The sequence below is a fragment of the Shewanella algidipiscicola genome, assembly GCF_900380485.1.
Classification (GTDB): Bacteria; Pseudomonadota; Gammaproteobacteria; order Enterobacterales; family Shewanellaceae; genus Shewanella; species Shewanella algidipiscicola.
The window spans coordinates 115,343-320,967 of record NZ_OXJV01000018.1 but is presented as its reverse complement, the minus strand read 5'-3'; the positions used below and the strand labels follow the sequence as shown (position 1 = coordinate 320,967).

Annotated in this window: 186 protein-coding genes, 2 tRNA genes, 2 rRNA genes and 7 pseudogenes (1 of these 197 cut by a window edge); 113 read left to right on the top strand and 84 right to left on the bottom strand. The window is 48.3% G+C overall.

Translation table 11 applies throughout. The annotated features are described in order from the left end of the window. The 3 genes from DN599_RS15355 to DN599_RS15345 form a co-directional block, all read left to right on the top strand. Positions 1 to 384, top strand: a 23S ribosomal RNA gene (locus tag DN599_RS15355); the annotation flags it as partial. 248 nt (positions 385 to 632) lie between these two features. Further along, positions 633 to 748 (top strand): 5S ribosomal RNA (gene rrf, locus DN599_RS15350). A 78-nt stretch (positions 749 to 826) separates the two neighbouring features. Next, positions 827 to 903 (top strand) — tRNA-Asp (locus DN599_RS15345). Positions 904 to 1,597: 694 nt separating this feature from the next. Here DN599_RS15345 and DN599_RS15340 read toward each other — a convergent pair. The 8 genes from DN599_RS15340 to DN599_RS15305 all read right to left on the bottom strand — a co-directional run bounded on the left by DN599_RS15340 (position 1,598) and on the right by DN599_RS15305 (position 8,948). Beyond that, a complete protein-coding gene (locus DN599_RS15340; RefSeq protein ID WP_110458453.1) occupies positions 1,598 to 2,575 on the bottom strand; it encodes an alpha/beta fold hydrolase in 978 nt (325 codons plus the stop codon). 132 nt (positions 2,576 to 2,707) lie between these two features. After that, positions 2,708 to 4,789 carry a flagellar biosynthesis protein FlhA gene (flhA, locus tag DN599_RS15335; RefSeq protein ID WP_110458452.1) on the bottom strand — a complete coding sequence of 694 codons (2,082 nt, stop codon included), beginning with the start codon at positions 4,787 to 4,789 and terminating at the stop codon, positions 2,708 to 2,710. A gap of 15 nt (positions 4,790 to 4,804) precedes the next feature. Then, positions 4,805 to 5,935: a flagellar biosynthesis protein FlhB gene (gene flhB, locus DN599_RS15330; RefSeq protein WP_110458451.1), complete on the bottom strand. Its 1,131-nt coding sequence runs from the start codon at positions 5,933 to 5,935 to the stop codon at positions 4,805 to 4,807. Beyond that, on the bottom strand, positions 5,932 to 6,711 hold the full coding sequence (fliR, locus tag DN599_RS15325; RefSeq protein ID WP_110458450.1) for a flagellar biosynthetic protein FliR: 780 nt from the start codon (positions 6,709 to 6,711) through the stop codon (positions 5,932 to 5,934). Before fliR ends, flhB begins: the two co-directional genes overlap by 4 nt. Position 6,712: 1 nt before the next feature. Continuing rightward, the gene (locus DN599_RS15320; RefSeq protein ID WP_110458449.1) at positions 6,713 to 6,982 is read right to left on the bottom strand and encodes a flagellar biosynthetic protein FliQ; all 270 of its coding nucleotides are present in this window, start codon (positions 6,980 to 6,982) and stop codon (positions 6,713 to 6,715) included. 4 nt (positions 6,983 to 6,986) lie between these two features. After that, on the bottom strand, positions 6,987 to 7,718 hold the full coding sequence (gene fliP / locus DN599_RS15315) for a flagellar type III secretion system pore protein FliP (protein WP_110458448.1): 732 nt from the start codon (positions 7,716 to 7,718) through the stop codon (positions 6,987 to 6,989). Further along, positions 7,718 to 8,089, bottom strand: coding sequence for a FliM/FliN family flagellar motor switch protein (locus tag DN599_RS15310; protein WP_170146360.1), 372 nt, complete (start codon positions 8,087 to 8,089; stop codon positions 7,718 to 7,720). The genes fliP and DN599_RS15310 overlap by 1 nt, the downstream gene beginning before the upstream one ends. After that, entirely contained in the window at positions 8,067 to 8,948 is an 882-nt protein-coding gene (locus DN599_RS15305) for a FliM/FliN family flagellar motor switch protein (protein ID WP_110458446.1), read from the bottom strand. Before DN599_RS15305 ends, DN599_RS15310 begins: the two co-directional genes overlap by 23 nt. Before the next feature lie 866 nt (positions 8,949 to 9,814). Between DN599_RS15305 and DN599_RS15300 the strand changes: the two genes are divergently transcribed. Genes DN599_RS15300 through DN599_RS15265 form a run of 8 tightly spaced genes read left to right on the top strand, consistent with a single transcriptional unit; the run spans position 9,815 to position 17,533 of the window. Beyond that, positions 9,815 to 10,684, top strand: coding sequence for an OmpA family protein (locus tag DN599_RS15300; protein WP_110458445.1), 870 nt, complete (start codon positions 9,815 to 9,817; stop codon positions 10,682 to 10,684). Between the two features lie 25 nt (positions 10,685 to 10,709). Beyond that, entirely contained in the window at positions 10,710 to 12,017 is a 1,308-nt protein-coding gene (locus tag DN599_RS15295; protein WP_110458444.1) for a sigma-54 interaction domain-containing protein, read from the top strand. 27 nt (positions 12,018 to 12,044) lie between these two features. Then, on the top strand, positions 12,045 to 12,383 hold the full coding sequence (fliE, locus tag DN599_RS15290) for a flagellar hook-basal body complex protein FliE (protein WP_110458443.1): 339 nt from the start codon (positions 12,045 to 12,047) through the stop codon (positions 12,381 to 12,383). Positions 12,384 to 12,395: 12 nt separating this feature from the next. Beyond that, on the top strand, positions 12,396 to 14,078 hold the full coding sequence (gene fliF / locus DN599_RS15285) for a flagellar basal-body MS-ring/collar protein FliF (protein WP_110458442.1): 1,683 nt from the start codon (positions 12,396 to 12,398) through the stop codon (positions 14,076 to 14,078). Between the two features lie 22 nt (positions 14,079 to 14,100). Beyond that, positions 14,101 to 15,087 (top strand): flagellar motor switch protein FliG, encoded by a 987-nt coding sequence (locus tag DN599_RS15280; RefSeq protein ID WP_110458478.1) that lies wholly within the window; start codon positions 14,101 to 14,103, stop codon positions 15,085 to 15,087. After that, the gene (gene fliH, locus DN599_RS15275; protein ID WP_110458441.1) at positions 15,087 to 15,794 is read left to right on the top strand and encodes a flagellar assembly protein FliH; all 708 of its coding nucleotides are present in this window, start codon (positions 15,087 to 15,089) and stop codon (positions 15,792 to 15,794) included. The genes DN599_RS15280 and fliH overlap by 1 nt, the downstream gene beginning before the upstream one ends. After that, complete coding sequence (locus tag DN599_RS15270) at positions 15,772 to 17,127, top strand: FliI/YscN family ATPase (protein WP_110458440.1); 1,356 nt, start codon at positions 15,772 to 15,774, stop codon at positions 17,125 to 17,127. Before fliH ends, DN599_RS15270 begins: the two co-directional genes overlap by 23 nt. Then, positions 17,099 to 17,533, top strand: a complete 435-nt coding sequence (locus tag DN599_RS15265) for a flagellar FliJ family protein (RefSeq protein WP_110458439.1) — start codon at positions 17,099 to 17,101, stop codon at positions 17,531 to 17,533. Before DN599_RS15270 ends, DN599_RS15265 begins: the two co-directional genes overlap by 29 nt. A gap of 18 nt (positions 17,534 to 17,551) precedes the next feature. Here DN599_RS15265 and DN599_RS15260 read toward each other — a convergent pair whose 3' ends face one another. From DN599_RS15260 to flgA, 3 genes are all read right to left on the bottom strand, one after another. After that, positions 17,552 to 18,013 carry a flagellar protein FlgN gene (locus DN599_RS15260; protein WP_110458438.1) on the bottom strand — a complete coding sequence of 154 codons (462 nt, stop codon included), beginning with the start codon at positions 18,011 to 18,013 and terminating at the stop codon, positions 17,552 to 17,554. After that, the gene (gene flgM / locus DN599_RS15255; protein ID WP_110458437.1) at positions 18,006 to 18,293 is read right to left on the bottom strand and encodes a flagellar biosynthesis anti-sigma factor FlgM; all 288 of its coding nucleotides are present in this window, start codon (positions 18,291 to 18,293) and stop codon (positions 18,006 to 18,008) included. Before flgM ends, DN599_RS15260 begins: the two co-directional genes overlap by 8 nt. Before the next feature lie 95 nt (positions 18,294 to 18,388). After that, positions 18,389 to 19,129: a flagellar basal body P-ring formation chaperone FlgA gene (flgA, locus tag DN599_RS15250; protein WP_110458436.1), complete on the bottom strand. Its 741-nt coding sequence runs from the start codon at positions 19,127 to 19,129 to the stop codon at positions 18,389 to 18,391. Positions 19,130 to 19,224: 95 nt separating this feature from the next. Here flgA and flgB point away from each other — a divergent pair, with 95 nt between their 5' ends. From flgB to DN599_RS15135, 23 genes are all read left to right on the top strand, one after another. Further along, positions 19,225 to 19,575, top strand: coding sequence for a flagellar basal body rod protein FlgB (flgB, locus tag DN599_RS15245; RefSeq protein WP_110458435.1), 351 nt, complete (start codon positions 19,225 to 19,227; stop codon positions 19,573 to 19,575). 8 nt (positions 19,576 to 19,583) lie between these two features. Next, positions 19,584 to 20,003 carry a flagellar basal body rod protein FlgC gene (gene flgC / locus DN599_RS15240; protein ID WP_110458434.1) on the top strand — a complete coding sequence of 140 codons (420 nt, stop codon included), beginning with the start codon at positions 19,584 to 19,586 and terminating at the stop codon, positions 20,001 to 20,003. After that, positions 20,004 to 20,666, top strand: a complete 663-nt coding sequence (locus DN599_RS15235) for a flagellar hook assembly protein FlgD (protein WP_110458433.1) — start codon at positions 20,004 to 20,006, stop codon at positions 20,664 to 20,666. A 25-nt stretch (positions 20,667 to 20,691) separates the two neighbouring features. Beyond that, positions 20,692 to 21,900: a flagellar hook protein FlgE gene (flgE, locus tag DN599_RS15230; protein ID WP_110458432.1), complete on the top strand. Its 1,209-nt coding sequence runs from the start codon at positions 20,692 to 20,694 to the stop codon at positions 21,898 to 21,900. A gap of 11 nt (positions 21,901 to 21,911) precedes the next feature. After that, the gene (locus DN599_RS15225; protein WP_110458431.1) at positions 21,912 to 22,646 is read left to right on the top strand and encodes a flagellar basal body rod protein FlgF; all 735 of its coding nucleotides are present in this window, start codon (positions 21,912 to 21,914) and stop codon (positions 22,644 to 22,646) included. Between the two features lie 13 nt (positions 22,647 to 22,659). Continuing rightward, a complete protein-coding gene (flgG, locus tag DN599_RS15220; RefSeq protein WP_110458430.1) occupies positions 22,660 to 23,445 on the top strand; it encodes a flagellar basal-body rod protein FlgG in 786 nt (261 codons plus the stop codon). Positions 23,446 to 23,454: 9 nt separating this feature from the next. Then, positions 23,455 to 24,129 (top strand): flagellar basal body L-ring protein FlgH, encoded by a 675-nt coding sequence (gene flgH, locus DN599_RS15215; RefSeq protein WP_110458429.1) that lies wholly within the window; start codon positions 23,455 to 23,457, stop codon positions 24,127 to 24,129. Between the two features lie 15 nt (positions 24,130 to 24,144). Further along, a complete protein-coding gene (locus tag DN599_RS15210; protein WP_110458428.1) occupies positions 24,145 to 25,260 on the top strand; it encodes a flagellar basal body P-ring protein FlgI in 1,116 nt (371 codons plus the stop codon). Continuing rightward, positions 25,260 to 25,664 (top strand): rod-binding protein, encoded by a 405-nt coding sequence (locus DN599_RS15205; RefSeq protein ID WP_110458427.1) that lies wholly within the window; start codon positions 25,260 to 25,262, stop codon positions 25,662 to 25,664. Before DN599_RS15210 ends, DN599_RS15205 begins: the two co-directional genes overlap by 1 nt. Further along, positions 25,661 to 27,034, top strand: coding sequence for a flagellar hook-associated protein FlgK (flgK, locus tag DN599_RS15200; protein ID WP_110458426.1), 1,374 nt, complete (start codon positions 25,661 to 25,663; stop codon positions 27,032 to 27,034). The genes DN599_RS15205 and flgK overlap by 4 nt, the downstream gene beginning before the upstream one ends. Positions 27,035 to 27,058: 24 nt before the next feature. Further along, entirely contained in the window at positions 27,059 to 27,964 is a 906-nt protein-coding gene (gene flgL, locus DN599_RS15195; RefSeq protein ID WP_239473322.1) for a flagellar hook-associated protein FlgL, read from the top strand. Between the two features lie 12 nt (positions 27,965 to 27,976). Next, a complete protein-coding gene (locus DN599_RS15190; RefSeq protein ID WP_110458424.1) occupies positions 27,977 to 28,987 on the top strand; it encodes a hypothetical protein in 1,011 nt (336 codons plus the stop codon). Positions 28,988 to 29,293: 306 nt separating this feature from the next. Beyond that, positions 29,294 to 30,094 carry a flagellin N-terminal helical domain-containing protein gene (locus DN599_RS15185; protein ID WP_110458423.1) on the top strand — a complete coding sequence of 267 codons (801 nt, stop codon included), beginning with the start codon at positions 29,294 to 29,296 and terminating at the stop codon, positions 30,092 to 30,094. 296 nt (positions 30,095 to 30,390) lie between these two features. Further along, positions 30,391 to 31,749 (top strand): flagellar filament capping protein FliD, encoded by a 1,359-nt coding sequence (gene fliD / locus DN599_RS15180; RefSeq protein WP_110458422.1) that lies wholly within the window; start codon positions 30,391 to 30,393, stop codon positions 31,747 to 31,749. A 16-nt stretch (positions 31,750 to 31,765) separates the two neighbouring features. Further along, positions 31,766 to 32,146 carry a flagellar export chaperone FliS gene (gene fliS, locus DN599_RS15175; protein WP_110458421.1) on the top strand — a complete coding sequence of 127 codons (381 nt, stop codon included), beginning with the start codon at positions 31,766 to 31,768 and terminating at the stop codon, positions 32,144 to 32,146. Next, a complete protein-coding gene (gene fliT / locus DN599_RS15170; RefSeq protein WP_110458420.1) occupies positions 32,115 to 32,441 on the top strand; it encodes a flagellar protein FliT in 327 nt (108 codons plus the stop codon). Before fliS ends, fliT begins: the two co-directional genes overlap by 32 nt. After that, positions 32,431 to 33,735: a flagellar hook-length control protein FliK gene (locus tag DN599_RS15165; protein ID WP_239473321.1), complete on the top strand. Its 1,305-nt coding sequence runs from the start codon at positions 32,431 to 32,433 to the stop codon at positions 33,733 to 33,735. Before fliT ends, DN599_RS15165 begins: the two co-directional genes overlap by 11 nt. Before the next feature lie 15 nt (positions 33,736 to 33,750). Next, complete coding sequence (locus tag DN599_RS15160) at positions 33,751 to 34,209, top strand: flagellar basal body-associated FliL family protein (protein WP_110458419.1); 459 nt, start codon at positions 33,751 to 33,753, stop codon at positions 34,207 to 34,209. Between the two features lie 10 nt (positions 34,210 to 34,219). Then, complete coding sequence (locus DN599_RS15155; RefSeq protein ID WP_110458418.1) at positions 34,220 to 34,933, top strand: RNA polymerase sigma factor FliA; 714 nt, start codon at positions 34,220 to 34,222, stop codon at positions 34,931 to 34,933. Positions 34,934 to 34,959: 26 nt separating this feature from the next. Then, positions 34,960 to 35,817: a flagellar motor stator protein MotA gene (gene motA / locus DN599_RS15150; RefSeq protein ID WP_110458417.1), complete on the top strand. Its 858-nt coding sequence runs from the start codon at positions 34,960 to 34,962 to the stop codon at positions 35,815 to 35,817. Then, complete coding sequence (locus DN599_RS15145; RefSeq protein ID WP_110458416.1) at positions 35,817 to 36,812, top strand: flagellar motor protein MotB; 996 nt, start codon at positions 35,817 to 35,819, stop codon at positions 36,810 to 36,812. The genes motA and DN599_RS15145 overlap by 1 nt, the downstream gene beginning before the upstream one ends. A 16-nt stretch (positions 36,813 to 36,828) precedes the next feature. Then, positions 36,829 to 37,275 carry a pilus assembly protein PilZ gene (locus tag DN599_RS15140; RefSeq protein WP_110458415.1) on the top strand — a complete coding sequence of 149 codons (447 nt, stop codon included), beginning with the start codon at positions 36,829 to 36,831 and terminating at the stop codon, positions 37,273 to 37,275. Between the two features lie 8 nt (positions 37,276 to 37,283). Then, positions 37,284 to 37,571, top strand: coding sequence for a hypothetical protein (locus DN599_RS15135; protein ID WP_110458414.1), 288 nt, complete (start codon positions 37,284 to 37,286; stop codon positions 37,569 to 37,571). A gap of 64 nt (positions 37,572 to 37,635) precedes the next feature. Here DN599_RS15135 and DN599_RS15130 read toward each other — a convergent pair whose 3' ends face one another. Further along, positions 37,636 to 39,432, bottom strand: a complete 1,797-nt coding sequence (locus tag DN599_RS15130; protein ID WP_110458413.1) for a DUF885 domain-containing protein — start codon at positions 39,430 to 39,432, stop codon at positions 37,636 to 37,638. A 284-nt stretch (positions 39,433 to 39,716) separates the two neighbouring features. On the opposite strand from DN599_RS15130, the gene add reads away from it, so the two are divergent. Next, a complete protein-coding gene (add, locus tag DN599_RS15125) occupies positions 39,717 to 40,712 on the top strand; it encodes an adenosine deaminase (protein WP_110458412.1) in 996 nt (331 codons plus the stop codon). An 87-nt stretch (positions 40,713 to 40,799) separates the two neighbouring features. On the opposite strand, the gene hemN is transcribed toward add, so the two are convergent. The 5 genes from hemN to DN599_RS15100 form a co-directional block, all read right to left on the bottom strand. Continuing rightward, positions 40,800 to 42,176, bottom strand: a complete 1,377-nt coding sequence (gene hemN / locus DN599_RS15120; protein ID WP_110458411.1) for an oxygen-independent coproporphyrinogen III oxidase — start codon at positions 42,174 to 42,176, stop codon at positions 40,800 to 40,802. A 176-nt stretch (positions 42,177 to 42,352) separates the two neighbouring features. Then, positions 42,353 to 42,820: a DUF2489 domain-containing protein gene (locus DN599_RS15115; protein WP_110458410.1), complete on the bottom strand. Its 468-nt coding sequence runs from the start codon at positions 42,818 to 42,820 to the stop codon at positions 42,353 to 42,355. 84 nt (positions 42,821 to 42,904) lie between these two features. After that, positions 42,905 to 43,438 carry a Der GTPase-activating protein YihI gene (gene yihI, locus DN599_RS15110; protein WP_110458409.1) on the bottom strand — a complete coding sequence of 178 codons (534 nt, stop codon included), beginning with the start codon at positions 43,436 to 43,438 and terminating at the stop codon, positions 42,905 to 42,907. Positions 43,439 to 43,485: 47 nt separating this feature from the next. Next, positions 43,486 to 44,154: a methyltransferase domain-containing protein gene (locus DN599_RS15105; RefSeq protein ID WP_110458408.1), complete on the bottom strand. Its 669-nt coding sequence runs from the start codon at positions 44,152 to 44,154 to the stop codon at positions 43,486 to 43,488. A gap of 716 nt (positions 44,155 to 44,870) precedes the next feature. After that, positions 44,871 to 45,491: a c-type cytochrome gene (locus DN599_RS15100; RefSeq protein WP_110458407.1), complete on the bottom strand. Its 621-nt coding sequence runs from the start codon at positions 45,489 to 45,491 to the stop codon at positions 44,871 to 44,873. A 168-nt stretch (positions 45,492 to 45,659) separates the two neighbouring features. Here DN599_RS15100 and yihA point away from each other — a divergent pair, with 168 nt between their 5' ends. Continuing rightward, positions 45,660 to 46,316: a ribosome biogenesis GTP-binding protein YihA/YsxC gene (gene yihA, locus DN599_RS15095; RefSeq protein ID WP_110458406.1), complete on the top strand. Its 657-nt coding sequence runs from the start codon at positions 45,660 to 45,662 to the stop codon at positions 46,314 to 46,316. A 1,002-nt stretch (positions 46,317 to 47,318) separates the two neighbouring features. Here the strand turns inward: yihA and polA are convergent. After that, positions 47,319 to 50,078, bottom strand: a complete 2,760-nt coding sequence (gene polA, locus DN599_RS15085) for a DNA polymerase I (protein WP_110458404.1) — start codon at positions 50,076 to 50,078, stop codon at positions 47,319 to 47,321. 385 nt (positions 50,079 to 50,463) lie between these two features. On the opposite strand from polA, the gene elbB reads away from it, so the two are divergent. Next, on the top strand, positions 50,464 to 51,117 hold the full coding sequence (gene elbB / locus DN599_RS15080; RefSeq protein WP_110458403.1) for an isoprenoid biosynthesis glyoxalase ElbB: 654 nt from the start codon (positions 50,464 to 50,466) through the stop codon (positions 51,115 to 51,117). A 30-nt stretch (positions 51,118 to 51,147) separates the two neighbouring features. Here elbB and glpG read toward each other — a convergent pair whose 3' ends face one another. The 6 genes from glpG to DN599_RS15050 form a co-directional block, all read right to left on the bottom strand. Further along, positions 51,148 to 51,984 carry a rhomboid family intramembrane serine protease GlpG gene (gene glpG, locus DN599_RS15075; protein ID WP_110458476.1) on the bottom strand — a complete coding sequence of 279 codons (837 nt, stop codon included), beginning with the start codon at positions 51,982 to 51,984 and terminating at the stop codon, positions 51,148 to 51,150. A 19-nt stretch (positions 51,985 to 52,003) separates the two neighbouring features. Then, positions 52,004 to 52,309, bottom strand: coding sequence for a thiosulfate sulfurtransferase GlpE (glpE, locus tag DN599_RS15070; protein ID WP_110458402.1), 306 nt, complete (start codon positions 52,307 to 52,309; stop codon positions 52,004 to 52,006). Between the two features lie 85 nt (positions 52,310 to 52,394). Next, complete coding sequence (tdh, locus tag DN599_RS15065; protein ID WP_110458401.1) at positions 52,395 to 53,420, bottom strand: L-threonine 3-dehydrogenase; 1,026 nt, start codon at positions 53,418 to 53,420, stop codon at positions 52,395 to 52,397. 88 nt (positions 53,421 to 53,508) lie between these two features. Continuing rightward, positions 53,509 to 54,705: a glycine C-acetyltransferase gene (locus tag DN599_RS15060; RefSeq protein WP_110458400.1), complete on the bottom strand. Its 1,197-nt coding sequence runs from the start codon at positions 54,703 to 54,705 to the stop codon at positions 53,509 to 53,511. 433 nt (positions 54,706 to 55,138) lie between these two features. Next, on the bottom strand, positions 55,139 to 55,792 hold the full coding sequence (locus DN599_RS15055) for a TetR/AcrR family transcriptional regulator (protein ID WP_110458399.1): 654 nt from the start codon (positions 55,790 to 55,792) through the stop codon (positions 55,139 to 55,141). Positions 55,793 to 55,969: 177 nt separating this feature from the next. Continuing rightward, a complete protein-coding gene (locus tag DN599_RS15050; protein ID WP_110458398.1) occupies positions 55,970 to 56,629 on the bottom strand; it encodes a TetR/AcrR family transcriptional regulator in 660 nt (219 codons plus the stop codon). 168 nt (positions 56,630 to 56,797) lie between these two features. Between DN599_RS15050 and waaA the strand changes: the two genes are divergently transcribed. Beyond that, positions 56,798 to 58,063 (top strand): lipid IV(A) 3-deoxy-D-manno-octulosonic acid transferase, encoded by a 1,266-nt coding sequence (gene waaA, locus DN599_RS15045; RefSeq protein ID WP_110458475.1) that lies wholly within the window; start codon positions 56,798 to 56,800, stop codon positions 58,061 to 58,063. 76 nt (positions 58,064 to 58,139) lie between these two features. Here waaA and DN599_RS15040 read toward each other — a convergent pair whose 3' ends face one another. Continuing rightward, complete coding sequence (locus DN599_RS15040) at positions 58,140 to 58,865, bottom strand: 3-deoxy-D-manno-octulosonic acid kinase (protein WP_110458474.1); 726 nt, start codon at positions 58,863 to 58,865, stop codon at positions 58,140 to 58,142. A 437-nt stretch (positions 58,866 to 59,302) separates the two neighbouring features. On the opposite strand from DN599_RS15040, the gene DN599_RS15030 reads away from it, so the two are divergent. The 3 genes from DN599_RS15030 to DN599_RS15020 all read left to right on the top strand — a co-directional run bounded on the left by DN599_RS15030 (position 59,303) and on the right by DN599_RS15020 (position 62,671). Further along, entirely contained in the window at positions 59,303 to 60,346 is a 1,044-nt protein-coding gene (locus tag DN599_RS15030) for a glycosyltransferase family 9 protein (RefSeq protein WP_110458396.1), read from the top strand. Positions 60,347 to 60,458: 112 nt separating this feature from the next. Next, positions 60,459 to 61,535 carry a hypothetical protein gene (locus tag DN599_RS15025; protein WP_110458395.1) on the top strand — a complete coding sequence of 359 codons (1,077 nt, stop codon included), beginning with the start codon at positions 60,459 to 60,461 and terminating at the stop codon, positions 61,533 to 61,535. Then, positions 61,532 to 62,671, top strand: coding sequence for a glycosyltransferase (locus tag DN599_RS15020; protein ID WP_162599223.1), 1,140 nt, complete (start codon positions 61,532 to 61,534; stop codon positions 62,669 to 62,671). Before DN599_RS15025 ends, DN599_RS15020 begins: the two co-directional genes overlap by 4 nt. Positions 62,672 to 62,795: 124 nt before the next feature. On the opposite strand, the gene DN599_RS15015 is transcribed toward DN599_RS15020, so the two are convergent. From DN599_RS15015 to DN599_RS14995, 5 genes are read right to left on the bottom strand one after another with little or no spacing between them, the layout of a single operon-like run. Further along, a complete protein-coding gene (locus DN599_RS15015; protein WP_110458393.1) occupies positions 62,796 to 63,932 on the bottom strand; it encodes a glycosyltransferase family 9 protein in 1,137 nt (378 codons plus the stop codon). An 8-nt stretch (positions 63,933 to 63,940) separates the two neighbouring features. Beyond that, positions 63,941 to 64,717 carry a glycosyltransferase family 25 protein gene (locus tag DN599_RS15010; protein WP_110458392.1) on the bottom strand — a complete coding sequence of 259 codons (777 nt, stop codon included), beginning with the start codon at positions 64,715 to 64,717 and terminating at the stop codon, positions 63,941 to 63,943. A gap of 18 nt (positions 64,718 to 64,735) precedes the next feature. Next, positions 64,736 to 65,581, bottom strand: coding sequence for a glycosyltransferase family protein (locus DN599_RS15005; RefSeq protein ID WP_110458391.1), 846 nt, complete (start codon positions 65,579 to 65,581; stop codon positions 64,736 to 64,738). 43 nt (positions 65,582 to 65,624) lie between these two features. After that, positions 65,625 to 66,578: an ADP-glyceromanno-heptose 6-epimerase gene (gene rfaD, locus DN599_RS15000; RefSeq protein ID WP_110458390.1), complete on the bottom strand. Its 954-nt coding sequence runs from the start codon at positions 66,576 to 66,578 to the stop codon at positions 65,625 to 65,627. Positions 66,579 to 66,638: 60 nt separating this feature from the next. Continuing rightward, positions 66,639 to 67,655, bottom strand: a complete 1,017-nt coding sequence (locus tag DN599_RS14995; protein ID WP_110458389.1) for a glycosyltransferase family 9 protein — start codon at positions 67,653 to 67,655, stop codon at positions 66,639 to 66,641. Between the two features lie 362 nt (positions 67,656 to 68,017). Here DN599_RS14995 and coaD point away from each other — a divergent pair, with 362 nt between their 5' ends. Both coaD and DN599_RS14985 read left to right on the top strand, forming a co-directional pair. Next, a complete protein-coding gene (gene coaD / locus DN599_RS14990) occupies positions 68,018 to 68,494 on the top strand; it encodes a pantetheine-phosphate adenylyltransferase (RefSeq protein WP_110458388.1) in 477 nt (158 codons plus the stop codon). 10 nt (positions 68,495 to 68,504) lie between these two features. Further along, on the top strand, positions 68,505 to 70,013 hold the full coding sequence (locus tag DN599_RS14985) for a capsule assembly Wzi family protein (RefSeq protein ID WP_110458387.1): 1,509 nt from the start codon (positions 68,505 to 68,507) through the stop codon (positions 70,011 to 70,013). A gap of 60 nt (positions 70,014 to 70,073) precedes the next feature. Here the strand turns inward: DN599_RS14985 and mutM are convergent, their stop codons facing one another. The 8 genes from mutM to DN599_RS14945 all read right to left on the bottom strand — a co-directional run bounded on the left by mutM (position 70,074) and on the right by DN599_RS14945 (position 77,115). Then, positions 70,074 to 70,889: a bifunctional DNA-formamidopyrimidine glycosylase/DNA-(apurinic or apyrimidinic site) lyase gene (gene mutM, locus DN599_RS14980; protein ID WP_110458386.1), complete on the bottom strand. Its 816-nt coding sequence runs from the start codon at positions 70,887 to 70,889 to the stop codon at positions 70,074 to 70,076. 8 nt (positions 70,890 to 70,897) lie between these two features. Further along, positions 70,898 to 71,350 (bottom strand): hypothetical protein, encoded by a 453-nt coding sequence (locus tag DN599_RS14975; RefSeq protein ID WP_110458385.1) that lies wholly within the window; start codon positions 71,348 to 71,350, stop codon positions 70,898 to 70,900. An 82-nt stretch (positions 71,351 to 71,432) separates the two neighbouring features. Further along, positions 71,433 to 72,419 carry a GTP 3',8-cyclase MoaA gene (gene moaA, locus DN599_RS14970; protein WP_110458384.1) on the bottom strand — a complete coding sequence of 329 codons (987 nt, stop codon included), beginning with the start codon at positions 72,417 to 72,419 and terminating at the stop codon, positions 71,433 to 71,435. 66 nt (positions 72,420 to 72,485) lie between these two features. Beyond that, on the bottom strand, positions 72,486 to 74,291 hold the full coding sequence (locus tag DN599_RS14965) for a bifunctional molybdopterin-guanine dinucleotide biosynthesis adaptor protein MobB/molybdopterin molybdotransferase MoeA (protein ID WP_110458383.1): 1,806 nt from the start codon (positions 74,289 to 74,291) through the stop codon (positions 72,486 to 72,488). Positions 74,292 to 74,299: 8 nt separating this feature from the next. Then, positions 74,300 to 74,896: a molybdenum cofactor guanylyltransferase MobA gene (gene mobA / locus DN599_RS14960; RefSeq protein WP_110458382.1), complete on the bottom strand. Its 597-nt coding sequence runs from the start codon at positions 74,894 to 74,896 to the stop codon at positions 74,300 to 74,302. Continuing rightward, positions 74,880 to 75,596 (bottom strand): ATP-binding cassette domain-containing protein, encoded by a 717-nt coding sequence (locus DN599_RS14955; RefSeq protein WP_110458381.1) that lies wholly within the window; start codon positions 75,594 to 75,596, stop codon positions 74,880 to 74,882. Before DN599_RS14955 ends, mobA begins: the two co-directional genes overlap by 17 nt. A gap of 2 nt (positions 75,597 to 75,598) precedes the next feature. Next, positions 75,599 to 76,306: an ABC transporter permease gene (locus DN599_RS14950; protein WP_110458380.1), complete on the bottom strand. Its 708-nt coding sequence runs from the start codon at positions 76,304 to 76,306 to the stop codon at positions 75,599 to 75,601. Next, a complete protein-coding gene (locus DN599_RS14945; protein WP_110458379.1) occupies positions 76,303 to 77,115 on the bottom strand; it encodes an ABC transporter substrate-binding protein in 813 nt (270 codons plus the stop codon). The genes DN599_RS14950 and DN599_RS14945 overlap by 4 nt, the downstream gene beginning before the upstream one ends. A gap of 276 nt (positions 77,116 to 77,391) precedes the next feature. Here DN599_RS14945 and DN599_RS14940 point away from each other — a divergent pair, with 276 nt between their 5' ends. Both DN599_RS14940 and DN599_RS14935 read left to right on the top strand, forming a co-directional pair. Beyond that, positions 77,392 to 78,777, top strand: a complete 1,386-nt coding sequence (locus tag DN599_RS14940) for a sigma-54-dependent transcriptional regulator (protein ID WP_110458378.1) — start codon at positions 77,392 to 77,394, stop codon at positions 78,775 to 78,777. A 1-nt stretch (position 78,778) separates the two neighbouring features. Beyond that, on the top strand, positions 78,779 to 80,917 hold the full coding sequence (locus DN599_RS14935; RefSeq protein WP_110458377.1) for a sensor histidine kinase: 2,139 nt from the start codon (positions 78,779 to 78,781) through the stop codon (positions 80,915 to 80,917). A 293-nt stretch (positions 80,918 to 81,210) separates the two neighbouring features. On the opposite strand, the gene DN599_RS14930 is transcribed toward DN599_RS14935, so the two are convergent. The 3 genes from DN599_RS14930 to DN599_RS14920 all read right to left on the bottom strand — a co-directional run bounded on the left by DN599_RS14930 (position 81,211) and on the right by DN599_RS14920 (position 84,106). After that, the gene (locus DN599_RS14930; protein WP_110458376.1) at positions 81,211 to 81,672 is read right to left on the bottom strand and encodes a GNAT family N-acetyltransferase; all 462 of its coding nucleotides are present in this window, start codon (positions 81,670 to 81,672) and stop codon (positions 81,211 to 81,213) included. A gap of 85 nt (positions 81,673 to 81,757) precedes the next feature. Then, positions 81,758 to 82,417, bottom strand: a complete 660-nt coding sequence (locus tag DN599_RS14925) for a 7-cyano-7-deazaguanine/7-aminomethyl-7-deazaguanine transporter (protein WP_110458375.1) — start codon at positions 82,415 to 82,417, stop codon at positions 81,758 to 81,760. 330 nt (positions 82,418 to 82,747) lie between these two features. Beyond that, positions 82,748 to 84,106, bottom strand: a complete 1,359-nt coding sequence (locus DN599_RS14920; RefSeq protein ID WP_110458374.1) for an isochorismate synthase — start codon at positions 84,104 to 84,106, stop codon at positions 82,748 to 82,750. Between the two features lie 389 nt (positions 84,107 to 84,495). Here DN599_RS14920 and DN599_RS14915 point away from each other — a divergent pair, with 389 nt between their 5' ends. The 9 genes and pseudogenes from DN599_RS14915 (at position 84,496) to DN599_RS18755 (ending at position 92,083) form a co-directional block, all read left to right on the top strand. After that, a complete protein-coding gene (locus tag DN599_RS14915) occupies positions 84,496 to 86,706 on the top strand; it encodes a TonB-dependent receptor (protein ID WP_204165139.1) in 2,211 nt (736 codons plus the stop codon). 14 nt (positions 86,707 to 86,720) lie between these two features. Continuing rightward, a pseudogene (locus DN599_RS19110) lies at positions 86,721 to 87,176 on the top strand (ABC transporter ATP-binding protein); the annotation flags it as partial. A gap of 279 nt (positions 87,177 to 87,455) precedes the next feature. Next, positions 87,456 to 88,109 (top strand): annotated as a pseudogene (locus DN599_RS19105) (ABC transporter ATP-binding protein); the annotation flags it as partial. Continuing rightward, positions 88,084 to 88,782 carry an energy-coupling factor transporter transmembrane component T gene (locus DN599_RS14905; protein WP_110458372.1) on the top strand — a complete coding sequence of 233 codons (699 nt, stop codon included), beginning with the start codon at positions 88,084 to 88,086 and terminating at the stop codon, positions 88,780 to 88,782. The pseudogene DN599_RS19105 and the gene DN599_RS14905, both read left to right, overlap by 26 nt. A 14-nt stretch (positions 88,783 to 88,796) precedes the next feature. After that, positions 88,797 to 89,336 carry a core component of ECF transporter gene (locus DN599_RS14900; RefSeq protein ID WP_110458371.1) on the top strand — a complete coding sequence of 180 codons (540 nt, stop codon included), beginning with the start codon at positions 88,797 to 88,799 and terminating at the stop codon, positions 89,334 to 89,336. Between the two features lie 2 nt (positions 89,337 to 89,338). Continuing rightward, the gene (locus tag DN599_RS14895; protein ID WP_110458370.1) at positions 89,339 to 90,094 is read left to right on the top strand and encodes a DNA-binding protein; all 756 of its coding nucleotides are present in this window, start codon (positions 89,339 to 89,341) and stop codon (positions 90,092 to 90,094) included. 10 nt (positions 90,095 to 90,104) lie between these two features. After that, positions 90,105 to 90,326: a hypothetical protein gene (locus DN599_RS14890; protein ID WP_110458369.1), complete on the top strand. Its 222-nt coding sequence runs from the start codon at positions 90,105 to 90,107 to the stop codon at positions 90,324 to 90,326. A 241-nt stretch (positions 90,327 to 90,567) separates the two neighbouring features. Next, complete coding sequence (locus tag DN599_RS14885) at positions 90,568 to 91,749, top strand: cyclic di-GMP phosphodiesterase (protein ID WP_275426008.1); 1,182 nt, start codon at positions 90,568 to 90,570, stop codon at positions 91,747 to 91,749. Positions 91,750 to 91,921: 172 nt separating this feature from the next. After that, a complete protein-coding gene (locus DN599_RS18755) occupies positions 91,922 to 92,083 on the top strand; it encodes a hypothetical protein (protein ID WP_162924196.1) in 162 nt (53 codons plus the stop codon). Here DN599_RS18755 and DN599_RS14880 read toward each other — a convergent pair. The 8 genes from DN599_RS14880 to DN599_RS14845 form a co-directional block, all read right to left on the bottom strand. After that, positions 92,057 to 93,004 carry a YeiH family protein gene (locus DN599_RS14880; protein WP_110458368.1) on the bottom strand — a complete coding sequence of 316 codons (948 nt, stop codon included), beginning with the start codon at positions 93,002 to 93,004 and terminating at the stop codon, positions 92,057 to 92,059. The two genes, DN599_RS18755 and DN599_RS14880, sit on opposite strands and share 27 nt — an antisense overlap. A 180-nt stretch (positions 93,005 to 93,184) precedes the next feature. Continuing rightward, complete coding sequence (locus tag DN599_RS14875; RefSeq protein WP_110458367.1) at positions 93,185 to 94,555, bottom strand: magnesium transporter; 1,371 nt, start codon at positions 94,553 to 94,555, stop codon at positions 93,185 to 93,187. 196 nt (positions 94,556 to 94,751) lie between these two features. After that, entirely contained in the window at positions 94,752 to 95,177 is a 426-nt protein-coding gene (locus tag DN599_RS14870; protein ID WP_110458366.1) for an ATP-dependent zinc protease family protein, read from the bottom strand. Positions 95,178 to 95,224: 47 nt separating this feature from the next. Next, entirely contained in the window at positions 95,225 to 96,250 is a 1,026-nt protein-coding gene (locus DN599_RS14865) for a succinylglutamate desuccinylase/aspartoacylase family protein (RefSeq protein WP_110458365.1), read from the bottom strand. Beyond that, the gene (rimK, locus tag DN599_RS14860; RefSeq protein WP_110458364.1) at positions 96,250 to 97,155 is read right to left on the bottom strand and encodes a 30S ribosomal protein S6--L-glutamate ligase; all 906 of its coding nucleotides are present in this window, start codon (positions 97,153 to 97,155) and stop codon (positions 96,250 to 96,252) included. The genes DN599_RS14865 and rimK overlap by 1 nt, the downstream gene beginning before the upstream one ends. Positions 97,156 to 97,609: 454 nt before the next feature. Further along, complete coding sequence (gorA, locus tag DN599_RS14855) at positions 97,610 to 98,965, bottom strand: glutathione-disulfide reductase (protein WP_110458363.1); 1,356 nt, start codon at positions 98,963 to 98,965, stop codon at positions 97,610 to 97,612. A 140-nt stretch (positions 98,966 to 99,105) separates the two neighbouring features. Then, positions 99,106 to 99,615 carry a hypothetical protein gene (locus tag DN599_RS14850; protein WP_110458362.1) on the bottom strand — a complete coding sequence of 170 codons (510 nt, stop codon included), beginning with the start codon at positions 99,613 to 99,615 and terminating at the stop codon, positions 99,106 to 99,108. Positions 99,616 to 99,713: 98 nt separating this feature from the next. Further along, positions 99,714 to 100,490: a hypothetical protein gene (locus DN599_RS14845; protein ID WP_110458361.1), complete on the bottom strand. Its 777-nt coding sequence runs from the start codon at positions 100,488 to 100,490 to the stop codon at positions 99,714 to 99,716. A gap of 282 nt (positions 100,491 to 100,772) precedes the next feature. Between DN599_RS14845 and prlC the strand changes: the two genes are divergently transcribed. Next, on the top strand, positions 100,773 to 102,812 hold the full coding sequence (prlC, locus tag DN599_RS14840; RefSeq protein WP_110458360.1) for an oligopeptidase A: 2,040 nt from the start codon (positions 100,773 to 100,775) through the stop codon (positions 102,810 to 102,812). Positions 102,813 to 102,978: 166 nt separating this feature from the next. Further along, positions 102,979 to 103,848, top strand: a complete 870-nt coding sequence (locus DN599_RS14835) for a LysR family transcriptional regulator (protein WP_110458359.1) — start codon at positions 102,979 to 102,981, stop codon at positions 103,846 to 103,848. A 57-nt stretch (positions 103,849 to 103,905) separates the two neighbouring features. Here the strand turns inward: DN599_RS14835 and DN599_RS14830 are convergent, their stop codons facing one another. After that, positions 103,906 to 105,522 carry an AbgT family transporter gene (locus tag DN599_RS14830; protein ID WP_110458358.1) on the bottom strand — a complete coding sequence of 539 codons (1,617 nt, stop codon included), beginning with the start codon at positions 105,520 to 105,522 and terminating at the stop codon, positions 103,906 to 103,908. Positions 105,523 to 106,460: 938 nt separating this feature from the next. Between DN599_RS14830 and DN599_RS14825 the strand changes: the two genes are divergently transcribed. The 4 genes from DN599_RS14825 to DN599_RS14810 are packed head-to-tail and all read left to right on the top strand — an operon-like array spanning position 106,461 to position 109,167. After that, positions 106,461 to 107,027: a LemA family protein gene (locus tag DN599_RS14825; RefSeq protein ID WP_110458357.1), complete on the top strand. Its 567-nt coding sequence runs from the start codon at positions 106,461 to 106,463 to the stop codon at positions 107,025 to 107,027. 36 nt (positions 107,028 to 107,063) lie between these two features. After that, positions 107,064 to 108,074 carry a DUF3137 domain-containing protein gene (locus DN599_RS14820; RefSeq protein WP_110458356.1) on the top strand — a complete coding sequence of 337 codons (1,011 nt, stop codon included), beginning with the start codon at positions 107,064 to 107,066 and terminating at the stop codon, positions 108,072 to 108,074. Beyond that, on the top strand, positions 108,074 to 108,799 hold the full coding sequence (locus tag DN599_RS14815) for a lytic transglycosylase domain-containing protein (protein WP_110458355.1): 726 nt from the start codon (positions 108,074 to 108,076) through the stop codon (positions 108,797 to 108,799). The genes DN599_RS14820 and DN599_RS14815 overlap by 1 nt, the downstream gene beginning before the upstream one ends. A 5-nt stretch (positions 108,800 to 108,804) precedes the next feature. Next, on the top strand, positions 108,805 to 109,167 hold the full coding sequence (locus DN599_RS14810) for a nuclear transport factor 2 family protein (protein ID WP_110458354.1): 363 nt from the start codon (positions 108,805 to 108,807) through the stop codon (positions 109,165 to 109,167). Positions 109,168 to 109,316: 149 nt separating this feature from the next. Here DN599_RS14810 and DN599_RS14805 read toward each other — a convergent pair whose 3' ends face one another. Then, positions 109,317 to 110,102 (bottom strand): TOBE domain-containing protein, encoded by a 786-nt coding sequence (locus DN599_RS14805; protein WP_110458353.1) that lies wholly within the window; start codon positions 110,100 to 110,102, stop codon positions 109,317 to 109,319. A gap of 204 nt (positions 110,103 to 110,306) precedes the next feature. On the opposite strand from DN599_RS14805, the gene modA reads away from it, so the two are divergent. From modA to tsaA, 4 genes are read left to right on the top strand one after another with little or no spacing between them, the layout of a single operon-like run. Then, positions 110,307 to 111,056 (top strand): molybdate ABC transporter substrate-binding protein, encoded by a 750-nt coding sequence (gene modA, locus DN599_RS14800; RefSeq protein ID WP_420820877.1) that lies wholly within the window; start codon positions 110,307 to 110,309, stop codon positions 111,054 to 111,056. Then, complete coding sequence (gene modB, locus DN599_RS14795) at positions 111,056 to 111,748, top strand: molybdate ABC transporter permease subunit (RefSeq protein ID WP_110458471.1); 693 nt, start codon at positions 111,056 to 111,058, stop codon at positions 111,746 to 111,748. The genes modA and modB overlap by 1 nt, the downstream gene beginning before the upstream one ends. Continuing rightward, positions 111,742 to 112,830 carry a molybdenum ABC transporter ATP-binding protein ModC gene (modC, locus tag DN599_RS14790; protein WP_110458351.1) on the top strand — a complete coding sequence of 363 codons (1,089 nt, stop codon included), beginning with the start codon at positions 111,742 to 111,744 and terminating at the stop codon, positions 112,828 to 112,830. The genes modB and modC overlap by 7 nt, the downstream gene beginning before the upstream one ends. 55 nt (positions 112,831 to 112,885) lie before the next feature. Beyond that, the gene (gene tsaA, locus DN599_RS14785) at positions 112,886 to 113,359 is read left to right on the top strand and encodes a tRNA (N6-threonylcarbamoyladenosine(37)-N6)-methyltransferase TrmO (RefSeq protein ID WP_110458350.1); all 474 of its coding nucleotides are present in this window, start codon (positions 112,886 to 112,888) and stop codon (positions 113,357 to 113,359) included. 175 nt (positions 113,360 to 113,534) lie between these two features. Here the strand turns inward: tsaA and DN599_RS14780 are convergent, their stop codons facing one another. From DN599_RS14780 to DN599_RS14770, 3 genes are all read right to left on the bottom strand, one after another. Then, complete coding sequence (locus tag DN599_RS14780; protein ID WP_110458349.1) at positions 113,535 to 114,374, bottom strand: 23S rRNA (adenine(2030)-N(6))-methyltransferase RlmJ; 840 nt, start codon at positions 114,372 to 114,374, stop codon at positions 113,535 to 113,537. 60 nt (positions 114,375 to 114,434) lie between these two features. Then, entirely contained in the window at positions 114,435 to 115,676 is a 1,242-nt protein-coding gene (locus tag DN599_RS14775) for a winged helix-turn-helix domain-containing protein (RefSeq protein ID WP_110458348.1), read from the bottom strand. Between the two features lie 161 nt (positions 115,677 to 115,837). Next, the gene (locus DN599_RS14770; RefSeq protein WP_110458347.1) at positions 115,838 to 118,129 is read right to left on the bottom strand and encodes an OmcA/MtrC family decaheme c-type cytochrome; all 2,292 of its coding nucleotides are present in this window, start codon (positions 118,127 to 118,129) and stop codon (positions 115,838 to 115,840) included. A 313-nt stretch (positions 118,130 to 118,442) separates the two neighbouring features. On the opposite strand from DN599_RS14770, the gene DN599_RS14765 reads away from it, so the two are divergent. Then, complete coding sequence (locus DN599_RS14765; RefSeq protein WP_239473327.1) at positions 118,443 to 119,192, top strand: class I SAM-dependent methyltransferase; 750 nt, start codon at positions 118,443 to 118,445, stop codon at positions 119,190 to 119,192. A 125-nt stretch (positions 119,193 to 119,317) separates the two neighbouring features. Here the strand turns inward: DN599_RS14765 and DN599_RS14760 are convergent. Continuing rightward, positions 119,318 to 119,470, bottom strand: a pseudogene (locus tag DN599_RS14760) (ISAs1 family transposase); the annotation flags it as partial. A gap of 261 nt (positions 119,471 to 119,731) precedes the next feature. Here DN599_RS14760 and DN599_RS14755 point away from each other — a divergent pair. From DN599_RS14755 to DN599_RS14745, 3 genes are all read left to right on the top strand, one after another. Then, the gene (locus DN599_RS14755) at positions 119,732 to 120,931 is read left to right on the top strand and encodes a hypothetical protein (RefSeq protein WP_162599221.1); all 1,200 of its coding nucleotides are present in this window, start codon (positions 119,732 to 119,734) and stop codon (positions 120,929 to 120,931) included. Between the two features lie 74 nt (positions 120,932 to 121,005). Continuing rightward, positions 121,006 to 121,851 carry a hypothetical protein gene (locus tag DN599_RS14750; protein ID WP_110458344.1) on the top strand — a complete coding sequence of 282 codons (846 nt, stop codon included), beginning with the start codon at positions 121,006 to 121,008 and terminating at the stop codon, positions 121,849 to 121,851. Between the two features lie 561 nt (positions 121,852 to 122,412). Further along, a complete protein-coding gene (locus DN599_RS14745; RefSeq protein WP_239473319.1) occupies positions 122,413 to 123,807 on the top strand; it encodes a methyl-accepting chemotaxis protein in 1,395 nt (464 codons plus the stop codon). A 401-nt stretch (positions 123,808 to 124,208) separates the two neighbouring features. Here DN599_RS14745 and DN599_RS14740 read toward each other — a convergent pair whose 3' ends face one another. From DN599_RS14740 to DN599_RS14730, 3 genes are read right to left on the bottom strand one after another with little or no spacing between them, the layout of a single operon-like run. Beyond that, positions 124,209 to 124,496 (bottom strand): heavy-metal-associated domain-containing protein, encoded by a 288-nt coding sequence (locus tag DN599_RS14740; protein WP_110458342.1) that lies wholly within the window; start codon positions 124,494 to 124,496, stop codon positions 124,209 to 124,211. Beyond that, positions 124,493 to 124,810, bottom strand: coding sequence for a hypothetical protein (locus DN599_RS14735; RefSeq protein ID WP_110458470.1), 318 nt, complete (start codon positions 124,808 to 124,810; stop codon positions 124,493 to 124,495). Before DN599_RS14735 ends, DN599_RS14740 begins: the two co-directional genes overlap by 4 nt. Before the next feature lie 16 nt (positions 124,811 to 124,826). Further along, on the bottom strand, positions 124,827 to 125,963 hold the full coding sequence (locus DN599_RS14730) for a transglutaminase-like domain-containing protein (RefSeq protein WP_110458341.1): 1,137 nt from the start codon (positions 125,961 to 125,963) through the stop codon (positions 124,827 to 124,829). A 1,052-nt stretch (positions 125,964 to 127,015) separates the two neighbouring features. On the opposite strand from DN599_RS14730, the gene fdnG reads away from it, so the two are divergent. The 6 genes and pseudogenes from fdnG to selB form a co-directional block, all read left to right on the top strand. Continuing rightward, positions 127,016 to 130,030, top strand: a complete 3,015-nt coding sequence (gene fdnG, locus DN599_RS14725) for a formate dehydrogenase-N subunit alpha (RefSeq protein WP_110458340.1) — start codon at positions 127,016 to 127,018, stop codon at positions 130,028 to 130,030. A 2-nt stretch (positions 130,031 to 130,032) separates the two neighbouring features. Next, positions 130,033 to 130,944: a formate dehydrogenase subunit beta gene (fdxH, locus tag DN599_RS14720; RefSeq protein ID WP_110458339.1), complete on the top strand. Its 912-nt coding sequence runs from the start codon at positions 130,033 to 130,035 to the stop codon at positions 130,942 to 130,944. Further along, entirely contained in the window at positions 130,941 to 131,582 is a 642-nt protein-coding gene (locus DN599_RS14715; RefSeq protein WP_110458338.1) for a formate dehydrogenase subunit gamma, read from the top strand. Before fdxH ends, DN599_RS14715 begins: the two co-directional genes overlap by 4 nt. Continuing rightward, the gene (gene fdhE, locus DN599_RS14710) at positions 131,582 to 132,496 is read left to right on the top strand and encodes a formate dehydrogenase accessory protein FdhE (RefSeq protein WP_110458337.1); all 915 of its coding nucleotides are present in this window, start codon (positions 131,582 to 131,584) and stop codon (positions 132,494 to 132,496) included. Before DN599_RS14715 ends, fdhE begins: the two co-directional genes overlap by 1 nt. Before the next feature lie 76 nt (positions 132,497 to 132,572). Then, entirely contained in the window at positions 132,573 to 133,994 is a 1,422-nt protein-coding gene (gene selA / locus DN599_RS14705) for an L-seryl-tRNA(Sec) selenium transferase (protein WP_110458336.1), read from the top strand. Beyond that, positions 133,991 to 135,832, top strand: a pseudogene (gene selB, locus DN599_RS19100) (selenocysteine-specific translation elongation factor); the annotation flags it as partial. The gene selA and the pseudogene selB, both read left to right, overlap by 4 nt. A gap of 69 nt (positions 135,833 to 135,901) precedes the next feature. Here the strand turns inward: selB and DN599_RS18650 are convergent. Continuing rightward, positions 135,902 to 135,996, bottom strand: a tRNA-Sec gene (locus DN599_RS18650). Between the two features lie 141 nt (positions 135,997 to 136,137). Between DN599_RS18650 and fdhD the strand changes: the two genes are divergently transcribed. The 4 genes from fdhD to DN599_RS14680 all read left to right on the top strand — a co-directional run bounded on the left by fdhD (position 136,138) and on the right by DN599_RS14680 (position 140,420). Further along, positions 136,138 to 136,974, top strand: coding sequence for a formate dehydrogenase accessory sulfurtransferase FdhD (fdhD, locus tag DN599_RS14695; protein WP_110458335.1), 837 nt, complete (start codon positions 136,138 to 136,140; stop codon positions 136,972 to 136,974). Between the two features lie 116 nt (positions 136,975 to 137,090). Beyond that, a complete protein-coding gene (gene yedE, locus DN599_RS14690; protein WP_110458334.1) occupies positions 137,091 to 138,305 on the top strand; it encodes a selenium metabolism membrane protein YedE/FdhT in 1,215 nt (404 codons plus the stop codon). Further along, on the top strand, positions 138,305 to 138,538 hold the full coding sequence (yedF, locus tag DN599_RS14685; protein ID WP_110458333.1) for a sulfurtransferase-like selenium metabolism protein YedF: 234 nt from the start codon (positions 138,305 to 138,307) through the stop codon (positions 138,536 to 138,538). Before yedE ends, yedF begins: the two co-directional genes overlap by 1 nt. A 562-nt stretch (positions 138,539 to 139,100) precedes the next feature. Beyond that, complete coding sequence (locus tag DN599_RS14680; protein WP_110458332.1) at positions 139,101 to 140,420, top strand: metal-dependent hydrolase family protein; 1,320 nt, start codon at positions 139,101 to 139,103, stop codon at positions 140,418 to 140,420. A gap of 203 nt (positions 140,421 to 140,623) precedes the next feature. Here DN599_RS14680 and DN599_RS14675 read toward each other — a convergent pair. Further along, positions 140,624 to 140,827 (bottom strand): annotated as a pseudogene (locus DN599_RS14675) (MFS transporter); the annotation flags it as partial. Positions 140,828 to 140,910: 83 nt separating this feature from the next. Between DN599_RS14675 and DN599_RS18955 the strand changes: the two are divergent. Together DN599_RS18955 and DN599_RS14670 are read left to right on the top strand one after the other, a co-directional pair. Next, positions 140,911 to 141,045: pseudogene (locus DN599_RS18955) on the top strand (transposase); the annotation flags it as partial. A gap of 793 nt (positions 141,046 to 141,838) precedes the next feature. Next, positions 141,839 to 145,558 carry an InlB B-repeat-containing protein gene (locus DN599_RS14670; protein ID WP_162599220.1) on the top strand — a complete coding sequence of 1,240 codons (3,720 nt, stop codon included), beginning with the start codon at positions 141,839 to 141,841 and terminating at the stop codon, positions 145,556 to 145,558. Between the two features lie 4 nt (positions 145,559 to 145,562). Here the strand turns inward: DN599_RS14670 and DN599_RS14665 are convergent, their stop codons facing one another. From DN599_RS14665 to DN599_RS14655, 3 genes are all read right to left on the bottom strand, one after another. Beyond that, positions 145,563 to 146,264, bottom strand: coding sequence for a response regulator transcription factor (locus DN599_RS14665; RefSeq protein WP_110458330.1), 702 nt, complete (start codon positions 146,262 to 146,264; stop codon positions 145,563 to 145,565). Next, entirely contained in the window at positions 146,261 to 146,938 is a 678-nt protein-coding gene (locus DN599_RS14660; RefSeq protein WP_162599219.1) for a response regulator, read from the bottom strand. Before DN599_RS14660 ends, DN599_RS14665 begins: the two co-directional genes overlap by 4 nt. 173 nt (positions 146,939 to 147,111) lie before the next feature. Continuing rightward, the gene (locus tag DN599_RS14655; RefSeq protein WP_110458328.1) at positions 147,112 to 148,359 is read right to left on the bottom strand and encodes a sensor histidine kinase; all 1,248 of its coding nucleotides are present in this window, start codon (positions 148,357 to 148,359) and stop codon (positions 147,112 to 147,114) included. A 498-nt stretch (positions 148,360 to 148,857) separates the two neighbouring features. On the opposite strand from DN599_RS14655, the pseudogene DN599_RS14650 reads away from it, so the two are divergent. After that, positions 148,858 to 149,330 (top strand): annotated as a pseudogene (locus DN599_RS14650) (redoxin family protein). A gap of 48 nt (positions 149,331 to 149,378) precedes the next feature. Here the strand turns inward: DN599_RS14650 and DN599_RS14645 are convergent. From DN599_RS14645 to ompR, 3 genes are all read right to left on the bottom strand, one after another. Continuing rightward, the gene (locus tag DN599_RS14645; protein WP_110458327.1) at positions 149,379 to 150,224 is read right to left on the bottom strand and encodes a hypothetical protein; all 846 of its coding nucleotides are present in this window, start codon (positions 150,222 to 150,224) and stop codon (positions 149,379 to 149,381) included. A 118-nt stretch (positions 150,225 to 150,342) separates the two neighbouring features. Continuing rightward, positions 150,343 to 151,653, bottom strand: a complete 1,311-nt coding sequence (gene envZ, locus DN599_RS14640; RefSeq protein WP_110458326.1) for a two-component system sensor histidine kinase EnvZ — start codon at positions 151,651 to 151,653, stop codon at positions 150,343 to 150,345. A 35-nt stretch (positions 151,654 to 151,688) separates the two neighbouring features. Next, a complete protein-coding gene (gene ompR, locus DN599_RS14635) occupies positions 151,689 to 152,414 on the bottom strand; it encodes an osmolarity response regulator transcription factor OmpR (RefSeq protein WP_110458325.1) in 726 nt (241 codons plus the stop codon). 372 nt (positions 152,415 to 152,786) lie between these two features. On the opposite strand from ompR, the gene greB reads away from it, so the two are divergent. From greB to DN599_RS14620, 3 genes are all read left to right on the top strand, one after another. Further along, a complete protein-coding gene (gene greB, locus DN599_RS14630) occupies positions 152,787 to 153,272 on the top strand; it encodes a transcription elongation factor GreB (protein ID WP_110458468.1) in 486 nt (161 codons plus the stop codon). A gap of 196 nt (positions 153,273 to 153,468) precedes the next feature. Further along, the gene (locus DN599_RS14625; RefSeq protein ID WP_110458467.1) at positions 153,469 to 155,805 is read left to right on the top strand and encodes a Tex family protein; all 2,337 of its coding nucleotides are present in this window, start codon (positions 153,469 to 153,471) and stop codon (positions 155,803 to 155,805) included. 202 nt (positions 155,806 to 156,007) lie between these two features. Next, positions 156,008 to 157,999, top strand: a complete 1,992-nt coding sequence (locus DN599_RS14620; RefSeq protein ID WP_110458324.1) for an LTA synthase family protein — start codon at positions 156,008 to 156,010, stop codon at positions 157,997 to 157,999. Positions 158,000 to 158,092: 93 nt separating this feature from the next. Here the strand turns inward: DN599_RS14620 and DN599_RS14615 are convergent, their stop codons facing one another. Then, a complete protein-coding gene (locus DN599_RS14615) occupies positions 158,093 to 158,590 on the bottom strand; it encodes a hypothetical protein (RefSeq protein ID WP_110458323.1) in 498 nt (165 codons plus the stop codon). 63 nt (positions 158,591 to 158,653) lie between these two features. Then, positions 158,654 to 159,430 (bottom strand): pimeloyl-ACP methyl ester esterase BioH, encoded by a 777-nt coding sequence (gene bioH / locus DN599_RS14610; RefSeq protein WP_110458322.1) that lies wholly within the window; start codon positions 159,428 to 159,430, stop codon positions 158,654 to 158,656. 3 nt (positions 159,431 to 159,433) lie between these two features. On the opposite strand from bioH, the gene DN599_RS14605 reads away from it, so the two are divergent. Next, entirely contained in the window at positions 159,434 to 160,201 is a 768-nt protein-coding gene (locus DN599_RS14605) for a ComF family protein (protein WP_110458321.1), read from the top strand. A gap of 1 nt (position 160,202) precedes the next feature. Here the strand turns inward: DN599_RS14605 and DN599_RS14600 are convergent, their stop codons facing one another. The 5 genes from DN599_RS14600 to hslR form a co-directional block, all read right to left on the bottom strand. After that, the gene (locus tag DN599_RS14600; protein ID WP_110458320.1) at positions 160,203 to 160,685 is read right to left on the bottom strand and encodes an MgtC/SapB family protein; all 483 of its coding nucleotides are present in this window, start codon (positions 160,683 to 160,685) and stop codon (positions 160,203 to 160,205) included. A gap of 289 nt (positions 160,686 to 160,974) precedes the next feature. Further along, the gene (locus DN599_RS14595) at positions 160,975 to 162,183 is read right to left on the bottom strand and encodes a dicarboxylate/amino acid:cation symporter (RefSeq protein WP_110458466.1); all 1,209 of its coding nucleotides are present in this window, start codon (positions 162,181 to 162,183) and stop codon (positions 160,975 to 160,977) included. A 406-nt stretch (positions 162,184 to 162,589) separates the two neighbouring features. Further along, positions 162,590 to 164,131 carry a phosphoenolpyruvate carboxykinase gene (locus DN599_RS14590; RefSeq protein ID WP_110458319.1) on the bottom strand — a complete coding sequence of 514 codons (1,542 nt, stop codon included), beginning with the start codon at positions 164,129 to 164,131 and terminating at the stop codon, positions 162,590 to 162,592. A gap of 197 nt (positions 164,132 to 164,328) precedes the next feature. After that, complete coding sequence (gene hslO, locus DN599_RS14580; protein WP_110458317.1) at positions 164,329 to 165,189, bottom strand: Hsp33 family molecular chaperone HslO; 861 nt, start codon at positions 165,187 to 165,189, stop codon at positions 164,329 to 164,331. A gap of 13 nt (positions 165,190 to 165,202) precedes the next feature. Continuing rightward, positions 165,203 to 165,595 (bottom strand): ribosome-associated heat shock protein Hsp15, encoded by a 393-nt coding sequence (gene hslR / locus DN599_RS14575; RefSeq protein ID WP_420820876.1) that lies wholly within the window; start codon positions 165,593 to 165,595, stop codon positions 165,203 to 165,205. Between the two features lie 285 nt (positions 165,596 to 165,880). Here hslR and gspC point away from each other — a divergent pair, with 285 nt between their 5' ends. From gspC to DN599_RS14515, 12 genes are all read left to right on the top strand, one after another. Beyond that, positions 165,881 to 166,801 (top strand): type II secretion system protein GspC, encoded by a 921-nt coding sequence (gene gspC, locus DN599_RS14570; RefSeq protein ID WP_110458464.1) that lies wholly within the window; start codon positions 165,881 to 165,883, stop codon positions 166,799 to 166,801. Between the two features lie 24 nt (positions 166,802 to 166,825). Further along, entirely contained in the window at positions 166,826 to 168,949 is a 2,124-nt protein-coding gene (gene gspD / locus DN599_RS14565) for a type II secretion system secretin GspD (RefSeq protein ID WP_110458316.1), read from the top strand. Then, complete coding sequence (gene gspE / locus DN599_RS14560; protein WP_110458315.1) at positions 168,942 to 170,513, top strand: type II secretion system ATPase GspE; 1,572 nt, start codon at positions 168,942 to 168,944, stop codon at positions 170,511 to 170,513. The genes gspD and gspE overlap by 8 nt, the downstream gene beginning before the upstream one ends. A 3-nt stretch (positions 170,514 to 170,516) precedes the next feature. Next, a complete protein-coding gene (gene gspF / locus DN599_RS14555; protein ID WP_110458314.1) occupies positions 170,517 to 171,737 on the top strand; it encodes a type II secretion system inner membrane protein GspF in 1,221 nt (406 codons plus the stop codon). 71 nt (positions 171,738 to 171,808) lie between these two features. After that, on the top strand, positions 171,809 to 172,243 hold the full coding sequence (gene gspG, locus DN599_RS14550; protein WP_110458313.1) for a type II secretion system major pseudopilin GspG: 435 nt from the start codon (positions 171,809 to 171,811) through the stop codon (positions 172,241 to 172,243). Between the two features lie 15 nt (positions 172,244 to 172,258). After that, on the top strand, positions 172,259 to 172,837 hold the full coding sequence (gene gspH / locus DN599_RS14545) for a type II secretion system minor pseudopilin GspH (protein WP_110458312.1): 579 nt from the start codon (positions 172,259 to 172,261) through the stop codon (positions 172,835 to 172,837). 62 nt (positions 172,838 to 172,899) lie between these two features. After that, the gene (gspI, locus tag DN599_RS14540; RefSeq protein ID WP_110458311.1) at positions 172,900 to 173,271 is read left to right on the top strand and encodes a type II secretion system minor pseudopilin GspI; all 372 of its coding nucleotides are present in this window, start codon (positions 172,900 to 172,902) and stop codon (positions 173,269 to 173,271) included. Then, positions 173,252 to 173,989, top strand: coding sequence for a type II secretion system minor pseudopilin GspJ (gspJ, locus tag DN599_RS14535; RefSeq protein WP_110458310.1), 738 nt, complete (start codon positions 173,252 to 173,254; stop codon positions 173,987 to 173,989). The genes gspI and gspJ overlap by 20 nt, the downstream gene beginning before the upstream one ends. 2 nt (positions 173,990 to 173,991) lie before the next feature. Next, complete coding sequence (gspK, locus tag DN599_RS14530) at positions 173,992 to 174,990, top strand: type II secretion system minor pseudopilin GspK (protein WP_259650875.1); 999 nt, start codon at positions 173,992 to 173,994, stop codon at positions 174,988 to 174,990. Between the two features lie 118 nt (positions 174,991 to 175,108). Next, positions 175,109 to 176,314 carry a type II secretion system protein GspL gene (gene gspL, locus DN599_RS14525; protein ID WP_110458309.1) on the top strand — a complete coding sequence of 402 codons (1,206 nt, stop codon included), beginning with the start codon at positions 175,109 to 175,111 and terminating at the stop codon, positions 176,312 to 176,314. A 1-nt stretch (position 176,315) separates the two neighbouring features. Then, on the top strand, positions 176,316 to 176,792 hold the full coding sequence (locus tag DN599_RS14520) for a type II secretion system protein M (RefSeq protein ID WP_110458308.1): 477 nt from the start codon (positions 176,316 to 176,318) through the stop codon (positions 176,790 to 176,792). Between the two features lie 21 nt (positions 176,793 to 176,813). After that, positions 176,814 to 177,575, top strand: a complete 762-nt coding sequence (locus DN599_RS14515) for a type II secretion system protein N (RefSeq protein ID WP_110458307.1) — start codon at positions 176,814 to 176,816, stop codon at positions 177,573 to 177,575. A gap of 61 nt (positions 177,576 to 177,636) precedes the next feature. On the opposite strand, the gene DN599_RS14510 is transcribed toward DN599_RS14515, so the two are convergent. Then, on the bottom strand, positions 177,637 to 177,918 hold the full coding sequence (locus tag DN599_RS14510) for a DUF1145 domain-containing protein (RefSeq protein WP_110458306.1): 282 nt from the start codon (positions 177,916 to 177,918) through the stop codon (positions 177,637 to 177,639). Continuing rightward, entirely contained in the window at positions 177,918 to 178,508 is a 591-nt protein-coding gene (rsmD, locus tag DN599_RS14505; protein WP_110458305.1) for a 16S rRNA (guanine(966)-N(2))-methyltransferase RsmD, read from the bottom strand. Before rsmD ends, DN599_RS14510 begins: the two co-directional genes overlap by 1 nt. Before the next feature lie 248 nt (positions 178,509 to 178,756). Here rsmD and ftsY point away from each other — a divergent pair, with 248 nt between their 5' ends. From ftsY to DN599_RS14460, 9 genes are all read left to right on the top strand, one after another. Next, a complete protein-coding gene (gene ftsY, locus DN599_RS14500) occupies positions 178,757 to 180,382 on the top strand; it encodes a signal recognition particle-docking protein FtsY (protein ID WP_110458304.1) in 1,626 nt (541 codons plus the stop codon). A 131-nt stretch (positions 180,383 to 180,513) separates the two neighbouring features. After that, complete coding sequence (gene ftsE / locus DN599_RS14495; RefSeq protein ID WP_110458462.1) at positions 180,514 to 181,203, top strand: cell division ATP-binding protein FtsE; 690 nt, start codon at positions 180,514 to 180,516, stop codon at positions 181,201 to 181,203. Between the two features lie 14 nt (positions 181,204 to 181,217). After that, entirely contained in the window at positions 181,218 to 182,183 is a 966-nt protein-coding gene (ftsX, locus tag DN599_RS14490) for a permease-like cell division protein FtsX (RefSeq protein WP_110458303.1), read from the top strand. 258 nt (positions 182,184 to 182,441) lie between these two features. Continuing rightward, positions 182,442 to 183,299: an RNA polymerase sigma factor RpoH gene (gene rpoH / locus DN599_RS14485; RefSeq protein WP_110458302.1), complete on the top strand. Its 858-nt coding sequence runs from the start codon at positions 182,442 to 182,444 to the stop codon at positions 183,297 to 183,299. A 783-nt stretch (positions 183,300 to 184,082) separates the two neighbouring features. Next, positions 184,083 to 185,030: a DmsE family decaheme c-type cytochrome gene (locus tag DN599_RS14480; RefSeq protein WP_110458301.1), complete on the top strand. Its 948-nt coding sequence runs from the start codon at positions 184,083 to 184,085 to the stop codon at positions 185,028 to 185,030. A gap of 17 nt (positions 185,031 to 185,047) precedes the next feature. Further along, positions 185,048 to 187,057 (top strand): MtrB/PioB family decaheme-associated outer membrane protein, encoded by a 2,010-nt coding sequence (locus tag DN599_RS14475; protein WP_110458300.1) that lies wholly within the window; start codon positions 185,048 to 185,050, stop codon positions 187,055 to 187,057. A 40-nt stretch (positions 187,058 to 187,097) separates the two neighbouring features. Beyond that, entirely contained in the window at positions 187,098 to 189,629 is a 2,532-nt protein-coding gene (locus DN599_RS14470) for a DMSO/selenate family reductase complex A subunit (RefSeq protein ID WP_110458299.1), read from the top strand. A gap of 14 nt (positions 189,630 to 189,643) precedes the next feature. Then, the gene (locus DN599_RS14465) at positions 189,644 to 190,321 is read left to right on the top strand and encodes a DMSO/selenate family reductase complex B subunit (RefSeq protein WP_110458298.1); all 678 of its coding nucleotides are present in this window, start codon (positions 189,644 to 189,646) and stop codon (positions 190,319 to 190,321) included. A gap of 73 nt (positions 190,322 to 190,394) precedes the next feature. Then, a complete protein-coding gene (locus DN599_RS14460) occupies positions 190,395 to 191,105 on the top strand; it encodes a TorD/DmsD family molecular chaperone (protein WP_110458297.1) in 711 nt (236 codons plus the stop codon). A 144-nt stretch (positions 191,106 to 191,249) separates the two neighbouring features. On the opposite strand, the gene DN599_RS14455 is transcribed toward DN599_RS14460, so the two are convergent. The 5 genes from DN599_RS14455 to menD form a co-directional block, all read right to left on the bottom strand. Then, entirely contained in the window at positions 191,250 to 191,795 is a 546-nt protein-coding gene (locus DN599_RS14455; protein WP_110458296.1) for a hypothetical protein, read from the bottom strand. A gap of 232 nt (positions 191,796 to 192,027) precedes the next feature. Next, a complete protein-coding gene (gene menE / locus DN599_RS14450) occupies positions 192,028 to 193,437 on the bottom strand; it encodes an o-succinylbenzoate--CoA ligase (RefSeq protein WP_110458295.1) in 1,410 nt (469 codons plus the stop codon). Between the two features lie 8 nt (positions 193,438 to 193,445). Beyond that, positions 193,446 to 194,483: an o-succinylbenzoate synthase gene (gene menC, locus DN599_RS14445; RefSeq protein WP_110458294.1), complete on the bottom strand. Its 1,038-nt coding sequence runs from the start codon at positions 194,481 to 194,483 to the stop codon at positions 193,446 to 193,448. A 107-nt stretch (positions 194,484 to 194,590) separates the two neighbouring features. Then, complete coding sequence (gene menH, locus DN599_RS14440; protein WP_239473317.1) at positions 194,591 to 195,391, bottom strand: 2-succinyl-6-hydroxy-2,4-cyclohexadiene-1-carboxylate synthase; 801 nt, start codon at positions 195,389 to 195,391, stop codon at positions 194,591 to 194,593. Continuing rightward, positions 195,373 to 197,070: a 2-succinyl-5-enolpyruvyl-6-hydroxy-3-cyclohexene-1-carboxylic-acid synthase gene (gene menD, locus DN599_RS14435; RefSeq protein ID WP_110458293.1), complete on the bottom strand. Its 1,698-nt coding sequence runs from the start codon at positions 197,068 to 197,070 to the stop codon at positions 195,373 to 195,375. The genes menH and menD overlap by 19 nt, the downstream gene beginning before the upstream one ends. Before the next feature lie 360 nt (positions 197,071 to 197,430). On the opposite strand from menD, the gene DN599_RS14430 reads away from it, so the two are divergent. Beyond that, positions 197,431 to 198,417 carry a LysR family transcriptional regulator gene (locus DN599_RS14430; RefSeq protein ID WP_162599218.1) on the top strand — a complete coding sequence of 329 codons (987 nt, stop codon included), beginning with the start codon at positions 197,431 to 197,433 and terminating at the stop codon, positions 198,415 to 198,417. On the opposite strand, the gene DN599_RS14425 is transcribed toward DN599_RS14430, so the two are convergent. Beyond that, the gene (locus DN599_RS14425) at positions 198,365 to 199,402 is read right to left on the bottom strand and encodes a LysR family transcriptional regulator (protein ID WP_110458291.1); all 1,038 of its coding nucleotides are present in this window, start codon (positions 199,400 to 199,402) and stop codon (positions 198,365 to 198,367) included. The genes DN599_RS14430 and DN599_RS14425 overlap by 53 nt on opposite strands. A 456-nt stretch (positions 199,403 to 199,858) precedes the next feature. Between DN599_RS14425 and DN599_RS14420 the strand changes: the two genes are divergently transcribed. From DN599_RS14420 to DN599_RS14400, 5 genes are all read left to right on the top strand, one after another. Next, the gene (locus tag DN599_RS14420; protein ID WP_110458290.1) at positions 199,859 to 200,359 is read left to right on the top strand and encodes a DUF2726 domain-containing protein; all 501 of its coding nucleotides are present in this window, start codon (positions 199,859 to 199,861) and stop codon (positions 200,357 to 200,359) included. A gap of 84 nt (positions 200,360 to 200,443) precedes the next feature. After that, entirely contained in the window at positions 200,444 to 200,935 is a 492-nt protein-coding gene (locus DN599_RS14415; protein WP_110458289.1) for a cytochrome c3 family protein, read from the top strand. Next, a complete protein-coding gene (locus DN599_RS14410; RefSeq protein ID WP_110458288.1) occupies positions 200,922 to 201,599 on the top strand; it encodes a 4Fe-4S dicluster domain-containing protein in 678 nt (225 codons plus the stop codon). The genes DN599_RS14415 and DN599_RS14410 overlap by 14 nt, the downstream gene beginning before the upstream one ends. Beyond that, positions 201,596 to 202,537, top strand: a complete 942-nt coding sequence (gene nrfD, locus DN599_RS14405; protein ID WP_110458287.1) for a cytochrome c nitrite reductase subunit NrfD — start codon at positions 201,596 to 201,598, stop codon at positions 202,535 to 202,537. The genes DN599_RS14410 and nrfD overlap by 4 nt, the downstream gene beginning before the upstream one ends. 15 nt (positions 202,538 to 202,552) lie before the next feature. After that, complete coding sequence (locus tag DN599_RS14400; RefSeq protein WP_110458286.1) at positions 202,553 to 202,846, top strand: cytochrome c3 family protein; 294 nt, start codon at positions 202,553 to 202,555, stop codon at positions 202,844 to 202,846. Positions 202,847 to 202,912: 66 nt separating this feature from the next. Here the strand turns inward: DN599_RS14400 and DN599_RS14395 are convergent, their stop codons facing one another. Beyond that, positions 202,913 to 203,344: an Lrp/AsnC family transcriptional regulator gene (locus tag DN599_RS14395; protein ID WP_110458285.1), complete on the bottom strand. Its 432-nt coding sequence runs from the start codon at positions 203,342 to 203,344 to the stop codon at positions 202,913 to 202,915. 157 nt (positions 203,345 to 203,501) lie between these two features. On the opposite strand from DN599_RS14395, the gene yjeH reads away from it, so the two are divergent. Further along, on the top strand, positions 203,502 to 204,767 hold the full coding sequence (gene yjeH, locus DN599_RS14390) for an L-methionine/branched-chain amino acid transporter (RefSeq protein WP_110458284.1): 1,266 nt from the start codon (positions 203,502 to 203,504) through the stop codon (positions 204,765 to 204,767). A 137-nt stretch (positions 204,768 to 204,904) separates the two neighbouring features. Here yjeH and DN599_RS14385 read toward each other — a convergent pair whose 3' ends face one another. Together DN599_RS14385 and DN599_RS14380 are read right to left on the bottom strand one after the other, a co-directional pair. Then, on the bottom strand, positions 204,905 to 205,357 hold the full coding sequence (locus DN599_RS14385; protein WP_110458283.1) for a tellurite resistance TerB family protein: 453 nt from the start codon (positions 205,355 to 205,357) through the stop codon (positions 204,905 to 204,907). Between the two features lie 97 nt (positions 205,358 to 205,454). Continuing rightward, positions 205,455 to 205,625 carry the 3' end of a DUF2780 domain-containing protein gene (locus DN599_RS14380; RefSeq protein ID WP_110458282.1) on the bottom strand. The gene runs 348 nt beyond the window's last position, so only the last 171 of its 519 coding nucleotides appear in the window; the start codon falls outside the window, past its right edge; the stop codon is at positions 205,455 to 205,457.

Here is a 205,625-nt window from a genome sequence, read left to right as displayed (position 1 = left end):
CTGGGGCTGAAGTCGGTCCCAAGGGTATGGCTGTTCGCCATTTAAAGTGGTACGCGAGCTGGGTTCAGAACGTCGTGAGACAGTTCGGTCCCTATCTGCCGTGGGCGTTGGATGATTGAAGGGAGCTGCTCCTAGTACGAGAGGACCGGAGTGGACGAACCGCTGGTGTTCGGGTTGTCATGCCAATGGCATTGCCCGGTAGCTACGTTCGGAATCGATAACCGCTGAAAGCATCTAAGCGGGAAGCGAGCCCTAAGATGAGTCATCCCTAGGACTTTAAGTCCTCTAAAGGGCCGTAGGAGACTACTACGTTGATAGGCAAGGTGTGTAAGCGTTGTGAGGCGTTGAGCTAACTTGTACTAATGACCCGTGAGGCTTAACCATACAACCCAAAAGGGTTTCTAACTAAGTGAATACTTAGCGAAAGAATACCGCCACTTGATTTAGTGTGACTCAAATTTAACTCTTGTATAAAGAGAACAGCTTTCTAAATTTATAATTTTGGTTAATTACGCAGGTAATTGTTTGGCTGACAAAGCCGTAACGAGCGAAGCGNGGAGTGTACTTTAGTACATGAGCACTGTAGCGAGGAAACAATGCCGTCAGACGGACAATTAACCAGTAAGAATTTGTCTGGAAACCATAGCATTGTGGTACCACCTGATCCCATCCCGAACTCAGAAGTGAAACGCAATCGCGCCGATGGTAGTGTGGGGTCTCCCCATGTGAGAGTAGGTCATTTCCAGACGCCTAATAAGCTCAATAGAGCACGTCTCCTAGCCATGACACGCTAGCGACGATAAAAGAATTTAGACTTCGGTCTAAAGGAGCGGTAGTTCAGTTGGTTAGAATACCGGCCTGTCACGCCGGGGGTCGCGGGTTCGAGTCCCGTCCGCTCCGCCAACATTACGATAAGCCCTTAGCAGCAATGCTAAGGGCTTTTTCGTATTTGTTTTTCAGAGAAATGATAACGATGGTACTGAGTGTAGTGCGTGAGTCGTTGCTAAAGCAGTGGTCACTCTCGAGCATCCATGGTCTATGTGGCATTTATGCACCCATGCTCTTCGTCGTTCAATTGGACCATCAAGGTTCCTAACATTGTTTGGTATTTACCCACCCCTAGGGGCTGACTCTTTATAAACAGAAATCCGCCTGCATTCTGCCAATAGCCAGTTCGACTCAATATATCCCTATATAAAAGCCAGTTCAGTATCCTTGTTTCTCATTCGCTCGCATTTGGCTGTCGCCAAGTTGACTCTAGCTCTCGTTCATAAGCTTATTACTAGGTCATATTTTCCCTGTCTATATACCCTACTCCATGTTGGTCGAATGTTTTTGTTAAGCGGGTTAGGTGCCCTTGTGACTGCTCGAAGCGGTATCTGCGGATAAGTTGGTGAATATCGAGCCACTATTTCGATAAGTTTAGGGCTGTTTTTAATGCATAGCTATGACTGGGTGGCTCAATGCAGATGGGGAGGTGTTTTATGACTGCGTTTATCTGTATGTAGATAAAGCCAATGGAGAGCGGTGAGCTATGTTTACCGCTAGTTTATTGGGATAGCCCTTATTGGGTATGACTACCCCAAAGTGATGGGGTTTAGGCGTATTGCTGGAAAAAGTCAAATAGGCTGTTAAGGGCGTGATTGCGGATGTTGTCGCTCTCAAACAGTATTTCGTGCCGCGCGCCATGGACAATGACTCGCTGGGCATTCTCCCCTATTGCCCTGTCTTGTGCCGTGTTATCGACTATGGTGTCTTCATCTGCTTGCAGAATTAACATGGGGACAGTACTGTGTTTGACGCTGTTAACGCAGTATTCAGCAGCCTTAATTGACTCGGTTAGCCAGCGATTGGTGGGTGAGCCTAACTGTAATTCGGGGCGCTCGTTATAGAGCTGTTGGTACCGCCGATAGCGTATTTGACAATGAGTAAGCTCATTTTTTTCAAAGGCTACCTGACGATAGTTGCACCCGCCAGGTACATAGTTGGGTTCGCCATCTCGTCTGAATTTGTCTAACCAAGTGGCAAGCCAGAGGATCGCCGGTTTAGGTGCGGGTAGACGTATGCCATACATGGGTGCTGAAAATGCAGCCGCGCTAAAAGTGTGAGGATTACGTGCGACATACAGGCTACTGATGGCGCAGCCCATTGAATGCCCCAGCAAAAATAGGGGGCTATCTTGTGCTTGTGCGGGTAGGACAACCTGTTCGATAAATTTTTCAAAGTCATCAATATAATCATCAAAATGCTCGACATGTCCCTTATGGGGATTCAATGTCAGCCGACTAGAGAGTCCTTGTCCTCGGTGATCCAGAGCATAAACATTGTAACCTTGCTGATAGCAATCGTAGATCACTTCTTGGTACTTAAGGTAAGACTCGACGCGGCCATTACTGAGCACTAGGGTGCGCTTATGGCTGGGATGAGTGACTGCCATATAAGCCAGTGTGATCTCTGGGCTGACGGCCAATTCACCTGTGGTGATTTGTTGCCAAAAGCGCTGTAATTGGGGGGAGGTAAGCGTGTGCTCACTGCTGTAAGGATGAGGTATTACTGAGCCAGTTGTCCGTGTCATAGGGGTTACAGTCATTGAGTGAGCAAGATAAAAGTGGGTGCATTATAAGCTCATGAGTGTAACAGAGATAAGCTTATGATGGCGATCAATCTTGCGTGCTAGCCTTGGGGCTCACCAAGGCTAGCGGCTAGGTTAACCGAGTTGACCCGCGATCATCAGTTCTTTTGTTTCAGGCACTTCGTTATAGGAGAGCACATGTAGTCCCCTGGCAAATGCCAGTGCATAACGAGCCAGCAGCGGCCTTAGTTGTGGCGATACCAGTAAGATAGGGCTGTGACCTTTCTCTTTAGTTTCGCTCAGCAGTTGTGGCATGCGCTGTTGCAGCTGGGCGAGTAAACTCGGTTCTACCGGAAAACTGTCGAGTGCCACTTTGCCCTGTTGCTGTGACTGGTTGAGTGCGGTCATCAGGGTCTGCTCTAATTCCGGCGCCAAGGTCAGTACATTCAATTTCGCACTGGTTCCCACTATCTGCTGTAAGATACTGTTGCGCAACGCGCAGCGAACATCGGCGGCCAGTAGTACGGGATCTTTGGTCTGCTCGCTGCACTCAAGTAACGTGGTGGCGATGGTGCGAATATCTTTTAACGGCACCTGTTCTTTTAGCAGTAAACGAAATACTTTCAGTAATTGCACCGGAGTTAACGCTGTGGTTAAGGCCTCTGCCAGCTTAGGCGCTTGCTTACTGAGGCGATCGCTCAGATGCATAATATCATCGTGTTGCAGTAAGTCGGCCAGCGATTCTCGCAGCTGTTTGCTCACGTGGGTGGCAATGACAGTCGCGTTGTCGACCACCGAGTAGCCTAAGTTCAGCGCCTTGGCCTTAATGTCGGTCTCTATCCATACCGCATCCATTTGATAGGCAGGTTCCACCGTTAAGATACCATCTATTTTGCCGTACACTGGGCCACTTTTAATGGCCATAAGGCGATCGGGCTCTAACTCGGCATAGGCCACCTGAGTACCCATAAAATTGATTTGATAGGCATTAGGGGCGAGAGTGAGGTTGTCTCGTACCCGCACTTCTGCAAGCAAGAAGCCTGCTTGTTCTGACAAGGTGCGTCTAATCCCCGTGAGGCGTTTTTGCAGTTCGGCGCCCTTGGTTTTTTCCACTAAATGCACTAGACGATAGCCAAGGCGAACCTCGATAATATCTGTGTAGGGCAGGGCGTCCCAGCTCGGTGCAGAGGGCTCAGTAAGGGTGTTCTCAATGGTTTCATCGGCGCTACTCTCGGCAATGGGCGTCACATTACGGCTTTGTCGCCATGAGGCGAAGCCCAGTAACAGTGCAAACGACAGGAACACTGCTGCAGGCATGCCCGGGGTGATGCCTAAGATAAACATCACTACTGCCGCCGTCGCTAAAGTCTTTGGATTGGCCAGTAGTTGTCGGGTTAATTGCGCCGGCATCTCCTCAGCATCAGAGACCCGGGTTACTATGATGGCTGCCGCTGTGGCTAACAGTAGCGAGGGGATCTGCGCAACTAGGCCGTCACCTATGGTGAGTAGCGCGTAAGTTTTAAAGGCATCGGCGGCACTGAGATCGTGCATAAAGATACCGATACTGATACCACCAATAATGTTGATCGCGAGGATCAACAGGCCGGCAATGGCATCACCACGGACAAACTTAGAGGCACCGTCCATCGAGCCATAGAAATCGGCTTCTCTGGCGACATCTTGGCGGCGGATGCGGGCCTGTTCATGGGTGAGGGTGCCAGCATTAAGATCGGCATCAATCGCCATCTGTTTACCGGGCAAGGCATCGAGTGTAAAGCGCGCAGATACCTCAGAAATACGTTCGCCACCTTTAGTGATCACCACAAAGTTGATGATCATTAAGATGAGGAAGATAACCGCACCGACAACATAGTTGCCGCCAATGACCACTTCACCAAAAGCTTGAATGACTCGACCCGCAGCGTCGCCTCCTTCGTGGCCTTCAATTAACACCACTCGGGTGGATGCCACGTTCAGCGTCAAGCGCATCAAGGTGGCTAGCAGTAGGAGCGTTGGGAATACCGAAAACTCCAATGGCCGGCGGATCGACACACTCACCAACAACACCATCACCGCAAGGACGATGTTGAAGGTAAAGAGGACGTCGAGCAACCAAGGTGGCAGCGGCAAAATCACCATGGCCAGAATCGCTAGCAGCATCACAGGGATGCCGATAGCGCTATAGTTTCCTGAAAAGGTGCGTGATAGCCAGTTCATAGGTTAAGCAATCCTTTAATCGTGTCGTAAATGGGGAGGAATGAAGAAATGAGGCAAAGGCTCAGGCTTTTGTTGTTTGCCTTGGCGAGACGCCTTAATCTGCATTACATAGCTAAGTACATGGGCAATCGCGGTAAATAGCGCTGCCGGAATTTGTTGATCGACCTGTGTCGTATGATAGATAGCGCGGGTAAGCGCCGGGATCTCAATCACTTCGATATTATGTTGCTTGGCGAGCTTACGCATATACAGGGCTAACTCTTCGGTGCCCTTAGTGATAACGTAAGGGGCATCGGCCAAGTTGGGGTCATATTTTAAGGCCACCGCATAATGGGTGGGGTTAACCAAGAGCACATCGGCTTTTGGAATCACGGTATCGGCACGAGATCGCGCCATACGTTGTTGTAATTGACGTATTTTCGCCTTAATTTCGGGCTTACCTTCCTGCTGCTTATGTTCATCTTTAAGATCTTGATGAGACATGCGCAGCTCTTTACGGTGATGCCAATATTGATAAGGCACATCAATCAGCGCGATGGCCAGCAGGCCTGTACCTAAATAAAGCATCCCTTCCGATAGCAGAGTCATACCGCGGCTAATCGCCTCATCGATGGGCAGTTGACTGTAGTTCAGCAGCTCTTGTAAATGGCCGCTTAAAAAGGCAAACATGATGCCAATCAACAACACAATTTTAAGCACAGACTTAAGCAGCTCAATCAATGATTGCACCGAGAAGATGCGACCAATGCCAGAGACAGGATCGATGCGGCTATATTTAAATCCCGCATTACTAAAGCTCAATAGGGGGCCACCGGGCAGGGCACCAGCCACGGCAGCTAATAGCGCGACCATAATAAACAGCGGCCCCAGTAGCTCGAGCATATGCATCAGGCTCGCGCCTAAGTGGCGTGTCATCATATCTGGCTGGTTTAGATCGGCTTTGGTCAGGTACATATTGTATTTGAGCAGCTCTTTGACTTTCTCGGCAAACCAGTCGGCACTGCTGGTGAGCAGTAAAGAACAGCTGATGATCAGTGCCGCCGCCGCCAGATCTTTCGATCGCGGAACCTGGCCCTCTTCTCTGGCCTTGCGCAGTTTCTGCTGGGTGGGTTCCTCGGTTTTATCGTGTTTATCGTTCTGACTCATGCGCTGCCACCGATAAACTGATACATAGCGGTGAGCGCATCGAGGCACACATCGCTGTAACGACTGGGGATGCCACTAAAAGAGAGCAATACGCACAGTAGGCCCATCAGCATGGTCATAGGGAAACCCAGTGAAAAAATATTCAATGAGGGCGCGGCGCGGCTTAATACTCCAAAGGTAATGTTAACCATCAGCATGGCTAATACCGCCGGAATCGCCAGCATTAATGACGCCGCAAAGAGCCAGCCAACACGATGGATCAGCCCCATTAACGGCAGATCAAAAATGCCCATGCCAATCGGCCATAGACGAAAACTGTCGACCAATATGCCAATCGCCACTAAGTGACCGTCTAAGGCCAGAAAGATTAAGGTGCCAAACATTAAGAACCATTGGCTTAAAATCGGATTAGAGTTGCCATTGGCTGGATCATTCATAATGGCCATCGCCAAGCCCATCTGCATCGACATGATAGTGCCCAGCATACTCATGACATGCAGCAAAATACTGAGAAACAACCCTAACATAAAGCCAATTAATAGCTGTTCAATCGCCAGCAACAGGGCACCAGCCGAGACGGCATCCACCTGAGGCACAGGCGGCAGCATGGGGCCCAGCAGCGCAGCTAGGCTGAAAGCCAGTAAAATTCTCACCGTCACAGGTACGAAGGCATTCCCTAGCAAAGGCATCACGATAAATGCCCCCATTAGACGACAAAAAGGCCACCAGAAGCTGCCAATCATGGTGCTTATCTCGATTGAAGTGAGCGAAAGCATGTCAGCCTATGATGTGGGGAATGTTCATAAATAACTGGTCGAAGAAATCCATCAGTTTCTGAATTAACCAATGACCAGCAAAAAGTACCATTAACAGGGTCAAGACCAAGCGGGGTAAGAAGCTCAAGGTTTGTTCATTGACCTGTGTCGCCGCTTGAAATACGGCGATCAACAAGCCGAGCAGTAAGCCAGGGGTCACAAGTACCATCACCATGGCGACCACAAGATACATGGCATCGGCGAATAAAACTGTGAGTTGATTGGTATCCATTATGTTACCCAAAACTCGCAGTCAGGGTACTGACCGTCATAGACCAGCCGTCGACTAAGACAAAGATCATCAGCTTAAACGGCAACGAAATGATCAGTGGCGACAGCATCATCATCCCCATAGACATCAACACACTGGCCACGACCAAGTCGATCACCAAAAAGGGCAAAAAGAGTAAGAAGCCAATTTGAAACGCCGTTTTGAGCTCACTCAACACAAAAGCGGGCATCAGTACAAAAAATGGCACCTCTTCAGCCTTAAGATTGGTAGGTTCACCCGCAATCTTAAGCATCTGCTCTAAGTCGGTTTCTCGGGTTTGTGCCAGCATAAACTGACTCAAGGGGACTTTGGCAATAGCGACAGCTTCGGTTAGTTCAAGCTGACCTTGATCATAAGGCAGGTAGGCATCTTGATAGATACGATCCCCCACAGGGCGCATGATAAAAATCGTTAGCACTAGCGCGATACCGATAAGTACCTTATTGGGTGGACTTTGCTGTAACCCCAATGCCTGCCTTAAAATCGCCAATACCACGACGATGCGCGTGAAGCTGGTCATCATCATTAGCAGCGCAGGCAACAGGCTTAGCGCCGTCATCAGCGCCAAGATCTCCAGCTTTATGTTGACCGCTTGGCTCTCTTGAGCCCCATCGAGCGTGAGTAATGTGAGGCCATCAGCGGCAAATGCCTGAGGGGCTAAAAGGCAGAGGCTCAGTATCAACGCTCGCAGTAGCATTAGTCGCTTGCTCCGCCTAAACCGATATCTTCCACTTCAAGTAGGCGTACACCATAGCGTCCGCCCACTTCAACGACTTCCCCCTTACCTAGCAGCGCACCATTGACTCTGATATCTAAGGGCTCACCCACCATACGGTCTAGGGCTATGACATCGCCTTCACCCATACGTGTCAGCTCGCCAAGACACATCTCTGCGCTGGCCAATTCAAGTGTGACCTGCACCGGAAGTTGTTGAAAGAATGAAATATCTTTCAATGGTTTATTCTGAGCCTTAGGCGTAGAAAAGTTATCTTCGGCGAAAATGTCATCGTCGAGTAAAAACTCGTCATTCGATAGTAAGTCCTGTTCAGCCAATGTTGCTGTCCTCATGTTGAAATATATCTTGGGTCAATTTGGCGACCATTTGGCCTTCATGACTATGCACGGAAGCCTGGAATAAGGGGCGGTTACCCACATTAAGCTGGCCCTTAGGGTTTAAATTCATTGGCAGTATGTCGCCAACATTAAGCTGGTTAAGCGAACGCACTGGCATGGCGTGTTGGCCTAAGGTCATCTGCAACTTAATGGGTAATTGTTGTAACCAAAGCTCGAGCTTTTTCGCCAGATCTTTGTTGGCTACAGATTCCTTGGGTTGTTCCGACATTAGCCCAAGCAAGTGTTCGGCCATGCAAAACAGCATAGGAGCCACGCAACGCTCTTTGCCAAGGTCGATAGACCAGACTGCTGGAGCATCAAGTGACATTGGCGGTTTAACCAACTCTAGCTCAACTTGCTCTGGGTCTATTTTCCCCATTGGTAGTGCGCTTAGGGCTTGGAGTAATAAGTTTTTCACCAATCTAAATTCCGACTGGCTAGGCTCACGCAGCGGTGAACTCAGAGGTGTGGCAAGGCTACCGTAATAGCAACTGGCCAGCTGATCTAAGGTACAACTGTCGATGCGCCACCACCCAAGGGTCTTTTGCTGATAACGACAGACAAACCAAGCATGATAACTTTCGGGCTGCAGCGGACTATCCTGCTCTGTCAATGTCACGTTATACACGGCGCCATGACCATTACGGGTTAAGGGGGCCAGTACCGTATTGATGGCATCCAGTAATGGCCGTCTGCTAAGGATGAGTTGCTGCAGCAAGCGTGCCCGAGCAAGTTTTTCCTGTACTAGCATCACTGGCCTAACCTTATGGCCTGAGCCTGCCTTTAGTAGGCGAGATTTTGTCGTTGTTTTCATTTTTTCTCCGCATTGAAAGCAAGATTCGCCTAACTGATCACGCTTAGTATTGATTTATAAAGGTCGAATACTAAAAAATCACTAACATCTGTCTATAGACATGTCATCTGTTTTGTCTAAAGTAAAAACTGAGCAGTCGATCACATTTTTAAAATAAAGCTCAATTTCGATTTTGTTTTATTTTTGCTCACTAACATCTATTCATTTGTTAAATAAAGATTGCTAATTATTTATCAGTGAACATTTCATTTTCAATTTGCTATTTTAATTATTGAATTAGCGCCAAATAATTGTCGATTGTTGTTTTATTGACTCTTTAGGTGGTATTTTTTTATATTTAAAATGCAGCCACTCTTAATTTGGCGCTAAACATACCAGTCAAGTATGTCGGTTTCAATCTTAAAAGATCACCAATAGTGAACTATTTTTTAATCAGTGTGTAATTGACATACTATCTGTCATACTAGTAAAGTACTTTGTGTTTATATCGAGCTGTCATCGATAAAGCGGCTTAAATAGGTGGAATAACTACTAGCTGAAAAATAAAGTTTTTTACCAACTTCATGATCGTTAGGCTCCCAATGGACTAGGTATTAATTAATGAATCAACTAATTGATTTTCATTGATTGATGATTAGTTTTTTTTGGATGAAAAACTATCAACATATATAGTTTGATTAATCTGAGTTAATCGGTATTACTTTATAATTAAGTGTTTGATTAACTATTTTGATGTTTGCGCCAATTCATTTGCGATGGACCGCATTACGAGTTATTAACAAATTGTGTTCCAGAGTAATTATTGCCAAAGATTAAGCTTTAGGAGTGTCGATCACGCCATAAGAATAAAGGCATTGAGGTTGTTTATGCGTGGTTTTGTTAGTTTTTCTTTATTCTTATTGCTTGTGCTGTCGGCTCCTGTGGCATTATCTAACCCTAATGTGACCGTTTATAAAACGCCGCTTGAAAAAGCCCAGTGGCTGTACCAAGGTGATCGCTTTGGTTGTGAGCTGCGCCACCCCGTTACGGGATTCGGCGCTATGGCGTTAGTCGCCCAACCTGGTCAGCCGATCCGCTTGACGCTTAATGCCGATTGGCTTGCACTTGACAGTCTAGAGATCACCGCCAGTATCGAACCTTCTACATGGCAATCCCAGACCAGTATTTTAGCCCGCACGACCTTGCAAGGTCAGGGTAAAAGTGCTGTAAGCACCTCTTCAGCAGACCTTTTTCTCGAAGCATTAGAAAGTAATTATGCGTGGCAAATCTTGCTTGCCGAGCAAGGCGAGTCGCTCTATCGAATAGACTCGAGCGCGGTATCGACCCAAGCCGGAGCGCGTCAGATGAGTAAATGCATAGGTAATCTGCTGCCTCAACCTTTTTCTTATGTTCGCCAGCGTGAATTGTTGTTTGCCAAAGGTTCAGACAGCTTAACTGCGGCACAACTGGCCGATATCCAAGCGATCGCCGCCTACGTCAAGGCCGATAAACAGATTAACCAAATTTTGGTCGATGGCCACGCCGACAGTAACGGTGATCGACTGGCTAACTTGATGTTAAGCAGACAACGCAGTGACGAAGTGGTCGCACGCTTGATTGAGCTGGGCATAAGCCGAGCCATGATACAGGTGCGCAGTCATGGCACCCGCTACCCCAAAAGCAGCAACACGACTGAGGTGGGTCGGCAGGCCAATCGCAGAGTCAGCATACGTTTAGTTAAGCAGACCTCAAAGTGATAGGTTCCGATTGGAGAGCATCGATATGAATTCCCTCAGTATTAGAACCCTTGGTATAGAGCTACCAGATGATATCCAGCAACAACTTTTAAGTGCTGGATTTAGTCTATGGCAACAAGGTAACTGCCAGCCTTGGTTGACCTTGGTTAACTTATCACAATGCGAGCCCAACGAGGTTGCAGCGCAATTAACCGAATATCAGGCCGGTAATCTGGTGGCATTGTTGGCACCAGAGCAAAGTGAATTAGCGGCGGCGGCGATGCAAGCTGGCGCGCAGGATTACTTATTACTACCTGTGATCGGCGAGTCACTGTTTGCGCTAGTGAACCGTTTACGCCGTCTCGAGCAACCAGACACGAGTCTAGTGGTCGCCGCGGCAGTGAGCCGCCAACTATTGATGTTAGCGCATCGCGCTGCCGCAACCGAAGCCAGCGTCTTACTTTGTGGTGAAAGCGGCACAGGTAAAGAGCCGCTAGCCCATTATATTCATCGCCACTCATCACGGGCTAATAACGCTTTTGTCGCGATTAACTGTGCGGCCATTCCTGAGAGCATGTTGGAGTCGGTACTGTTCGGTCACGTAAAAGGGGCCTTTACTGGCGCACTGAGCGACAAAGCCGGTAAATTTGAACAGGCTAACGGTGGCACCTTGCTGCTCGATGAAATTGGCGAAATGCCACTATTACTACAAGCAAAATTACTGCGGGTATTACAAGAGCGTGAAGTTGAACGCTTGGGCGGCAATCAACTGATCCCGTTAAATATCAGATTAATCGCCTCAACTAATAAAGACTTACGTAAAGCGGTTGAGATGGGTGCCTTCAGAGAAGATCTCTTCTATCGTTTGGACGTGTTACCGCTAACCATTTCTCCCCTGCGTGAGCGCAAGGCCGATATTTTACCCTTAGCCGAACATTTTTTGTGTTTATATGACACGCCCGGTTCGGCTGCGCCGTGTTACTTCAGCGAACCGGCTAAGCAACTGTTAATGGCACACGATTGGCCAGGCAATGTGCGCGAGTTAGAAAACTGCATTCAGCGCGCACTCGTAATGCGCCGCGGACAGGCGATACAAGCGGCAGAGTTAGGCTTAGCTGTAGAGCTGCTGATGTCGCCAGAGCCGGCCGACACGGGTGATGGTCTTAAGGCGTCTAAGCGTCAGGCAGAGTTTCAATATATCGTCGACATCCTCAAACGTTTCAATGGAAATCGTAACAAAAGTGCCGATGCGCTTGGGATGACCACGCGAGCGTTGAGGTACAAGTTGGCACAAATGCGCGAGTCGGGTATCGACGTCGATCAATTACTACAACGTGCCGGTCAAGCGGCATGAAGCAACTAAAGATGAATAGGAATTTTTATGGTTAATGGGACGCACGTCAGCTCGACTGGATTACTCGACACCCTGAGCGTGCATCGTGAGATAGCCAAGGGAGCCATCAATATTAGCGCCAATCCTGCCGATAATGGCATGGCAGTTGGTTCGTTTACCGAGCTGATGAAACACAAAATCTCGGCGATAAACCAAGATCAAAACCACTCATCAATGATGATGAAAGCGGTAGATAGCGGCGCGAGCGACGACTTGGTAGGTGCCATGGTCGCGTCACAAAAGGCTAGCCTATCCTTTTCGGCAATGATGCAAATCCGTAATCGATTGGTGCAAGCCTTCGACGATGTAATGAAGATGCCTTTGTAAGGAAATTGTTGTATGTCTACTTCTGTTATTCAATCTAGCCCGGACATCAATGGAGATGCCCGCACTAGCCCATTGGCGAGTGTGACGCAAAAGTGGCGTCAATTCACCAGTGGTGACCGTCAAGTGATGGTATTGGCACTGCTATCCACTGTGGTGGCTAGCGTGATCGTGCTTATGTTATGGACAGCCAGTCAGGGGTATCGTCCTCTATATGGTAGCCAGGAAAATGTTGAAACCTCGCAAGTTATCGAAGTGCTCGAGGCCGAAGGCGTTAATTACCGACTCGAAGCCAATACCGGCTTAGTGCTGGTGGCCGAAGACCAACTCGGCATGGCGCGAATGTTACTGGCTGCCCGTGGTGTAAAGGCTAAAGTGCCATCGGGGATGGATCAGCTCGACAATTCAGGCCTAGGCACCAGCCAGTTTATGGAGCAGGCGAAATACCGCCACAGCCTCGAAGGTGAATTATCGCGCACCATTATGGCGCTTAAACCAGTTCGCGCCGCGCGAGTGCATTTAGCCATACCTAAGCGCACCCTGTTTATTCGTCAGCAACCCGAGCTGCCAACGGCGTCGGTGATGGTGCAACTCTATTCAGGTTCGACACTGAACGAAGTTCAAGTCGAATCGATTGTTAACTTGGTCGCGGGCAGTGTCACAGGTATGACGCCAGCGAACGTTAAAGTGGTCGATCAAAACGGTAATTTCTTAAGTGCCGCTATCGCTGATAATCAAGATATTACTCAGGCGCGCGATCGCCAACTGCAGTACACCCGCGAACTAGAGCAGACCTTAATTGCTAATGCGTCGTCAATGTTAGCCCCCGTGCTTGGCGCTGACAATTTCCAAGTAAGAGTCAACGCCAAAGTTAACTTTAACCAAGTGGAAGAGACCAAAGAGTCACTCGATCCCCAGGCGGTGATGACCCAAGAACGCACCAGTTTAGACGACAACAATGCCGCTATTGCAGCGGGGATCCCAGGCGCATTAAGCAATCAACCACCACAACCTAACGAAGAGGGTGCAGAGACAGATACCAACCGTAATGTACGCCAAGAAGAGAGCCGCCAATATGACGTTGGCCGCTCAGTGCGCCATATTCGTTATCAGCAGATGCAGTTAGAAAACCTCTCGGTGTCAGTATTGGTCAATAGCACCACCATCACAGATGCCGCGCAGGAAGAGGCTCAGCTACTGAAATTAGGCAACATGGTGAAAGATGCCATCGGCTTTTCAGCGCCGCGAGGCGACAGCTTTAGCATTAATGCGTTTGCCTTTGCACCAACGACCGTGGCTGAATTTAGTCCAATGCCCTGGTGGCAAGCAGAGCATTACCAAACATACCTGCGTTACCTGATTGGTGGATTGCTGGGCATAGGCCTTATCTTCTTCGTGTTGCGTCCGCTGGTGACACACTTGACTCGCACCTCGCAGAAGCAAGCCGATGAGGCCGAAAGCCAAGCCGCCGCGCTCCCAGTTGCAGCCACCAGTGAGCCCGCGCCCGCAGCCTTACCGCCCAAAGCCGGCGGTGATAAACAGCTTGCCGACGCCGACTGGTTGGGGAGCCAAGGGCTGCCAGAGCCTGGTTCACCCTTAACGGTGAAGATGGAGCATCTCAGCATGCTTGCAAATAAGGAACCGGCACGGGTTGCCGAAGTGATAGCTCATTGGATAGGTAATAAAGACGGTGAATGATAATAACGATCTCGACATCAAGATGGACAACTATTCGCAAGCGGCCATGTTGCTGCTGAGCATGGGCGAAGAAGGCGCTGCGATGGTGATGGCGCATCTAGACCGTGATGATGTCCAGCACCTGAGCCACAAAATGGCCCGCCTCTCCAGCATTACTCAACATAAAGCGGAAGCGGTATTGAGTCGCTTCTTCGAACGCTATAAAGAGCAGTCGGGTATTGCCAGAGCCTCGCGCTCCTATTTACAAAAAACCCTCGATATCGCCTTGGGCGATCGCGTGGCAAAAAGCCTTATCGACAACATCTATGGCGATGAAATTAAGGTACTGGTGAAGCGCCTCGAATGGGTTGAGCCTAAGCTGCTTGCCAGAGAGATTGCCCACGAGCATAGCCAACTACAGGCGGTGCTGTTGGGCTTGCTGCCGCCAGAAAGTGCGGCCGAAATCTTAAAAATGTTGCCAGGCGCCAGCCAAGACGAGGTATTAATTCGTATTGCTCAGCTGGGCGATCTCGACCGCCACGTGGTCGATGAACTGCGTCAGCTCGTCGAGCGCTGCATGCTAATGGCGATGGAAAAGAGCCACACTCAAGTGGCCGGTGTTAAGCAAGTAGCCGATATTCTTAACCGTTTTGAAGGCGACCGCGAGCAGTTGATGGAGATGATTAAACTGTTCGATAAGCAGTTGGCCAGCGATGTCACCGATAACATGTTCGACTTTATTATTTTGGGACGTCAAAAGTCAGAGACTTTGCAGACCTTGTTAGGGCAAGTGCCAGGTGAAACCTTAGCCCTAGCCCTAAAAGGGATCGACTTAGAACTTAAAGACGCGCTACTCGAGGCCTTGCCTAAACGTATGTCGTCGGCCATTGAAACTCAGGTCGATGCCCTAGGTGGTGTGCCGGTTAGCCGCGCCAACGGTGCACGTAAAGATATTATGACGCTCGCCAAACAGATGATGGCAGATGGCGAAATTGAGTTGCAGCTATTTGAAGAGCAGGTGGTGAGCTAATGGCGGACAAACCAAACCGCTGGCGCTTAGATGACAAGCTAGCACGGCGCTATCGATTCCCGCCGCTCTCCAGTACAGGCGAGCCGGGCAGTGAAAGCGCTGGCTGGCAAGATTATCAGCAAGCGTTCGAGCAAGGCTATGATGAAGGCATGCAGCAAGGCCGCGATGCCGGCTATGAAGTAGGCTTGCAAGAGGGCACAACCGCTGGACATGCCGCCGGTTTTTCGCAAGGTAAACTTGAAGGCCAGCAAGCAGGCAAAGCCAGTATCGATGAGCAGCTCAATGAGATAATTGCTCCCCTGGGGGCGCTCAAAGCCTTGCTAGAAGAGGGTCATTGTAAACAGGTCAATGAACAGCAGAGCCTGATTTTAGATCTGGTTCGCCGCGTCTCACAACAGGTGATCCGCTGTGAATTAACCCTGCAGCCGCAGCAGATCCTTAAGCTAGTGGAAGAGACCTTAAGCGCACTGCCCGATGATCAAAGTGACGTTAAAATTCACCTTGAGCCTTCGGCCGTGACCAAGTTAAAAGAGCTGGCCGAAGATAAAATTCGTGGCTGGAACCTAGTACCAGACGCCAGTATTTCAGCCGGTAGCTGCCGCATTGTCAGTGATAAGTCTGACGCCGACGCCTCGGTAGAAACGCGGCTCGATGCCTGCATGCAGCAGGTAGAAGCCAAATTGAATGAGACGGATCTTGAAGCCTGAGTTAGCACCGCAGGACTGGCCTAATGTGCCCGTTGCCCGTGTTTATGGGCGGTTGACCCGAGTCAACGGCCTGTTGCTAGAGGCCGTAGGCTGCCAGCTTGGCATGGGCGATCGCTGCCAAATCGAAGGACGTAACGGCCGGCTTATCGAAGCCGAAGTGGTGGGCTTTCATAAGGATGTGCTCTGTCTCATGCCGATTGAAACCACCCAAGGGCTGATGCCCGGCGCCCGCGTGTTACCCATGATCGAGCAGCAAACGCTAACCATAGGTGAAGGGTTGCTCGGACGGGTGCTCGATGGATTAGGCCAGCCGCTGGACACCTTAGGCGAGTTAACCGGTATCGCCCGTGTGCCACAATCAGACACCAGTTATAACCCCTTGTTGCGCCAACCCATCAAACAAGCGCTGGATGTTGGCGTGAGAGCCATTAACAGCTTATTGCCCATAGGCCGAGGCCAACGCTTAGGTTTGTTTGCCGGCTCTGGTGTGGGTAAGAGTGTGCTCTTGGGTATGATGACCCGCTTCACCGAAGCCGATGTGGTGGTCGTGGGATTGATTGGTGAGCGTGGCCGAGAAGTACGCGAATTTATTGAAGAGACCCTTGGCGAAGCTGGCCGGCGCCGCGCGGTGGTGATTGCCGCGCCTGCCGATACTACCCCCTTGATGCGCCTGCGCGCTATGCGTCTATCCCATGCCATTGCCTGTGGTTTTCGCGATCAGGGCAAGCAAGTATTACTGCTGGTGGATTCGTTAACTCGCTACGCTCAGGCGCAGCGAGAAATCGCCCTCAGCTTGGGGGAGCCGCCAGCCACTAAAGGCTATCCACCCTCGGCATTTGCCCAGCTGCCTCGATTGGTGGAGATGGCCGGTAATGGTCAACATCAACAAGGTACCTTAACCGCCTTTTATACGGTATTAACCGAGGGAGATGACCAGCAAGATCCCGTGGCCGATTCGGCTCGTGCGATCCTCGATGGCCATATTGTGCTGAGTCGTAAACTGGCCGAGCGCGGTCATTTTCCCGCCATCGATGTGAATGCATCAGTGAGCCGTTTAGCCACTCAGATCGCCAGTCCAAGTCAGCTAGAACAAAGTCATATCATGCGTCACCTTTTGAGTCGCTATAATGAGGTGCGTGAGTTATTGCCATTAGGGGGTTATCAGGCGGGGCAAGATCCCGAGATGGACTTGGCTGTGCAAGCGTATCCCGAGATGGCCAAGTTTTTACGGCAAGCGGCCGAGACCAAAATCAGCCGCGCCGATAGTCTGCAACAGTTAGAGCAATTAATGGAAGTGATGGGTTATGCGCCAGCGTCAGCGACAACTGTCTAGATTGTGTCAACAGGAAGAGAAAAAGCTCGCGCAATTAGGGCAAAAGCGTGATGAGGCGCTGCGTCGTATGCAGCAGGCTCAGCAACAACATCAAGCCTTAAGTGAGATGATCAGCGATTATAGCGGCCGCCAATATGGAGCGCACCCGCTGTTGTGGCAAAACGCGACCCAGATGGCTCAAGCGTTAGAGCCGATGAAGATCAAACTGGCTCAACAGCAGACCTTGCTGCAACACGAGCAGGCACGAGTCGACAATTTATGGCGTAAGCAGTTGGGACGACAGCAAGGGTTGAAGTGGTTACAGCAGCAGACCAAGGAGGCGCTACTGGAGCAAAGCATGCGTCAAGAGCAAGCGACTTTAGATGATATGGCAGGGTTTTATACGCGGGGCAATGTGTCTCGCTAACGCAATTTAAGCTTAACGTTAGCGAGCTAGGTGGTTGCCGTAATCTATCTGTTGATGCTGGCTATCAGGATTGAGCAACCGAGTGAGAGTCTCTTGTTGCAATGCTAATAGGCGGCCATTGACTTCATTGGCCTGCTGGCTCTCTGTCACCAACAATTGTAGGTTGTCCCACAAAATTTTAATTTGCGGACGCAGCTGATTCGGCAAGGCGGCAAGCAGACGCTTCATGCCATTGCTATCACCTTTAAACCCAAGTTGGATTAAGATCTTGCTACGCTGAGCGGCTCGTTGGGCGAGTTTATCGCACAATGCCGTTTGACGCGTATTATGCAGTGATAGCCCTTGATTGTCGGTGCGCTGCATTAGCTCTCTTTGATGTTTAAGCATGCTTTTTAGCTGGCCGTAATCATCCACATCTAAGCGAATATCACGTAGCAGCGTCTGCACTAACAAACGCTTATCAACTTGGGGTTTATCCATGTTGGTTGAGCATCTTATCGGCAATCAGATCTAAATCTAGTGAGAAACTACCGTCTTGCAGCGACTGACGCAGTGCGGCAATTTTGTCGTGATCCACATCGTCAAGTTGCTGTAGTGCCTGCTGAGACTGCTCAAGCGACTGCCAATCCTGGCTGATGGATAGCTGGGCTGGTAAAGGCGTAGCTGCTGATTGAGGCGCTGGCGTGGCTTGAGCATTAACATTGCTCTTCTTGGCACCAATCTCAGCACCAATCGCGCTGTTGATTTTATTGATTTCCATTGTACTCACTCGATAATTCGGCTTGATACTCTATATGAGCGACCGGATTGTGACATCGCTAAAACTTTTTTAGTGATTTTTTCAATCTAATAAGCTTAAAACTGAGTGCGGACTCGGCCTTTGGCCACCACATAGGCGGTGATCACCTTGCCTGAACTGCTATTTTTCACCCGAATAGCATCACCCTCTTTGCCTACATCTAAGGCGACACCGAGCATATTAGCATAAAAGCCCTCACTGCTGGCCTCGATAATCACCTCATCGCCGACATTAATCAGCCGTGGCGCCTCGAGATAGGCGGCGCGGATGGGTTTATTTTTACGCAGTTTGCGGGTCACTTGTTGGCCAAGTAAGTTGGCCTCTTGGGTGATCACATCTTGATCTGAGGCCTTCAGCGGTAACATTTTCCAGTGCAGATCGGCAGATGTCACTATCTCATCTCTTTGCAAGTTCCTGTTGGCGACTGGCAAATAGGCTTGCAGTGTCACTTTTGCCCTGACATACAAAGACCAACCCAGAGAGGGGCAACTCAGTTTGCGCTGCACTCGGCCAAAGGGTAAGCCTTGGGGCGGGTCTATGGTGATTTTTTGCGGGCAAAGCTCAAGGTTATCCGCCCCTGAGGGCACCCGAATCATAATCTTATGTTGTACCTTATCGATAGCCTGTTGCTGTTGCCATTGGCTCAGTTGGGTTTCGATTGAGCGCTGCATCTGTTGCTCAATTTGCGTGGTGGCGGAAGCTGTGTCTGTCTGGCTATACACAGGTAGCGGAAGTAAACCGAATACGCCTAAGAGGAAGAGGGAAGTTAGGCTTCCGATTACGGCAGGCTTCAACATCTAAGTGTTTGTTTAATTTGATTTAAAATACTTGGCATATTAATTGGATACTCAGTGCCATTAACATTGTTGAGCATACATTACTAGGAATTGAGATGGCTATCAACCTCGATACAGCGTTGGGGATCCACCCCCAAACACTGAACTTTAGGGTAGAGAGAAGCAAGGTGCTGGCGGGTAATTTGGTGAACGCCGAAACCCCAGGTTATAAGGCGCGAGATCTAGACTTTAGTAAGGTAATGGCTCGCATTGAATCAGGTGCTAGCAATGCTAATCGCTACGATATTGGTTATCGCGTGCCGTATCAAAGTTCTGCCGATAATAACACGGTTGAACTGGGTAAAGAGCAGGCGAGATATTCACAAAATGCGATGGATTATCAGACCAGCCTGACATTTCTTAACATGAAAATTGCCGGCTTAAAAACGGCTATCGAAGGTCGCTAGGAGTCCCTATGTCATTTGGAGAAATCTATCAAATAGCGGGTGCAGGCATGAATGCCCAAACTATACGCTTAAATACCGTGGCCAGTAATTTGGCGAATGCCGGTACGGCTGCTGAGTCGCCAGAGCAAGCTTACCGTGCGTTAAAGCCGGTATTTGCCACTATCTATAACCAGATGCAAGAAGGCAAAGCCGCCGGTGCCTCGGTGGAAATTAGCGACATAGTGCAAGCCGATGCGCCGCTGGATATGCGTTATGAGCCCAACCATCCGTTTGCGAACGAGCAAGGTTACGTAGCGTATTCGAACGTCAATACCGTTGAAGAGATGGCCGACATGATGGCGGCAAGCCGCTCGTTTGAGACCAGTGTTGAAGTGATGAACCGTGCCCGCTCTATGCAGCAGGGCTTACTGCAATTAGGAAACAAGTAAATGGAAGTCGGACGCACTACGGACAGCCAGGCGCAACAGGGCGCTAATGTATTACAAGCGCCAGGCAATGATGCTGCCTCGCTCAAAAATGAATTTATGACGTTGATGATTGCTCAGATCCAAAATCAGGATCCGACTAAACCGATCAACAGCGCCGAATATGTCTCGCAATTAGCCCAGTTCTCACAGGTGGAGAGCTTAGAGTATATGCGCGAAAACCAGTCGAACCAGATGGTGATGATGGAGAACTTAGGCATAGTGCAATCGGCATCCTTGATTGGCAAGAGTGCCATGGTGCCAGCCTCTGGGCTTGAACTAGGCAATGAAGCAGTAGAAGGCAAAGTGTTTTTAGAAAACGGTGTCGAAAACCTAGAGATTGAGGTGATCAACGAGCAAGGCGAAGTGGTGCAAACCGTTAAGCTGGGCGCGCAATCTAAGGGCGATATTGCCTTTAACATTGACCCCGAGGCTCTAGGCTTGCCTGAAGGAAAATATGAACTTAAGGCTAACGCCACAATGGGAGAGTCGGTGTTAATGGCACCCACATACATTAAAGCGCCGATCGAAAAAATTCATTTTGCGAGCGCATCAGGGATGATGATGGCCGAGATGGGCCATGGTCTAGGCACCATTTCAGTGCTGAACATTTCTGAAGTTTCATAAATTTATTTTATATTAGGGTATTAGGATGTCATTTAACATAGCACTAAGCGGCTTACAGGCCACGACACAAGATCTCAACACCATCAGTAATAACATTGCTAACTCATCTACCGTGGGTTTTCGTGGTGGACGCAGCGAGTTCGCCGCCATCTATAACGGTGGCCAAGCCGGTGGTGTCAGCGTCATGTCGACCAGCCAAAACTTTTCCAAGGGTGGTAGCTTAACTTACACTGGACGCCAGTTAGATATGGGGATCAAAGGCGAAGGGTTCTTCGTACTAAAAGGCGTTGATGGCGGCGGTATGTATGCTCGTGCAGGTATGTTTCATCAGAATTCACAAGGGTTTATCGTCGACCCTGTGGGTAACCGCTTACAGGGCTATGCCGTGGGCGCCACAGGTCAAATCCAAACGGGTAACACCACCGACCTGCAAGTGCAAACGGCAGCCTTGGCGGCTAAAGCCACTACCACTGTTGGCTTAGTATCTAACCTTGATGCCCGCGTCGATGTGATTGATCCTGCGTTAGTGCCTTTCGATCCTGCCAACATGGACAGCTACCACTCATCGAGCACCGTCAGTGTGTATGACTCATTAGGTAACGAACACGCACTCACCCAATATCATGTCAAAACCGCTCCTAACGAGTGGAGTGTGCACTACATGATGGAAGGCGTGGATGTGACACCTGCTGGTGGCCACACCATGACCTTTGACTCTAACGGTATCTTAACCGCAGGCAAGACCCTGGCCATGAACATCAACGACCCCGCTATCTTAGATGGCGCGACGGCGATGGCATTCGATGTGGGCCTTGATAAGAGCACTCAATATGCGGCGGCGTACAACAACTCCAGCCTGCACCAAGACGGTTATACCTCAGGTGATTTAAAAGGCGTACGTCTGGATGACAACGGTTTGCTATATGGTACATACACTAACGGCCAAGAGCAGTTACAGGGTCAAGTGGCACTGGCTAACTTTGCTAATCCAAATGGCTTAGAGCCTATCAGTAACAATGCTTGGGTTGCCACAAACGGTGCCGGCCAAGCTATTCTCGGGGCGCCAGCTACAGGCACCATGGGTAACGTTACCGGTGGCTACTTAGAAGGCTCTAACGTCGATACCACCGCAGAGATGGTTAACTTGATGTCGGCGCAGCGTAACTACCAGTCTAACGCTAAAGTGTTGGACGTTAACTCGACCATGCAGCAAGCCTTACTCAACGCTATTTAAGGGCTAACAACATGGACAAGATGCTGTATACAGCCGTTAGCGGTGCTACGCGTATTATGGAAGCACAAACCATTCGCGCGAATAACTTGGCCAACGCCGAGACTACGGGCTTTAAGGCCGATCTGGAGCGAGTGAACGCCATGGCGATCCCTAACACACCAGGTAGCTTTGACACCCGAGTGTTAGCCTTGACCCAAAGCAGCGGCTTTAGCCAGCAGAGCGGCGCGGTGAACCCCACGGGTCGCAAATTGGACATGGCGATTCATGATCAAGGCATGTTCAGTGTCATGGTCGATGGCGGCGAAGCCTATACCCGTGCCGGCGCCATGATCGCCGACGGTGAAGGTCAGTTGACCGTTGACGGTCGCCCCGTGTTGGGTGTCGACGGGCCACTGGTATTGCCTGAACATAAAGACTTGTTTGTCGGTGAAGATGGCACCATCAGCATTTTGCCATCGGAAGGCGGAGTGATTGAGGAAGTCGGGCGACTAAAGCTGGTGAATAGCGATATGGCGCAAATGCAAAAAGGCCCAGATGGTCTCTTGTATCGCCGTGATGGCGCCGACCTACCGCAAGACGAACAGGTACGAGTCAAGAGTGGTTTCCTCGAGGCCAGTAACGTTCAAGCGGTGAGCGAGCTTATCGCCTCAATGGATTTGAGCCGTCAGTTTGAAGTTCAGGTGAAATTAATGAAAAGCGCAGAGAAATTGGCCGAAGTCGGCAACCGTCTACTGCGTAATGTGTAAAGGATAGTTCAGTATGCAATCAGCTTTATGGGTAAGTAAAACCGGCCTGACGGCACAAGATACTAAAATGACCACTATCGCCAACAACTTGGCGAACGTGAATACCACAGGTTTTAAACGTGACCGTGTGGCGTTTAATGATCTGTTTTATCAAGTGCAGCGTCAACCTGGTGGTCAAGTCGATGCCATGAACGAGCTGCCATCGGGTTTGCAACTCGGTGCTGGTACCCGCGTGGTCGGGACACAAAAAATCTTCACCCCGGGTGATATGCAAACCACCAATCAACAACTGGATTTAGCCATTGAAGGTAACGGCTTCTTCCAAGTGGAAGAGCCTAATGGTGAATTAGCCTATACCCGTGATGGTCAATTTTATCGCAGCAGCGAAGGGATGATGGTGACCTCTCAGGGGCTCCCGTTAGTGCCTAACATAGTGATCCCAGAAGATGCGCTATCGATTTCCATCGCTACCGATGGGTTAGTGAACGCACAGATGGCAGGCCAAGCGGATCCGCAAGAGCTGGGCCAAATTACCTTGATCAACTTTACCAATCCTGCGGGCCTACAAGCGCGTGGTGATAACCTGTACCGCGAAACTGCGGCTTCGGGTGTGGCGGTTGAAGGGGTGGCTGGCGACCAAGCGTTAGGCGGTTTGCGTCAGGGCGCGTTGGAAGGCGCTAACGTTAACGTAGTTGAAGAGATGGTTGAGATGATCTCGACTCAGCGAGCCTATGAGATGAACGCCAAAGTGGTATCGGCGTCTGACGATATGCTCAAGTTCCTCAACCAGTCGTTATAAGGAAGCATGATGCGTTGGTTTTACTTGCTGATGACCTTGTTTTTATCTGGATGTATTTCACATATACCAGAGCCGTTAACTAAGCCGGGTGGCGCCGAATGGGCACCGCCAGAGATAGATTATAGTTTGCCAGATGCTAAAGATGGCAGCTTGTATCGTCCCGGTTATATGCTGACGTTGTTTAAAGACAAGCGTGCCTTTCGCGAAGGGGATCTATTGACTGTGTCATTAGATGAAAAAACCTATTCCAGCAAGAAAGCCGACACTAAAACCAGCAAAGCGCAAGATATGTCCTTTGGGCTGGCCGCGGGCTCCAGTGGTTCAATTGGCGCCAATAATATGGGCGCCGATGGCGATATGTCTTTAGGACGTGGTTTTAATGGTACTGGGTCAAGTACCCAGCAAAACCAGCTATCAGGCTCGATCACAGTGACCGTTGCCAAGGTATTGCCCAATGGTGCACTGCTGATCCGCGGCGAAAAGTGGCTCAGGCTCAATCAGGGCGATGAATACTTGCGCCTACTAGGACTTATCCGCGCCGACGATATTGGTAACGACAATACTATCTCGTCACAGCGCATCGCCGATGCACGTATTATTTATGGTGGCCAAGGGGCGATTGCCGACAGTAATGCAATGGGTTGGGCGTCTCGTTATTTCAACAGCCCATGGTTCCCTCTTTAGGCAAGGATTTTTAGCATGCTACGTTTGTGTTTATTACTGTCAGTGTTTATCTGTGCCCAGCTTAACGCTGCTGAGCAGTCGCGCTATTTGATGGATATCGTCGATGTACAAGGTATTCGTGACAACCAGCTGGTGGGCTACGGTGTCGTGGTGGGCCTCAATGGCAGCGGTGACCGTTCGCAGGTGAAATTTACCAGCCAGTCTGTGGTCAACATGCTCAAGCAGTTTGGCGTGCAAATAGATGGTAATAGCGACCCTAAATTGAAAAACGTCGCCGCCGTTGCGGTGCACGCGACCGTGTCGCCTATGTCTAGCCCAGGCCAAACCATAGATGTGACAGTGTCATCATTGGGTGATGCCAAAAGCTTACAAGGCGGCACCCTGTTGATGACGCCACTGCGCGGCGTCGATGGTGACATTTATGCGGTGGCCCAAGGTAACTTAGTGGTCGGTGGCTTTTCGGCATCGGGGCGCAATGGCTCTTCGATCACCGTCAATGTGCCTACCGTGGGCAGTATTCCCAATGGCGCCTTACTTGAGGCCGCCATTGGCAGCAGCTTTAATGATAACGCCGATATCATCCTTAACCTCAAAGATCCCAGCTTTAAGACTGCGCGCAATATCGAGCGCGCGGTTAATGCGCTATTTGGCCCCAATGTGGCAAGAGCTGAAAACCACGGCAAAGTCTTAGTACAGGCGCCAAAGTCGAGCCGTGAGCGGGTGACCTTTATGTCGATGCTCGAAGAGTTACAGATAGAGCAGGGGCGCCGCAGCCCGCGCATCGTATTTAACAGTCGCACAGGCACGGTTGTGATGGGGGGCAATGTGGTGGTGCGCAAGGCGGCTGTCAGTCATGGCAACCTAACGGTGACCATAGTTGAAGGGCAAAATGTTAGCCAGCCTAATGGTGGCTATTTCGGCAATAATAATGGCGAAACTGTCGTGACCAACGATAGCCAAGTGTCGGTCGAGCAAGGTGATAACCGCATGTTTGTCTGGCCAGAGGGTATTGCTATCGAAGAGATTGTTAAGGCAGTTAATAGTTTAGGTGCTGCACCTATGGATCTGATGGCCATATTGCAGGCGCTCGATGAAGCTGGCGCCCTAGAAGCTGAGTTAGTGGTGATCTAATGAAACTTGAAAATAATAACGGTTATCTTAACCAGTTAAATGCTGGCGATCTGATTAAAAGCAATGGCGAGTTGGGAGCCCTTAAAGTGGTGAGCCAGCAGTTTGAAGCGCAGTTTTTGCAAACCGTATTAAAGCAGATGCGCTCAGCCTCTGATGCGATGGCCGATGAAGAGAGCCCGTTGTCGTCAAAAAATGATGGTTTATATCGCGATCTACACGATGCCGAACTGGCTAGCCGTTTGAGCCAGATGCAAGGCATGGGCTTGTCTGAGGTGATGACTAAACAATTGTCTGGCGCGCTTAAGTCGAGCGCCGATCCTGTCGCCTATGATCCGCAACAGATGACAACCACAGCGATGCAGCCCGCACTTTTTGTGCCGCCGCACGCTAAGGACAATAAATGAGCATGTTGAACATAGGTAAATCTGGGCTGTTAGCCAGTATGGCGGCGCTCAATGCGACCTCAAATAATGTGACTAATGCCATGGTGGCGGGTTACTCACGTCAGCAAGTGATGACCAGCTCTGTGGGTGGTGGTGCTTATGGCGGCGGCGCTGGGGTGTTTATCGATGGCGTAAGACGGATTTCGGACCAATATGAAGTGGCGCAGCTGTGGCAGACCACCAGTAATGTGGGCTTTGATAATGTGCGCAGCAGTTATTTAGGCCAAGCTGAGCAAGTCTTTGGCTCAGAAGGTAATAATATCTCTGCCGGATTAGATCAGCTGTTTGCGTCGCTTAACTCGGCGATGGAGCAGCCCAATTTGATTGCGCATCGTCAAGGGGTGTTAAACGAGGCGAAAGCCTTAACTCAGATGATTAACGGCATCAACGATAGCTTAGTATCTCAACGCGATCAGGTGACAGGTCAGCTTGGCACCTCGGCCAAAGAGGTCAATTCGCAGCTGGAGATCATCGCTCGTTTTAACCAAGACATAAAGGCCGCCAGTGCCGGCGGCATAGTGCCGGCGGCATTGCAAGATGGTCGGGATGCGGCTATCGACGAACTGGCGGCCATTGTCGATATACGCGTTATCGAAGATGACAAAGGCATGGTGAACATCTCGCTAGCACGTGGGGAACCTTTGTTGTCGGGCAATACCGTGGCTAAATTGTCAATGGTGCCCGATCCGGCCAATCCGCTGGTTAGCCTTGTCGATATCAATTTTGGCGAGAGCCATTTTACCCTTGAAGCTTCGGCTGGTGGCAGCATGGGCGCGTTACTCGATTATCGCGATAGTGAATTAGCCGGCTCGCAAGCGTACCTTGATGAATTAGCCGTTAAATTGGCCGATGAGTTTAATGCTGTGTTGGCAGGCGGTACCGATTTAACGGGCGCTGCACCCACTCAAAACCTATTTAGTTTTCAGCCTGGGAACCCCGCTGGTAGCTTGCAGGTGACTGATGGTTTTACCGCGGATGAGCTGGCTTTTGGTACCGATGGCACCCAAGGTGATAACAGCAACCTACAAGCGTTGGTGGCCTTAGCCAACAAAGATTTGGCCTTTACTAGCTTAGGTGTGAGCACCAGTTTTTCTGAATCCTTTAGCAGCAAAGTGGGTCAGTTAGGCTCGGCGTCGCGTCAAGCCATTGCTAATGCCAAGACCAGTGTCGAGTTACAAAAAGATGCGCAGTCTCAGTGGGCCAGCACCAGTGGTGTTAACCCCGATGAAGAGGGCGTCAACTTGATCATTTATCAGCAGTCTTATATGGCCAATGCCAAAGTCATATCGACAGCCGATCAACTGTTTCAAACCATGCTAAGCAGCTTTTAAGGGGGCCTAAAAATGCGCGTGACAATGCAAAATTTGTACACTAACAATATTCACAGTCTACAAAATACGACTATGGATTTGGCCCGCTTGAACCAGATGTCATCTAAGGGAATGTCGATACTGCGTCCCTCAGACGACCCTATTGGTGCGGTGCGCGTCATGGCTAATGAGCGTGATTTAGCGTCTATGGAGCAGTATGTTAAAAATATCGACTCACTGAGCACCAGCTTAGGCCGCTCAGAGACTTATCTGTCGGGCATGGTTGAGTTGCAACAACGGATGCGTGAAATCAGCGTCGCCACCAATAACTCGACCCTATCGCCAGAAGATCGCAGTGCCTATGCTCAAGAGTTAGATGAGTTACTCGAGGCGATGGTAGATAACGTCAATGCCAAGGACGATGGCGGTAATTATCTGTTTTCGGGTAATCGCACCGAGCAGCAGACTATTACCCAAGATGCTGCGGGGCGTTATGTCTATCAAGGTGATAACAGCCAACGTGAGGTGCAAACCTCGGGATCATCATGGATGACGGCCAATGTGACCGCCGAGCAATTTCTGTTTTCTAACGCCAGCCAAGATATTCTAAATCAGACTGCCGATTATATTGCGGTGCTCAAAGACCCTGCGCTTGCGCCAGATGATGCTGCCTTTTCAGCAGCTGCCGATGCGATGCAAACCACGCTTAACGATACTTTAGACAGCATTAACAGCGCGATAACTGACATGGGCGGTAAGCAAAACAGCCTATCGTTGATGAAAACCTCTCACGAAGAGATGGTGCTGTTTAATAAAAAGGTGATTGGTGAAACCCAAGAGCTAGATTATGCCAGCGCTACCGCTGAATTTAATGTTAAACTCACGGCCCTCAAAGTGACTCAACAAACTTTTGTTCAGGTGAGTCAGTTAACTCTGTTCAATCATTTATAAGGCGTGTGTTAGATGGTTAATGCGATAGGTGATTCGCTCAATGTGTTACGACAGAATCAGACTGTTAGCAGTAGCCATACAGCGCCAGTTGCCCCTGTACAGCAGGGGCCGCAACCCACTCGAGCCCTGCCTAAGCATCGACTGGCTTCTTATGGCCGCTGGGCCAGTAGTACCAAAGAGCAGCATCAGGTGAGTGCCTCTCAGGTGGCATTGCAAGCGTTGCAACAGGCATCAAGCTTGTTGAGCCACATTCGCCAGCAGTTATACCGTGTTATCCGCTCAGGCTCTGGGGAGATGAGTCAACAGGCATTGTTTCAAGCCGAGCAAGAGCGGCAACGTCTGAGCCAAATTCGCCCCCATTATCGCGGCCAACTATTACTCGATCACCATTTTAACCTGCTATCGCAAACTCCTGCTGCACCGCACGCTTTTATATTGCGCTCGGTAGACTTAACTGTGCCTAAGCAACGTGACGAGCGCATATTGGTGCAGCTTGGTCAGCGCTCATTACATGTGACCTTAGCGGCCGGCTTGGATCGGCAGCAGCTTAATAAGGTGTTAGCTAATGCACTCGCCCCTTTAGGGCTTAATGTTGAACTGATCAATGGCGAATGTTTGTTTAAGGCACCCAGCTCTGTGTGGCAACAAGTGCAAGAAGGCTTGCTCATGATGGGCGAGGGGCAACGCTTGCCCGCTGGCGAACTGCGTAATATCCATTTAGAGGAGCGTTTTAGTTTGCAAGATCCCCGCGAGTGGGGTTTAAAGGCCGACAGCAACTTAAAGCAGACCTTAGCTAAAGTAACCAAGACACAACAAAAAATTGATGCCCAGATCCAAGGGATCTTAGCCACCCACGCCGCATTACTGAGCCAGATGCAGACATCGATGGCGACAATTCCGCCACAGGCGGAGTTACAATTACTGGTAAAGTTTATGCAGCCGCAACCCTTTGTATACCAGTTGACGTCATTGATGGCGCAGGGCAATGCCAATCGCGATCAAGTGACTGCGCTATTGGGTTAAATTGTGCATATTTCTGCTGGAATCATTTACTTCAATGAGTGAGCGAGAATATTAAGCCGACCCTAGGGTCGGCTTTTTCATGAAAATGAGGTAACTCTTGCCGTGTCGTTATGCTTTTTCTGTATCGTCTTCTTAGCATCTATGGGGTTGATAACCACAACAGCGGCTATGACGATCGATGCTCGAATGACAGGTTAGATCAATTTATTTAAAAATTTTTAGATTTTTATTTTCAGTTTTCTTTTGCACTGCCGTCTTATCTATTGTGAATCACGATGAAACATTTTAATTTCTTGGAGAATACACATGCTTTCAGTTCATACTAACTACGCTTCACTGGTTTCACAAAATGCGGTTACTAAGAGCAACGATCTACTGACTAACGCTATGGAGCGTTTATCTACTGGTCTTCGCATCAACAGCGCATCTGACGATGCTGCAGGTCTACAGATTGCTAACCGTATGAATGCTAACATCCGTGGTATGGAAACTGCTGGTCGTAACATTTCTGATGCGACCTCTATGCTACAAACTGGTGACGGTGCCCTAGAAGAGTTGACTAACATCGCTAACCGTCAAAAAGAATTGGCAACTCAAGCAGCCAACGGCGTGAACTCGACAACTGATATGGCTGCACTTGATGCAGAATTCCAAGAGCTAGTAGCTGAATCTACTCGTATTATGGGTGAAACTACCTATGCGGGTAACGATCTAATGGCTAAGCTAACTGGTGGTGTTCAGTTCCAAATTGGTGCAGGTACTACTGAAACACTAACAGTAAGCATGACAGCTCCAACTGCCCTAGCTGGTGATTTAACAACGACTGCTGGTGCAACTGCTGCAATTACAGCGATTGATACTTATATCGATGAAGTGGGTGTTGCGCGTTCTGAGCTAGGTGCTAACATCAACCGTCTAGGTCACACTGCGGCTAACTTAACTAGCATCACTGAAAACACCAAGTCTGCTGCTGGTCGTATCATGGATGCCGATTTCGCCACTGAATCTGCAAGCATGACTAAGAACCAAATGTTAGTTCAAGCAGGTACCACTATCCTGTCTTCTGCGAACCAAAACACTGGTTTGGTTATGGGTCTATTACGTTAATTGTAAGCACCTTAACCATCAAGGGGCTGCGGCCCCTTTTTTTATCCCCTTAAATTGACTTTTCTCCCCCTGCCTATTTCAGCTCCAGCCCGTTTCGGTCGCCTATTTGAGCTATCCACAACGATTGTTGCTACCCACTGAGCGCGTTGGCGCGGAAGCATTACTTCCCTTTGTGTGACAGCAACGGAAGCCTCCTAACCTAATAGGATCTCGCTTCTTTTAAAAATATATTAAAAACAAATAGATAAATCTTGGTACAAGGTTTGCTTTAAGGTTATCAATAAGAGGATTTTTTCATGATTTCAGGTATGAGTGCGGCGCAGTTTTCCGAACAGCTGATTATGGTTGAGCGTGCGGGAAAAGATGCCCTATATAAGAACAACCTTAACACCTATAACGCCAAGTTAGATGCCTATAAATTGCTTGAAAAAAGTATGGACAAGCTAACGGCTAAGTTAACCAGTTTCGACACTGAGGCCTTTAAGGGTAAAACCTCGAGTGTCAGTGACGACAAAGCCACAGCGACGGTGACCGCCGATGCCCCTAAGGGAAATTATGAACTGCATATCGAGCAGTTGGCGCAGGCGCAGCAATTAACCAAGACTTATGCCTCAGAAGATGAGTTGTTGCCGGCTTCAGGTGTGTTTAGTATTCAGCTGGGTAGCGATCCTAGTCAGCGCTTAGAGATTGATCTTGCCACGGTTAATAGTGGCGCGCCCATGACGGTGGCGCAGTTACGCGATGTGATTAATAAGCACCCAGATAACCCAGGGATGCAAGCCTCTTTGGTACGCACTGGCGGTCAAATTGAGCTAATGATGTCGGCGACCGAATCAGGTCTAGCTAACAGTTTAACCGTTGAGCTTGATGGTGTTGATTTTGGTATGACTGAGCGCCGCGTGGCGCAAGACGCCAAGTTAACGCTCAATGGTATCGATATCACCAGTAGTAGCAACTACCTCGAAAATGTGGTCGATGGCGTGAGCCTAGAGTTAACCAGTACCCACGGCGCCGGTGAAAGCAGCTGGGTTAAAATCGAAGAAGATTTTGAAGGTACCGAGACAGCGGTGAAAGACTTTGTTGCCGCCTTTAATACCATGTTGCAGCAGATCAATCAGCTGACTCGCTCGATGGGCAGTTCGGTGATTGAGGAAGACAGTAAGAAGGATAAAGACGACAAAGATGATAAAGATGAAGTGACTACTACAGTAAAAGAGGCCCAAATCGGTGTCTTGAAAGGGGACTCTTCTATTCGTCAACTACAAAGCCAGATGCGTGACTCGATATTTGCCAGTGCGCCAAACGGCATGCGTTTATCGGATATCGGCATTGAATTAGATCGCTATGGCAAGTTGAAAGTCGATGAAACTAAGTTGACCGATGCGCTGAAAGGCGATGCCTCTGCCATCGAAGCCATGTTTACCGATGCTGGCAGTTATGTCGACAGACTCGAAAAAGTCATAGAGCCCTTTACCGACTTTAAAGGGCTGATGGACCTGAAAAAAGATACCCTCGATGGCCAGATAGACAGAGTCAACGAGAACATGGAACGTCACGATTATCAGATGCAGCAACGTTACCAAATTTACTTGGCCCAATTTACGGCCATGGAAGCGACTATAAACCAGCTGAGCGCAGCCAGTGGTTTGTTTTAAAAGGAAAACAGTATAAATGTTAAATGAGCACGATCCCTTTAATGCGTATCAGCAAGCCTCTTTAGATGCCCGCGTTGCCGCTGCGAACCCCCACGATATGGTTCGTATGTTACTGGAGGGCTTGCTTGAGGAGCTAGAGCGCGCCGCAGGGCACATGGAGCGAAAACGATATGAGGCTAAGGGTATTAGCATCAATAAGTGTCTCAATATTGTTCATGGTCTCGACTCCATGCTGGATCTCGAAAACGGTGGTGAAATTGCCACTAGCCTAAATCGCCTGTATGACTACTGCAGTCGCCAATTAATCAGTGCTAGCGTCGAGAACAGCGCCGAAGCGCTCCAGCCAGTAACCGAGGTTATTACCAATGTCAGAGAAGGATGGGCCAATCTCAATTGAGCAGTGGCACCGCTTTGGCGTAGCGTTACGTCAGTATGCGGACCAAGGCGATTGGGAGAAGGTGACTCGGGTCAATGCCACGCTAATCAGAGCGTTGACCAAGGCGGGTACGGCGAGCAGCGAGGCACAACGACAAGCCCGTGCAGCTCTAGGACAGATCCATGCTCAAGTCTTGCGTGAATTGGAGATGGCGCGCGATGAACTCAGTGTAGAGATGCAACGCTTTAAACAGCAACAGCCGGGACTTGCGGCCTATCAATTAACCCTAAGCAGCGGAGCTGTTGATGATATCTGATTTTATAATGGCGCGACCCGTTGCGGCCGAGGCGAGTGGTAAGGCGGCGAGTGTTACGGCTAACACGTCAGAGCGCGAGGAGATGCCGCAGTTTGCCTTATTGCCTACCGATAAGGGTACGCTAGCGCAAGGTGAACAAACAGACATCGCTTTAACCATGCTTGAGCAGGCATTAGCTCATGAGTTGAGCGACGATCCTATGTTTATGGGCGAGATGAGTTCAGTTAGCATGACCTCAGAGAACGCGGCGGCAGTTAGCATGAACTCTGTGAGCATGGCTGCAGTGAGCATGACCCCTGTGAATATGGCATCAGCCAATGTGAGTTACAGCGGCCAGCTTAATCCTGAGTTGCTGTCCCCACACAGTGCACCATTGGCCAGTGTTGTCACCACGGCAAGCCCTTATGCGGCGCAGTTGGGATTTTCAACCGCCATGGCTGACGGCGGCAGCGATATGGTAATGCGGTTCGCCGCAGCGGGCAGCGATAGCGCCACACAGGCCAACGCCTTGGCGACTTTGGTCAATCCTATGAAAACGGCAATCAGTATCCCAGTCGGTACGTTGGCCAATCAGAATCAGGCCCACACAGTGACGGCTGTGGACAATGGCGGCGTGGCATTACCGGCGTCGCTGGTTAAAGGTGGTGGCCCTGGGGCCGAGTTTATGCCACTAGCCAACATGAACCTAGCGTCAAGCACGAGTGCTTTGCCTGCAACTGGCGTGACTACGCTACGCAGCGACCCCAGTTTGTTGCCTGTAATGGCCGAGCTTCGTCATGGAGAGGCGTTGGATATTGCCAGTCAGGCCACGCAGCAAGCGGGTCGGCAAGGGGCCAATGTGAGTCAGTGGGGGCCTGTATCGGTTAGCCCACAGGCCAGTGTTGCTCAGCAGGCACATGAGATGCTGACCCCGATGCGTGAACAGCTGCGTTTTCAGATTGATCAACGCATTAAACACGCCGAATTACGCCTCGATCCTCCCGAGCTTGGTAAAGTTGAGCTAAATATTCGCCTCGATGGCGATCGTCTTCATATTCAAATGCATGCGGTCAATCCGGCAGTACGTGAGGCGTTATTAACCGGGCTTGAACGACTACGCAATGATTTAGCTCAAGACCATGGCGGTCACATTGAATTAGATATTGGCCAAAGTGGCAGTGGCGGCGAGCAGCAGCGTCAACAACAGAGCGCAGGCTTAAACACCCCAAGCATCAATGGGCGTGATTTTGAGCCGAGTACCGAAACTGAGATGTCGGCGCAATTGCATCAGCATCAATTGAATTTATTGGCGTAATGCCGGAGTAATTGCATGGCACTAGCGAAATCGAGTGTAGTTAAAAGTTTAGCCATTATCTGTGTTTTCTTTGGATGGACCGCAGGTGCTTTATGGTTGGGTTGGCAAGGTCCTGAGTTAACTAAACCCTATCTACAACCTGAAGAAGAGCCGGTAAAGGTCGCGAAATACTATCCATTAGAAAAGTTTATCATGTCTATCCCGGGCGATAAGTACCCTCACTATATGTTGCTTGAGATGACGGTAAAGAGCCACAACCCGCTACTCGAAAGCGTGTTACTCGAGGCCGATCCAGTGATCCGTAACTCATTAATGAAGATGTTTTCGCGCAAAACATTTCAAGAGTTAAATGATCGAGATCAACTCGAAAGCCTACAGTCTGAAGCCTTAGTGATGATAGTGAAGGTATTGTCTGAAAATGATTTTCAGTCGGATATCGACGAAGTGCTCTTCACCCGTATGGTGCTCCAGTAAAGGGTCGACAATGAATACTGACGGGCAGCTAGCCTACCAACAAGTGTGCGATGAGCCACAGCAGCGCATGAGTGAAGCGCAGCTAATGCGCCAGTATTTACCTTTGGTAAAACGCGCCGTATCTCAGTTACGCAGCCATTGCGGTGCCATGTTGGCCATAGAAGATATGGAGCAGATTGGCATGATGGCGCTGCTGGAGTCGTCTCGGCGTTATCCGGGAGAGTATGACAACGGTTTTATCTCTTTTGCTGGCCAGCGCATTCGTGGCGCGATATTAGATGAGTTGCGCCGTCAAGACTGGCGTCCGCGTCCGGTGAGGCAGCAGGCCCATGAGCTAAATGATGTGGTACGTACGTTGAGCCGTCGTCTTGGACGAGAACCTAAAGATCTGGAAGTGGCCGCCGAGATGGGGTTGAGCCACGAAGCCTATCGTGAACGTCTTTATGCCTCGCAAGCTGAGAGCATGAAGAGTCTTGATGAGATGTTGAGTCTAGGTAATGACCCCATTGCTGGGGGGAATAGTGTCGACCAATTTATCCTCAAAAAGACATTAATCAAAGCCATGGCAAAATTAAATGAAAGAGAACAGCTAATCCTGTCGCTTTACTATCAACATGAGCTCAATTTGAAAGAGATTGCCGCGACCTTGGGGTTAACCGAGACCCGCATCTGTCAGCTGCATAAATTGGCCGTGGCACAGCTGAAAGGCGTACTGCAGCAATAAAAGTTATTCGGAGTAAGTAAAGCGTAATGAGTAAATTAATTGGGTTACTGATCATCCTGTTCTCTGTATTTGGCGGCTATTTATGGGCAGGTGGCACGCTGAGATCCTTATGGCAGCCTGCTGAAATTTTGATTATTTTTGGCGCGGGTATCGGTGCGATTGTGATAGCCAACCCTAAGCCCGTCTTAATCGAAATGATTGAGCAAATTAAAGAGCTGTTTACCAAAGAGCAGGAAGACCCTGAGCTGTATCCGCAGCTGTTTGGTTTGATGGGGGTCTTAATGTCTCAAATTCAGATGCAAGGGCTTAAAGTGTTAGACGAACACATTGAAAATCCGCAGGCCAGTTCGCTATTTTTGATGTATCCCGCCGTGTTAAAGCATCCCGATGTATTGCAATTTCTTATCGATAATCTACGTATACAGTCGATTGGTAAAATATCGCCTCATGATCTCGAGCACCTACTCGAAGAGGAGATCCACCGCATCGAAGAAGACAGGTTACGCCCATCAGAAGCCTTACATAAAGTGGGCGAGGCGATGCCAGGTTTCGGTATCTTGGCCGCGGTACTGGGGATTATTATTACCATGTCGGCCATCGATGGCCCCATTACTATGATTGGTGTGAAAGTCGCCGCCGCCTTGGTGGGTACTTTTATCGGGATTTTTGCCTGTTACTGCTTTTTTGATCCTCTATCAAAAGCGTTGGAGCATCTGGTTGATCGTAAGTCGGCTCAATTGCGATGTGTGGCTGCCATTTTGACCGCTTTTGTCAAAGGCAAACCGCCTATGATGGCGATCGATGCCGGTCGTAAACAGATCCAGAGTGAAAGTCGACCATCATTCATTGAGCTTGAGCGCTGGATGGAGGAGCAGAAAAACTGATGATCCAAAAAAATGAACCCGTCATCATCAACCGCCGTAAGCGTAGTAAACGTGGCGGTGGTCATGGCGGCGCCTGGAAAGTGGCCTTTGCCGACTTTACCTTGGCGATGATGGCCTTGTTTATGGTGCTGTGGATCATGCAGATTGCCGATGAAAGTGAGCGCACCATGATAGTGCAATACCTGCGCGGTGAGATGAATGAAACTGGGCCGATAAATCCGTTTAGTATGAATGACGCCTCATCGATGATCGATTTAGAGGGCTCAATGACGGTGCAGCAAGCGGTGATCCCAACCCAAGGCACAGGCGCAGAGAAGGCCGGACCTGCGGCGTATAATAACGTGCCGGTGGGAGAAAGTGAGCCTAATGCGGGGTTAGGCCCAGAGCTTAATGCCATGGTCCCTGGACAGTACGAGACCCAAGCACAGTTAACTATGTTAGCCCGAGAGCTGAATCGTGTAGTTCAAAGCTCTGAAATGGCTGATAATATTGCCATTACCTTGGTGCCGCAAGGGATACGGATTTTAATCCATGACAATATTGACCAGTTTATGTTTACCCGTGGCAGCGCCAAGATACAACCCTATTTTGAAGACTTACTGTTGGCATTAGGGCCAGTATTGGGGCAAATCACCAATGCCATGGTGATCTCAGGCCATACCGATTCAACGCCCTACGCGGGTACCGTATTTACTAACTGGGAATTATCCAGTAAGCGTGCACTGTTAGCGCGGCGAGTGCTTGAATATGGCGGTGTTAAACGCCAGCAAGTGATACAAGTGACAGGCATGGCCGATCAGGTACCTTATGTCAGTGACGAACCTGCTGCTGCAGCTAACCGCCGTATTGAAGTGCTGATATTAACCTCATCGACCGAACAGCTGATCCGTGACATGGTGGGAGTACCAGCAGAAGTATTGGATGCCGGAGTGGACGTACAAGAGGCAAAGCAACAGGCAAAGGCCAATCAACCTAGGGTCCGCTACCAGCAGTAAAGAAAAGGATAGCAGTGTGATTAAGTACGAAGATTTAGTTCATTTTGACGATATACCTAAGGATAGGTATAGCGACTCACAGATACCTGATGAACTAGAACATGATAATCGTCGTGAACATAAACGCTTTAGTTTGCGGCCTAATCCGAGTGCTTCGCTCGTCTTGGCTTGCGACGGTGTTGCCGTCACCCTTTTTGAACCGAGTTGGTTGGCCGCGAAGTCGTTAGGTGCAGCCAGTATTAAAGATTTTAGTTTAAGTGGTGTGGGGCTGCTGGCGAGCATGGATTTAGTGATTGGCCAGCAACTCTATATTCAATTTGAGCAGCAGCGCCTGCTATGTGAAATCACTCGCACTCATCAAGTACGGGGACGGCTTCGATTTTGGGGAGCTCGTTGGGTTGAGGCCGATAATATGCAGTTGTTATCGCTATTGCAGCAACTCAAACGTCGTTCTGTAAGTTAGAGGTTAGCATGACAGCATCTTTTAAGCGTGTAGGCACTAATAAGCTGCAGAAGTTCTTTCTTTATTTAATCCTACTCGACTGGGTGTTGTTGATCGTTACGGCGTTAAAAATGCAGTCGCTCTCCTTTGGTTATGGCGCCATTATTTCGGTGATGTTGTTTGTCTACAGCCTATTTTTAACCAACTTATGCCGTATCAGGGCGAGGCGTGCTAATGACGCCTACATGATCTATCCGGTGATCATAGGTGCCATCGTCTCGTTTCTACTGGTCGTTTATTTTTTCTTTTTAATTTAACCCTATGCGGGGTTAATTAATGATTAAAGGTGAGCCAGATACTGGCTCACCACCATGTTATCTATTATCCCTTTTGCGCCGCAATAAAGTCCTCTATTTGTGCCTCGAGTACCGACATAGGTACCGAGCCATTGGCTAAAATGGCATCGTGAAATGCACGAATATCGAAATCCTCTTCAAGCGCTGTTTCGGCCTGATGGCGTAAGCGTTTAATGGTCAGTTCTCCTATCTTGTATGACAGTGCCTGCCCAGGCCATGAGATGTAACGGTCGATCTCTGTAGTGACATTGTGCATCGACAGGGCGGTGTTACTGGCCATAAAGTCGAGGGCTTGCTGGCGAGACCAGCCTTTGGCGTGCATGCCCGTGTCGACCACCAAACGTGCAGCGCGCCACATCTCATAGGTTAAGCGGCCAAAGTGACTGTAGGGATCTTGATAAAAGCCCGCCTCTAGACCTAAATATTCGGCATACAATCCCCACCCCTCGCCAAAGGCTGAAATATAACTGTAACGGCGAAAATTAGGCAAGGATGTGAGCTCTTGATTGAGCGAGATCTGTAAATGATGTCCCGGCACAGCTTCATGCAAGGTTAAGGCTTCCATCTCATACAGAGGACGTTTGTCTAAGGCGTAGGTGTTAACCCAGTAGTAACCGGGCTCGTCGTCTCGACTCGAACCCGAGTATCGCCCTGTGGTGTATTTAGGCGCAATTTCGGCAGGTACCTGTTGAATTCCGTAAGGTGTTCTAGGTAATCGGCCGAAATAACGGGGCAATATGGCATCGGCTTGCTTAGCAATATAGGCGGCTTCTTTTAGCAGTTCCTCGGCGGTTTGAGGGTAAAACTGAGGATCGGTGCGCAGGAAATGCAAAAAAGCGTCAAAGTCTCCCTCAAAGCCGATATCGTCGATGATGGTTTGCATCTCTGCACGGATGCGTTTGACCTCTTTAAGCCCAAGCTGATGCACTTCATCGGCGGTCATGGGTAAGGTGGTGTAGTAACGCACGCGGTTTGCATAAAAGTCTTTGCCACCGGGCAGATCGCTGGCGGCGATGCTGCTGCGGGCACCAGGAATATACTCCTGAGTCATAAAGTCAAAATAGGTGCGGTAGGCGGGTAATACTGCACTGCGGATCAATTCGAGACCTTGGGCTGTGAGCTGGGCCTTTTGCTGTGGACTAAAGTGTTCAGGATATTGAGTAAAGGGCTTGAAATAACCACTTTGTTCAGCAGGTACGATGAACGCGCTGATGCTGTCTTCAAAGCCGGTTAACACGACTTTTGCTGGAGTGATACCTGCGGCTAATCCCTGTTTTAACCAATAGGTCTGCTGGGCAAAGTAGGTTGGCAGTGCCTGCAATTTAGCTAGGTAATCTTGATAATCTTGCTCGTGGGTAAAGCGTCCTTTGGCTATCGAGGCGATATAAGCATGAAAACCGCTTTCTGCCGAGATAGGCAGGTAGTGATCGTGATAGCGGTACATGTCGACACTGTTTTGCAGCTGATATTGCAAGATCTGGGCGTTGATCCGCTCATCTTTAGTAAGCACGGCGTTGTCGAGTTGCTGTAAGCGTATGAGCAAGGCTCGTTGCCGTTGAGCCTGCAAATTTAACGCTTGCGGTGACAAGTTAGCCAGTTTACCTGCGGCGGCACTATCACCTAATGCGTAAGCTAGTTCAGGATCAAAGTCTAAGCGAACTTGCCAGGCGTCATCGATAATCGATTGTAACTCCCGCGAGGTTGCATTTTTTGTAGCGACTACGCCGATAGTATGTGCCGCTGATGTTGTTGGGGCCGATGGTTGCAACTGACAGGCGCTAAGACTGACGAGTAACAGACATGGTGCAAGGCGAGAGTACATAGTTATCCTTCTATTTATGGCTATTATTTATAGTTATTATTTATGCTTTTTATCTGTGATGGTTCTTTATCGTGCTAACCCATAAGAGTGAGCAAAACATTATGCACGGGTGTTGCTTACTTGTCATCGATGTGGCTCAGACCCGCTGACATACCATCGACGGTCGATATAAGCACACGGTGCATTAAGTCGTACGGGCGAGTAAATAATGCATGTTATAGTGCTTACAACTTCAGACCAGATAAAAAATAACATTGGCTGAGGGGTTTATATAGGGGTTAAATATGATTGATTCATCCATTCCGTTGGTGGACCTTCATCGTCACCTTGATGGCAACGTCAGGGTTAATACGATTTGGGAACTTGGTCATCAACATCGCATTGCGTTGCCATCCGAGACATTGGAAGGGCTCGCGCCTTTTGTACAAATTCAAGGTAAAGAGTCGAGTCTGGTCGCGTTTTTAAAGAAGCTCGATTGGATGGTGGCCGTGCTTGCCGATCTCGATGCCGTTAAACGCGTAGCTTATGAAAACGTTGTCGATGCTGCCGTGTCAGGTTTAGATTATGCCGAGTTGCGTTTTAGCCCATATTACATGGCGATGAACCACAAATTACCACTCGAAGGGGTTGTCGAGGCGGTGGTAGACGGTGTCAATGCCGGTGTAAAAGAGCATGACGTGAAGATTAATTTGATTGGTATTATGTCGCGCTCATTTGGCCAGCAAGCCTGTATGCAGGAGCTCGACGCGCTGCTGACCCATAAACAGCACTTAGTGGCGATGGACTTGGCTGGGGATGAGCTTGGCTTCCCAGGCGCACTGTTTAACAGCCATTTTAATAAGGCGCGTGATGCTGGCCTTGCGGTTACGGCTCACGCTGGTGAAGCGGCTGGTGCCGAAAGCATGTGGCAGGCGATTTTGGAGTTGGGTGCGACCCGTATTGGCCATGGCGTTAATGCGGTGCATGATCCTAAGTTGATGGAATACCTAGCTAAACATAAGATAGGTATCGAGTCTTGCCCAACCAGTAACTTGCACACATCGACGGTTGCTGATTATCAACAGCATCCGCTGCGCACCTTTATGGATGCAGGGGTGTTAATTGGGCTCAATACAGACGATCCGGGTGTGAGTGCTATCGATATTGCTCATGAATATCGCGTAGTGAAAGCTGAAATGGGCTTAACCGATGCCGAGTTAGCGTTATTGCAACGCAATGGCGTGGAGATGGCTTTTTTATCGGACAGCGAGCGTAAAGCTTTATACGCCGCCAAAGCGTAATGACCTGAGCGTGATAAACAAAAAGCCGATGAATTATCATCGGCTTTTTAATGGGCGGTCATTATCGCTAGCGGTTAACTGCAGCGATTAGATCACACGTGAGAACTGTTGCTGACGTGCCTTATCGCGATAGTAAACATCGAAACAGATGCAGATGTTACGAATAAGCAAGCGTCCAGTATTGCTAACGGTGATCTTTCTGTCGGTAATATCGACCAGTTTATCGTCAACAAAGGTTTGTAGCAGCTTAAGATCTTCTGCAAAATACTCTTCGAAATTAATGCCAAGTTGCTGGTCAATCTTGGCCATGTCCAGATCAAAGTGACAGATGAGCTGTTTAATTACTACGCGGCGGATCTCATCATCACGGTTAAGCTTACAGCCTTTCCATAATGCATGGCCTACAGCGTCGACAGACTCATAATAAGGACGAATGTCTTTTTGGTTTTGTGCGTAACAATCGCCAATCTGGCTAATGGATGACACGCCTAAACCCAGTAGGTCGCACTCTTCTTGAGTCGTGTAGCCTTGGAAATTACGATGCAGTCGACCTTCATTTTGCAGGATAGATAGCTCATCGTCAGGTTTGGCAAAGTGGTCCATACCAATATACTGATAGCCAGCGCCTGTGAGGGTTTCGATGGTCTGATGTAGCATCTCTAGCTTTTGCTGCGGCGAGGCTAAATCTTCATCTTTAATTTTACGCTGCGCCGCAAAGCGTGCTGGCAGGTGCGCATAGTTAAACACCGAGAGGCGATCGGGCGATAAGTCTAAGACCCGCTGCATGGTTTCTGCAAAGGTTTCTGGGGTTTGGTGTGGCAGACCATAGATTAAATCGATATTGGTCGATACGAAACCCATCGCCTTAGCTTTGGCCATAAGGTCAAAGATAAACTGTTCATCTTGTTCACGATTAACCGCGACCTGTACTTTTTTGTTGAAGTCTTGCACGCCAATCGAAATACGGTTAAATCCAGCCTCTTTGAGGGTGTCGAGCATAGATAGCTCAATTTCCCGAGGATCGACTTCGATTGAATACTCACCTTCATCGGCAATATTAAAGTGCTCGCGCAGTAGCGAAGAGAGTCTAAGGATCTGCTCAGGATTAAGGAAAGTGGGGGTTCCGCCGCCCCAGTGAATTTGTGTCACTAGGTAGTCTTTAAACAGGGGCGCACGCTTCACAATTTCGGCCGCTAAATATTCAATATATTGGTCAGCTTTGTGCTGATGACGAGTGATCACCTTGTTGCAGCCACAGTAGTAGCAAAGCTTAGCGCAAAAAGGGATGTGCAAATAAAGCGATAGTTTATCGCTTTTACTGTTTTTGATTGAAGTCAGCAGATCGTTTTCAGTAAAAGAGTCATCGAACTCGAGCGCGGTCGGATAAGAGGTGTAACGGGGACCGCTGTAATTATACTTTTCGATCATTGACTGATCCCAATTAATTTGGGTGGGCTGCTTCAAGGCGTGTCCTCCGAAGGTGGTAAATTAGCAACAAGCGAAGTATGCAATGTTATCAGATTAATAACATTGATCTGCGTTGCAAATTAACACTGCAAGTAATAGTAGCCGATGAATATCCTTGAATTTAGATCAAATGTCTGTGGTGCTAAGTAAAATTTGTGCGCCGACTCACGCCGCTATTTTGCGTAAAGGGCGTAATCCTTAATGAGTTGCTGTGCTTCCTGGTTGATATCGGCTTCAAGCGCCGCCTCAGATTTCATTCTAGCGAAGTCGAGTTTCATGCGTTGCTGCTTACTGAGTGCTGTACGCTGCGCCATGATCGGGTGCTGCTCAATCACCTCGAAATGAGCAAATAATGCAGGATAACGGCTGATGACTTGTTCTGTATGCCCCAAAATACCAAACAGCTTACCGATACGCATCACGCCCTCTGAGAGCTCACAGCGCTCCTCTAGCATCGCCGCGGCAATATAATGAATATTGCCGAGCAGCTCTTGCTCTCGAGCCTCGATAGCTTGCTGTTGAGCGGCCAGTTGTGCTTGCTGTTGCCGAGTCTGCTGCTTTAATTTTATCAGTAGGTGAGCTGCGTAGCCGGCGAGCCCAATAATAATTAAGGCACCGATAATCATAAGTGAAGTCGTCATAATTAGGTCCAAATAAGCTGTGTTAGGGGAGTAGATATAGAAATGGCATCGAATTCGATGCCATTAAGTCGTCATGCGAGTGCATTAGTCTTTACGTTGATAGTCTTTTAGTAGATCTGCGCCAGACTCAAACTTCTCAAGCAAATCATCATCAGATGTCGCTGTGGTTTTCATTACGTGATCTAAATCATCTTCTTCATTAATACCGAGACGCTCCATTAAACGTTCGATTTCTGTCAGCTGTTTATCAAGCCAGCTCTGATCGGCTGCGGTTAATGTTTTGCCCTCTTCTAGCATGTCGAGGAGCGAATTTAGACGCGGATCATCTTCTAATTTAAGTAGCTTCTGCTCATCACTCATTTTGGGAGCCGCAGGCTTTTTCTCTACCGGTTTAACTTCTGGCAGATTTAAAGGGATAGGCTTCTTACTGCCGTGACGAGGATCTTTGGCTCTCGCTGCTCCCGATTGTGTTTGCTGGATCTGCTTTTCGTCATGACGACTGCCCGGTTTGTTGCCCGAATTTTGCTTTTTGCCGGCAACTACACGGTCTTGCTTTTTCGTTCGTGGCTGTTTCTTAGGCGCATTCTCATTGATCTTGCGCGATTTGTTACGGGACATAGCAATAATCTCAACTACAAAAAATATCGTGAACTTATCTAATCAAATTAGACAAGAGAACTTGGGTCGCGTGTTATATCAGATTTTGGTGGTTTTTGCACCAAAATGAGATCGTTTGACGCGAATAATAGCTTAAATTCAGCTTGGTATGCTAGATATTGGAAGGTGGCCTGCTGATAAAAACTGACGTGGGTTAAATTATTCTTATGGTGCCATTTAGAAAAGCCAGTTAACTCGGTGAGCAATTGCGTATTTATCGCCATCCATCCGCCCGGTTTTAGCAATGAACAGAGTAAACGCCACTCCCTGTTAGGGAAGCGAAAGTGTTCAAATACTTTATAGCAACAGATAAAGTCGTATTGCTGTTTTAGCACTTTATGTTGTGGTGCAAAAAATGGGTCGTATTGATACAACTGGTGGCCATTAATCGCTAACTCATCGATAAGTGCTGGGGTCACTACACGGCCAAAATTAAGTCCGGTTAAGGGGGCTTTGCTCTCTTGTTCGATTTGACCTACTAGGCTCAATATTAGTTGGCTGGTGGCTTTATGTTTTTGGGTTGCCGTTTGGTATTTATTGAGCTCTGCCTTGGGCGGCAAGTGAGAATTAGCATCGGCAAATAGTAACATGCAGGTTTTACATCGGTATATGCAACGTTTTCTATCTTGATAGAAGGGGGCGGTATTATCGTTATGGCACAGGGGGCATCTTCGCATCGGTAACGAATGACTCTTCTAGGTGATTCCACTAGTGTACATTTTGTCATAAAAAAAGGCGACAGTATGACTGTCGCCTTCCAAAAAAGTACCCTAGGTACTCAATTCTGACTCCAAGTTTCCTTACTTGCTATGCGACTTTCCCAGTCGGATTCCATCTTATTTTTTTGTCTGCTATCCATGCAGTTTTTATCGTTTGCGGTCTTCCAGACACTTTCTTATTCACCTGTTGTCTTCCTGACCACAGTTTCCGTAGATGGTCTCAATGACACATCACAATATTGTTCGTCATCTTTGACGATAACTTAACCATCCTTGTCGGTTTAACGTTGAGTTCAGTAGTAGCATTTCTGAACGAGTAAGGTGAGTGCTAATTAGCGTATTGGCCTTCCTAACCAATAATCCTTACCAAATAGTGTATGACCGGACTTCAAATTCGAAGTGCAACTCTTATTATTTTATTAGTGAGTGGTCTTAGTATTATTATTGTTATTGTTTAGCTTTATTCTTATATCTTAAATGATGTTACATACCGAAATCTGTTTAATGTTATTAGATAAATTTTGGATAAACAGTTGGGTTCACCTCGGTACGGGCACAATTAAACCTAAATCTGTGATCTATGTCAAGCTCGATTTTTTTTCCAGTTGACGTAAGCGTCAACCTGGTGCGATTAAAAAGGTGGTCATAACCACCTTTTTAATTAAGCTTACTAATTACTTAATACTCGCAACGTATTTTGCTAGTGCTTCGATATCTTCGCTAGTTAATTTCTTCGCGACGTCTTGCATCATGCCATTTAAGTCGTTGTTACGAGTAGAGTCGTGGAACTTAGTTAGCTGAATTTTTATGTAATTAGCGTGTTGCCCTGCAATTGCTGGGAAACCCGCTGCTTCAGAACCTTTACCGTTAGGGCCATGACAAGCGATACAGGCGGTAATTCCACGGACAGTATCACCTCCTTTATAAAGTTGCTCACCTAATGCGGGTACATCTTTTACTTCGGTCACAGTGAGGGATTGTGCAGCATAGAATGCGGATAGATCTTCAATATCTTGGTCGCTTAGTCCGGCAGCCATCGGGCTCATTAGTGGCTCGTTACGGCCCTCTTTACCACCAGTGTGAGCCGCTTGACGTAAATCGTGTAGCTGTTTCTTCAGGTAAGTCTCTTGTTGCCCCGCAATTTTAGGGTACATGTCTATCATGCTGTTACCATCAACACCGTGACAGGCAGAACAAATGATTGCTTTAGTCTTTCCCGCTTCAGCATCACCTGCTGCAATAGCGGGAGTCGATAATGTGGCTAAAATTGATAGCGCAATAGCTAGCTTTTTCATGGCGTTCCAACTTTTAGTTAAATTTTTTGTCCTGAGCTTACGAGAGTGACCTGCAAGCGTGATAAAATATGATTTATGTGATCGGAGTAATATTTTACACGAAATTGTGCAAATGTAAGCAACTCTTCGATATTTAAACTAAAGAATGAACAAATTTTGGAGTGGGTAGTGACTGATTCTCGTATCGATTTTCGGCAGGCAAAATTTTTGATCAGCGCACCTGATATCGCGCATCTCAATGAACATTTGCCTGGAGATGTGGGTGTTGAAATTGCATTTGCTGGCCGGTCTAACGCCGGAAAGTCCAGCGCATTAAACCAGCTTACAGAACAAAAAAGTTTGGCCCGAACCAGTAAAACTCCAGGGCGTACGCAGTTAATTAACGTCTTTGCGCTTGATGAGCACCGCCGTTTAGTGGATTTGCCCGGTTATGGTTTTGCTCAAGTCCCACTAGCGTTAAAGAAAAAGTGGCAACAAGCGTTAGGCCAATATTTACAAGAGCGTGAATGTTTAAGTGGGTTAGTGGTTTTAATGGATATCCGTCATCCGTTAAAAGATCTTGATATGCAGATGATTGAGTGGGCTGTTGATAGTCATATTCCGGTGCTTGCGCTACTGACGAAATGCGATAAGTTAGCTCAAAGCGCTAGAATGAAAACCGTTAATGAAGTTCGCAAGGCGCTAATTGATTTCGGTGATGCGGTCAAAGTTGAGCCTTTCTCGTCATTAAAAGGCACTGGAAAACCTAAGGTATTAAGCATACTGAATGAATGGTGTCACCCTGACTGGTTAGTTGAGGCTTTGGCCGAAGCCGACCAAGAGTAGTATTCAAGGTGCTGTAAAAACGCTTCCTTCGTGGAGGCGTTTTTTTTGCTTAAGTTAGGGCCTGTTGATCTTTGCTGGTTGAATTTTGTTCAAGACAAAAACGTTTTAATCGAGGCGAGTGGATTGCAGCCTAGTCATCTAAGCAAAATTCACTTAACAAAGAGTAAAACGTTTTTAGCCGAACCCTTCGGGCAGCGTTTGTTGCTCATTTCTACTGCGTTCTCAGCTTTTTATGTAGAATAACTACACCACAAAGCTTCTGCCTTGTATAAATACCCAACAATTAGCTGCAAAAATAACCTTGAAAGATCAACAGGCCCTAGTTCAGCTGGCGTTGCTGATAACAAAGGAAGCAGGGAGAAGTAGCCGAATTTTAAGCAAAAAAAACCGACGGTATAAACCATCGGCGAATAAATTAGCTCTTTTGAGGAGAAGCTAAATTCAACAAGACTCAAGTTCCATTAATCGATGATCAATGGCTCTCAATAAGGTTATGATAGCGCGAATCTCGAACGACTTAAAGTATTTGCTCTAAAATAAATTTCAGGTGAAAAAAAGCCCCAGCAATTAAATTGCTGAGGCGCCATAATTCGGCTATTCACTTAATAAGTGAATTAAAAAAGGTCTGAAAGATAGAACATCTTAACCTCTGTACCCTACGCCGAGAATAATACTGTATTGGACGTAATTAGGGAAACTGTTTTTCGTTAAAAACGACAATAATGTGAGCGATATCTAAAAAATGGCGATAAAAACGCCAGCTTTTTGATCTTAAAATTTCAATTTAGCTCTTTTAAATAAGAGTTTATCGATTTAAATACTCAAAATGAAAATAAATTACTTTTCAGGTTAATGGCTCGTGCTGACTAAAGGTGAGTAGGTTGATCGTCTCTGGTGGATTAGTGTGAGGCTTATACTGCAATAAAAAGCCTCACACTAAATGAGGCTTAATCAATTCAAATGCTGCGCCTTTAGTCAGCTGGCCGTTGGAGATGTGTTGTATTAGTGCGCCTGTTCCCAGTTATCACCAATACCGGCCTCGGCCAGCAGCTCAACATCAAGACTGGCAGCGCTCGCCATTAATTGACAGACTTTTTCTTTTAAGCTCTCGGCTTTATCGCTATCAACTTCGAAAACCAATTCATCGTGTACCTGCATGATCATGGTGATCTCGCCTTGAGTGTCGCTTGCAATCCAATGTGCCACATCAATCATCGCTTTCTTGATGATATCGGCAGCGGTGCCTTGCATCGGGGCGTTGATTGCGGCGCGTTCAGCTGCTTGGCGTCGCATGGCATTTCTATCTTTGATGGCTGGTAGGTAGAGCCTGCGGCCAAATAGCGTTGATACGTAACCTTGTTCGGCTGCCGCGGCGCGGGTTTCTTCCATATACTTGAGTACACCCGGGTAGCGCTTAAAGTAGATGTCGATATATTTTTGCGCTTCGGCGCGAGGGATATCAAGCTGGCGTGCTAGCCCAAAGGCTGACATGCCATAAATGAGGCCAAAATTGACCGCTTTTGCGCGGCGACGTTGTTCACTGCTCACCTCACTAAAATCGACGCCAAAGACTTCAGCGGCGGTCGCGCTATGAATATCTTTACCCTCGGCAAACGCGCTCAGTAAGCCTGGGTCCTGCGATAGGTGTGCCATGATGCGTAATTCGATTTGCGAGTAATCGGCAGCCAGAATTTTACGCCCTTCACCCGCGATGAAGGCGTGGCGAATGCGGCGACCCTCTTCGGTGCGGATTGGGATATTTTGTAGGTTAGGCTCACTCGACGATAAACGACCAGTTGCAGCATTGGCTTGATGATAACTAGTGTGTACTCTGCCAGTATTTGCGTCGACCATCAAAGGTAGCTTGTCGGTGTAAGTGCTTTTTAACTTTGATAAGCTTCTGTGCTCTAGCAGTATTTTAGGTAACGGATAGTCGAGCGCCAGTTCGACTAACACCTCTTCGGCTGTCGATGGTGCGCCTTTGGGGGTTTTCTTAATCACAGGGTAGCCGAGCTTCTCAAAAAACAGGGCTTGTAACTGTTTAGTTGAGCTGAGATTAAAGGTTTCGCCGGCGATGTCGTAAGCTTTTTGTTCTAGCTCATCAATTTTTCGTGCGAGTTCTTCACTTTGCTGGCCGAGTAACATGCTGTCAATTAGCACGCCTTGGCGTTCAATTTGTGATAGCACGCTTACCAGCGGCAATTCGATATCACTGAACACGCTAGCGAGTGCAGGGGCCTTGGCTAATCTTGGCCACAAATGCTGATGTAATCTTAGGGTGATATCGGCATCTTCAGCGGCGTAAGGTGCGGCTACCTCTAGCGGGATTTGATTGAAGGTCAGTTGCTTGGCGCCTTTACCTGCAATCTCTTCGAAGCCGATAGTCTTATGTCCCAGATATTTAAGGGCTAAGTCGTCCATATTGTGTTTCGAAGCGACCGAATTAAATACATAAGATTCGAGCATGGTATCGAAGGCTATGCCGCGCAGCGTGATCCCAACGTTGGCCAGAATACTCATATCGTACTTTAGGTTTTGGCCAACCTTTTTGATACTAGCATCCTCGAGTAGTGGGGTTAATTTGGCTAAAGCTTGTGCCATGTCCAGTTGTTCTGGCGCGTCGGGATAATCATGTCCCAGTGGCAGATACGCAGCCTGACCCGCTTCAATAGCAAAGGATAAGCCGACTAATTTAGCCTGCATATAGTTAAGGCTGGTGGTTTCGGTATCGACGGCAAAGAGTTCGGCACTAGCGAGTTTTTCAATCCACTCGTCCAGTTGTTGCCAGCTTAAAATGGTGATGTAATTGGCATCGATATCTTGTGGTACAGGCGTGCTATCTTCGCCCTGTGAGTCATTGGTTATACTATTAGCGCCTTTACCATCGAGCACTTCGGCAAGCCAACGCTTGAATTCCATTTCGCCATAGCATTTGATCAACTCTTCGTTATCGGCTGGAGCAATATTCAGCTGATGCCAATCTTGCTCTAATTCAACATCTAACTTAATGGTAGCGAGTTCATATGAGAGTCTTAGCATTTCGCCATGTTCGGCAATTTTGGCTGGCATGGTTTTAGCGCCCCGAAAGCCGAGCTCTGGCATTTTTTCTGGGTGAGCTAAGATCTGCTCAACCCCTCCAACACCATTAAGCATCGCCAGCGCGGTTTTTTCACCCACACCAGGTAAGCCTGGAATGTTATCGGCTTTATCGCCTTGCAGTGCTAATAGGTCGACAATCAATTCTGGGCCTACGCCAAACTTTTCGAGTACTTCTTCAGGCCCTAATATGGTATTGGTCATTGTGTTGATAAGGGTGATATTGTCATCGACTAGCTGCGCCATATCTTTATCGCCAGTGCTGATCAATACCGAGCGTCCCTCTTTGCTCGCTTGAGTCGCAATCGTGCCAATAACATCATCGGCTTCGACTCCCGGCACACAGACTAATGGCAGGCCAAGTGCTCGCACAATACGGTGTAGCGGTTCAATTTGCGAACGTAGGTCATCAGGCATAGCCGGGCGATGCGCCTTATATTCTGCATACAAATCATTACGGAACGTTTTCCCCTTGGCATCGAATACAACGGCCATCTGTGTTGGCTTATATTGCTTGAGAAGGCTACGCAGCATATTAATTACGCCATAAACGGCACCAGTGGCTTCGCCTTTCGAGTTCGTTAGGTGAGGAGGGGCATAATAAGCGCGGTAAAGATAAGAAGAACCATCCACAAGTATCAGTGGGTTTTCAGCAATAGTAGGCATAATGTCTATTCGTTTATCGGTATTCGATGATGGCGCTAGCATGCCACATTAGGACGATTTCGGCCACGCAAAATTACTCACTAGGCTGTGGATAAGTCTGTGAGCTAAAAAAAAATCAACGAGCAGGTTTTACAACCGCGACGACATGGTGTGATTTTAAGTTATTGATTTTATGTGGTGTTTATTTTTTGTGTGAACTAGGTATTACTTCCAAGTAAAATTTCCTAATGTGTGGACTTTTATTTTTATTCCATTTATCGGCTCTGGCTTGGCGAATTGACAACGGCTTGCTAAAGTCGAGGGACTAACTTAGCACGAAAAATAAACAGATCAAGCGGTTTGTTGTTTTATTGTTAAAACTATTGGGTATATAAAGGAGCTATTAATGAAAAAATTCGCAGTGTTATTGAGTGGTGCGGGTGTGTTTGATGGTAGCGAGCTCCATGAGGCGGTGTTGACCTTGCTATCGGTCACTCAAGCCGGTGCCTGTTATCAGTGTTTTGCCCCCGATATTGCCCAGATGCATGTGGTAAATCACCTGACTGGTGAAGTCGATGTCAAAGATAAGCGTAATGTATTGGTGGAATCTGCACGGATTGCGCGGGGGGAGATAAAGGCCACGACAGATCTGGTTATCGGTGAGTTTGACGGCTTGTTGATCCCCGGTGGCTTTGGCGCCGCCAAGAACCTGTGTAATTTCGCCGTTGCGGGTAGCGAATGTGAGGTTGCGCCTGAGGTTATTGATTTTATTAATGAGTTTATTGAAACGAAAAAGCCAGTGGGCTTTATCTGCATTTCTCCTGTGATGATCCCTAAGTTGTATAATCAGGCTCGTGGCACCATTGGGCACGACACCGAAACTGCACATGCGTTTAATTTGATGGGTGGTCAGCATGTCGAGGCTAATGTGGAGCAGATAGTGGTTGATGAAGCCAATAAATTAGTTAGCACGCCAGCTTACATGCTGGCAGAGAATATTGCCCAAGCACAACTTGGTATCGACAAACTGGTGAGAACGGTGATTGAGCTGGCTGCGTAGGCGGCAATAACAAGCCCTAGGCGCTTGCGCCTAGGTGTGTTTTTTACTATCGATAAAGCCTTGAATCACCCCGACAACCAAGCCGCCAATATGAGCGCCGTTGGCTATCGATAGGCCAAACATATCGGTAAAGCCTAATACCAACCAAAGAAGCATAAAGCCGATATAAGCGGGTGGCAGGCCTATGCCTGCTTCTGGGCGTTTAACACCCATCACCCAAGTGTAGCCGACCACAGCGTAGACTACGCCAGAGAGGCCGCCAAAGTTAGGCCCGCTGATAAAATACTGCACAATATTGGGCAGTGTGCCGGCGATCAGCAGTAGGATAAACAGGGGGGCAACGCCGAGCTTGTTTTCAATTTTACCGCCTAAATACCACCACCAGAGCAGATTAAATAAGATATGCATGGCTGAAAAATGCATTAGGCTCGGGGTAAAGACGCGCCACACTTGCTCAAAGCCACTATTGGGGACGGCGCCAAAGAATGACAGGTGTTCAAATAACACATTAGCAAAGCCAATATTAAAGCCTAAATAGATCACGGCGCAAAGGGCAATAATCCCTAGCGTGAGTGGGCCAGCGCCAGAGATAAATTGGCTCAGCAGTTGTAAGCTAGGTGCACCATAATCTAATTTTGTTGCTGGGTTGCCATTATCCCAAGAGGCTTGCAGGTATTTATCATCATGGGGATGTAGAATAAACCGCTCATATTCGGCGCGGGCAGATGCATAATCTTGTTCGTGCTCAACGGATACAATAACGTCGTGTTCACCATGGGTGAGTTGGCAGCTTACACCTTGACCTTTTAAGTAGTCGATAAGTGCCTGTGCGGCACGTGCGTTGGGTAAGCGACCAATTTCTAGCATTAGCATTTTCTCACTGGAGTTAGTTAGCTTCGCGCCACGCTTGGAAGCCGCCATCTAGGCTATATACGTCATCGAAGCCTTGTTCGTGTAAATATTGTGCGGCATTTTGGCTGCTGATGCCATGATAGCAAACCACCACTAAGGGCTGATCCATATCGGCTTCGGCAATGTAGGCCGCAAGATTGTCGTTAGTCAGGTTAGTAGAGCCTGCAATGTGTCCAGCCTCGAAACTGGCATTGTCACGAATATCGACGATCTGAATCTGACTATCTTCTTGTTGCATTTGCAGCAGTTGATTAACGCTTAAGTGTTGAAAAGCTGACATAGTAAACCTGTAGAAATAAGCAATTATAGGTGAGTGTGCAATAGGGAGCTGTAACTGTACAGCCCCCTTGCTAAAGAATTCTCGGTTAATCCCAGCTAAGGATCACTTTACCAGATTGACCAGAACGCATGGCATCAAAGCCTGCTTGGAAGTCATCGACATTGAAGTGGTGGGTAATAATGGGGGAAATATCTAAACCCGACTGGATCAGGCTGGCCATCTTGTACCAAGTTTCAAACATTTCACGGCCGTAAATGCCTTTGATGATTAACCCTTTAAAGATCACCTTGCTCCAGTCGATAGCCATCTCTCCACCGGGAATGCCTAGCATGGCAACTTTGCCGCCATGGTTCATGGTGTCGAGCATTGAGTGGAACGCTGCAGGCACGCCAGACATCTCCAGTCCCACATCGAAACCTTCGGTCATGCCAAGCTCGTGCATCACATCTTCGAGTTTGTCGGTCGCAACGTTAACGGCGCGAGTGGCGCCCATCTTTTTCGCTAACTCAAGGCGGTATTCGTTAACATCGGTGATCACCACGTGACGCGCACCGACATGGCGACATACCGCAGCAGCCATAATGCCGATAGGGCCGGCTCCGGTGATTAAGACATCTTCACCCACCAGATCAAATGATAATGCGGTATGTACTGCATTACCAAAGGGATCAAAGATAGAGGCTAAGTCATCAGAAATATCATCAGGGATCTTAAAAGCATTAAAAGCGGGGATCACCAGATACTCTGCGAAGGCCCCTTCACGGTTAACCCCAACACCTGAGGTGTTACGGCATAGGTGGGTACGACCTGCGCGGCAATTACGGCAGTGACCACAGGTGATATGGCCTTCACCCGACACCCGATCGCCAATGGCGAAACCACGGACTTCTTGGCCAATCTCAACCACTTCACCTACATATTCATGACCTACCACCATAGGGACTGGAATCGTATTTTGTGACCACTCATCCCAGTTATAAATATGTACGTCGGTGCCGCAGATGGCGGTTTTACGAATTTTAATCAACAGATCGTTATGGCCGACTGCAGGTTTTGGCGCATCGACCATCCAGATGCCTTCTTCAGGCTTTAATTTGCTTAGTGCTTTCATGTTCTACCCTATGACTGACTCACGCTGGCGGTCAGTAAAATGCCATTCAATAAGGGCTACAACACAGTGTAGCCCCTTTGGTTTTATATTAGCCGATAATGCCCATCTCTTTACCGATACGGGTAAAGGCATCGATGGCGCGATCTAACTGCTCACGGCTATGGGCGGCAGACATTTGGGTACGAATACGCGCTTGGCCTTTCGGTACCACTGGGAATGAGAAGCCAACGACGTAAATATGTTCTTCGAGTAATCGGTTGGCAAAATCGCCCGCTAACTTAGCGTCACCAATCATCACTGGGATGATGGCGTGATCGGCGCCGCCCAAGGTAAAGCCGGCAGCGGTCATTTTTTCGCGGAAATAACGACTGTTCTCCCACACCGCTTCACGCAGTGCCTGACCAGATTTGAGCATTTCAAGGACATGAATCGAGGCGCTTACAATGGCCGGTGCCAAAGAGTTAGAAAACAGATAAGGGCGTGAACGCTGACGTAACCAGTCGATGACCTCTTTTTTGCCAGCCGTAAATCCGCCCGACGCGCCACCTAATGCCTTACCTAAGGTGCCAGTGATGATGTCCACTCTGTCCATCACATCACAATATTCGTGGGTGCCACGACCATTTTGGCCAATAAAGCCCACGGCATGGGAGTCGTCAACCATGACGAGTGCGCCATACTGGTCGGCAAGGTCGCACACACTTTTGAGGTTTGCAATAACCCCATCCATGGAAAATACGCCATCGGTGGCGATAAGAATATGGCGCGCCCCAGCTGCTTTTGCAGCCTTAAGTTGTGTTTCTAAATCGGCCATATCATTGTTGGCATAGCGAAAACGCTTGGCTTTACATAAGCGGACACCATCGATAATGGACGCATGGTTAAGCGCATCGGACACAATAGCGTCCTCGGCGCCCAATAGGGTTTCGAACAAGCCGGCGTTAGCGTCGAAGCAAGAAGAGTAAAGAATGGTATCTTCCATGCCGAGGAATTCACTTAGGCTGGCCTCAAGCTGCTTGTGGATATCTTGTGTGCCGCAAATAAAGCGCACCGATGCCATACCAAAACCGTGATCGTTTAATCCTTGCTGCGCCGCGGCGATAAGCTCAGGGTGGTTGGCAAGGCCGAGATAGTTGTTGGCGCAGAAATTCATCACTTCGCTGCCATTGACTTCGATTGATGTTTGTTGAGGGGAGACGATTACACGCTCGCTTTTGTATAAGCCTTCGGCTTTGACTTCAACAAGCTGTTGATTAATTTGGTCGTAGAATGAGGTTTTGGTCACGGGAGATCTCCTTCTTGGGGATAATTTTATTGTTATCATTTACGCTTGATTCATCGAGCCGACTTAGGCAATGAATGAGCGAAACCGCATCCGTTAGGGAGCGTTGTTGTTGCCGGAGTCGTGGCGTATATGTTGTTTAAATCCGTCACCCGACCGTCAATATGTTTGGATGAATTTCCCCATATTTACTGCCATAGTGACCGCATTATTGACAAATGAACACGGCGAACAGCAACCACGCTAAGCGATAGGTTGGCCGAATTCTAACCTTAAATGGGCTTGGCGCCACACTCTTTTTTTTGTCATTAACTTAGCTAGTGCAATCACAACTTTTGCATAACAAAAAATAATGTGAAATGTCACATAGACAACAATGTTAGTTATGGTTCATGTGGGGTCAAACCATTTAGGGTGAGTGACCGCTGTTTGGTGTTTAATCTGCTTGTTGTTCGGTTTGAGCAAGCGTTTGGTAATGTTGTTCCAGTCGCATAAAGGTGGGCTTAGCGTCATCACTGGTGTAGGCTCTAAACAGCATTAATACCCTAAGCAAGCCCTCGTACAGCGAAGTCTTGGTGATTACGGTAGTTTCTGAGTGGGTGAGGCGGTTACTTATCCAGAAGCAAGCGACCATTCTAATGGTGTCAGCCAATGGGGTGATATCCCTATCCTCGATAGTTAGTACACCGTCTTGTTTTAGTTTGTTTAAAATGTTGCTCGATCGTGCTAGTACCTGTTCTTGGATTTGGGTGTATTGCTTATTGAGTTCTGGGTCGCGGCCTAAAATGATCACTAAGTTAGAGTACATAAAGCGGAACTGCCACAGGGTATAAAATAGGGCATCGAAATAGCCAATTAATAGGTCAACATCCACTTTTTTGTCTTGATAGGGCTGAAAACCTGAATCAAGGTGTTGTTGGTAGAGGGTGAAAATAGAGCGAATAATGTCTTCTTTATTACGAAAGTGGTAATAGAGGTTACCCGGACTGATCCCTAAATGAGTGGCAATATGGTTAGTAGTAATGCTTCTTTCGCCGTGCTCATTAAAGAGTTCTAAGCTGGCATGGACAATTTTATCGCGGGTTTTCATGCAGATCCTAAATGTGGCAGTTAAGAGTTGTGCTCAATCGCTATCTAATGGGCTATTGATCATACATCACACATTAACATGGAAATTGAAAAGGTAAACATGCCCTTAGTAAAAGTCAATTGGTGGCTAATCTGACCAGTGGCTATGCGAGATCATTCTCGTCGTCTGGCTGTCAGCCTAACTAGAATGTTTAGCAGCTTGCAGGCTATGTAGCGTTTGGTAGTGTTCCTCTAAGCGGTTAAAGGTCGCTATAGAGATAGGTGTTGCGTGTGCCTTAAAAATCATGATCACTCTCAGTATGCCTTCATACAGGCAAGTTTTGGTGATTGCAATGGAGGAAGAGTGAGTCTGTTTATAGCCAATCCAGAAACAGGCAACCATTCTCATGGTATCGGCTAGCAGCATGATCTTATCATCGTCAACATCCAGCAGACCATCGCGCTTTAGCTGCCCCAAAATATTACTTGAGCGATCAAGAGCCAATTGCTGAACTTGCAGATAGCGCTGCAGTAATGCCTCGTCGCTGCTCAAGATATAGGTCAAGTTGGTATACATAAATCGGAAACGCCATAGGATGTTAAACATGGTATCGAAATAGCCAATGAGTAGCTCTACGCTGACATGCTTATGTGCATAGGGCTGAAATCCCGCGTGAAGGTGCGCTTCATAAAGGCTGAATATAGAGCGAATGATGTCTTCTTTATTCTTAAAATGATAATAGAGGTTACCAGGGCTAATACCTAAATGCGCCGCAATATGGTTAGTGGTAATACGCCGCTCGCCCTTAGTGTTGAACAATTTTAGGCTAGCATGGACAATTTTTTCACTGGTTTTCATGCAATTACCGCTGTTATGGGAGGGGAATTATTTATCTTACCCCAAATAGGAGGCCTATCGAAAATGAGGGTGTTAGCACATGTAAACGTCCTAAATGTCTCTGTTAACAGCGCTTATGTTAGTATTACGGCAACTAAGCAAACAAAATGCAATCAAGCGCACACTTTTATGAATCGAATCTTATATTCAACTCTGTTATATCTGCTTTCTCCTTTACTGCTGCTTTATTTGACGTTTCGCGCTGCAAAAAGTCCCGCTTATCGAGGCCGCTGGGCAGAGCGTTTTGGCTTAAGTCGTTTACAGGCTACCGATCTGTTAGTCCATTCGGTGTCAATGGGAGAAACCCTTGCGGCCATCCCACTGATAAATAAAATACTGACTCAGTATCCGCATCTGACTCTCACCGTCACGACCACCAGCCCTACAGGGTCGGCAGAGGTCATTAAGGCGTTTGGCGACCGAGTGCAACATTGCTACCTCCCTTTTGACCTGCCGCTATGTGTGGCTCGCTTTCTCAGCCAAGTGCAGCCTAAACAGTGCATTATTATGGAAACCGAGTTGTGGCCTAACTTACTGCATCAGGCTAAACAGCGTGGTGTTAAGTTGATGTTGGCCAATGCGCGTTTATCTGCCAAGTCGGCCAAGCAATATCAACAGCGGCGTAAGCTGGTGAGCCCCATGTTGCAGGCCTTAGATGTGATAGCGGCGCAGTCGCCGTCAACCGCAGAGCGTTTTATCGCCTTGGGGGTGCCAGCCAGCAAAATTGAGGTGACAGGTAGTTTGAAATTCGATCTCACCATTGGTGAGCAGCATATCGCCAAGGCAAGGCTGCTGCGTAGTGAGTGGCAACGCCTAGAAGTACCTGTGTGGGTGGCTGGCAGCGTGCATCCGGGGGAGTTTGACGCCATGTTATCGGCGCATAAAAATGTATTGATCCGCTTTCCTCATGCGCTGTTGGTCATGGTGCCAAGGCACCCTGAGCAGTTTGAGGCTGCAGCAAGTCGCGTTAAAGCTGCGGGATTAACGCTGGCGCGTCGCAGCCAAGCAGACAAGGTTGATGCCGATACCCAAGTGTTGCTGGGCGATACCATGGGAGAACTACTCAGTTTCTATGGCGCCGCAGATCAGGCTTTTGTCGGGGGCACGCTTATTGAAAATGGTGGCCATAATCCGCTCGAACCTGCTGCCATGGGACTGCCTGTTTACGTGGGGCCTAATTTCAGGGACTTCGCCGAAATAGCGCTCATGCTACAAGAAGCAGGTGCCTTATCCGTGGTGAAATCGTCCGAGGACTTGGCACTGCAATTAGTGGATAAATTTGATGACAAAGAGGCGTATCTGCTTGCTAGGGAGGCCGGACTTAAAGTGGTGGAAGACAATAAAGGTGCGCTTGCTGCCCAATTTGCGCTGGTGTGTGGTTTGCTCGACCAGTAATGCTGCATCACTTGTCGAGTACCGAGGCATGTTAACGTCTATTTATCTTTATCAGCTTGTGCGTAATGCCCTTGGTTTATGCTTGTGAATAGCCTGCCATTAACTGCTGCCAATTGTGGTCGTTAAAATGCAGCGTGGCGAGTTTAGTCTTCTCTTTGTTAAAGGAGCGTAATAAGCGATCTAGATTAGCCTGCTGCCATTTGGGCGAGGGCGTGCGCAGCTCACCGCGGTCGAAATCAATCAAGGTGAAGTTGTCATTGCCGATTAAAATGTTTTTGGCATTAAGATCGGCGTGGTAAACCCCGCGCTGGTGGAATGTGGCGATAAGCTTACCCAAGGCTTGCCACTGGGCGTCTGTCATGGGAGCATGAGATAGCTGAGCCACTAAGTCTTGTGCCCCTTCGATGCGTTCAATAATGATATCACCGCGATAATGCATACCGTGACGCTGAATTTGCGCTGCGACGGGTTTAGGTACCGCAAAGCCCTCGTTAAACAACTGTTCGAGTAAGGTCAATTCGGCGATAGCACGGGTGCGCTTGAGTCCAGTATATAGGTAGCTGTCGCGGCTGAATTTTGCCATCACGCCGCCGCGATAGTAGTGGCGAAGCACCCACTGAGCTTTCTTGTGGCGGGTAATATGTTGTGGGTCGACAAACCAAGTGGTGTAACGGCCAGTTGAAGATCCCGTGATGTCACCCAGATCCTGCCAATAGTCAAAGGTAAACCAATCGGGTGTGATGGGTTTAAGTTCTGGCTCACAAAAGGCGATATAACCGGCGTCGGTACGTTTGATTTGCATAAAATTATAAGCTAACTCTGATGGCATTAAGCGAATGGCTTAATTGTAACTGATCTTCAGTGTCGAGCAGAACTGTTTCACCGACTGTTTAAGTGCTTGAATCACAGTGTTGATATTCTTCTCTCCTAGCTTGGACAAGCGATCACTTGCCTTGATCTCCGTGAGCCAGATTGTGAGCCTGTAGAGAGTGCTATATAGGCGGAAAATTGTCAGGTTATATAGGGAATAAAGGGCGCAAGCAAAATACGCCGCCATACTCTTTGGCTGTCTGGGGCGCCTACCAATGCGATCCCTTGGATCTTTTGGCTACAGGGCAAATAGCGCGCTTAAGGCTATTTCCGCTGTTTTAGGGGCTAAACATGGAACCTAGCGGCATTCTACATTAAACTCGTTGCGGATCTTTAACGGCTATTAATCCCAGTGAACCCTGAAATCTTATGAGCTTAAATTTACAGTCCGCCCACTCTTTATGTTTGCTTCGTTTATCGGCCATTGGCGATGTGTGTCATGCCGTAGCCATGGTGCAGGCGATCCAGCGGCAATATCCTCATCTTGAGATCTCTTGGGTGATAGGTAAGGTGGAATATCAATTGCTTAAGCATCTACCTGGGGTGCAGTTTGTGGTGTTCGATAAGTCACAAGGCTGGCGAAGTTATCTTAATCTTAAGCGTGCCTTAGCAAGGCAGCATTTTGATGTGTTGTTGCATATGCAGGTGGCGCTGAGGGCAACGATTGCTTCATTGGCCATTAGCGCAACATACCGTTTGGGATTCGATCGCGCTAGGGCTAAAGAGGGCCAATGGTTGGTGACCAATCGGCGGGTTGCGCCGTTAGCGACTCCCCATGTGTTAGACGGTTTTATGGGGTTTGCTAAAGCTTTAGGGGTAACCGATTTACAGCCATCGTGGAATATTCCAGTCCCAGCCTCTGATACTGAATTTGCCCAAAATTTGATCCCCAGCGGCCAAAGCACCTTAGTTATCTGCCCTGCAGCCAGTAAAGCCGAGCGTAATTGGCTACCCGAACGTTATGCCGCGGTTGCCGATTATGCGGTCGCGCAAGGTTATCACGTCATGTTGTGTGGCGGGCCGACAGCGTTAGAGCGAGACTTAGCGAATGCAATTCAAGGCTTTGCCAAGCATGAGTTAGATAATCAAGTCGGGCACACCTCTTTAACGCAATTATTGGCCGTGCTCAAACAGGCCTCTATGGTACTTGCGCCCGACACCGGCCCAGCTCATATGGCTGTCACTCAAGGCACTCCAGTGATCGGTTTGTATGCGCACTCTAATCCTAGACGCACAGGCCCCTATACTTGCTTAGATTTAGTCGTGAGTGTTTATGATGAAGCCGTCAAGGCACAAACATCGGGGGATGTGGCTTGGGGCACTCGCGCAAAAGGTGCCCAGCTGATGCAGATGATTAGTGTCGAGAGCGTGCTTGCCCGCTTTAATCAGCTCTCGCAACGATTAAGTCACTAATGATAAACTGACGAGCGCAGTGCTTACTTAGGCAAGTTGCAGTGGGTCATAATAACTAGGTACCCAGCATCTTAAGGGTTGCTTACGTGGTGAAGCAATAGGGATAGAGTGAATGTCGATAGCGCCAAAATTTCTGTTTGTCCCAGTTTCCTCCGAAGAGGGAATTGGAGAGTATATGCGCTCAAAAATTGTCGCCGATGAGGTGTGTAAACGCTGGCCTAATGCCCGAGTTGAATTTGTGCTCAATAGTCATGCTCCATATGCTCAGTCTTGCCCTTATCGTGCCCATTTAGTCGATGACACACCGACAAAACATATCACCGCCGTCAATCAGCTGATCACGCAATTTAAGCCCGATGTGGTAATTTTTGATGCGTCGGGTCGCAAAGCCCAGCTTAAACACGCCAATTTACATGGGGCAAAGGTGGTGTTTATCAGCCAGCATCGCCGCAAGCGGGCTCGAGGCATGAGGATTGAGCGCGCATTGGTGACCGACAGTCATTGGGTTGTGCAACCTGAATTTGTGATTGGCGATATTAATTGGTTGGATAAGCTCAAGCTAAATTTAATTAAACGTGAGCAGCCTATTTTTACTGGTTCAATCTTCGCTAACCCCACTCAAGCCGAGCAAGCGGCTTTGCAGCAACTCTATCAGGTTAACCCTAAGCAATATCTGCTCTACAGTGCCGGTTCCGGTGGGCATAAGTTGAAAGGTGGGTTAGCCGCCGATCTGTTTGCGCAGGCGGCGCTGGCGGTGTTTAAGCAAACTGGCGTGCCAAGTTTGATGGTGTTTGGTCCGAATTACCCTAAAGCCTTGCCTGAGTTTGAGGGGGTTACCGCCATTAAGCAGCTCAATACTGATGATTTTATTAATTTACTTGATGGCGCTAAGGCGGCGGTATTGAGTGGGGGAGATACGCTGTTGCAGGCGATCGCACTGAACGTGCCTACGCTAGCCGTGGCGGTATCGAAAGATCAACCTAGCCGTATAAAGCAGTGCACTGCAAAACACTTGGCGCTTGGCTGTGACCCTGAAGTTGGAGCCATGAGTGAGCAGATCATGCGATTACTGCAAGAGGATACCGCCAAGCAATTAACTCTGCAGATGCAGCAAGTAGCAGAGGCAAAAGGGTTAGATATTTGTATGGCTGAAATTTCCCGCTTACTAGGATATCCCTTGTGCAAATGAAGCGTATTGGCATCGCCATAGACAGTTTAGCGGGTGGCGGAGCAGAAAAAATTGTATTAACTCTCGCGGCTCAGCTCAAAAAACTAGGTCATGAGCCTCACCTCTTAGTGCTAATGCCTAATTGTGACTACCAGTTACCTGATGATATTCCAGTGCATTTTTGTTTCTCGCCAGAGCAGAAACAGATCGATAGTCTATGGCGCCTGCGTCATTCTGTGGCCCAAGTGCAGCAATGGGTAGAGGGGCTTATCGATCAGTTTGGTCAATTCGATCTGTTTTTATCCAATTTAGATAAGACCAATTTATTATTTACCAAGGCCAACATCACTCCGCTTTACTGCGTGATCCATAACTCGATTGAAGAGGAGTTAACCCGCCAATTAAAGCTAGGTCCCTTGGCTTATTTTAATATGCTACGAGCTAAAAAAGCGCTTAATGGTCAGCACTTGGTGACTGTGTCCAAAGGGATTGAGCGTGAAATTGTGCAATCGAAGCGAGTAAGCCCCGCCTCAATTCGTACCATCTACAATCCGTTTGATATTGCGCAGATCCGTGCGCGAGCCGACGAGGAGAATAGCGACATTCCTCAAGGCAATTATCTTATTCATGTCGGACGAGTGGCTAAGCAGAAACGTCACGATATTTTATTTAAAGCCTTAGCCAAGATGCGCCAGCCATTGCCGTTAGTCCTATTATGTAATAATCCGAAAAAGGCGCTTAAATTGGCTAAAAAGCATGGCGTCGCCGACCGAGTGATCTGCCCCGGTTTTCAGGCCAACCCGTTTCCTTGGATAAAGCAAGCCAAATTGCTGGTGCTGAGCTCTGATTATGAGGGGTTTGGTAATGTGCTGCTCGAAGGGCTTGTTTGTAACACGCCAGTGGTGAGTACCCGCTGCCCTCATGGGCCCGATGAGATCTTAACTCAGGGGTTAGCCCAATATCTGGTGCCGAGACGAGATGCTGTGGCGTTGAGCCAAGCCATGGATAGCGCATTAATGGCTTATCCCGATATTACTCACATTGATATGTTTGATCGTGTGGCAATAGCTGAGATAACTCAGGCTTATTTGACCCTGTGTGATGTGCAATCTGAGTCGGATCAATCAAACTCACTATCCTCTAGCGGCGTGCTTTAATCATTATTACCCCACACGCTAGCTATTCAGAATGGTCAAATAATACATGTACTTAAGCTCAGTGAGACCGTAGAGTCTCATCTTGGATGGTAACGCTCTACGCCTGTGTTTAGTGACCAGTGGGTTAACGGGGCTGATACTTGCCAGTGCCGTTAAAATGAGCTTCAACTTGGCATGAAAACGCCTTACAAACTTGCTCTGGCGTCACAGATTTAGCCTTACCCTTACCCTCTAAAACTAGGCTATCGCCTAAAGGTTGCCACAGCTTAAAATCGCTCGCCATGATAGTCACTTGTGGTTTGCCCATGCAAACGGCTAAATGCGCGGTTGCAGTGTCGACACTGATCACGATATCGCACAGACCAATCAATGCCGGTAGCTCGAAAAAGTTATTAAGTGCTGTGAAGGTGAGTATGGGCAATGGTTTCAAAACGACATCTTGACTGATCGCCTCTTCGACTGCACGTAGCTGATCTGGCGGAGTATTAATGACAAAGACCAGATTGTTAAATTGGTGATTGAGTTGCAGTAGCAGGGCTTTGACTTGCTCCCAAGGGTAGTCTTTTTTGGTTGCGGTAGAGAGGTGGTTGATAAACACCACTAACTTATCAGCATCGTTATCGGTTAACGCTGTAATAAGTGGTTTTACGCTGTCGCGGTATTGAGGTTTGATATCGATACTAAGCTGGGTTTTGCCATCAAGCAGATCTTTGGCTTCCAATCCCAAGGCGATGTTAAAGCACTGACGGTAAAGATCGGTGACATGTTGGCTATTGCTGGCAAGCTTATCGTAGTTAAAGGTCGCATCTAGCTTTTTAAAGTATTGGTGGCCTTTAATCGTACCTAGAAGGCTGCCACTTTTGGAGGCGACTATGGTGGCGGTTGGCGAAATTTGTCGAGCAATTTTGGCAAATTGCTCGGGTCTATTTTTACCAATAAAGACGATCGTATCGTATTGCTTACCTTGGGCACGCTTGATGGCCGCTTGGCGTTCATCTAGGTTGCTGACAATGGGGTAGGTTTCGTTAAAGTCACCAATGGCGTCAATCCACTCCCCTAAAATCTTATTACGTCCTGTAGCCCAGTCATGGGGTTTGGTACGGCAATCGTCAAACCAAATGTCGATGGTTAAATGTGGGTATTTTGCTTTTAAAGCGCGTAACCACACGCCTTGGTAAACAAAGTCACCAATGGCGAGATGAGTCATATATAGAAGGCGCTTGGCGCCCTGTAAGGTTGAGTGATTAATTAAAGCAGCCACATAAATCCTTACTTCAGGCTTTTACTAAATAAGCTAAAAGCGTTATCTAATTTGGGCGTAGACACCAGTCGCATAAAGGCACGTTGCCAATTTAAATATAATTTATGCAGACGACGTTGTGGGAGTTTCTCTAGTCCACCCGTCGGGTTAATATCTGATTGTCCTTGTAAATCGACCGAGACACAATAAGGAATTAAACCAAATGGATAGATACCTAGTGACCACCACGATTTTAAATGACCATCGACCGGTTGCACCACATAGGGCATGTGTTGCAATAGTCTAGTTGCCCCCTGATGGCTAATCACCTGCGCTACCGCGCTGAGAGGAAACTTATGGTAGCTAATAAATTGGTGTTGCCGATAAGCAACCGATTGACGAATATTTTTAGGACTTCCCTTGCGTAACGGATACAGTTTAATAAAGTCCCAGTTGGCGTGAGGTAGCCCAGCCATCAGCTCGACTACATCGGCAAAGTTGCTTTCAAGATCGATATCATCTTCTAAAATAAAAGCGAAATCCAATTGGTCATCGACTATCTGTTGCCAGGCTTTTTTATGGCTTAAACTGCAGCCGACTTCGCCCTTATTTAGTGCTCTGTAATAATGTTTTCTGACTAAAGCGGCCGGTGATACTTGTTCAATCTCGGCATCTGAGAGCAAATTACCATCGACTCCTTCGATGCGCTCAAAGGGGACGTTGGCGTCTGCTAACTGCTGGCTTATACGAGCCATACGTTCTGGCGAGCGGGCCAAGTTAATCACAAATACTTTGTATTTCAGCATGATGATCTGTCTTATTCGTTAGATGGTGACGAAGCTTTTAGCTAGCGCATTGATAATTGGTTTGGGCAATTTATAGCGTTTATGCGCTTTATCGATAAACAGCTGCCATCCTGCTTGTTGCAGATCTGCTAGCATTTCGCTATCAAGGTGCTGGTCGAACAGTTCACAGAAGTCATTGATAAACCTTACTTCGCGCTTTAGCGATGAGTTGGTATATCCTCGTCCAGCATAATGAATAAAGCTAGCCTGCTTGTAACCATCGAGACCTAATACATCCATTCTGTTAAATTCGGCAGAAATGCTTTGATGCTTTAAATTATCTCTATGAATAAGATAGTTAACATAGGTTTGCTCGTAATACTTAATGTGATTACATATTTTTTGTAAATCATCTAACTGTGCAATTTCAAATAAAGGGCACTGCTTTGAGATCAGCATGCAGCCTAAGTTGTAGTACACAGGACGTTGATTAACCTGAGGCCAATTGGGTAGGTCACCCATGATGTGGGTAATTTTATCGATAACTGGTTGGCGTTCGAGTAACTCACCTTCATTAAACAGATACAGGGTTTCGAGGTCATCGTACACCTCAAAAATATTGTTAGCATCTGGGGTTATGATGATGTCGGCATCGACATATAAAACCCGATCATATTCTTTAAGTAGCTCTTTAATATAGAGCTTTTCTGTCCATGCAGGGCTTGCAGTATGTTTAGGCTCGCTAATCGTGATCGGGTAATGCAGCTCTTTTGATACAATGAGATCGGCCCCGACTTTTTTAGCATACAGCTCAAAGCTCAGTAACGCCGCACGATACATCGGATTGTCATCGCCAATAGCAAGAGTGAAAATAGCTTTTTTCATCATTGTGTCCATGTTGCAGAATTAGGTACGGTGAACAGGCAGATCATTGGCCAATGAAATGCTGTGTTTTAAGCCAGTTTAGGTATTCAGGCACGGCCTGCTCAACAGTCTTAAACGCGTCTGTGTAGCCTGCCGCCCGTAGTTGAGTCAAGTCGGCTTGGGTGTAACTCTGGTAGGCGCCTTTTAACTTATCGGGGAAGGGGATGTACTCAATTTGGCCTTTAGCGTGATAGTCGATAACGGCGTTGGCGACATCATTAAAGCTCTGTGCTTGGCCGGTACCGCAGTTGTATACCCCTGAAATACTGGGGTTTTGCCATAACCACAAGTTAACTTTTACCACATCTTCAACATAGACAAAATCACGTAATTGCTCACCATTGTCGTAACCATCGATGCCTTCGAACAGACGACAGATGCCGTTAGCATTGATCTGATTATTAAAATGAAAAGCTACGCTGGCCATGCCACCCTTGTGTTGCTCGCGAGGTCCGTAAACGTTGAAGTAACGCAGGCCAGCGACTTGGGTATTAACGTTTTGTCTTCTCACATATTGGTCGAATAAAAACTTAGAATAGGCATAAACGTTAAGTGGTTTTTCTAACTCACGCTGCTCGATAAACTTGTCACTGCCGCCATAAACCGATGCCGATGAGGCATAAATAAACTGGCAGTTATTTTGGGTACTAAAGTGCATTAACACCTTAGAATACTCATAATTATTGGTCATCATAAACTTGCCATCCCACTCTGTGGTAGAAGAGCACGCGCCTTGATGAAAAATCACTTCGAGTTGGTTGTCGAACATGCCACTGGTTATTTTGGCAAGAAAATCATCTTTATCGAGATAATCGGCAATTTCACAATCGGCCAGATTGAACATTTTTGTGCCATCGGTCAGATCGTCTACCGCGATAATATCGCTGCGGCCCATGTCGTTAAGGGCCTTGACCAAGTTACTACCAATAAATCCTGCTGCACCTGTCACTACTATCATATTATTCTTCCAAATTTTTTAGCAAATCTAAGGATAAGCGCAATGATGAAGCTCGATTGCTTATTGCTGATCCGCGTAATGAGTATCTAAAAAAGCCGCGATTTCGTTGGCGGCGGCATCAAAATCTATCAGCGCCATATTACGGCCGGTTCGTTTGCCTACCGGTGGGGTAAACGCTAAACGTTTGTGGCTTTGGGTTAACGTTTGCCAGCGTATCTTGGGTGCTGAGCGTCTACCCGCATAAAAGCCCACTGTGGGGACGTCATGTAAGCCGGCTAGATGCAAGGGCCCGGTTGAGCCCGCGATAAACATATCCGCCGCGACGATGGACTCTGCAAAGTCGGCTAAGCTGGGCAGTGGCTTAGCCAGCACCACTTTAATATCATCTTGGCGTAAGTTGTCATAAATTGCTTGCGCCAGCACCTCTTCGTCACCACTAAAGGTGAGAACAAACTTGCAATCTCGTTGAGTCTGCTGATTTATCTTCCGCAGCAGGGCAGCAAAATCTGCTGGCGCTAAAGCACCAGAAGAGCCTCCAGTACCAGCATGAGCAAAAATTAATAACTCATTACCTTGTTGACCATAATATTGCTGCCATTGCTGTCTGTGTTGACTCATATCCCAATATTGTTTGGGCAATGCAGGGATAGGATAGCCGTGATGACGTAAAAAGTGCTCAACAAGCATGCAGCTGCCACGCCAGCAGGGCTCATCTTTACGGTAGGTGACATTGGCTCTATGACGATAAAGATACTGAAACCAAGCGTGCTTAGGAGCCAGCTTGTAAGGCACATCTAAATGGCGGATAAGCTTATAGGTGCGCCACTCAGATAATGAAACTAAAATCGCATCATATTGGCGCTCGGCAAATTGTTGGCTGATGGCGGCGTCGTCGCCATTATCGACGATGACATGGTCAATATAAGGGCACGCTTGGGCAAAGGTTTTGACTGCTGGAGATACAAATACTTCAATGCTGGCTTGGGGTAATGCCATTTTGAGTAGATACAAAGACGGCCAAGTGAGGACAAAGTCCCCTATCTTGTCGTGTTTTATCAGCAATACTCTTTTTATCATATAAAAATCAACCAACTACAGTTTATTACGTCAAGCGAACCCCTGTCTTGTTCGTGATTATCACTCTCGAACCGCCTGAGACAGGATAAAATTTGCAGCAGTATAACAATTATAACGGCTTTGATCTGCGTTTTAAGCACTAGATATGCTGGCGTGATCTAAGTTTATTCAGGGAAATTGATTAAGTTAGCTTAATCTGTTTGGTATGGATATCGGGATTTTAAGTCAGTGATAGCAGTAGTAACCAAGCGCGGGGTGAGGTCTCCATTTGCTGGAGATGCAGCTCAAAAAGATTGGTTCATTCTAGCGGATAAAATCGTTACACTATGCGCCATTACGGTGTGAGCTAAAGTGAGTTCATTATGCACACGAAAGCGATTTACCCAGGAACATTTGACCCTATCACTAATGGCCATGCCGATCTCATAGAGCGGGCCGCTAAGCTATTTAAACATGTGGTTATCGGTATTGCCGCGAACCCCTCGAAGCAACCGCGTTTTACTTTGGCAGAGCGTGTTGAGCTGGTGAAGTTAGTTACCGCTCACTTAGATAATGTCGAAGTTGTTGGCTTTAGTGGGTTATTGGTCGACTTTGCCAAAGCACAGCGTGCCAGTGTCTTGGTGCGTGGCTTGAGAGCCGTATCCGATTTTGAATATGAATTTCAGCTGGCCAATATGAATCGACGCCTAAGTGGTGATTTAGAAAGTGTGTTTTTAACCCCCGCCGAGGAGAATTCATTCATCTCATCGACATTAGTAAAAGAGGTGGCATTGCATGGTGGCGATGTCAGTCAGTTTGTTCACCCCGCAGTGAGCAAAGCGCTTGAAACAAAGGATTAAATCATTCGTTATGATCATCGATAAACTCAAAGCTTATTTCGCCGCGTCCGCGGTTGCGACCAGCCTGCTATTTGCCTCCGTTGTGCACAGTGCGCCTTGGGTCGATGTGTCGGATATTTACCTGCGTGCCGATATTCAGGCGCTGGCCGATGCTGGGGTGATAACGGTACCGGTTAATACTTATCCGCTTATGTGGTCAGGGATTGGCGTCGATTTGAAGAAAATCGAACCCTCTAAGTTAAGTCCTGCCTTAGCGGATGCATTTACGCGGGTTAATTTTTATTACAATAACGCCGTAGGTAACCGGGGTAACACCAGCATCAAAGCGATGGCAGCCACTGATGCCGCTAGGTTCCAACACTTTGGCTCTGATTATCGTGAAGAGGCTGAGTTACAGGCGAGCCATGAATATATGGGCGAGCGTTTTGCCTTTAAACTTGCCGCAACCGCCACTCTTGATCCACTCGATGAAGAGGAGTTTCGTCTCGATGGTAGTTATGCTGCTATGGCGTTTGGCAACTGGATGGTCACCGTCGGTGCCCTAGGGCAGTGGTGGGGACCTGGGTTTGACTCGGCGTTGCACAAGTCAAACAATGCTCGCCCCGTCCCTTCGGTGATGATCAGTCGTAATAACGCCGCGGCATTTGAAACGCCTTGGTTATCATGGATTGGCCCATGGACTTTCACGACCGGCATTAGTGAGCTCGAAGAGGAGCGGGCGATTGCTAACCCCTTATTATGGAATCTACGCGGAACCATTAGGCCGCTGCGCCAACTCGAGATGGGCCTGTCGTGGACGACCATGTTTTGTGGTGAGGGGCAAGAGTGTGGTTTGTCCACCCTATGGGATACGATTGCCGGCAATACCACCTGTATCAATGGTGAATCAAGTTGCGATCCTGCGTTGCAGTCTAAAGCAGGCAACCAAATGGCTGGTTTCGATATTCGTTATGCCGACACCTGGTTTGATATTCCCGTGGGCATCTATTTAGAGCGTACCTGCGAAGATTCTAGCGGCCCGATGCCGTGGGACTTAGCCGATTGTGCCAAGCTACTGGGTGTCGATAGCCGCCTCGATTTCGACCATCAGCAATATAAGCTGTTTTTTGAGTATTCAGATACCATGGTCGCCTGCGGGGAAAATCAAAATGCATTTAACTGCTTTTATGAACATAGCACTTACCAAAGTGGCTCACGTTACTACGGCCGTTCATTAGGCAGTACTTATGATAGCGATGCCAAGGTTTATGTACTTGGCTTGATTGGTCAATTTGCCAATAGTCATGGTTTAACGTCGGTAGTACGTTACGCTCAGCTTAACAATGACGGTGTTAACCGTGGTGGTGAGTGGGCGCCGCAGCCGCCCAAAGAAGATCTACTCATGCTGGAGTTAAGCTATCGTTTACCCCTTTGGCAAGGCATGATGAGTGTCGGGGGGACAGTATCACAGTCGAAGTTTGAGAGCGCCGACAACGACACCAATGCGACTTTATTTGGCACCTATGAGTATCGTTTTTAATCTAGGTTGCTGGTGGTAATAAAAAGGCTGACAGTGTGTCAGCCTTTTTTGTGTTTCGTCCTAACGGCGCTGGCACAAACCACAAAAGACCGTGGCTCTTTGGCCTAATTTAATCTCGCTTAACAGGTTACCGCATTGGGTACAGGTATCACCCCCGCGACCATACACATGCAATTTTTGGGCGAAATAACCGGGTTTACCCTCGGCATTGGTAAAATCTTTGAGTGTGGTGCCGCCCTGTTTAATGGCATTGGCGAGGATCTGTTTCACCTCAGCTACCAGCAGTGTCAGGCGTTCATTATCGATTCGCCCAGCTTCGGTTTGCGGATGAATACCGGCGGCAAATAGGGCTTCATTGGCATAAATATTACCGACCCCCACCACGATATGATTATCCATTAGGCACAGTTTTATCGCCTTTTTCTTACCCGCCAAGGCTTGCGCTAAATAATCGACATTAAATTCGCTTTGTAGCGGCTCGGGGCCAAGTTTAGACAATAAAGGGTGCGCAGCTTCAGGCAGCTCACACCATAGCCAAGCGCCGAAACGCCTTGGGTCGTTAAAACGTAATATTTTGCCGCTGGCCATGACTAAGTCGATATGGTCATGTTTTTCAACCTTCGTCGAGCGAGATACGATCCTTAAGCTGCCAGACATCCCTAAGTGCACAATCGTAGTGCCAGCGTCGGTATCGATTAGCAGGTATTTGGCGCGGCGACGGATATGGCGTATGGTCTGCCCCACAATTTGCTGGGCAATATCAGGCACGGGCCAACGCAGCGACGGGTTACGTACAATGAGTGCGGTAACCTGCTGGTCGATAAGGTGCGGCGTAATGCCTTGGCGAGTCACTTCCACTTCGGGTAATTCAGGCATGGTATTCTCTATTTTGGGCTAGCGTTAATGATGGGCACCAGTGCGCCACGTAAACTGGGAGGAATTTGATACCAATTGCCAGCGGGCGATTTCAGCAGGCCCTCCTCGGGATAGATGACCCACACCTGCGGCGTAGCAATATTGGTAATTTGAATCACCAGTTCATGGGGGGGCGATTCTGGCGGGATCAGTTTGTTGATAGGTGAGACTAAAATTGTGCTCCAGGCATCGCTCCACTGACTGCAATTGAGGATCTGCGGCGCACATTGCCATGAAAATCCACCTTGGCTCAACCACACATCATCATATTGCAATTGATGTAACGGCGCGGCTTTATCAAATAGCGGCTGAGCGTCATCGGGGAGCGAAGGGGCCTCACGGTCTAAAAAGGTGAGAATAGCCACCATAGCCACCGAGGCGAAGATAATGATGTTATTCCACTTTTTACGAGATAATGCCATCGTTGCTTTAACTCAATTGTTATCGATACTGATAATGAGTTTATCATCGAAAAAGCGCTAGGGCATTATCTTAAGCGGGTCATTAGCCGCCGGTGGTATTCATAAAGCGCAGGATTTGCGTATCATCCTCGCCGCCAAAATGATGCTCTTTAGGTTTGAGCTTAATGGCAGTGATAATCGCCTGCTTTAGTCGGCTAATATCTCCAGGATATTGACGTACTATCGCCTTGAGGTCGACCGAGTTTTCATTGCCTAAACACAGCAGTAAACGCCCCTCAACCGTCACCCTCACGCGGTTGCACTCATGGCAAAAGTTATTGCTGTGCGGTGAGATAAAGCCCACATGAATGGCACTGCCAGCCATGGTGTAATAGCGCGCCGGCCCGCCGGTACGCTTGTTAGACAGCATCAGCGGGTAACGCTGCTCTATGATGGCTTTCACCTCGTCACTGCTGCAATGACGGCTCTGCTTACGTTCGTCGATAATGCCCAGCGGCATCTCTTCGATAAAGGCGATATCCAGTTCGCGCGTGCGGCAAAACTCGATTAAGTCGAGCACCTCATCATCATTTTGGCCCCGCAGGATCACCGCATTGACCTTGATCCGCTTAAAGCCTGCAGCCTTAGCCGCATCGATGCCCGCGATCACCCGATCCAGTTTTCCCTTGCGCGTCAGCTCAGTAAAACGCTCAGGTTTAAGGGTGTCGAGGCTGATATTGAGTCGATTTAAGCCAGATTGATGCATCTTGTCGGCAAACTTAGTCAGCCTTGAGCCATTGGTGGTCATCGACAGCTCTTGCAGGCCGGGTAATTTACCCAGTAGGCTCACTAATTGATCGCAATCGCTTCTCACTAAAGGCTCGCCGCCCGTGAGACGAATTTTTTTGACCCCAAGTTCGGTAAAGGCTTGGCCAATCCACGCCAACTCTTCGAGGCTCAGCACCTGCTCTCTATCGAGAAAGCAGGGATCTTCGCTCATGCAGTAGACGCAGCGAAAATCACATCTGTCCGTGACTGAAAGGCGTAAATATTCAACGGTGCGGCCAAAGGTATCGACAATCAAACTCATACAAGCTCACCTACAACGGCCAGTGGTGTGGTGGATAGCCACTGGCCCGGCTAAAATAATGACCGCTTATAACAGGTCGGCAAAAGGCTGAATATACACAGTGTCGCCTGGGACGAGTTGTTCATCCTGCTCGCCGATGACGATAAGGCAGTTGCCCTTGACCATAGAGCTGAGCATCCCTGAGCCTTGAGCTCCCGTGCTGCTGACATGCAGCTTGCCGTCGGCGCCCAAGTGATACACGCCGCGGCTAAATTCGGTGCGTCCGATACGGCTGCGAAGCTGACAATCGGCGATGGCGGGTAGCAGTGTGGGGGCCCATGCGGACTCGCCGGCTAATTTGCGCAGTGCAGGTTGGACAAACTGCATGAAAGAGACCATCACGGCCACCGGATTGCCGGGTAACCCAAAGAATAGGCAGTCGCCAATTTGACCAAAGGCCAGTGGTCGACCTGGGCGCATATTGATACGCCAAAAATTAATTTGGCCTACTTTGGCTAAGGCTAATTTGATAAAGTCCGCATCTCCGACCGACACGCCGCCAGAGCTTATCACGGCATCGGCCTGTTGCGCCGCGCCTTGCAGCGCTTCCACCAAGGCCGCTTCTGAATCGTGAATGATCCCGAGGTCTATCACCTCACAGCCTAGCTGTTTCAGCATAGATTTAATGGTGAAGCGGTTAGCGTCGTAGATGCAATTGGGCTTTAGTGGCTCACCAGGCTGGCATACCTCATCTCCGGTAGAAAAAACCGCGACTCGAGGTTTGCGGTGCACTGCCAGCTGGCCAAAACCTAATGACGCTAGCATGCCTTGATGGGCCGCTTGTAGGCGGTGCCCAGCGGCCAGAGCCGTGCGACCCTTGGCAATATCTTCACCGGCTTGACGTACGTGTTGCCCTAAGGTGATATTACCGCTAAAGCTTACCTTATCACCTTGATCATCGGCCAACTCTTTCATCTGTACAGTGTCAGCGCCCTCTGGTACAGGGGCTCCAGTCATAATACGCACAGCTTCACCGTCATTTAAGCGGCCTTGATAACTGTGTCCTGCCATCACATCGGCGACAATCTGATATTGGCTCAACATAGGGTCGCTATATTTAAAAGCGTAACCGTCCATTGCCGAGTTGGTCTGCTGCGGTACATCCACCGGCGAAATGGCATCTTCGGCCAATACCCGATTGCTGCAATCATCGAGGGCTACAGACTCGATTTGCGTCACGGGCTTAACGAAAGAGAGGATATTATCCACGCCTTGTCTGACGGATAAGCTGTTGCTGCTGTCCATTTCGCAGCCACACTCTGGCGCGGCTTGAAGCGGAACCTGGGTGGTTGACGGTGTCCAGTTTTTTGCATATTGGATAACAAAATCGGCGATCTGTGCGACATTATTGATATCGAGTCGCTGCAGTTCTGACGGCAGCTGAGTGTCATCACAACAGGCGATCGCTTGAATGTTAGTGTCGTGGGTATGGATAAAGGGTTTACCGTGAGCGGCGCGGTGCAGCTCAATTTTAGGTAAGGTTAATTTTTTAAAGCCTTCGACCAAGACGATATCTATCTTATCTTGTTCAATCTGCTTAAGCAGGTGCGGTAATTCGGGGGCGTCATCCACTAAATCTTCAGTCATCAAGGCCCAGCGTACGTGAGAGGCCACCAGCATCTGCCGCGCCCCGGCCTTGCGCATTTCGTAACTGTCTTTACCGGGAGTATCGATGTCGAAATCGTGATGAGCGTGCTTAATTACCGCTAGACGGATCCCGCGACGATTAAGTTCAGGGATCAGCTTTTTCAGCAAGGTGGTTTTCCCTGTACCGCTATAGGCACAAAATCCGAGAACGGGGATCGACAGGGGATTATTAAACGCTATGCTCATGTAGACCTCTAAATTGATTGGGCAATTGCCTCTGACAACAGTTGTTTTTGTTCTGGTGTGTTGACGTTGACGAAGGCACTGGGTTGGTCAGAAAAATCGCAAACCGCGCAGTTGTGTTGGGCGTACCAGACATCAATTTTACGCTCGCCAGCATCTAAAAACGCCTTCATCGAGCTTCGCAGCTCTGGTTTGATCAGTAACACCACGGGTTGTTCTCGTTTACCGTCACTGGCCACTGCCATGTCGGCCTGCTGGGCGTCGATCGCCGCTAGCATTCTCGCCACTAAATCCCTAGGTAATAAAGGACAATCGCAAGGCACCACTAATAGGTAATCTGCTAGAGTATGGCCGAGGGCGGTGATCATGCCTGCCAAGGGGCCAAGATACCCAGAGTCTTCATCGCTCAATACCTTGTAACCAAATTCAGCATAACGATTTTGGTTACGATTTGCGTTGATCACGATCTCCTTAACTTGAGGTTTTATCCTGTCAATGGCGTGTTTAATCATAGGTTGGCCATTAAGTTCAACTAGGCCCTTATCATTACCACCCATGCGTCTTGCCATTCCGCCGGCAAGGATCACCGCATCAATTTGCTGTGACATAGTGTAATTCTCGCTTATGTTGGTTGAGTCTCGCAATGGGCGATGCTGCATCGGTAGCCATAATTTGTTGCTGTTCTATCTGCCAGCTTTGTTCACACAGGCTGGTGAGTGAACAGCTTTGGTGACTGCTGATCAGCATTCCCGTTCCCTGTGTTTTTAGGTCGCTTATCATAGTGAGCACTAATTGTTGTGACAGTATGTCCATGTTAGAGGTGGGTTCATCTAACATCAATAATTTAGGCCGCATGACCCAGGCGCGTGCTATTGCCAAACGTTGACGCTCGCCACCCGACAGGCTTGCAGCTTGCTGCTGCATGAGTGGCCCCAGTTGCGCCATCTCAATAGCGCTACCTGTACGTTGCCGTATCTCTTGGGTTGAGAGCTCGCAAAAGGGCTGTACATAGTTAAGATTGTAGGCAACGCTGCCATCAAATAGGTAAGGATGTTGATGTAAATATACGGCTTTGCCTAGTAAAGGATTGCGGCGCCACCAAGGCGATGATGAAAACCCATGGGCCTGTATGCGGCCACTGGTTGGTGTTTGTAAGCCGGCAAACAGTTTCATCAAGGTGGTTTTACCTGAGCCATTATCACCTTGCAGATGCACGGTTTGCTGCTGGGCGATGCTAAGGCTGTCAAAGCGATATAGTAGGCGTGAGCCAAAACGTATTTCGATATTATTCGCCGTCACTTTTACCATAATTAGTGGCTCCTTGGCTCGGCTTTGCCTCTTAATGTCCCCAGGGTAAAGTTGAGTACTAATGAGAGGATAAGTAATACCAGTCCCAAGGCGATGGCTTGAGCGAAATCACCTTTACTGGTTTCCAGCGCGATAGCGGTGGGGATATTACGCGTCACACCGGCAATGTTGCCGCCCACCATCATAGAGCAACCTACTTCGGTCAAAATGCGACTAAATGCAGCGACAATAGCCATTAACAATGGCACTTTCAATTCTCGGCAAATTTGCCATACCGAGCGTAACCATGAGGCGCCTAAGGTGCGCGAGGTTTCCCATGCGCGTTTATCTACACTGGTAAAAGCGGCTTGGCTCATGGCGATTAATACCGGAGCACAAATCATCATCTGTCCAAGGATCATCCCAGGTTGGGTAAACAGCCACCTGAGATCGCCTAGTGGCCCCATGCGAGTCAGCAACAAGTACACCAGTAAACCGATAACGACGGTGGGAATTGACTGAATCGTTTGAATTAAATTGGTGGCAAACCAACGGCCTGGAAAGGGCACAAAAGCCAGCAGAAAGCCTAAGATCAGTGATGGCAGCAGGGTGAATGCCAGTGCTGCAAAAGAAACTGAAAAAGAGACGCTTACAATGGCCCAAACATCAGGATCCAATGAAAACAGCAGGCTTAATGCCTGCTGTATAAGGGCTAACCAGCCTTCACTCATTCGCTATATGTTGCCTTAAATAGTTGCTCACCGTTTACGGTGTAGCTGTTAATCATATTTTGTGCTTCTTCGCTGATTAACCAATCACTTAATGCCTTAGCACCTTGGTGATTAAGATCGGGGTATTTTGCCGGATTAATCAGTACGATTTGATATGGATTGGCTAATGCAGCGCCGCCATCATAATCAATCGCTAGGTCAAGCTTGGCCTTATAGGCGACGTAAGTGCCGCGGTCAGATAAGGTGTACGCCTGAAGTTCATTAGCCATAAGCAAGGTTTTACCCATGCCTTGACCAACTGAGCGATAACCACTGAAGTTAGGCTCAACGTTTGCGGCTTTCCATACGATAAGCTCTTTCATGTTGGTGCCAGAGTTATCACCACGAGACACGAACGTTGCACCAGACTCGGCTATTTTAGCAAAGGCTTCAGCTGCTGTCTTACTGCTGCGGATCTTTGCAGGGTCATTTTTAGGGCCCAAGATCACAAAATCGTTTTCCATTATGCCACGAGGCATAATGCCATAGCCTTCTTCAACAAATTTAGCTTCGGCAGCAGGGGCGTGGGTCATCACGACATCAACATCACCTTGGCGGGCTAGTTTTAATGCTTTACCTGTACCCGTGGCGATAACCTGTACTTTATAGCCTGATTCAGCCTCAAATTTTGGCAGCAAGTTTTTTAACAGGCCTGAGTTTTCGGTGCTGGTAGTGGTCGCCAGTTTAATCACTTCTTGTGCTTGTAGTGGCGAAATGGTTAAGGCACTGGCGATGATGGCCAGACTGAAGATTGATTTTAGGTTTAACATTAGTACTCCTTGGCATAGTAATAAGATGTGACTTGCCGCTTTCACATGTATTTGTTTACAGAACAGTGATTCGTCAGCAAAAAAGGTGCCAATACCTAATTTGAATTAAATTTGTCGCAACCTCGCCATAAAGTGTGAGACAGATCCCAAGGTCGATAAAATTCTACCAGACATAATGTCCCAAAGTCATATAACCCTGGTTCATGGTGACCAATTTGCTGGCCTTTGGTGCTAGAATCCATTTAATGTGTGTCAAAATGTCCAAAAGAAGACAATATGAGCCAACCAAATAAAGAGATGAAACCGTTACCGTCTGCCGTATCTGTGCTAATCGTTGACGATGAGCCTGGAATGCGCAGTTTTTTAAAAAAAGCCCTGTCGAAGAAATTTGCCTTAGTAGAGACCGCGGGCAGTGTTGAAGATGCGGAGCAATTACGCAGTCGTTGTCATTTTGATCTATTAATTGTTGATATCCGTTTGCCTGGACGTTCGGGGATCGAATGGGATGAAGCCTTAAACGATAATGAGCGTCGCTCTGACATTATCTTTATGACAGGCTACGCCGATATGGATGTGGCGATAAAGGCACTGCGCGCTGGCGCCTCCGATTTTATTATGAAGCCGTTTCATCTGGAGCAGATGATGAAGGCGGTAGATCGCTGTATCGAGCGTCGCTTGCTCAAGCGTGAAAACCTGATGCTGCGCCGCGAAGTCTCTATCGGTCAGTCATCAACCATTATTGGCAGCAGTGATGCCATGATGGAGGTGAAGCATGTGATTGAGCGCGTTGCGCCGACCAATGCGGTGATCTTAATTGAAGGTGAGTCGGGTACAGGTAAAGAGCTGGTGGCCAGACAGCTACACCTCTTAAGTGGTCGTCAAGGGCCGTTTGTGCCCGTTAACTGTGGTGCTATCGCCCCTGAACTGCTCGAGAGCGAACTATTTGGCCACGCTGCAGGCTCATTTACCGGGGCTAAAGGCAACCGTGAAGGGCTGTTTAGTTTTGCCTCTGGCGGCACCATCTTCTTAGATGAGATAGGCGAGATGCCGCTGAAAATGCAGACCGCGTTATTGCGGGTGCTCGAACAGCGTACGATCCGTCCGGTAGGCAGTGAAAAAGAGATTAAGATTGATGTGCGAGTGCTGGCGGCGACCAACCGAAAACTCGCCGACGAGGTTGAGGCTGGCAATTTTAGGCGTGATCTATTTTATCGCCTCAATGTGCTCGATATCGTTATCCCCCCATTACGTTCGCGCCCCGAAGATGTGGTCGAGTTGACACACCATTTTACTCGTCAGCTGGCCGCCGAGCTTGGGGTAAAAGAGGTGGTGTGGAGCCATGAGGATATGCTGAAATTACAGCAGCATGAGTGGCCAGGAAACATTCGTGAGCTGCGTAACATGATTGAGCGTTGTATTTTACTGGGTAAGCCACCGGCAGAATATTGGAAGCAGCAACCTAAGTCTGAAATGTTAAACGAGGCGGGTTATCCGCTGAGCTGGAGCTTAAAAGAAGTAGAAAAACATCACGTTACATCGGTGGTGGATCTACATCAAGGCAATAAATCGGCCGCCGCCCGCGATTTAGGCGTCTCAAGAAAAACTTTAGATCGCAAATATAAAGAGTGGTTTGAGCCAGAACAGAGTGAGGCGGAGAGCTAACGTGGCGTTTTTTCCTCGACTGTTTGGTGTTAACTGGCAACAACTGCAAGCCAAAGTACGCTACCGCATTTTAGTGTTAACCTTGCTGCCGATTTTATTGACCTTGGTCAGTCTGGTGTTTATTACCATTTATTGGAACATTAGCTATACAGGTAAGCAGCTGTTTATGAAGGTCAAAGCCGACCTAACCGTGGCGCGCAATACCTTGGTAGCGGTGCAGGCTAAACAAGAAGAACAGCTCAAACAGGTGATGGTGTCGTGGGAGTTTCAAAACGCCTTCCGTCAACTCGAATCAAAATCTCCCATGGTGGCTGATGAGATTAGCGCCTTGTTGGGGCAACAAAAGGCAGCGTTGCATCTCGATTTTTTGCGGCTTATTAGCGTTGCTGAGGCCGCGGCCGATCCTGACTTGCGGATGATGTTACCCAAAACCAATAATGCTGAAGCCATTTCTGGGCTCATGGTCCTTCAGCCTCAGCGCTTAGCGCGCTTGGGCGAACAGCTTGAGGCGGCAGCAGTGATCCCGCTCGTTGATACGCCACGCTCACAAAAACCCAGTAAGGTGGTGGAAAAGCGCGGGATGCTCAGTCGTAGCTTGTTACCCATTGTTGGTGGCGATGGCACCGTTGGCTGGTATCTCGATGGCGGTATTTTACTTAACCAAGATATGCGTATTGTCGACCATATTCGTGATTTGGTGTACGACAAAGGCACGCTGCCAGAGCGCTCTATCGGTACCGTGACGATTTTTTTAGATAACACTCGCATCAGCACCAATGTGCCATTGCATTTTTCGCCGCAAAACAGTGAGAAACAGGGGCGCGCACTCGGTAGCTTGGTGTCTGAAGAGGTGCGCCAAAAAGTCTTGGTTAATGGCCAGCTCTGGGTCGACAGAGCCTTTGTTTATAACGACTGGTTTATTTCGGCTTATGCGCCGCTGACCGATATTCGTGGCAAACGTATCGGCATGATCTACACCGGATTTTCTGAGTCGCCCTTTATTCATAATTACCTGCTTAACATTATCGAGCTAGGCACCATCTTAATGTTGGTATTACTGGTGTCAGGTTTGCTGGTATACCGCGGCGCCTATAGCTTATTACTGCCGATAGAGCGGATCCATCACGTGGTCAAAGCGGTGCAGTCTGGGCGTAATTTACGTATCGGTTCACTCGGGCTGGAGCAAGATAATGAGCTGTCGAATTTGGCAGAGCAATTTGATCGCATGCTCGATCTGCTACAGCGGCGTAATAATCAAATTCAAGCGGCGGCCGAGCAGTTAGAAGTTAAAGTCGAAGAGCGCACCCGCAGCCTGCAAGAAAAAACCGAAGAGCTACAACGTAACGTGGTTCTGTTAAACGAAACGCGCCAACAATTGGTAACCAATGAGAAGTTAACCGCGCTCGGTGAGCTGACTGCCGGTATTGCCCATGAGATTAATAATCCGACAGCGGTGATCTTAGGCAATATGGAGTTGCTTAAGTATGAACTGGGCGATCAGGCGGCAGATGTTGAAGAAGAGATTGAGATAGTGATCCAACAGGTTGGGCGCATCAGCACCATTATTCGTAGCCTGTTGCAGTACAGTCGTCCCGGTGAATTTAACGCGCCACTGGAGATGCATCAGCTGACGCCCATTATCGAAGAGATGTTGATTTTGGTGCGTCATTCGGTGCAGCAGCAGGAGGTGGTGTTGATCCAAGAGCTTAACGCTAGCTATCCCATTGAGGTGAATCGACCTCAGTTGCTGCAGGTATTGATCAACATGGTGGTTAACGCCGCCCATGCGATGGACGGTCGTGGCCGTATCAAGATCCGCACCTATGACTGGTTGCAACGGGGTGAGCCTATAGGGGTTAAAATTGAGATTGAAGATGAGGGTAAAGGGATCCCCGAGGAGCAGCTCGGACGGATTTTTGATCCCTTCTATACCACACGTAAAGATGGCACCGGCTTAGGGTTGTCGCTCAGTTACGGTATTATTAAGCGGATCGGTGGCACCATCGAGGTCAGTTCAATCTTAGGTAAGGGAACCATCTTTACCATTGGCTTGTACCATAAGGCTAAAGATGATCAATTAAACCCTCCTTATGGCGGGTTACATTTTTCCAGCAATATTAATAATAAAAACAGATCTTAAATTCTATCGATACCAAAAACGGCAGCCCAAGGGCTGCCGTTTTTATGACTTAAAGATAAAGGCCGATAAGGCTTATCGCTTAAGTGAGATATTGAGGGGCCTCATTGCAGGCAAAAAAAAGCCGGAATAAGAATATTCCGGCGAAAAAGTACGTGAGCAATGTGAAGCATATAACTCAATCATTAAGCAGAGATGAAGTGCTAATTAAACTGAGTTTTGGAACGCATGCAAATGATAGTCATTATCATTTAGATTGGCAAGTTATTTACGTGTAAAGAACAATCTTATTGTGTTTAATTTAATAACTTGTTTAAAAACAATTTATTATTATCCACTTGTTCCTTGTCTGTTTGCAGACCAACCACTTTATAACCTTGCTTAATCAGCATCTGTAGCATGCTCGTAAACTGGTTGTAGGTGTTAACGGCGATGAGATCAAATCCTTGTGCTTTTGCCCAAGCCTCTTGATCGGCCAGTAAGGTTTTGGCCAGTCCCAGTTGTCTAAATTCGGGCATTACGGCACCCAGCCAGCTATAAAACTGGCCTGGTTGTTCGCTGTAACCTATTTTAAAGCCCGCCAATTCGCCCTCAACACTCACCAGCTGTACCAACATAGGTTTATTGGTTAAGCGGCTGCGATAATCTTCAATGGTATAACGACCATCAAATTCGGGGACTTGCCGCGCTAGGGTGATTAGGCTTTGCAATAAGTCATCGGTTAGTTCGCTATGACGGGCAATCGTCGTGGTGTACATCTTAAGCTCTCCAGACAACAATGCCACCAAAGCGGCACTTGGAATTGATTAAAAAAGTGCCGCGATAATAGCCCAAAATAACTGGTCAGGCCAGTTTGTTGTGTGGTTTTGAGGCCAAAATCCGATCTTGCAATACCTTAAGCAGTACGCCGTAGGCTGGCAGGAACAGGCCTAAACTGACTATCAATTTAAAGCCGTAATCTACGGTCGCAATTTCTGGCCAGTGGCTAGCCATGAAAGTATCGCTAGAGGCATAAAAAGCCACACTAAAAAACACTAAAGTATCAATGAGATTACCTATAACAGTGGATGCCGCTGGTGCCATCCACCATGATTTTGAGCTTCTGAGTTTGGCAAATACGGTAATATCCATAAGCTGTCCCACCAAATAAGCGGCAAAGCTGGCAAAGGCGATACGAAAGACAAAGCTATTGAATTCGGCTAACGACTGCGCTCCTTGAAAGCTACCTTGATGAAACAATACTCCAATAAAATAGGAGATAGCTAATGCCGGTAACATGGCTTTAAGGATGATTTGACGTGCATGCTGCTGACCGAAAATCCGCACAGTTAAATCGGTCGCAAGATACACAAACGGAAAGCTAAACGCACCCCAAGTGGTGTGAAAGCCAAATAGTTGAAAAGGAAGTTGAACTAAGTAGTTACTGGCTGAAATGATCAGAATATGAAAACTGACTAACAGTAATAGAGCACGCTGCAGTTGCGTGCGAGATAGCATTAACATCTTGTGGCCTTTTTAGTGGTTAATGCGGGGTGAGGGAACCCGCTATAGTAAAAATTATTCATTGTGTATCGCCTTAAGCTTATCGCTTATGACGACACCTTGCTCACGCACTCTACCGACTCTTACTTAAGCCTTAAGTTACCAAAGAGTGGTCAGCTGCAATGAAGTCTATCGATTTGGGCGGCAAATTATAGAGAATTAGCTCCAATGAGCAAGCACAATTGACGCTTTTATCTGCATTAAGCCAGATAATCTGCGTCCGTTGGAGGGGAAATCTGTCTATTTTACTAGGCAAAAATCAGCATTAAGTGCACTTTGTGTCAGCGATTTTTACACTTCGGTGAGTATCGAAAGTATCGTCGCCAATTTATTTTCGAGTTCGCCCCATTCTGCGTCGGCTTCGGAGCCTGCCACAATACCAGCTCCAGCAAAAAGATTGATTCTGCCCGGTTCAATCAGTGCGCTGCGAATGGCCACGGCAAATTCACTCTCATACTTGTTGAAGTATCCACAGGCACCAGCATACCAACCGCGTGTGTAGCCCTCACGCTGGCGAATAAAATTAATTGCCGAGTCTCTGGGTAAACCGCCAACGGCTGGGGTGGGATGCAGGGCCAATAAAATCTGAAAATCGTTCACCCCTGGTTTGAGCTCGGCTCTGATAGCCCGGTGCAGATGTTGAATATGGCTAAGTTTAAATACCTTAGCGAGCTCATCGGCGCCGACATAGTTACTCAATGGGGTAAGTGCATCGACAATATGCTGGCGCACCAGTTGGTTTTCATGGCTGTTTTTACTGTCATCGAGTAGCGCTTTAGCAAGTTGTGCATCTTCCTCTTCATTGAGGCCACGAGTAGTAGTACCGGCTAAGGCTTCGGTAAACAACTCGCGTTGACGTCGGCGGTATAAACGTTCAGGCGTGCAAGAGATATAGGCGCTGTCAGGGCTAAATTGAAAACCAAATTGAAAACTGTTTTGATTGCGTCCTTGCCAGCTGGCGAGCAACATCCATGGGTCAACCTTTTCGTTCACTTCCAGTTGAGTAAGTCGTGATAGCACTACTTTTGGGGTGTCTTGAATAAATTTATCTTGGGTGACCTGATTAACCAGTTCACGCCAGCGGCGCTGATTAGGGCGATCGCTGCGACTGAGCAGGTGAATTTTATTGGGCGCCGACAAGGGCATTGGTGGTGATAATTGCTGCAGTGCATCGAGCGCTATCTGGCGCTCACATTCGATGTCATTGATCTCTATATTGAGATTAATCAATAGGCTGTAGTTATTACCGCTGCGACGTAATTCGATACGAGGCAAGATAAAGTGCGCCCGGCCATATTCTGGCCAGCAATCGGTATTGCGGTCGAACGCCACGCCGCCATAGTAGCGGATCTCTGGATTACTCGACAGGGCACGTTGCTGCTGATATGCGGCGCACAGCTGGTTGTCATCGACAGCATCTTCAAACGCAAAGTCTTTGCATGATCCAACGGCCGCGACCTCTTCTTGGGTGTCACGCCCGCGCCAATACACCTTGGGGTAACAAGACTGGCTTGCTAACCATGCAATAGAGGGTAAGGGAGCCACAGGCACAGAGAGCTGAATAATCGGCTCACCATACTGATGGATCTCGAGTTGCTTAAGTGTGCTAGTTAAGGATGCTATAGCTTGGGATAGCGAGAAAACGCTCAATAAATACTCCAGCTTTGTCGAAAAGTATCTTTGTTTGATGGCAACAGTAGCGCCAAATATGCAATGCAGAAACTTATTGTGTATTGCTAATAAGAATCTTTCCCACAACCTAATGTGCCGGTAAAAGACTGTCAAGTTACAGGGGGTTAAGCTGTGAACTTGTCCAAATATTATGTATTACCATGCGACTTTAAATGATGACAAAACATTGCGTACTTTTGTCTTAAGTCGGTTTTACATTGGACAAAATGTCCCTTGGTGAATGGCTAAAGTGCAGACAAAGCACGAATTAGTCGATCTAGGTTGGTTTTTGTTTTTTGAATGCTTGAGACTACTGGCGTTAGATTGAACAATAGCACTATTGGTTTACCCAGAGTATTAATTAAAAAATGTATAAAAATCAAAAAATAATCAAATTGTCATTGATTGCTCTTGCCGTCGGAACGAGCCCCATGGTGTTGGCCGATGCTGTAAACAGAGCTCCTATTTTAGATGTGTCGGACGTGATTGTAGTGACGGGTGAAAAGCCAACGGCGCAGCAACAGAGCACGACCACATGGCGTATTACCGCCGATGAAATCCAAGCATTAGGCGTACAGAGTCTCGAACAAGTGCTTAAAAATGCACCGGGTGTTTTTGTGCGTGTCGGTGGTCAAGGCACTCCTCGTGTCGATATTCGTGGTTTTAAATCGCGTCATGTTATTTACCTTATTAATGGGGTACCCGCTAATGGCGCCGAAGATGGTCAATTTGACCCCAGCGTGATCCCCGCGAGTCAAATCGCCTCGGTGACGGTATCGGTAGGTCCAACTTCAGTGCTATACGGCCCAGGTGGGGCGGGCGGCGTGATCAACATTCGTACTAAAGAGGGCGATAATGCGCCTTTACTGTCGGGACACCTCGAGGGGGCCGACAATGATACTTTTGCTGGCGATGTAACCATGGCAGGTTCAGGGGCGCAGTGGCAAGGGTTGGTTTCGTTATCGAGACAACAAACTGATGGTTGGCCTGTGTCTGGCGATCAACCTGATACGGCATTGCAACACGGTGATACGCGTTTAAACTCAGATAAAACGGTTAATAACCTGTTCGCTCAAGGCACCTATTGGTTATCGGATCGTACCGAGCTGATGGCGAACGTTAATTTGAGTGATGGTGACTGGGGCAAGCCTGCGGTGGATGGTTCTACGAGTCGTAATCCTAAATTTGAGCGGGTCGATGATTACGAGGCGCATACCGTTCAATTGGGCATGGCACATCAATTTAATGATAGATATACCCTACGTGGCTTTGTTTATCAAAATCAATCGGACGTGTTAGAAAATCGCTACGCCGATGACAGCTATCATTTAGTCGAACAACGCTTAGATGGCCGCTCTACGGTGAGTGGCGCTAACCTACAGTTTATTGCCGATTTTAATGATGGCCAGCTGTTGACGGGCTCCATGTTAGCCGAGCGCCAAAGTTGGGAGTCGAGCAGCGAAAGCTTCGATACCAGCGGCTCAGGTACAGGCGGCGGTAGCGGCTCAGGTACAGGCGGCGGTAGCGGCTCAGGTACAGGCGGCGGTAACGGCTCAGGTACAGGCGGCGGTAGCGGCTCAGGNACAGGCGGCGGTAACGGCTCAGGCACAGGCGGCGGTAACGGCTCAGGCACAGGTGGCGGTAGCGGCTCAGGTACGGGCGGCGGTAGCGGCTCAGGTACAGGCGGCGGTAACGGCTCAGGCACAGGCGGCGGTAACGGCTCAGGCGGCTCGGGTGAGACTTTTGACGATGCTTCATGGATGTACACCGCGGCGCTCGAGTATCAATATCAACAAGATCACCTTGGCGCAACAGTTGGTGCGGCATTGCATCAACAAGATCGCGTGCAAGACGACGAAACCGATTATTCGGCGCAGGTGGCTGGTTATTGGCAAGTATTAGATGCGACACGGGTGAACTTGGGGATTGCACGTAAAATACGCTTCCCATCGATGCGTAATCTGTATTCCTTATCTTCGGGTAATGAGGCGTTGCAAGCGGAAACCTCTGAGCATATTGAGCTGAGTCTCGATCAAGGTTTGGGTTATAACACCGACTTAAATATTGCGGGCTTCTACACCGATGCCGAGAACTATATTGCTAAAGGTAAGGATGGCGTTTACCAAAACATGGGGCGCTACCAGTTCACAGGCGTCGATGTGTCGCTGCGTAACCAAAGTATCGATAAGCTTGCTGTGACATTGGCTTATAGCTTCCTCGATAGTGAAGATAAGGATGCGGCACCTGGGCTAGAAACCTTAGAGTATCGTCCGCGCCACCAGTTAAGACTACAAGCCGATTACGAACTGCCTTTTGCTATGCGTATCAATGTTAATATTGAGCACATCATGGGGCAGGTGTTCCAACAGAAACAAAAGGTTGCGGGGCAGAAAGTGTTGCTTGAGCAAGACTTAGCCGATTATACCTTAGTCGATCTCAACTTAATTCAGCCCATCATGGGGGATAAGTTATCTGTGTATCTGCGCGCCAGCAACTTGCTTGATGAACACTACTACCAGAGCGAGGGCTTACCTCAAGCGGGTAGACAGGTGTTCTTGGGCATCAACTGGCAGATATAGATTAAATTGCTCTGATGCAGTTACTTCAATTGCGACAAGTCAGTTTTCATTATCAAACAGCGGCTAAGCCGCTGTTTGACGATCTTGATTTTACTCTCAATGCAGGTGATTGCCAGATGATCCACGGTCATACCGGCTCAGGTAAGTCGACCCTGTTAAAACTGATCTTAGGCGTTATGGAGCGCCCCTTTGCGGGCGAACGTCATTGCGCGCCGCAGCTATGCTTAGGTGTTGTGATGCAAGATCCTAATGTGCAATTGCTGCGACAAACCTTAGGTGCCGAGGTGGCATTTGCATTGGAAAACTTAGGGGTGGCCGCCACAAATATGCACGCCCAAGTGAGCCAAGCTCTGCGTAAAGTCGGGCTGTTTATTAGCTTAGAAACCCCCATCGAAACCCTGTCGTTAGGACAAAGATACCGTCTGATGATTGCGGCGCAGTTGGTACTGCAACCCGATATATTGCTGCTCGATGAGCCGTGGGCGCAGCTCGATAATCAAGGGGTACAGGAACTCACCGTCTTACTCGCGCAGCTGCAACAGTCCGGTATGGCAATTGTGATTGTTGAGCATCATAAGCGTGCCTTTTCGAGTTGCGTGACCCACAGGTGGCTACTTGATGCAGGGCAATTACATCCTTATCAGGAGAATGATGCCGAGCTTGAGCCTGCGCTGCTTGGTATTACTGGCGGGCGGACGAAGCTTAATGCGTCTGCGATGGAGGCTCCGGTTATCCATGCTGAGCCTTTTAAGGTGGGTTTTAGCGGTCAGCCGTTATTGTTTGAAAGTGCCGCTCTGCGTTTGTATGCTGGTGAAATCGTGGCCTTAACGGGTGACAATGGCACAGGCAAAAGTACCTTACTTAAATGTTTAGCCGGTATTCAGGCCGATGTGGGTAATCTCGGTATTTCAGTTCTAAATCAGCGTCCTAAGTTAGGCGTGTATGGGCATCAACTGGCACTATTACATCAACGTCCGAGCCGGCAGTTATTTGAGTCAAGTGTCATCGAAGAGATGCAATTTAGTTTAAAACGTTATGGGTTGCCGCTTGAACGTGCACCGAAAATGCTCGCCAGATTAGGCTTGTCGGCGCTGGCTTCTCAATCGCCTCACCAACTCTCTTATGGGCAGCAGCATTTAGTCGCGCTTGCATCATTGGCTTGTTTGCAGCCACAAATTTTGCTGTTGGACGATCCTTTTGCAGGGCTCGATAGCGGTTTTTTCTGTCAGGTGGCCAAGTTAATTTTAACCCTGAGTGAGCAGGGCTGCGCCATAGTGTTGGCTAGCCATCGACCGTTGGATTTATTGCCTATCGATCAGGTGTGGCACATTAGCGATAAGCGCATGCAATGTTTCGCGGGTGATGGACTGACTCAGAATGAGGCCTATTCTCGTGTGGGTTAAGCAGGGGAAGAAGCAACGTCATTTGGTGTCGGCAGACAGCCACACGGCACAGCACTTTATCGTTAAAAACCCTAAGTTGTGCGCCTTGTGTATCTTGTTAAGCCTGTGTCTTTCGAGCTGTGCTTTTTTTGTACCCAATCAATACCTACCCTTTATCGCACTGTTTAATGGCGTGCTGTTACTCCAAGGGCGTTATTTGGGTGGCGGTGTTAAAGGATTATTCCTGCTGTTTACGACTCAGCTGGCGATCACCTGTGCGCTTTATTTGTTACTGCATGGTGGCGAGCGGATAGATGAGGCAATGCTGGCGGTGATACGCATATTACTGGCGATCATTCCCGGCTGGTGGTTATCTATAACTTGCGCTCCCCAACGTATTGGCGAGGTGTTGAGTTGGTGTATGCCGCATAAATGGGCCTTCGTGATGGCAGCCTGTTTCAGTTTACTGCCACGAATTGGCTTGGAGGTGAAAGATACTTATCAGATGCAGGTGATGCGTGGTGCGAACATTACGCCCAAAGCCTTGTGTCGACCAAAACATTGGGGCGAGTTGATTTATTGCGTGCTCTACCCGTTATTAATTCAACTGCTAAAGCTGTCTAAACAGATGGCCTTAGCCGCTAAATTGCGTCGCTTTGGTGTCCACCATAAGCCGACCCATTGGCCTGATTAATGAGATTAAATTACATGCAAAATAAAGGTTTCACGCTGCACGATGCCCTTTTTATCGGTTTTTGCGCCACGCTCTTGGTGGCCTTGAAGGGGATGCTGCGACTCAAGTTAGGCTTGACCGGACACTCGATGTTTTTGATGACTTTTTTTTACCTGATCTGTTATGGCGCCGTCGGTAAAAAAGGGGCGATCACTGTGTGTGGTGTCTTGGCAGGCTTAATGGCGATGATGTTGAGCGTCGGTAAAGGAGGGCCATTTATCGTGCTTAAATTTGCCTTGCCGGCCGCCGCCATGGATCTGTGTCTACTGGTGTTGCCGACCGTGCTGGCGCTTAGATGGCGCTGCATTATCTTAGCCTTGGTAGGGACAGTTGCATGGGCCAGTAAGGGGACGATTGAGGATGTTTTAGTGGGACTGAGCTTTGAGGTGGTGTTATTGCAACTGGGTAAAAGTTTAGTGTTTGGTAGTTTTTTTGCAATACTGGCGGCGTTATTGGTGCCCCCAGTATTGCAACGTTTGAGAAGTCATGATCTGTTAGACCGTGAGGAGCTGTAAGTATGGAACGTCAACAGGGGTTAGCGTCTTGGTTGGTCTGTATCGATGATACCGATGATATTGGCACTAAAGGCACAGGAGAGATCGCCGAAGAAATTGCCTTCAAATTATCGGCAGGACAGCCTAGCCGTTGCGCGTTTGTGACTCGCCATCAGTTATTTGTCCATCCAGATATTCCCTATACCTCACACAATAGTGCCATGTGTTTTCAAGTGCGAACGCCTCTGTGTCAGACTCAGATCCTAGAGATAGCCGTTAAACACTTACAGCAAGAATGTGCGCCAGCGTCTGATCCTGGTATCGCCTTGCTGGATCTTCAGGCGGCTTGCGATCATCAAGCCTTAATCGACTTTGGCCTGGCGGCTAAGAAAGAGGTGAAAACCAAGGCCGAGGCTTATGCGTTGGCGCATTCGCAGAGCATTCACTTAAGTGAGCATGGCGGCACAGGCCAAGGTGTAATTGGTGCCATGGCAGGCTTAGGGCTGCGGTTACAAGGTAATGATGGCCGGATCAAGGGGCAATTTAAGCTCCCGGGACTGGAGGCTGGTATGGTGGAACTGTCGGTTGCCGAGGCGATTGAGCAAACAGGCGTCGATTGTGTGCTAACCGACAGCGGTGAGCCACTGTGTTTTAAAACGCCGTTGCAACTGTCAGGTAAGGTGAAGGCCGTGTACCGCGAACATCAAGTTTGCCTGTTGGTGTATCAGCAAGAGGGTGTTTGGCGCAACGCGCTAAAACAGCAACTGAAGCATTATTAATGGAGCCGCTATGACACAGTATTTTAGTCTGCATCAGGGGCGTTGGCAGCTAGCGGTTGAGGGGGATAATTATCAAGCGGCTCGCCATATTGCGGCACAGTGCCAGCACTTTATCGCCGACGATGAAGATGAACAGGTCGATGATCAGCTGCGCTCTTGCGTCAACTGTGCTCGCCGTCGTTGGTTAGTGGGCGCGATTGAGTGCACCGCGCTAAGCGTGCGGCCTGTATGAGTCTATGAGGCTTTAATCGGATCGATCGTAAGCCTCGGTAGTGCTAAATTTGCAGCGTGACTCATATGGCAGCTGTACCAAATACATTATGCAAAAAAACTTGTGGAGATTTAACTTAACTCAGCATACCATCGCCGTTAAGAGCTTTATGTTGTGAATTTGTCCTCGTTAGGCATGATTCGTACTAGACTGAACAGTGATTGGATAGCTCGCCGTATGGCTTGGTGCAAATGGTGAATGAGTGGTCAATAAAGCGGACATAATCAAAATTGCGGTGCGGCGCTTGTCTATTGGCATGTACGTCACGGCAATAGAGCGGCAAGATCTAGTGAATATCGCCCATCCCGGGCAGATTAAAAGCACAGAGGCTATCAATCAGTTAAATAAAAACAACATCAAATATGTGTGGGTCGACGCCAATCGTTCAGACCCCAGCTGTGGCTTAACACCTCATACAGTAGAACCCACACAGACCCCCTCTCCACCTGTCGTTAAAAAAGTCAGTCGTGAGCAGTCGCAAGAGAAAGCTAAACGCTTGATGGCCGAGGCGAAAGATCTGGTGCAGAAAGTCTTGTCTGAAACCTTTGAAGGCAAGGCGGTTACCGTTGAGCCGTTTGAAGATTTAGCAGAGAACATGATTGAGTCAGTCATGTTGGATGCCGATGCCTTTAAATGTATTTCAGCGCTGCGCTCTAAAGATGCTTATTTGCTGGAACACTCTATCAATGTGGCCTTTTTATTAGTGACCTTTGGTAAGTATTTGGCCCTTGAACGCGATGTGCTTAAACAGTTGGCCGTGGGCGGGATCTTGCATGATATTGGCAAGGTGAAGGTCGACAACAAGATTCTCCACAAGCCAGGAAGACTCACGCCTGAAGAGTTTGAGCATATGAAACTACATCAGGTATTTGCCCAAGAGATACTGGCAGAAACGCAAGGCTTGTCACAAATCAGTCGTGATGTTTGTTTAATGCACCATGAAAAGCTCGATGGTAAAGGTTACCCCAATGGTATTGCTGGCGAGCAGATAAGCCTGCATGGCCGCATGAGCTGTATTATCGACATTTTCGATGCGCTTACCGCCACCCGTTGCTATAAAGAGGCGATGAGTCCGGCCGCGGCGTTTAAGATCCTACTCAGCTTAACCCCGTTTCATTTAGACGAGGCATTAGTGTATGAGTTTATTCGCTGTATCGGTATTTACCCAGTAGGCTCTTTGGTGCAACTGTCTGATGGTCGCGTGGGAATAGTATGGGATGCGAAAGACCGCGATGCCCTGCATCCCGTGCTTAAGTGTTTCTATTCCAACACCCATAAACACTACATAGATGTGGTGATGGTGGATCTATTAAAACAGGATGTGCATATCGAACGTGGGCTCTCGCCCAGCAGCTTAGGTGTCGACCCGACGCCCTTCTATTAACCCGTCTCTTAGCGCGATTACGTCAGTAACCTCTTGTGTTAAGGCCACTGGATATCGCCGGCAGTGTGGCTGGTTAGCTTATCCAGCTATTTGTTAGTAATAATCGATATTTGGCGAATGTTAGATACCGATAAATAATGGCCACTTCAACATAACGCCCAGCGGAGGCAAGATGGAAAAGTGGCTGCTCATCATCTGTTGTGGCGTCTTCGTGATGGCCTCAGTACTCACCAGTGGCCTGACTCGCGCCCTTATTGATATTGGAGCGTTGGTGGTTATTTTAGCCTTAGTGTGGCGAATCAACGGCTCAACTAAAGTGAATGATATACAGTAACGAACCGACCCCAATTGCGACCCAAAGCAGTAAACCTAATATCATCGGCTTGGCACCCGCTTGACGCATCTTACGAAGGGTGATCCCTGCGCCTATCAAAAACAGACACAAAACCAGCACCCGCTTTGACAACATGAAGATGGCCTCATAAGCCACCTGCCCTTGGGGGAGATAATGGGCGATAGCGATGGCAACACAATAAAACACAATAAATAGCGGCACAGATACCCTGCGCTTGTTACCGCCAAATACCATGGCGCTAATTAATGCCAGTGGTACTATCCACAGGGCGCGTGCCAGCTTAATGGTGGTGGCGGTGACTAAGGCTTCATCACCATAGGCAGAAGCCGCACCGACCACAGAGGAGGTGTCATGAATGGCGATAGCGCTCCATACACCAAAGTGATATTGGCTCATCTCCAATAGGTGGCCTAAGGCTGGGAACAGAAACAGCGCCACCGAGTTAAGTACAAATACGGTGGCTAGCGCCAGAGCGGTTTGCTGGCTGTCGGCTTTAATGGCCGGAGACACTGCGGCAATGGCGCTACCACCACAGATGGCGGTGCCGGCAGCAATCATATGGCCGAGCTTGTGGTCTAGCTTGAGTAATCGAGTGAGCAGGGTGCCCAAGATTAAGGTGAATATAATCGAACCTAGGATTAAGCCGAGGTTGTCGAGGCTGACACTGATCGCCGTTTCAAGCTCAATGCCAAAACCCAAGCCGATGATGGAATAAGCCAGCAGCTTTTTGGTCAGTGCGCCGATATCCCATTGGGATGGGACTAAGCCAAGACTCGCTAATGTAAAGCCCAGCACTAAGGCGATAGGTGAAGAGATAACCGGAGTTAAACAAAGCAGGGCGCACAGTATAAAAATTAGCCGTGAAGGCTGGTCAAGGAGTTGGCTAAACAAAGATTTCATCTACAAGGTGATCGAGTTCTAGTGTGATTATCGCAGTATAACCAGCACTTAGGCTCTAATAAATTCAATAAGCTTTATTTTAAGATTCAATTTTACTTAATATCTTTTTAATTAAGCTCTGCTTGGTCGATGATGCTTTGCCACGGGCAATACGCCTCACCCACGGCAAAGTCTCGACGGTTAAGGTAACAGTAATAAGCTGCCTAAGCCTAAGAAGATAAAGAACCCGACCACATCAGTTACTGTGGTTAAGATCACCGAGCCCGCAACGGCAGGATCTATCTTCATCTGCTTAAGTACAAAGGGGATCACTGTGCCCGACGAGGCCGCAGCCAAGCTGTTAAACACTATGGCGACAAAAATAATGCCACCGAGCGGTACCGAGTTAAACCAAAAGCTCACCACCACCCCAATTAATGCGCCCAGCAACACACCATTGAAGGCGGCAATTTTAAGTTCTTTATCGAGTAGTAGCTTTAAGTTGCTGCGTTTTAAGTGGTTAAGTGCAATCCCCCGTAGCGCCACTGCCAAAGTTTGGCTACCAGCAATACCGCCCATGCTGGCGACAACTGGCATTAATATAGCCAGAGCCACTACTTGTTGCAGCGCATCACCAAATAAGCCTATGACCCAAGAGGCTAAAAAGGCGGTTAGCAAGTTGGTTGTTAACCAGATAGCGCGCATTCTGGCGGCGACGGTAACCGGAGTAAACAGATCTTCTTCATCTTGCGCCGTTTCTGAGGCTAGCACTTCTAAGCTACGCTCTTTGAGGCGTTGCATCAAAATGGACACAGCTATCGCGCCAATGATCTTGCCCTCTTTTTGTACCGGATGCCACGCAAAGCCAGTCACGGGATTAAGATGTTGAGCCGCTTTGGTAATATCTTGATCGTCGTTGATAGGGTCGACCTCTACAATAATATTAGCCAGTGGCGTACTCGGGGCCACGTGGCGAAGCTGTTCTATGGTACATGCACCTTGGTATTCGCCTTGGGCATCGACGGCATAAACCCCAACAAAATCACGTTCGGGATATTTTTCGATGCGCTCTAATACTCTTCTCACGGGGGCCGTGGGGCGCGAGCGTAAAATATCATTATTGAGGTAACGTCCTACCTCCTCATCTTGATAGCTCAGTGCTTGTTGCATCTGCTCTATGGTGAGGGATTCTTGCTGCTCGAGATAATCTTCGACCACTTCGCTGGGTAAGATCTCGGCGAAGGTGAGTACGTCAATTTCTGTGATGCGCTTGAGCAGCTCTTGCATCTGCGCTTCGGTTAGAATATCGAGCACATGACGAGCGGTTTCATAATGCAGCAGGTGCAAGATGCCCCAGCCGCGATCGGCTGGAATATAGCGACACACGACCGCACGGTACTGATCTGTGATGGATTCGAGTAGATTAGCCAAATCGGCATCACTATAATCACTGATAAAGGCCAGTGAGGCCGATTCCTGCTCTTCAGGGTGGCTGACAATGTCGATGACCCGAGATAATAGGTCGTCTCTTATCTCTTCTTCGCTAAGAGGCTCATGTTCAGGCATTGCCATGGGAATATCCTTGTAATCAAGCTAGTGACAGGCCAAGATGCGGCGATGCGCCATGGCGTACTACAGGCTGCAGTCCATTGATGGTATTGCTTTTATCCAATGCACTGGCCATTTCATGTCGGCGATGATAACCGACATGAGGTAAAAGCGACTCTGCTAATATATTACTGAATCGCGATATTAACGATTGATTCGGTTAGCAGTTAAGTAAAAAGCTCTGCGCCGGATCAACCAACACACGATCGCCCATCCCTTCGCGACCAAGCAGCATCAAATAGGTCATATCCTGACGATTACTTAATGTCAGTTCGATAGGCCATTGATGATCACCCAATTGCAGTGTCGTCTGGATAACACAACGCTGCTCAACTTCACCATTAGAGGATTTTATCCGGCGAGAGTCATGCATTGGCGCCTTACAGTGTACCGTCTGCTCCAAATTATATACATCGGGATGCAGATCGAATTCGACATAAGGACGGCCGCCTACTTTAACACGTTTTAGGTTGTCGACGTGTAGTGATGATGTCTTAGCCCCCGTATCGATACGCACCTGCAGATCGCTAATACCTAGGTCTGGCAGGTGGCAGATTTCTAAATTTCCGATAATGATTTTTTTCATGTTTTTTTATCCCTAACAAGATAACGTTAACCCGCTATGATGAGCGTTTATATGACGGGCGTGGCGATAGGGGTGATCTGCTCATTCATGATCTCGATATGCTCAACCACTTCATCGGCAGCACTGCCAAAATAGGCGATATGAAACATAGCATCCCCCTCTAAAACCAAGGGAATATTTTGCTTACCTATGACGATGCCGGCGCGATTAGAGGTCACCTGCTGGATCAATTCGCCCATAGGGTTGTTGATTTCAGCCAACACCTCACCCTCTTCAACATAGGCGCCTAGCTTGGCAAATTCACACACAAAACCACTGGCGGCGGCGCGCGTCCAGTCGCTACGGTTGGCCACAAAGGGGGCTATTTTCTGCCGTAAGCGGCGTTTACGCATCACGCCCAAAGAGGACAATACATTGAGTATGCCTCTGACCCCAGTTTGAATCGATAACTCATCAAAGCGTAAGGCTTCGCCAGCCTCATACAATAACACTCGCGCGCCATTATTAACCGCCGCTTCGCGCAGGGAGCCATCACGCACGTTGGCATTGAGTAGAACTGGCACACCAAAGGCTTGCGCCAAGGTTAATGTTTCGCCATCGTCTAAATTTGCTCTAATTTGCGGCAAGTTAGAGCGATGTATCGCGCCAGTGTGCAGGTCAATACCATAATCACAGTGGCGCACTATGCTATTGATAAAGGTGTAAGCCACTCGCCCCGCCAGCGAGCCTTTTTTCGATCCCGGAAAGCTGCGGTTAAGGTCGCGCCTGTCCGGCATATAACGGCTCTGGTTTAACACGCCATACACATTGACCATAGGCACTAAAATGAGCGTGCCTTTAGTGAGTTTGATATTCAGTTGCAGCAAGCGGCGGATGATCTCAATACCATTGAGCTCATCACCATGCACGGCCGCACTAATAAATACCTTAGGCCCTGGCTTTTTGCCCCGCATCACATGCACTGGCATCGACACTTGGGTATCGGTGTACAGGCTAGCGACGGGCAGTTGCAGCTGACGCTGCTCGCCAGGGAGAATATCCACTCCGCCAATGTGTAAGGCTGAGTTATCCATTACCCTTTACCACGTGTTTTGTTGGCATTGGGTTTGGCATTTTTTTCGATAAAGGCGTAAATCAGCCCAGCAACATCTTTTTCGGTCGCCTGTTCGATGCCTTCTAATCCAGGCGATGAGTTAACTTCCATTACCACAGGGCCATGATTAGATTGCAAAATATCTACACCACACAGATTAAGTCCCATGGCCTTAGCTGCATTGAGTGCCGTGGCGCGCTCCTCTTTACTTAACTTCACCAGTTGCGCTACACCGCCGCGGTGCAGATTTGAGCGAAACTCGCCTTCGGCCGCTTGGCGTTTCATGGCGGCAACGACTTTATCGCCCACCACAAAACAACGTATATCAGCGCCGCCCGCTTCTTTAATAAACTCTTGTACTAAAATGTTGGCTTTAAGCCCCATAAAGGCTTCAATTACACTTTCGGCAGCCTTAGTGGTTTCGGCCAATACCACGCCAATACCTTGGGTGCCTTCAAGCAGCTTAATGACCAGGGGTGCGCCGCCGACATTTTTAATCAAATCTTTGATTTTATCGGGTTTGCTAGCAAATCCAGTACGCGGTAGACCAATGCCTTTACGCGAGAGTAACTGCAATGAACGCAGTTTGTCGCGTGAGCGGCTGATGGCAACCGATTCGTTAACGCAAAATGTGCCCATCATCTCAAATTGACGCACCACGGCAGTACCGTAAAAAGTGATCGACGAGCCAATACGTGGGATCACCGCATCATATTGAGGTAATACTTTACCCATGTAACGTACGGTCGGGTTGCTGCTGGTGATATCCATATAGCAATGCAGCGTGTCGATAATATCGACCTCATGGCCACGAGCTTCTCCGGCTTCTTTTAGGCGACGAGTTGAATAAAGGTTTTCGTTTCTAGACAAAATTGCGATGCGCATACCTAGTTTCCTTAATAGCGACCTTAGGCTACCTAAGGTATAAAAAATTCCTACTTAGATCAGCAGGTAAGAATAAAATGTATTGTAATGATGGCATGTTAACCAAACAGTAACACATTTAACCATTAGCAGGATTATTGCCGTTGATTAAATATAGCGATAAATCACCCAATCGGATTAATCTTGCTGCAATTGCTTTGTTTATCATTCGATTGTTTGCTGTTACTGCTTAAAAATAAGGACGCGACATTAGGGCCAAAGTCGTAAGCTGCAAAGCTAATTATTTTTGTCGTCACAACAAGGTTTTTTTGCTTGTTAGCTTAACGGCTTGTAGGAAGGTGTCGGTGCTCGGCTTATCCTAACCAGAGCGCGGCGCAATAAAAAAGGTTATGCCCTCGAGGGCATAACCTTTTAACCACTAGCCATGGATTAATCGATGCTTAGCCTTAGCCTATCAGCGCATCGTCACAAATTCCTCGGCGCCGGTGGGGTGAATGGCAACCACTGCGTCGAAATCGGCCTTGGTGGCACCCATCTTCATGGCGACGCCAAATCCTTGCAGTATTTCATCCATGCCATAACCTATGCCATGAATACCTACGACTTTTTCATTGTCGCCAGCGCAGATAAGCTTCATTTTACAGGCTTGGCGATGAGCGGTGACGGCGGTATACATAGAGGTAAAGCTTGAGGTGTACACTTTGACATTGGCTTCACCGAACTGTGCGGTAGCTTCTGGCTCTGTGAGCCCCATGGTGCCGATAGCGGGATGGCTAAAGACCACGGTTGGGATCAAGCTGTAATCCATTTTCGCCTCTGTCATGCCATTAAACAGGCGCTCAGATAACAAACGTCCCGCTTTAACCGCCACAGGCGTTAATTCGACGCCGCCTTCGATAATATCGCCGACGCAGTAAATGCCTTTCGCTGTGGTATTTTGCTGTGCATCGACCACGACATAGCCCTTATCGTTTAGGGTGACGTCAGTGTGTTCTAGGCCTATTTTATCGGTCGATGGTTTACGGCCAATAGCCCAAATAAGGGTGTCGACCTCATATTGCTCGCCGTTTTCTAAGGTGAGCGTAAGGCTGTTGTCGGCATTTTTGACCACAGATTGAGGCACACTATGGGTGTGCAGGCTTGGGCCGTTACTGGCCATGCTTTCCATTAAGGCTTCGCTTAGCATAGGGTCGAAGTTGCGCAGTGGTGCGTGTTTACGCACAAACAGATGGGTCTCGCTACCCAGTGCATGCAGCACGCCCGCCACTTCTACGGCAATATAACCCGCGCCCACTACGGCCACGCGTTTAGGTTGTTCGTTGAGGGCGAAGAAACCATCAGAGTCGATACCATATTGGGCGCCCGGAATATTTGGGATGGTCGGTGCGCCGCCCGTTGCGATAAGGATATGGTCGGCACTGTAATGCTCGCCATTGACTTCGATGGTGTTGTTATTGACGAAGCGGCCATAGCCGCGCACTAAGGTAACGCCATTATTTTCAAGGCCGCGGTCGTATGAGCCGTGGATGCGTTTGATATAGGCTTCGCGGCTTTCGACTAGTTTGCTCCAATCGAACTTATTGACTGCCACATCGAAGCCATAATCTTTGGCATACAAGTGCATGGCTTCGGCGACCTGAGCGCCATACCACATGACTTTTTTAGGTACACAGCCTACGTTGACACAGGTGCCACCAAGGGCTTTTGCTTCTATCAACAGTACTTTAGCGCCACGCATTGCAGCGCGGTTTGCCGAGGCGATACCACCACTGCCTGCGCCTAAACAGATATAGTCAAAGTGTTGAGCCATCATTATCTCCAAATTCGAACGATTGCATATTGCGGTCATTGTAGGGGCAAACTGTCTGGCAAACCAGTGGCGTTTTTGGCTTTATGCAAAGACCATATAGTGAGTAAGTGCTTTGGCTTGATGGTATTAATAGGCTGAGATTAGCGTTTGTATTGGCACTTTTGGTAGTCGCTCACAGAGGGACCCTCGGCGCCGCATTTCATGCAATCCCATTCGCTCTTGCGGATGTTAAGCTCATCTCGATGAAAGCCAAACTCGGGTTTAGATTGTGACTGTAATTTACGTTTTAATTGGTTCATGCGTTGATGCAGCCAACGACAACTAGGATCATCGGCTACCAGTTGCCTCTGCGCGGTGCGTCGACGATTATCTTTTTTGGGCTTTTTACGGGCCTCACGGTGCTGGGATTTAGGTTGCTTAGTGGTTGGCAGATCTTGGGCGCGATAATGCAGCGCACTGCGGTGCTGGCCTGGGATCACGATAGGGTTGCCTTCGCTGTCTAATGCACTGTCTGCAGGCAAGGTGATAGGTGTGCTTGCTGGTGGCGTTGTGGGCTGGAGCGGTTTTAATGGTTCGCCTGCTTGGGCTAGGCCGTCAATGGCGTTGAGTATCACAAAGGTGAGTATGGCGCAGCGGATAACATTAGGCATTCCTTGTCCCTCATGGTTACTAAAGGCGTTCCTTGCCTTTATGTCAGCTTTAAAACTAGTTGAGATTAGCCTAGGGCGCAATATGCGCTAAGTGAATGCTATAAGCTCCAATTGAGGTGCAAGCCGGCAAAGGTGTGATCTAAGTTGCCGCTATGTGGGCCAACTTGGTGTTTAATATCTTGCTGGGCCAAGGTGTGGCTAATATGGCTCGACAGGGTCAGTTGTGGGCTGAGTTGATACTGGATTTCGACGCCTAACTGTAAGTGGTTACGGCCATTATGTGCTTCAGTCACATATTGAACATCAAAGCCTTGGGTGACATAAGGGGTGATGGTCAGTTGCGGTGAAAGCGCCCACTCACTGTGAAGGCTGGCTTCAACAAAATAACCGGCGGCTGCGGTTGAGTAGGTATAGGCAATAGAGGGGGTGAGCCAGCCAATATGGGTGTAGCTGAGCGAGGCAAACAGCTCATTATCAGCGCACTCTTCATCACCATAGACTTGGATGCGCTGGTAGCCTAGTGAGCCATCAAAGCGATCACCAAGAGGCAAGGCGTATTCTAGACCGAGATTCCACTCGATATAGGCCATGCTATCGGCGCGCCCAACTGTGCTATACAAGGTGATATCTTGCTGTTGCCAAGCGGCAGTTGCCCAGTAAATGCCCCCTTCGTTTAAATTATTACGGCCCTGGGAGATATATTGACTGTCCCAGGCTAAGTCGATGATAGCGTTATGGGGAGAGGGCTCGTGGGTGATGATATTGTTAATATGTAAATCATCGACGCTGCCAGAGGAGGCCATCTCTGTCGCGAGCAGAGGCGTGCCGATAGTCATCAAGACTGCGGTGATCAACGGAGTCGTCAAGCGGTTCATGTTACCGATTAGCCTAAACAGAGCGAGAATGGGGCGAATAATAACGCTACCAAAACTAAAGACAAATGATAATAAGTTGTATTTGAGAGCGGCTTATCAATTATGCTTTTAGGCGTGGTGAGTTAACGCTTTTTCAAACGAGATCACAATATAGATGTGTGTCGGCTGCTAGGGAGCGAGTGTGGTGCGCCTTTTTGTATGCGTTTTGCTCCCGCGGCTTGAATCACGCGCCCATCGCCCATATCTAGTGAAGTATATCTGTCGATTTTTAGAGGAAATAACATGAGCAATCCTTTGCTAAGCAAAGCGGAATTACCGCTTTTTTCGCATATTAAACCTGAGCATATTCAGCCAGCCGTCGAGCATGGGATTGAACAGTGTCGTCGTAAAATCGATGAAGTATTGGCCTCTGGTGGCCCATATACCTGGGATAATTTTGTTGCGCCGCTAGAGCAAGTCGATGATGAGCTCAGCCAAATTTGGTCGCCAATATCGCATATGAATGCGGTGTTAAGCACCGACGAATGGCGCGCTGCCCATGATGCTTGCTTGCCGCTGTTGTCTGAATACGGCACCTATGTCGGCCAGCATCAAGGCCTGTATCAGGCGTATAAATCACTTAAGGAATCGCCGGAATTTGCTAACTTGAGTCAGGCGCAGCAAACCAGTATCGAGCATAGCCTGCGTGATTTTGAGTTGTCAGGCGTAGGATTGAGCGATGATGATAAACAACAATATGGCAAATTGGTTAAGCGTTTATCTGAGCTAACCAGTCGCTTCTCTAATCAGCTGCTCGATGCGACGCAGGCGTGGAGCAAATTGATCACCGATGAGACCGAGCTTGCCGGCCTGCCAGAGTCGGCCATTGCTGCCGCCCAAGCCATGGCAGAAGCCAAAGGGCAACAGGGCTGGTTATTTACCTTAGATTACCCCTCTTATCTGCCTGTGATGACTTACAGCGATAACCGTCAACTGCGCCAAGAGTGCTATACCGCGTTTGTCACGCGGGCATCGGATCAAGGCCAGAATGCCGGTGAATTTGATAACGGCCCGCTGATGGATGAGATCCTGGCGTTACGCCACGAGCTAGCACAGCTGCTGGGCTTTAACAGCTATGCCGAAAAGTCGCTGGCCACCAAGATGGCGCAGTCGCCACAACAGGTGATCGACTTCTTAGAAGAGTTGGCAACACGCTCAAAAGCCCAAGGTGAAGCCGAATTAGCCGAATTGACAGAGTTTGCTAAGCAGCAGTATGGCGTGAGCGAGCTCGCACCCTGGGATCTCACCTATTACGCTGAAAAACTTAAGCACCACAGATATGAGATATCACAGGAGTTGTTGCGCCCCTATTTTCCTGAAGACCGCGTGCTGTCTGGGCTGTTCTATACCGTCTCGCGTTTGTTTGGTTTAACCGTTGAAGAGCAAACCGAATTTGATACTTGGCATAACGATGTGCGTTTTTTCACCATAAACGATGCGCAAGGCCAGCACAGGGGCAGCTTTTACTTAGATCTGTATGCCAGAGAAGGTAAACGTGGCGGCGCTTGGATGAATGATTGTCGTGTACGACGTCAAACTGCTAATGGTTTGCAGCATCCGGTGGCCTTTTTAACGTGTAACTTTAACGCCCCTGTGGCGGGTAAGCCTGCGCTGTTTACCCACGATGAAGTGACGACCCTGTTCCACGAGTTTGGCCATGGTATTCACCATATGTTGACTCAAATTGATGTGGCCGGAGTGTCCGGGATCAACGGAGTACCTTGGGATGCGGTGGAGTTGCCGAGTCAATTTATGGAAAACTGGTGTTACGAAGAGGAAGCCTTAGCCCAAATTTCAGGTCATTTTGAAACGGGTGAGCCACTGCCTAAGGCGCTGCTCGATAAAATGCTGGCGGCGAAAAACTTCCAATCGGGCATGATGATGTTACGTCAGTTGGAGTTTTCGCTGTTTGATTTTCGTTTGCACCATGAGTATGACCCGCAAGTGGGGGCGCAAATTCAAGCCAAACTCGATGAGGTTAGACGCCAAGTGGCCGTGGTACCCACAGCCGACTTTAACCGCTTTCAACATGGTTTTGCGCATATTTTTGCGGGAGGCTATGCAGCAGGTTACTACAGCTACAAGTGGGCCGAAGTGCTATCGGCCGATGCGTTTTCTCGTTTCGAGGAGGAGGGGATCTTCAATGCGGCAACCGGACGTAGCTTTTTAGAAAACATCTTAGAGATGGGCGGCAGCTTAGAGCCAATGACCTTATTTAAACGTTTTATGGGCCGCGAACCCAAGATTGACGCCCTATTGAGACATTCGGGCATTAAAGCATAATATCAATGTGTTAGATAAAAGTGCCAACCTTTACGGGTTGGCATTTTTGTATCAGACATTCAAGGTGTAGGCGCGCTCTATTGCAAGGCGACATTGAGGCGTAGCTTACAAATTACGCCAAATAATGTAAGGTTATCAACATCTGAAAACTTGATTACATTTTGTGATGATAAACCCCATCTGGCTACGAAGTTTTTGCACCTTGGTGGAATTAGGGCATTTCACCCGTACCGCCGAGCGCTTGCACATGACTCAATCTGGCGTCAGCCAGCATGTGCGTAAATTAGAAGAGCAGCTGGACACACAGTTGTTAGTGCGTGAGGGCAAGCAGTTTTCACTGACCGACGCAGGGCAAACTCTCTACCAACAGGGGGGCGGCATATTGCAGGCGCTGCAGCAGCTGCAACAGGCTGTTCGCCAAGACCCTCCCTTTGCGGGCGTAGTGCGGGTTACGTCGCCCGGTAGCATGGGGTTAAAGCTGTATGCCGATCTACTCGATTTACAGCAGCAGCATCCTCAGCTGGTGCTCGATTATCGCTTTACCTCTAACTCAGGGGTTGAGCAGGCAATTGCCCAATTCGATAGTGATATTGGCTTAATGACACGGCAACCGACCTTAAGCGAAGTACACAGTCACAAGGTGGGGCAGGAGTCATTACTACTGGTGACGCCAGCGCAGTCGCCCTCGTTAACTTGGGCAAGCTTAACCCAGTTGGGGTTTATCGATCATCCCGATGGCGCGCACCATGCCAGTTTGTTGTTAGGTGCCAATTATCCTGAGTTTGAATACAGTGAGCCCTTGTCAACGCGCGGCTTTTCTAACCAGATAAGCCAGATCCTCGAGCCGGTGAGTCGTGGCTTAGGCTTTACCGTGTTGCCAGCCTATGCGGTTGACGCGTTTACGCGGCCTGAGCTAATAAAGGTGCATGCTTTATCTGTCCCCGTGAGCGAGCCTATCTATTTGTGTTACACACGAAAGTCGGCATTACCACAGCGGGTGTTGTCGGTGATAGATGTGATAAAAACACTCTTGTGAGCGTATGATAACAACACGCCGGATGGGCTCCGGCGTGTTGGTCTACAGGCTGAGCCATTAAGGCGTATAGTAGGTCGCCGCACCTGGGCCAACGGGTAAGCCTAAGGCAAATACCCAGATAAAGAAGAAGCAGGTCCACCCAATAAAAAACACGATAGAGTAAGGCAACATGGTGGCGACTAAGGTGCCTATGCCTAAGTTTTTCTTATACTGAGAGGCAACTGCCAAGATAAGCCCGAAATAGCTCATCATAGGGGTAATAAGATTAGTGACCGAATCGCCTATTCGGTAAGCCGCCTGAATGGTTTCAGGGGCATAACCAACCAACATTAACATAGGCACAAAAATCGGAGCGGTCACCGCCCACTGCGCCGATGCGCTGCCCAGCATCAGGTTGATAAACCCACACATCATAATAAACAGCAAAAATACCAGCGGTCCAGTAAGACCAACGGCATTTAAGGCATCGGCCCCAGTAACCGCCAATACAGCACCTAGATTGGTCCATTTAAAAAAGGCCACAAATTGCGAGGCAAAAAACACCAGCACAATATACATGCCCATGGTGCTCATGCTGTGAGACATGGCGTCAATCACATCTTTGTCGCGCTTCATGGTGCCCACCACCTTGCCGTATACCAAGCCCGGAATGGCAAAGCAGATAAAGATAAAGGCGACGATCCCTTTAAGGAAAGGCGACCCTGCCACTAAGCCTGTTTCAGGGTGACGCAGTGGCTCGTTTTCCGGCACTATGGTCAAGGCTAAGATGGCACCTAGCACCACAGTGGTGATGGCTGCGGCCTTAAGACCACGTTTTTCTACTGCGCTGACGCCATCCATTTTTTGTGCGCCTAGGTCGATACTGGCTTCGCTAGCATCGTATTTCCCCAGTTTAGGTTCGACAATTTTTTCGGTGACGAATGCCCCTAAAGCGGTGATCACAAAAGTCGACACAAACATGAAATACCAATTCACCTCTGGGCCAACTAAATACTCAGGATCAATCATCTGCGCCGCGGCTTCAGTGATGCCCGACAACAAGGGATCGACCGTCCCCAGCAACAGGTTGGCACTATAACCGCCAGATACCCCAGCAAATGCGGCAGCAAGTCCGGCCAAAGGGTGACGGCCTAAGGAGTGAAAAATCAAGGCCGCCATAGGGATAAGCACCACATAACCCAGCTCGGAAGCGGTATTTGACACGATACCGGCAAACACTATGGTTAAGGTAACTAAGCGCTTTGAAGCCCCCATGACCAGTGAACGCATGGCCGCCGATAGCAGCCCTGAACGCTCTGCAATGCCCACCCCAAGCAAGGCCACCAATACAGTACCCAGCGGAGTAAAGCCAGTAAAGTTCGTCACCAGATTCGAGACTATCATTCGCAAACCTTCGCCATTCATTAAGCTGACGACATGGATCAAGCCATCGGCACTGCGTCCTGGTGCACCTTCTGGGCGGGGATCTGTGACTGTGAGTTCAAAATAGCCAGCAATACCACTAATGACGATGACGGCGAGGCAGAATAGAGCAAATAAAGTGATGGGATGGGGGAGTAAATTACCAAGGCGTTCGACGATATTTAAAAAACGGACAAATAATCCGCTTTGCTGCAATGGCTGTTCGGTAGCCGTTGTACGACTCTCTAAGTCATCTTGTTGATCAAGACTCATGTACTTTCCTTCATTATGGACATCTTTGTGCCCTAAGTTGTTATTTTGTTATGTTTGGTGTCGCAATGTTTCTATGATGAAGCAAGACTTTTAACTGAAACTTAAATCGGTAGGTGATGGGGTGCGGGCGTATAGATAAAAAAAGGCCCGCTCTTTGGGGATGCGGGCTAAAAAGTGATGATTGCCCCTTGCCAACGGAGGTGGTGTTGGGGGAATTAAAGCATAACGCGTTAATCCTGTATCTAAGCTGAATAAGCAACAAATGAACTTAATGCCCCTCGCGGCAAAAGCTGACTCTCGCCATGTACGGCGTTTATCTTGTGGTGAGAGTTTTGCTGTGCTGGTGCGATGCATTTCGGGCAAAAAAATCCCTTACATTGGGGAAGGTAAGGGATAAAAGCTGTGATTAACCCACAAGGTCAAGTGAGGTCAATGACAATGACTATAGCGCCTACATACTGTACCTAAGCTGAACCGCTATAAGGTTATTGGCAGCGCTTGGTAGCAACAAAAACAGAGCCGAGAGAGACTGGTCGTTAAACTGGCGTTTAGGTGTCGCCCAGCAATGCCATTTCACATCGCGATCGTCATCGATATCTCTTCACATTAGTTATTGTTTATTAAAGGTTATATTTATCCGGATAGGGTTTACTTAAGATTTTTGTTGATTTGATGTTAAATTAGGGCGGTAGGCTGGATAATCTCGGGTTTAGGTAGTAACGTAGTGCGTATTTAGTCATGCTTGATTGCAAATGGTTTAAATAAGTATCAGTTTGATATTGTATGGTCTGTTGATTAATCGCTGGCAATATAACATCGACTGGTGAAGGTGATGCCTGCTGCTATTGCACCGTGTCTGCTGGTTGGAATGATAATAGTGCAGGCTGATTAAAGATGAGTAAAACATAATATGCCAGGACGATGGCAAGGGAGAGTGAATGGAAGGTTTATTGTTAGCATTAGGGATAGTGGTCATTATTGTCTACCTTTGGTACGTCAGCCTGATCAAAAAACGCAATGCGTCACGCGAGGCATTATCGGGCATCGATGTACAATTGAAGAAACGGGCTAACTTAGTACCCAATATCCTCAAGATCGCTAAAAAGTTTATGGAGCATGAGCAGTCATTATTAACCGAGCTGACCGAGCTGCGCACGCAAGTGACTGCAGGTTATGACAACAATGATCCCCAAGCGATTAAACAGCATCTCGCTAAGGCTGAACAACTTAATACTAAGATGGGCCAATTAATGGTGAATGTTGAAAACTACCCAGAGCTCAAATCGGACAATACTATGCTGCAAGCTATGCAGACGTATAACGAGGTGGAAGAACATATTTCGGCGGCTCGCCGTTTCTATAATGCTGCTGTGTCTGAGCTAAATACCGCGGTTGAAGTCTTCCCCGGCTCAATCATTGCGTCTATGGCTAATGTTAAAGTGATGCCATTTTATGAAGCCGATGAGGCCTCGAAAGCGCCAGTGGATGCCGCCGATTATTTGTAATCAATTCCGATAACGACCTAGCATTAGATCACAAAGATGAACGTATTTAGCTTTATTTTTGGTGCGCCGATAAAATCGGTGCACCAGTCCCAGCGTTTAGTCGCGCCCAAAGAGGAACTCGCTCAGTTTAAGGCGCATTATCAGCAACATATCGAGCCATTAACGCGCAAGTTTGAGAGTCATCGCGTCGTCAGTCTTACGTCATTAAGGCGGCGACTCTATATCAGCGCGGCTGTAATGGCAGCATTAGTACCAGTGGGACTTTTCTTTGGGGCGCAGCACTATAACCTGGAGGCTTGGTGGCTATTATTGCTACCGATAGTGGTGCTAGCATGGTGGTGTTATAGACCGATAAGTCGCTACCACAGTGATGTAAAGCAACAGGTTTTTCCTAAAATATTTAAATATTTTGGTGATGATTTTATCTTTAGCCCTAGCCAAAAAATGAGTATGCCATTACTCAAGCGCTCTAAACTCCTGCCCGGTCATGACAACGCCTTGTTTGATGATTATGTGCAGGGCACGCATAACGGGGTCGAGATCGCCGTCAATGAGCTGACCCTCACTAAAAAAGTACGTCGTGATAAACGCACTGAAACTGTGACTGTGTTTCGCGGTGTCATGGTATTGCTGAGCAGTCATAAGGCATTTAAGGGCCATACTGTGGTGGTTAAAAACCGTGGAGGCTTGGTTAACTTCCTGTCAAGTTCCTTTAAAAACCTTGAGCGGGTTAAGCTTGAAGATCCCCGTTTTGAGCAGCAGTTTGATGTGTTTTCTTCTAATCAAATCGAAGCAAGATATCTGCTGACGGTCAGCTTTATGGAGCGCTTACAGGAATTGGCTGCGATGTTTTCGGGCAGAATACAGTGCGCTTTTTATGAAAATAAGCTACTGATCATGTTGGAGAGTAATGAAAATCGCTTCGAATTAGGCTCGATATTTAACGGGGCAACATTTGAACATGAGTTTAGTCAAATAAACCGCGAGATGAAGCAGCTGTTTGCTATGATTGAGGTACTTAAACTCGATCAAGATATTGGATTGTAATGAAACGTGCGCCTTGGGGTTTGCCACTTTTAGCTTGTTATGCCGTGTTATCGTTACTGACAGCGAGTGCGGGGGGATGGGCGCAGGAGACTGCCAGTAAACCCTATTACAAGGCGGCCTATTCGAAACCGGGGATCCTCAGTCATAGTGATGCGCCGGTTACTATCGACACTCCCGCGGAGAAGATTAAGGTTTATCAATACACGCAGAATAATGGGGTGGTAGCGTTTGCTGATCATGCTCCTGGCAGTAGCGATTTTAGGGTGCTGCTGTACGACTGTTTTGCCTGCCAGAGCGACTCAACATTAGACTGGCAAAGAATCCCCCTGTTTAGTGCCGATTACGATGAGTTGATTGAGCGCGCCGCAAGCGAACATGGGCTTGATCCGGCCTTGATTCGAGCGGTAATTCATGCCGAGTCAGCCTTTAATGTCTTTGCCTTGTCACGCAGTGGCGCCATGGGGTTGATGCAGCTAATGCCAGCGACAGCCAAAGAGCTGGGTGTGAATAACCCTTACCGTCCGGACCAAAATATCGACGGTGGGGCGCGCTATTTGGCTCAGATGTTAGCTAGATTCGATGGCGATATTGATCTTGCCTGCGCCGCCTATAATGCAGGGCCGACGACCGTTAGCCAATATCAAGGTATTCCGCCATATCCGGAAACCCGAGCCTATGTCAAAAGGGTCAAAATTTTACTTAAGCGCTATCAACAACTCGGGTAACGACCATGTTAAAACAGTCGATTATTGAACTCGAATTCGCCCTACTTAACCCCGAAGTTCGCCATAGTGCATCGACACTCGATCGCTTGATCCACGATGATTTTTTAGAGATAGGTGCCATGGGGATAAGTTTTGGCAAAACCGAGGTGTTGTTGCGGCTGCCCGAAGAAAACAGCCCTAAATTTACCGTGATCGATATTCAGTTTCGTCAGCTAAGTGAGGATATCGCTCAGCTGACATACCGCGCCAGCTTTAAACCAATCAATGCACTGGATAAACGTTACTCGCTGCGCACATCACTGTGGAAGTATGCCGTCGATCGCTGGCAGATAATCTATCATCAAGGCACCCCCTGCCAACCCTTTTAATGGTTAACCATATGTTTTGGCTTGTCGCCAATAATCAAAGTGATTTAAGTCGTCCAGATTTTATGTAAATTTTTGATATTTATTTTCTTTCTATTTTAATAAGGTGCCTTGATAGGCCCATTTAACCTTGAGTCGTTAAGTTTGGCTCGTTAGCTCATGCTAGCAATGATCACTTGTTCAGGTTTAAAGACGCCGTAGAGCCGTTGACCTTGGCTCAGTTTAATCTCATCGGCTCGTTGGCGGGTTATTGAAGCGTAGAGCGGCTCAGGTGTGCCAATATCTAGGCTCACTTCGAAAGAATTGCCATTGGTTTTTATTGCGATGACTTCACCCTCGAGTTGGTTGTCGCTGCTCGACACCACAAAAGTAGTCGATAAATCAACCAGAGGTGCCTTGAACAATAGCAATACAGATTGAGCCATGGTCAAACCAAGTCGGCAAGTACTGCTATGAGTCACAGTGGCAAAGACCGTTTGGCCTGCTGAGGTCTTAAGCGTGATTCTGTCATTGAGTTCACAAGACTCAATAGCACAGATCTTGGCGCTTATCTGGTTTCTGGCGCTAGTTTTTAATGAAAAATGCGCCATGACATCGAGCAGGCTTTGCATTGGCACCTGCTGATCGAGTAGCGCCTCTAACACCATCTCCTGCATCTGTTCGGTTAGGGCGTAAACCTGTACTAACCGTTCTCCAAAAGGGGTTAAACGAGCACCACCGCCCCCTTTGCCGCCTTTTTCACTGACGACCACAGCATCCGACAGGCGATGATTCATGTCATTAACGGCATCCCACGCGGCTTTGTAGCTTAGCCCCGCTAGCTTAGCCCCTTGGCTAATAGATCCTGTTACGTCGATCTGCTTTAACAGCTTGATTCGTTTAGGGTTAGCTACTGCTTTATCGGCAATAGACAGGGTTAACTGTGCTTGTAAATCCATTGGGTATCACCACTAGAGAACTAGGAGGTAATTGTCGCCTATTCGCCGACAAAAGACTACTTAGCTCACCTTCTTTGCGTAGATTACTTGTCATTCGATATGTAACCCTGTATATATCGGTTTCGTTGTATATTTAACTACATATCGATTGGTATTAGGAGCATTGAAATGAGCGTTAACAAGTATTGGTCAGGTTTAAAGTTGATGGCCAGCGGCATGGTGGTTGTCGCGGCCAGTTTTACCTGTGTTGCCCAAGAGAAAGTCACCGTGTTTGCGGCCGCCTCGCTAACGAATGCACTGACCGAGGTGGGGCAAAAGTTTGATCAGCAAAATGATACTCAGACAGTGTTTTCTTTTGCCTCGTCATCGACACTGGCACGCCAGATAGCCCAAGGCGCCCCTGCGCAGGTTTACCTGTCAGCTAATCAAAAATGGATGGACTACCTTATTGATAATGACGCGGTAAATACTGAGTCTAAGGTCACTCTGCTAAAAAACAGTTTAGTGTTGATCGCGCCTAGCAGCGCCAACTCAGCCCCTATTAATATCGATGCCAAGTGGCCACTCGTAGAAAGCTTACAAGGCGGTAGACTGGCGGTGGGCGATCCCGATCATGTACCGGCAGGACGCTATGCTAAGCAGGCATTAAGCTATCTACATTTATGGTCGCAAGCCGAGCCACTGCTGGCTCGTGCCAATAGCGTGCGCGGTGCGTTAGCTCTGGTTGAGCGCGCAGAAGCGCCCTTGGGCATAGTGTATGCGACAGATGCATCACAGTCTGATGCCGTGGCCTTAGTGGGCACCTTCCCAGCAGATAGCCATAAGCCGATAGAATACCCATTGGCTTTGGTGGATAAGCAGCCTAGCGCTGGCGCTAACGCTTTTTATCACTATCTACAATCACCCGCAGCGAAAGCCATTTTTAGTCAATATGGATTCAAGGTTGCACAGTGATATTGACAGAATATGAGACCGCCGCGCTATTACTCAGTCTCAAAGTCTCTGGAGTGGCAGTGCTATTTAGCCTGCCCTTGGGCATTGGCTGTGCTTGGCTCTTAGCGCGCGTGGAGTTTCCGGGTAAGGCCTTGTTTGACAGCGTCATTCACCTGCCGTTGGTGTTACCGCCTGTGGTTATCGGTTATCTACTGTTGATCTCTATGGGGCGTAAAGGGGTTATTGGTGAGCGTCTTTTTGAATGGTTTGGTATCAGTTTTAGCTTCAATTGGCGCGGCGCTGCATTGGCGGCCGCCATTGTCTCTTTTCCGTTAATGGTGCGGGCGATTCGTCAGGCGTTTGAGCATGTCGACGTGCGGCTAGAGCAGGCCGCCAGAACCCTAGGAAGTAGTCCCTTAAGGGTATTTATGACCATAACTTTGCCTCTAACGGCGCCGGGGATCATCTCTGGCATGGTACTGGCTTTCGCTCGCAGCCTAGGGGAGTTTGGCTCAACCATTACCTTCGTCTCTAATATTCCAGGAGAGACTCGCACTATTCCACTGGCGATGTACTCATTTATCGAGACCCCCGGCGCCGAGAGTCAGGCGGCTCGGCTGTGTGTTATCGCCATTATTATTGCGTTACTGTCATTGATCATCTCTCAATGGTTGACGCAAAAAGCGCAGCGGCGAGTATCGGCAACATGTTAACTATCAATATTAATAAACAGCTGGGCGATCTATCTCTCGCGGTAGCGGCGCAGCTTCCCATGAGCGGAATTACGGCAATCTTTGGTCGTAGTGGTGCAGGAAAAACCTCGTTAATCAATGTACTTGGTGGCTTGTCGACACCCGATAGCGGCGAGATATGCTTAAACAATCAGACGCTATTTAGTCGGCAGCAGGGTATCAATCTGCCGCCAGAGCGGCGTGGTATCGGCTATGTTTTTCAAGAGGCGCGCTTATTTCCCCATTACAGTGTGCGCGGCAATCTTAATTATGGTTGCCGTGACAAAGATGTGGCCCATTTTACCAAGGTGGTGCAGTTGTTGGGGCTAGCGCCACTGTTAAAACGTTATCCCCTTGGACTCTCGGGCGGTGAAAAGCAGCGGGTGGCGATTGGCCGTGCGCTGCTGACCAAGCCTAAGATGTTATTGATGGATGAACCATTGGCTTCGCTCGATCTGCCACGTAAACGGGAACTCATTCCTTACTTAATCGATTTAGCGAAAAATTTAGACTTACCTATCGTGTATGTTAGCCACAGCCTAGATGAGATTTTGCAACTGGCCGAGCATATGTTGGTGTTGGAAAATGGACGAGTGATCGCCAAAGGCTCATTGCAACAAGTATGGAATAGTGAGCAGATGCGACCTTGGTTATCGGCGCAAGAACAAAGTTCGCTGTTAGAGGTGAGCGTTGCCGAAGTCAACCAAAACTACTCGATGACTCGGGTCACCCTGAGCGATGATGTGAGCCTGTGGGTGAACAGCGTCTCGTTGCAATGCGGCGCAAAACTTCGGGTACGAATTCATGCTAATCATATCTCCTTGTGTCGCATTCGGCCGCAGCAGACCAGTATTCGCAATATCGTGCCCGTTAGCGTAATTGAGGTGCAGCAGCGCGATGAGGATAACCACAGGCAAGTTAAATTGGATCTGGCGGGGCATACATTATGGGCTAATGTGACGTGTTGGGCCTGTGATGACTTAGCCATAAAGCCAGGTCTGTCGCTGTTTGCCCAAATAAAAGGCGTTAGTATGACCGCAGCCGATTTGGCGCAGTCCCACTAATTAAACTGACATGATCCGCGATGATGGATAAGACAGGAGCCGAGAAGAGAGCATTATGATCACATATTCCCCAATAGGTTATGCCAAGACGCCCTTCAAACAGATAGAAAATGTGCCAGTGCAGGGTGCCGGCATATCTCAAGATATTGCCGAGCTTATCATCAATGAAGAGTATGTTGAGGGGTTAGATGATCTCGAAGAATTTTCGCATATCTATGTGGTGTTTCATATCCATAAAGCGGCCGGTTATAAGCTTAAGGTGACTCCGTTTCTAGATGATCAGCCGCGGGGTATTTTTGCTACGCGCTCACCCAAGCGTCCCAACGCGATTGGCCTGTCGATTGTCGAGATTGTTCGCATTGAAGCTAACCGTATTGTTGTGCGCGGAGTGGATCTATTAGACGCTACCCCCATTTTGGATATCAAACCCTATATTCAATCCTTTGATAACATTAAACAGACCAAAGATGGCTGGTATGAGCAAGGACTAGACCCGCTTACCGTACGCTCTGATAAGCGATTTGCATAAGAGTCGGATAATCTAAGTGGGGTATCGACTAGGGGCGCAGCGCTGATGCTCTAAGTCATGGGCGTAGCTCAGCGATAAGCTGATATCGGTAGATGCAAATTTGTATTTAGAGCGTGAGCGTAAAGGTGATAGAACACGCCCGGTGGTGTGCTCTATCGCTATGATGGCTTAGGGATTATTCACCCACTTCCCAGATGACTTGCGTACTGCCGCCACCTTGGTTTAGCAATGGGCCAAGATAATCGAGTGTGGTTTGCGCCAGCTCATCGAGCTGCCACGGCGGGTTAATGACCCATAGACCGGCGGCTGTCATGCCAAACTCATCGCTGTCGGCCTTAATGGCTTGTTCGATACGCAGCTGACGACGGATACCACTTTGCTTTAATAACTCAAACATCGACTCGGTTTGTGCACGATTCACCACGGGATACCAGATCATGTACACGCCAGTAGCGAAGCGTTTATGGGCCTGAATCACCGCCTTGGCCACCTCTTGATAATCGCTTTTCATCTCATAGCTAGGATCGATTAATACCACAGCGCGGCGCTCCAGTGGCGGCACAGCAGCTATCAAACCTTGCAGACCATCACCCTTAATCACCTTGATTTTTTTATCTGCGCCTAATTGCTCATCTAGGGTCAGAAAGTCGGCGCTATGCAGTTCATGCAGCACCATACGATCGTTTTCACGTAGGTTCATATCGACAAACGAGGGTGAGCCTGGGTATAACTCAAGATCAGCAGTACCGTTAAAATGCTTAACATCGTTGATGTAATCTTGCAGCGGCGGTGGCAGGTCGTCCTTGTCCCACAATTTAGCCACACCAGCTAAGTACTCACCGGTTTTTTGCGCAAACTCATCCGAAAGGGCATAACCACCGGCACCCGCATGGGTATCGATATACACCATAGGTTTATTTTTCTTATGCATCAACTTAAGGGTTTGCAGCAACAGGCTGTGCTTAAGCACATCTGCATAATTTCCGGCGTGGTAACCGTGGCGATAACTTAGCATGAAAGATCTTAATCGGTGGTGAGTCATTGGAGCATCATTATATACAACTCCGCAGGGGGATCATAATTGCAAGGTATGGCGCTGCATCCAGACTAAGTTATCTCCCGCCAATGGCAATTGCCATATCGCCGTGCCGTCGTCTTGATAGAGTCGATAAAACGTCAGTGCTTTTTGAGTGAGATGCTGTTTACGCAGGGCTAAGTAGATGCGTTGCGCTGTGTCTGTTAGCGCAGTAGGTGACGATAACTCGGTGTTATTGATACTGATGTCATAACGTTCGACGCGGCGTTGCGGCCAGGTTTCGCTGCTGCGACTAAAGTGACCACGGATCTCGTAACGAGTGGGTGTTGAATAACAATCTTCGTCTGTTATGCATGCTGCAAAATAAAAAATACCCTGATCGGCTGATATTTCGACTAAAGAGATGCGAATATCGCTGCGAACCAAGCGGTTATCTTGCACCGAAAAATAGAGATCCCCATGATACATCTGTTCTTTAAGTTGGCCTTGATGTTGCTGCAACTCAGGGATGGCTAATTTGTTATAGGTTTTTTGCTCCATTCTAATTTTAGTGCTCATGAAATCTGACAGGGCTAAGTGTCCGGCACGCTCGGCATCGCCGCTAATATTGATCAGTTGGTTGCCTGGGCATTGACCCTCTTGGTAGTTGGGGCATATTGCAATACTGTCACGGTTGGCGCTGAACAGGGCTAAGCCATGAAAGGTGTTAAATGGTGGCGGCGAGCTGGGCTGGTCAAGCAGTTGCTGATGCAAGCGTTGTGTGGCCATATCGTTGTCAATGGTGTTGTCACCAACCGAGGTTAATAGCGTAAAGCTCCCCTGAACACCACTTAATGTACTGATTAACCCCCGTTCTTGATAGGCGTGTAGTTGTGGTTGCTGCTGAGTATAAGCCAGATAGCCCAGTATCACGCTACACAGTAATGCCACCGCCAATAGCATAGGGATAGAGGGTCTCGCCAAAGGCTTAGTGACTGAAGGCTGGTGAGGTAGCTGTAACAGATAACCATGGCGTGGAACCGTTTTGAGCTCTATGTTTGGCTGATCGGCGAGTTTTTTGCGCAACATACTAATGCATTGTTGTAGTGAAGACGGTGCGACCACACGATTTGGCCACCCGACCTGCATGAGCGCGTCTTTGGTCACAAGCTCACCTTGCTGGCTCAGCAATTGCTGCAGTATGGCTGTCTCGGCATAGCTAAGATCAATACAGGAGAACGTATGGCGATTGTATAATTGTTGCTGCGCAACGTTTAGTCTCAACTCTGGGGTTAATTGCACGGAAACTCTCTACAGGGGCTCACCTTCACAGTATAAGGCGGTGAGGATTAACGAGGAAATGTTTACTTTTGAAGTATGATCAAGCTCAGTGTTTCATGGGTTAATGCCGCCCAGCGTGTAACGTTGAGCGGCATTAATTTCCTTGCAGGGAAAGCTGAACGTTACAAGTTATGCACCTGTTTTAGGTTGTCTATCGAGTGACAAACGGCGCAAGACTCAACCTGCAGCTCGTTAGCGCTTACCCCAAAACGGCCGCCGTTTTGTTCCATATGAGCACGCACTGACTTGTTAATGACCATTTCACCGTCACTATTTGGCTGTTTAGCGTGGCAGGCATAACAGGTAGCAGACACTGGTGAGGTATAAGCATCGACGCTGATATCCGTTGCGGGGTGGGCTCTCGAGTCAGGGTTGTAGTCTAAATCGAGTGCCAGTGGGCGGCCGATAGCCGTTAAGCGATCAACGCCGAAGGTATCACCTTCGTGGCAGCGATAACAGTTTGCTTTATCAGCAGGATATTCGACGTTGCGCACACCGTTAGCACGATCTTGTGTCACGCGTTGGTTGGTATGCAGCGAGTGCATCCACACTTTGTGATCAGGATGGCTAACGGTGAGCTGCTCAATATAATCCCAATCGCTAGGTTTGGTATGCATTTCACGGATCGCCTGCGTCGGTGGTGTGTTTGGGTTGTGGCAAGCCAAACAGGGATCGACGATATCTGCAGTAGAGCTTAAGAAGCCCGGTTTACCTTTAACAGCCATAGCCCGCGGCTTAAACGGACGTAAGTGTTCACCTAATTCGTCATGGTCGTGACCAGAGAAGCAAGTCGTGTCGGCCAGCTCTTTGTTGATATCGGTGACTTGTGCATGACAACCGCGACAGGCCAGTTCAGAGTTATCATTAAACTCATCATAGCCATGACAGCTACCGCAGGTCTTATTTGACACTATGGCTGGGCGCTTAGCCTCTGGCGCATCGGTTAAGCCTGCTTTGTTAAAGAACCAACGTTTATTGGCCTCGGCATTTTTACTGTGTCCAGCTTGATCGCAGCTCACTAAGTTTTGTTGCTCATCAAAACAGTAGATAAGGCGATTAGAGATAAAGCCAGAATCATCAATCAAGTCACCCGAGAATTGGTCTTGCGTGACAATAGGCCCCATTAAATAAGTATAAACATTACCTTCGCTGCGATATAGCGGCGTACGTTCACGTTCACCTGCTGGGGTATTACCGCTACCATCTTGGGTAATGTCTTTCTTGTTACTTTTAACATAAATGGTGTAACCCCGGCTGCTGGTAAAATCGACAGATGCGCCCCAATTGACATACAGCTGCAGGTTTTTAATCCAATCGGCATTGGCTGGGTTATTGTCGGTGATCGCGATTTCTTGTCCCTGCTTGTCGAGCAAGGCAAAGCTAATTTCAGCAAAGTGTTGACCACCTTGCTGCACTAATTTGGCGTCGCGCAGATCGACATTGACAATATTGCGCTGATCTTCAGTGACCGCTTTTTCATGGTTGCCCATATGCACCTCGTAGGTGCGATCTGGCGCATGGCAGGTTAAGCAGTTGCTGTTATCGAGTTGCGAGTCGTGATTGTACACCTCATTGCTGCTCATATCGTGACAGCTAGAGCAGGTTTCACGGGTAGGGACTTGGTACCAATTAATGGCCTGTGGCTGTTGCTCGCTTACTGTTTTGCTGTGGCAAGCGGTGCAGCTACCTAGAGCTTGTGGCGTCACGCCAATGTGAGCGGTATGAGCGAGTACCGGCCATACTTTGCCCGGATCTGACATCTTATTATTGGTGTGACAACTGGCGCAGCTTTCGAGGTTATCGCCGCCATGTTTAATGTCTGCAATCGCATCGTGACAGTTTAAGCAGTTCGCCGCATCTATGATGCTGCGATTGTCCTCAATGTCGGAACCGTCGGTGTTGAAATCGACAATTGTCGTGGTGGCGGGGACAGCCGCACTCGCGAGAATATTCAGTTGAACTCGCTGGGTGAAATCGTCATTAAAGCTGGTCTCACCTTGGGCTAATGGTGCGTGCATGGTATAGCGGTAACTGCCATCGAGATTATCGACGAGTATCCCGTCACAACCTTTAGTCTCAGAGCAGCTTTCGCTGGCCAGCGTTTGCCACTGGGAGCGTTCACCTTCTGCTTGGGGCTGTAATTGGCTAGCGTAAACTTTTAATGCCGCAATTTTTATCACTGGCACGGCATATTCGTTTTCTGCCGAAAAGTCGATGCTCAGTCGGTTATCGATCACACTGGTATTGTCGATAGTGATCGACAGGGTATTGGCTTGTGTGCTGACGTTATTTGACGGTTTCCCGTTTTCACCTGGCTTGCCATCTTCGCCATCGGAACAGGCGACAAGGCCCAGAGATAAACTACTTATCAGAGTTAAGTAGCCTAGCTTTTTAAGTCGTATGGTTTTCATCATTTCTCATCTCACTTTGGTCTTTATAAGCGTCGTGATTATGGTTCGCGACTGCGGCAAAAGTGTGCCTGAATCTGGAAGCCGACAATGTGAACAGCTAGTTGTTTACCCATATATTCAGGATTTTGAGAGGGTTTTTAGTTTTTTTTAGTTTTTTTTAGACATTATCAGCGTCAGGCGTATTGCGATGAAGAAATGGATTTCTTACCCAGTAGTATCTTTGCTTTTATAAGGCATCATGCCTCTGGCATAATAAAGCCGCTATTTCCTTAACCATCGAGCTATCGTGACTTCAGAATCAGACCAAGCCCCAAGTATCGGCGTGTTTTTCAATCGCCATTATCCGACCCTCGAAGCCATTTGTGAGCGCTGGGGGCTGGTGTTTGATAAGGACTCCTTGTTTGAGTTGGTATTTGAGCATGATTGTCTCGTGCTCAATAAGCGCGATGAACCCAAGTTAAAAGGGATAGTGGTAGATTTTGTTTCTGGCGCTGCTGCTCATCGTCGTAAGTTTGGTGGTGGCCGTGGTCAATCAATCGCCAAAGCCGTTGGGCTTAAACAGGGCGTGACGCCGAGTGTGGTCGATGGTACCGCAGGTCTTGGGCGTGATGCCTTTGTGCTGGCAAGCCTGGGTTGCAGTGTGACTATGATTGAACGTAACCCTGTGGTCGCGGCGCTACTCGAAGATGGTTTACGCCGTGCCTATCAAGATGCCGATATTGGCCCGTGGATACAAGAACGCATGCATTTAGTGCATGGTTCAAGTTTAACGACTTTGGCAGAGTTAGGGTACCAGGTGGATGTTGTCTACCTTGACCCCATGTATCCCCACCGTGAAAAATCGGCCTTAGTGAAAAAAGAGATGCGGGTGTTTCAATCTTTAGTTGGCGCCGATCTCGATGCCGACGGTTTGCTTGCTCCTGCGATGGCCTTAGCCACCAAACGGGTGGTGGTTAAACGCCCCGACTACGCCGAGGACTTAGACGGCGTCAAACCTAGCACGGTTATCGCCACCAAGAAAAACCGCTTCGATGTCTACGTCAAGGCGGCCATGAAAAGTACTTAATATGCAAGGCATTAGGAGCATACAGATAAGTTGTCGCTGAACCCATCCCCCAATAAAGAATAGAGGAACAACATAAATCAGCCGCTTGGTGAAAGGTATGTGCCTTTTGCTAGACGCTTACAGTTATCCTCTTTAAAAACAACATCTAAAATGTAATGTTGGCTATTTTCAATTCGCCAATGCTGTCGAATATAGTGCCCTAACAATTTGTGATTCGGAGACAAGGAACTTATGTAATACGAGGTATCTACGGTGCCTTTTCCGTTGGTTACTTGATGTGGCTTGTTTTCCGGCTATCACTTCGATGAAGCCGAGGGCGTGATAGAGCATGCTTTACTTCTCAATGTCCGTTGCTATATTTAGTATGCTAGGAGCAGGCAATACCCAAAGGAATGGATAGACATTGAAGTTGAAGACCTATCTTTCTTTCGGATCTTAGCGATTGTAACTCTTTGTAATTGAATGAGATTCATTGTTGTGAAAGTTTTTTCATGCATGAAGAGTTGATACTATTTAGCTAACTTAATATGGATATTATTATGTCTTCAGATACTGCTATTCTAGAAAGAAGCGAAACTACGTCAGTTAATCAAGCAATGGATATGCTAACCGCACAGTGGTATAACGCTGTTGTCACCGGTTTAGGTTTATCGCCAGATCAATTTCAACTTTACCAGGGACCAAATTCAGCAATGAATACCTCTCAGGAAATGTGGAATTTGTTTAACGCGGTGCCACCTGCATCGATTAACAATTACTATAATCCAAGCCAAGTGAATAACTTTGCCTCTGATTATGGGTTGATTTTGGAGGCTCTGGTGCCAAGTTCAACCTCAAGCTTCCAAAATTGTATGGGTGACTATTACAGTAAATGGACCAGCTATTTTAGCGATCACGAGCCTAAAACTTGGGATGCTCAAGGGATTTCAGATTTGTTTAACTCATGGGCAATGAGAAATGCCCCAGGTCAAGCAGGTTGTGTAACAGGGTTGACAAACATCTATATCAATCCAATTAGTATTGCCGTTAACAAGTTTGCCTCGGCCAAAGGTCGGTATGCTTGGAATAAAACAGTTGATGCAATGAAGTCTGCATTAGCTGGGGGGGCAAGCAAATCTTTCAGTATGAACAGCCAAACCGCCAGTAGTGACGTTGAGCATACCTGGGCAAATGGCCGTACGTCATTTTTCTTTGATATCTTTTCGTTTGGTGGTGGTGGCAGTTATGACCAACTCACCACCAAAACGAGTCGTGCCGGCTTACAAATAGATGCTCAGTTTGAAAAAGTGGCTACCTTTACGGCTGGACCGCTGGCGGCCAATGATCCAAACAACCCAGTGCTATCAGATTACTCTGCGTGGTATGAAAGCGCTGCTTTAGCGAAAGCCTATACCACTAAAGATAATACCGTTTGGAACAATCAAAGCTCGACTAATTGGGAGAAAGCCTTTGGTAACAATGGTTTTTTAAAGCGCACGACATCGTCTATTGTGGTCGCTGATGGGATTACTATTAAGATGACCTCAAGTGCTTCTTATAGCAACAGCGAACGCACTGAAATTCAGGCGGCTGCGAAAGCAGGCATTTGGCCATTTTTCAACGCTTCAGGTGGTGGTGGTAGCACCACAGATATTGAGTTTAATGATGATGGTAGCTTTACTGCTACAACTACAATTGACTTGGGGAATCCTCAGATATTAGGGATTTTACAATCACCAATTGCAAATAGTTTCTCTTAAAATTAGCAACCATAAGTAAAGGCTTCGCTAAAGCGAAGCCTTTTTAATTAGCACTGAAGTAGGAGGCTGGGCTAGTGAGTAAGTTGTTAATGCGATTGTTAATTTTTGTTTTAATTAGCTTTCCTTGTGATTCAGTTTCCGATAGTACCTTAGTGTCGAGTGATGTTACTCAATTAGCGATTAATTTTTGGCATCAACAATTATCTCAATATATTAATGTTGATGCTGAGCAGGTAAAGCTTGCGCAAGGTAATATAGTGCTTGGAAGTAATTCTAATCAATTGTGGAATATTTATAATGCCAACTCGAGTAGCAGTGCCAGTATTTACTATGATCCGAGTCAGTTCAATAATTTTGCTTCCGACTATGGCATGATACTTTATCATTTACCTGTAGTGCCTAAACCAAATCCAGATTGCAATATCAATCAGGCAATCATAGATTTTAAAACAGCCAACGGTCAGTATCCTTGGAATAAAACCATAGATGATATCAATGCCGCGTTAACTAACAGTAACGCCATGTCTTTAAACGCCAGCACGACAATGCCAAGTTCAAGTAATGCATCATCCAATTACGTGATTAAACTTAAAGCCAGTTATCAACGTTTTTTAACTTATTATGCCCAACCCTATTATCAACAAAGTTCAGAATTAACTGGCAATTCCACCTGGTATTATCAATGTGCATTGTCTACAGCATATAACGATAAGACCAGCCCCTATTGGCAATCAACCTTTGGTGAAAAAGGCTATATGCAACAAGTCACCGTTGCACTGGTGGTGGTTGAAAACGGCTCTTACTGTTTAACCATGACCTTAGATAATAAGTCGTCTGAGCATTGTAGCGCTAGTACAAAACCCAGCATTATTGCTGTGGTGTTCTCCCCAATTGATGAATTATTAGATTTGTGGCATTAGATAATTCACACGCCAGTACATTCATACTGAGCCAAGTGCATAGGTATGCTTTTTAATGATACAGCCTTGAAATGTCGTGTTCATCTCGACATTTAACGGTCAATAAGTACGAAATATCAAGATTAAGTGATCCAGTTCTCGCTTGTCGTTTCAACGTCGCAATAAAACCTCTGTGGCACCAATATTGCTCTTCTGTTCATTCTCCATTTAGGTATACGACCTCTCCCCCCCTTTTAGATGTATGGCATGGTTTAAACAGGAGAACGTTATACATCTACTTGCAATTTAAGTACTTATTAAAGGTTGAGCATCTTGAATACTGACAACAAAAAATACGGTTCCATCAAGCATCTCCTGATTGTGACATTTTCAGTACTGCTGTTTATATTCTGTATTGGTCTGACCCTGATTGGATACAACATAGAAAATGTACGCTCTCAGATAGACTCATTGGAACGAGAATATACTGCCAGCAATGCGGCTGCTCAACTACTCCAATCAAGTTCGGCTCTAAGGAGAGAGCAAATAGGCTACAGTTTAAGACGTGTATTAGGCACTAAGATGAGTTCGGAATCGATTCAATATATTGAGGGTGAAGCCGTCATACTCAAGCAAAACTTAACCGAGTTAAAAAAGCTGGCGAATGTCGATACACAGGAGCAACTCGCAAGATTAGAACAGCCTATTGCCGAATTTATATTACTGCATGATCAGTTTATAACAATGGATAGTAAGGCCGATCCAAAAGAGACGGCTAATATGTTAACTTCGACCGCATCTTGGAAAATCTATGACCGAATAGAAACTGGCATCAGATCACTCACTCAACAACAAGCAGAGATAGTCAATGACGCCAAGCAGTCCAGCGCCAGTGCCATCAATAATCTAAAGGTCTGTCTCATCGTTATCGCTGTCATCTTTATTCTGGTGATGGTCTTGGCGGGTATTATTCTTCTTCGTCGTATTCTTGATCCATTGCAAGCGACAACAGAAGTGCTCACTCAGATCTCGATTGGAAATTTAACCGTTAATATTGAGCGAGAAAAGTTTAACAGCGCCGAATACAGTGCCTTGGCTGATGTTCTTACCTCTACTCGAATGAAACTTCAACAGATGATCACTCAAATTGGTACCTCCTCAGTGCAATTGGGAGGCGCTGTTGAAGCGCTCGGTAATGTTGCGAGAGATTCAGCCTTGGGGATGGAACAGCAGCGCCATGAAGTCACCCAAGTTGCCACAGCGATGAATGAGTTACAGTCATCGACCGTAGAGATTTCACGTAACACCAATCAAACGGCCGAGTTTGCTAATAATGCGGTTCAAGCAACCATTCAGGGCCAGAACGTCGTTTCCTCTACACTAATGGCCATAGATGAGTCTGCAAAAGAGATCGACAAGGTCAGTATCGTTATTGAGCTATTACAGAAAGATACTAGTGCGATAGCCGTTATTTTGGATGTGATCGCTAATATTACCGAACAGACAAACCTATTGGCTTTAAACGCCGCCATAGAAGCTGCACGTGCTGGCGAGCAAGGGCGAGGTTTTGCCGTGGTAGCCGATGAGGTCCGGGTACTGGCACAGCGTACCCAGTCATCGGCACAAGAGATTAAAGATACCATCGCAGTGTTACAAGAGCGCGCAAACCAAGCGGTTCAATCGATGCAATCGAGTCAAAGTACGATGCAGACCAGTGTGGCAGCGGCAAATAAAGCTCACTCGGCCATGGAAGAGATTAACAGTGCCATTGGCAGTATCAACGACATAGCCATTCAGGTGGCCAGTGCTACCGAACAACAAACAGCGGTAACTGAAGAGCTGAATTTTAATATTACCAATATCAGTGATGCGAGCAATCGCGTATCTGACGGTTCCAGCCAAGTATCCCAATCGAGTCAGGAGCTGCGGCAGCTGTCGCTTAATTTGGAGGGATTGATCCAACAGTTTAGGGTCTAACTGCAATACGCCTCGATTATGCTTTAAGGTGAAAAAGCCTGAATACTTGCCCAGTATTAAAGGGGTACATTCAGGCTGTTTGTTTACATGTTAGAGAGCCATTTTCTTGCCAGCTCACTCGTCATCAGCAAAGATAAAGCTACATAGTGACGATTGTGTTAGGCAACTATTGGCTAGTTAATAGCAGTAGCTTATTTTGAGATAGGTCAAAATAAGCTGGTGATTCCAAGCGGTACGTATGGCGTTTTGCTAGCGATATTTTATGTCAGCGTTTAATGGCATCTGTTAGGGCCTGCCTAGATCAGGTAATGTTTGCAGTGCCAACAGCGAACCTTCATGGCGCTAAACGTTTTAGCAGGTTTGTTGGCAACAATAGCAACGGCAACAAGCCAGAAACCTTACTATTCTGTAAGCTCCTCTATTTTGCCTATGGTGCCTTTATACCCTGTGGCATCTACTGAGGTGATCAAATTCTTCATATTAAAACCTGCTGGCACAATGACGATTGCTTGCTCTGTTTTTAATGAGGCCTTGGCCTTGATCACGCCCTCGGTTTTCCTTAGAGCCTGATTGATAACAGTCACGCACAAAGGGCATGTCATCCCTTCTACATCCACCGTCACCTGCACATTGTTTGCCCATACAGTGGATGAGCAAAATAATAGGCTAACTAACAAAATATACTTCATGCAAACACCTCAAATAGCCAAGGTAAAATAAAGGGGTATAACTGAAATGCCAACACAATAGGTATTGTTAGCCAATACAGCAATAGCAACTTATTGCGGTTAATGACACCAGTACACATGGGCTTACTGGAAAAATAAAGTCGCCAAAAGCCGAGCAGAATCAAGCCTGTTGATAATAGTAGCATCGGCATTTGTAACCAGCCTAAGCTTTGCATTCCAGAAAGACTCGCTGCCGATGCACCAAACACCAAGTAAACTAAAGGGCCGATGCAACATAGGCTCGAGGCGACCGCCGCAATGACTGCGGCGGCCATGGTAGCCAAAAAAGACTTACTGTTCGCTGGATAGGTATTCATACGCAAACACTTTAGGCTCGTAATAGTTCACCGGATCGCCATCGACTTCGGCGTAGGGGTAGCCAAAATTATTCAATGGCGTTTGCTCTGCAATGGGTGATAAATCAAAATCACGTCCAAAGTTAAAGCCTACCCAATTCATTTCCCAATTACCGAATAAATAGTCATTCACCGTTTGTACTGCGGCATCGGTGTGTGCCTTATTTTCCGTTAAACGCATCTTAGTTACATCAGCGGGATCGGCAGGTAACCAACCATAACCGGCCAGATAAAACATGGCTCGACAATGCTGACCACCACTTTCATTGGCAACGCCTTTATCATCGGCACTACCGAAGGCCGTTTTAGAATACTGTCCCATTTTAATCGCTTGGCCTAAACGTATGCCAAACATCTCCCGTGCAGGTATGCCGATAGCGCGCATTAAGGCCACAAATACCGAGTTTATATCGGTACATTTACCGCCGAGCTTGCCGCTTTCAAGAATGGTGGCAACATCCCCAGTTCCACAGCCCATCACGCTGTTATCGCGAAACATATTGGCACTCACCCAGTTATAAACCAAGCGTGCTTGTTTAAGTGGTTCTTGCTCATTGCCGACAATTTTATCCGCAGTGGCTTTCACTATGCCATCAATTGGCATGTGTTTCGTCGCCAATAAATAGCGCTCAACATCCGCGGGATAATGTATTTCCTTAGGGGTTCTATAGTGGGCAAGTTCACCATTTTTAATCGGTTCCCAATCTAAGGTTTCAATGACCATTTCGACTGTCATACTCATTTTGGCCTTGGCGTCAGGCCAAGTGACAAAAAGTGTTTTAGCCCCATAGCTGTTATCTGCGGTGATAAAGGCATCGTGATAATTACCGTTAAAATGGAGTTTTATGACCTGTTGAAACTGTGTATTTTCAGGCAGAGGCACCCATAGCTTTACGACACCTTCAGAACCTTCAGGCGCAACGACATCATAGCGGTTGATCAGATTAAAGCGTCGGCGACCAGCACATGACGCGAGCTCAACCTCTCGGTGCTTCGATGCCGCAAATACTGGGCTTATGGCCCCGACTGTTGATAGAACAGCCGCAGATTTAAGAAAGTCGCGCCTTTGCATACAAGATCCCTTATTATTTTGGGTTACAAGGATTGTAACTGAGAGCAAGAGTATAGGGTGGGCAATCTAGCGCGACAATGGACTTGATGGGTGAGCGCGCAATTGAAGTCAAAAAAAACAATGATAAGTCACTAAATAAAACCACGTGGAAAAATAAAATAGACAAAATGTCTCGAGTGAGTCATTTGTTCCTGATGCAGTTTGCTAGCTGTGTTTCCCCGCTTTTTCTCGGCCCGCATTAACCGGTTCGCCATTGGGATGGCTGCTTTGTCATTTGCCGAGCTCGTAATGGGTAGATATTTTACGCTAGAAGTGGTTGCAATATACTGGATTGCGTGTGACGACATTGTTGTAAGGTGGCTATAGGCTTATTTGGAACGTATTGCTGGGCAGAGGCAGTTGATTTCTTCTATGACAGTGCCCGCTGGTGGAGAGTAAAGCATATTCGCTGCCGCCATCAACGGCACTCTCTTATATGAATTTTGTTCAGTCACTTCATTATATCGTCATATAGTCCATCTTATGTTTGATATAAATTCACATCGCACTCCCCCTTTACTTTAGACACAGATTGTTCTTTTTCGGGTGTTTAACACCGCCGACAGCGTCCTTGTTTAGCTGGTTCTTACATTGCTAATACTTGTAGACATCTATCCATCTAAAATGGGTGGGAATTGTGTTTTTATCCGGCATTGATATGCGCTTTGGTTATATTAAATTGAATTATAATAAGGCATATCATCACTTGTGCGACAAAATGGGTCACGCGGTGTGGACATATTGTCTTTTGTGCTTTTTTGGTGTTTTAATCTGCATCCATGTTGTTTGGCTTGCCTTTTCGGTTGCTTGTGCTTTGGGTTGGTTGTGCTGTGGTTTTTTGTTCTGTATGGGGTTATTTGAGATCTAGATCTACTGTTATTATTTGTCATCTATTTGCCCTTTGAGGATAATCTTACATTAAGTGTGGTCTTTGATGAGGCCCGCTCAGTCGGTTGCAAGGTTTAACCGCTGTAACCACTAGACTCATAACGACAAGAGTGTGAGAGGACGCAATGAACAGACGCCAGTTTTTTAAACTGTGTGCTTCTAGCGCTGCTACCTCAGCAATTTCTGCATTGGGATTGATGTCCGAAAAGGCCTATGCGGCCGTTCGTGAATTCAAACTCATTAGCGCGAAAGAAACCCGTAATAACTGCTGCTATTGTTCAGTGGGTTGCGGATTGCTGATGTACAGTAAAGGAAGTAACGGCAAAAACGCCGAACAAAGTATTTTCCATATCGAAGGGGATGCTGATCATCCAGTTAACCGTGGGGCCTTGTGTCCTAAGGGTGCTGGGTTAGTGGATTATGTTAATAGTCCGAATCGTCTTAAATACCCAGAGTACCGTGCGCCAGGTAGTAATGAATGGACACGTATCAGCTGGAGTGAGGCTTACAAGCGCATCGCCCGCCTGATGAAAGATGATCGTGATGCTAACTTGATTGAAAAGAATTCAGCCGGGACGACGGTTAACCGTTGGCTTAGCACTGGGATGATGACCTCGTCGGCGATGCCGAACGAAGGTGGTTATATCACCCAGAAATTTGCACGGGCATTGGGCCTAGTTGCAATCGATACCATTGCGCGTAACTGACACTCTCCAACGGTAGCAAGTCTTGCTCCGACATTTGGACGTGGTGCCATGACCAACCACTGGATCGATATTAAAAACTCTAATTTGATCATTATCATGGGCGGTAATGCTGCAGAGGCTCACCCTGTCGGATTCGGCTGGGTTACAGAAGCAATGCAACATAACAACGCTAAACTCTTGGTGGTCGATCCCCGCTTCACCCGTAGCGCCGCTTTGGCCGATCATTATGCACCGATCCGTTCGGGCACTGATATCGCCTTCCTGCTCGGGGTGATTCGCTATCTTATTGAAACTAAACAGGTGAACTACGACTATGTGAAGGCTTATACCAATGCCAGTTACATAGTGCGCGAAGACTTCTCTTTTAGTGAAGGTCTGTTCAGTGGTTTCGATGAACAAACAGATAGCTATGATAAAGAGTCTTGGTACTACGAGTTAGATGAACAAGGCTACGCCAAAGTCGATCCTAGTTTCGAGCATCCACGCTGTGTGTGGAACTTGATGAAGCAACATGTAGAACGTTATGACTTTGAAACCGTAAGCAATATCACCGGTACGCCGATTGCGGACTATGAGATGGTATGCCAGCAAATTGGTAGCACTCATACTCACGATAGGGCCGCTACTTTTATGTATGCCTTAGGCTGGACCCATCATAGTAAAGGGGCGCAAAACATTCGCTCCATGGCTATGGTGCAGTTGCTGCTGGGTAACATTGGGGTGCTGGGCGGTGGCGTGAACGCATTGCGCGGTCACTCTAACGTGCAGGGCGCGACCGATATGGGGTTATTGTGTCAAAGCTTGCCCGGTTACCTTAAGCTACCGAGCGAAAAAGACACTAGCCTTAGCAGCTATCTTGAGCATTACACGCCTGTGGCTTTACGTCCGGGACAAACCAATTATTGGCAAAATTACCCTAACTTCTTTGTGTCGCAGTTAAAGAGTTTCTGGGGCGATAACGCTACAGCTGATAATGATTTTGGTTATGACTGGTTGCCTAAATGGGACAAGCAGTATGACTTTACTAAACACTTAGATATGGCTTATCACGGCGAAGTGAATGGCTACATTATCCAAGGTGTTAACGCCATTAACTCTATGCCTAATCGTAATAAGGTACTCAAAGCCTTGAGTAATCTTAAGTACATGGTAGTGCTAGATGCCTTGGCGACGGAAACCGCAACCTTCTGGCAAAACGCTGAAGGGTTCAATGAGGTTAATCCTGCCGAGATCATGACAGAAGTGTTCCGCTTACCGACGACGTGTTTTGCCGAGGAGGAAGGTTCCATCGTCAACTCTGGACGTTGGATGCAGTGGCACTGGAAGGGCGCGAACCCACCGGGCGAAGCTAAGCCTGATGCCGAGATCCTCTCAGGTGTGTTAATGGCGATGCGCGAATTGTACAAGGAAGAAGGCGGTACATTGCCTGAGCCAGTACAAGCGATTAATTGGGATTACCACAATCCTTATTCGCCTCATGCCGATGAAGTGGCTCGCGAGCTCAATGGTCGAGATCTTGTGACTCAGCGTCAGCTGGGGAGCTTCTCTGAGCTTAAAGCCGATGGTAGCACTGCCTGTGCCTGCTGGATCTATTCGGGTTCTTGGACCGAAGAGGGCAACTTAATGGCGCGGCGTGACAACCATGATGCTTCGGGTAAAGGGGTCACGCCGGGCTGGGCATTCGCATGGCCAGCTAACCGCCGAGTGCTGTATAACCGCGCTTCGTGTGATGTTAACGGCAAACCTTGGGATCCCAAGCGCACCATCGTCGAGTGGGTTGACGGTAAGTGGCACGGTATCGATGCGGGCGACTTCAATATGAAGTTAACCCCACAAGAATCGGCCGGTCCCTTCATCATGCAACCAGAAGGTGTGGGTCGTTTCTTCGCCCTTAAGCTATTGGCCGAAGGTCCGTTCCCTGAGCACTACGAGCCGATGGAATCGCCTATTGGGGTGAACCCGCTGCACAAGGTGATCAGTAATCCTGCAGTACGTATGTTACCGGGTGTGAAGGAAACCTTAGGTTCCCATAATGAGTTCCCTTATGTAGCAACGACTTACTGCGTCACTGAACACTTTAACTTCTGGTCGACCCATGCCCGTTTGGCAGCGATCTCTATGCCGGAAACCTTCGTCGAAATTGACGAGATGTTAGCGGCAGAAAAAGGTATCGCCAATGGCGATTGGGTCACGGTTAGCTCTAAACGCGGCAGCATTGAAACCAAAGCCTTGGTGACTAAGCGTCTGCAACCGCTAAAGGTTAATGGCCAGCTAGTCCATACGGTTGGATTACCCCGCCACGGCAGCCATAACGCACTCACTCGTAAGAGTTATTCCTGTAACGTACTCACCACGGAAGTGGGGGATGCTAATACGCAGGTGCCTGAGTTTAAAGCGTTTCTGGTTAACATCACTAAAGCGGAGGGGATCTGATCATGGCCTCACAAGACATTATCCGTCGCTCCGGCACTTCAGAGATGACGCCGGCGGCAAAGGGGCGTAATTCATCGGAGAAGGTCGCCAAACTGTTTGACGCCACTAAGTGTAATGGCTGTAAAGCCTGCCAAGTGTCATGTTCAGAGTGGAATGACTTGCGCGAGGAGGTGGGCTCCTTCCAAGGCAGTTACCAAAACCCCATGTCGCTATCGGGCCAATGTTGGACCCTGATGGAGTTCCATGAGGTGATGGAAAGCAATAAGCTGCGTTGGCAATTTACCCACTCGGCCTGTATGCACTGTGCTGACCCAGCCTGTTTAACTGCCTGTTCGACCTCGGGGGCGATTATCCAGCACGCCAATGGCGTGGTGGACTTCGATTCGGACAAGTGTATTGGCTGTGGTTATTGCGCCAGTGCCTGTCCTTTTGATGTGCCTAAAATCGATCCTAAGGACAACAAGGCTTACAAGTGCACCATGTGTTCCGACCGTTTAGCCGTGGGCTTAGAGCCTGCTTGTGTTAAGTCCTGCACCACAGGGGCGCTGCGTTATGGCACCCGTGAGGATATGTTGTTCTACTCGCAAAAGCGGGTAGAAGAACTGCAGCAAAAGGGCTTTCCCAATGCGGGGCTTTATAACCCCGAGGGCGTAGGCGGCACGGGGATGATGATGATATTGCACGATATCAATCAACCCGACAGCTACAACATGCCCGATAACCCGCAGATCCCACTGTCACTCACCTTGTGGCAGGACTGGGTTAAACCTTTAGGCACTATGGGCATACTTGCCACCGCCGCCGTCGCTTGTCTGCACAAGATCACCGTCGGTCGCAACATAGTGGAAGAGGATCAGCCGGGTTATCAACCGCCAGCGGAAGAGGCTAAGCAGGAAGAGGAGGACGACAAATGAGCAAGCATGATAAGCAAGAGATGATAGTGCGTCATAAGCTGTTCGACCGTATCTGTCATTGGTTCATTGTCGCGGCTGGGTTAGTCACATTTCTGACTGGCTTCTCCTTTTTCTATCCGTCTTTTCAATGGATGGGAGCGATAGCGGGTACGCCGCAATTGGCGCAATTTGTTCACCCTGTTGCAGGGTTGATGATGTGTTTGCCCTTGATGTTGATGTTGGTGCGTTACTACAAACACAACAAATGGGAAAAACACGATCTTGCCTGGATGCTCGCCATCAAGGATGTGATGTTTGAGAACGAGGATAAAATCCCGCCTATCGGCCATTACAACCCAGGTCAAAAAGTGCTCTTTAGGGCTTTCGTGCTGACATCTATCACCTTAACCGTGACGGGATTGATCATGTGGCAGCCCTATTTTGCGCCTTACTTCTCAGCCACTGTGGTGGGCTGGGCCATTGTGTTGCACGCCATTAGTGCACTGATCATGTTGATATTTGTGATGGTGCATTTTTGGATGGCGACATGGGTGGAAGGGTCGGTTACGGGCATGCTTTACGGCAAGGTCTCTAAGGCATGGTGCCGCAAGCATCACCCAGTGATGTTGGATGAACATTCGGACGTGGAGAAACATTAATGAGTCATACCGTCGAGATACCTATGGTCCCTGGTAGCGAATCGCCGCTGGAACTTAAACCGTTAAAAGCGGCAGATCCCCAAGCTGTGTATCACAGGCGGGCACAACGTTTGCTGTCATTGGCCAAGGACTCGCCGTTGGCTGATTACTTTGAGCTGTGCCGTCGTCTGGTGGTTATTCAGGCCAGACTCGCGGGGGAAGCTGACTTCGGTCAGCTACTCGCTTGGGGGAAAGATGAAGCCATTCCGCTTTCCCAGTTGGGCTCAGAGGCCGAAAGTTACTGGCAAGGACTGCTGCAACAACTGTTAAGCGAACTCTTACCTCAGGTGGACGACTCTATTGCCCGAGTCGTGCGTTTGCTGATGCAGCAATCGCCCGAACAGCTGACGTTATGGGGACGCGCCTTGCGTCAGGGGCATGTGAGTGAAGTACCTGCCCGTTTTAGTCTATTCATCTGGGCGGCGATGGGGGTCTACTGGTCGCACTGGGCGCCTATGGTCATTAAGCGCATGGATCAGGCCAAAGTGGAGCAGCAGAGTATGTGCCCCGTTTGCGGTTGCCATCCGGTGGCGAGCGTGATTGTCGATGAGCCTCGTGCCGGCCTGCGTTACCTGCATTGCAGCTTATGCGAGAGCGAATGGCATTACATTCGCGCCCATTGCACTAGCTGTGGTCAGGACAAGGAGATGACCATCTGGTCGCTAGATGATGCTCAGGCTCAAGTGCGTATCGAAAGCTGTGATGAGTGCCATGGCTATACCAAGATGTTGTTTGTCGAAAAGTCGCCATCTATGGATGTCGCGGCCGACGACCTCGCCACCTTGATGTTAGACAGCGAGCTCAATGCCAAGGGCTTTGGGGCGACGACAGTCAACCCGCTGCTGATGGCCCATGAAACCGCGCAAGAGCAATAACGTAAACCAATTGTGGGAGGGAGTCGTATCGCTGCGACTGCTTCCTGCTTTTTTATGACATAAACAAGATGACAAGATGATGACCCAAGCACCCGACACGCTACAAGCTCTGTATCGCGCCTTGCCTTCGATGGACTATTTACTGGCGGAGCCGAGTTTTATGGTTCTGCAGCAGTCTTTTGGTAAGGCCGCGGTCAAGGCCGCACTGGATATCCAGTTAAAGGCGGCGCGCAGCTTAATCGGCACAGAGCGCCGCCTGCCCACATGGTGTGGCGAGCTGGCGCAACTGCACGGATGCTTGGTTGATCAGCTGGCAAAAGATAGCAGCCACAGTTTAAAACCTGTGTGGAACCTTACCGGCACCATACTGCATACTAATCTCGGCCGGGCGCAGCAATCGGAGGCGGCTATCCGAGCCGTGACATCTGTGATGCGCTATCCAACACCGCTTGAGTTTGAGCTGGCCGCTGGTGAACGGGGTCATAGAGATAATGCGATCAGCCGTTTAATTCAACGCTTAACGGGTGCCGAGGCTTGTTGCGTTGTTAATAACAATGCCGCCGCCGTGTTGTTGATGCTTTCTGCCGTTGCCGCGGGAAAAGAGGTGATAGTCTCGCGCGGTGAGCTGGTGGAAATTGGCGGCGCGTTTCGTATTCCCGACATTATGCGCCAGGCGGGCTGTACCTTAGTCGAGGTTGGCAGCACCAATCGTACCCACCTTAAAGATTACGAGCAGGCGATCACCGACAATACCGCCGCGATCATGAAGGTGCACACCAGTAATTATCATATCTGTGGCTTTACCGCGGCAGTGGAGGAGGCGAAGCTTGGGCAGTTATGCCGTGAACGTGGCATATCACTCATCTCAGATCTAGGCAGCGGCTCACTCACAGATCTGCGCCGCTTTGGTCTTAAGCAAGAGCCCACGCCCCAAGGCATGCTGGCCGATGGTGTCGATTTGGTGAGTTTTTCGGGCGACAAATTACTGGGCGGTCCTCAGTCGGGGTTGATCGTCGGCAAACAGGCGCTGATCGATAAGTTACAGAGTCATCCGCTTAAGCGCGCCCTGCGTTGTGACAAGCTGATTTTAGCGGCGTTAGAGGCGACTCTGATCCATTACCTTAATCCCGAAACCTTAGATGCAGAGCTGCCCATTTTGGCCAAATTTGCCCGTAGCCAAGCGTCGTTATGGCAGGTGGGTCATCGCTTACAACAAGCCTTATCTCCGTTGTTTTCTCCTTGTTATGAGATAGCGCTGCTTGAGTGTCAGACCCAAGTGGGCAGTGGCTCGCAGCCCGATACCTTTTTGCCCTCGGTGGCGCTGTGTTTCACCGCGCTCGATGGTGGCAATGTAAGTTTATTAGAGCAGTATTTTAAGCAGGCGGCGCGTCCGGTGATTGGGCGCATGAGTCAAGATCAACTCAGACTCGATTTACGTGGCCTCGACAGTGAGGCCGAGCTACTGGCCGAGCTGAGCACTTTAGGGATGCAGTTGTGATCATAGTTACAGCGGGGCATGTCGATCACGGTAAAAGCACGCTTATTCGCGCCTTGACTGGGATGAATACCGACAGATTGCCAGAGGAGAAACGCCGTGGCATGACCATAGATCTGGGCTATGCATTTATGCCGCTTAAGGATGGCTCGCGTCTGGCTTTTATCGATGTCCCCGGCCATGAGAAATTTATCAACAACATGCTGGTGGGCGTGAGTCATGCTCGCCACGCCATCCTAGTCCTCGCCTGTGACGATGGTGTGATGCCGCAAACCCGCGAGCATCTGCAAATTCTGGCGCTCTTACCCCTGCACAGTTTGACCTTAGTTCTCACAAAGCGGGATCTGGTTGATAGCCAGAGGGCAAAACAACTGACCGCCGAAGGCTTGGCACTGTTAGCCGAATATCATATCGAGGCCAGTGGTATTTTTGAGGTGTCGGCAACAGTCGATGCCGTATCCAGTGGTGTGGCAACGCTTAAGGCGCATATTCTCGCTTTAGGTGAGCAAGAGTCGATGCGCGCTACAGATGCCAGCAGCTTTAGGATGACGCTCGATCGCGCCTTTAGTGTTAAAGGCGCCGGTTGCGTCGTCACGGGGACAGTGATCAGCGGCAATGTGTGCGTAGGTGAACACCTTTATAGCTCAGGTCAAAAAGCCAAACTTAGGGTGCGCGGCATTCACTGTCAGGGCCAAGAAACGCAAGCTGCGGTCACTGGCACGCGTGTGGCACTTAACTTAACCGGCGTCGATAACCATAGGCCGCCCGAGCGCGGCGATTGGTTGAGCAGCTTGCCTCAAGCCGAACATTGCGCCCGGCCAGTGGTGCAGATCCGCGCCTTCGAGCATCTGGGCAGTGAGCCGTTAGTGCATTGGCAAAATGTGCATTGTCATCATGGCGCCGATCATACGTTAGGCCGAATTTCTTTGTTAAATGAAGCTGATGAAGACGGCTTTTATCTGGCGGAGCTGGTGCTCGATAAACCACTGCTCCTATGCCAAGACGATCCGATAGTGCTGCGACACATTGGCGGTAAACAGACTTTAGGCGCAGGGCGAGTGTTAGCGCTTAAAGTGCCTAATCGTAAGAAGCGCACGCCTGAGCGAGTGGCAAAGTTACACCGGTTGGCGTGCTTGGATAATCCTGCTGATGTGGTGGGTTTTCTCGGTCAAACACAGGCGTTAGAACTGGCTGAAATCGCTTGGCGTTGGCAATTGACCGATGAAGGATTGGCGATGCTCCTAGCCCAGGCGGAATTAGTGCGCCTAGGCTCGTTTGCGGTGGCCACCAGTTTACTGCAGCGAGAACAACAACAGTTTATTCGTTTACTTAGCGAGTTCCATCAACAACATCCCGACCAACTTGGGCTGGGACGTAATCGCCTGCAACGCATGAGTCACAGTGCTTTGCCGCCCGAATTAGCGAATAAAGTGCTCGATATATTGTGCCAAGAGGGGCGTATGGTTTTGCGTGGTGCCTTGCTGCAGTTAGCGGAACATAGGGTCGTGCTAGACCGTGAGGCTCTGCAATGTTGGCAGGCGTTAGCACCTTGGCTTGCCGAGCAAACGGCGCCGGTATGGATCACCGAGATGGGCGAATATCTCCAGCTGGAACCTGCCAAATTAAGATTATTGTGTTTCCAGCTGGTACAGCAGGGCTTTATTACAGCGGTCGTGAAAGACAGGTATTTACTCAGTGAGCAGCTTTGCCATTTTGCCGGTTTGATCCGTTGTCATATTGCTCAACAGGGTCAGCTAGAAACGGCCGAGTTTAAACAGATGGTAGGCCTTGGTCGCAAAGTGAGTATTCAGCTGCTGGAATTTTTTGACAGAAGTGGTTTTACCCGCAGGAAGTATCGCAGTAATAGCCGGGAGATCCGTGATGCAGAGCTGTTTTTCTCTCATGAGAATTGGCGGAAGAACATAGGAGTCGAACCTACCCAGGACTGCTGGCAGCCCTACCCGGATTTGAAATCCGGACGCCTCACCGGAGACGACGTTCTTCCAATAGAAGACCTAGGGATAATAGAAAATGCACCAAGATGATTCAAGGCGATTTGCATTTAGTTAATGGGTTTGTGATATAGGTCTTAAATTATCATCAAACTAATTGTTTTTATTTGGTTTTATAGTTTTGGCGAGGCGATATGGAATATCATTCACATGAAGTGGTTACCGAAAAAAACGTGATCCTGTTAGAGGATGGAGACGCATCCGAGCTCACCGACTATTTAGCCAATGAGGTGAGAGTTGCACTGGTCTATAACGGCATCTCACATACCGTTATGTTAGCCAGCCCGCAAGACTTAGAAGCCTTCGCTATCGGTTTTACACTGTCCGAACGTATCGTCTCTCATGTCCGTGATATCAAGGGCGTTGAGCTCGAATTCACCCCCGAAGGCGTGTTGATCCAAGTGGAGATCAACCAAAGGTGCTTCATGGAGCTTAAGCAGCAAAGACGCAACATGGCAGGGCGCACAGGGTGTGGATTGTGTGGTGTCGCCCAGCTCGAAGAGGCAGTTAAGCCTGTGGTTAGCGTCGACTCAGATGCCAGATTTAACATCGATTATTTAGGGGTAGCACTCGCGCAAATTAAAGATAATCAACAGCATTTTAAGGTGACGGGAGCCACTCATGCGGCCATGGGGCTTAACCATCAGGGACAGATCATTGCTGCCTATGAAGATATAGGCAGACATATCGCACTAGACAAGTTAATTGGCGCATTCAGTGCTCACCATGTTGAGCGCCCGGTGGCAGCGTTGCTCACCAGTCGAGCGAGTTTCGAAATGGTGCAAAAGGCCGCCAGTGCCAATATCCAAATTCTGTTTGCTATGTCCGCCGTGACCTCACTGGCGTTGGAATTAGCAGAGAAAAGCAATATCACGCTTATCGGTTTTTGTCGCAATGGCAGGGCGACGCTCTACACCCACGGCTATCGACTGTTGGGACAGCATAGTACCCGCTTAGCAAAAGCCATTTAAGCGTGAGGCCAGGTGCGATTGATGCTATTGATTCCAATGGCTCGATCGCTGTGGCTCTCAGGTTATAAGCGCATTGCGCTTATTTTTTTTCTAGTCTCGTTCATTAGGGTAATGACATGACATGGCAACAATTTAAACAAGAATATTTAGTCCGTTTCTGGGCGCCAATGCCAGCGGTGATCGCTGCCGGTATCCTTTCCACCTACTATTTTGGTCTGACCGGCACCTTCTGGGCCGTGACCGGCGAGTTTACTCGCTGGGGGGGCCACTTGATGCAGTTTTTCGGTGCAAACCCTGAAACGTGGGGATATTTTAAGGTGATAGGTCTAGAGGGATCTCCCTTGGATCGTATCGATGGCATGATGATTATCGGTATGTTTGGTGGCTGTATCGCGGCGGCGCTGTGGGCCAACAACGTCAAACTGCGTATGCCGCAGAGCCGTACTCGTATCGCTCAGGCGCTGATTGGCGGCATTATTGCTGGCTTTGGTGCCCGTTTGGCGATGGGCTGTAACCTTGCGGCCTTCTTCACGGGGATCCCGCAGTTCTCTTTACATGCGTGGTTTTTTGCGTTGGCAACGGCGGCAGGCTCTTACTTTGGGGCAAGGTTCACCTTATTGCCCATGTTCCGCATCCCGGTCAAACTGAAAAAAGTCGATAGAGCGACATCTATCAAGCAGGACGAAAATCAGGCTAGACGCCGTTTCCGTATCGGCATGTTAGTGTTTGTGGCGATTGTGGGTTGGGGGCTGTTGACTATGTTTAATGCGCCTAAGCTGGGTATCGCACTGCTTTGTGGTGTTGGCTTTGGTCTGTTGATCGAGCGGGCACAGATCTGCTTTACTTCGGCGTTTCGAGATATGTGGATCACCGGCCGTACCCATATGGCCAAGGCGATTATCTTAGGTATGGCGGTGAGTGCTATCGGGATTTACAGCTATGTGCAGCTTGGGGTACCGCCAAAAATCATGTGGGCCGGCCCTAATGCGGTGATCGGCGGTTTGCTGTTTGGTTTTGGTATTGTACTGGCTGGTGGTTGTGAAACCGGTTGGATGTACCGCGCGGTTGAAGGCCAAGTGCATTTCTGGTGGGTCGGTTTGGGTAACGTGTTAGGGTCGACCTTGCTGGCTTATTACTGGGATGATTTAGCTCAGCCATTGGCCACCAACTGGGATAAAGTGAATTTATTGACCAGCCTAGGTGATAAGGGCGGCTTATTGCTGACCTATGTGTTGTTGGCGCTCTCCTTTGGCGCTATGTTGTTATGGGAAAAACGTTTCTTTGCTCGCAAGGCAAAGCGCGATGAACAATTGCTAGCGGAGGCGGTGTAATGAACCAATATGTTCCTGATTATCAACTCGATATGGTGGGTGAACCTTGTCCTTATCCTGCGGTAGCTACTTTGGAAGCCATGCCTAAGTTAAGGTCTGGCGAGATATTAGAGGTGATCAGTGACTGCCCACAGTCGATTAACAATATCCCTCTCGATGCCAAAAATCATGGTTATAAGGTGCTGGAGATTGAGCAGAATGGTCCCACCATTCGCTATCTTATTCAGCGCTGAACCATAGGTGATTTAACCTAAGTAACAAAAGGGGATATCAAGCTCAAGTTGCGATCTGATGATGGTTTTATCATGTTAATCGCATAAGGCTTGGAAAAAAGGGCTTGCGATATTCAAGTGCTATTATGATGAGTATAGGTGTCGTGTCGCTGGCACCTATACTCATTATTAAAAAATATTTTTAATCAATTGGTTGTATTTGTCTCAGGAGAGATGGTTGTACCATCGACTTGCTTATAGGCCGCTTTAGTATGGCTAATGGGCATTAAAGGTTAGGCATAGATTTTTTATCCGAAGTTTCTTACAGAGGCTCCAGCTTCAAATCGTTATTTTCCCAAATAAGTCAATCCGGCCAAACTGATCTGCTGCAACCTATTGATGATACAACGACAAGCCATAGCGTTTAGGGTTGAAGTCGCCATCGAACATGCGCAATACTAGCTAAATGCTTGGTTGTGTTTTGTGCGTTAGATGAGTTCCAGATGTTAAATACGACTGAGTTCGATACGAGTCGAGTTATTACGCGCGCGCGACCAATAGTCCGCTACTTCGGAGTTTAAAAATGGATATAAAACTCATCACATTAATGTGTAGCTTAGCGTTGTCGCCAGCGTGTTTAGCGCAAACGTATCTTTTTAAGAACGTACATATTTTTGATGGCAGCAGTGCCAACCTGTCTTCAGCAAAAAATGTCTATATCGAAAATCAACACATAAAGAAAATCGAAAATTACACCAGTGAAACGCTAAACGCATCGGTAGAGGGAGTCGTTATCGATGGGCAAGGTAAAACATTAATGCCCGGTTTAATCGATGCACATACTCATTTAATGCTTGCTGGATTACCACAGCAAACTTTACTCTTGGCCGATCAAGGTTTTATTAATATTGCTGCCGCAAAAACTGCCTCAGAGATGCTACAACGGGGTTACACCAGCGTGCGGGATCTGGGGGGGCCTGTATTTGGCCTAAAGCTTGCCATCGATAAACACATTACCACTGGCCCACGTATTTGGCCGTCTGGCGCATTTATTTCTCAAACCGGTGGTCATGGTGATTTTCGCTTACCCAATGAGCTCATTGCGACCGATGTAGAACATACTCAAGCGGTTAAAACGGGTACAACCACCATTGCCGATAGCCCAGCCGATGTGCGTAAACACGCTCGAGAACAGCTGGCATTGGGGGCTTCGCAAATAAAAGTGATGGCTGGGGGCGGGGTGTCGTCGCTATATGATCCTATCGATGTGACACAATATTCAGCAGAAGAGATTCGTGCAGCCACAGAGGCCGCCGCAAATTGGAATACCTATGTAACGGTACATGCCTATACGCCAAAAGCGATAAATCGTGCTATCGATGCTGGCGTAAGATGTATTGAGCATGGACAACTCATAGACGAAGTGACGGCTAAACGTATTGCTAAAGAGGGGATTTGGTGGAGTTTACAACCGTTTACCTCAGATCGTAAATCAACATTTGCCGAGGGATCAGAGCAACGTAAGAAGCAGCTTAAAGTCGAAGAGGGCACCCTAACGGCGTTTAAACTGGCTAAAAAATATAAGGCCAAAGTGGCGTGGGGTACAGACATTCTTTTTAATGCTGAACGCCTACAAACCCAGACGGCTCAATTAACCCGTTTAACCGAATGGTATACACCATTTGAGATCCTCAAAATGGCTACTCATGATAATGCGCAATTACTGATGATGTCTGGTGAACGCTCTCCCTATAAAGGTAAACTTGGCGTGGTTGAAGAGCAGGCATTGGCCGATCTCTTGCTGGTTGATGGCGATCCTATCGATAATGTTAAGTTATTAGAATCAAAAGATAATATTAAAATCATCATGAAAGACGGCATAGTTTACAAAAACACCTTATAGGCAGAATTTTAAAGTGACAGGCACGGATTAATTTAGGGCAATTTATACTTAATCGTCTGCTATTAACGATAGTTATTTCGGATACCTGTACCTGCCATTATCATTTGGCTTAGTCGTTATTGGAAAAAGCGTCACAAAAACGGCCGCTGAGTATGACTCATCGGCCGTTTAGTTTAGATGGCTAGCAGTTGAGTCATTGAGATTTATTGTTCGGCTTTTATATCACGCAGCGATGTTGCAGCACTGTCATCACCATTACCTGCGGAACCGTTATGAGAATGATGCGTTTCTGTCAGTCGGCGCATCAGGGGGAGTACCGCAAGGGCTGTAAAGGTACAAACCACAGCTGCTATACCTAATTTATTGAATAGACTGGTATAGACGGGTAAGGTTTGCAGTGGATTGAGAAACGTAGACAGCCATCATTAATGGCGCAGAAGTAAACCTCCGGCTATGCTTTGATTGATGAGCATTGAACAAGGAGGTTTTTATGCTACGCCCTCGCAGTACTCAAATTAGTTTGGAAGACACTCCCTATTATCATTGTTGTAGCCGTGTTATTCGCCGTGTGTTCTTATGCGGAGAAGACCAATACACAGATAAAAACTATGACCACTCCAGAACAAATATTGTCCACCCGAAAAGTGAGTTTGCTTAGTATTTGTAATAAAATTACATGCTGTGTGCATTGGTGTTTTTGAGTTGAGTCAATTTGTCAGTTTATGATTATATTTTATGTCAGGATATGGTTTTATTTCTTAGCTAAGTTATTGAAAGGTTGAAGCAGTCTATGTCAGCTTATGCTTCCAGCGACAAGGTGCTCTTGCTTTTTTACGCGATGTGTTCAACGGCATTTCTATCTGTGTTCCCGCGACTCCTCCTCTACTATAAAAAATATTCAGCGTCCGGCCCGCGCTAAATTTGTTATTTCAGAGTCCCATATCGTTAACATTGCTGTGGCGAAGGTTATTTGTGCTTTAACTGCAGTGATGGAGGCATCTGATCAGGGTTGTGTTGGCAATAATTAACAGTCGGCTGGCGTAAAGTACTGTGTTAAATGAATATTTTAACATGTCAGCAAGGCTTGTTACACAGCGTTACATTCAGCGTGAATTAATCCACCTTTTAACATTCTTATCAAATATAATCCCGCCCAAATTAAGGTCAACGTATCCCTTTTGTCGACTATTGCTCAGTGAAGTGAAGGTTTACAGGAAGGGGTATGTCTAAAATAATCACCAATAGTGATATAGAGAAATATGAATCATAGAATTTTACAATGGTGCAGCACGTTGTGGTGCTTGCTGCTTTTAGGGATGAGCTCTTTTGCTTATGCAACGCCTGATTATAATTTTTCGCTGACAAAAGAAGGGTTCACTGCACAACAGACGTACCAGATTATTGGAGATGCAACGTTTGTGGCTGCATTCGCATCTCAAGGTAGTCAAACTAAATTACTCAAGTTCACCAATGATTCTGGTCAGCGACTAACCCGCTGTAATATTTCAAAGAGAGGTTTAGAATTAACGTTCGAAGCTAACAGCACTTGCGATACAGACTCATATGACACGACATTGGAAGCCGGTGACTCTTGTACTGTTGCTGTGACTTACACGCCAAAATCTTACGAGCCATCCACCCCACAGGTGCAATTATATTGTAACGATGTTTTGTGGGCGGGTGAGGATAGCACTACTAATATTCGGCCCACCTTTATTATTGAGGGCCATGGTTCAAATCCTAGCCTTACCGTTAATGCTACTGCAACTAGCTCTGGTGTGAAAAGCGTAAGCCCAACTTCGGCTGTGCAGGTTATATCGGGGCAGAAAGCCTATTATGACGTCGTTGCTGAAACGGGATATACCATCTCTCAGCAGGTAACAGGAACTTGCCCTGCGGGTACCTTTAATTCTGGTCGTTACTCAACAGGGGCTATCGTCGCTGATTGTACTGTCGGTTTCTCGGCGGTACTTCCTCAATATGAACAGTCCTTCAATAGTCTTGGTGGTTCACCTGTTGCCTCAATTATTGCTGATTTTGGTACAGCGCTCACTGCGCCGACTAGTCCGACCCTTGCGGGTTACAGCTTTGCTGGTTGGACCCCAGCGTTACCAGCGACGGTACCAGCAAAGAATGCGACGTACACGGCGCAGTGGACTATTAACAGCTATAGCTTAACTTTTGATAGTGCTGGCGGCTCAGCGGTGGCACCTATTAGCGCTAATTTCGGTGCTGACATCGCTGCACCAATGTCACCAACGCGTGAAGGTTACACCTTTGCTGATTGGAGCCCTGAAGTGCCAGAAAAAGTGCCAGCAGCAAATACGACATATACAGCGCAGTGGGCAATTAACCGCTATAGCTTAAGTTTTGACAGTGCCGGCGGCTCAGAGGTAGCGCCTATTAGCGCTGATTTCGGTGCAGCTATTACCGCGCCTGCAGACCCTATTCGTGAAGGTTATACCTTTGCTGATTGGAGCCCTGAAGTGCCAGAAAAAGTGCCAGCAGCAAATACGACATATACAGCGCAGTGGGCAATTAACCGCTATAGCTTAAGTTTTGACAGTGCCGGCGGCTCAGAGGTAGCGCCTATTAGCGCTGATTTCGGTGCAGCTATTACCGCGCCTGCAGACCCTATTCGTGAAGGTTATACCTTTACTGGTTGGAGTCCTGCAATGCCTGCCACTATGCCTGCGCAAAATCTGATGCTAAAGGCGATGTATGAGCAAATAGAGCTGACGGTTACGGCCTCTGTCTCTGGTGATGCAACCATTAGCCCTGCTTCTCAGCAAGTGAATTATGGCAGCGCCGCAAGCATCGAACTGACGTTGGCTGATAGCGACGATATTGTATCCCTGTCGGGCTCATGTGAAGCCGCATTATCAGGCAGCCAAGTGATCACGTCAGCCATTACAGAATCTTGTGATGTAGTCGTCACCGTCCACCCTTCAAGTACAGTTGAAAAAGATACCGATGCGATACTGGGCAGTAATGGTACTAGTCGCTTTAAGTTTAACGGTGGTGCTGGCGACAAGTCGCTTGGCAGCGTGAGTGTATTGCGCGCGGGTGTGGAGTCTGAGCTGGCGTTTGAAGACGCAACAGCCCTGCTAACACTGCAAGAGGATGGTAGTTATATATTCAGTGCATCGCGCACGGGTCGTTACACTTTATACTTTGTCGATACGGTCTCTGGTGAGCAGATTGCCGTGGTTTATAACGTCTTTCCTTACCTTGCCTTTACGGCTAGTCAGCAACCAGTGCAGCAGGGTGTGACAACAAGGGTGCAAGTGTGGCTTAGTGATGAGCCTGTGGAGTACCCAGTCACCGCCACTGTGTTAACAGCAGGTGTTACCGAGGAGATGGAGCGGATTGAATTGACTGCAGCGCATCAGTTACTGCGCAGTTATGAAGTCAGTGCGGCGGCTACCACTGCACAGCTATCGCTACAAGATGAGGGCGTAACACAGGCCCTATTAGGTACGCCAGCAGTGCATCAGCTAGCTGTGCAGGCATTACCGCCAGCATTAGCGTTGACAGCAGCGGTGCATCAAAATGGCGTGGCAACCTCTGTTGTTAACCAGACTGATGGCCTAGTGGTATTGTCGGTCGGTGAATTGAGTGAAGCGGGTGTGAGCTACCATTGGACATCGTCAGACTTGGCCTTGCAAGCTGCGGGCGCAAGTGCCAGCTTTGATCCCTTGGTAGTGGCAGAGGGGTCCTATAATGTTACTGTGACGGCTGAGTCAGACGATGGCCGTCAGGGTCGGTACGATTTGACTCTGCGAGTGATAGTAGACTGTCCGGTCGCCAGTTGTGTGGGTATTACTAGCTCAGGTATTCCGGCGGCAGAAAACAATGTGGCAGCGATGCCAAACCGTTTACCTATTTGTCCTAATGTGCCGCTAGATAACCGCGTGGGAACATGTCAGGTTGAAGGCACAGAGCACTTGTACGCTGAAGTGCCTAATCAGTATCAGTTGGCGCTGGGCGTACTTACTGGGGAGCAATCTTGGCGTTCAGGGCAATTTGGTATTGCACTGAACGATGAGACATTGCTCGACAGTGATTTTGTGCAACATGGCGTAGTGCTTAACTTCGATGTGCTTGGCTTAGCCAGCCCTGGAGAGGCGGTGCCAGTGGCCATTCCATTGCCTGCAGCGACAAGTATTCCAGCCGATGCGGTATGGCGTAAGTATATCAATGGTCAGTGGCAAGAATTTGTGGTGGATGCGGCAAATCGCATCGACAGTGCCGCTCGTGATGCGTTGGGTCAATGCCCTGGTGTGTCGTCAGACAGCTGGACGACAGGATTAACCGCAGGCCATGGCTGCGTGCGCTTAATCCTTGAAGACGGAGGTCCTAATGACGATGATGGCGTCGCAAACGGTGTGATCCGCGATCCAGGTGTATTGGCCGTGGCTAAGGCGGTAGTGCCACCAACAGAACCCGAGCCTAGCGAAGGTGTCTCTGTCAGTTCAGGTGGTGCAGTAGGCGGAATGTTTACCGGCTTGCTGAGCTTGATGGTGCTGTGGCGACGTCGTATGGTATTGGCAGCGGTGTTGCTGCCAACGATGGCGTCGGCTAACGGCCTTTACACTGGTGTAGATGCGATGGCAGTGCACACTGATGTCAGCTCAACAGATGTCACCGCCGCTATGCAGGGGGCTTGGCCAACAAGTACCGCACAGGTAAGTGATGAGCTGCGCACTGGTTTTCGTGCTTATGCGGGTTATAAGGTTTTGCCTAGCGTCTCATTTGAGCTGGCATGGGTGGATCTTGGCCGTGTTAACACTCAGTTTGGCAACATAGCGCCACAAGGCGAACTATCAGCTTTGGGGGGGGGGATCCCCTTATCGGGTGAAGGTGTCGAAGGTAGTGTCATTTTACAGCCTTGGGTCTATAAAGACCTTATTACCCCGGGGCTGAGGATCGGGGTGCTGCACCTGACCAGCGACAATGACTTTACCACCACCAGTGAGCATTATAGAGAAAGTGATAGTGATAACGTATTGGTGGTTGAGGTTTTTGCTGGGATAAAGTTAACCGATAGATGGCAGGTCAAAGCTGGGGTGAGTCGTTATGATACCCGCCCTTATTTGACCTATAGCGCGCAAGTGGGGTTACAGTATACCTTCTAGCGGGCTAAGTTTTAGCGAGTAACATGTACCCCCTTCCTCTATAGGTGACTATTGGGGAAGGGTTTTTTATAGTTAATTGCATTTTTTTACGCAAGCGGGAGACTAAAATGTCCAGCGCCCGCCCCTCCTTATCACAGGTATCAATATCAAGAGCTTGAGTGAGCTTATAGCGTGATACGATTTTGCCCTGTTGAGCGATAAACTGCAGTAGCAGTTGATGCTCGTTAGTGCTGAGTTGGCAGCTGTATTGATCTTGTTTTAGCTCCCGGCTTTCTAAATTTAAGCGATAATTGAGAAATAATAATTCTGAAGAGGGTTCTTTTCTGGGCTGCATTCTTCGCAGCAGAGCTTGTATTCGCAGCAGTAACTCATCTGGATTGATTGGTTTACAGATATAATCATCAGCTCCGGTTTTAAGTCCTTGAATTCTAGCTTGTTCAGAACTATTGGCTGAGATAAAAATTTTACCTGAAGGGTTGTTGTTTTGATGTAGTTCTTCGAACAAGTTTAAGCCCGAGCCATCAGGCAGGCCGACGTCACATAAAATGATGTCGATTGAGGTAGGCTCATTTTGAATGATAACGTTGCGGGCCGAGCATAAATTGGCGACAGCCATAACCGTAAAGCCTGACTGCTGTAAAAAATGGCTTAAGCCTTCACGTAACCAATTGTCATCTTCTACTAGTAAAATACTGTTATTTTTCATCTTTTATTTTGTTGTTTGGTAGCAACTTCTTGGTTGAGGGCCGTTAATGCTTCGTTAAGGTGCTGCCTGAGCTGTGGTAAATAGTGGGTGATGTCAGTATTACTCTGAGTTAGGGCATTACATACATGAGCCAGCTTTGGCATACCAAGTGTAGCGGCTTTACCTGCCAATTGATGAATTAAGGGAGTTTTTATCCTAATAAGAGGATTGTTGAGCTTAGCGAGTATATCTGTTGTTTCATTATTTAGTTGCGTAAGCTGTTGCAGCATTGAATGGGCAGGTATAAAGCGAGCCAATTGCCAAAACTGTTCGCGGTTGAAGACTTGGATAACCCTGCTTGTCTCTAAGATTGCATGTTGTAATTTTTTAATATCAACAGGTTTATGTAGTATTGCTTTCACCCCAGCAGCCAAGCAAACCAGCTCTGTCTCTAGTGCAATATCGGCTGTAATAATACAGGTCTGGGGTAGCAGAGGATTGGTTTTTTTCAATTGTTTGAAAAAGGAAAGGCCATCACCGTCAGGCAGATTCAGGTCGAGCAGCAGTAAGTCGAATGACTCGCTTTGCAGTCGCTCCGTTGCCTGCGCCAAGGTACCCACCATAGAACATTCATGTGATAAATAATCCAGCATGCCAGATATGACTTGTTGATTGAGGGGGGCATCTTCAACCACGAGAATACGTAGTGGCGCTAACGATGTTTCCGTGGTGGCTTGTGGTGTGAGTTTAGGTTGCTCGACGGCAGGCAGTTGCAAAGAAAAGTAGAAGCTGCAACCTTTATCGGTGTTGCTGCTAAAGGTCAGCTCAGTCCCCATAGTGTGGAGTAACTGCTGCGTAAGCGCTAACCCTAGTCCAGAGCCTTCTTGCTGCAGGCTCTGCCAAATGGCTGTAATACTTTTTCTTGCTCATGAAGTGGGATGCCAATGCCTTGATCACTAATACTAATACGATAGTTTGCATTCGTATTTGCTGGCTCAATGCTCAACTTCACCGTACCACTGTCACTGTATTTTATGGCATTTGATAGTAGGTTAGTCAGTACTTGGCGAAGGGCTACGCTGTTTATCATCACTTGCTGGGGAGCTTTTTCCGTGACGAACAGAGCTAAGGTTAACCCTTTGGCTTGAGCTAAGTGCCTGAAAGTGTCGAGAAAGCGTTGTAGCCATGGACGTAGTTCGATGAGTTGTGATGATGTGCTATCGGCAATAGAGTTATGTTCTGCCTCGGCTTGCCGCAGTATGTGCTGATTAATCATAGAGAGCGACTGGCCTGCTTCGGCGATCAGCTCACAGTCATATCGCGCTTTAGGATCGTCTAATTCTTTAGCCAGCAATTGTGCTTTACCTACAATGGCATTTAATGGGGTGCGAAATTCATGACTTAAAAAGGCCAGTAACTTTTTTTCTTTATCAGCGATATCGACAGCTTCACGCTGTAATTTTTGAATATATAGATATTGCTTTTCATTACAGAGTAAAAAGAAGCAGAATATCATGGCAAAACAGATAAAAAAGGGGATGCCGTCCATAAGCTGTATCATTATAATATTAAAGCTGCTGTTGTTATGTAGTTCAACACATAATACGCTCGTTAATCGATATGCTATGAGGGTTATTCCTGCGCCAATCACGACATAAAATAGTGATGCAGCAACCTTGTAATGGTTTTGTTTGTAACGAATAATAGTCATGATAATCAAGCCATTAATTACCATGTAGGTTATGTTGAATATAATTATTCTGACTTGAACATTGGGTTGCAAGTAGGTGAAATAGACATACAGCACACTAAACAAAGCGATCCCGCAAAATAATGGCACACGCTGATATTTGCGTTTGAAGAAAGCGAATATACCGCCCAATTGTAATAGCATTGCCATTAAAAACAGATGATTGGTGATGATAACGCCAAGCCATGTAGGTGTGCTTTGCTGAGTGCTAAAAAGCAGTAGGGCTAAAGAAAAAATGGTGGTGCCAAGCGCCCATAAACCTACACCGGGTATCCCCCTGTTGGCGTGGTACAGTAGCCAGCAAAAAAATGAACAGATGAGGCAGAGCACTAAGGTGGAGGTGGAATTAATAAGCAGATCAGCCATGGCTTACCTATGTAAGGATGTATACACCCCTATGGTTAGAGTCGTGCCATCAGTTCAGATTTATTTTACCTCCTATAATAAATCGCAATGGTTAAATAAGAAAGAATTTATCATGCTTAAGTATTGTGGCTCTTGTCACCCATCCTTGTCACCCATAGAGAAGCTCGCACCCCTTTACCATTTAAGTTCTTATAAAATAAGTCGCATCAACAGATATATAGTTATGCTGTTAGTGAAGATAAGCGATTAAACCGTTCGCGGTGGCTTTTAAGTGATTATTTAGATTTCACTCAGGAGCTTGCTTACTGTTTGATTGATTTTTAAGTGTCGAAGATCATTAATATTGCCATAGAGCATTACCGTTAATGGGTGATTATTATTGATCTTATCGACGTGTTCATTAATGTTAAGCGCATTTTTAGCGGGTTTTGGGCTGCTCACATAGTGTCTTAGGCTGTCTTTTTCCCATTTATTTTATTACCAATTAAGGAGCTATTTATGATCGAATTAGGACAAGCATTACCTGCAGCCACGTTAGGGCAAATAACTGACGATGGCATGGTTAATCACGATGTGACCGAGTTATTTGCTAACAAAAAAGTGGTGTTATTTGCCGTGCCAGGGGCGTTCACTCCCACCTGTTCGGAGGCGCACTTACCAGGTTATGTGGTATTGGCCGATGAGTTTAAGGCCAAAGGGTCGATATTATTGTCTGTGTGGCGGTTAATGATGCCTTTGTGATGAAAGCTTGGGGTGAGGCGCAAAATGCCACTGAGTTGATGTTGCTCGCCGATGGGGATGCTAGCTTTACCCAAGCACTAGGATTAACCATGGATACTGGCGCGTTTGGTGGTATTCGCTCGCAGCGCTACGCCATGGTGATCGACAATGGTGTGGTAACACTGCTGAATATTGAAGCGCCTAAAAGCTTTGAGGTGAGCAAGGCTGAAGTGGTTCTTGCGGCGTTGTAAGCCCAATTGGCATGTGAATCAAGGGGCATGGCCCCTTGATATTACCGTTTAAAAATAATGCACGTATTCGACAGCTACGCGATAGAGGGTGTCTTCGAAGCCTAACAGATCAAGCTCGTAATCGCGGCTGATATATTGGCTAGTAAAATGTAATAGGTTGTTGGCGTTAGCTAGCGGTGTGACCACCTCTACAGTAAAGCGGTCCATGGTGTAAAATTGGCCAGCGTCATAATGCCAGTTACCATCAAAATGGGTGAGTTTTACGCCCAGTTGCACGCCCGAATGGGCAAAAGTGTATTGATTGCTCCACTCAAGTAAGTAGCCAAATCCTGTACGATTAAGGGGCTCTTCACCGCGCCCCATCTCTTCTCTTGGCCAGTCATCATCTTTTTCTTCTTCGCTGTAACCGACCCCGGCAATCAAGCCTAAATCGTAGTGATTAACGTCGCTAAAGCGACGGTTAAGTGACAAGCCCACCACCGCCAGTTGCTCATATTCTTCCAATTGTTGGCTATTGTAATGGCCTTCATAGCGGCCATGTAAGCTAACAAGATAGGCGTCATCTTGGCCAAAGGTGGCGAAAGGGCGCTGGTAACTGGCACGTAAATCCATTGAGTCACGATAGCGGTCATTATCGTATTTCTCGGAGTCGCGCTCAACATAGTAGGTGGCGCGGGCACGTACATAGTTTTGGTTTAGTTGGTAGGTATTGTCATAGCGTAAATCGTCCCAAATCAGTGAAATACCACCACCTCGCGACATAGAGCTAAATTCTGAGTCAGGGTAAGACTCAAGCCCTGCGATAAGAGAGGCTGCCCAAGGGGAGTCCTCTGCCTGTGCTAGGCCGGGAATGCAGAGTACGCCTGTAAGCGCCATTATCATGTATCTGTTCATGATGGATCCATTTGGGTGAGTAAATCCAGTTGTCGGAATTAAACACTAGCATAGCCGTTAACCCATTGGCGATATTTTAAGCGTAATAGGCATCACCTAATTATTACCACTGATATTACTATTCTAAAGGTAGCCACACCTGGGCATGTAGGCCGCCTTCGGGGCGATTGGTTAATAGGATCTGCCCTTGATGACGGTCGACAATGCGCTTGATGATAGCCAAGCCTAAGCCCGAACCGACACTGCCTCTGGCGCTATCTCCTTGGGTAAAAGGTTGAAAAAGATCGGGGATATGCTCAAGCGGAATTCCCGGTCCGTTATCTTCTACGCAAAAACCGACCCGTTTAGCCTCGGCGCAGGAGCTGATTTTGACCCAGCCATTACCGTAGCGGAAGGCGTTTTCGACTAAGTTGGCAATCACCCGCTTAATGGCCACGGCCTGCATGGGGACATCGGGGCAGGGCTGTAGATCTAGGATTATCTCTGCATCACGTTTCGACTCGGCATTAGCCACATCTTCGAGCAGGGCGTTAATTTGCCCCGGCTCTCGGTTGCTTTGCTGATCTTGGCGGATATAGGCGATAAATTGATTGATGATGGCATCCATATCTTCAATGTCGTGCACTATGCCCTCTTTGAGGTATTCATCTTGCTCGACCATCATCTCGGTGGCGAGACGGATACGGGTGAGTGGCGTGCGCAGATCGTGTGAGATCCCCGCCATTAACAGGGCGCGATCTTGCTCAAGCTGCTGCATGCTGCGCGACATCTGGTTAAAGGCGTTGGTTACCTCGATAATTTCGGTCGAACCGCTGGGCGGCAAGGGGCCGGGATAGTCGCCACGAGACACCGCAATGGCCGCTTTTTGTAGCCGCTTTAACGGCTTGTTTTGCTTGCGGGCAAACCACCAACCGCCGGCAACACTCAGCGCGCCAATCACAATTAAATACAGGGTTAATGGCGATAAGCCAAATTCGTTAAAGCCCGTTAGCGGCACTTTTATCCACACCGACGGGGCTTGCGGTGGGCGGATCCACACCTCAAATTCTTGACCTTGGGCGATGCGCACTTCGGCCTTACCGCCTAAATGCTCCGACATCTGCGACGACAACAAACTGTAATAGACGGCGCGGTCGATCCCCGCCTCTCGTGCTTGTTTGGGATTGTATATCTGCATGCCATCATCGCGAACTTTGGCGTTGAGGGCATCGACAATGGTTAAGTGCTCACGCCCCACATCAATACCATCGACAAACAGCAGCTTTACCTGGCGGGCGATGAGTTGGTTGATCTGTTGGTAAGTTGGCTGAATAAAATAGACTGCCACCGACAGATAAGAAACCAGCTGATTGACCAGTAACAAGGAGCCAATCAGCAGTACGGTTTGGCTAAATGCGCTGCGGGGCAGTAGCCGTTTTAGCCATATCATTGGATGAGTCGTATCTGTACTGGTGTGAGCATAGCTTAGCGCCGCGCGGCCCCATCGGGTACAAATACATAGCCAAGTCCCCATACGGTTTGGATATAGCGTGGGTTAGCGGCATCTTTTTCAATCAGGCGGCGCAGGCGTGACACTTGCACATCGATAGAGCGCTCTAACGCCGAGTAATCGCGGCCTCGAGCGAGGTTCATCAGTTTATCTCGCGACAGAGGTTCTCTGGGGTGACTGACCAAGACTTTAAGTACGGCAAATTCACCACTGGTGAGCGATATAGCCTCTTCGCCGTGATGCATTTCGCGCGTGGCTAAATTAAGGGTAAATTCACCAAAGTTGATCTCCTCCTCTTGTTGTGTCGGCGCGCCGGGGACCTCTGGGGTCTGACGGCGCATCACAGCTTTAATACGGGCTAAGAGTTCACGCGGGTTAAACGGCTTGGGCAGGTAGTCGTCGGCGCCCAGCTCTAAGCCGATAATACGGTCGACTTCGTCGCCTTTGGCGGTCAACATCACTATGGGGATGGTATTACCTTGCTGGCGCAAGCGACGGCAGATAGATAAACCGTCTTCACCGGGTAGCATTAAATCGAGCACTAAAAGGTGGAAGTTTTCCCGTTCGAGTAATCTGTCCATCTGCTCGGCATTAGCGGCACTTCTAACCTGATAACCTTGCTCCATCAGGTAACGCTCTAGTAAGGCTCTAAGCCTCATATCATCATCGACGACGAGAATTTTAGAGGTTTCTTGTCCCATGCTGTTATCCCTTATTGACGTAGTATGAGTGATTCATTCAGTTACTCAACTCGCTGATATTAATTATTAATCTTATATGCTTGCTTAATATAGCCGTTTTGCCATTTAAATGACTAGTGAGATTTTTGTTTGCTCAGGACACCTGCTTGAGCATATTAAGACTGAGTTACTTATAATTAGCTGATATTTAGATAGATTGTTGCTAACTTGCCCGCCGCTATGAAATTGTAACCAAATTGAAGGGGGCGGCAGCGCATCCCGCGTAAGCCCCTTGTGTTCTCTGTCGCTCGCTAGGTATCATCTGCCATTGACGGTAGTATCCCGACTAAAATTGAGTGATTAAGCTAAATGCAGAATAAATCCAGTAATGATATGAAAGCTATGTTGATCACCCGTGAAGGGTGGCAAGCACTCGATAGAGAGCTTAAATACCTGTGGAAAGAGTATCGCCCCGAGATCACCAAAAAGGTGCAGGAGGCGGCCGCACAAGGTGATCGTAGTGAGAACGCCGATTACACTTACAATAAAAGACTATTAAGACAGATAGATAGTCGAGTTCGCTACCTAGTGAAGCGGGTGGAGGATCTTAAAATCGTCGACTATTCGCCCCAACAAGAGGGTAAGGTCTTTTTTGGTGCCTGGGTTGAGCTCGAAAACGAGGCGGGAGAGGTGGTGCGCTATCGGATTGTCGGTAAAGATGAACTCGACACTAAGCTGGGCTATATCACCATCGACTCGCCAATGGCGCGGGCGCTAATTGGTAAGCAGGTCGATGACGAAGTGGTGGTCAGCACGCCACAAGGCGATAAAGTCTGGTATATCAATAAAATCCAATACCAACCATTTGAGGCGCAGTAACCTCTGAGCCACAGCGATAACCCCAAAGTGCAGGTTATCGCCAGTTTTGGCCATTAAGCGCTAACGCTTGTGGTAAAGCCAAAGCCTGTTTTCGCAGGCTTTGGTGGTTTTTGTCGAGGCAACACCGTACAACTTAGTCGATGGCTGTGGTATCTTTGGCGACACGAAATCTACCAATTTAGGCTCGATGTATTCTATGCAAAATATTGCACAAACCATCGCTCAAGAACTCAATGTTCGTGAGCAGCAAGTGACAGCAACAATCACCCTATTGGATGACGGCGCAACGGTTCCTTTTGTGGCGCGCTACCGTAAGGAGGTCACAGGTGGTTTAGATGATACCCAGTTGCGTACCTTATATACGCGTTTAGGCTATTTACGTGACCTAAATGATCGCCGTAAGGTAATTTTGTCGAGCATCGACGCCCAAGGCAAACTGACGCCAGCTTTGCAGGCGGCCATTAATAACGCCGACAGCAAGACCCGCCTAGAAGACCTCTATCTGCCTTATAAGCCTAAGCGTCGTACCAAAGGGCAAATTGCCATCGAAGCGGGTATCGAGCCTTTGGTTGATCAACTATTGCAAGACCGTCAGGCCAATATCGACGCAGTTGCAAGCCAATATATTAATAGTGACGCCGGCTTTAGCGATGCCAAAGCCGTGCTCGATGGCGCGCGTTTTATCTTGATGGAACGCTTCGCCGAAGATGCCGAATTACTGCATAAAGTGCGCCGCCAATTGACCCAGCAGGCACAACTTGAGAGCCGCATGGTCAAGGGCAAGGAGAAAGAGGGCGCCAAGTTTAGAGATTATTTCGAGCACAGTGAAAAGCTGACTCATATTCCGTCGCACCGCGCCTTGGCTATGCTACGTGGGCGTAACGAAGGCGTATTAAGCCTAAGCATGAACGCCGACCCAGATACAGATGGGAAACAAGGCAGTTACTGTGAAGTGATCATTAGCGACCACTTTAACCTTAAACTCGGCGACAGCGACGTTGATCAGTGGCTCAAACAGGTTGTCACTGCCACTTGGCGAATTAAAATTGCCCTGCAGATGGAAACGGAGTTTATTGCTAAGCTGCGTGAGCAGGCCGAAACCGAAGCGATTAATGTGTTTGCCCGTAATTTAGGCGACTTATTGATGGCCGCGCCTGCGGGGGCTAAGTGTACATTAGGGCTAGACCCTGGTCTGCGCACTGGGGTGAAAGTTGCTATCGTCAACAATACAGGTAAGTTGGTCGCTCACTCGACCATCTTTCCTCACGCCCCGCAAAATCAGTGGGAAAAGTCGATTCGTACCCTGTCTAACCTAGTTAAAATGCACAAGGTAGAGCTGATCGCTATCGGTAACGGTACCGCGTCGCGGGAAACCGACAAACTGGCCGCCGAGCTGATCGCTGCTGTGAAAGCCGATATGCCAACCTTGACCAAAATTATGGTCAGTGAAGCGGGCGCCTCTGTTTATTCGGCTTCTGAATTAGCCGCCGAAGAGTTTCCAGAGCTGGATGTGTCGATCCGTGGTGCGGTGTCTATCGCCCGTCGCCTACAAGATCCCTTGGCTGAGCTGGTTAAAATCGAACCAAAATCGATTGGTGTCGGTCAATATCAGCACGATGTAAGCCAGAGCCAATTGTCACAATCGCTTGAGGCGGTTGTTGAAGACTGTGTTAACGGCGTCGGCGTCGACTTGAATATGGCCTCCATGCCGTTATTGGCGCAGGTGGCAGGACTCAACAAAACCTTAGCGCGTAACATTGTCGAGTATCGCGATCAGCATGGTCAATTTACTAGCCGTAAGCAGCTGTTAAAAGTCGCTCGCCTAGGGCCTAAGGCCTTCGAGCAGGCCGCCGGATTTTTACGCATTGTCGGTGGCGATAATCCACTCGATGCCAGCGCCGTGCATCCAGAAGCCTATAGCGTTGTCGAGACCATGGCTAAGGCGCAGCAACAGGCGGTTGATGCTTTAGTGGGTAACAGCGAGCTGCTTAAACAGATTGATGCTAGCCGTTTTATTACCCCTGAATTTGGTTTACCCACGTTAAACGATATCTTGAGCGAACTGGAAAAACCGGGCCGCGACCCCCGTGGTGAGTTTAAAACTGCGGTGTTTAAAGAGGGGGTTGAGCAGGTAAAAGATCTTAAACCAGATATGATCTTAGAAGGTGTGGTGACCAATGTGACCAATTTCGGCGCCTTTGTTGATGTGGGTGTGCATCAAGATGGCCTAGTGCATATTTCATCGTTAACCGACAAGTTTGTCAGCGACCCCCATACAGTGGTGAAGGCTGGCGATGTGGTTAAAGTGAAAGTGATGGACGTGGATGTGGAGCGTAAACGGATCAGCTTGAGCATGCGACTCGATGAAAAAGCTGCCGACAAAGCGCCGAGCCCACGCCCGAGCAATACCAAAACCCATAAAGGCGGCCAAGGTAAATCGACGCAAAAAAGCCAGCATAAATCGTCCCAAGCTCCAGCGAATGCGGCAATGGGCAATGCGTTTGCCGATGCTTTTGCTAAATTGAAAAAGTAATTTTCATCAAACTTTCATCATAAAAACCGAGGCTTAAACGCCTCGGTTTTTTTATGTTTGTTAATCATCAAAACATTGGTGAAACATTTGCCGAACCTATTTGTTACTTTTATGTCAAAAAGTTGCCTTATCGGCTTTGGGCCGATGATAAGTGCTCCGTTAGAAGGGCATCGATATTAATGACATTTTGTTTGGGAACGCTATGAGTAACAGATCGACAACTGCAGGGCCGTTTCGCGCCATCCTCTATTTTGGATTGATCGCCTTAATCATTACCACGTTAAGCCGCATTGGTTTGGGGCTGTGGCAGGCCGAACGGGTCGCCGCCGTTGAGGGTTGGTCACACCTGCTCATTCAGGGATTGCGAGTCGATATTGCCACCTTGTGTTGGTTGTGGGGCGTGGCGGCCTTAGGCACGGCGCTGTTGAGTGGCGATCATTTTGTTGGTCGTTGCTGGAAACCACTGTTACGAGTCTGGTTGACCTTAGGGTTGTGGTTGCTGATTTTTCTTGAGCTTTCTACCCCCTCTTTTCTTGAAGAGTATGGCGTGCGCCCCAACCGACTCTTCGTTGAATACCTTATCTACCCTAAAGAAGTGTTGTCTATGCTGTGGACGAGCCGCAAAGGCGAAATTTTCTTAGGCCTGTTAGTGAGCAGTGTCAGTTTGTTGGGAGGCTGGAAACTGAGTGGTCGCTTATTACGTAATGTGCAATATCCACGTTGGTTTTGGCGTCCGGTATTGGCAGTACTGGTTATTGCAATCACCCTATTAGGTGCGCGTTCGACCTTAGGGCACCGTCCACTTAACCCCGCTATGGTGGCTTTTGCCGATGACCCATTAGTTAATTCCTTAGTGATTAACTCCGCCTATTCGCTGGTATTTGCTATCGATCAAATGTCTAATGAGGCCAAGGCCTCAGCAAGTTACGGTAAACTCGACGAGCAAACCATTATCGATACGATTCGTCGTGAAAGTGGCCGCCTCCTCAGCGCCTTTAGCTCTGATACCTTGCCTAGCGTGACGTATAACCAAGCCAGTTACCAAGGTAAGCCTAAGAATCTAGTGATCATCTTGCAAGAAAGCCTAGGGGCTCGCTTTGTGGGCTATTTAGGTGGATTACCCTTAACTCCCAATATCGATGCCTTAGCTCAAGAGGGGTGGGCCTTTGATAGGCTCTATGCCACCGGAACGCGTTCGGTGCGCGGTATTGAGGCTGTGATTACCGGCTTTACGCCAACACCAGCCCGCGCTGTGGTTAAGTTGAGTAAGAGTCAAACTGACTTTTTTACCATCGCGGATCTCCTGAAATATCATGGCTATGAGACACAATTTATTTATGGCGGCGAGAGCCACTTCGATAATATGAAAAGCTTTTTCTTAGGCAATGGTTTTAGCCATATTGTCGAGGAGAAAAACTATAGCGATCCTATGTTTGTCGGTTCATGGGGCGTGTCAGATGAAGATTTGATGCATCGTGCCAATCAAGAGTTCGAGCAGTTCCACCAACAGGGCAAGCCGTTCTTTAGTTTGGTATTTAGCTCGAGCAATCACGAGCCATTTGAGTTTCCCGATGGCCGCATCGAACTGTACGAACAACCCATGCAGACGCGCAACAATACCGCTAAATATGCCGACTTTGCCATTGGTGAGTTCTTTAAGTTGGCCAAGCAGTCCAGTTACTGGCAAGACACCCTGTTTGTAGTGGTTGCCGATCATGAAAGCCGCGTGGGTGGCGGGGCGTTAGTACCTATCTCTCATTTTCGTATTCCGGCGGTGATTGTGGGCGAGGGCATTGCGCCTAAGCGTGATAATCGAGTGGTTAGCCAGATTGATCTGGCTCCGACCTTGTTGTCACTTATGGGGGTTTCGGCCAGTTATCCTATGTTGGGCCAAGATCTCACCTTAGCCGACCCCAATTGGCCGGGACGCGCCTTAATGCAATACGATAAAAATATGGCGTATTTGCGTGGCGATGATGTGGTGATCTTGCAACCCGATCGCGACCCAAGTGGTTATATTTATGATTTTGAAAATAAAAAACTTGTCCATAATGAGCAAAGTGATGAGATGAAACAGGCTGCGCTCTCTTGGGCGTTATGGGGCAGTTTGGCCTACCAAAAGCAGCTTTATCAAACTCCGCCCCAGAACGAACCCATCACACCTGCATCAGCAGCGACGGTGCAAGCGCCCTAATAACGGGGGAATCGCTCGGCGCACTTGACTCAAACAAAATTTTACCCGTGCCGAAATATGCGGGTTTTTTATGGGTGATATTTAGCTTGAATGCTAGATATAAGTCGACAAGCCGGGTTCACTTTGGGGGAGTGTTTGGGTTTGATAAAAGCTGGCAATGTGAGCCGAGACACTTTGATAAAACGCCGGCGCCTCATTCGTCAGACGATGAGTGCTTTTTGTTACTGCAGTAGGATGTGAGAGTGGCACATTGCGAATATCGCTGCGTGCAAGTGCAGGTTTAAATAATGCTGGCCGAGATATCGTAGCAGTGTTGGGTCGCTCTTGTTGTTGCTGCTGTTTACCTTCATGTTGTTGCTGACCGCCGCCACCTTGCTGTTTGGGCTGCACTTTTTCATTTAGTTTAGATTGAATATGGGTCTGATCGGCAGCACGTTCATTTTGGGGGTTAAACGGGCGTTCTTCATTGCTGCGTGCTAGCTGAGGTGCAGGGATGATGGGGGGGCGTTGGTGGTTTTCTACCCGCGCGCTATCGGTGGCGACGTTGGTCGTCGCGATAGGTACTTGGGGATAGTTGGTGACCACTAACATTAGATAGACTCCGGCTGCAATGCCTAAATAATAAACAGTTTTTACCAATAGTTAAAGTAATTGTTAAATTATGTTGTCAAGCCAGCTCAGTACGCCATCAGCAAAAGGCACAGGATGGGATAAAAACGGTGCATGAGCCGCCTTGGGTAAGATCAGATCTTCGACGCGGGGCGACCCCTTAGGCATTAAGGGGGGCACTCGACGGGGCACCAATCCATCTAAGCGCCCCCACACTCTTAGCCATGGCAAGTCTAATGTCGTTACAGCTTGGCGTAAGTCGACGTTGCTTAACATCTGGAGTCCCTGTTTGAGGGCAAGTGCATCGGGCAAAGGTTTAGCCATGACTAAGTCACGTAGTTGCTTGATATCTTGCTTGGCCGTGGCGCTGCCCATGGCTTGAATGGCTAAAAATCGGTCGACCATCTTGCCTAAGTCTTGCTCGATCTGAGAGGAAAATTGGGCCAGCACCTGCGGGGCGATGCCCGGCCAAGCTTCACTGTCACGCGCCATAAAACAGGGGGAAGAAGCTATGGTCAATAAGGCGATGACCCGTGCGGGATAGCGTATGGCGGCTCGTGTGGCAATCAGCCCTCCCAGTGACCAGCCCGCCCAGATGGCTTGTGTGGGCACTTGGGCGGCTATCGCATCGACCCAAGTGTCGATGTCACCCGCTAAGGGGTGGCTATCGCCAAAGCCTGGCAGATCGACATAATGCACGCAGTAATTCTGAAAAAGGGGATGCAACGGCTGAAATACCGCGTTGTTAACGCCCCAGCCATGTAGCATGACGATAGGCGTACCTTGACCTATAGTTTGAATATGCAAGGATTGCTGACTCACAATATGCCCTCATTATTACCAAAGTTACTTCGCCCACTGCTATTGCGCCGCGTTATCGCCACGTGCCAGCAATTATTGGCCGCTAGTTTACCCAATCGCTGTTTGATGTGCCATCAGACAGTGGCTGCCCCTTATCGGGGGATCTGCGCCTGCTGCCTAGAGATAAGCTTGTACCAAACGCCAACGTGCTTAGGTTGTGGCCGAACGTTATTGCTACAAAGTTGCTATTGCGGTGCATGCCAGCATAGCCAGCCGTTAGTGGTCATTGCACCGGCCAGTTATCATCAGGGGCTTGGGGAGCTGGTGGCGGGCATTAAATACCGCGCCGAATTAGCGGCGCTGGATATGTTAGTGATGGCCTTGGTTGAGCGTATTAAACAATTACAACGCTTGGGATTAATACGCTTGCCTCAGGCGATGATTGCGGTGCCGCTGCATCCAAATCGTTTACGTCAGCGTGGCTTTAATCAGGCATGGTTAATTGCCGATACCCTTAGTCACCAACTAGGGATCCCCATGCTCGATAACGTGTTGGTGCGTAGGGTCGATACCCGCCCGCAAGCTGGCTTAACCGGTAAACAGCGGCGCCGCAATCTCGCTGACGCCTTTATTTTAACTGAGCCGATTAATTATCAGCGTATCGCCCTGATCGATGATGTCGTCACCACTGGCACCACGGTGCAGTCGATAGCCGAGCTGTTTGCCGCTCACTATATTCATCTGCAAGTGTGGTGCCTCGCAAGAGCCGAAGCGCCGGGGCTGCTCGAGTGAGTTAGTAACCGCTGCGGCGCCACTTACGGTATTTACTGTGTACCCCACGGGTAAAGGCGGAGGAGTACTCTTCTAACACATCGACGCCATACAATATGGCTACAACCACTAACGATAGCTTGATGGCGACGAGAGGGTCGATCACCGCGATGCACACCCCAATTGCGGCGAGCGCCCAAATGGCCGCTGCCGAGGTGACGCCCACCACGACTCCCTCTTTGGCTAACATCACCCCAGCGCCAAGAAAGCCAATGCCGGTGACCACTTGGCCTATGATACGCGAGGGATCTGAGATGCTGGTCGATATTGTCATCGACGCCGCGATAAAGATGTAGGTACCCACGACGATAAGCGCAGAGGTTCTTATGCCTACAGGTTTACCCCGTAGCTGTCGCTCAAGACCAATAATCACGCCGCAGATGATGGCACAGGTCATGGATCGCCAACTAAAGGGATCAATGGAAAACAGTGCATCGAGGTTCATGCTTAACTTCCTAAAAATGTGCACAGAGCAGGTGTTGTGGGAGACTTACTGGTAAGTGCCATGGCGTGAAAAATACCGTTCACTTATGTCAGTGGGTCTATTTCGGCGAGTGTCGGCTCAAACGCTTGCGCTGTCAATAGGGGGCTTGGGATATAATTGTCATGCCAGTTGCTGGCGTAAGGGGCACACTTGTCGGTGGGGCTAGGTTGAGTTTGCTGCTATATGGTAACGCTGAAAAAGGGCGCTGCGACAGCAAGCGCCCTTATGTGTAGTCTGGTCAGCTTATCGGTTACGCTGTCTTATCTTGAGTGTACTTGTCCATGATTAATGCACAAGCGGCATCGCCAGTAATGTTGAGCGAAGTTCTGATCATGTCGAATATCCTATCTAAGGCAAACAGTAGCGGTAGGCCGTCGATGGGAATACCAGCGGCCAGTAATACTGCAACCACTAGGAACGAAGGCCCCGGCACACCGGCTTGACCGATCGCTCCAAGCGTCGAGGTGAAGACAATCGCTGTATAGGCGGTCAGCGACAGGTCGATGCCATACATCTGTGCAAAAAACATCGCCACTAGACCGTAATAGATGGCATTACCACTCATGTTAATCGTCGCGCCTAAAGGCAACACGAAAGAGGCGGTCGCCTTAGAGACCTTCAGCTCTTGCTCACAGGTTTCCATGTTAACTGGCAGAGTCGCCATCGATGATGCGGTAGATAATGCCATCACTTGGGGTTTTTTCATCGCGCTAATAAATTGTTTGGCGCTGACCCGAGAAAACAGCTGCACCAGCAGAGGGAAGAACACAAACCCAAACAACAAGATAGCCACAACAAATACCGCAAATAACTTAAACACCACTTCTAGGGCATCGAAACCAAAGGTGCCGACTGAATCTGCCATCAGGCCAAACACCCCGATAGGAGCGATGATCATCACGCAATTAATCATCCACACAAACGCATCGACTATGGTGTTAAGCACGCTCAAAATTGGTTTGGCGCCATCGCCCTTGACCTTAGTCAGTGCAATGCCGAAGAAGATGCTAAAGACCAATATTTGTAAGATGTTGCCACCTGTTAGCGACTCAAATACATTGGTTGGGATCATGCCGATAAAGGTGTCCATCACCCCCGGCAGTGCGCCATGCTCTTCGGTGACTGTCATCAGTTTTCCACTACTGTGAGCGGTAAAATCGATGCCTAGGCCAGGTTTGAACAGGTTGCCCATCACTAAGGCTAGGCTAACCGCTGCACCGGAGGTGAGAATAAAGAAGCCAAATGTGCCGATACCGATTTTCCCCGCCGATGGGCTGTCGCCTAGGCTTGCAGCACCAGAAATGATGGAGACTAGGACTAGTGGGATCACTAACATTTTGATGAGGTGAATAAAAATGGTACCTAACGGTGCAAAAATGCTTGCGTCTTCGCCCATTAAAAAGCCGACGATCGCGCCGACAAACATGGCGATAACGACTTGTACACCGATGTTACGCATGAATTGATTGGTTTTATTTGCCACAGTGGCCTCGTTTTAATCGTTATATTAATGAATCGAGTGGATGCGAGTAAGGCTAAGCCTTACTGCGGGAGCAGAGTCTAGCACTTGTGTGGTCATTGAGCTGTGAAAAATTACTCAGCCTGACGAGCAAATAGCCAAATTCGACTTCAAGTTAGATGTTTATTGAGAAAAGTGCAATTTTGATGTGCTTAAATTGATGATTATTCAAATTAGGGGCAGTTTTTAAGCCCTTGATTGAACAAACTCATGATGTTGCGAGTTATTTGAGCGTTATCGTGTTTACGGTTTTAGGTTATGGGGGGAATAAGCACCGCCATTTATCGTCATAACAAGGGAATGAAAATGGCTCCATTAGGAGCCATTTTAGAATTAGTATAATGATTTAGGCTTTAGGGCCAGCTTGTTTTATAGCATCCGATACATCGTATTTAACGAAATTGGCGGCAAACTCTTCGGCTAACTGCTGAGCATAACGGTTATATTCCACCGGATCTGACCAGGTATTAACTGGGTTGAGAAGTTGGCTGTCGACCCCTGACACTGCGACGGGGACATCGAGGTTGAGTTTATCGATATGCTGAGTGTCGACCTCTTTTAGCTCACCGCTGACAATAGCGTCAATAATGGCGCGCGTGGTGGGGATGTCGAAACGTTTACCCACGCCGTGTGGGCCGCCAGTCCAACCTGTATTGACCAGATAAACTTGGCTGCCAAAAGATTCGATACGCTGCATCAGCAGTTCGGCATACACGCCCGCAGGACGAGGAAAGAACGGCGCGCCAAAACAGGTTGAGAAGGTTGACTGAATCGCCGACGTTGAACCCATTTCGGTAGAACCGACTTTCGCGGTGTAGCCCGACAAAAAGTGATAAGCGGCCTGCTCTTTACTTAGCTTAGACACTGGCGGTAATACCCCAGAGACGTCACAGGTAAGAAACACCACTGCATCTGGCTCGGCACCACAGTTGTCTACTTTGCGCTGGGCGATATGCTCCAATGGATAGGCGGCGCGGCTGTTTTCGGTTAGCTCGGTATTGCTGTAATCGGCAACGCGTTGCTCGTCTAACATGACGTTTTCAAGCACGGTGCCAAAACGGATAGCATCCCAAATGACAGGCTCATTTTTCTGACTAAGATCGATACATTTGGCGTAACAACCGCCTTCGATATTAAAGACGCCGCCAGGTGCCCAGCCGTGTTCATCATCGCCAATGAGAAAACGCTTGGGATCGGCCGATAAGGTGGTTTTACCCGTACCGGATAAACCAAAAAACAGCGTGGTGTCGCCATCGGCGCCAACATTGGCCGAACAGTGCATAGGTAGCACGCCTTTGGCGGGTAATAGGAAGTTTTGTACCGAGAACATGGATTTTTTCATTTCACCGGCATATTTCAGTCCGGCTAGTAGTACTTTGCGATCGGCAAAGTTGATGATGACAGTGGCATCAGAATGGATGCCATCACGTTCGGGGTCGCATTCAAATCCTGGCGCATTCATGAGCTGCCATACAGGTTTGTTCGCGGCATTGAACTGCTCTGGGACGATAAATAGGTTACGGGCAAATAGTTGATGCCATGCGGTTTCGGTGGTGACATTGATAGGTTGGTAATGCTCAGGGTCGGCACCCACTTCTAGCTCAGATACAAAGGTCTCTTTATCTGACAAATAGTGGCTTACACGTTCCCAAAGAGCGTTAAACGCATCCATCGGGAATGGTTTGTTCACTGCTCCCCAATCGATCTCATGTTCACTGCTGGCTTCTTTAACAATAAAACGGTCGTTAGGTGAGCGTCCTGTACGTTCGCCCGTTTTTGCCACCAAGGCACCGTTGGCTGTGAGTACGCCTTCGCCACGCGCCAGTGCAAACTCAATAAGTTGCGCCGTTGAAGGGTTTTTATGAGTTTGCTTAAATCCATCCGCCATCTGTAAGGTCTCCATCTTTCTTAAGTAGGTTGAGTGTGCCGATCTGTGCCAGCTTGTTATTAGTCTGTTGCTGCTTACGGTTGCAGGCGGTCGATTGTAGCTTATGTGTAAATAAATGTGTGAGTAACATCGCTAAATAGACAAAAAAAAGGGTGCCTTGCGGCACCCTGTTAAAAATCGTGTTAGGTAAGGTTGATTTACTGCTGAACGTCAGAATGCAGAGCATTGCTAAACAAAGCTTCAATATCAATGGAGTCGAAGCTGTAGTTGTTGTTGCAGAACTCGCAGCCCATCTCAATTTTACCTTGCTCAGCTAAGATGGTTTCTAACTCTTCACGAGGAATCGTGCGTAATGCTTGGCCGCTGCGCTCGCGTGAGCAGGTACAGCGGAAAGTCACATCGATAGGATCGAACAGGCGCACCTCTTCTTGATGATACAAGCGATGTAATACCTCGGTGGCTTCGAGTTCAAACAACTCTTCAGCTTTAACTGTGTTAGTGAGTTGCTCAAGATGTTCAAAATCTTGATTGTTTTCACTATCACCCGGCAGTACTTGCAGTAAAATGCCCGCCGCTTGTTTACCGTTGGCAAATAAGCGGATAGCGGTTGGTAGCTGTTCTGATTGGTCAAAATAAAGCTCTAAGCATTCGGCAAGCGTCGGACGTTCTAAGGCTACAACGCCTTGGTAGCGTTCGCCATTAGCAGGGGTGAGCGTGATAACCATATGGCCAGTGCCCATCAAGGTGGTGAGATTGGCATCAGCGGCTAATTCACCGTTCCAGCGTGCGACGCCGCGTAGCTGCTGAAGGTTGTTGCCGTTAACAACGGCCAGTGATACAGGGCCATCACCTTGTACTTGCACGCTAATATCACCATCGAGTTTGAGTGTGGCAGTGAGCAGTGATGTGGCCGCCATCAACTCGCCCAGCAGCGTCTGAATCGCCATTGGGTAGTCGTGAGCAGATAATACCTCTTGGTAACTCTTCTCTAATTGAACGACTTGACCACGCACATCGGCGTTGTCAAATAGGTAGCGGTTTAATATATCTTTACTCATTTCAATCTCACAGTTAGCTTGCTTTAAAGCGTATTAATTGACGACGTTGCTTTTTATCTGGCTTAGTATCCGGAGCCGGATTATTAAGCACATTTAAGCGCCTCGCTTCGGCGTAGGTCTGGCGCTTGGCAATGCTTGCAGGCGTCTCTTCATATAAGGTTTGGGCGATCACCGCCTGTTGGCGTTGTTCAGATAACTTTTTTATCACGACCTCTTTTTCGTCATATCCCTGTCGTATTCTGACGACAGCATCGACATCGGCCATTTTACTCGATTTGGTGCGCTGCCCATTGTAGTGTACCTTGCCGCCATTGATCATCTCTTTGGCGATGGCTCGAGTCTTATAAAATCGCGCCGCCCATAACCATTTATCGAGTCGGACTGAAATCTGCGGTTCAGATGCCATGGTTATAGTGTCTCCATCTGGGTATATCAATAGATTGTGGCTTATTATAAAAGATGGGCGAGTTCACATGCTGGATAATAACTCTCATCCTAAGCAGGATGATAAGCTAATATAGCGACTCACTTCACACCCTTTATCGGTGCGTAAAGTTAGCATAATTAGCCTTTATAGGCTAATTTAGCGACTGTTATGGGCTTGTTGCCAATTGCAGTGTAGGTTAGCATGAGTCACGAGCATAAAATTATCATAATCAGAACAGAGGCCTGTGCTGAGGGTCCGCATAATATGGATTTATTAGACAAAGTTATTGCTAGGGTGAATGGTATACCACATAGGCCGCTGAGCACTGCCATATTTTGGCTTGGTTTGGTCATCGCTATCTATTTATTGGCGCAGATCACCTGGAAATTAGTGCCTGTTTCACAGCCGCCATTAGCATGGCAACCCACACCGACCAATATCGCCCAATCATCTGGTCTGATTAATATATCAAACTTAGAAAATTTATCTCTTTTTGGCCAGTTTGATGCCAAGGGGAATCCGCTTAAGGTGGCTCCTGTCGAAGAAAAAATCACCGATGCGCCGAAAACCTCGTTATCTATCCAGTTAACGGGCGTCGTGGCATCAACATCTGAGCAAAAAGGCTTGGCAGTGATCGAGTCGGTGGGTAGCCAGAACACTTACAGTTTAGGTGACAAAATTAAAGGCACTTCGGCCTCGCTCAAAGAGGTATATGCCGACCGTATTATTATTTCAAACAGTGGTCGTTACGAGACTTTGATGCTTGATGGGCTCAAATACGATACCCAAAGTGAAGCCAATCAACAGCTACAACAAGCCAAGCGTGAGCGCGGTGTACGTCAGGTAGATCAACGCGACAACCAAGCGGTAGCACAAGAACTGCAAGAATCACGTGATGAGCTGTTAGCCGATCCGAGTAAACTGACCGATTACTTAGCTATTTCGCCTGTCAATCGCGATGGTGAGCTGCAAGGCTATCGTCTCAATCCGGGTAAGGATAGGGCGCTATTTGAGCAAGCTGGTTTGAAGGCTAACGATTTAGTTAAATCAATGAACGGTTACGATCTGACGGACATGAGCCAAGCATTGGAAGTGATGGCGCAGTTGCCCGAACTGACCGAGATCTCTTTGATGATAGAAAGAGAAGGTCAGCTGGTTGAGATCATGTTTAGTTTGCCGCAATAAAAAGAGTTTAGGGGAAGTCATTAAATGAATAATAAGAATATTCGGCGCAATCTCATCGCGGGTGTTGTCATGGGGGCGTCATTATTGGCGCCTTCGCTCGCATGGTCTGAGCAATATGCGGCTAATTTCAAAGGCACAGATATTCAAGAGTTTATCAATATTGTTGGTAAAAATTTGAATCGTACCATCATAGTTGACCCAACGGTGCGCGGTAAAATAAACGTTCGCAGTTACGATTTACTCGATGATGAGCAATATTATCAATTCTTCCTTAATGTGTTGCAGGTCTATGGTTATGCCGTCGTTGAGATGGACAATAACATCATCAAAGTCATTAAAGATAAAGATGCTAAAACCTCGGCCATTCGCGTTGCCGATGATGATAGACCCGGACTAGGTGATGAGATGGTCACTCGCATTGTGGCCCTGTATAACACCGAAGCGAAGCAACTAGCGCCCCTGCTGCGCCAGCTCAACGACAATGCCGGCGGCGGTAACGTGGTAAATTATGACCCTTCTAACGTATTGATGATCTCGGGCCGCGCAGCAGTGGTCAATAAACTGGTTGAGATTGTGCGACGCGTCGATAAGCAAGGCGACACCGAAGTGCAAGTGGTGGCGCTCGAATATGCCTCGGCGGGCGAGATGGTACGGATTATCGACACTCTTTACCGCTCGACCGCCAACCAGTCACAACTGCCGGGACAAGCCCCAAAAGTGGTTGCCGATGAGCGTACCAACGCCGTGCTGGTCAGTGGTGATGAAAAGAGTCGTCAACGAGTCGTCAGTCTCATCAAGAAGCTCGATGCCGAGCAAGCCACCACAGGTAATACCAAGGTACGTTATCTGCGTTATGCCAAGGCGGAAGACTTAGTCGAAGTGCTCACCGGTTTTGCCGAAAAGCTGGCCAGCGCACAAGATGGTGGAGCGCAGCCACAAGGTGGGCGGAGCAAGCGTCGCAATGAAATCAATATCATGGCTCATACCGACACTAACGCTTTGGTACTCAGCGCCGAGCCCGACCAGATGCGCACCATTGAGAGCGTGATAAATCAGCTGGATATTCGCCGTGCTCAAGTATTGGTGGAAGCCATTATTGTTGAAGTGGCCGAAGGTGATGATGTTGGTTTTGGTATTCAGTGGGCAACCGAAGCCGGTGGTGGTACCCAGTTTAATAACTTGGGTCCTACCATAGGTGAAATTGGCGCCGGGATCTGGCAGGCGCAAGAACAAGAGGGCACCTTTATCACCAACCCTAATACGGGTGATGTTATCGGGCAAAACCCTAGCTCAAAAGGAGATATCACCTTGTTAGCGCAGGCGCTAGGTAAGGTTAACGGTATGGCGTGGGGTGTCGCCATGGGTGACTTTGGCGCGCTTATCCAAGCGGTATCGAGCGACACCAAGTCTAATGTACTGGCGACGCCCTCTATTACCACCTTAGATAACCAAGAAGCGTCGTTTATTGTCGGTGATGAAGTGCCGATTTTAACGGGCAGCCAGAACTCTACTAACGGTAACAGTAATCCCTTCCAAACGGTTGAACGTAAAGAGGTGGGGGTCAAGCTTAAAGTAGTGCCACAAATTAACGAAGGTAGCACGGTCAAGTTGACCATTGAGCAGGAAGTCTCTGGTATCAATGGTAAAACTGGTGTCGATGTCACCTTTGCCACGCGTCGTTTAACCACCACTGTGATGGCCGATTCGGGTCAAATAGTGGTGTTAGGGGGCTTAATTAACGAAGAAGTACAAGAGAGTGTACAGAAGGTGCCTTTCCTAGGGGATATCCCCATCATAGGTCATCTGTTTAAGTCATCATCGAGCGGCAAGAAAAAGAAAAACCTGATGGTATTTATTAAGCCGACCATTATCCGTGACGGCATCACCATGGAAGGCATTGCGGGACGTAAATATAACTACTTCCGCGCCTTGCAGCTTGAGCAGCAAGAGCGAGGTGTTAACTTAATGCCAAATACCGATGTGCCAGTGCTCGAAGAGTGGAATCAAGAAGATTATCTGCCACCAGAGGTGAATGACGTGCTGCAGCGTTATAAAGACCGTAAAGGGTTAGAAACGCAAATGCGTGAAACTGATCCTGCGCTTAAACAGATTTCTGATAACAAACAGCAAGACGCAGACGATGAGTGATCTGCAAGCCACTCAACATGATGAACTAGCCCAAGTATCGAGTGAGCTTGGGTTGGTCTCTGAGGCCGAATCCGATGAGGTGTTTCACTCAAACAGCCGCGAGCGTCTGCCATTTGCGTTTGCGCATCGTTTTCAACTGCTATTAGCCAAAGACGATGATCAACGTTTAACCCTGTACCATACCGAGAGCACGCCGCTTGAGGCGATGTTAGAGGTGCGACGTTATGCGGGCCAAGAGTTAGGGCTGGCGACGTTAGCGGCTAATGTTTTTGAGGCTAAGTTAACTCAGGTCTATCAAGCCAACTCATCAGAAGCGCAGCAGTTGATGGAAGATATTGGCAACGAGATGGATCTGTTTACCCTTGCCGAAGAGTTACCGCAAACCGAAGATCTACTCGAAGGGGACGATGATGCGCCGATCATTAAACTGATCAACGCTCTGTTATCGGAAGCGATTAAAGAGGAAGCGTCCGATATCCATATCGAAACCTACGAGAAGCAACTGGTGGTGCGTTTTCGCGTCGATGGTGTACTCAAAGAGGTGCTTAAGCCCAATCGCAAGCTGTCGTCACTGCTGGTATCACGTATCAAGGTGATGGCGCGTTTAGACATTGCCGAGAAGCGGGTGCCGCAAGATGGCCGTATCTCGCTGCGTATTGCTGGTCGTGCGGTGGATGTGCGGGTGTCGACCATGCCATCGAGCCATGGTGAGCGTGTGGTGATGCGTTTGCTGGATAAAAACGCCGGCAACCTCGACCTTAAACAACTCGGCATGACAGATGCTATCCGGCATCAATTCGATGAGCTTATCCGTAAGCCTCATGGCATTATCTTGGTCACGGGCCCGACAGGTTCGGGTAAGAGTACCACCCTGTATGCCGGCTTGACCGAAATTAACTCCATCGATACCAATATCTTAACGGTCGAAGACCCCATCGAATATGAACTCGCTGGCATAGGCCAAACGCAGGTGAATACTAAGGTGGATATGACCTTCGCCCGCGGTCTGCGCGCCATTTTGCGTCAAGATCCTGATGTGGTGATGATAGGTGAGATCCGTGACCTTGAAACCGCTCAAATTGCCGTGCAAGCCTCGTTGACCGGTCACATGGTGATCTCCACTTTGCATACCAATACCGCATCGGGCGCCATTACGCGTTTGCAAGATATGGGCGTCGAGCCTTTCTTAGTCTCTTCGAGTCTGCTTGGGGTGTTAGCGCAGCGATTGATCCGCACCTTGTGTCCTAAGTGCAAGGTTGAGCATGTGCCCGATCAGCGTGAGCGCGAACTGCTGGGTATTAGCGTCGACGACCCACGCACCATCTATCGTGCCAATGGTTGCGCCGCTTGTGGCCATAATGGTTATCGAGGCCGTACGGGGATCCATGAACTCCTGTTGGTGGATGATAAAATTCGTGAACTTATCCATAGTGGCCGTGGCGAGCTAGCGATTGAAAAATATATTCGCCAATCGATACCCAGTATCCGTCACGATGGCATGAGTAAAGTGCTTAGCGGCATCACGACCTTAGAAGAAGTGCTGCGCGTCACTCGCGAGGAGTAAGCCATGCCAGCATACGAGTACAAGGCGTTAAATGCCCAAGGCAAACAGCAAAAAGGGGTGGTCGAAGCCGATACCGCCCGTCACGCCCGAGGTCAGCTACGCGAGCTGCGCTTAATGCCGCTGGAGATCACCCCTGTGGTCGACAAGGAAGCCAAGGCCAAGGGCCAAGGTTTTAGCTTTAAGCGTGGTATTTCGGTCGCTGAGTTAGCCCTGATCACTCGCCAAATTGCGACCTTAGTTGCCGCCGGCTTACCTGTGGAAGAGGCGTTAAAGGCCGTTGGTCAGCAGTGTGAAAAAGATCGCCTCGCCAGCATGGTGATGGCGGTGCGCTCACGGGTTGTCGAAGGCTATAGTCTGGCCGACTCCATGGCCGAATTTCCGCATATTTTTGATGATCTTTATCGCGCCATGGTGGCATCGGGTGAAAAGTCAGGTCACCTCGAAGTGGTGCTTAACCGCTTGGCCGATTACACCGAGCGCCGTCAGCAGCTAAAAAGTAAAATGACTCAAGCGATGATCTATCCCCTTGTGCTGACAGTGGTGGCCATTAGTGTCATTGCTATCTTGCTTGCGGCCGTAGTGCCTCAAGTGGTGGGACAATTTGAGCACATGGGGCAAGAGTTGCCATGGACCACGCAATTATTGATCGCCTCATCTGACTTTATCCGTGATTACGGCTTGTTAGTGGTCGGGGTCGTTGTGGTGTTAACCTTTGGTGCCAAACAACTGTTAAAAAGCGCGGCCAATCGCATGGCCTTCGATAGTGTCCTGCTGAAAATGCCGGTGATCGGCCGTGTCAGCAAGGGGCTCAATACGGCGCGATTTGCACGTACTTTAAGCATTTTAACGGCCAGCTCCGTACCTCTGCTTGATGCGATGCGCATCGCCAGTGAAGTGTTGATGAACGTTAGGGTTAGAGCCGAAGTAGAAGAGGCCACCGCTCGGGTGCGCGAAGGCACTAGTTTAGGCACGGCGCTGACTAACACTAAACTTTTTCCGCCTATGATGCTCTATATGATCACCTCTGGCGAAAAAAGTGGCCAGCTCGAACAGATGCTCGAACGCGCTGCCGATAACCAAGACCGTGAATTCGAGTCGAACGTGAATATTGCCTTGGGGGTATTTGAACCCTTATTGGTGGTCAGCATGGCAGCCGTTGTGCTGTTTATCGTGCTGGCGATTTTGCAACCGATATTAGAACTTAACAACATGATTAGTGGTTGATGCCCCAAGCATCTCCCTAGCGCGACAGCCTAACCTTTTACTGTTAGGCATTTTTTATAGAGGATCTATTAATGCAAGTAAGAAACAAGCACAAAGGCTTTACCCTACTCGAAGTGATGGTGGTTATCGTAATTTTGGGGATCCTTGCCTCTATGGTGGTACCTAACTTAATGGGTAACAAAGATAAGGCCGATCTGCAAAAAGCGGTTTCGGATATTGTGGCGCTGGAAAATGCACTGGATATGTACCGTTTGGACAACAGCATCTACCCCACAACAGAGCAGGGATTAGAAGCCTTAATCCAAAAGCCAACCATTTCGCCAGAGCCACGCAATTACCGTGAAGGGGGTTATGTTAAGCGTTTGCCACAAGATCCATGGCGCAATGAATACCTGTTATTGAGCCCGGGTGAACAAGGCAAAATCGATATCTTCAGTGCCGGCCCAGATGGACAACCAGGGACCGAAGATGATGTCGGTAGCTGGAATCTACAAGATTTCCAATAAGCCGAGCGAAGAGTGATGAGCCTCTTGCGCCAACGCGGGTTCACCCTGATGGAAGTGTTGCTGGTGGTGTTACTGATGGGGCTCGCGGCCTCCGCAGTGACCTTAACCATGGGCGGCACCGACCAGCAGCAGGCGCTCGATCGAGTGGCGCGGCAATTTATGGCGTCAACCGAGTTAGTGCTCGATGAAACGGTGCTTAGTGGTCATTTTATCGGTATCGTTATCGAAAAAGACCGTTATGAGTTTGTGGTTTATGACGAGGGTAAGTGGCATCCGCTACAGCAAGACCGCTTGCTGGCGGCGCGCGAGATGCAACAGGGGATACAGCTTGACCTGATACTCGATGGTTTACCCCTGTCTCAAGAAGATGAAGAGCAGGACTCATGGTTCGATGAGCCGCTTATTGAGCCTTCCGCCGAGGATAAAAAAAAGCATCCAGAGCCGCAGGTGATGCTGTTCCCCAGTGGTGAAATGAGCGCCTTCGAGTTGGCGTTTATCAGTAAAGATGCCTTGGGAAATGAGTTAGAAACTGTGGTTGTGGGCGATGCATTAGGGCGATTAAGCTTGGGAAGAGACAATGAACTCGATAATTGATTGCCCCACTTTGCGCTCAATATTGCTATCTTGTCATTTAACGCGCACTGCTGGGTACAAGCATGAGAATTAATCAGCAAGGGATGACATTGCTAGAGGTGATTGTGGCCTTGGCGGTGTTTGCCGTCGCTGCGGTGTCGATCACCAAGAGCCTAGGCGAGCAGATCGCTAACATGCCCATTTTAGAAGAACGTACTCTGGCGCAGTGGGTCGCGAGCAACCAGATGGTCGACGCCAGACTAGTGGCCGGCGCCACCGATTTAGGCAAAAAAGAGGGCCAAGTCGAACTGGCCGACAAGACCTGGTATTGGCGCAAAGAGGTGGTTAAAACCACCGATGATAACTTTCGACTGATCCGCATCAGTGTCAGTGACGATGAGCGCTACACTCGCACCATCGCCCAAGTGAGCAGTTATGTCCTTAAAGCATCATAAATTCACTCAGGGTTTTACCCTGTTAGAGATGCTGGTAGCCATAGGCATTTTTGCCATGTTGGGCTTGGCGGCTAACTCTGTGCTTAATACCGTGATGAAAAATGATATTGCCACCGAGGAGTTTGCCACTAAGTTGAAATCCTTACAGCAAGGATTTGGCGCTCTCGAGCGTGATTTTGGCCAGATAGTGGCACGCACCCCAAGGTTGCTCGAAGGCGGACGGGGTAGCACTGTGATACAAACTGGCAGCGACTTATTTGACTCAGAGTCAGAAGCGATAGTGTTTTATCGCATCGGTTGGCTCAACCCAGATGGCCTGTTACCCAGAGGTAGCCTACAGTCGGTGGCTTATGTGGTACAAGACAATAAACTAGAGCGCTGGTATTTCCCCTATCCAGAGCCTGAATTTGGCGCAGAGCCCATTAAAACTTTAGTGATGGACAAGGTGTTATCGGTGGAATACTCCTTCTTTGTCGGAGACAGTTGGCAGCGAAAAATTGATGCCACGTCTCTGCCCAAGGCCATCGCCATGGAAGTTGAAGTGGAGGGGCTGGGTAAAATACAGCGTAAGTTTTTACTGCCGCTAGGCGCGCAGCTCAGCAATAGTAATGATGCTGACGATAACGACAGTAATAAGGGTAACGATAACGGCGCCAACGATAACGACAATAATGCCGATGAAAATGATAATAATAACGATCCGAATCGAGGGCTGTAAGGGTGAATAGACTGGCGCAAAAACAGCGCGGAGTTGCCCTGATCGTGGTGTTGTTGATTGTGGCGATGATCGCCATTATCGCCACCAATATTAATGGCCGTAGCCAGATAATGGTGCGGCGTACCATAAATTTAGCCCAATATGATCAGGCTTATTGGTACGCACTTTCGGCTGAAGAGTTAGCCAAAAAGGTGCTAAAACAAGATTTAGACGATGCCGATGAAGGCAAGATCCACAGGCAGCAGTATTGGGCGCAAGCAGATGTGGTATTGCCAGTGGAGCAAGGAGAGATCGCCGGGCGTATTAGCGATATGCAGGCCTGTTTTAACGTCAATGCGTTATCGATGCAGACTAAAGAAGTTGAGAATGGTCAGCCCAAATTGCCATTGCCCGCCCAGCAGTTTAAAGGGTTATTAGTAGCCTTAGGCATGGATGATTTTGCCGCCGAGCGCTTGGCGCATACGGTGAAAGATTATATTGACGAGGATAGCGTCGCCAGCCCATTTGGCGCCGAAGATGCCGATTATGAAGCGCGCACCGTGCCTTACCGCGCTGCGAATACCTTGATGAGTCATCGCAGCGAACTACGCGCGGTCATAGGGGTGAGTCAAGAGGTGTACCTTAAGCTGGCACCCTATGTGTGTGCTATCCCGGGTTACGATAGACAGGTATTGAATGTTAATACCATTGAGCTGGAGCATGCGGCGTTATTAGCGGGCATGTTCGACAATAAAATTAGCGTTGGCGAGGCCGAAAGTATTATTAATCAGCGCCCAAGTGATGGCTATGACAGTATCGAAGACTTTTGGGCGAACAGCTCAATTACTAGCTTGCGCGGTGAAGAGAACTTAGCGTCCAGTTTTAGCCTAAAGAGTCAGTATTTTTTACTGCAAGCTGGCGCCAAAGTCGACAGTGCGACTTTTCGTATGGAAAGCGTGTTGCAAGTGGCCGGAAATAATCAGTTAGCTGTGTTGACGCGCCAATATGGTGGTCAACAATAATAGCCTTGCAGGGGCGTAAGCCCTCGGCGGTCAACTAACCTAATACCCATAATGAATGCGATTGAGATAATACAAGTTTATTTTTTGCGCAACTTAATGAAACTTGTGGAGAAAGACATTGAGTGAACGATTATTTATCCGCTTAGGAAGAAGCCAAGAGCAGCGCTGTAATTGGCTGGTATGGTCCGAGCAAGAGCAAGAGATCATCGCCTCGGGTGACCTGCCCGACGCCCATGCCTTGTCGACCCTAACTGAACGAGCGGGTAACCGTCCGGTCGATATCTTAGTGCCCGCTTCGGCGATCACGCTCACCTCGGTGCGCTTACCAGAGAAAGGCCAGCGTCAGGCGATTAAAGCCTTGCCCTTTATGCTAGAAGAAAACTTGGCCGAAAATGTCGATAAACTGCATTTTGTCACCGGCCCGCGTGATGGCGAGTCCCTCAGTGTTGCGGTTGTTGCCCATGAGCAGATGCAAAATTGGTTATCTTGGTTAAGCGAGGCGGGTATTAAAGCGCGCCAAATTGTACCCGATTGTTTAGCCTTGCCGCTGCAAGAGTGTCAGTGGGCGGCCATGCAATTTGGTTCCGATTATCTGCTGCGTACCGGCGCTGGCCATGGTGCCTGTCTGGATGCCACTTGGTTTAATGCCACGCTGCCTCAATTTGTTGCCAAAGCTGCTGGCGAAACCACGGCGAGCAGCCCGCTCACTGTGGCTGGCTATAGTGAGCTGAGTATCGATGGCGCCCAGATACAGCCTCAACCGCTGGATCTGCCGATGCTAGTGCTTGCTAAAGGTATTTTACATGCGCCGCTCAATTTACTGTCAGGCAGTTACACCCCTAAACGCGAGTACGGTAAACACCTGTTGCTGTGGCGTAATAGTGCCATAGTGATCGTCATCGCCTTAGTGTTGGCCTTAGTGAATAAAGGGCTCTCCATTCATCAGATGAACGTCGAGCGTGAGCAGTTACAGGCGCAAAGTAGCGCGATATTCAACCAAGTGGTCGGCAGCTCGCGGGTGGTTAATATTCGCTCGCAGATGGACAGTAAATTACGTAGCCTACAAGGTTCGGGAGATGGCACCGCCTTCTTTACTATGCTCGATGGTCTATCGGCGGCATTTGCAAAAGTGCCGCAATTAAAGCCGACTAGCTTGCGTTTCGACAGTGGTCGCAATGAGTTACGCATGCAAATATCCGCCAAGAGTTATGCGCAAATTGAAGAGTTTAAAACCCTAGTAGCCAAGCAATTTAAGGTCGACTCTGGTGCGATGAACAGCGGTGAAGATGAAGTCACCAGCACGTTAACCCTAAGGAGTAAGTAAGATGGAGAACCTTAAAACGTGGTGGAACGGGTTAATTTTACGTGAGCAGCAGTTGGTTGCCACCTGTGGTGTGGTCTTGATGCTAGGCGTGCTTTATTGGGGAGTTTGGACGCCAATAAGTGAGGCTGAGCAGGATGCCGAGCGGGCATTACAAGCTCAGCAAGCCACGTTAACTTATGTAAAACAGACTGCCAATAAGATAGTGGCACTACAGAATGCTGGCGGTAAGAAAGCTTATTCGAGTAGTTTAAGTGCCACAGTGACTCAGACCGCCAAACGTTACGGCTTAGCAATCACGCGGATGCAACCACAAGGGCAAAAAATCCAGGTGTGGATGGACGAAGTGCCATTTAACAGCTTGCTAAGCTATTTGAGCGATCTGGTACAACAGCAAGGGTTATCACTGGACAGCATCGATTTGGCCCAAGCGGATGCGCCAGGTCTGGTTAAAGTGCGCCGCATCCAATTATCCCAGTAAACAAGGTTTTAAGGTGTTGTAGTGAGTGTAGTGAAAAAGGTAATCATAGGTGTGGTCTTATATTGTGGCTTTATGCTGGCGCTGTTTCCGGCCAGTGTGGCCTTGCAGCTGGCGCCGTTGCCCCAAGGGATCAGTGTCAGCGGGGTGTCGGGCACCATTTGGTCGGGCAAGGCCAGTTTAGTGGCGTTGCAACAGCGCCAACTCGAGTCGGTGCAATGGCAATTGAGCCCGTGGGGGCTGTTGTCGGGCAGGGCCAATATCGATTTTGCCATTGGCAGCCGGGCGACGGCGGTTAACGGTAAAGGCCAAGTGTCTCTGTCTATGTCTGGGATCAATGCCCAAGGGCTGCGTTTTGAAGCGCCAAGCGCTTTTCTTATTGGCAAGACGCGTCTACCGTTTCGAGCCGAAGTGGATGGTCACTTTAGTGTAATCGTGCAGCAGCTGGAGCAAGGCTTACCTTGGTGTGAGCAGCTTAACGGCAAGTTGTTTGTGCAGCAGTTGCAGGTGAATAACCAGTTTGGCAAATATCCGCTAGGCAATATTGAGCTGGGCCTAAGCTGTGTCGATGGCAATATTCAATTAGCCACCGATGAGACCATGAATGCGCTTGGGCTTACAGGGAATGCGTTACTTAAAGACAATAAGTTGATTGCACTTAGCGCCAAGATAAAAGAGACGCCCGCACAACCTGAAGATCTCAAGCAGGCGCTAAGTTTCTTAGGTAAGCGTGACAGCCAAGGTTATTATCCGATTAGCTTCCAAGGGCGCATCCCAGGGATCTAGTGCTCATGGCTCAATAAAAAAGCACCTTTGGGTGCTTTTTTTGATCGTTAATGGGTCAGCCTTAAGGATTAACCATGTTGGCCAGCACGCGTTGACGATAGTCTAATAGGCTAAACACGCCAAACAGTAACACGGCGCCATAGTCGGCTTTGCCCAGCGACAGTAAGGGGTTAAACAGGCGATGAAAAATCAGTAACTGCACACAGTGCATCACCACAGTCAGCAGTAACAGCAGTGACAGTAGTTGACTTATGTCGTCACCGATGGGGATAAACAGGTTATACAGCATCAGTAACCAGGCGCATAAAGTGATGGCTTTACCCACTAAGATCAAGGTTTTCATTATGCGTCTTCCATCTCAGGCTGATACTGGTACAGACGGTAGATCACTTGTCCGGCTTTTTTTTCTTTCAGCTGCACCCAGTCGCTAGGCACAGTGAGTGAGCTTAACTCGCTTTCGGTTTCGACATAAATTTGCGCATTATTATTCAGCCATTGGTGCTCACTGAGCAGCGCAATCGTCTGCTGCGCTAACCCTTTGCGAAATGGCGGATCGATAAAAATAATATCAAACCCCTGGCTTGGCGTTTGCTGTAGTAGCGCCAGCGTATCGCCCTGCACGACTTCGGCGCAATCACATTTAAGGGTCAGCAAATTTTGCTGTAATTGTTTGGCGGCACTCGTTTGCAGTTCAAACACTTTAGCAAAGGCGGCGTAACGCGATAGCGACTCTAAGCACAGTGCGCCGCTACCACCAAAGCAGTCGAGTACCCGAGCGCCAGCAATATCGCCCGATAACCAGTTAAATAAGGTTTCTCGTACCCTGTCTGTCGTGGGGCGCAATCCCTCAAGATCATGAATGGGTAAACGTCGTGAGCGCCATTGGCCTGCAATAATGCGTACTTGCCCACTTAAGGGTTTATTTTTAGCCATCTTATACCTGTCAATTTACGGATACCTTTAGCGATGATTTGGCCTCACCGGAGAAAGTGATAGACTGTGACGCTAAATTGAAGTCGCCATTTTAACGCAAAGCAGTTAAAAATGGTGAAAAGCCGCCGACATTAGCTAAAAATGCCGCACTTTGCTGCGTATTTGGACTCGCTATCTGGTTATAATAACGAGCACAAAACGACTTCATACCGAATTTTAAAGCAGTTAGTTGAGTACTGGTATTACCCATGGCAAAAAAAGGTTTTTTTTCTTGGTTCCGTAAAGACAAATCGAAAGAGGATGTCGCGGCACCCGAAGCAGAAGTAACATCTCAAGTTGAAACAGAGGCGACAGCGCCCGAAGCGGAGCAGGCTGAGCTTGGCCGCATAGAAGCCGAGCGTATCGAAGCCGAACGTCTTGCCGCGGAGCAGGCTGAACTTGCTCGCATAGAGGCCGAGCGCCTTGCAGCGGAGCAGGCTGAACTTGACCGTATTGCAGCCGAGCGTATTGCAGCGGAGCAGGCAGAACTTGCTCGCGTAGAGGCCGATCGCCTTGCCGCGGAGCAGGCTGAACTTGACCGTATCCAAGCCGAGCGCCTTGCAGCGGAGCAGGCTGAACTTGCCCGCATCGAAGCCGAGCGTATTGCAGCGGAGCAGGCTGAACTTGACCGTATCGAAGCCGAGCGCCTTGCCGCAGAGCAGGCTGAACTTGCTCGCATAGAGGCCGAACGCCTTGCAGCGGAGCAGGCTGAGCTTGACCGTATCGAAGCTGAGCGTCTTGCAGTGGAGCAGGCAGAACTTGCGCGCATAGAGGCCGAGCGCCTTGCAGTAGAGCAGGCTGAACTTGACCGTATCGAAGCCGAGCGTATTGCTGCGGAGCAGGCAGAACTTGCCAATAATGCCTCTGAGCAACAGCCTGAGCCGCAACAAAAACCGACTAAAGAGGGCTTTTTTGCCCGCCTTAAGCGTGGTTTGAAGCGCACCAGTGAAAATATCGGTAGTGGGTTTGTCGGCCTGTTCAAAGGCAAAAAGATCGATGACGAGTTGTTTGAAGAGCTTGAAGAGCAGCTATTGATTGCCGATGTCGGAGTAGAAACCACTACGCGCTTAATCTCTAGCCTCACCGAGCAAGCGAGCCGTAAGCAACTTAAAGATGGCGAAGCCCTGTATGAGTTGATGCGCGAAGAGATGCAGAAAACGCTCGAACCTGTGAGCGTACCTTTAGTGCCAGAAAACCCCGATGGCCCGTTTGTTATTTTAATGGTTGGCGTTAATGGTGTGGGTAAAACCACCACTATTGGTAAGTTGGCAAAACAATATCAGAAACAGGGCAAATCGGTAATGCTAGCCGCTGGCGATACCTTCCGCGCCGCCGCCGTTGAGCAACTGCAAGTGTGGGGCCAACGTAATAATATTCCGGTGATCGCCCAGCACACGGGGGCCGATAGTGCCTCGGTATTGTTTGATGCCTTACAGGCGGCTCGCGCCCGTAATGTCGACGTGTTGATTGCCGATACCGCAGGTCGACTGCAAAATAAAGCCCACCTGATGGATGAGCTGAAAAAAGTCGTGCGGGTGATGAAAAAATTAGATGAATCAGCACCTCATGAGGTGATGCTGACCCTAGATGCTAGCACGGGCCAAAATGCGATCAGTCAGGCTCAGTTGTTTAAAGAAGCCGTTGGTGTCACGGGTATTACCATTAGTAAGCTAGATGGCACAGCAAAAGGTGGTGTTATTTTCGCTATTGCCGACAAATTTGGTATTCCTATCCGTCACATTGGTGTGGGTGAACAGATCGACGATTTACGTACGTTCGATGCTAAAGATTTTGTCGATGCCCTGTTTAGCCAAGAAAGCGAAGAGTCATCATAACCGCCACCGCGCCTCTAAGCGAAAGTGATTTATGTCTGCAAAATGTTGCATTAATAAATTACGCGTTGATTGGCTTGGTATAAGATAACGTATCGCCGTCAATGATGGGCGGCATCAATAATTGGGTAACTATGATTCGATTTGAGCAAGTTAGCAAAATTTATCCAGGTGGACAAAAGGCACTCACCGATGTGAGTTTTCATTTAAAACGTGGAGAAATGGCGTTTTTAACCGGACACTCGGGTGCCGGTAAAAGCACTTTGCTCAAGTTGATCAGTGTGATCGAGCGCGCCAATGGCGGTAGAGTGGCCATTAATGGCCACGATATCGCCAAAGTTAGGCCTAAAGATGTGCCTTACTTGCGGCGTGATATCGGCATGATCTTTCAAAATCATCACTTATTGATGGATCGCAGTGTGTTTGACAACATCGCCTTGCCGTTGGTGATTGAAGGCTTTGCCCTGCATGAAATTAAAAAGCGGGTATTGGCAGCCTTAGATATGGTGGGCCTTTACGGCAAAGAGCGTCACTATCCTATTATGCTGTCGGGAGGGGAGCAGCAACGTGTGGGGATTGCCCGTGCGATTGTTAATAAGCCGCCCTTGTTATTAGCCGATGAGCCTACTGGTAATTTAGACCCTAAGTTATCGATGGATATTTTGCGTCTGTTCGAAACCTTTAATGATTCGGGGACCACAGTGTTAATCGCGACCCACGACCTTGGTCTTATTGCCCGCATGAAGTACCGTACTTTAACCCTGAAACAGGGGCGAGTGATTGGCGGTGATGAGCTGGCGCCGTCTCAAGTCTTTCACGGATAAACGGACAATCAAATATGGATAAGCAACCTCAATTAGTCCGCAGCAAACTTCCCTTTACGGGGCGCATCGTGATGTTTTTTATCCGTCACATTCAGCACGCCATGGGCAGTATGGGTGAATTGTGGCGTAATCCCCTCTCGTCGTTAATGACTATGGCGGTACTGGGGGTGAGTTTAAGCTTACCCGCGGCGTTACAAGTGCTGGTTAAAAATGCCGAGACCATTACCCAATCGTGGAACAGCGCCGCCGAGATCTCACTCTTTATCGATGAGGGACGTAGCGAGCGCTCTATTCAAAGCTTAATCACTCGTATAGGTGCCTATCCTGAAGTCAGTGCGGTCAACTATATTAATCGCGATCAAGCACTGGAGGAGTTTCAGCGGTTATCTGGTTTTGGTGAGGCGATAGCTTATCTTGATGATAACCCGCTGCCAGCTGTGGTAACGGTAACCCCAGATATCAAGCATGCCAGCCCCAATGGTGCACGCGCCTTATTAAAAAAGCTGGAGTTAGAGCCTGAGGTGAGTTTTGGGCGGCTCGATATTGAGTGGCTAGAACGCTTACAAGCGGTCGTGAGATTGCTTGAGCGAACGGTATTGGCTATTGCACTATTATTAGTCTTAGCCGTGGTGTTAGTCATTGGCAATACCATACGTTTGGCCATTATGAACCGCCGCACCGAAATCGAAGTGATGAAATTAGTCGGTGCCACAGAGAGCTTTATCCAGCGGCCCTTTTTATACACAGGCATCTGGTTTGGTGTCATCGGTGGCATCTTAGCGTGGATCATTATCAATCTGTTGGTGTGGTATCTCGATGGTGCACTGGCCGATTTACTCGGGCTGTATGGCAGTACATTAACGATGCAATCGCTGACGCTTACCGAGTTAGGCCAACTGGTATTATTGGCGTCTTTCCTAGGTTGGTTAGGTTCCTATCTGTCGGTAAGACAGCATCTGCGCGCTATCGAACCGACTTAAGATTTATCGGCGCATAACAAGCGTTTTATGAACTAAATTTCACTTGAACTGTCTATAGTTTCGGGTGAAATTAGCCCACGTTAAGCGGTGGTATTGACATATACTGTCAGATAGTGAATAGTTCGTCAGCTTGCCTCTGCGTCACAGCTTACATTTCATTAGAGCTATCCAGAGGCGGCAACCTGCAATAGGTATTCAAGCGTCATAAAAGCATTTATAGCGTTAAATTTTTGCAAGATAAGAAGTAGGAGAGCGTTAATGACAAGTCAAACGCAATCAATGTCACTAATGGTTCCGCAAAGCAGCGGCAGCTTAGAGGCTTATATTCAGTCTGCGCATAACATTAGCATGTTAGAGCCACAGGAGGAGTATGAGTTAGCCAAGCGTCTGCAAGAGACGGGTGACCTTCAAGCGGCAAAGCAATTGATTATGTCTCATCTTCGTTTCGTTATTCATGTGGCCAAAGGTTACTCTGGATATGGTTTGCCACAAGCAGACTTAATTCAAGAGGGTAACATTGGTTTGATGAAAGCGGTTAAGCGCTTTGACCCTGATGTGGGTGTGCGTCTTGTCTCGTTTGCAGTGCATTGGATTAAAGCTGAAATCCATGAATATGTGCTTAAAAATTGGCGTATCGTTAAGGTCGCAACCACAAAGGCACAACGTAAATTGTTCTTCAATCTACGTAAAGCTAAAAAGCGTCTTGGTTGGTTTAGTGATGAAGAGGTGACTATGGTCGCCGAAAATCTGGGGGTATCTAAAGCCGATGTGACCGAAATGGAATCACGTATGGCGGCACAAGACCCAGCATTCGATCTTGCAAGTGATAACGACGACGAGCAAGATTATTCACCTGTGCATTATCTTGAAGATCACTCTTCGGATTTAGCCTCACAGGTTGAGAATGATAATTTAGAAGCCGATAACCAAACACGCCTGTTGGCGGCCATCAAAACCCTTGATGAGCGTAGCCAGCACATTTTACAGGCTCGTTGGTTAGACGACCAAAAAACCACGTTACAAGAGCTTGCAGCGACCTATCAAGTGTCTGCAGAGCGTATCAGACAACTTGAGAAAAACGCCATGAACAAGCTTAAAGCGCGCATGGAAATGTAAGCTGTATCCAATATAAAAAACCTGCCATTTGGCAGGTTTTTTTATGCCTCAATGTTGAGCCTAAGGTGAGTAACGGTCTGATGCCCATCACATGACTCGAGGTCATGTTTGCGAGGAGACGTCTTGGCTATCTTCACTTTACATCTGAGATCTGTTCACTACCACCCATCAATCAAGAGCCCATTGATGTAAAGTACTAGCTGACTTTATTGATTAACGTTGTTTGTTTAGTTATTCATTATTTAGGTGTCAATTATTTATGGGGTTAAGTTTCTAGGTGCTATCTCATTTAAATTAGATGAAGGTCATGTGTTGATAATATGGCATCCGCTTTATTTAATGAGGATAGTAGTGATTATTGCTATTTTAATGGTGTCATTAAATGTTCGATATCGATTTAAAATAGTTCAATTGTAATAGAGATTATTTTCAAAGTTAGACCTAGATCAAACACACATATATAGTGCATCTTAATATTCGTAACTTAAGACTAACCATTCAGTATCAAAATAATGTTCACATCTCTATGCCATTTTCAATATAGACATGTTTTATAAGTGATTTATCTCTTACTTATCCTTGATTGCTAATAAGATTTATTCTCGATTACTCGGTGTTTTGGATCACACAACTAACCTTTTTTAGAGTTTATCAGCATTTTTAAATTGTAATTTTTAACAATTTACATTTACCACTTGGCTTTAACTATATTAGCTCTCTTTGCAATAACGATAGCGCCATAAAAATTAGCTGATGGTTAATTTAGGGTAGGGTTATATAAATATGAAAAAAATAATCACCGCATTCACTGTTGGGGTTATTTCAATATTGGGTCTGGTATCGAGTGTCCAGGCTACTCCTTGGGATAATTTATCGAGTGAACAGCTTGAAGCAAGGTTGGTAGATAAATTTTCTGCCGGGAAGTACTCCACTAAAGGGGCTGACTCCTGTCTGATGTGTCATAAAAAGAACACCAAAGTGATGGCTATCTTTGATGGTGTTCATGGCAACATGAGCAACAGCAAGTCGCCTATGGCTGGTTTGCAATGTGAAGCATGCCATGGCCCCATAGGTACACATAATCGTGGCGGCAAAGAGCCGATGATTGGCTTTGGTCCCGATAGCAAGTTGTCTGCAGCTAGCCAAAACAGTGTGTGTCAGGGCTGTCATAACGATCCTAAGCAGATGGCGTGGCATAACAGCACCCATAACCTTGAAGAGGTCGCGTGCAGTGATTGTCATAATGTCCATGGTGCTAAAGACCCAGTCTTAGATCGCCTCACGGTCAATGATACCTGTACTTCGTGCCATACCCGCGCCAAAGCCGATATGCATAAGCGTTCATCACACCCAATGAAATGGGATCAGATGACCTGTATTGACTGTCACAGCCCCCATGGCTCAATGACTGAAAGCGCATTAATCAAGCCAAGCCTGAATGAAACTTGTGCCGAGTGTCATGCCGATAAACGCGGCCCATTCCTATGGGAACATGCGCCAGTGATGGAGGACTGCTCAAGCTGTCATTCGGCCCATGGCAGTGTCAACGAAAACTTACTTAAGTCTCGTGCCCCTCAGTTGTGCCAGCAATGTCACGCCGACGATGGTCATGCCAGTCGCGTTAGCTCTCAGGCAGGTCTAGATGCATTTAGTGCTGGTAAAAGTTGCCTCAACTGTCACAGCAAGATCCATGGTTCTAACCATCCTGCTGGCAGCAACTTTGCCCGTTAAGCTTTGGAGTGAGTATTATGCGTTCAATTAACCCTTTTTCATTAAACCTGATCACTCTGGCTTTGCTTTGCTCGGGCACTAGCGCCTTGGCGGCCGATTTTGGTATTCAACATGCCAATACCAGCGCCATCAACCAAGCCAGTTATCAGTGTAAACGTTGCGTCGAGCCTCAAGGTCACAGTGGTAGCGTTGGCGTGAGCGTGGGTGCTATCGATGCCGATGACAACCATGCCATCAACCAGCTTGGCACCGATACCGATGGCGCTGTCGCTGGTGTTAACAGTGATGTGGCCTATCAAGGCAGTGGGTACCGCGCCAATGTACAGGCGCACCAGCTCGGTATGGATAACGGCTTTATCCAGATGCAAGCGGGCAAGCCTGGGCAATATAAATTTGACCTAGATTATCAAACAATCACCACCAATCATGGCAGCAATGCAGCCACCAATCTTTGGCAAAACAACGGCATGCTGACCCCAAGCGAGCAGACTCGAATACTGGATCTTGAGCTGCAAAGACAGCGCAGCGGCATCGGCTTTGAGTATGACTTTGCCTCTGTATTGGGATTAGGGCTAAGCAGTTATGCCCGCTATAACCATGAAGAGAAAACCGGGCATCGCAGCGCTAGTTTAACTAGCCCAAGTCCTATCAATTTTGCGAACGCCGTCGATGAAACCACAGATAAATTCAGTGCTGGTGTGGTGCTTGATGGCAGTAACTGGTTGTCAGAGCTGAGCTATCACGGTTCACGTTACGACAATAATGTTGGCGACCTTAGTTTGCCTTATGCCCCCGATGTGTATAGCGCCACCCCAGATAACCAAGCCCACCAAGTGGCGTTATCGGGCCAGTACCGCTTGGCATCGAGTGTCTTTAGTGGCCGTGTGGTGACGGGTCGTATGATCCAAGATCAAGATTTAGTGCAGATGAGTGGCAACCCCATCCAAAACTGGGATGGCCAAGTCGACACCCTCAATACTCACTTGGCGGCCACCACCCGAGTGAGTAATCGCTTACGTCTGGGCGCCAGTTACGATTACAGCAAACGTGATAATCGCTCATCGGTATTTGATTTTGCCCAGTATGAATACAACCCAGTATCGGGGGCGTTTAAGCAAAACACCCCTATGGATATCGATCGCCAAACGCTGAAAACCGATGTCAGTTATCGCATTGCTAGCGGCTATCGCCTGCAAGCGGGTTACAACTATAAGCAGGTTGAGCGCAGCTACGGAGAACGCGAAGAGACCCGTGATAACGAGTTGTGGAGCAAGTTAAACATTCGCGCTATCGACAAGCTTATCCTTGACTTTGGTGTCAGCTATAGCGATCGCGGCGGCAGCGATTATCAAGCCAATGAATTGACCAGCGAAGAGAGTGAGTCGCTGATGCGCAAGTATCATCTTGCCGACCGTAAGCGCAGTGAAGTCAACGCCAGAGCCAGTTACACACCGCTCACCTGGCTAACCTTCGATGCAAGTACTTACTATGCCAATGATGATTACAACGCGACCGACATCGGGCTGACTCAAGCACAAGATTATGGTTATGACGTTAATGTGCATGCTCAAGTCACTCAACCGCTCGCCGTGTACGCCTTTGCTGGCCAGCAGTGGATTGATTCAGACCAAAGTGGCGATCAAGCCTCTGTTTGGCAAGCCGAAATTAAGGATGAATTCATCAACTTGGGTCTAGGTGCGACCTACTCAGGCTTGATGCAAGACAGATTAACCTTAGGTGTCGATTACCTATTTGCTAACTCTGACAGCAACACAGGCGTCAATGGCTATAGCAGCGACAACTATGGTGCGTATTACTCCTATAACCACAGTGTGAGCTTATATGGGCAATACCTGTTATCGCCACAAATGGCATTAAAGCTGGCTTACCAGTACGAACGTTATTTCGATACCGACAGCGCTTCGGTCACCCCCGATAGCATTGCAGGTTTAATCACCTTGGGTGACCTGAACCACAACTATAACGCCCATCAACTGATGTTGACCTTCAGCTACAAGTTGAAGTGAGTTGATTCAGTTATTAAATAAGTTTGAGGAAAACAAGATTATGGAACGTAGAAGTTTCTTAAAAATGAGCGCTGCACTGGGCTGCGCAGCAACCGTTACCGGCTGTAATTCCAGCTCTGATGATGCCAATGTGGTCCCACCAACGCCACCTGTAGGTGATGAGCAAATCACTTGGTCTTCATGCTTGGTTAACTGTGGTTCAAACTGCCCTGTTAAAGTTTTCAGTCGCGATGGTGTGATCACCCGCGTTGAAACCGATCATGACATTACTGATGGTGACGACATCTATCAAGTACGCGCCTGTGCACGTGGCCGTTCACTGCGTCAACGTACCTATGCGGTTGACCGTTTAAAAACCCCAATGAAGCGTGTGGGCAAGCGTGGTGAAGGTAAATTTGTGCCTATCACCTGGGATGAAGCTGCCAAGACGATTGGTACCAAATTAACCTCGGTGATTGCCGAGCATGGTAACAAAGCCATTTTCCGTAGTTACGGTTCGGGGGCTTACTATGGTTTTGCCTCCAATGCCTGTTTTAACCGTTTATTCAACTTAAACGGTGGCTGCCTAAATGCCTATGGTAACTACTCTTGGGCGCAGCAGATGGAAGCTGCGAAGCACACTTTTGGTACCGGCAGCACCAGTGGGTCTTCCACTGTGACCTTGTCAAACAGTGACTTCCTATTAGGTATCGCCTACAACCCAAGCGAGATCCGTCAGTCTGGTTCGGGCGAGGGTTACGATTACTTAAAAGCCCTGCAAAAATCGAACGGCCTAAAAGTGGTGATGATTGACCCGCGTTATACCGACTCCATGCTAGGCAAAGAGTCGAAGTGGTTACCCATTCGCCCCGGTACCGATGCTGCACTGGCCGAAGCGATTGCATACCAGATGATAAGCACAGGTTGGGTCGATGCGAATTCACTCGACTTTATCAATCAGTTTACCGTCGGTTATGACGCCGCTTCGATTGCGGCGCAACAAGCGATATTTGCCGCCAGTAGCGATAAAAAAGAGCAAGAGTACGCTCAGGTGATGAACCCTGACGACAACTACCGTGACTACATCTTAAGTGCAGGCATTTATGCTGGCGAACCGTTGAAAACGCCTGAGTGGGCAGAAAAGATCACCGGTATTCCCGAAGCGCAAATCAAGCAAATTGCCGATGACTTAATGGCATCGCAGCGCCCCTATATCGTGGTTGGCGCTGGGGTTAACCGTCAAGCTAACGGTGAGCAGAGCATGCGCGCGCTTTACATGCTATCGGTATTAACCGGCAAATTGGGTAACTTGGGGGCCTCTAACGGTGAGTTGCCATACATGAGCGGTATGTACCGCGCGGGCATTCCTGCGGGCTCAAATCCTGTGAAAGAAAGCATCTCCTTCTTTACGTGGAGCGAGGCGATTCACAACGGCAAAACCATGACGGCGCGGACCCACGGTATTCGTGGTACCGACGACTTGGATACTCCGCTTGGCACTAACATCAAGGTGATCATCTCTGCTTCAGACAGCTCGCTACTGAACCAGCACGCCGAGATCAATAATACCGCCGACATCTTACGTGATGAAGAAAACGGGGTTGAGCTGATTGTTAGCTGTGATTGTTGGATGACGCCGGGTGCTAAATTTGCCGACATCATCCTGCCTGATACCAGCTGGTTAGAGTCAAACGATCTGGTGAACGACTCTTATGCATCAGGTGCCTTGGGTTATATCACCGCCATGAAGTCGGCTATCGATCCTATGTGGGATTGTAAGTCTATGTATGAAGCGGCAGCGTTAATTGCCAAGTATATGGGCTGTGAAGCCGAGTTTACCGAGGGTAAAACGGAAGCCCAGTGGCTTGAAGAGCTGTATCAAAAAACCAAAGATAGCAGCAGAAACTTAGGTGTGGTTCCAGCGTTTCCAGCCACTTACAAAGAGGCCCAAGCGATTGGCTTCTTCCGTAAAAACATGAACGACAACCACGTGGCTCTGCAAAGTTACATTAAGGATGGTCAAGCGCTAACTACGCCAAGTGGCAAAATTGAGATCTACTCTGCCGAGCTGGCATGGCGCGCGGCTAACTGGACTCAAGAGAACAGTGCGCAAAATCCGAGTGGCATCAAAGGTGACACCATCACGCCTATCCCGCAGTACACAGTGACTTGGGATGGTTATGAAGATGAAGACACTAAGGTGGATTATCCAATCCAGTTAGCGGGTTACCATACTAAGGGGCGGACACACTCAAGCTATCACAATGTGCCTTGGCTGCGCGAAGCGGTAGAGGATGCGGTATGGGTTAACCCCATGGACGCTGCTCTGCACGGCTTAAGCTCGGGCGACAAGATTGAGATGTACAACCAGCGTGGTTCGATTGCCGTGAAGGTGCGCGTGACTCCACGTGTGGCACCAGGGGTATTTGCTCTGGGTCAAGGCGCTTGGTATAGCCCAGGTAACACTGTCGGTAGCACAGGTCATACGCTAGACGAAGGCGGCGCAATTAACTCGCTGACTCGCTATCAGCCAAGCCCTGTTGCTAAAGGTAACCCACAGCACACCATCCGTGTTGCCATTAAAAAGATTTAAGAGAGTAGTGAATTATGACTGAATCAACTCAATACGGTTTTTATGTAGACAGCACTAAATGTACTGGCTGTAAAGCCTGTCACGTCTCTTGCAAAGACCGTCAAAGCAATAACATTCGTAATAACAGTAATCCACAAGACAATAGCTTACCTGCGTTAAATGGCGTCACTTGGCGTCGTGTTTATGAATACGGCGGCGGCGATTGGACTGTCGGCAACAACGGCTGTTTCGAGCAAAATGTCTTTGCTTACTACATGTCGATCGGCTGTAACCATTGTTCTGAGCCAGTATGCGTTAAGGCGTGCCCAACCGGTGCCATGCATAAGCGCCGTGAAGACGGTTTGGTTCACGTTGCACAAGATATCTGTATCGGTTGTGAAAGCTGTGCTCGGGCTTGTCCATATGATGCGCCGCAGATCGACCGTGAGCGTAAAGTGATGACTAAGTGCGATGGCTGCTTTGAGCGCATCGCCGAAGGCCGTAAGCCCGTGTGTGTTGAGTCTTGCCCGCTGCGTGCGTTAGACTTTGATACTATGGAGAATTTACGCGCTAAATATGGTGACGGTGACGGGCATATTGCGCCACTGCCATCACCTTCAATTACATCACCTAACCTGATCATCAAGGCCAATGTTAACGGTCGTCCAGCAGGCAGCGGTGAAGGTAGCATCTTAAATCCATCAGAGGTTTAAGTGTTACATTTTAGTCTTTAAGTGGTATTTAAGCGGCGGGCAATTTAAGCCCGCTTAGCTTGTAAGGTAAATCATGTCTTCAAAAGTAGAGTCTGTCAGTAAAGCGCCTTTAGCCGCAATCGATTTAGAGGCATATCAAGGCTTAGCGCGCATCTTGCATCATTGTTTAATTCGCTATCCCGATGCCGAATTGGTGCAAGGATTAGCAGAGTGTGATGTCGCTGCTAGCTGGCCGGTATTTGCGCAGCGCCAGCAAAATACCCAAGGGCGAGCCTTGCTCGGTGAGTATTTACAGCGCTGGGTGGCTGGGCAGTCGGACCCGAGTGACGAAGTACAACTGGTTGACCTTAAACTGGATTATGGCCAGCTATTTTTTGGTCCGGGTGAGCCTAATGCCGTGCCGCAAGGGTCGGTCTATTTGGGCGAGGAGCAGTTGCTCAACGACAAATCGACCATGGCGCTAATGGCGTTTTATCGGGCGCATGGGGTAGAGGTTAAGGTGGATTTTCCACAGCCTTTAGATCATATCGGTCTGTTTTTTGCGGTGCTGGATCAAACCTTTGGTCGCCTAAGCCAAGAGCCTGAAAATGATGCACTGGTGCGTTTTACCCAAGTGTTACTGCAGCAACACCTGTTGCCGTGGGCGCCGCGTTGTTTCGCTCTCGCTTATGAGTACGCCACCACAGATTTTTATCGTGGCTTAGCCTTGCTTGGCAGCGACTTCTTGGGGCAGTTACAACAAGATTTTCAACTACTGCCGAAAGAGACCCGCTTATATCGTTAAGCATGGGTATCGTTAAGCATCTGTGGCGATAAAGCCTGTGAAAACGCCCGCCTTGGCTCACGAGTGAGTTAACGCGCTCGTCGCCGAGCGTGATATAAGGTCAGACAAATAAGCCCGCTCTCGATAAGAGAGCGGGCTTATTATTTAGCTGGGGTTGCGGCCCATATTGCGGCTCACCTGACGCTGTTGGCTGCGCGCCTGCTCTAACTGAGTGTGAATAGTTTGCAATAAGTGGCATAGCTGCTTGCCATTATCGCTGAGCTCACTTGCGCCTAACAGGTGATGCTCAACGGGCTCATCGCGTGGCTCGCTAAGCTTGTTGGCCTGTCTGGCAGGACTTTTTTGCAGCTCGACACTCCACTGGTTGGCGATGGTGAGGATCAGGTGTTCGGCTTGGCTCAGTTGGCCCTGCTCTAACTCTTTGACAAACAGCAGACGGCTGGCTTCGAACAAGCAGTGCAGGGTTAACTCAGGCGGCAAGGCATGCTCTGCGGCATCTTCCATCGGCGGCAACCACACTGGTTGGCCTTGGGTAAAAACCAATGCGGATATGGTATGGGCGACCGTCTTTAATGAGGTGGCGCCACCAAACAGTTGCTGCACGTTAACTGATTGCTGCAAACTTAAACTGAGGCGATGGGCCAAGGTGGACTTAGTCCACTGCTGACCGATAGAGCGTAGTAGTGTCATAGTGTAGCCAGTTTAGTGTCGGTTTAGTGTCATAGCTAAGTGACATAGCGTTTATCGTGAGTCACTCCCCACCGAGATTCGCCTTATCACATAGTGCGTATTATGCGCCTAGCATTGTGGGGCAACAAGCCTTGGTGGGCAGTGCTTAAGCAGATTTTAGGCAGAGTGTGACATCAGTGTGGTACAGGTGGCTGGCTAAACGGTAAACGCCTGAGCCGGAAATGTCGGGCCGTTAAAGCCGAGCCTGCCGAGCCAGCGCCGCCTCAATCAGCTGCTTACGTGGCACCTTTAAACTGGTGCTGGCGATATCAGGCCAAGGGTAATAACGGCGCGGGCGTTTAAAGCTGGCAATATACTGGCGCACAAAATCATCCAGCGGGGCGACATCGCTAATGCTGCCCTTGATAATGGCCGCTGGCAGGAAGCCAAATTCACTGTCAGGCAGCGGAAATACAATCGCGTCAATGATGTCAGGGTGGCGCTTAAGGGCGGCTTCAATCTCTTCGGGTTGCACATTTTCGCCGCCACAGACAAACATGTTGTCGGCGCGGCCGCTGATCACCAGATCGCCATCCTTATCCCAATGGCCCAAATCTTGGGTATCGAACCAGCCTTGATCATCGAGCGGGCGCCATAAATTGTTACCGCCATCATGGGTTAGATAGCCTAAAAACAGGGTGTCTCCCTTAACCAAGATCTTGTGATCCATAATAGTTAACTCGCGCCCATTTAATAACTTACCGCTACTGCCTTTGCTGGTGGCGAGCCCGGTGGTAATTTGCGATGCCATCTCGGTCATGCCATAGCTGGTGTAGGCGTTAATGGCTAGCGGTGCCAGTTGTTGCAGTAACGAGGGGGCGATAGCGCCGCCTCCCAGTAGCAGGGCTTTGACGTGGCGTAGTGCCTGTTTATCTTGCTGTAGCAGCCGCACCAGTTGGGTGGCGACCAGTGACAGGTGAGTTAGGGGCTGTTGCTGTAATTGTTCAGCCAAGCTGAGCTCGGCTGTCGGCAGCGTGATGGCGGCACCAGCCAAGGCGCAGCGATTGACGATGGCGAGTCCGCCGATATGAAATAGCGGCAAAGAGAGTAACCAGTTATCACCCTGAGCGATAGGGATCACCTCGCGAGCGCCCTGTGCGCTGGCAATATGATTGGCCAAACAATGCACTGCCGCCTTAGGCTGGCCACTGCTGCCTGAGGTGAGAATAACGTTGCAGGGCCGCTGATGGTCGATAGGCTGAGGAGCCGTGGCTGCGCGGGCGCTAAAGTCCACGACTAACCCCGCGCTTGGCAGTAGATGCCGATAGGCAGCTTGAGCCCAGCTATGGCACAGGCCATATTGCATGCTCAAACTGGCGATTTGCTGCGCAGGAAAACGAGGTGATAAGGGACAAAATATCACACCAGTGTCAACACAAGCCCAATATAAGATAACCAGTTCTAGCGAATTATTATCGATACAGCCGAGGCGATCGCCAAGCCTTACTCCTTGCTGGGTGAGTTGCTGTGCGCAGGCGCAAACCGCCTGACTGAGTGCCTGATAACTGAGGCTGTGATACTGGTTTTGCGCCCAATAATAGAGTGCCACCTGCTGTGGATAGTGTTTGGCGGCAAGATGCAGTGGCGAGTGAACTTGGGGCATCTTAGCTCCTATACGCTGTAAAGCAGTGTTAAGTCGTCGAGATTGAGGCAGCGCGCCTTATCACTGGGCTCGAGTAAATCGCAGCTAAAGGCACGCAAGGTGTCTAGCCCAGGCACTTCATCTGGAGTGCATGCTTGGCTAATGCAGCGCAGTGCATTGATGCCTAAGCTCGCCTCTAAGCTCGAACTGATGATCACTCGCACGCCGTGCTGGTGGGCGGTGTCGATGATCGTCTGTAAGCGGCTTAAGGTGCCCAGCAACATAGGCTTAATCACTAAGGCGCTAAGGCCCGCCTGCATGGTGAATTGATAACGCGGATCGTTAAGGCTCTCATCGAGGGCATAGGGGATCCCTAATGCATTGAATAACAGTGGATTGTGGTTCGGATCGCGGCATGGCTCTTCAATATATTCAATGGCTGCTAAGGGCAAGCAAGCTAAAAAGTCGATGGCATCTTGCAGTTTAAAGCTGCGATTGGCATCGAGACGCAGCTTGAGATCGGGGCGGATCGCCAAAATTTGATGAATTAATTGGATCTCCTCCATCATTGAGGTTTGCCCCACCTTTACCTTGACTGCATGCACCTGACGGTCGAGTTGCGCGACTTGCTGGCCAACCTCGGCTATGGGCTCATCTTGATGACGGTAGATAAGCGGCACTGTGCGAGGCAAAGCTCGTTGCGCCAACAGGCTAGGGGGTTGCCCCGACAACTTGGCATGTAACAGGCTTAAGCCATAGGCGAGTGAGGCCATGGTCGTATGCTCGGCAAGGTCAAGCAGGGCATCAAGCGGTTGCCCCGGTAGCGATGGCATGGCGGCAACGAGCGCGTCAATCACCTGCTCGAGTCGCTCTTGGCTAAAGCCCATTAATGGTTGACCGTCGACATCGACACCCGACAACGGCGCAATTTCAACTACCTCGCAGCCCAGCGCTGTGCTGGCCTGTAACACTAGGCCTTCGCGGCTATCGATACGTTGATTACCCACAGGTAATAGGGTTTCGAGTGGAATATGGTAGCGATACAGGTTAAGGGTTAACAATGTCATGTACGATCCTTTTGGGGGGCAAAGGCGCTTTATTGGCAAATAAATGCGTGCTCAGCTTATTGTGCTATTGGCCCGATTTCAAGTGCGGTGCCATCTCACTGGGCTGCCTAGGTATCTGGCGTGGTGAGTTGCTCAATTAAGGTGGTGCAAAAGGCATCACAGCAACTTAGGTGAATATTGTGGCCGCCATGCTCAAAGCGATGTAGGTACAGGGGGGCGCGTTGTTGCCATGCAGTGGCTAACGCCGAAAATTTATCATCTTGGCCACCGACATAATAATGCCAAGGCACGCCAAGTTGATGGGGTAAGCAGGACAGATCTTGCTGTAAGCCGAGTGAGGTCGGCAGGTAAATCTGTTGCAGCGCGGCCAACTTATTGCGGCTGCGATGTTGGATGAGCTGCGCGCGCTCGCTATCACTAAGATCGCTAAAGACGGCTTGGCGGTACCACAAGTTAAGAAACTCGCTTAGCGACATCTGTAGCATGCGTCCATGCCACTGTTTATCACAGTGCAAGCGCTGCTCGCGTAGCGCCTGGCTGGTCAGCCCGGGGTGACACGACTCCAAGTTGACACTTAAGATCTGCTGCGCCATGAGCTGCGCCAGATGCAGGGCGATGCGCCCACCAAGGGAGTAACCCAGCAAGTGAAAGGTCTCGATATTGAGCGCTGTGAGTGTACGGCGGATCAGGCTGGCAACCTGCATAAAGCCCGGCGAAGGCAGCGCTAGGCTCGGGCTATCGCCATGGCTAGGCAGATCGAGACAGACACAGTAAAAATGCTGGCTCAGACGCGGCATCAAGTCTTGCCAGTCCTGTTTATCGCCCAGCAACCCATGCAGTAATACCAAGCAGGGATTAGTGGGCTGGCCATAACAGCGCGAGGCGAGCATTAGCTTTGCTTTATCCATGCAGCGATCTGCGCTATCTGTGAGCTGGCTTGATCTTGAGCCACGTTGACCTCAATCACCGAAGTGCCCTGATGGTTAATCGCCTCTTGATAGACTTCATTAAAGGCGTTGATGTCGTCAACTTGGTTGTAGGCTAAGCCAAACATGGCCGCGGCGTAACCAAACTCTAAGCCATGGGCCAAGCGGTAATATTCGCTGCGCAGCTTTTCGTCGGGCACTGGCAATAAATTAAAGATATTGCCGCCATCATTATTGAGGATCACGATCACCAGTGGACCGTTATGATTAGCGGCAATGGCGAATGAATTTAAATCGTGCAGTTGCGATAAGTCGCCAATAATTAAGGTGGTCGGTTGTTTTTTATGGGCCGCAATGCCGCAGGCGGTCGCTAATAAACCGTCGATACCCGATGCGCCGCGGTTAGTGTAAATACTTGCCATGGTGGCCGTGGTGGGGGCAAACATATCGTACAAGCGCACCGGCAAACTGTTACCAATAAACAGTTGCTTATCGGTTTGCATCGCAATGGCACGTACCACCTGAGCTTCGCCAAATTCCCCTTGATCGATCTGCTGCTCGAATAGGCTATCCAAGCGTTGATTTAATTCGATTAATTGCACCGCCCAGTTGGCCTGTGACGAGCGTGGCCAAGCCAATTGGCTAAAGACGTTAACTGGGCAGAGCCAAATCTGTTTTGGCGTATGGCTGGGATCTAACCGCTGCTGATGGGGCAGTACTTGCCAATAGCTCTTCCATTTCTGTTCGGCCAAGTAGTTAATTAAGCGTTTTGACAGTAGGCGCCCACCAAACACCAGTACTTTTTCAGCCTGTTGTAACAACGATTTAGCCTTAGGTTGCAGCAGCAGTTGGTCGATATTACCTATGGCTGCGCCATGTTGTCTCAATTGAGATTGGGCATCGGTGAGTATCGGCCAGCCCAACTTGTGCGCCAGCTCGATAATTAATTCGGGCTGCTCATGGGGCGCTAAGGTGCCCACCACAATGACGCCTTTACCATGGACAAAGCGCGCTAAGGCATCGCTACTGGGCGTGCTGTGCAGCTGCGCCTTAGCGTATTGGCTAAAGGGTTGCGAAGTATGTTGCCAGTTGCCCAGCGTACTCAGATAGTGAGTAAAATCGGCGCTCATGGTGCCAGGGTAAAGTGGCTCGCGGTACATGCAATTGATATGTACCGGTTGAGTCTGGTTGGCAATGGCGTTATCAATAGTGGTTAGCAGCGCCTCAGGGCGGATCTGTAGATCTGGCGTGGGCAGGTTTACCTGCTGAGCGTAATGACCAAAAATAGCGGGTTGAACAATGGCTTGGTTCGCGCCGCAGTCAAGTAATTCGGGTGGTCTATCGCCCGATAATACGATGAGTGGCACATGGGTGAGCCATGCCTCAACGATGGCGGGGTAAAGATTAGCGACTGCCGTGCCCGAAGTGGTAATGATGGCCACGGGAGCACGACTAGCCTTGGCTAACCCCAGCGCCATAAAGGCTAACCCGCGTTCATCGAAATGCAGATGCTGCTTCAGTTTAGTCTGCTTTGCCGCCGCTAAGGTGAGCGGCGTAGAGCGAGAACCCGGCGCCATGCAAACATGCTGCACACCTAGGCGTGCTAATTCTTCGAGGAGTATCGATCCCCACAATAAGTTGAGCTCAGCTGTTTTATCCATTGATCACGATGAAGTTTTTAAGGTTTCGATTGAGGTTAGTGTAACGCGATTTAAGGATTAGGAGTAAGGCTTAGCTCGCGATATCACATTTTGAGCAAGATTGGTTTAGCTTATTCTGGTCATGAGGGTGACATTATCATTGATATATTTTGTTGGTATTGAGATTAAATTGTTTTGCATGTGTCTTTTTTGCAGCGTTACTGGTGATTTAACCATCAGTTGTGCGCTTATTTTATGAGCTTCCCCCCACAATCGCGTTTTTATACTGTTAATCCTGCAATGTTTGATATGGTCAAAAGTTCGCTAGGTATTACTATGCTAATCTGGCTCAATACGGAAATGATGGCTAGGGTTAACATAGTGAATAAAAAGGAACTTTCTAAACTAGATTATTTTACGCTGAGGGTATTAATCGGTTTATTTGAATATCAAAATGGCTCTGTGGTTGCAGAGCAGCTCAATACCACTCAACCTAAGGTGAGTCGTGCCTTGAGTTGTCTGCGCGAGTGGGTAAAGGATGAACTATTTGTACGCCAGCAATATGGTTTACAGCCTAATGCCATGGCCGAAAAGCTTTATCCCTTAGCTAAGGCGATAGTAGCAGCCTATGATGAGATGAGTATTGTCATACATCACTGGCAACCCCAACAGAGTGAATTGACTATAGCAGCGCAAGAGCATCAAGCTGGCTTATTAGCCGAAGCGGTGCAAGAGGTGTGTCAGTTATTAGGGCGTAATGTCACGATTAATATGCAACAGTGGAGCGACAATACGCCTAGTCTTATCGCCCAAGGCAAAATTGATTATGGCGTGGGGATTAATGTGGATCTGCATCAATCGATTGAAAGTGTCGATTTAGGCGAGGTCAAATATCGCTATATTATTGCCAAAAAGCATCATCCTATTTTTAGTGAAACCTTGTCGCTTCCTATGTTATTTAGCCACCGCTTTGTGTTTATCAATTATTCATTAGTTGGCGGCAAACGTCATTGGCTCGAGGATCTTGCGCAAAAGTTAGGGGTCAATCTGGCGGTTAGCTTAAAAACATCGAGTCTTAATGTGGCACTGGATCATGTGGCCCATTGCGATGATATTTGTTGGATTGCCTCGGCGCTCGCGCCGCAGTTTGTTCGCCAGCGTCCAGAGCTTGCCATGATTGATGTGTCTGAGTTTTTTAATCGTGAATGTCGTGATTCAAATCGGTTTGTGCCTTACCACTATTACCTGCAATTTCATCATGGTAACGATAAGTTATTCACTTCTCATCTGTTGGCCAATTTGCAAGATAAAGTGGCTAAACTCCATCAGAACTGCCACCAACAGATGTTGGAGCCTGACCAAGGCTAAGCTCGGCTATCGAAGGCAGTGCTTGGCTACTGGATTGATGGTAGCTGTCGATAATGCTGTTGATCATCCATTGTAGTGGTTGACCATTGTCGCAGCTGTTGTAAATCAATGTCAGCATGGGCGGCGCTATCTGGCTATAAATTCGGTTGGTTTCAAACTGAGATAATTCGCATGAATGTAAGCCATCAATATTTTCAGTGATCTCTGATTTTTCGTTAAATGGTAACAGTGTTAATGCTTGGCTATTTCTGAGGTAATCGAACAAAAAGTTAATATTTTTGGCTTCAACGTCGCTGTGCAGTGCCAGCCCGCTCATATTGCAATACTCCTGAAATGGCGAAACCGCATTCTTGATGCCACCGATATTAGGATTAGCAAAGGGGTACTTTGCAATCGTTTCCAAGGTGATCTCTTGATGGTAAATATCATGATGTTCGTTAGCGATAAGCAACAGTCGATTTAATGGCGATAAGGCTATGGTACTGATATTGCTTACGGCATGGAGTTCAGCGTTGTTTCTGCTGTAACACAAGCCGATATCTACTTTGCCTTTGCTGATCTCATCCAGTGTTTTTGGGGTCCAAGATTTCGATGAAACCGATATTTGTTTACCAGCATCTCTAATATTGTTTAATACTCCCTTAGATAAATTAAGATATAAAGGAGTTGGAATGGCAATATTAAAGTGTAAGTTATTGCATTCTACACTTTCATTTTTAAACGACTGTAAGGCTTTGGAGCACTCTACAATTTCTTTTGCGATAGGATAGATTTTACTGGCGTATTCGTTTGGGATTAATCCGTATCTTTTTCTAATAAAAAGCTCATTGCCAAATATTTCGCGTGCATGCTTTAAACTGCGACTTATTTTTGGCGCCGGTATGTTGAGCTTTTGAGATACAAAGGTCGCTGATTGATTTTCATATAGGTGCACAAAAATATTTAGACACAGTAGATCCAGATCGCTGAATATTATATCTCTCATTTAATATACCCCTTAAACGTAAGTGTTCCTTCCAACATCATAAGGAAGTTTATTTGTCATTTGTCTAAATCTATTAACTATTTTTGCTAAATGATTGTTATGTCACTTAATGGGTTATGCATATTATGAAACTAAGTTATTCTTATATTTAATTTCTTGGTATTTTTAATTGTTTTTATTTATATCTTAGGTGTTCATTGATCTTTTTATACTATTTCACATCAGTTTTATGCATGTTGCATTATCCGGTTATCTATATCTTATATTTAGCTTATATGTTTTCTGATTTTCTTGTTTCTATATTTTAAAATAGGATTTTATGATGGTGATTGTAATTGCTTGAAATAAGTATTGTTAGTTTTTCTTGTGTGATCTAAATCAAGGTTTAGATTTTCTTGTTTATAAATAATGGCCATGCGTTAAAAAATAATAATTGTTAGAATGTTGGAGGTAATTATGAATGCTTCAGTAGTTTTTAGTTATGCCTTTATTTACTTTGTTTTATTCGTGGTTGTTCCATTTGTAATCGTGACATTTGCAATGACCTGTATTAAATTTTTTAAATCTGATGATAAATCCGAGGGGAAAGTATTTAAGTTTAAAGGAAGTACCGTGAGTGCCAAGGCTCAAGTCTTTTTATCTAAATTGAGTAGCGCATTTAAAAGTAAATACAGTGTGCTTTATGGTACCTGTTTAGACAGTATTTTGGATATTGATAATAATAAGGATGAGCAGGCGCATGAATATTTAAGAGCCTGTCATTTAGATTATGTATTAGTGGACCCAGAATCGTCAGCGGTGAAGTTGGTTATTACCGATCCTGAGCATAACTCTCCTGAGAAAAATGCGTTTATTGAACACTCGCTAGCCCAAGTGGGCATTAAAGTGCTTCATCTAGATACCGATGTGCCTTGTGATGAAGCTCTCTTAACCCGCTCATTGTCGATGGCGGCATAGTGTCTAGCGTGCTGGGGCGACGGCTTCAGCACCTATTTTTAAGTTGTTAATTCAATTATCACTCTCATCTCGTGAGGACTCATTATGTCCCTATTCAGCAAAATAGCGTTTTGCGCGGTGTCGATATCAGCTCTCTTGTTGCTGAATATTATGCCTGTGAAAGCCGAAGTGAATCGTTTGCAAATCAATCAAGATAAATGTGTTAAATGCCATAAACGTAACGGTTTAATGGCAGGAGTGCACGGTAATGATGCGTTAGCGTTAACCTGCCAAAGTTGTCATGGCGAAAAGGGTAAGCATCCTCGCCAGCCATCATTGATCATCGGTTTTAGTGCCGATTCGAGCACAAAAGTGACCGCTCAGGTGGACAGTTGCTCGCAGTGCCATGAGCACGATGTTCTTTATCAAGCCGATTGGACCCATGCCGTGCATTCAAACAAGGTGGGATGTGCCAACTGCCATCAGTTGCACAGCGATTCGGATCCTATGATGACCTTGGCGACTGAGGAGCGCAGTGCCCTATGTGGCAAGTGCCATGGTATTACCCCTAAGGAGAGTGATGATGAAAAACTCTAGACGTTTGTTTTTGAAATCCGCTTGCGCCTTAGTGGTAGGGGCTTCTGGTTACACTGTGGCGCAGGGCCCGTTAGGGGAGGCGCAACAATCTACTAAAAAATATGCCCTTATCCATGACGAAACCAAATGCATCGGTTGCGATGCTTGCAGCGTGGCATGCCGCGAGGTTAACAATGTACCCGAAGGGGTAACTCGGCTGCGCATTGAGCGTAAAGGCCCCTATGGTGAGTACCCGGAGCAATATTTTAGATTTACCCGCCACTCTTGCCAGCACTGTGAAGATACCCCTTGCGTTAAGGTTTGCCCCACAGGCGCCGCGTACAAAGATGAGGCGACGGGCATTGTCAGTGTCGATGCGTGGAAATGTGTTGGCTGCCAATACTGTATCGCGGCTTGCCCCTATCAAGTGCGTTTTATCAACCCAGTTACTAAGGCGGCCGACAAGTGTGATTTTTGTAAGGAGACGCGCTTAAAAGAGGGCAAGTTACCGGCTTGTGTCAGTGCCTGTCCAACCCAAGCGCTGACTTTTGGCGATCTGCAAGATCCCGATTCACAAGTGGTGCAGGTGCTAAAGCATACGCCCAACTATCGCACTAAGACCGAGCTTGGGACACGTCCTAAGTTATTTCGTATTGGCTCACAAGACGGCGAGGTAAGGTTATGAGTCCATTCCATTTTGACGGCCTTGTGTGGCATTGGCCGATTGCGATCTACCTGTTTTTAGCTGGGGTGTCTGCCGGCGCGGTGTTTTTTGCGATTTTGCTAAAACAGTTCCGCTTAGGCGATGATGCTTATCGATCTCCTTTCGTGCAAGCGGCGTGTATTATCGCGCCATTGAGTGTGTTTGCCGGATTGGGCATCTTGGTGATCGATCTTACCAAGCCGTTTGATTTTTGGAAGATATTGGTGTTTTACAACCCTACCTCTGTGATGTCGGTCGGGGTGGCGGTGTTGATGTTTTACCAAGCGATGTTATTTGCCTGGTTAGCATGTGTGTTTAAAAAGCCGTTGCTCGCGTTTTGTGAGCAGCGCTGGCCACGTGTGCAACGCTTATTAAAGTGGCTGGTGAGTGCCGAAGCTAGCATTACTGGTATCTTGGCGATTTCGGCGGTGGCCTTGGGTGCCTATACCGGCTTCTTGCTGTCGGCGTTAACCACCTATCCCATGCTTAATAATCCGGTATTGCCCTTACTGTTTCTGTTCTCTGGCCTCTCCTCTGGTGCGGCAGGCACCCTGCTTGGTGGCGTGCTGATGAAGGGCAGTCCAGATGGCAAAGAAGTGCACTTTATCCACAATATTGAGATCCCGATTATTTTGGTGGAAATGGTGTTAATTTTTACCTTCTTTGTCGGATTGATATTGAGTGGTGGTGCCAGCAAGATAGCCGCCTTTAGGGCGATAGGTGAAGGCTTCTGGGGCTGGGTATTCTGGGGCGGTATTGTGTTTGTAGGCTTGAGTCTGCCGCTGGCCTTTAACCTCTTCATGAAAGCCTCGGCTAAGCGTAAGTTTTCTTATGTGGCGGTCACGGCCATGTGTAGTTTGACGGGCGTATTATTGTTGCGCAACTTCATTCTTTACACCGGCCAGATGACGGTGGCTTAGCCGTCGGAGGTTGCGATGTACAAATTGGGATTAGGAGCGCTACTGTTGTGCCTCACTTTAATGGTGCAGGCGCAATCGGTGGTCGATACTCATATGCTCAATGGCGATTGTGAAACGTGCCATGAAAATGGCGAACCATCGATTAACAATGAGGTTGAAAACCGCGCTTGTATTGAGTGTCATGGGAGTGTCGATACCCTTGATGGCCCTTATCATCAGTCACATTCCTATTTGATGATGTGCAGTGATTGCCATAAGGTGCACGCCTCCACGCCAGTGACAGACAGTTGTATGCGCTGCCATCACTGATAAGGCTTGTCAGTCCCATTAGTCACACGCCACAGGGCTATTGGCTAGTGGGACGACTCGATATAGTTACTGGGCGCGGTTGTCTATCCATTCACTCATCACCACGTGAGTTTTAATTTTAATGATGTTGCTTTGGGCATCGATATGTTCGCGAATTTCATGTAAGCGCTTCATCGAACTGGCCTGCACATACACTAGCAGATCCATGTCGCCAGTGATCCCACGGCATGTGACTACTTCGGGTATCGACTGAAACACATGCACCACATCGGCACTCTTACGGCATTGATGCTGGATCTCAAAATAAGCGGATACCCCCTCTTTTTGCGACTCACTGAGTAAGACTTGATAACCGCGAATAATACCGCTTTGCTCCAGCTTTTTGATACGTTCAGATACGGCACTGCGCGACAGGCTGACTTTGTCGGCAATATGTGACACGCTCTGGCGTGCATCTTGGCGTAATGCGCTGATGATTGCTTTATCAAATTTATCCATCGAGTGTCTCTCATGCGGCGGCGACGATTTGTCGGTAAAAAGGTAAAATGACGTCAAAATGGCGGTCGCCATAGGAACATCGACGCAATGCTATGACAGTTTGTTGCGTCACACAAGTCTATACTAATGGGCATTAACCACCTTTACAGATAACAAGATGACTCATATTCAAGGCAGCATAGGGCGTTGGCAGGGAGCAGGTTTAATGGCCACCACTTTGCTGGGTACCGGGGTATTTATTTTACCGCAGATGACGATTGATACCGCGGGCACGGGCGCCATACTTGCGTGGATATTACTGACCTTAGCCATTATTCCGGTATCGCTGGTCTTTGGCCGATTAGCCGGCATCTTTCCTCATGCGGCGGGGCCGGCTTACTTTATTGAAAAGGCCTTTGGCCGCACTGCAGGGCGCACCATAGGTTTGATTTTTTTGTTGGTGATCCCTTTAGGGGCACCGGCGGCGGTGTTAATGACATTTCAGTTTGTTAATGAGTTGGTGGCCCTGTCTGGCTGGCAGCAAGTGTTCACTGAGCTGGGGTTACTCTTGTTGCTTTTGGTCTTGAACCTTAGGGGGATCCAAGTCTCGGCTAAGTTGCAGTTTGCACTAACACTGGCCATTGTGACCGTGGTGGTGGTGATGTTTGGCGCTGGTGGCAGCCACCTTGGCGAATTTGAGTTGGCGGCCCATCAAGCGGGCGGCGATATGAGCCTGGTGATGGCGGCCGCCGGTATCGCGTTTTGGAGTTTTTTGGGTATCGAAGCCATGACGCATCTAGCCAATGACTTTAAAGATCCTAAGAAAGATATGATGGCGGCGATGATTATCGGTACCGTCTTGGTTGGCTTGGTCTATGTGGCGTGTACGGCGTTGTTACTGTTTGCGCCGCCCACTGATGGCCTCGCTATGGTGGCAGCATTTGATCAATTACTGGGAGGCTATGGCGCACAAGTGATTGGTATACTAGGTATTGCCGGTGGGTTATCGACCGTTAATGTGTATACCGCCAGTGTGTCTAGGTTGATCTGGAGCTTTAGCTGTGAAGGGGTGTTACCACGTTATTTTATGCAGTTAAATAGCCACAGAGTGCCAGTACGCGCACTGATAGCGGTATTGTTGACCATGGCACTAGTGATTGTACTGACCTATCTTTCGGGGCAAGAGCTGGAACACCTGATTGCCTGGACCAACGGCGTATTTGTGATTATCTATCTGGTTTCTATGATGGCGGCGGTCAAACTGCTGAGTAAGCGTTACCTGCCACTGGCTCTGATGGGGATACTGTTTTGTTTGCTGATGATGCAGGCGCTAGGCAATAACATGTGGTATGCCACAGGCTTAGTATTGTTGGTGGCGCCTTTATTGTGGTGGCAAAAAAGCCATCAGGCACGCAAGTTAGCCCTCAGCTTAAATAAGTCATAGTGCCACAAAAATACGCTTGTTAACGACGCAGGGTAGTCGAAACGCCACTATTTATGTTGACTCATTTACGTTGAGCCTAAGGCACCTATGCCAAGCAAAGGACAATGATTGCCCGCGCTGCCATTGGTGCCTGTGCGTTATGGCAGTTGGTTTATTGCCGCATTGCGCATCTGGATAAGCTCACTGTGTTTAAGGTGTAGCAAGTCTGCAGTGCGGCGCACTATCTGATCTTCATAACGGCACAGGTGACCATCGGCATAGGCCAGCTTCCACATGGCTAAGATCAGCTGCTGCTTTTCCGCTAAGCTGAACTGCTGGTTAATCTCTGTGGTGAATTCATACAGTGAGGTGGCATCTTTATGATTTGCCTGCGCCGTTGCAATCAGCTCATCAACCTCGCCTGGCGCTAACGACAGCGTGGTGGTGAGCAGGCTGGGTAACAGATGCAGCTCTTCATCACTCAGAGTTTCGTCGGCATAAACCACCTCCAGCAGTAAACTGACCGCTGCAAGGTTAAGATGCTTGGCTTTTTCTTGTGGTGATACCGCTTGGCGCTCAGAAGCGAGCAACTGTTTTAGCTTTGCTATCATCATGATTCTCTTTTACTGCCTCGATATCGGTTAGAGCCCGATAATAGTGAAGAGTTCACCATAATAACAAAGCTAGGCTTGGGCGTGGAAGCTGTGACTACAGGATTGCACCGAGCCCTTGCAGCAGCAGATCGCTGGTACCTGCACCGGCATTGGTGTCTAAATAACTTTTAACAATATCCACCATCGGCATGGCCAGCTGTTTAGAAATGCCTAACTTTTCAAAGGCATCATAAACCTGTGCGCCACCCTGCAACGATGCTCCCAG

What these genes read in the sequence shown, in the direction of transcription:
- fdxH (WP_110458339.1), top strand. Translation starts at nt 130,033, where the DNA reads ATGGCCTCACAAGACATTATCCGTCGCTCCGGCACTTCAGAGATGACG.
- DN599_RS14875 (WP_110458367.1), bottom strand. Translation starts at nt 94,555, where the DNA reads ATGGCAATGCCTGAACATGAGCCTCTTAGCGAAGAAGAGATAAGAGAC.
- glpE (WP_110458402.1), bottom strand. Translation starts at nt 52,309, where the DNA reads ATGTCAGCTTTTCAACACTTAAGCGTTAATCAACTGCTGCAAATGCAA.
- flgG (WP_110458430.1), top strand. Translation starts at nt 22,660, where the DNA reads ATGCAATCAGCTTTATGGGTAAGTAAAACCGGCCTGACGGCACAAGAT.
- DN599_RS14595 (WP_110458466.1), bottom strand. Translation starts at nt 162,183, where the DNA reads ATGCGTAACATCGGTGTACAAGTCGTTATCGCCATGTTTGTCGGCGCG.
- yjeH (WP_110458284.1), top strand. Translation starts at nt 203,502, where the DNA reads ATGACTCATATTCAAGGCAGCATAGGGCGTTGGCAGGGAGCAGGTTTA.
- yedF (WP_110458333.1), top strand. Translation starts at nt 138,305, where the DNA reads ATGAACCAATATGTTCCTGATTATCAACTCGATATGGTGGGTGAACCT.
- DN599_RS15130 (WP_110458413.1), bottom strand. Translation starts at nt 39,432, where the DNA reads ATGTACTCTCGCCTTGCACCATGTCTGTTACTCGTCAGTCTTAGCGCC.
- fliF (WP_110458442.1), top strand. Translation starts at nt 12,396, where the DNA reads ATGTCTACTTCTGTTATTCAATCTAGCCCGGACATCAATGGAGATGCC.
- rimK (WP_110458364.1), bottom strand. Translation starts at nt 97,155, where the DNA reads ATGCGCATCGCAATTTTGTCTAGAAACGAAAACCTTTATTCAACTCGT.
- DN599_RS14745 (WP_239473319.1), top strand. Translation starts at nt 122,413, where the DNA reads ATGAGTTCGGAATCGATTCAATATATTGAGGGTGAAGCCGTCATACTC.
- DN599_RS14900 (WP_110458371.1), top strand. Translation starts at nt 88,797, where the DNA reads ATGCAAAATAAAGGTTTCACGCTGCACGATGCCCTTTTTATCGGTTTT.
- motA (WP_110458417.1), top strand. Translation starts at nt 34,960, where the DNA reads ATGAGTAAATTAATTGGGTTACTGATCATCCTGTTCTCTGTATTTGGC.
- DN599_RS14625 (WP_110458467.1), top strand. Translation starts at nt 153,469, where the DNA reads ATGCAAAATATTGCACAAACCATCGCTCAAGAACTCAATGTTCGTGAG.
- DN599_RS14475 (WP_110458300.1), top strand. Translation starts at nt 185,048, where the DNA reads ATGCGTTCAATTAACCCTTTTTCATTAAACCTGATCACTCTGGCTTTG.
- DN599_RS15205 (WP_110458427.1), top strand. Translation starts at nt 25,260, where the DNA reads ATGAAACTTGAAAATAATAACGGTTATCTTAACCAGTTAAATGCTGGC.
- DN599_RS15160 (WP_110458419.1), top strand. Translation starts at nt 33,751, where the DNA reads ATGGCACTAGCGAAATCGAGTGTAGTTAAAAGTTTAGCCATTATCTGT.
- DN599_RS14460 (WP_110458297.1), top strand. Translation starts at nt 190,395, where the DNA reads ATGTCTTCAAAAGTAGAGTCTGTCAGTAAAGCGCCTTTAGCCGCAATC.
- DN599_RS14680 (WP_110458332.1), top strand. Translation starts at nt 139,101, where the DNA reads ATGGATATAAAACTCATCACATTAATGTGTAGCTTAGCGTTGTCGCCA.
- rsmD (WP_110458305.1), bottom strand. Translation starts at nt 178,508, where the DNA reads ATGGCTAAAAATAAACCCTTAAGTGGGCAAGTACGCATTATTGCAGGC.
- DN599_RS14865 (WP_110458365.1), bottom strand. Translation starts at nt 96,250, where the DNA reads ATGGATAACTCAGCCTTACACATTGGCGGAGTGGATATTCTCCCTGGC.
- add (WP_110458412.1), top strand. Translation starts at nt 39,717, where the DNA reads ATGATTGATTCATCCATTCCGTTGGTGGACCTTCATCGTCACCTTGAT.
- DN599_RS15115 (WP_110458410.1), bottom strand. Translation starts at nt 42,820, where the DNA reads ATGACGACTTCACTTATGATTATCGGTGCCTTAATTATTATTGGGCTC.
- nrfD (WP_110458287.1), top strand. Translation starts at nt 201,596, where the DNA reads ATGAGTCCATTCCATTTTGACGGCCTTGTGTGGCATTGGCCGATTGCG.
- DN599_RS15105 (WP_110458408.1), bottom strand. Translation starts at nt 44,154, where the DNA reads ATGCGAAGATGCCCCCTGTGCCATAACGATAATACCGCCCCCTTCTAT.
- DN599_RS15145 (WP_110458416.1), top strand. Translation starts at nt 35,817, where the DNA reads ATGATCCAAAAAAATGAACCCGTCATCATCAACCGCCGTAAGCGTAGT.
- flgM (WP_110458437.1), bottom strand. Translation starts at nt 18,293, where the DNA reads ATGGAAATCAATAAAATCAACAGCGCGATTGGTGCTGAGATTGGTGCC.
- DN599_RS15050 (WP_110458398.1), bottom strand. Translation starts at nt 56,629, where the DNA reads ATGAAAACCAGTGAAAAAATTGTCCATGCTAGCCTAAAATTGTTCAAC.
- flgK (WP_110458426.1), top strand. Translation starts at nt 25,661, where the DNA reads ATGAGCATGTTGAACATAGGTAAATCTGGGCTGTTAGCCAGTATGGCG.
- DN599_RS15135 (WP_110458414.1), top strand. Translation starts at nt 37,284, where the DNA reads ATGACAGCATCTTTTAAGCGTGTAGGCACTAATAAGCTGCAGAAGTTC.
- DN599_RS14995 (WP_110458389.1), bottom strand. Translation starts at nt 67,655, where the DNA reads ATGATAAAAAGAGTATTGCTGATAAAACACGACAAGATAGGGGACTTT.
- DN599_RS14755 (WP_162599221.1), top strand. Translation starts at nt 119,732, where the DNA reads ATGTCTTCAGATACTGCTATTCTAGAAAGAAGCGAAACTACGTCAGTT.
- greB (WP_110458468.1), top strand. Translation starts at nt 152,787, where the DNA reads ATGAAAGCTATGTTGATCACCCGTGAAGGGTGGCAAGCACTCGATAGA.
- flgA (WP_110458436.1), bottom strand. Translation starts at nt 19,129, where the DNA reads ATGTTGAAGCCTGCCGTAATCGGAAGCCTAACTTCCCTCTTCCTCTTA.
- DN599_RS15010 (WP_110458392.1), bottom strand. Translation starts at nt 64,717, where the DNA reads ATGCTGAAATACAAAGTATTTGTGATTAACTTGGCCCGCTCGCCAGAA.
- menD (WP_110458293.1), bottom strand. Translation starts at nt 197,070, where the DNA reads ATGGATAAAACAGCTGAGCTCAACTTATTGTGGGGATCGATACTCCTC.
- DN599_RS15295 (WP_110458444.1), top strand. Translation starts at nt 10,710, where the DNA reads ATGAATTCCCTCAGTATTAGAACCCTTGGTATAGAGCTACCAGATGAT.
- DN599_RS14420 (WP_110458290.1), top strand. Translation starts at nt 199,859, where the DNA reads ATGAATGCTTCAGTAGTTTTTAGTTATGCCTTTATTTACTTTGTTTTA.
- DN599_RS14820 (WP_110458356.1), top strand. Translation starts at nt 107,064, where the DNA reads ATGAACGTATTTAGCTTTATTTTTGGTGCGCCGATAAAATCGGTGCAC.
- menC (WP_110458294.1), bottom strand. Translation starts at nt 194,483, where the DNA reads ATGACATTGTTAACCCTTAACCTGTATCGCTACCATATTCCACTCGAA.
- DN599_RS14605 (WP_110458321.1), top strand. Translation starts at nt 159,434, where the DNA reads ATGCCCTCATTATTACCAAAGTTACTTCGCCCACTGCTATTGCGCCGC.
- DN599_RS14615 (WP_110458323.1), bottom strand. Translation starts at nt 158,590, where the DNA reads ATGTTAGTGGTCACCAACTATCCCCAAGTACCTATCGCGACGACCAAC.
- ftsE (WP_110458462.1), top strand. Translation starts at nt 180,514, where the DNA reads ATGATTCGATTTGAGCAAGTTAGCAAAATTTATCCAGGTGGACAAAAG.
- fliS (WP_110458421.1), top strand. Translation starts at nt 31,766, where the DNA reads ATGTTAAATGAGCACGATCCCTTTAATGCGTATCAGCAAGCCTCTTTA.
- gspE (WP_110458315.1), top strand. Translation starts at nt 168,942, where the DNA reads ATGAGTGATCTGCAAGCCACTCAACATGATGAACTAGCCCAAGTATCG.
- fliH (WP_110458441.1), top strand. Translation starts at nt 15,087, where the DNA reads ATGGCGGACAAACCAAACCGCTGGCGCTTAGATGACAAGCTAGCACGG.
- DN599_RS15025 (WP_110458395.1), top strand. Translation starts at nt 60,459, where the DNA reads ATGTCGATAGCGCCAAAATTTCTGTTTGTCCCAGTTTCCTCCGAAGAG.
- DN599_RS14895 (WP_110458370.1), top strand. Translation starts at nt 89,339, where the DNA reads ATGGAACGTCAACAGGGGTTAGCGTCTTGGTTGGTCTGTATCGATGAT.
- mobA (WP_110458382.1), bottom strand. Translation starts at nt 74,896, where the DNA reads ATGTCACAGCAAATTGATGCGGTGATCCTTGCCGGCGGAATGGCAAGA.
- DN599_RS14770 (WP_110458347.1), bottom strand. Translation starts at nt 118,129, where the DNA reads ATGATGAAAACCATACGACTTAAAAAGCTAGGCTACTTAACTCTGATA.
- DN599_RS14465 (WP_110458298.1), top strand. Translation starts at nt 189,644, where the DNA reads ATGACTGAATCAACTCAATACGGTTTTTATGTAGACAGCACTAAATGT.
- flgB (WP_110458435.1), top strand. Translation starts at nt 19,225, where the DNA reads ATGGCTATCAACCTCGATACAGCGTTGGGGATCCACCCCCAAACACTG.
- flhA (WP_110458452.1), bottom strand. Translation starts at nt 4,789, where the DNA reads ATGAACTGGCTATCACGCACCTTTTCAGGAAACTATAGCGCTATCGGC.
- flhB (WP_110458451.1), bottom strand. Translation starts at nt 5,935, where the DNA reads ATGAGTCAGAACGATAAACACGATAAAACCGAGGAACCCACCCAGCAG.
- DN599_RS14590 (WP_110458319.1), bottom strand. Translation starts at nt 164,131, where the DNA reads ATGGCGGATGGATTTAAGCAAACTCATAAAAACCCTTCAACGGCGCAA.
- DN599_RS14810 (WP_110458354.1), top strand. Translation starts at nt 108,805, where the DNA reads ATGTTAAAACAGTCGATTATTGAACTCGAATTCGCCCTACTTAACCCC.
- DN599_RS14880 (WP_110458368.1), bottom strand. Translation starts at nt 93,004, where the DNA reads ATGAAATCTTTGTTTAGCCAACTCCTTGACCAGCCTTCACGGCTAATT.
- DN599_RS15030 (WP_110458396.1), top strand. Translation starts at nt 59,303, where the DNA reads ATGAGCTTAAATTTACAGTCCGCCCACTCTTTATGTTTGCTTCGTTTA.
- DN599_RS15260 (WP_110458438.1), bottom strand. Translation starts at nt 18,013, where the DNA reads ATGGATAAACCCCAAGTTGATAAGCGTTTGTTAGTGCAGACGCTGCTA.
- DN599_RS15040 (WP_110458474.1), bottom strand. Translation starts at nt 58,865, where the DNA reads ATGCAAATCAAACGTACCGACGCCGGTTATATCGCCTTTTGTGAGCCA.
- DN599_RS14930 (WP_110458376.1), bottom strand. Translation starts at nt 81,672, where the DNA reads ATGTACACCACGACGATTGCCCGTCATAGCGAACTAACCGATGACTTA.
- flgH (WP_110458429.1), top strand. Translation starts at nt 23,455, where the DNA reads ATGCGTTGGTTTTACTTGCTGATGACCTTGTTTTTATCTGGATGTATT.
- glpG (WP_110458476.1), bottom strand. Translation starts at nt 51,984, where the DNA reads ATGCTAGAAATTGGTCGCTTACCCAACGCACGTGCCGCACAGGCACTT.
- DN599_RS14975 (WP_110458385.1), bottom strand. Translation starts at nt 71,350, where the DNA reads ATGGCATTATCTCGTAAAAAGTGGAATAACATCATTATCTTCGCCTCG.
- gspJ (WP_110458310.1), top strand. Translation starts at nt 173,252, where the DNA reads ATGTCCTTAAAGCATCATAAATTCACTCAGGGTTTTACCCTGTTAGAG.
- DN599_RS14830 (WP_110458358.1), bottom strand. Translation starts at nt 105,522, where the DNA reads ATGAGTCTTGATCAACAAGATGACTTAGAGAGTCGTACAACGGCTACC.
- DN599_RS14730 (WP_110458341.1), bottom strand. Translation starts at nt 125,963, where the DNA reads ATGCAAAGGCGCGACTTTCTTAAATCTGCGGCTGTTCTATCAACAGTC.
- fliT (WP_110458420.1), top strand. Translation starts at nt 32,115, where the DNA reads ATGTCAGAGAAGGATGGGCCAATCTCAATTGAGCAGTGGCACCGCTTT.
- fliP (WP_110458448.1), bottom strand. Translation starts at nt 7,718, where the DNA reads ATGCTACTGCGAGCGTTGATACTGAGCCTCTGCCTTTTAGCCCCTCAG.
- fdhE (WP_110458337.1), top strand. Translation starts at nt 131,582, where the DNA reads ATGAGTCATACCGTCGAGATACCTATGGTCCCTGGTAGCGAATCGCCG.
- DN599_RS14825 (WP_110458357.1), top strand. Translation starts at nt 106,461, where the DNA reads ATGGAAGGTTTATTGTTAGCATTAGGGATAGTGGTCATTATTGTCTAC.
- DN599_RS14415 (WP_110458289.1), top strand. Translation starts at nt 200,444, where the DNA reads ATGTCCCTATTCAGCAAAATAGCGTTTTGCGCGGTGTCGATATCAGCT.
- polA (WP_110458404.1), bottom strand. Translation starts at nt 50,078, where the DNA reads ATGCCTACTATTGCTGAAAACCCACTGATACTTGTGGATGGTTCTTCT.
- DN599_RS15185 (WP_110458423.1), top strand. Translation starts at nt 29,294, where the DNA reads ATGCTTTCAGTTCATACTAACTACGCTTCACTGGTTTCACAAAATGCG.
- modC (WP_110458351.1), top strand. Translation starts at nt 111,742, where the DNA reads ATGTTAACTATCAATATTAATAAACAGCTGGGCGATCTATCTCTCGCG.
- gspC (WP_110458464.1), top strand. Translation starts at nt 165,881, where the DNA reads ATGGATTTATTAGACAAAGTTATTGCTAGGGTGAATGGTATACCACAT.
- coaD (WP_110458388.1), top strand. Translation starts at nt 68,018, where the DNA reads ATGCACACGAAAGCGATTTACCCAGGAACATTTGACCCTATCACTAAT.
- DN599_RS14520 (WP_110458308.1), top strand. Translation starts at nt 176,316, where the DNA reads ATGGAGAACCTTAAAACGTGGTGGAACGGGTTAATTTTACGTGAGCAG.
- ompR (WP_110458325.1), bottom strand. Translation starts at nt 152,414, where the DNA reads ATGGGACAAGAAACCTCTAAAATTCTCGTCGTCGATGATGATATGAGG.
- fliR (WP_110458450.1), bottom strand. Translation starts at nt 6,711, where the DNA reads ATGCTTTCGCTCACTTCAATCGAGATAAGCACCATGATTGGCAGCTTC.
- gspF (WP_110458314.1), top strand. Translation starts at nt 170,517, where the DNA reads ATGCCAGCATACGAGTACAAGGCGTTAAATGCCCAAGGCAAACAGCAA.
- DN599_RS15165 (WP_239473321.1), top strand. Translation starts at nt 32,431, where the DNA reads ATGATATCTGATTTTATAATGGCGCGACCCGTTGCGGCCGAGGCGAGT.
- DN599_RS14890 (WP_110458369.1), top strand. Translation starts at nt 90,105, where the DNA reads ATGACACAGTATTTTAGTCTGCATCAGGGGCGTTGGCAGCTAGCGGTT.
- DN599_RS14925 (WP_110458375.1), bottom strand. Translation starts at nt 82,417, where the DNA reads ATGTTAATGCTATCTCGCACGCAACTGCAGCGTGCTCTATTACTGTTA.
- DN599_RS14400 (WP_110458286.1), top strand. Translation starts at nt 202,553, where the DNA reads ATGTACAAATTGGGATTAGGAGCGCTACTGTTGTGCCTCACTTTAATG.
- DN599_RS18755 (WP_162924196.1), top strand. Translation starts at nt 91,922, where the DNA reads ATGGAAAAGTGGCTGCTCATCATCTGTTGTGGCGTCTTCGTGATGGCC.
- flgE (WP_110458432.1), top strand. Translation starts at nt 20,692, where the DNA reads ATGTCATTTAACATAGCACTAAGCGGCTTACAGGCCACGACACAAGAT.
- DN599_RS14780 (WP_110458349.1), bottom strand. Translation starts at nt 114,374, where the DNA reads ATGCTAAGTTATCGCCACGGTTACCACGCCGGAAATTATGCAGATGTG.
- gspI (WP_110458311.1), top strand. Translation starts at nt 172,900, where the DNA reads ATGAGAATTAATCAGCAAGGGATGACATTGCTAGAGGTGATTGTGGCC.
- DN599_RS14425 (WP_110458291.1), bottom strand. Translation starts at nt 199,402, where the DNA reads ATGAGAGATATAATATTCAGCGATCTGGATCTACTGTGTCTAAATATT.
- DN599_RS15320 (WP_110458449.1), bottom strand. Translation starts at nt 6,982, where the DNA reads ATGGATACCAATCAACTCACAGTTTTATTCGCCGATGCCATGTATCTT.
- modA (WP_420820877.1), top strand. Translation starts at nt 110,307, where the DNA reads ATGGCCAGCGGCATGGTGGTTGTCGCGGCCAGTTTTACCTGTGTTGCC.
- DN599_RS15265 (WP_110458439.1), top strand. Translation starts at nt 17,099, where the DNA reads ATGCGCCAGCGTCAGCGACAACTGTCTAGATTGTGTCAACAGGAAGAG.
- prlC (WP_110458360.1), top strand. Translation starts at nt 100,773, where the DNA reads ATGAGCAATCCTTTGCTAAGCAAAGCGGAATTACCGCTTTTTTCGCAT.
- gspD (WP_110458316.1), top strand. Translation starts at nt 166,826, where the DNA reads ATGAATAATAAGAATATTCGGCGCAATCTCATCGCGGGTGTTGTCATG.
- DN599_RS14940 (WP_110458378.1), top strand. Translation starts at nt 77,392, where the DNA reads ATGAGCCAACCAAATAAAGAGATGAAACCGTTACCGTCTGCCGTATCT.
- DN599_RS14600 (WP_110458320.1), bottom strand. Translation starts at nt 160,685, where the DNA reads ATGAACCTCGATGCACTGTTTTCCATTGATCCCTTTAGTTGGCGATCC.
- tdh (WP_110458401.1), bottom strand. Translation starts at nt 53,420, where the DNA reads ATGAAAGCACTAAGCAAATTAAAGCCTGAAGAAGGCATCTGGATGGTC.
- waaA (WP_110458475.1), top strand. Translation starts at nt 56,798, where the DNA reads ATGAATCGAATCTTATATTCAACTCTGTTATATCTGCTTTCTCCTTTA.
- DN599_RS14945 (WP_110458379.1), bottom strand. Translation starts at nt 77,115, where the DNA reads ATGTTAAACCTAAAATCAATCTTCAGTCTGGCCATCATCGCCAGTGCC.
- DN599_RS14815 (WP_110458355.1), top strand. Translation starts at nt 108,074, where the DNA reads ATGAAACGTGCGCCTTGGGGTTTGCCACTTTTAGCTTGTTATGCCGTG.
- gspH (WP_110458312.1), top strand. Translation starts at nt 172,259, where the DNA reads ATGAGCCTCTTGCGCCAACGCGGGTTCACCCTGATGGAAGTGTTGCTG.
- DN599_RS14470 (WP_110458299.1), top strand. Translation starts at nt 187,098, where the DNA reads ATGGAACGTAGAAGTTTCTTAAAAATGAGCGCTGCACTGGGCTGCGCA.
- DN599_RS14385 (WP_110458283.1), bottom strand. Translation starts at nt 205,357, where the DNA reads ATGATAGCAAAGCTAAAACAGTTGCTCGCTTCTGAGCGCCAAGCGGTA.
- DN599_RS14905 (WP_110458372.1), top strand. Translation starts at nt 88,084, where the DNA reads ATGAGGCCTATTCTCGTGTGGGTTAAGCAGGGGAAGAAGCAACGTCAT.
- fliE (WP_110458443.1), top strand. Translation starts at nt 12,045, where the DNA reads ATGGTTAATGGGACGCACGTCAGCTCGACTGGATTACTCGACACCCTG.
- DN599_RS14510 (WP_110458306.1), bottom strand. Translation starts at nt 177,918, where the DNA reads ATGAAAACCTTGATCTTAGTGGGTAAAGCCATCACTTTATGCGCCTGG.
- DN599_RS14955 (WP_110458381.1), bottom strand. Translation starts at nt 75,596, where the DNA reads ATGGTAAAAGTGACGGCGAATAATATCGAAATACGTTTTGGCTCACGC.
- DN599_RS15020 (WP_162599223.1), top strand. Translation starts at nt 61,532, where the DNA reads ATGAAGCGTATTGGCATCGCCATAGACAGTTTAGCGGGTGGCGGAGCA.
- DN599_RS15310 (WP_170146360.1), bottom strand. Translation starts at nt 8,089, where the DNA reads ATGAGGACAGCAACATTGGCTGAACAGGACTTACTATCGAATGACGAG.
- DN599_RS15210 (WP_110458428.1), top strand. Translation starts at nt 24,145, where the DNA reads ATGCTACGTTTGTGTTTATTACTGTCAGTGTTTATCTGTGCCCAGCTT.
- DN599_RS14835 (WP_110458359.1), top strand. Translation starts at nt 102,979, where the DNA reads ATGATAAACCCCATCTGGCTACGAAGTTTTTGCACCTTGGTGGAATTA.
- ftsY (WP_110458304.1), top strand. Translation starts at nt 178,757, where the DNA reads ATGGCAAAAAAAGGTTTTTTTTCTTGGTTCCGTAAAGACAAATCGAAA.
- DN599_RS14985 (WP_110458387.1), top strand. Translation starts at nt 68,505, where the DNA reads ATGATCATCGATAAACTCAAAGCTTATTTCGCCGCGTCCGCGGTTGCG.
- rfaD (WP_110458390.1), bottom strand. Translation starts at nt 66,578, where the DNA reads ATGATAGTAGTGACAGGTGCAGCAGGATTTATTGGTAGTAACTTGGTC.
- DN599_RS15300 (WP_110458445.1), top strand. Translation starts at nt 9,815, where the DNA reads ATGCGTGGTTTTGTTAGTTTTTCTTTATTCTTATTGCTTGTGCTGTCG.
- ftsX (WP_110458303.1), top strand. Translation starts at nt 181,218, where the DNA reads ATGGATAAGCAACCTCAATTAGTCCGCAGCAAACTTCCCTTTACGGGG.
- hslO (WP_110458317.1), bottom strand. Translation starts at nt 165,189, where the DNA reads ATGAGTAAAGATATATTAAACCGCTACCTATTTGACAACGCCGATGTG.
- gspG (WP_110458313.1), top strand. Translation starts at nt 171,809, where the DNA reads ATGCAAGTAAGAAACAAGCACAAAGGCTTTACCCTACTCGAAGTGATG.
- DN599_RS15270 (WP_110458440.1), top strand. Translation starts at nt 15,772, where the DNA reads ATGAGACGGATCTTGAAGCCTGAGTTAGCACCGCAGGACTGGCCTAAT.
- DN599_RS14740 (WP_110458342.1), bottom strand. Translation starts at nt 124,496, where the DNA reads ATGAAGTATATTTTGTTAGTTAGCCTATTATTTTGCTCATCCACTGTA.
- DN599_RS15190 (WP_110458424.1), top strand. Translation starts at nt 27,977, where the DNA reads ATGGTTAATGCGATAGGTGATTCGCTCAATGTGTTACGACAGAATCAG.
- DN599_RS14665 (WP_110458330.1), bottom strand. Translation starts at nt 146,264, where the DNA reads ATGAAAAATAACAGTATTTTACTAGTAGAAGATGACAATTGGTTACGT.
- selA (WP_110458336.1), top strand. Translation starts at nt 132,573, where the DNA reads ATGATGACCCAAGCACCCGACACGCTACAAGCTCTGTATCGCGCCTTG.
- DN599_RS14845 (WP_110458361.1), bottom strand. Translation starts at nt 100,490, where the DNA reads ATGAACCGCTTGACGACTCCGTTGATCACCGCAGTCTTGATGACTATC.
- DN599_RS14395 (WP_110458285.1), bottom strand. Translation starts at nt 203,344, where the DNA reads ATGGATAAATTTGATAAAGCAATCATCAGCGCATTACGCCAAGATGCA.
- yedE (WP_110458334.1), top strand. Translation starts at nt 137,091, where the DNA reads ATGACATGGCAACAATTTAAACAAGAATATTTAGTCCGTTTCTGGGCG.
- DN599_RS14850 (WP_110458362.1), bottom strand. Translation starts at nt 99,615, where the DNA reads ATGCCTAATGTTATCCGCTGCGCCATACTCACCTTTGTGATACTCAAC.
- elbB (WP_110458403.1), top strand. Translation starts at nt 50,464, where the DNA reads ATGAAAAAATTCGCAGTGTTATTGAGTGGTGCGGGTGTGTTTGATGGT.
- DN599_RS15005 (WP_110458391.1), bottom strand. Translation starts at nt 65,581, where the DNA reads ATGAAAAAAGCTATTTTCACTCTTGCTATTGGCGATGACAATCCGATG.
- DN599_RS15280 (WP_110458478.1), top strand. Translation starts at nt 14,101, where the DNA reads ATGGACAACTATTCGCAAGCGGCCATGTTGCTGCTGAGCATGGGCGAA.
- DN599_RS15100 (WP_110458407.1), bottom strand. Translation starts at nt 45,491, where the DNA reads ATGAAAAAGCTAGCTATTGCGCTATCAATTTTAGCCACATTATCGACT.
- DN599_RS14455 (WP_110458296.1), bottom strand. Translation starts at nt 191,795, where the DNA reads ATGACACTACTACGCTCTATCGGTCAGCAGTGGACTAAGTCCACCTTG.
- menE (WP_110458295.1), bottom strand. Translation starts at nt 193,437, where the DNA reads ATGCCCCAAGTTCACTCGCCACTGCATCTTGCCGCCAAACACTATCCA.
- DN599_RS14410 (WP_110458288.1), top strand. Translation starts at nt 200,922, where the DNA reads ATGAAAAACTCTAGACGTTTGTTTTTGAAATCCGCTTGCGCCTTAGTG.
- fliD (WP_110458422.1), top strand. Translation starts at nt 30,391, where the DNA reads ATGATTTCAGGTATGAGTGCGGCGCAGTTTTCCGAACAGCTGATTATG.
- flgC (WP_110458434.1), top strand. Translation starts at nt 19,584, where the DNA reads ATGTCATTTGGAGAAATCTATCAAATAGCGGGTGCAGGCATGAATGCC.
- DN599_RS15055 (WP_110458399.1), bottom strand. Translation starts at nt 55,792, where the DNA reads ATGAAAACCCGCGATAAAATTGTCCATGCCAGCTTAGAACTCTTTAAT.
- DN599_RS15155 (WP_110458418.1), top strand. Translation starts at nt 34,220, where the DNA reads ATGAATACTGACGGGCAGCTAGCCTACCAACAAGTGTGCGATGAGCCA.
- DN599_RS15340 (WP_110458453.1), bottom strand. Translation starts at nt 2,575, where the DNA reads ATGACACGGACAACTGGCTCAGTAATACCTCATCCTTACAGCAGTGAG.
- DN599_RS14965 (WP_110458383.1), bottom strand. Translation starts at nt 74,291, where the DNA reads ATGAGCATAGCGTTTAATAATCCCCTGTCGATCCCCGTTCTCGGATTT.
- flgL (WP_239473322.1), top strand. Translation starts at nt 27,059, where the DNA reads ATGCAAAATTTGTACACTAACAATATTCACAGTCTACAAAATACGACT.
- moaA (WP_110458384.1), bottom strand. Translation starts at nt 72,419, where the DNA reads ATGAGTTTGATTGTCGATACCTTTGGCCGCACCGTTGAATATTTACGC.
- fdhD (WP_110458335.1), top strand. Translation starts at nt 136,138, where the DNA reads ATGGAATATCATTCACATGAAGTGGTTACCGAAAAAAACGTGATCCTG.
- DN599_RS14950 (WP_110458380.1), bottom strand. Translation starts at nt 76,306, where the DNA reads ATGAGTGAAGGCTGGTTAGCCCTTATACAGCAGGCATTAAGCCTGCTG.
- DN599_RS14870 (WP_110458366.1), bottom strand. Translation starts at nt 95,177, where the DNA reads ATGAAAAAAATCATTATCGGAAATTTAGAAATCTGCCACCTGCCAGAC.
- menH (WP_239473317.1), bottom strand. Translation starts at nt 195,391, where the DNA reads ATGGATAAAGCAAAGCTAATGCTCGCCTCGCGCTGTTATGGCCAGCCC.
- DN599_RS15235 (WP_110458433.1), top strand. Translation starts at nt 20,004, where the DNA reads ATGGAAGTCGGACGCACTACGGACAGCCAGGCGCAACAGGGCGCTAAT.
- DN599_RS14715 (WP_110458338.1), top strand. Translation starts at nt 130,941, where the DNA reads ATGAGCAAGCATGATAAGCAAGAGATGATAGTGCGTCATAAGCTGTTC.
- envZ (WP_110458326.1), bottom strand. Translation starts at nt 151,653, where the DNA reads ATGATATGGCTAAAACGGCTACTGCCCCGCAGCGCATTTAGCCAAACC.
- DN599_RS14805 (WP_110458353.1), bottom strand. Translation starts at nt 110,102, where the DNA reads ATGGATTTACAAGCACAGTTAACCCTGTCTATTGCCGATAAAGCAGTA.
- DN599_RS14645 (WP_110458327.1), bottom strand. Translation starts at nt 150,224, where the DNA reads ATGAACAGATACATGATAATGGCGCTTACAGGCGTACTCTGCATTCCC.
- DN599_RS15225 (WP_110458431.1), top strand. Translation starts at nt 21,912, where the DNA reads ATGGACAAGATGCTGTATACAGCCGTTAGCGGTGCTACGCGTATTATG.
- rpoH (WP_110458302.1), top strand. Translation starts at nt 182,442, where the DNA reads ATGACAAGTCAAACGCAATCAATGTCACTAATGGTTCCGCAAAGCAGC.
- DN599_RS15305 (WP_110458446.1), bottom strand. Translation starts at nt 8,948, where the DNA reads ATGAAAACAACGACAAAATCTCGCCTACTAAAGGCAGGCTCAGGCCAT.
- DN599_RS14480 (WP_110458301.1), top strand. Translation starts at nt 184,083, where the DNA reads ATGAAAAAAATAATCACCGCATTCACTGTTGGGGTTATTTCAATATTG.
- hslR (WP_420820876.1), bottom strand. Translation starts at nt 165,595, where the DNA reads ATGGCATCTGAACCGCAGATTTCAGTCCGACTCGATAAATGGTTATGG.
- DN599_RS14655 (WP_110458328.1), bottom strand. Translation starts at nt 148,359, where the DNA reads ATGGCTGATCTGCTTATTAATTCCACCTCCACCTTAGTGCTCTGCCTC.
- yihI (WP_110458409.1), bottom strand. Translation starts at nt 43,438, where the DNA reads ATGTCCCGTAACAAATCGCGCAAGATCAATGAGAATGCGCCTAAGAAA.
- DN599_RS14620 (WP_110458324.1), top strand. Translation starts at nt 156,008, where the DNA reads ATGAGTAACAGATCGACAACTGCAGGGCCGTTTCGCGCCATCCTCTAT.
- tsaA (WP_110458350.1), top strand. Translation starts at nt 112,886, where the DNA reads ATGATCACATATTCCCCAATAGGTTATGCCAAGACGCCCTTCAAACAG.
- mutM (WP_110458386.1), bottom strand. Translation starts at nt 70,889, where the DNA reads ATGCCTGAATTACCCGAAGTGGAAGTGACTCGCCAAGGCATTACGCCG.
- DN599_RS14735 (WP_110458470.1), bottom strand. Translation starts at nt 124,810, where the DNA reads ATGGCCGCCGCAGTCATTGCGGCGGTCGCCTCGAGCCTATGTTGCATC.
- gorA (WP_110458363.1), bottom strand. Translation starts at nt 98,965, where the DNA reads ATGGCTCAACACTTTGACTATATCTGTTTAGGCGCAGGCAGTGGTGGT.